Raw genomic sequence first — 230,686 nt, 5'->3', positions numbered from 1 at the left:
CGCGATCGCGAGCGCAACAGCTGCGCACAGCCACACACGGACCATGACCACACCTGGGCGATAGGGAGTCTCGATGGCCAGTATGAAAGCGAGCGTGATCAGGGTCGCGAAAGCGACGGCGGATTGAACCGGGCCGATTTCATCGATGAAGTTTCGTCGAAGCCCACGTCGGTAGAGCTTTCTCAACGCGAGCAGCACAATGACCGTGGGCACGAACAACCATGGGTACCAACCCAACGCAGCGACGCTGCCGGAGCTCCAGTGGACACCTTCGGCTACGCCGATGGCGGCGGCGAGCACGTCGAAGAGAACGGTGAGGATCGTACGAACAGGGTTGCTCCGTATTCGATCCGATACGTTCCTCCCGAAGCGGGCTTTCACTGACTGCGGTGTCGATATCGTCATCGTCGATCCGCGCGAGTTCGACTCGATATCCGGTCCTTCCAAATTTCATGTCCTCAGAGCGGTGACGCCGTTCGGCAGTCGACATTTCGTACACCGAAGACATATCACCCTTCACCTTCATCCGGCGTGCAACGCAAGCATTGTCACTGTCGAAACAGGGCCGCTGTCAACGAATTCGCTGCTGAATGAGCCAGGCGATGTCTTCGAGGGTCTTCACGTGGCCCGACGTCCATTTACGTGGTCGGTAGTCCCACACATCCAGCATTCCGACGGTGAACCCAGCGTCGGACTTGATCGGCGCTGCCATATAGGCGATCAGATCCGCAGTCGCGTGATCCCTCAATAGCGCGTGCTCTCGAATGTCCTGCGCCACCAGCGTTTCGCCGGCTTCCACCACGACACGGCATGCCGACCGTTCCACCGCTACGGTCTGTGGCTGCGCTGCCGTTCCCGATGTTCCGACGCTGGCTTTGATGAATTGTGTGTGATCGTCGACGAACGAGATCGACGCACCCTGTGCTCCCATGGCTCGCAATGTCATCCGGGCCAGTTTGTCGAACTGCTCGTCACGAGAACTGCCGATCATGCCGGTAGCTCGTACCGCGGCGAGACGGTCGACGTCGCCGATCTGTAAGTACGTCTGCGGAAGTGACGTCGAATCGGGATCGGACAACTCGATGTTCTCGTACTCGAAACTACGGGCGTCCGCGAGCACGGCGGCCACTTCCGGTGAGGACTCTCGTTCGAGTTCGGTGACGAGCCGAGTGATGATTGCCCGACGTGCGTAGGTGTTGAGGGACTCGCCGGCCCTGTCGGCATGGTGCGTCAACAGCCTGTTGATTCGATCTCCGAATCCGGTTTTTCCCAAGTCCACCTATCGGACGGTAGTTCACTACGCGCTGTTGCGCGCAGCGATCGGCCGGCCAACCCGGCTCACACTGGACGGAAGCCGGCTCCCGGCTCTCCCGATTGATTCAGCAGCCGAACGGATTCCGCTGCCGACGCGTACGCGGTAGGGCTGATCAGCGGCACCCCGGATGCGTGGCTGGTGATCCCGACGAGGGTGGTGCCGACGACCAGTGGCCCACCGGAGTCGGACCAGACGGTGAGCGCGTCGGACATCAGGTCGCTGCCGCGGGCGTCGACGATGCTTCCGCATGTCACTCCGCTGCCGAGCCCGGTCTTGCAGACGGGCTGCCCCACCGACGCGGTACCGATGTCGGTGACGGTGATTCCACCCAGACTGTTGACGGGTGTCACCTTGGTGGGGTCGAGAACGATGACGCCGTAATCCGGCCCCCAATGTCCGACGGCGGTAGTGCCGACCGGGGCCGCGGGCGATCCGACGAGCGTGACGGGGAGTCCCGACCGAAGGATGCAGTGGCCGGCGGTGAGGGCGACGAGTCGGCCCGCGTCGTCGTAGCCGACGGCCGCGATGGAACAGACGGTGAGATCGTCGAGGCCTCCGGTGGTGACGAACCCACTACCGGGGCCGACGACCGGAAGTGGCGCCGCGGTTGCGGTGCCAGCGGACGTCGCGGTGAACGCGAGAACCAGGGCGGTGAACAGTCCGCTGACAACACCGAGTCGAGCAATCTTCATGGTGGGCATTCCTCGTCGACGAACATTTGGGGCGGGGCACCTCTTCGCGGCTCGATCGTGGCACAGATGACACGTGCACGCGCGCTGCGAAAGCCTTGCACACGACCAACCCATCTCTGCGGGCCCACACGAGGAGGAGCATTTCTCGCGTTATGCACCAACCGTCAACCGGAATGTCATGGCCATTCCACTAGCTGGGGCGGCCCGATGACCACCCGGACCAGCGCATTGATCCTCGAACTTACTGGTGCCACTGCGGGCGCATAACGTTTGTCTAGTTCCTCTTTCGGGTCAGCGAGCGTAAACGCTCAGCCCACTGTCTGGCCGTATGGAGTCGTCGCGACCTCGGTCGCCATGATTCCAAAAGCGGAGCCGATGACCGCCGGAATGGCGCAGCTGCGGTTTGGGTGAACGTTGCCGCGAGCGCTACGACTTCGGCCGAAACTCGCACCCATCCAACCAGTGCCCGGCAACGAATTCGGCTCGTGTGGTGGGTTCTCGGCTTCGTTGCCGTGTGGTTGCTGATCGGCGCGCTCGCCGCCGTGTGGATCGGTCGTGGCATCCGTCGAGCGGATGTCGAGGAGTCCGCCGACGAGTCACCGGGCCGAACAACGTACGAACCACCACCTGAAAAGACGCCGCGTAATCCAGCGGTGTGAGTCCCGGCTCTGCAAGCCGGCTTCAGGAACGCGTCACGGACGAACCGGTGCGACTACGAATCAACACAGCGATTCCCATCCCTACGAGGGCCAGGATCAGCGGTGCCGCTATCGCCATGTTCGCGCCGATGGTAGTGAACAGGACCAGCGACGCGAGAGCCGCGAGGAAATACACAGCCGCAAAACGCGGTGCCCAGAAAACTGTCTGCATGGATCCTCCGACATCAGAAGCAGATTCACTCGGACCGGACGACGAAAACGAGATGCACACGACCATTGTCGTTAGCCAGAGTACATAGTTGAAAAGTGCAGTCAAGAGTTGCTGCGCAAATTTTCGGTTCGCTTCGACCACCCGCTGGGGTACTTTTGGTCTGTGAGAGTGGTGTCGGTCAACGCTTGGGGTGGAGCGATGTACGACGAGCTCTTACCCTGGCTGCGCGCCGTCGATGCAGACATCGTCTGCTTGCAAGAAGTTACGCGCACTCCACAGAGGTCGGGATGGGCTACCTTCGCAGACGGTGAGAGGACGCTCCCGCAACGGTTGAACCTCTTCGATGACGTGTCCTCCGCACTGCCCGGATACACCCCATATTTCGTTGCGAACGACGCAGGTCCGGTGACCGACGACGAAGGCGTTCGGCTGCGACAGGACTTCGGCATCGCAACATGGGTTCGAGACGACATTCCCGTTATCGGGCTCGACGCCCGATTCGTGCACTCGCAGTTCGTCGACTACACGGACTGGGATGTCGAGGACCGACCTCGCTCAGCACTCACAGTGACAGTCCGAGACCGTCTCGGTGGGAAGACAGTCTCCGTAATCCAGCTGCACGGCCTTCGAGATCCGGCGGGTAAACAGGACACCCCCGCCCGCGCCGAGCAGGCCCGCAGACTAGCGGTGATCGTTGAAGAAGCCTGTGGCACAAGTGATGTCGCAGTTCTCTGCGGTGATCTTAATCTCCTTCCGTCGAGCACGACGTTCCACGTGCTAAGGGAACACGGGATGGTCGACCTCGTCGGCAACGCCGATACCCGGGCATCGAGCTACACCAAACCGGTACGTCATGCCAGCTATGTTCTGGTCTCGTCCACCGCGGCTGTGCGTAATTTCGAGATCGTGGCCGAGCCCGAGGTTTCCGATCACCGCGCACTGATGCTGGAAATCTGACCTGGGAGTACGAGCGCGGTCTCAACATCACTCGGCAGGCGTGTCTCCCGCTTCGAGGGTGAACTGTACGACGTTGATGCGCGAGTTCTTGAATCGCTCCGACGACCCGGTGAGGTATTGCACGTATTTGTCGTAGGTCGCTTCCGACGACAGTGCGATGGCCTCGTCCTTGGATGCGATCAGCTTCTCGGCCCACGTGTCGAGTGTCCGTGCATAGTGCGGTCCCAGCGCATGCTCGCGGAGCAACTCGAATCCCGCTTCGGCCGCTTTCGCCTTCACCACCTTGACCAACGTCAACTGCCCACCGGGGAAGATGTCGCGCAGGATGAAGCGGGAGAAGTGCGCATCCTCGCGCGTGAGTCCACCCCCGGAGGCCGGGTCGGGCGGGGTGATGACGATGGTGTGCAACAACATTCGGTCACCCGGCTGCAACACCGAACGGCACTTCGCGAAGAACGCCGAATACCGCTGACGTCGAAAGTGCTCGAACGCGCCGATGCTGACGATCCGGTCGACGGGCTCGTCGAATTCTTCCCAACCCTGCAACCGGATGTCGACGTTGCGATCGGTCGGGAGATCCGCGACGAGCGCGCGACCACGGTCGTACTGGTTTCGGCTCAACGTCAGACCGATGACATTGACGTCGTACTTCTCCACCGCTCGTTTGACGAGAGCTCCCCAGCCACAACCGATGTCGAGCAAAGTCATGCCCGGCTTCAGATCGAGCTTGCCCAGCGCCAGGTCGATCTTGGCCGTCTGCGCTTCCTCCAACGTCATGTCGTCACGCTCGAAGTAGGCGCAGCTGTACGTCATGCTCGGATCGAGGAACAGCGCGAAGAAATCGTCCGATAGGTCGTAATGCGCTCGCACATCATCGACGAACGGCTCCAGTTGTTGGTTCATCACGCCACACCCTTCCCCACAGAATCGGCACCGATCACTCGGCCTAGTGCACGGGCGCCCTGCTCGCCCAGCATGTCTTCGTGTTCCACATCGACCTCTGTCACCGAGATCGGCCCGTCGACCAGAGCCGTCCAGTGCTTCGCGCCGTCCGAGCCACGAGCAGCGAAGTAGTGAACATCGCCCGCGTACACCGCCGGCCGGTACGACGCGACCCAGCTGGCAGCGGAGACGACCGGTCTATACATGGCACGTAAATCGTCCTCGGTGAGGAATGTCAGTTCGGTTCGCGTACTCCGCAATTCGGCAACGATGCCCTCGAAGGACGTCGCCTCGACCCCGAGCTGACGAGCCAGATCGTCGACGCCGAATTCCTCGGCGTCGTCGGGTGCTGCGAGTTGCGCATCGACGAGCGCCAGCAACCCGACGTCTTCGCCTTCCGACTGCAACTGCACGGCCACCGCGTGGGCGATCACACCGCCGAGCGACCACCCCAGCAGGTGGTAAGGCCCGTGCGGCTGCACATCTCGAATCATCCGCACGTATACGAAAGCGAACTCCTCGATCGACGACGGCGCAGCGTCACGGTTCGAGATGCCCGGATCCTGCAGCCCGTACACCGGGCGGTCCGTCTCCCCGAGCAACGACAGGTAGCTCCAGGCGATTCCGATGGCCGGGTGCACACAGAACAGGGGTTCGCCCACGCCGTCGGTCCGCAGCGGCAGCAGCACATCGAACGCGCCACTCGATTCGGCATCCCCGTCGTCCATGTCGAGGCGCGCAGCCAATGCTGTGATGGTCGGGTGCTCGAGCAATGCACTGATCGGGATTCGACGGCTCAGTTTGTCGCCGAGGGCGTCCATCACCTGCACTGCCGAGAGGGAATGCCCACCGAGGTCGAAGAAGTTGTCGTCGATGCCGATGTCGTCGGCGGCGAGGTGCAGTACGTCGGAGAACACGGTGTGTACGAGTACTTCGGTGGACGAGACCGGCGCGCGCCGTTCGGTCGACATCACTGCCGGCTCGGGCAGCCTGTTCGTATCGACCTTGCCCGACAACGTCATCGGCAGTGCATCCACGACGGTCACGGTGCTGGGCACCATGTACGCGGGCACTGTTCTCGCCAGGAAGTCGCGAGTCTCTCGCGGTTCGACCGCACCCACCACGTAGGCGGCCAAGGAGTTCGCATGCCCGATCACACTGGCTTGACGCACGGTGGGGTGACGCAGCAGTGCCGCCTCGACCTCGGCGAGTTCGACGCGATGGCCGCGGATCTTCACCTGCGAATCCACTCGGCCCAGGTATTCGAGTTCGCGTCCGGTCTCGCGTGTCACCCACCGCACCAGATCGCCGGTGCGATAGAGCCTGCCGTCACCGAAGGGATTGGCGACGAAGCTGCTCGACGTCAACGCAGCGTCGCCCACGTACCCTTCGGCCAGACCGGCACCGCCCAGGTACAGCTCCCCCACGACGTCGGTGCCCACCGGTCGCAGACGGGCATCGAGAACCACCGTGTCGAATCCGAGGGTCGGTTCGCCGATGGTCACCGCAGCCGATGCCCAGTCCCGCTGATGCGTGGTGCAGGTGCTCATGACGGTTCCCTCGGTGGGCCCGTACGCGTTGAACACCGAGCGATCCTGCGACCATCGCTGCAGCAGTGCAGAATTGGCAGCCTCGCCGGCCATGACGACAACACGAAGAGAAGGCAGGGCCGCGGAGTCGGTCACCTGCAGCACGGTCGGGGTGAGGCAAGCGTGGGTCACCTGGTACCGGTCGATGAGCGCTTCGAGCTCGCGTCCTCCGTGCACGTCGGGCGGTACGATCACCACGCTCGCACCGGCACCGACGGCCATCAGCGTCTCGAAGATCGACGCATCGAAACTCGGTGACGCGAACTGCAACACGCGGGAGGTCGGCTCGACGCCGAACAGGTCTCGCTGGCTCTGAACGAGATTCGCGATGCCGCGGTGCGTCACCCGCACGCCCTTGGGTGCCCCGGTCGATCCCGAGGTGTAGACGACGTACGCCGTGCTGTCGACGGGGACTGCGCGTATCTGGAAGTGGTCGAGCTCGTCACCATCGACCGTCAGCCAGTCGCTTCCGGCCGAGTGGAAGTCCACGGACGCAATTCCCGTCGCGGGGGCCGCGCGGTCGAGAATCTCCCGTACTCGCGCGGCGGGCTGAGACGGGTCGATCGGGAGGAATCCGGCACCGGTCTTGGCCACGGCCCAGATCGCGGTGAGGTACTCGATAGACCGTGGCAGGGCGATCGCCACCAGAGATCCCGGCTCGACTCCGGCCCGGACGAGGTTGTCGGCCAGTGCATTCGATTGCCTGTCCAGCTCGCCGTAGGTCACCGATCGTGCATCGTCGACCACCGCGATGTTGTCGGGCCAGCTACTCGCCGCCCGCACGAATACTTGCGCCAGTGTGGACTGATCGGCCGTACCGTCTCGGCGGGACACGACCGCCGATCCACCCTGACCGAATTCTGCGCTGCCGAGCCGAAGGTCCGGTGCCGCGGCGACCGTGTGCAACACCGTGGTCAGACGTTCCGCGAGTCCGGTGACGACCGCCCGGGAGAACCGGTCGGCGGAGTACGCGAGAGTGCCCAGCAGCCCGGCTTCGGATTCTTCGACGACAAATTCCAGATCGAATTGTGTCGCCGTGATGTCCACCCGTCGCGGGCTGACGGCGCTCGGGCCCAATTCGATCGTGGGCGTGCTGATATCACCGAAAGCCAGAAGCACCTGGAACAGTGGGTGCGTGTCGACGGCGCGGGTGGGTTGCACCGCGTCCACCACCCACTCGAACGGGACGTCCGAGTTCGCGAAGGCATCGAGGTCTCGATTGCGCACGTCGGTGACGAAGTCCTCGAACGTCGTCGCCGGATCGACGTCGGTCCGCAGGACGACGGTGCCGACGAACATGCCGACGAGGTGGTCGAGCGCCGGATCTGCTCGACCCGATACTGGGGTTCCGATGGCGATGTCCCGCGTGCCGCTGGACTCGGCGAGTACCGCGGCCAGCGCCGCGTGGACGACGACGAAGACCGTCGCGCCCAGTCGATGCGCGAGCGACCGCAGACTCGCGAGAGTGTCTGCGTCGACGGCAAACTGGACTCCCGACGCCTCCTGCTCGGCGTCAGGAGTGCCGGTGGGCAGGTCGAGGAATTCCGGCAGGCCGGCCAGCGTGCGACGCCAGAAGTCGAGTTGGTCGGAGGCGACCGCGTCCAGGACGTCGCGTTGCCACACGCGGTAGTCCGGATAGTCGACGGCGAGTGGAGTGAACTGCGGTGTAGCTCCGGCCGTTCGAGACAGCAGAGCCGTCTCGATGTCGCGGCTCAATGGGCGTAGCGACAGGCCGTCGACCGCGATGTGGTGGGCGACGACGGTCAGCACGCGCTCACCGCGACGTTGCGCAAGCATCAGTCGCAGCGGTGCCTCGACGGTCAGGTCGAAGCCCTGCTGCGCCACCCCGCCGATACCCGCATGGGCGTCGTCCAGTGTCGAGAGCACGATCTGCGGATCGAGGACAACGGTAACGGGCCCGTCGCCCGTCGACGGGTACACCGTTCGGAGCGGCGTATGGCGTTCCAGCACATCGGCAACCGCCGCGCGTAGCACCTCGAGGTCGAGGCCTTCCGGAAGCGTCACCTCGAAGGCGATGTTGTATGCCGCCGATGTCGGGTCGTATCGATTCTGCAGCCAAATGCGTCGCTCGGCCGGCGCGAGGCCGGAGTAGGAGCGCGCATCCGCGCGGTGGACCAGCGCAGGGAGCGCGGTGTAGTTGTCGGACAACAACTCGATCGCCGACGCGAGCTGCGTCGCGGTGGGGGCCTCGAACACCGTCCGCACCGGAACCCGAACGCCGAGCACCGCACTGATGCGCGTGGCGACGCGGGTGGCCGCGAGGGAGTCTCCCCCGAGGACGAAGAAATTGCTGTCGACGGCCGGCACGTCGATTCCCAACGTGTCGGCGAAGATTCCGAGAATGACGTCCTGCGTCAACGTGCGTCCGGCCCCCGTCTCGGAGTCCGACGGCACCGCCGGAAGCAAAGCGGCCTTGTCCACTTTTCCATTGCTGGTCAACGGAAGACGATCGATCGACGTGATGACGGCCGGCTGCATCGACAGCGGCAGCCGGTCCAGGAGCCACTGGGCCGCGTCGAACTCGCTGATTCCCACCACCCAGGCGTGAATTCTGTTGTCGACCACGAGTGCTGTTGCTGCACTGACGCCGGGATGTGCCGTCAGCGCACTCTCGATGTCGCCCAGTTCGATGCGCACACCGTTGATCTGCACCTGTTCGTCGCGCCGACCGCGGTAGTCGAGCAGTCGCGAGAGTTCACGTCGAACAAGATCGCCGGTCCGGTACATCCGGGCACCGCCGTCGGTTGCGACGAAGCGCGCGGCAGTCGACGCCGGATCGGCTCGGTAGCCGCGAGCTACTCCGGACCCCGCGAGATACAGCTCTCCAACGCCTCCGAGCGGCACCGGCCGCAATCGGTCGTCGAGCACGAAGGCTCCGACGTGGTCCAACGGGCGGCCGATCGTGACGGGCTCTCCGGCGCGCAGCGACTCGGCCAGAGTGGCCACCACCGTGGCTTCGCTGGGTCCGTAAGCGTTGAGCATCGACCGTCCGGGCGACCACGCGTCGACGACTCCGGCACCGAGCACGTCTCCGCCGACGGCGACGGTCTCGACGGCGTCCACCGGCGGCACCATCGCGAGAACCGCGGGCGTGGACAGGTAGTGAGTCACCCGGTGCTCAGCGAGGAAGGCTGCCATCTCCTCACCGCCGAGTAGGTCACGCGGGGCGATCACCATGGTCGCTCCGGCCCCGAATGCGAGGACGAGCTCGAGCACCGCGGCATCGAAGTTCACCGAGTATCCGTGCAGCACCCTGGACGTCGCTTCGACTCCGTAGCGCGACACCACCTGCTGTGCCAGTGAATACACACCCTGATGCGTCACGACGACGGGCTTGGGTGTGCCGGTCGAACCCGACGTGTGGATCACGTACGCCGGGTGCGCGGGTTCGAGCGTCGCCAGTCGCTCGTCGTCGGTCAGTGGCGCGTCGCTGAACGTCTGTGCGTGGCTCTCCTCGACCCACCGCACACCCGGTTCCGTTCCGCCGAAGCCGATTTCGATGGGCCCCAGCATTTGCTCCCGACGGGCCTCCGGGTAGCGGGGATCCACCGGTACGAATGCTCCGCCGGCCTTCACCACGGACCACAGCGCCACGATGTACTCGGCCGAACGTTCGAGGGACAACGCGACAAGGGTTTCCGGCCCCACACCGTGGGCGATCAACAGTCGTGCGATCCGGTTGGATCGGCGATCGAGGTCGGAGTACGTCAACGATTCCAGGCCATCGATCGCCACCGAATCTGCTGTGCCACCGACCAACACGTCGAGGAGCGTGCCGGTGTCGGATTCGGCCGGCTGCGTCGGCGCATCGGCGAGAGCGAGGTTGCCGACGACGAAAGCGGAGTCCGACACCGCCGCATGCAGGATTGCCGTCACCGCGGATGCGAACTGTTCGACGGTGGCCCGCTGATACAGATCCAGCGCATATTCGATCTGCCCCACGAGACCGGCCGACTCGGCATGTCCGGCGCAGGATTCCTCCAGCACGAGATTGAGGTCGAACTCGGAGGTGCGAGTGGGTATCTCCAGCACCGAGAACGGCAGGTCGTCGACCGATCGGTGCGGTGCGTTGTCGAATGCCAGCATCACCTGGAACAGCGGGTGCCGGTCCAGCGATCGATCGGTGGTCACGGCGTCGACGATGCGCTCGAACGGCACGTCCGAGTGAGAAAAGGCGTCGAGGTCTGCGGAACGGACGGCATCCAGCAGGTCGGCGAAACTGCCGGCCGGGTCCACTGTGACTGCGAGAGGGAGTGTTCCGACGAACATTCCGACCATCTCGTCGAGGGCTTCGTGGCCTCGCCCGGCCGTCGGCGATCCGACCACCACACGGTTCGACGTGCCGAATCGACTCAGGGCCGCAGCCACCGCGGCATGGACCACCATGAACGTGGTTGCGTTGTTCGACCGCGCCAGCTCACGGATTCCCGCATGCAGGTCCGGCCCGATCTCTAACGGAACCGCGTCGGTGGTCATCGATTGCACGGCGGGCCGGGGGAAGTCGGACGGCAATTCCGCCAACGCGGTGTCGCGCTCCCCCAGCACCGAGGTCCAGAACGAGAGTTGTTCGTCGGCAACCGCATCCACCGATGCCCGGTTCCACACCGAGTACTGGCTGTACTGCGCACGTAGGCGTGGCCATGTCGGGGCGTGACCGGCCGTGCGTGATGCGTGGGCGAACGCGAAGTCGCGTACGAGTGGGTCGAGGGACCATCCGTCCATCGAGATGTGGTGCACTGCCACGACGACCACCGTGTCGCCGGACTCCTCCACGCTCATCAGCGCTGCCCGGATGGGCACGTCGGCAGCGACGTCGAATCCCTGCCCGGCAATAGCCGCGACGGAGTCGTCGAGATGATGCTCGGGCACAGTGCGGGCCGGTACATCGACCAGCACGGTGTCGGTGGGCCGCACCACCTGCCGTGGACCGTCGCCGTCGTCCGGGTAGTAGGTGCGCAGCGCTTCGTGTCGTTCGGCGACGTCGCGCAGTGCCGTCAGAACCAGTGACGCATCGCTACACGCTGCGACCCGGATGGCGATGGGCATGTTGTACGCGGGCGATGTGGGGTCGAACTGATTGAGGAACCACAGGCGCTGCTGCGCGTACGACAGCGGGACATGCTCAGGCAGAACGGTATCGAGCAGGTCGAGCGAGACTTCACGCTCGGCCGAGGAATCGATGGCGGCCGCGACGGCGCGGACGGTGGGGTCGGCGAACAATGCGGTGAGCGAGACTCCCGAGCCGAGGCGAGCGAGAACTCGGGTGGCGCTCAGCGAATCACCGCCGAGCTCGAAGAAGGAGTGCTCACGCCCCACCTCCTCGACGCCGAGGACGTCGGCGAACGCTGCGGCGACAGCGCGTTCGGTCTCGGTCTGCGGCCGCACGTACTCGGTGTCCGTCGGCTCGGTGGGGGCCGGCAGTGCCCGGCGGTCGACCTTGCCGCCCGCCGTCATCGGCAGTGCGTCCAGAACGACGATGTGGCGAGGAATCATCCACGTCGGCAGCCGGTTCCGCAGGTGGTCGTCGAGCCCGTCGGAGGCACCGGTGACGTACAGGGCCAGTCGGTCGTCGCGAACGACGGCCACGGCCGCGGTCACTCCAGCGAATGAGGTTGCTGCGGCTTCGATCTCGCCGAGTTCGAGCCGACGCCCGTGCAATTGGATCTGATGGTCGGAGCGGCCCAGGTATTCGAGCGACGACCCGTCGAACAACCACCGGACGATGTCGCCCGTCCGGTACAGCCGCGCACCCGCCACGCCCGGGTCGGCAACGAACCGCGTCGCCGTCGAACCGGGTTGGCCGTCGTATCCGCGGGCGAGTCCGTCGCCGCCGAGATACAGCTCGCCGACGCCTCCGTGGGGCGTGGGCCGCAGGTGCGAATCCAGTACCAGCGCGCGAACACCCGGCAGCGGTGAGCCGATGGTGACGCGCTCACCGACGACCATCGGGGCAGACAGCATCGCCAATACCGTTGTCTCGGTGGGGCCGTAGGCGTCGAACATCGTTCGTTCAGCAGTGGCGAACCGGTCCCGCAATGTGGGTGGGCACTCTTCGCCGCCGACGTCGAAGACCTCGATGGAGTGCAGATCTTCCGGGTCGAGTGTCGCCAGCACCGTCGGCGAGGTGATCAGATGCGTGATCTTCTCGCTGGCTAGGAACGCGGCGAGCGCAGGCCCGGCGTAGACATCGGCTGGGGCGATCACCAGGGTGGCACCCGCCGCGAAGGCAGCAAGAATTTCCTGGATGGAGGCGTCGAACACGGGCGAGGCCAGGTGCAGCACTCGTGAGTCGGCGGTGACGGCATATCGCTCGACGACGCTGTCGGCCAGTTGCGCCAGGCCGCGATGAGTGACGCTGACGGCCTTGGGTTTTCCGGTCGATCCCGACGTGTGGATGACGTAGGCCTCGTTGTCGACGTGCAGCGCCGGCGGCACCAGCGCGCGCTCGTTCGCGTCGAGTAGATCCTCGATATCGAACCACTCGATGGTGCTCGGAAGTTGTTCCAGCACATCCTTGGTGGTGATACCGAACTCGATGTCTGCGCCGGCCAGCACCGTGGCCAGCCGCTCGGTGGGCTCGGTGGGGTCGAGCGGAACGAACGAGGCTCCGGCCGTGGACACCGACCACGAGGCGAGCAGCGATTCGTAGGAGCGTTCCATCGCCACGGCGATGCGCTTCTCGATGCCCGCACCCAGCGAGACCAGTTGGGCAGCAATGTGTTCTGCGACCCTGGCGAAGTCCTCACTGGACTGGTCGACACCCGCGGCACGCACCACCGTCCCACGTCGCAGCAGCGCCGGCAACGGCCTTGGCGACACCGTGTCCGCTGGACGTGCAGTCAGCAACGCTGATTCAGCCTCGGCGTCGAGCACATCGAGTTCCGATACCGCAAGGCCCTCAGGGGCATTCACCACCGCACGCAGCAGAACCAGGAACCGGCGGTGATGGGCTGCGAGCTCGTCGGTGGAGTAGAGGGCCGGGTTGCCGAGGAAGTCGACGCGGGTGCTGGTGCCGGCAACTCCGGGGTAGACGTTGACCATCATGTCGTCGATCGGTCCACTGGAGAGCACGCGGTATTCGCCGATGACATCGCCGAGCCGAATTGTGCTGTTGTACATCATGATATTGACCGTGGGGCCGAACACTCCGCGTCCAGCGGCGGCGCTGCCGGTGCCGCCGCCGGTCTCGCGCTGCATGTCCTCGACGCGGAATCGCTGGTGGCGCAGCGCACCGGTGAGTTCCACCTGAATACGTCGGAGGAGTTCTTCGACGGTCACACCCTGTTCGACGCCGATGCGCAGGGGCACGACGTTGGACATCATGCCGGAGGATTCCCGCAGTTTGGTGGTGGCTCGGCCCGATACCGGCAGGCTGAGCATCACGTCGTCGGTGTCGGTCATGCGCGCGAGATACAGCGCGAACGTCGCGAGTACGACGGGCACATCGGAGCTGTTGTACCGATGTGCCACGGCTGCCACGGCTTCGGTGAGGTCTGCGTCCAGCACGGCCCCCACACTCACCGTCACGCCGCTCGGTGCCGCGCGCGTGTACGTGTTGCCGGCCAACCGGGGTGCGTCGAGGTGGCCGTCGAGTCGGCCGAGCCAGTACTGGCGGTCGGTGTCGTAGCGGGAGGAGTTGGGGTACGCGGCCTCGTAGTCGTAGATCTCGCGGACGCCGATGGCGCGCGTCTTGGGAATTTCGGTGCCCTCGGTCAACGCGGTGTACACGGCCGCGGTGCGTTCCTGGACGGAGATCGCGCCGAGTCCGTCCATGACGATGTGGTGGGCGCGGCTGTACCAGTAGTAGTGCCCATCGTTCACCTGGATTATTTCGGAGGCGATCAACTGATCGCGAACCAGATCGACGGGGCGACGGTACTGCTCGTCCATGTAGCGCTGAGCATCCTCGACGGGATTCTCGCGGTCTCGGAAATCGCGATAGATCATTGCGTACGGCACCCGGAGGTCTCGCCACTGGTACGGATGACCATCGTGCAGTCCGATCCGCACTGCGGGCGATTCGAGTTGCCTGCAGGCGATGTCCGTGGCTCGGATCAGTACGGCCGGATCGATATCGCCGCGAATGTCGACGTATTGGGCGATGGTGAACGGCACGTCCGGTGCCAGCTGCTGGGCGAGGTAGATATTCATCTGAGCAGCGGACAAAGGGAAGCGGCCATCCTCGAACAGCTCACCAACCTCTGGCGACACTCGATGACCTCCTCAACGCATATGCTCCGACGGCGTGAACTTCTGGCTGACGTGCCGCCCAGCAACGTCGATCTACATCGCCCGTGACAAACCTAGTCGACCCATTGTGAATGCTCTACCCGGATCGGACGACAGGTACGCCGGAACCGCCGCTCCCCTTTAGGCTATGCACTCGACCGACTTCCTATGACCGAGAGGCCACCGACAATGGCGACCAGTTCCACCGATGTTCGTGGTTCTCGATCCGGCAAGAAGCGGCCGATTCTCCTCACGGTGGGAGTGTTGCTGGTCGTCCTGGTCGCGTTTCTGGTGTGGCTGGGGTACGAGGCCTACACCGCTCAGTCCAGCCTGAACGCGACGCGCGACTCCGCTACGCAGGCGAAAGATGCTCTGCTCGACGGTGATGCGGCCGGTGCCGAGGCTGCGGCCGCGCGGGCCTCGGAATCGGCGGACGACGCGGTGTCGGCAACGACGTCCATCCCGTTTTCGATAGCGAAAGCCGTTCCTTACCTTGGTAGTCCGCTGAAATCGGTAGCTCAGATCACCGATGTGGTGCACGGACTGGCCGTGGACGTCCTCACCCCGGCATCGACGGCCGGCGAAAGCCTGAATCCCAGCAGCCTCGTCGAAGGTGGCGGCAAGGTCGATACCGCGGCTCTGCGAGACGCACAACCTGTGCTGGAGCAGACCGCCGCCGCAGCCGAGGAATTGAGCGTGCGGGCCCAGCAGGTGGACGAGCCCGCATTCCTCGGCGTCGTCAACGATGCACGTACGTCGTTGATCGATCAAACACACGACCTCGCCGGACTGCTCACCAACACTCACATCGCCAGTCAGCTGTTGCCGTCGATGCTCGGCGACAACGGCCCGCGCAGTTACTTTCTCGCGTTCCAGACCAACGCCGAGGCCCGCGGTACCGGCGGCCTGCTCGGCGGCTACGGCATCATTCGGGCCGAGAACGGCACGGCCCGTGTCGACACTCTCGGTGCCAACAACGAACTCGAATTCGCGAAGCAGCCCATCGACCTGGGCCCCGAGTACAACGCACTGTGGGCACCGCGTAACACCACGACCGACTTCCGAAACTCGAATGCGAGCCCACACTTTCCGTATGCCGGCCAGATCTGGTCGTCGATGTGGACGGAGCAGACCGGTGAGGTACTCAACGGTGCCATTGCCACCGATCCAATTGCGTTGAGCTACATTCTCGGAGCCACCGGCCCGGTCACGCTGGCCGACGGAGAGCAGATCACCGCAGATAACGTCGTCGAAATCACCCTCAGCACAGCCTATTCGAGGTTCGGCGACGACCAGTTGGCACGCAAGGCGTATCTGCAGCAGATCGCGTCTGCAGTGGTACAGAAGATGACCACGGGTGCGGCCCCCACCAGATCTCTGCTCGACGCGGTGGGCCGCGCCGGCAGCGAAGGCCGTATTTCGGTGTGGAGCGCAGATCCTGCCGAGGAGGCAATTTTGGCCGGTACCAAGGTGGGTCACGTGTTGCCGGACAGCCCGGCTCCCTACGCCAATGTGGTAGTCAACAATGCCGGTGGCAACAAGCTCGATTACTACCTGGCGCGCGATATCAAGTATTCGGCCGAATCCTGCACCGCCGGTACGCGTAAGTCGACAGTGACGGCGACGCTGACCAACAACGTGGATCCGAACGGCCTGACGTCCTACGTAGCGAGCACGTTCCAGCCCAACGTCCCCTATGGCACCAACGAATCGATCGTGTATCTGTACGGCACTCAGGGCGCAAAGATCACGTCCATGAAGGTGAACGGGGTTTCCGGATTCTCCATACAGGCCGGAACCGAATTGGGTCGTCCCGTGCAGGCCGCGTATCTCACTATCCCGCCCGGAAAGTCGCAGACGGTTACCTGGGAGCTCGAGGAGCCGTCAGCTCCGGGTGAGGCGACGGTGCCCGTGCAACCGTTGGTCGATCAGCCGACGGTCAGCATCGACGTCCCGCAATGTTGACTCCCCAGCGTTGACAGCCCAGCGCTGACAGCCCGATAACCCCAGCCCCGCGCGTCTTCGTCACACTAGGCGCGACGGGGCTGCGGTTGTTCTTCGGCTGACTTACAGTTCGTTCCGTGTTCGGAAATCGACGTAGGGACCGAGTCAGGCCACCAGAAAATGCGCATCCATTTGTTTGGATCATATTGGTAGTCCTGACGCTTGCACTGATCGTGCTGTTCGTGCTCGCGGAATTCGAGGGTCGCGTCTAGCTTCCAACAATCGACAATGCCCCGCCACTGTGAATGTGGCGGGGCATTGTCGGTTGCGGCCGTGATACATCACGATGCGAACTGCTTTTGTGTTGGCGGAACCGACTATTTACGGAAACGGGGGTTGTCGGTGCCGTTCGTCGACGGGTCGGTGTGCACCTCGGGACGGCGTGCTCGTCCGTATGGAGCCGCACTGACGGCCGTGCGTGCAGTTTCGGTCGGTGCCGACGGCGCAGGCTGCGCCGATCCGGGGTACGTCGAGGCCGCCTGTGGCGGAGTGGGTGCAGCTGCCGGCGTCGGATGCTGGACCGGGCCTTGGGGTGCCGGTGCGGGTACCGGGGGCACCACCTGACGCGGCAGGTTGGTATCGGCGGTGTAGTTGTACGAGTAGCTGTACATGTCCCCCTTCTTCGACGGGGTCAACGCCAGCACCACGCCGAGGACACGGGCACCGATGGTTTCGAGATTGCCGATCGCTCGCGCGAGTTCGTTGGACTTCGTGTGTCCGTAGCGGGTGACGAGCAGAGCACCATCCGCATGGGTGGTGAGGACAGCCGAGTCGGTGACGGGCAGCAACGGGGCACCGTCGACGATCACGTAGTCGAACCTCGAACGAAGTTCGACCAACAGAGCACGCGAGGCTTCCGAGCCCAACAGCTCGGACGGGTTCGGCGGGATGGGTCCCGAGGCCATGGCGTGCAGGCCCTCGTACTTGGTGGGCTGCAGAACCTCTTCTACCGTTGCCTGGCCGGCGAGAACGGTACTCATTCCGACCGAGCCGATCAGACCCATGTACTTCGAGACACGGGGACGCCTCAGATCGCCTTCGACGAGAGCCACGTGGTGGCCTGCTTCGGCCAGTGCCACGGCGAGATTAACTGCGGTGGTCGTCTTGCCTTCACTGGGAATCGCACTCGTGACGACGATGACTCGTGGTGGATGGTCGACTTCGAGGAACTGCAAGTTGGTGCGAAGCTCACGGAACGCCTCGGCACTGGCCGACTGGGTGAGATCTTGGAAGTCGATCGCCGGATGCGCCTTGCGTTCTTTGTCGAACGGAATGGTACCGACGAGCGCCTTGCCAGAAATCGACTCGATCTCACGACGATTCTTGATCGTATTGTCCAAACGGTCCCGCAAGACCGCTAGCGCGATGCCGAGCAGTAGACCCACTGCGGCACCCAGGGCAAGGTTGCGCTTCGTCTTAGGGCTGACTGGTGCCGACGATGCATCGGCTTGCTGGAAGGTCTTTACTCCGGCCGACGGGGAGCCACCGTCTCCTGGCGTCTCAAGCTCACGGACCTGATTCGTCAACTCGGCTGCCATAGCATTCGCGATGTCGCGCGCCTGTCCTGACGACGCGTCGGTCACGGTGATGTCAAACAGAACGGTGTCGGGAGTCGAGGATGCCCTAACTTTTGCAGCCAGTTCAGACGGACTCAAGTTAAGCGGAAGTACATCGAGTACACGCGCCGCCAGCGCTTCGCTGGTCACCAGCTCCGAGTACGAGGCCACGCGCTGCTGCGAGAACAAGTTGCCCTGGTACGTCTCACTGACTGACGTTCCCCCTGAGGTGGACACAAACATTCTGGCGCTCGATTCGTACAGCGGCGTCGTCAGCAGGGACGCACCCAGGGCACCAAGGACCGCCACGACCACGGTAACGGCGATGATGATCCACCGAGCCTTCAGGATTTTCAGATAGTCCTGTATCTCCACGCTTCGTACTCCTCGTCCGTTCGTCGACACCCCGCAACGGGCTGGTGTGTCGCTCAATCGTTACATAGCTGCTCACTTCCCGTGTACCGGATGCGAGCGAGCGCATCCCTGCACAATTGAATCGCGCCTAATCTCGACGGAAACTTGCCATTTCAACGTTCGGCTGGGTCGTCGCGTTCATTTCTCCGGATTCCATACGCTTCCGGCACCGCTCGACCCATTCCGCACTTCGGTCTACCATATTCAGCGAGCCCCATCCAGCGCCGCTGGTTCAGCACCGTCACCGTCGAGGTGGTTGACAGTGCCGAGCCTCCCTCGCCCCATCTACGCAGCGGTCGTAACCGATCTCAGCGGAGACATCGTATTCTTTCGCACTTTAAACAGTTTTGGGCAGATGGCCAAAGCTCGTCACCAACACCCGAACCGAATCTCTTAGAGCCAGAGATCGAATGTCGCGTTCGATCTCACAGCCCACGTCGTAGCCCATAGAGCAATGAATGCACCTTTAAACGCGAAAGCCACGGGTTCCCCGATTCCGTTGTTCTACATCCACACCGCAAAGTGAATCTGAAACTCACCTGAGAAAGACCACTTGCTGCCACCGTCGCATTTTCCACCTACACCGACACACACCTCGATCCACAAGGCTAGTGCTACCGAAATACAGATTTCCGTGTTCTTCCCCGAGCGGTCGCCCGGAGCCGCCGTCAGACGAGACCTGGATTGACGCGCTACAGCAAGAAATGGACTAATCAGCACTCGCGGAGCAACGAATCCTAAACAAGCTTCAGACTAGATGGCCGCTGCAAATTGCTCTGAAACAGGGTCACAGGCTATCGAAACCAAGAGGCTCGGCCCCACACAAATCATAGAATAGTCGTATTTGATAACTTCCTGCGGACACCGTGCGAGTGTATTACGCACCCGAAATACCCACTATCCGCGCAGGAATCCCGACGGCTGATGCAAAATCGGGGATGTCCATGAGAACGACCGCGTTAGCACCCACCTTGACACGGTTACCGATTTTGACGCCACCTAAAACTCGCGAACCGGCCCCAAGTACGACCTCGTCACCGATAACAGGATTGGACAGATCGCCATCAGAACCAATGGACTCGCCTATCGTAACTTGCTGCAAGACGGTCAACTTCGCACCAGCTATCACCTTCGAACCAACTACTATTCCATTTGGGTGCTGCATCATCAGTCCCGGCCCTATGACGCAACCGGGAACAAAGTCAGCTCCGGTCAAAAATAAATTCACGGATCTAGTAAAAGATTTAAAGATTCCGAACCGAGAAAGCGGCGAATTTTCTTGCAAGCGTAACAAAAAACTTGAACGGGCACCAGGGTGGACTAAAAGTATACGAACCAAACCAAACAGACCCACGTCCGACTTCGAAGTATAGCGCTTCACATCCTGGCGTAGGTTTAATGCTAGCCCACTAGCCATCCCAAAGTGACTACGTTCCTTTTGCAACCAATTGTCGACCACTAAATTGCCTCTCGTCGTTTATAGCACGGTACCGTAAAACCGACAAATCGTCCTGCCAACTTGCGCTGATGAGCTCCTGGAAGCCATCTACCGGCCCGCTGCCGCGACACGTACTCGCCAGCGTCACCCGACGGTCGCTGCCCGCGTCCGGGACAATCTGATGTTCCCCATGTTCTGAAGTATCGTTGGAACAACGTTATGTCGCTCACGATTCCCCTTTAGTCGGGCCTAGAAATTGCTTGATTTGGATCAGAAAAATCACTCCGGGATGGCGTTGCCAAACGGGTAAAACTCAACAACGACATCTCAGTTTCACCACCTCCGATAGGTGCTTCATCCCGGCACCCTCCAAGTTCACACGGTAGCCCAACCGCGCACTGCGGTCGACAGCATCAGTAAGTCGGTCCGTACACAATGGCTTAGCCGGTCGACCAACAGTCGAGCGCCAGATTGCCGGCTGCGCGCACTGGCTATCTGCGCGACAGCACCGAAACAACACGGTCGGAAATACTGCGATGCCCCGAATCATTAACATGAGTCAAGTCGGGCAAAACCATCGATTGGTCGATAACGGGGGGATCCAAAAGCGATACATAAGTTCCGGCTACTTCTCCAGCCGCCGATCGGACAGTTTCATCCAACAGACGACGACTTCTTTCGACCTCTGGATCATCGGCTGGCATAGGGAAGCTCGGCCCCACCGCCACAATTTGAACATTCGGTAATGCTCTTCGGATCTCGCCGTACGTCTTATGGACCGACGCTTGCACCACGGACGGATCTATCAACATTGCCGCCATATCATTTTGGCCACCGGCAACTACGACCACATTCGGAGAGAACTGAGCGACAACACCAGCTTGATCCATGTATGCAGCACACGATGCGCGCATGCAACCGGCTGATTCCATCGAGTTTAAGTACCCAGTACCACCAACACCCAGATTAATTTCGAACCACCGCATATCTCTAGCAACTTCTGAGCTCCATCGCGAGGAATCAGACGAAGACCCGACGCCCTCCGTATAAGAGTCGCCGACAAAAACCGCGGAAAATGAGCGACCTGAATTGATATCGGGCTGAATAAATGGAACGGCGCTTCTGCCTGGATCATGGCGATTGACCGATGTGACACCAGCGTATGCTACAAAAGAAACCACGACCAGTGCAGCAACTATAGTTAAGCCGAACGACACGTTCTTACGTTCCAGAGGGCTCCTTCGCATGAAGCCAATCATGCCAGACCGCGCGTGTTCATGCTTACTTGGGTGGCTCTTCGATAATTATCATTACCATTACAAGAATAAACTCGGTTGAGGCAAACACAACCCACCCCTAAAGTCACATGCAAGCGCCATCGATATGACCCGCTGAACATGGAAATAACGTTGCAACCGAATTGCTGGATGAATGACTACTAACTGCACATCCAAATCACGCAATTGGTACAGAAGCCACGCAAGACAGACGGACATATGCCAATTGTCCGAAAAACATTAAAGGGAAAACAGCGCACCGCTAAGTGTGCCGTCATCGGATGACATGGTGCAGAATAACATATCACTACCTGACCGAACTTCTAAATGCGAACCCTTGATCAACCTCCGCGGGCCAATATCTTCGACAACACCCTACCCAGGGTACGGACCAGTCCCAGCAGCTATTGATCGGCGGACGACACTATTGCAACCAACCGTTACACCGCGACCAATCTCAACACCCCGTAAGACCACCGCGCGGGCGGCAATCCAAACCCCGTCTAATATTACGATGGGTCCATTGTCGAACTCGAACGTCTCTCCGAACCGGTCATGACTTCCAGTGCACAACAGCACTCCTTGAGAGATACAGACGTTTGAACCAATCGTGACCGGTTCCAAATTCAAAATCCAACTGGCCTCGCCGATCCAACTGTTATCTCCAACCTTCAATTTCCACGGCCAGTGAATCTTTACTCCATGCCGTAAAATAACACCGCTTCCGACATGCGCACCGAACACCCGCAAGATGGATATTCTTGCACGGTTAGGGCACCACCACCGCTGGCCAATTGCGCCCCAAACGAAAAGCCAAGCTAATTGCCAGCCAATGCCCCGGCCGCGTTCGTAGCCTGCCCCAGTGAATCGACTAAGGTCTCTAACAGGTAATTTGTCCATGTCACCTAATATAACTGATCTCAACCGAGAGCACATGCGCCAGGAACCTGAACTTTACTATCTTGCAATAATTACAACGACCGATAAATCGCCGTCAACTTGCGACATACGTCCTCCACCGAATAGGCCTCTTCGACTGCTCGTAGGCCGCCTTCACCACACCGCTGCCTTAACGCGGGGTCGTTACATAGTTGCCGGACGGCCGCACCGAGTGAAGCAACCGAATCCTCCGCTACCAGCCCCGACTTGTACTGCCGAATCGAGGCCGCTAGACCCCCACTAGCAGTGGCAACCACCGGCACCCCGACAGACATAGCCTCAATCAAGGTCATTCCGAAAGGCTCGTTGATTGCAGGTAACACGTATATGTCCGCAGTCGCAATCCTTGCCTGAATCATGTCTGGCGATATAGGCCCAACCCATTTTATGCTTGAAGAATATTTCGTAGCTAATATCTTCTTCTCCACCGAACCTGCTTCGCCTTCATCAGGGCCCACCAAGATGAAATTCGCATTTAGACCCTCATCGAGCAGCATAACGGCCATATCGACGAACGTTAAAGGACGCTTCCTTGGATGCAAACGTGCCACAAACAACACTTCCAACCGCACCCCCGCCGTCGTCGGAGCAACCAGGTCGCGGCGAACATTGACGCCGTTGCTGAGAATCGATATGGTCGCCAATTCACTCTGAATAACAGCCGAAACAGAGTCGCACTCAGCCTCATTTAAACAGAGAATTGCACTCGCCGTCCTTAAGACACGGTTCGTAAAGATGCGGTCAATTGCTCGCGCCAGCCTCGAATCTTTCTTAACGACCATCCCATGACATTGGACAACGAACCTCGCATGCATGGCGCTTAGTAAAGTGCCGACCGAGAGAGAGAAGATATCCCGGGCGAAGTGCAGGTGCACGACATCATAGTCTCTATATCTGCGCATCAACCATACAATTGCTGCGATTGAAAAAATTGCGGCAAATCGCCTCGACCGCAGTGCTCTTCTGGACGAAAAAAGGACAACACGGACCCCGTCGATCTCGTTTGGCGGACTTTGCCATCCGCGGTATGTGGCCAGCAAATCCACATCGTGCCCCATTGCCTGTAAAGCTGACGCCTGGGATAGGCTCACACGACTGGGGCCCCCGTATTCACCGCCAGGAGATACTAGCGTGACGACGTGAAGAATTTTCATTCAAGCTCCTTTAGGGAAATCTATAGCGCGATTGCCGTCAGTTGTGTTTTAGCTGCAGATCCCTAGCTAGACCTACCAGTCGAGTTTTTTTGAACAAATAGCGCGTCTGGGCGCGGAGGTGATAGCCTAATCGGCACCAAAAATATGTCCACGAGGAAGTGGAAGATCAAAATTGATATAACCAGGGAACCTGTAGCGCCGACCGCACCAAACTTTGCAACCATAGTTGGGCCGAATAACACAACGCTAAGTGTCACCATCGATACGCTTAAGGCCTGAAGCCAAATTTCGGTAGGTTGCGTCAACAACATGCCGGACACGACGTGTGCGCATTGCACAACGAGCAGTAGTCCCAACATAATCGCAAGGCTATGCGATGTTCGAATATCGCCACTTGAAACCAAAATAGACGCAAGAGGGAGCGTTACAGTAAACAATGTTCCAACTACTAAACCAACCGCTATGAAAATCATTGATGACCGAAACCATAAGCCATAAGCAATCTTATTGTCTCCACGCCTTCTGCTGAAAGCCGGCCAAAAAGCGGCCGCGGCAGTTGCCAGTACCGACCAAACTGCCGTACATAGCTGCGTGGCAAGAATATACGAACTCAATTCAGACCCGCTGCCCTCCTGCACTTGCAGTCGACCAATTTGAGTGGAGACAGGGAGCCCCACAGTAATAATCATCATCGGAAGTATTGAGGTAGTGCCTGGAAGACGAACTCTCCAATTAAGAAAATAGCCATGAATCGTCAGGCTCAAAGAGCGCCAAGCCAGAATCGTTGCGCTAAAATTGCTTACTGTATAGCCCAGGATAAGCGGTAGAGAATAAAGTGGCGGCCATGCGTCTACAACGAAGAAAAGTAGAACTGCGGCGATACTAACCAGCGGTGCGGCTATGGAGATCGTAGAAAGATGGTGATTCTGATTCCTGGCAATAAGGATTTTTGAGCCAGTCAGCAACGGCATATTGACTGCGAACAATATAAGAGCCAGAGTATAAACAATACTTTCGTTGCGACCGATATCGCTCTGAAGTATCAGCGACCACCAACTCATAGGAACGGCAAGCATACCAACGCCGGAAATTAGCAGGGATATGCTTGCCAGCACCCACGTTATTGAGTAAACAATTTTTTGAACTCGAATTAGCGGAGTTTCTACGCCACAGAAGTTGAAAATAATCGCGCCCAAGCCGAGATCGGCAAAAGGAATTAGCAGGGCCAGAGTTGCGACGATAGACACACGGGTAAATAGTTCACCTGCGCCAGCAACCGTCACCGAGGTAACAATGAGTACCGACAACGCGTAGAGCGGGGCAGACAAAGCACGAATACCGCCGCCTCGCAAGACCGCCCTACGTTCGTCACCGTCGAGCACGTTCACCGGCCTGTACAAAATGGGTGTTTAAATTTGGCGACTTCGCGTCGGCTGCATCTCGCCGTTTTCGGATACAGGACACCGTGAGACCTACCGCGAGCGGTATCGCAAGTTGAATTCTGGTGGTGTCGCCCAACGGTGAAAAGAAGAACGCCCAAATACCGGTAAGGCTCAAATATATCGCGACCGATGACTGCAGTCGGAGTGCTTCAACGAAAGATCTGCACAAGCCCGAAGCGACGCACAGGACCAGAGGAATTGAAAAAATTCCCACAGTGGCAATCAAGCCCAACACGATGGAGTGGAGCGACAGGGTGGGTACACGAAACAACGATTCGATTTCGAACGGTTGCAACTGATAGCGATGCTCAACAAACCATAATGCAGCTTGGTTACGGACTGACGCTGGCGGTGAAGGTGCCGGCCCCCAGCCAGCCAACGGGCTTTCCTTTATGCTAAACAACAATGGCACGATCTCTTTCCGCGCTCCAATCAGTGGCCCAAGGTCGCCACTTTGATTTGTGAGCTTACGTTGTGCAAGTTCGCCAAAAACGCCGCCAGCAAGGAGCTTGACCAATGTCAGGACAGCTAGAGATGCAAGGGCAGTTGCAATCGCAATTCGCCCTAGTCTGATCTTACGTATCGACTGCTTTAGACGTCCAGCAATTCCTGTTGGTCCGTATGAGAAAGTGACAAGTGCGAAGATAATCGAAACGGCCCCGAATATCGCTAGAGATCGAGAGCCCATATAGATATTCACAACGCTGACAACCAGACCAATTATTAGCGCCCAGAACAGCTTCTTCTGACCGAGCAAGCGGTCAACTGCGACAACTGCGATTAGGGCCAGCGAAACGCCATATCCAAACTTCCATGAATCTTGAACCTGAGAGAGCGTTGGACTTGTCAAAGTTCCGACGATCACTCCCAGGGCAAGACCGATAGACAGTTCAGATAGACGCCCGAGACCATACTTTTTCAGCATTGCGGCGATTAATACGGTTAGCGAAATAGTGAACAGTACATTGGCTACTGCAGGTACAATCAACGTTTCGGGCTTGTTGAACCGCCATCCACTGTAGAACAGCGCGATTGCGACAACGAACGAGCTCGCAAAAAGACGAAAGAATCTTGCCCCGTTTGGGACGGATAATATGAGTAAAGGAATCGACATCACGGTGATGAGCTCAGTGACCGAGAATCGTCCGCCAAAAGAGATGTATATAGACGCGAGGAAGCCAACCGCCGTAGCTTGCAGTTTTCCGGCGGTCTTGACTGAATCGATCGTATAGCTGGATCGCGTCTGCAACATTCTGGGCTATGTTCCTTACCTTTTTGAAAGAAATTTGAGTTCACGCGTGTAAATATAGAAACGCGAGTTTCTCAGGTTTGTGGTGGCAATCGCTGCGAGTTGCAGACACGCCCCGACTGCACTCAGCCAGTAGTCGACTAAACTATCCGAATTTGATAAGCGAATTCGGCTGGCCTCCCTTACGAAGCGCAGTGGCCCGGAACCAGTCTTAGAACCCGGATGCAACCTCAAAACACCTGCGGTGTGGTCCACCAACGTCTGACATCCAGCGTCTGCGGGCAACCGCAACATCAAGTCCAGATCCATTCCGAAATGCAGGTCTGTGTCGAAACCCCCGATCTCATCAAGCATAGTTCGCCGAATAAAAAGCGAACCGGAAAATATATAGCATCCCCAAGTTAGCAGCTTGCGCTTGTTGAGCTTCTGCGCCCGATACGTGCGCAAGATTGTGCCGTCAGCGTCAGACGTTTGGTGCCCGCCGATTATGATAGGAACACTGTCGATTTCGATGGCTCTATAAAAATTTCTAAAGAAACCTTCTGCCACGATATCATCCGAGTTCAACCATCCGACGTATCTGCCCGATGCCTTGGCTAGCGCTTTGTTTAAAGCATCAGACTGACCAGAATCACCTTCAGAAGTGAGCCTTACCCGGGGATCGCTCTGAGCTATTTTGCGAACGATTTCGATTGTTCGATCGGTCGATAGGCAGTCCTGAACTATTATCTCGTCCTCATCGCGGATTTGCGAAAGAACCGACTTGAGCGCGTCTGCGATATACGTTTCGCTGTTTCGAGCTGGCATTAGCAACGAAAGATTCGGCATCAATCTAACTCCTCTGCACCGATGACCGACAAAATTTCCTCGAATTCGTCGACTGCGTTGTTAAGACTAAGGCTGTTCTCGACGTGCCATAACCCGTTTTTGATTAGGCCATCCCGTAAGGTCCTGTCGTTCGCGAGAAGCTCGATCGCCTCGATCAGCTGAAGGGGTTGGCCAGCGTTTACGACAAGGGCAGCGCCAGTTCTTCTGGCTTCTGCGTGCGTATTGCTCCCTGGTTCTACGGCACAAATTACCGGCCTGGCTGACGCCCAGTACGAAGTCAACTTACTCGGCAGCGACATCCCACTGACCCCTGGTTTTTCATTAACGAGCAGTACATTGGCTTCCCTCATTGCCGACACGAATGTATCTGAATCGAGCGGGCCTCTGACCTGAAGGTTGAGCATTCCGTCCGCGAGCTTTTCTATTTTTGCTCTCTGATTTCCGTCCCCAATGATTGAGAAGAACATGTTAGGGTGCGAAAGTTGAGATAGTTTTGCGGCCGCCACGATATTTTCAAGTCCTTGTTTCATTCCGATATTTCCGGAATGCAACACAATTACCGCTTCGGTAGGCCAACCAAGAGTCTTTCGGATATTCTGGTCCGGAAGTAGTGAACGTGTTTCGTTGGACTTTATCCAGTTACGAACCACTCGTACCTTTGTTTTACCAGCCGTAAGGGCTAGCTTTATTCCCTCTGCGAATTTTTCGTGTATTACTACAACAACATCGACATGTCTGATGAGGTAATGTTCCATAAACGTAATAGCTTTGGATGCTCGAGGCGTTGCTGTATCCGTCTCACGTGCTGCCATCGCGTAACTATCTTGCATCCACAGAATCATATAGGGCCTGCGCCGTCGGCCTTTATAGCGTATACATACCAGAAGGCTGGAGATTAAAGACGGGCTCACCAAGATTACTGCGTCATGCTTGGTCGGGTGCCACTTCTGCAGTTCGAGCAGAGCACGGAATCCGAACGTCGACTCCATCCACAGTCTTTTGGCAAGAGTGGGATTTTCTGGTACATAGTGTGTTACACGGGAAACTGTCGGACGTTCCGAATCGCGGATCTGACGTCGGCCAGTGCGCTGAACGTGCGCTTTCTCGACCTTCCACTGAGGGTAGTGGGGCAGCCCGGTAATTACGGAAACCCGCTTACCCCGTTTTACGAGTTCGTTCACCATTTCTGAGGTGTATGGGCCGATTCCCGCTTGCTCCGGCTCGTAGTTAATGCCGACAACGTAAACGCGCTCGTGTCCGCTGCCCATCTATCGACCCTCATCGAAATCGATGGTTAAAGCATCTAGCTTGACGTTTTCACTTACCCACGTGTGAGGGTCTTTCCGGTCAAACCAGGCTCCAGGCAGTTCTTTAATATTCTTAGCCGGTCTTCCCGCCCATAGTCCAGATTTCATTTCTTGCCGCATTGTCGGCTTTGTTAGCAGAGATCCGGCTGCCAGGAGAGACTCACTGGGTAAAATCGAACCTTTTAGCGCCAGACAATTTGAGCTTACGAAGCAGTAGTTGCCTATGACTATGGGTCCGATTGTCGTCACGTTCTTGCGCACGTCAATTTCGTGGGTTTGGAAGATGGACCTGACGCCAGCTATACCGGACATGTGTCCAATCTGGATGCGTCCTGAGCAATCTAGGTAGTGTCGACTCGTTATGAAAGATCCCGACCCTACTTCCAGCACCCCTGCGTTTTGTTCGTAATCCTGGTATGTACGTGCCGCGCTGAACCAGTTCCAAGACCCAATGAGATTGTTTCCGTTGAACTTGACAGACCGTATGTCCCGAAAGACATTGAATGGTCCAATCACGACGTCGGATTTTATATCGAAGTTAGAGCAAGCCCAAACTAGGTTTGGCCCTACGACCACCTGCTTGTCGATCGTGTGACCGAATGCCCGTAGTAACTGTATTTTAACCCCACTATGAGGAAGTATCCATACTAGTGCTTGAAGTACTTTAAGTACGCGACCCTTACTGGTCATAGTGTTCTGCCTTAGTTAAGGTTGGTCCTAATATTTGCACGGGGGTATACCAAGATGCCGCTACTGCCTGAGATTACTAAAGTTGCTGTGATACCACGCGACCGTCGATGCAATTCCGGCCTCCAAGTTGATTTCCGGTTTCCATCCCGCGTTTCGGAGCTTGTTCACGTCAAGAAGCTTCTGCGGTGTCCCGTCAGGCTTGGAGGTATCCCACTCCGTCTCACCCTCGAAGCCGACGGCGGATGCCACGATACCGGCGATCTCCTTGATCGTCGCGTCCTCGCCGGTGCCCACGTTCACCTGATCAGGCCCGTCGTAGTGCTCGAGCAAGTGAATGCACGCGGCAGCCATGTCATCGACATGCAAGAACTCGCGTCGCGGCGAACCGCTACCCCAGTTGGTCACCTTGTCGACACCGTCACGACGCGCCTCGTCGTAACGACGAATGAGCGCGGGCAGAACGTGTGACCCCTTTGGGGAGAAGTTGTCGCCCGGGCCGTACAGGTTGGTCGGCATGGCCGAGATCCATGGGAGGCCGTACTGCTTACGTACCGACTGGATCTGCAGTATGCCAGCGATCTTCGCGATGGCGTAGGCGTCGTTGGTCGGCTCGAGGTGCCCGGTGAGGAGGTACTCCTCCTTGATTGGCTGCGGAGCCAACTTCGGGTAGATGCACGACGACCCGAGGAACAACACACGCTGCACGTTCTGCGCCAATGCTGCATCCAACACGTTCACCTGAATCCGCAGATTGTCCGAGAGGAAATCGACCGGATACGTGCTGTTGGCCAAGATGCCGCCTACCTTGGCGGCTGCCAGCACTACCGTTTCCGGTTTGGTCTCCTCGAAGAACGCGAAGACCGCATCGCGGTCTTTGAGATCCAACTCGGACGACGAGCGGCCGATCAGGTCACTGAACCCGGATGCTTCGAGCTGACGCCAAATAGCGGAGCCCACCAAGCCGCGGTGCCCAGCCACATAGAACGGCGCATCTCGGTCGAGCGGAGCTGGGATGTAGTCGGAGGTTGCCGACCCATCAGCCATCGCGGCGCTCATGCCCAATCCGGCAGCGCCGGACGGTCGATCCACGGGCGACCTTCGTGCTCAAGGGCCGCGATATCGGCGTCGACCATGATCTTGGCGAGCTCAGGCGTGTGAACCGTAGCCTTCCAGCCGAGCTTCGCCTCGGCCTTGCTCGCGTCACCGATGAGGGCGTCCACCTCGGTGGGTCGCAGATATCGCTCGTCGAATTTGACGTGCTTCTCCCAGTCCAAGCCGGCTCGCTCGAATGCCACGACGAGAAAGTCCTTCACCGAAAAGTTGCCACCGGTCGCCAACACGAAGTCGTCCGGCTCATCGACCTGCAGCATCCGCCACATACCCTCGACGTACTCCGGTGCGTAACCCCAGTCACGGATGGCGTCTAAGTTGCCCATGTAGACGTTCTGCTCGAGACCGGCCTTGATACGTGCGACAGCCCGAGTGATCTTACGGGTGACGAATGTTTCACCGCGGCGCGGAGATTCGTGGTTGAACAGAATCCCGTTGACAGCGAAAATTCCGTACGCTTCACGGTAGTTCTTCGTGACCCAGTAGGCGTAGACCTTGGCTGCGCCGTACGGCGAGCGGGGGTAGAACGGGGTGTCTTCGTTCTGGGGAGGCGGCGTTGCACCGAACATTTCGGAGCTGGACGCCTGATAGAAGCGGCACTGCAAGCCGGCGAGACGCACGGCCTCGAGCAGTCGGATTGATCCGACGCCAGTGGTATTACCGGTGTGCTCGGGTTCGTCGAAGCTGACGCGCACATGCGACTGTGCGCCGAGGTTGTAGACCTCGTCCGGATGGATCTCGGTGAGCAAGGTGACAAGGCGAGCACCGTCACTGAGGTCACCGTAGTGCAGGAACAGCTTGGCGTCCTTGTCGTGTGGATCCTGGTACAGGTGATCGATGCGTGAGGTGTTGAAGGTGGATGATCGGCGAATGAGGCCGTGCACCTCGTAACCCTTGCTCAGCAGTAGTTCCGCAAGGTACGAGCCATCCTGGCCAGTAATACCCGTAATCAGCGCGCGTTTCATTATGTCACTCCCTTAAGCCCAGCATTCGGTCCAGTTGCATTGCGTGCCATAGCTCTAGTAAGCCCCATCGCTAACAGCCACAGCCTTCATAGTTTTCGCGATAATCAGTAAGTCGCCCACCATCGACCAATTCTCGACGTACGAAAGATCAAGCCGGACAGTCTCTTCCCACGAGAGGTCGGATCTACCGCTGACCTGCCACAGACCGGTGACTCCCGGCTTGACCAACAGACGCCGACGAACCTCACCGTTGTAGGTCTCGACCTCGCGGCGCAGAGGTGGCCTCGGCCCCACCACACTCATCTCGCGCTTGAGAACGTTGATGAACTGCGGAAGCTCGTCGAGACTGAATCGCCGCAGGATCTTGCCGACAGGGGTTACCCGCGGATCGTCACGCATCTTGAACAGCACCCCGCCGGCACCTTCATTGCGGTCGAGTAGATGTGCAACCTGCCGGTCCGCATCGACGGTCATGCTGCGGAACTTGATCATCGAGAACGGTTTGCCGTCGATGCCCATCCGCTCCGACTTGTAGAACACCGGGCCGCGACTCGTTGCCTTAACAGCGATGGCGACTGCGAGCAGTATCGGCGAGATCAGTACCAGAACCAGCGCTGCAAACGTCAGATCGAAGGCGACCTTGCTGAATCGCGTCGCGCCGTTGTACTGAGGCTTCTCGACGTGAATCAGCGGGAACCCTGCAACGGGCCGCATCACCAAACGTGGGCCAGCCACGTCGACGACGCCAGGCGCGACCACGAGGTCGACGTCCTTCTTCTCCAGGTCCCAAATCATCTTGCGGATGCCCTTGTGGCCGAGGTGTTCGGTAGCGGTGACGGCGACGGTGTCGGCACCGCACTCGTCGATCGCGCCGAGGACGTCTCTCTCACTACCGAGTACCGGGATGTCAGCCCCCTCGACGTGAACGATTCCATCACTCGGCACCTCGTAGCCGGGCATGCACATACCCACCACCGCATAGCCAGCGGACGGCGACCGCTCGAACGACTCTGCCATCGAGACCGCAGCTGCGCGGCTTCCGACAATCAGAACCGATGTCTTGTACTTGTCCTCGGTACGGAGTCGAGCAACTACTTGTCGCCACAGCCACCGACTGACCAGCAAAGCCATCAACCCAACTGGCAGGGCGATGGCGAGATATAGACGCGCAAAGTCGATACGAAATAGCAGCGAGACGATGGCGATGACACCGAAGAGCCTGAAGGTGGCCGACACGATGCGGCGGTACTCCTCGGCACCGTTGCCGATGACCCGCGTCGAGCGGGTTCGAAAGATTGCGAGAAATGCGATCCAGACGCTCGCCACTGCAACGGAGACACCGGTGTAGATCGCCGAGTTCGCCAGGCCGGTTGTTTCGACCCCTCCGAAGCGGACGATCTGGGCGAGGGCGACGGACAGGACCACGGCCAGCACGTCGGTCACCCGAAGGCGGGCGATGTACTGGCGTTCCCACACATGCCTGGACGTGAGCTTGCGAGTCTTGAACTCCTCGGAACGTGAGGATCCCCAGAGTGAGCGTGGTGCAGCCCCGACAAATGACACCTGCTCTCCTCCTTCTGCGCTACTGCGGCCGTTTGCGGTGGACGCTGATCTGTAAATCGAAACCAATCCGGAATGACACCGGTACCGAATTGGAATAGTCCCACGATGCTATGAGAAGCACCACGTGAGCGGCGCAGATCACAGATGAATAACAGCGTCCGTTCGGTTTACCACACCTACGCTGACTAACTGAAACGGGCGACAGGGATTTCCTAGATGTAAACGCCGCGAGGTCCAAAAACGTTACACACTAGCGTCGTCAAACGAATCTTGGTGAGCAGTCACAGTGTCGAGTACTGTTTATCGGGTGATTTACCCGCCATTTGGGGCCACGGCCGCTTCTAACAAACATCAACACTCGTCGAGGAGGCAAAGCAAGACGTTCGCCTTGTAGTCGTTGTGCGTTAATCCGAATTACAGATACTCGCATGCACAACGGCCAACAGTTCATTCCATTGAATGAATCGTGCGGTCGCATTGCCTGGCCGTACTCAGGGACGACCTAAGCCTCGGTAGCTCCAATCCGCTGCACGCCACTGCGCCGGGTCCAAGCAGTTGCGGCCGTCGATCAGCTTCTTGCTCCGCACCACGCCGTCCAGGTCGCTGGGAACGAGAGCCTTGAACTCTTTCCACTCCGTCAGCACCAGCACCACGTCGGCACCATCGCAGGCCTCGAGAGCGGTGTTGTTGTAGGTCAGCGTGGGGAACAGCGCCCGCGAGTTCTCCATCGCCTTCGGGTCGTACACATTGACTGTTGCACCCTGTAGCTGGATCTGCCCGGCCACGTTCAGAGCCGGTGAATCACGAACGTCGTCGGAGTCGGGCTTGAAGGCCGCGCCCAGCACTGCCACCCGCGCACCGAGCAGCGAGCCGCACGCCTCCCGCGCCAACTCGACCATGCGGGTGCGTCGTCGCATGTTGATGTTGTCGACCTCGCGGAGGAACGTCAGCGCTTGGTCGGCACCGAGCTCGCCGGCCCTGGCCATGAACGCGCGGATGTCCTTGGGCAGGCAGCCACCGCCGAAGCCGATGCCCGCGTTGAGGAACTTGCGACCGATGCGCTCGTCGTGGCCGATGGCGTCGGCGAGGACGGTGACGTCGGCCCCCGCCGCCTCGCACACCTCTGCGATGGCGTTGATGAACGAAATCTTGGTGGCCAGGAACGCATTGGCCGAGGCTTTGACCAGCTCGGCCGTGGCCAAGTCGGTTACCAGGAACGGAATCTGCTCGTCGAGCAGCTGGGCGTAGACCTCGCGGGCCAACGCCTCCGCGCGACCCGGCCGATCTCGATCGACACCCAGCACGAGACGATCCGGGTGCAGAGTGTCTTTGACGGCGTAGCCTTCGCGCAGGAACTCGGGGTTCCACGCGACCTCGACGCCGTCGCCGGCCGGTGCCAGTTCGCGGGCCAAGCGGCCGAGCCGCTCGGCGGTGCCGACGGGGACGGTCGACTTACCGAAGATCACGGCGGGCTTGGTGAGCAACGGCGCGAGCGTCTCGATGACCGAGTCGACGAATTTCATGTCGGCCGCGAATTCACCCTTCTTCTGGGGAGTGCCGACACCGAGAAAGTGAACCTCCGCGAAGTCTGCGGCTTCCTGGTACGACGCGGTGAAGCGCAAGCGACCGGCCGCGATGTTGCGCTGCAGCACCTCTTCGAGGCCGGGCTCCCAGAACGGAACCTCGCCGGATTCCAGCTTGCGGAGTTTGGACTCGTCGACGTCAACACCAAGGACGTCGTGTCCGAGCTCTGCCATGCACGCTGCGTGGGTCGCGCCCAGGTACCCGGTTCCGAACACTGTGATGCGCATACGTCGGAAATCTCCTCGGTCTCGAACGCAACCCTGACGGTTCCGCAGTATCGGGTCGACATCGTGCGCGCCCAAAAACAACTTCCGGACAATGCCGACTGAACGACAGATGAGCGTTGATGAGTTACCCGGGAGTCCGGTAACCAAACTGAGCGACTGTCAGAGAGACACGAACATAACGGAACAACCGTCGGGCCAATCCATCCAGCGCCGTCAGTACGCGCCTTCGCTCTTGGCGACCGCAACAGCGGTCTTGGCGATGATGAGCAAATCGCCCGTCATGGACCAGTTCTCGACGTACGACAGATCCAGACGCACGCTCTCTTCCCACGACAGATCAGATCGGCCACTCACCTGCCATAGCCCGGTGATGCCCGGCTTGACCAGCAATCGTCGCCGCACTTCGCCGTCGTAGGTTTCGACTTCACTGCGCAGTGGCGGCCGCGGACCCACCACGCTCATGTCGCGGGTGAGGACGTTGACGAACTGCGGCAGTTCATCGAGGCTGTATTTGCGCATCACCTTGCCGACGGATGTGACGCGGGGGTCGTCGCGCATCTTGAACAGCACGCCCGCACCCTCGTTGAGTGCAGCGAGTTCCTGCACCCGCTTGTCTGCATCCTGAACCATGCTGCGGAACTTGATCATCTGGAACGGCTTGCCGTCCATACCCATTCGCTCGGACTTGTAGAAAATCGAGCCCTTGCTGGTGAACTTGATGATCACGGCGAGGGTGAGCAGAATCGGCGAGATCAACAGCAAGACCGACGCGGCGAAGACGAGGTCGAAGGCTGTCTTCCCGAATTTTTTGGCCCCGTTGTACTGCGGCTTCTCGACGTGGATGAGCGGGAAGTCCGATACAGGCCGCATCACCAGGCGCGGACCGGCAACATCCATGACGCCGGGAGAGACGACGAGATCGACCTTCTTCTTCTCGAGGTCCCACACCATCTTTCGAAGCCCGTGATGGCCGATGTGCTCGGTTGCCGTCACCGCGACGGTGTCTGCGCCGGTGACTTCGATGGCCTCGACGACGCTGTGCTCGTCCCCCAGCACCGGAATGTCGATTCCGTCGATCGTGAAGGACGCGGCGCTGCGGGGCTCGTAGTTGGGCAAGCAGATGCCGACCACGCTGTAACCGGCTTCGGGCGAACGCTCGAACGACCGAGCCATCGACAACGCCGAACTCTTACTTCCCACGATCAGCACCGCCGTCTGATACTCACCACGCGCACGCTTGCGCGCGACCACCTTGCGCCATCCCCACCGGCTCAGCAGCAACCCGATCAGTCCGACGGGAAAAGCGATGGCGAGATACAGACGCGCGATGTCGAAGCGAAACAGCAGAGACAGAATTGCCACCGTGCCGAAAAGCCGGAACGTGGCCGAAATGATGCGTCGATACTCTTCTGAGCCATTGCCGATGACCCGAGGGGAACGGGTGCGGAAGATGGCGAGGAACGTCAGCCACAGCAACGCGAGGGCACCCGATACGCCGATGTAGCCGGCAATCGACCACGGATTGCGAAAGTCGATCTCACCGAAACGGATGATCTGCGCAACCGTCACGGCGAGGAACACCATGAGCGTGTCGGTGATGCGCAGTCCATCGATGTAATGCGACTCCCACTCGCGACGCGAGGTCACCTTGCGCAACCGCCGAGCGTCGCGTCGAGACACGACCGATCCCAGCGCGCCCGAGCCGCTGATCGCCAACTGATTCCCCTATGCATCCGCTGTATCGCGCCCTGCGCGATCGACACGACCGCGTGCCACCCCACGGAGCAGACTAGCTGGTCCTACTTGCTTTGTCCTGATGAAGATCGGCAGGTAGACGCAGGTCGTTACATGTTTTTGCGGGAGTGCCTCGACGTGTCCGCTACGTTGCGAACGGCTCTCGGAACTCCCACTCGGGAGGTTCCCGCACATTCATTAGCTCCGAATCGTCGAATCGAAGTCAAGGGTTGTCGGTCGAACGTCGGACCGATACCGAGGTGCTAACGTGTGGCGACTTCGGGGGGAGCGTTGTGAGTCTGAAAATGCGTCTACTGCGTGTCGCGGCGTTACTGGGACTGATCTTGGCGGTCGGCTACCTGCTGCCCAAGCTCGGCCCACAAGCACCGAACTTGTACCAGGGCGTCACAACGTCGACGTCGGCGGCAGCCACAACGCTGCCGCCGACGGGAACCACGACTGCCTCGAAGCCTCCACCAGGATTTCCGTCCATGGAAATTGCTCCCCCGGAGAACGACGTTCCCGACGGCGACCCGATCCCCATCGACACCAAATACGGCATCCGCTACACAGTGCCGGGAGACTGGCAATTTCAGCGGGGTGGGGTTATGGGGTGGGAGAACGACGAGGAGTCACTGCGCTTCGGCGACTTCGCGGAGTTCGAGTACGACTACTGCCCCGAGTTTCGGGACGGAGTCTCGAAGGCAAGCACCGGAATCACCGGCCGTAGCGGAGTGGACGTGCAGACTGCGGCGTTGGAAGTGAGTCGTCGAACTGACATCATTTTTCGGCGGGCCCCGACGACGACGCCGTTATTCAGTACTCGGAGCCCATCAACCTGCAGATCAATGACGCACCGGCGGTTCGGTACACCGTCACTGCATCGAACCTCCTGCAAGAGTACGACTGCGATCCACCAGCGGCATCCATCGACATTGTTGCAATGCAAGGCTTTTCGAATGCGACCATCGCCGTGTTCATGGTCTTGGCCGAACAACAGACAGACCGGTCGATCTCGCGCGACACGATCGACGACATCATTGCCAGCCTTAGTCGAACGCCAGGGGATTGAGGATTCGCATGGACGCCGGTGATGTTCCTGCGGCAGATGTACGCCGCCGGGGCAGCCGGATTCATGGGGAGCCTGAACGAGGCGTCGACCCTGCCCTACATCGGGCCGGTCTTCGTGCATTCGTTACGTGACTCTGGAACCGACCCCGCCGATGCCGAGCAGAACTTTGGACTGCTGCGGGCGGACTTCACCCACAAGCCGGCATTCGACGTGGTGCGGGGTCGTAGCGCTGCAACTCTCGCTCCACTCTGGGGCCGATGTCGCGGAATCCCCGCTGCTGAACCGTCGAGTGGAGCGTTCTGTGCGACTACTCTTTCGGCATGCGTCGCGTCGGATCGTCACTACTTCTGATGGGCGTCGCAGTCGCGGCCGCATGGGCGTGTACCAACCTGAACCCATTGGCCGACCGCGTCTCCTACCGTCCCCCGACGGCGAAGATTGTCTCCGCCCCTGATTGTCTGGCCGGGAACATCTACACCGCACTGACCGGCTCTGGGCCGTGGGATCCGGCGTTGACGTCCGATGCTCCGGATCCGGGTTACCCGCCAAGGAACTTCGAGCCGGTTGCGGTGCTGCGATGCGAGCGAGGCATCGACGAGTCCGGGATTCAGACGGTGGACTCGGTACGACTCGAAGGCAACATCGATGCCGTCGACGCCGCATTTTCGGTTGATTCCGAACGCTTCCCCGACAATGTCGTGGCATCGTGCGTCTACGACATGATCCCACCGGCTGGTCTGTGGTTCGTCGACGACGCCGGCGAGGCATTCCGCCCTGCGTGGCCTGCGAGTCCGTGCGGTCTGCAGAACGCACCGGTCGAAGCACTCGCCGATCTCACCGAGGTATCCCGGTCGTCACACTCCACGGGCTACGACGACAGATACAGCACAACCTGCCAACGCAGCTCTTACGGAGTGGGATTCGACCACACGACACCCGAGCAAGTGGATGCCGCCAAGGACCGCGATGGTCTGGTGGTTCCCTCCTTGGTGATGCCGATAGACGATGTGGACCGGTTGCAGTTGTGCACGTTTGCCACAGCGGAACCGCCACCCGACGCGGTCGGGTCCCTGACAAGAACGAGCCGAGCAGACGGCGCTCGGCTCGTCAGGTCGGTGGCGGACGCGCCAATTGCGCTGGCGTGCAATCAGACCAGTACCCGTATTGCATCGACCGAATTGCACAGGCCCGACGGATCGGGCCGCTCTTCGTATCCTTCGAGCTCGATGGTTGCCAACGCGCCTCGGGATTCGGGTACTACCGCACAATCCCGGCGGAGGCCATGGCCGCGCTGACCCGTACCGGGTGAGCGGTGCCGGTCAGTGCACTGTGCGCTCCACTCTGAGGCCCGTGTCGCGGAATCCCCGCTGCTGAACCGTCGAGTGGAGCGTCCTGTGCAATCGAAGGGCATGGCAGTGAGTCCAAAGGATGCGCTCCACACGTCGCGGTGAGCAATTAGGCTGTGTCCGAACTCTTTTCTGCCGAGTCGACGGCTCGACGCCGTGGCGCGCGACCTGGAGTGCTTGCGGGTCGGCCGCAAGGGCACCTGAAGTGGTCACCTCCAGGTGGGACAATTTTTGAAGGATCTCAATGCGAGAACGCAAGACGCTCCGGCCGTTATTCGGCGGTTGGGTTCGCTTGCGTCGTAACGAATAGGCCTTCGGTGATCATCAGGCTCATCGCGGCGACGAGTTCACTCGTTTGCGTGTCGTCGGCGCGAAGACGGTCAGCACGCCAGTTCAAAGCCAGGATGCCGTTCATCGACGCCCACAGGACCGTTGCCGCCACCGTCGGATCCAGATCGGGTTTGATGCTGCCGTCGGCCATGCCGTCGGCAATAGCATCGGCGAGTTTGCCGTTCTGTTCGGCCACCAGTTCCGCGATTCGGTCCAGGGCATCAGGCTCGTTCGGCGGGTCGACGAGCAACCGGAATTGATGCGGACGCTCAACCGCGAACCGGGCGTAGGCCTCGCCGGCTCGACGGATCCGGTCGACCGGTGATCCCGGGGCTGAATACGCAGCATCCATGTACTGACGATTGTCGACGAACGCGCGCTCCGCGACCGCAACCAGCAAGGCCGACCGGCCTCCCACACGGTTGTAGATCGTCTGCACCGCCACGTCGGCGCGTTCCGCCACTGCATCCAGGGTCAGCGCTGCCGAACCGGATTCGAGCATGACGTGCTCTGCAGCATCGACGATGCTCTGACGGGTCGCCGCCGCCCGTCTCACGGTTCGAGACACGCTATCCGATGTCACCGCGATGACAATACCTAAAGCTCGAAATACCATCCATAGTTGGAACCTATTCCAACCATGGAACCCCTTCCATGTAAGGTGTGTCTTGAACCACACCGCACCGGACAGTGTCGGTGCCCTCACAAGACAAACGCTTCGGCGTGAAAGGCAACTTCATGGACCGTCTCAACGTCACCTTCAGCTCACAGTCATCGACGTGTGCGGGTTGGTTCTATCGCGCAGACGTCGAGAACCCAGCCCCGTGCATTGTGATGGCGCACGGGCTCGCGGGGGTCAAGGAGATGCGCCTGGACGCCTACGCGGAACGATTCCGCGAGCAGGGTTACCACGTACTGGTCTTCGACTACCGGCATTTCGGTGCCAGTGCCGGGTCCCCGCGCCAAATTCTCGACATCGGTAAGCAGCAGGAGGATTGGATAGCGGCGACCGACTACGCCAAGGCCCGAACCGAAGTGGACTCGTCCCGAATCGTGTTGTGGGGATCGTCCCTCTCCGGAGGCCACGTCATGGCCATCGCGAAGCAGGCCAGGGCCGCGGCGGTGATCGCCCAGGTACCGCATACCGACGGGATCGCGTCGCTGCTCGCCATCAGCCCGCTGCAATCGATGAAGCTCACCGCACACGGCCTGTACGACATGGCGCGTTCGGCGGTGGGCCGGAGTCCGCACTACGTGGCAGCGTCCGGACAGCCTGGATCGACGGCTCTGATGACTGCGCCCGAAGCCGCCGGATACCTACAGTTGGTCCCGAGCCAGCATGAATTCGACCAGCGAGTCGCAGCACGATTCGCGTTGAAGATCGGCCTGTACTCGCCCGGTCGATCACTGCGCGACCTCGACGTTCCTGTCCTTGTTCAGGTAGCGATCGCCGACGAGACCACCCCACCCGACGCAGCGATCCGTGCCGGCCGACGCGGCAAGCACGCGCTCGTGCAGACCTACGACTGCGGACACTTCGACCCCTACGTGAACGAGACCTTCGAAACGTTCGTCGCCGACCAGATCCAGTTCCTCGACCGCACCCTCGACCCCGAACAGGAGTCCCCGATGACCCCCACCGTCGTCATCACCGGCGCAGGCGCTGGCATCGGCCACGCAACCGCACACCGGTTCGCATCGGCCGGATGGACACTGTGCGCAACCGATATCGATTCCGGGGCCCTCGACGCGCTCCGCTCCGAACTCGGCGACAAGCACACCTACATGACCCTTGACGTCACCGACAAGGCCTCCATCACAAAGGTTTTCACAGCATTCGCAGCAGAGCACGGCGGCACCTTCGATGCACTCGTCAACAACGCCGGTGTCGCATTCATCGACAACTTCGAAGAACTCACCCTCGAACAACACGAACTCGTCACCCGTGTCAACGTCAACGGAGTCCTCAACTGCACGTACCTCGCCTACCCCCACATCTCGAAGACGGGAAACGGCAAGGTGATCAACATGTGCTCCCTCTCCGCCGAGTACGGCATCCCCAGCGAGGCAACATATTCGGCTAGCAAGTTCTGGGTACGAGGCTTCACCGAAGCCATCAACATCGAGTGGGAACGCCACAACATCCACGTATGCGACATCATGCCCAACTTCGTGGCGACGCCGATGATGGACGACGCCCACGGCGACATCGTCGACTCCATCGGCATCAACCTCACCGCCGACGAGGTCGCCTCCACCATTCTCACGGCCGCCACAGACCGCACTCGGGTTCATTGGGTGGTCGACACCGCCAAAATGAAACTCGTCCGCGCAATCACCAACAACACACCCGCCCGCCTCCATCGCCGACTGATCAAGAGCTTCGCCGGATTCTGACGACCCGCGGCGTAGCCGCGGTGAAACGAGTCCTCGAGCGTGAGACAGGAATGCCGGATGGATCGCCATTCCGTAGCAACTGCGGTGTCGAGCAGGAACGCGTGTTTGCCACCGTCCCATGCTGCGTTCACGAATCCGCACAGCACAGTGCCATGGAAGGCACCGACCCACGACTTGCTGTGTCTGTGCAACCGAGATCCCCACGGCACCAACTCGTAGTTCCCCCCGAACGCATCGTGATGGAGCTGCGAAAGCTGGACATCATCGACGTCGAAGCGGACTCGGAAATCGATAGCCATGCCGAACAGCATAGAAATGTTGACGATAGCCCGCATTCGGTCATGGAACAACGTTCCAGTTGTGACAGGATCGGCGCATGCCAGAGAAGAAGCCGACACCAGCGCGACGTTCCGATGCCCTGTCCAAAGTGCGCATCGTGCAGGCAGCGATCGAGATGCTCGACGAGGGCGGCACCGACGCTCTGACGTTTCGCACCCTCGCCGCACACCTGTCCACGGGCGCCGGAGCGCTCTATCACCACGTCGGCAACAGAGAAGATCTGCTCGCGGCAGCGGCCAAAGCCGTCATGGCGTCGGTGTTGGAATCCTCGCCCGAGAACGAGTCGACAGAGCAGGGCGTTCGCGGCGTGATGATGAGGGTGTTCGACATGATCACCACGCGGCCATGGGTGGCGACGCAACTCGCCGGCGCACCGTGGCAGCCGGCCGTCATGCATCTGTTCGACCGCATCGGAACCGAATTGGACGTACGCGGAGTTCCGGAGAATGCGCAGTTCGACGCCGCGTCCGTGCTCATGTACCACGCCCTCGGGGCCGCGAGTCAGCGCGATGCCGGGAGGCAACTGGCCGCCACGGTGACGGACCGCGCGACATTTCTCGACTCCACACGCTCGGCGGTGACGGCTACCGGCGACTATCCGTTCCTGACCCGAATCGCGTCACAATTCGCCGAACATGATGATAGAGAACAGTTTCAGGCCGGCGTCGACATCATCCTGGCCGGTATCGACCGCACTAGCGCAAGACGATGAAGACAGCGCACAGGAGAAATACTCCGGCGGTGGTTCGGTCCACTATGCGTTGACCACCGCGGTCGAAGAAGCGACGAAGGCGCATTCCAGCGAAACCGTAGAGCCCGATGATCACTGCCATGACCGTGGTGAGGGTGAGTCCGAGCAACAGATAGTCCTCGACGTGCACGTGTGAGAGGTCGATGACGCCGGGGAGTAGCGCAACATAGAAGCCGATGGCCACCGGATTGGACATGGTGAGCATGATTCCGAGGCCAACACTGTGAGCTCGGCGGGGCGTGTCGCGTGTGGGCACTGATAGCGCCGGCGCTCCGGCTGTCCTCCACTTTTTCGCGGCGAGGTAACAGAGGTACCCAGCGCCGGCCCAGGTGAGGACGCGAAGGGTCGGCTCGTAGGCCGCCGTCGCCGCGGCGAGTCCTGCCATGGCCATGCCGAGGAGAGTCAACTTTCCGACGACGATGCCGGCGGCCAGTCCAGGAACGCCCCGGAACCCGGAGTCGAGGGATCGAGCCATCACCGCAACAACTTCGGGGCCGGGGGTGGCAGCTGATGCCGCGAACACTCCGGCGAACAGCGCGATATCGGCAATGCCGATCACTGCCCGTCGCCGTCGACAGTGCGCGATGCGATCCGCGTCGATGCCGTCACGTGCCGGGGGTGTTGATCGAGCCAGTCGAGGACGGTCTGCGCGTGTCGGTCCGGTGGGAACACAGGGTAGAACACGTGCTCGATGCTTCCCCCGGTGATGACGAGAGCAAGTCGTCGGTAGACCGTGAGATCCTCTGTGCTGAACGTCGGTAGTCCAATCACGTCGTGCAGAATCAGTTCACTGTCGGTGAGCAGCGGATAGGGAAGTCGCAGTGCGCCAACCAGTTCCGATTGATACTCGACGGGTTGGCTCGAGAGTCCATAGACCGCGCTGATCCCGGCCTGCACCAGCTCTGCATAGTGGTTACGCATGTCGCAGTTGTGCGGGCTGCATCCGCGGGCACCGGGGATGGCGTCCCAACCGTCGGGCATGTCGTGCCCTGGTGCACCGGTCATCGGAAATACATAGACCAGGACACGGCCCGTTCCGAGGGCGGAGAGGTCGACGTGGCCACCGTCGGTGGACGGTAACCGGGTGGTCGGCATTGCCACCCCGTGCAGATGATCGGTTGCTCCGTCGTCGTGTGGGACGTCGAGGTCGGCCGGCAGTGGGGCGAGATTGGGATTGTGCGCATCGGCGGTGGCCCACTCGTCGGCCATTCGTGCGCTTGCCTCGGCAAGGTTGGCGACCAGCGCGACGCGTTGGCGGTCGAGGTCGTCGATGGCCTGTTCGACCCGCTGAATCGCCCGGCGATACCCCGACAGCGAGGCGGGGCAGGTGTCCGCGTGCAGACTTCCGGCGTTCAGGCAGTCGATGAACGGGTGCATGTCCGCGAGCGGAATTCCGAGTGCATTCAGGCGGTGGATCTGCGCGACGACTCGAACCTGGTGGCGGTCGTACATGCGGTAACCGTTGGCGGCCCGTTCGGGGACAACGAGATTCAATGCCTCGTATCCGCGCAACGCCTTCGACGAGGCACCGGTCTCGCGGGTCACATCTCCAACACTCAGCAGGTCGTCCATCTCCGTACCGTAAACCCGGCCCCCAGGGGACAGGTCAAACGCGAAACGCGACCGCGAGCTTCCGCCTACTTGACAGCATTGGAACTGTGTTCCATTCTTAGTTGGAACAGTGTTCCAACTAAGAGCGGAGACAGTCATGGGTTCATCCATCTCGATCATCGGTGCAGGACTCGGCGGCCTGGTGCTGGCACGGGTACTGCACGTGCGCGGAATCGCCGCGACGGTCTACGAGGCCGACGCCACGCCTGACGTGCGCACCCAGGGCGGGCAGCTCGACATCCACGAGGAGGACGGGCAGGTCGCCCTCGCCGCGGCCGGGCTGACCGAACAGTTCCGCGCCATCATTCACGAGGGAGGCGAAGCGACTCGCGTCCTGCGTCCGAACGGTGAGGCTCTACTCGACGAAGCCGACGACGGCACCGGCGGTCGACCGGAGGTACTGCGCGGCGACCTGCGACGCATTCTGCTCGACTCACTGCCGGATGCCACCGTTCAGTGGGGGCACAAGCTCACCTCCGTGCGCCCACTGGGCAACGGGCAACACACACTCGAGTTCGCGAACGGCGTCACTACAGTCAGCAATCTGCTCGTCGGCGCCGACGGCGCGTGGTCACGAGTCCGCTCTCTGCTCTCGGCTGCCCAACCCACCTACGTGGGCACCGTCTTCGTCGAGACCTACCTCCACGATGTCGACGTACGTCACCCCGCGACGGCCCGTGCAGTCGGCGGTGGCGCGATGTTCGCCCTCACACCGGGCAAGGGGATCTCCGTACATCGCGAGGCCGGCGACATCCTGCACACGTACGTTCAGCTCACCCGTAGCTCCGACTGGATCGACGCGATCGACTTCACCGACACCGACTCCGCCAAAGCCGCGATCGCAGCCGAATTCGACGGTTGGGCACAGGAATTGACAGCGCTGATCACCGACGGCGAGACCGCGCTGGTTCCCCGCAAGATCTTCACGCTCCCCAACGACCACCGCTGGGATCGCACGCCGGGAGTAACACTCGTGGGCGATGCCGCACACCTGATGCCTCCCTCCGGAGACGGCGCGAATCTCTCGATGTTCGACGGTGCCGAACTCGCTCTCGCCATTGCCGATCACCGCGACAACATGGACGAAGCGCTCTCCGTCTACGAGAAGTCCCTGTTCACCCGAAGTGAAGCGGTGGCCATCCAGTCACACGAAACGCTCGACCTCTGTCTCGGGGAACGCTCCCCGTTCGGAATGATCGACCTGATCACCGGCGTCACCCCTGTGAGCTCGGGTGATCGTCTCTCGCAGTAGCAGGTTCACCGTCCGACGCCGTATCGAGCGCGAGGGCTGCAAGCAGCCGCAAGCCGTCCTCGCTGGCACTGCCGGCCGCGGCGCTCAGGACGATCATCTCCATTCCGGGCTCACCCGGCAGAGCGAAATACTCCTGATGAAGTTCCAACAGACCCACCAACGGGTGGCGGTAGGCCTTACGCCCGTGCGTCCGAGCGCACACGTCAGCGCGAGCCCACAGTCGACGGAATCGGTCACTGCCCATCGATAATTCGCCGATCAGCGACGCCAACTGCGGGTCATCCGGACACTGCCCCGCAGCGAGCCGAAGGTGTCCGACCACATCCATGGTGCAGCTGTTCCAGTCGTCGTACAGCCCCTGCTCGGTTTCCTCGAGAAAGATGTGCCGCGCAGTGTTCAACCCCGGGATCGGTTGGCCGTACAGCACACGCGCAAGTCGGTTGCCGGCAGGCGTATTCATGCGGTGATCCATGATGAATGCATGCGCTCCCTCGACCAGATCGAGGCCGCCCAGAAGTTCCGGTCGCACGCGCCCCTTCGGGGTCTTCGCAGGTCCACGACGTCGACGGGCGAGCCGATCCAGGTGCGCCCGTTCGGTGTCGTCCAAAGCGAACACCCGCGCCAGAGCGTCGAGAATCTGGTCGGATGGCTGTGTGGCGCGGCCCTGTTCGAGGCGAACGTAGTAATCGATGCTGACGCCCGACAGGTGGGCGACCTCCTCGCGCCGCAGCCCGTCGACGCGGCGATACCGGTCGACGGGGATTCCGACCGACGCCGGATCGACACGGGACCGCCGAATCCTCAAGAAGTTCGCCAAATCGTCCACACCTGAAGTATCCCCCGGACTCGTCGGTCGAGAGTGGTACCGCCGATACCAGGAACACCGACCACAGGACATCGCGCCCCTGAACGAGACGGGCAGAACGAGACAGGGTGAAGGCGTCACTCGAACACAACTCGACAACAGGGAGCACCCGTGAATACGCTCATCGTCTACGCCCACCCAGAACCACAGTCGCTCAACCACTCCCTCAAGGATCTGGCCGTCACCACGTTGGAAGCCGCCGGTCACGAAGTGCGGGTGACCGATCTCTACGGATCGAACTGGAAGGCCGCACTCGACGCGTCGGACTACGGCCCTGCCGCGTCCTCGCCACTGCGGGTGGCTGCAGATTCCGGACGGGCCTTCGACACCGGCGCTCTCACGTCCGACGTCCGCATCGAGCAGGAGAAGCTGTTGTGGGCCGACACCATCATCTTCCAGTTCCCGCTGTGGTGGTACTCGATGCCCGCGATTCTGAAGGGGTGGGTCGATCGAGTGTTCACCTACCACTTCGCTTATGGCGTCGGCGAACACAGCGACACCAAGTACGGCGAGCGCTACGGCGAAGGAACCCTCGCCGGCAAGAGAGCGCTGCTGTCGGTCACCGTGGGCGGCCCGGAAGCCCACTACTCCGATCGGGGCATCAACGGCCCCATCGACGACCTGTTGTTCCCCATCCACCACGGGATCCTCTACTACCCGGGGATCGACGTTCTGCCTCCGTTCGTCGTCCACGGATCCGATCGATTAACGGCCGAGGAGTACGCAGTTGCCGCGAAGCACTGGGAACAGCGACTACTCGAACTGGAGACAACCGAACCAATAGCGTTCAGGAAACAGAACTTCGGCGACTACGAGATGCCGTCCCTTCGTCTCAAAGAGGGCCTCGAACAACCCGGGCAGTCGAGTTTCGCCTTGCACGTGCGGCCACCGGTCACGCCCGACGAAGGACGTCGCGTGTGAGCTCGAGCTGGCCGAGGTGCTGGGACAGCTCGCACACCAAACGTGCCAACACCCACTCCGGGGCCCTTCGACCTGGCAGAGGATGCCGATCGGCCCTGTCGCGCCGAATTGCCGCTTCCTAGCGTGGAGGGGAACCGAGGAGGTCACATGAACTACGACGTCACCATCGACCACGAGAGCGGCCGGTTCCTGGCCGTGCACGCCTTCGAGGCCAAGCCTCAGGAGATGGCCGAGAAGCAGGGACAGGCGTTCGGGACAGTCGCCGCGCACCTCGCGGCCATCGGTGTCCCCATCGAGGGGTCGGCCGTGTCCTGCTATGAGATGCGCGACAACACCTTTCACGTGTCGTCGGGATTCGTCGTGGGCGGGCCGATCGCGCCCGGCGACGGGGTCGGGTCGCTCCAGCTCCCCGACATCGACGTCGCGAGCACCACGCACATCGGCCCCTACGAGCAGCTCGGCCTCGCCTACGCTGCCCTGGAGGAGGGCACCGAAGCGAAGGGCCGGCACGTCGACGAGTCCGCAATGATGTGGGAGGAGTACCTCACCGGTCCCGACTCCCCACCCGAGGAGATCACCACGGTAATGCACTGGCCGCTGGAAACGGCCGCTGCCTGAAAGGTGGTTCGGACGGTGGCGGGTACTTCACCACTGGAGGACACGGGCAGTCGAGTTTCGCCGTGCACGTGCGGTCGTGATCACTTGTCGCCGAGCGTATTTCTGCGCTGCCGATGGTTGGCCACGTTGATCCGGTTGCCGCACAGATCGGGCATGCAATAGCGGCGTCGACCGCCGCGGCTGACGTCGACGAACACGCCGTTGCATGTCGGTGACGCGCACGCGCGGAATCGCTCGAACCCGAGAATCCGCAGAGCACTCAGCAGGGCGTAGCCCGTGAACACGGTCAACTCCTCCGCCACGGTGCCGACGCTCTCGGTCGTTGCTTGCCATCGCCACACGATGCCGTCCGGCTGGACGAGTTCGACGTGATGCCGAACCGTCGACAGCAGCTCGTGCGTGAGGTCGACCAACTCCCCCGGCGACGAGGCGTCGACAATCGGTCGCAAGCGCTCACGTAGCGCCCGGACCTGTTCCAGATCGCGTTCGTCGAGCGCTTCTGTTCGTACGTCGTTGTCGGCGAGGAACGCCTGTAGCGCCTGCGGGTCGCGCAACTGGTCACCGGCGACCACCCACACCGTCGGGGAGGTGTTCACCAGTTCCGTCGCGAACGCAGCACCGTGGGTGTAATCGTCCAAGAGGGCTTGCACCCCTTACCTCCTGTCGCTACCGTAACCGAATAAGGCCACTTTACTCCCTTACGGACGGAATCCGGCATGACGACGCGACAGCACTGCAGCTCCACCGCCGACGGCTACGGACATCCCCTGACCGATCATCTTGCCGATGCACGCGATCACCTACGCCGGGCCGCGACGTCCGCGTCTCGGGCGCCTCTGGCTGGCGCCGACTTGTACTGGGCCTTAGGGATACTCGCCCAATGCACGTCGGCCGCCAACGACGTCATCGAGAGGATCGGGGTCGACGCAGGCCAGCAGCTGCCCGACGGTTCGAATGCGAACAAGTCCGATCCGACCACGACGGCTCGCGACACCGCACTGGTCTCCGCGGTCCTATCCCTCGCTACCGCATCGGCCCGTTGCGGACCGGTGACAGCCGCGGTTACGGATGCGCAGATCGCCGTCACCGACCTTGTTGCCACGGCGGGTCCGCGCCCAAAGTTGGCAGGGGTCACGCTCGACGAAGGACGTCGCGTGTGAGCTCGAGCTGGCCGAGGTGTTGGGACAGCTCACGCACCAGGTGTGTCAACACCCATTCCGGGGTGGCGGTTGCCAGCTCTGGACGCGTGGAACCCATGACGGTCCGATCACGAATCCCCTCGCGCAATGCCATATCCACCCACTCGGGCAGACGCGTACGAACGTCGTCGACCCGTGTGATCAGGTCATCTACCCAGCCGGTGGCCGTGAATTCGGTGGCGCGGTCCCGCGGAAGTTTCAGGCCGGCGATCACCGAGCCTCCCCAGTGCTCTATCACAGCGACACAGTGGAAGACGATGGCGTACGGACTGTTGGCACCCGGCAGATCCGGTGTGGTGTTGGCCAGCTCGTCACCCAGGCCCCTGAGGATTTCCGTCATCGACGACAGACTTTCGCCGATGATCACGAGAGTGGCGTCGGCCATGCGTCTTTCGATGTCGTCCTGCATCACCGGACCGTACACCTGACCCTCTCCCCTACCCAGTGTCGATGGCGTCTCGATAGCTCGTTTGCCACCATCCCGCCTCGAATAGGAGAGAGGATGGGGCCATCGCCGGATTCCGAAACCAGTGGAGGTTGTCATGGCAAGACTTGTACAGCGGCTTGCAGTGTGCGGTGCGGTGATGGTCGGTGCGGCGTTCACGTCAACTGAAGTGGCGTCCGCGGAGGTGACGATCCCGTTTCAATTCAACCCAGCGCCCTACGGAAACCCCAGGGGCAGTGTCGATTCACCCCCGAGCAATTGTGCCGTGGTGGTCGGCGAGCAACCCGGGATCGCCAAGGTCACCGACGTCCCGAACGCGAACACCGGCTGCTACCTCATTTCCGACGTGCGCTGGGTGAACTTGACTACCGGGGCCAGTGGCAACGCCCGATTGTCCGACGCCCTCTTCGGATCCCCGCACGAGGCAATTGTGTACAGCGGGCCAGGGCAAGTGGTACTCGTCGGACTACCGACTTCCGCAACCACCGTGCCGGGGTTCGCGACGTTCTACGTTCCGTAGCCATTCGAGAAGGTATCGACCGCAGAACGTAGGACAGCACAATCGGGCGAGGGTGGTTTAGATTAGGGCATCCAAACTACGCTTGAAGGAGACTCGATGAATCCCGTGGTGAATCGGCGGACTGCATTATCGATGACGTTCGTGTCGGTCGCCGGTCTCGTCGTTGCCGGCTGCGCCAACGGCTCGGCGGAACGTTCGGATGGTTCGAGCTCGACGGCGAACGTCGAAAGCGGCGCGTTCCCCGTGACGATCGAGCACAAGCTCGGTTCGACGACCATCGTCGATGCCCCGACTCGTATCGCCGCCGTGGGCATCGGCGACTCCGACGTGCTGCTGTCATTGGGTTTGACGCCCGTGCTGGTGCCGGTGTGGAAGGGCTCGACCGACGACGGCATCGGCATCTGGGCCGAACCGACCGTGCAGGGCGACGAACCGGTAGCACTCGCGAACGCCACGACCGAGTTCGATGTGGAGACGATTGCCGCCGCTGCCCCCGATCTGATCATCGCCGTCAACAACGCGATCGACGAGGACGTCTACGCGCAACTCAGTGCGATCGCGCCGACGGTGCTGCACGCTGCGGGTCAGACCGATTGGGTGCTGCCGTGGCAGGAGGTGACCACCAGAATTGGGCGTGCGGTGGGTTTGCCGAGCGCCGCTCAGGCCGAGGTCGATCGCGTCGAAGCCCTTGTGGCGCAGTCTCGAACCGACAATCCGCAGTTCGTCGGCAAGACGGCTGCATTGGTCATCAGGTGGAGTGACGGCAAGCTACGGGCGTTCAGTCCCGACTCGGCGCGGGCCCAGCTGTTGACCGCACTCGGCTTCGAGGCACCCGCCGCATTGGCGTCCCAATTCGAAGGCAAGCTGAACACCGAACTGTCGGCGGAAAGCTACAGCTTGCTCGACTGCGACTACCTCTTCTTCGACAATTACGAACTCCACCGCGAGTCCATGGAATCGCAGGAGACATTCACCAATCTGGGCGTCGTGCGCAACGGTGGATTGATCGCGCTGGATCCGATTGTCTCCGACGCAGTGTCGATGCCGAATCCGCTGACCATCCCGTTTGTGCTGTCTGCGTTCATCGACGACATCAAGGCTGTCGACGCGGCCAGATAGCGTCGGACATCGACGACCACACACCGAGCACGACGGCAGGCGCGGCGATGCAGCCGGCGACCACCAACCATGGGGTCGCCGCTGCAACGCTGCCGTCGTCGAGGCGATCGTAGAGATACCCGACGCCGATCGTGCCGATCAGCGACAGACATCCACCGATGGTGTTGAGCAGTCCGAAATGTGCTCCGAGATAACGTTCTCCGGCAATTCGGGCCAGTGTGTCTCGCATCGACGGCACCATCAACATCTGCCCCAGATGCAGTAGTGCAATCCACGCTGCAATCTGCACGTACGGCCACACCGAGTCGGTCATGATGCCTGGCCCTAGCGCCGGAATGACGAACGACGCCGCCATCACGGCCAAGCCGATGGTTGTTGCGGCTCGCGATCCCATCCGTGCCGCAACCGCCACCATCGGCCGCTGACCGACGATCACCAGTACCGCTGCCCCCACGTAGAACCAGCCGAGCAGATCCCGAGAGCCGATGCTCAGCGAAAGTTGCTCGGGCAGCATCAGATACAGCTGAGCGAGCGCGACGAACTGTGCGCTGCACAGCGTGGCCAGGACGACATAGCGTCGATTGCCCAACACCACACGCCAGACCCGGGTGATGGAAGTACCGACGATACTGCCGGTTTCGATTGTCTTGGGGAACAGAAAGTAGAACCCGAACCACATGCCGGCGAACAAGATTGCGGCCACGGCGGTGGACGCCGAGAACGGGAACACCAGGAGCACCGCCCCCAACGCGGGCCCGAGCACGGTGCCGAGCCGACTGCTCATCTGCTCATAACCGAACAGTTCGGTGCGCTTGATAACGCCCGAGTCTTCGAGCTGTCGACCGATATCAGCGTTGGCCGATTCCACCGCGGGCGCGAACAATGCTGCGGCGAAACCGATCAGCAGAATCCCGACGATCACAGCGGGGAGGCTGCTCGCAAGCGCCAGCACAACGAACCCGACGATGCGTATTGCTATGCCCCACAGAATGACCGGTCGACGACCGAAGCGATCGGCGATGCTGCCGCCGAGAAAGAACATGCCCTGCTGACTGAACGTGCGCAGACCCAATACGAGCCCGACGATCCAACTTGCGAATCCGAGTTCTTCGGACAGATGCACCGCCAGAAACGGAACCACCAGATAGAAGCCGACATTGAACAGCACCATCGATGCCAGCACGAGCTTGACCACCGACGGAAGGTCTCGTAGCCGACCTCGCGCCGACGCACCACCGACTCCAGGGTTGATCGTCACGAACGTCGACACTACTGGCGCGACGGTCGGTGCGGTCCCCTCCGTCTCGGACCGAGCCGGATCCTCCGCCGAATCGAGATTAACCACGTGGTTACGCGGCGCGATTTCCTATATTCCGCCTGAAACCAACCAGCAACAAGGTGGTCGTAGATTCCTTGCTAGCTGGACCGTGAGCACCACTTGTCTTTCGTGGCGACCGAATGCGGGAACCAGACTCAACTATCGACCATGGGGAACATATGACACAGCCGACGAACAAGGTATCTCTCGAAGTTGCCGACTCCAATCGAATGTCATGGGAGACACTGACGGTCTCGCAGATCGGTGCGGAAATTCCTTTCAAGTCACTGTTTGCGGATCCCGACACGGGCATGCAAGTGATGCTCCTACGCTATGCCGCCGGTTTCACCAATACCTGGCACACGCACCCGTGCGCACACGGAATGTACGTCCTGGACGGCATCCTGAAGACCCACGAAGGCGAATACGGGCCGGGCAATTGGGTGTGGTTTCCAGAGGGCGGTTGGATGGAACACGGTGCGACAGAGCACAACGACGTCACCTTCTTGTTCGTCACCAACAAGCCGTTCGCAATCTGCTACGAGTCCGACTCCGACCACCCATACCCGATGGCCGTGACCGCCAACTGACGTTTGTCGGCCCGGCGTAGATGCCAACCGAGCATCGGGAGTCTGCCACGATGTACCGGTGCCATCTATCGATCCGTTCCATGCCCTCGTTCTGATGAACGCCGTATTCGCCTCAGCAGCATGGTCTCTGGCCAGGCCGTCGTGGCCCGCGGCGATATCACTGGGCGTCGTCTCGGTGCTGTGGCTGTTCTTCAACGCCCCCATCGAAGGCAGAACGTTGTACGTGGTCGACGCAGAGAGAGGTCTCACCGAGTCCGACTTCCTCACACTCGCTGGGCTGGTGCTGGCCGCAGTGACGATTGTCAGGGTCCGGCGCGGACGGCCCGATCACGCACCGAACAGCAGGAACAATCCACCGAATGTGTAGAGCACCATCACCACCATCATGGCGAGTTGACCGGTAGCCGCGTGTTCTTTCGGCAAAGTTCGCAGCGAGGCGTCGTGGGCGAGGGTGATGCCCACCAGGTGCCCCACCACGACCGCCAGGACGGCGATGCCGGCGACGACCGACGGGTGGTTGGACAGGACGTAGGAGACCGATGCATCCTGCAGCCCGAGTACATTCGCGCCGTTGCCCAATGGATCCGACAGCGAAATGATTGTCTGCTGGCCCTTTTCGACGAAGTACGTGAGGTAGTGAGCCGTCACGTAACCCACCACGATCGGGATCAGGGAATGGGCGAGCAGGCCGGGTAGCGCGGCACGGCGAACACGCGACACTCCCCCGGTGGCACGGGCCGCAGACCAGAACGCCGCTCCGACAACGCAGATGACGGCAATCAACCCGAGAGTTCTGGTCGGCACCGATCCGAGAGCGGAATCGTCGACCAGCGAACGCCACGCCGGTATCTGCCCGATGCTGTCGAAGGCGGTGGACCCGAGCAGAACGGCGAGTACGGCCACTGTCCCCCGCTGCACCGGCAGGCTCACGGCACCGTCGAGCGGTGATCGCAGCGCCAGCAGGCCGGACGCGGCATCTCGGGTGAGTGGAGACAACCGAGATACGGTGTCGCTGTACACCTCGAAAGGGTCTGCCCGAGAGAACCATTCGTCGCCGAAGATCGCCGCACCGACCGCCATCGACACGACGTATACCGCGCACCACAGACGAACGGCCGATACCGAGCCCGAGTCGGGTGAGGCCAGTTCGAGCCAGACGAACGCAAAGAGACCGACAACGGCTGGTACGCAGCCCCATTCACGACGGTAGGCGACCATTGCCGCCGACGTCGGACGACGCAACAGGCCGCACACGACGCGGTGTACTGCCCGCATCGGAGACACGATTCGCCAGAACGGCCCGAACAGCAGCGACGCCGGAACGATGCCCACCCACACCAGAACGTAGAAGGTGCCGAGCAACGCGTTGCTGGAATCCTGTGGCCCCCACACCGATGCTGCGGAGACAGTGCCCGCCAGCAGCACCGACAAGGTCCCGACGAGTCCCCGGACGATCGCCGAATCAGCCACCACCGTCGTCCGCGGCAACGCCACGACGACACGCGTGGGGTCGAGCCTGGGGCGACGCCACGCGAACAGCAGCAGCACGAACGACGCCGCCAGCGCCCACGCCCCTCCGATCAGGGCGTAGGTGACCGGGATCGGCAGATCGGTCGATCCGCCGAGGCCGTGGGCGAGAATCACGGACGAACGACGAGCGTGGCGACGGTGCGATCGCTGTGGTGCAGTTCGATATCCACCTGTCCGGGCACATCGACGGTGAACGTGAACAGCTGATCTTTGCCCGGCTCGATCTCGAAGGTGTGCTCGGGAACCGAATGCACATGCAGTTCGTCGGTTATATCACTGCTGATCGACATCGAAATCGACTGCCCCACAGAGGCGTCGAGGCGTTGATTGGTCGGTTCGACCGTGTCGCCGACGATCGAGACATTCATCCGCAGGGTATCGGGCTGCGCGGACACCGACGCGGTGGAGTCGGTGCTGGGCACCGGTTCTGCCGCGGTGGGCGAGGTACCGGACGACGATCCGCAGCCGGCCATCAGCGCCACCGTTGCACACCCGATGATCGCTGCCCGCAGTGGCGACGGTCCCATGTCAGTGCTCTCCTTCTTGTTCGAGTTTCTCTGCGCGCTCCGCCCGGCGGTCCTTCCTGACGACGTACAGCACCGCGGCCACGATGATCAACGCAGGCGCGACCGCCGGAATGGCCAGCACCACAGAGTGATCGGCGAGATAGACGACGTCGGATGCTGCCGTCATACGGAGCTCGAATCCAGCGTCCTGCGGGACACCGATGCTCCCGGGGTCTCGGTACTGATGCGCACTGCGCCCCACGACAGAGCCCAGATCAATGCCAGAGTGCAGACGAGCACAACCAGTGATGCGGCACCGAACAGCCACGCCGGGTGATCGAAGCTCCGCTCACGCTGCAGCAGCGCGGTCTCGCTCTGCAGCTGCCGTGTGAACTGGGCGTCGGCCGAGACCTCGGATGCGCCGATGCCGGGATCGGCCGCCATGAAGATCGGCGTTCCGGTCAACGTTCGACCGTCCTGGATACGCAGGAACGTCTTCCACGTTCCGTGCGCCGGAACCGGACGGGTCGACTGATACATCCCGGGCCCGGTTCGTTCGAGACGATCGACGACCAGACCACGCAGAGTGTCACCGGCTCCCTGCCATGCCAGGATTGCCACCCACTCGGGGTCGTCGGACACCAGATCGGCTGGATCGAGACGGACCGTCGCCGTCACCATGCGGCCACCGTCCTGCGGCGCGGCATCGGCGAGAGTGACCGTCGCCGTTGCGTTTTCCGGTACGTCGATCATCAATCCGTTGGCTGTCGCGCCGCCGAGGACGAGTACCAACGCGACGACGATCGTGCGCCGGACGGCAGGTGCCGGTAGCCCGTCCCCGCTGAGCAGTTGCGCGAACAGTCCCGCCGTCAGCCCACACATGACGCCGACGGGTACTGCCATCGCGAGTGCCTCGACCCACATCGACGTCGGCCACGGGTAGACGAATACCGCGTCGATCCACAATGATTCGAGCCACAGGCCCACGGTTGCGGCAGCGAATCCTGCGAGCATTCCGAATCGAAGTCTGTGCACCACGAGCGGAGTGAGACCGACGAGTTCGACCACCACCGCGATCCCGAGGAACAGCGCGAAGACGTTGTGCGGTTCACCCAGAACGGGACCGACGACGAATGCCGTCAGCTCGCGAATGACCGCGGCGAATGCGACGACGAACAGAGTCGCGCCCCGTCCCACGACAAGTCGTGCGGCGACGAGTGCGAACGCGCCGGCACCGACGATGAGCATCGGTTGGAACACCAACCGGAACTGCTCGACTCCGAAGTCGAATTCGATCTGGAACACCGACAGTCCGATGAGGAGGCCACCGAATGCGCTGGCTTTGAGAATCCAGGACAACACCGAGCGTCTGGGGCCCTGCGCAGTTTCGTCCACCTCGTCGGGGGACGTCTGCCGTGCTGCGGCGAGCGCCAGTCTGCCTTCGTGCTCGAGCAGCAGGACGCCGATCAGAGACAGTCCGGCACCGCCGATCAGCATCAGGTGCGTCGGCCCCCACAGCGTGACGTCCTGGCCGAAGATGCGGTGCCAGATGTCATCCAACGGAAAACCGATGAGCGCATACAGTCCACTGCCCGCGATCAGCAGACCACCCGTGGGCGCGTACCAGGTGCGGGTGATCTTGACGGCCGCGCGACCGGGCTTCTCGTCGAGCGGCAGGATGATCGCAAGCGCGCCCGCGATGAACAGGAAGAACAAGCCGACCAGGATGAAGTAGTGGGCCGGGTTGGCCAGTGGTCCCTCGTCGCGCCCTCGTCCGATGTGCAGGCTGACGTCCCAGATGAACCCGAAGAATGCCGTCAGGATCGTCGAGACGAACAGGACCAACGGCAGCGCAGCCCAGCCGGGCAAGTTCAGTTTCGATCCCGCGTAGTCCGCCAGCCTCGCCAGCCACGTGATGCGGCGAGTGCGGTGCATGAATGCCAGGTACAGCAGAAACAACGACACGACGGCCGCGGCTGCCGTCATACCGAAGACCTGGTCCAGCGCCGCGCCTCCGCTTTCCGACTGAGCAATGACGTTACCCGTCGTCACACTTACATTGACCATAGCGAGAGTATGGACCACAGGCCGCCGTTTCGGTGGAGTTCGGGACAATCGGTGGCTCGCTGCTCCTCGATCCAGTCCTACAGAGTGATGTGCGCCCGAGCTCTCGGTGATTGACTCTCGTGCGGAAAGGAGCCGTCCGATGAGTAAGTCCATCCCACGCGACCGCTGGTCGATCGTTCTGTTGGCATGTGCAGGGGCATTATTGGTAGCCGCGTTCGTTCTCGGACCGGCCGCTCTGCTGCGCGGAAGTTATCCCCAGTTCCAGGATCAGTCCGCCATGGGCGAGCTGCTCGGCCGTGGATTGGCCGAGTACTGGGGCAGCGGTGTTCGCACCTTTCCTCCCGGGTTGGCGGAGATGGTGGATTACTGGTTCGCGTGGCACGCCATCAAGATCGTCATTTCGGTGCTGTTGACCATCGTTCTGGGCCTGCTGGCAGCGACGCTGTGGGGGCGATCTCTGACTGCCGGCATGGGTTACGTGATCGCTGCGAGTACTTCGACCGTGCTGTCACTGTTTTCGGTGTTCGTCGCCGTGATCAACATCCAGTCGACGGTCGCTCCCGTCGTCGCCCTGCTTCCGCTGCTCTCCGACGACCACGCGGACGGGAAGACGACGCAGTCACTGATCGAAAGCGGTGTGCGGAGCGGAGATACGAGGCCGCCCCTGCTCGAGCTGCTCATGCAGGTCGAGCACTACAACTGGGCGGTGATCATCGCGACGGGTGTGGTGATCGCCGTTGTCGGTCCCGCAACCGTGATCGCGTTCCGTCGGTACGCGGCGACGGACACGACAGCCGCTGCTCACCGTCGAATGTTCGTCACCCTCGGTTCACTCGGCGCGCTGATGACGATCGGGATGGCGCTGCTCTTCGTCGCTGCCGTCGTGGCGGTCGTCGATCCGGGAGACGCGCTCCTCGGATCAGTCGGCGTGTAACTACTGCCGGCTGCGGTCGCGGGCACGCGCGCGGAATTGGCCGATCGCGAGGATGGTCAACGCGACCCCCAACAGGGTGAGGGGGATTTGGGCGCGGGGCGCGTCGATATCGAGTACGAGGATCTGCCACACCACCCACCCGATGGTCACCAACCCCACGAACACGACACACGTCGGAGCGTCGTACGCATCGACGAGCACAGCAGCAACCGAGATCAACGATCCGAGTCCGAGAAAAATCAGCACGAACAGCCCTGAGATGCGGTAGTCCCAGGTATGCCACGCAGGGAGCATGTCGACATCCAAGCCCAGTGACCGCCCGGTGGGGTCGGAGGTCAACGACATTCCGTTGAACGTTCCGGCTGCACCCAGCAGGATCAGCAGTGCCACCGTCGATAGCTTGTTCACGGTGACGTCATGTGTTCGTCGTCCTTCGGTTGCGGGAGCAGCGTCGACCCGAGTTGTGACGGGCCCGCACGCATGATCGTTGATTCTGCCAGAATCGGGCCGATCGGTCTTGTTCTTCTGCAGCAGCTCAGGGCGACCGAGTACCTTGTTCGACGCATCGCCGTTGCGAAGGTTGTCGCTGCCGGATTGCCACTGGGTTTGTATCAACGTAGATTGCAGGAAACGGCCGAGCCCGCGCCGCGTATCGCTGTGTGTCACCGCCTTCGGTGGCGTCGGTCTACGGAAGTGAGTGGTGCGTGATGACAACCGAACCGGTAGAGCGAGGCAGCAGCGCCGAGCCCGCGTCCACATCCGCAGCCGCCGTCTCGTCCGAAGTCGCAGGGTACGCACAGGCGCTCGAGAATTTGAGATCGAAGTTGGTGGCCCGGATGGATCTGTCCGTGATCCTGCAAGCCACATGCACAGAGGTGGTTCAGGCATTGACCACCGCGGATCTGGCAGGCATCACACTCCTCGACGAGGACGGCGAGCAGCCGGAGACAGTGGCATCCACTGATCCCCGCGTCAACGACGTCGACGCCGATCAATACCGAAGCAACGAGGGACCGTGCCTGGAGTCGGCCCGCACCCAACAGATGGTCCGGCTGCTGGTCAGCGGTGTCGAAGACCGCTGGCCACGATTCGCGAACAACGTGTCCGGTCTCGGCGTCGAGAGCTATCTGTCGGCCCCTCTGACGGTCGACGACCGCCACCTCGGGGTCCTGAACATCTACAGTTACGACCCGCACGGCTTCAGCGAAATAGACGAGGCCCTGGTAGGGCTGTTCGTCAGCTCGATCGAAACCGCCGTGACGATATCTCGACGAGCGCGACATGCAGAAGTGGAAGTCGACGGGCTCCTGACCGCGATGAAAACTCGCGCACAGATCGAACAGGCCAAAGGAATCATCATGGCCATGCGTGGTATCGACGCTGGACAAGCCTTCGCATTTCTGTCCGAACAATCCCAGAGCAGCAACATCAAAGTCGCCGACATCGCCGCCACATTGATCGCCTCGATCGGTACGGAAGATCCGTGACCCCATTCGATACCCCTCGACCGGCAGACTCACCACAACACTCACCGAGCACCTTCAGGAAGACATGACGACTCGATCCGCTGCGATTACGACGCTGGCTGCCGGACTGCTCGCTGCCACAAGCATTCTCACGCCCATCGCCGACGCGGCACCGGCAACGTCCATCGATGTGCTTCCGCGGCTGATCGACGGTGCCGCAGCGGGTTACGCACTGTCCTACGCAACCACCGACGAGCACGGGCGCGCCGCGATTGCCCGCGGACAGGTCTACCTCCCCTCCGGCACACCACCACCGGGAGGATGGCCGGTCGTGTCGTGGGCCAAAGGGACCGTCGGCGTGGGTGATTCATGCGCCATGAGCACAGCACTCGACGACGGGGCCGCCGAGGACCCCATGGCCGTCGCACTGTCCAAGCCCCTGCTCACCCAGCTGCTGCGAAGCGGCACAGCCGTTGTCTCGACGGACTACATCGGACTCGGAACCACCGACGCCCACCATTACCTGAACAGCATCTCGGAGGCGAACGCCGTCACCGACATCGTCAGCGCTGCCGCAGACGAACTTCCCGAGCTGTCGCGCACCTGGGTTGCCGCCGGACACTCTCAGGGCGGCGCAGCAGCACTCACCACCGGGGCTCGCGCCGATATCTACGGAGAACGGTCGGATTTTCGCGGGGTGATGTCGTTCGCACCGTCGTCGAACCTCGAAGCCGTCCTTCCGCTGCTCTCGCCCACCACTCCCCGGATCGCACCTCTCGAAAACATCACGGCCACTCTGATCTACGTCCTGTACGGGCTCAGGGATTCTCGGCCGGATCTCGACGTGAACAGCTACCTCAGCGAACTGGGGAGCGACTACCTGGCGCACGCAGAAGACAATTGCATCAGCGACCTACGACAGAAAGTCGATGGTGTTGCACCACAACAACTCCTGGCTCGACCGCTGTCCAACCCCGCCATGACCTCGGCTATCCGCGACTACCTATCCGTGCCGACCACCGGTTACACACGGCCGGTGACCATCGAGCAGGGGCTTGCCGATACCGTCGTGCCGCCGGCTCTGACGACCGCCCTCGCTACGGAACTGGTGGCACAGGGCGTCCGCGACGTGACCTACCTGCCCGTGCCCGGTGCCACTCATTACGACGTCATCACCGCAACCGTCGACGACGCCCTACCTCGAATACTCGACATGCTGCACTGATCAGCCACCGACATGCGGCGGACGACGATCGCTGCCGAGCACGTCGTGTATTTCCCCGAGCAGTCGACGCAGCAACGATTCCAGCTGCTCCTTCTCCCGAGCAGCGAGGTTTTCGAGCAGCTCCGCCTCCCGTCCCAGCACCTCGTCCACAAGGCGTTCGACTGTGCGATGGCCGGATTCGGTCAGTTCGACGTCGACCTGCCGTGTTCCATCGGAACGGGGATGACGGACGACCAGACCCTGCTGCTCCGCACGATCGACGCGTTGAGTGATCGCCCCAGCCGTGACGAGCGCCGCGCCGGCGAGCTCCCTGGTGCCGAGACGGTACGGAGGCCCGGCTCGGCGAAGCGTCGACAACAGATCGAGGATGGCCGAGTCGGCTCCGGACTGCCTCAGCAGACGAGACCGATCGTCACCGAACAGCTTGGCTACGTGAGCAATTCGAGTCACGATGGCAATCGAGTCGACGGGCGTATCCGGGCGCTCTCTCGTCCACGCAAGGGCGATCGCGTCGATGGGATCATCCGGATCGAGATCGGTCACTGTTCGCTCCCCGCTGTCGTGTGATGTAGCTTCGTTTAGGTCTAAACGAAGTCTACAACGTCGAGGAGATCGAAGTGACACGAACAGTCGTGGTAACCGGAGGCGGCACCGGCATCGGACGCGCGATAGCAACCCGCTTCGCAGAAGACGGTGCGCGCGTGATCATTACAGGCCGACGGCTGACCGCTCTCGACCACGCCGCCCGAGACATTGCCGGGAGCGTCGAAGCGGCTCCCGTCGATGCAACGGACGCGGAGGCCGTGACGGCGTTCGCAGCAGAAGTCGGGCCGGTCGACGTACTGGTCAACAATGCCGGCGGCAACACCGATTTCGACCGCACAACGCCGAACGGCCTGAGCGACGTTGCCGATTCGTGGCGAGCGAACTTCGAGGCCAATGTGATCTCGGCTGTCCTGATGACCACCGGCCTGCTTCCGCGAATGAACGACGGCGGTGCCATTGTCACCATCGGTTCGATCGCCGCAGACAAAGGATCGGGCTCGTACGGTGCGGCCAAGGCCGCCATTGCGTCATGGAACATCGACCTTGCGCGCCAACTCGGCTCGCGATCCATCACCGCGAATGTTGTTGCGCCCGGCTACATTGCCGACACCGAATTCTTCCGCGACGTCCTGACCGACGACGCGAAGGACGGTATGGCCGCATCCGCCATGACCGGGCGCGCCGGAGCACCACGGGACATAGCCGAGATGGTGGAGTTCTTGGCCTCCGATCGCGCCCGTCAGATCACCGCCCAGACATTCGCCGTCAACGGCGGTGAGTGGCCATCCCGCTAGGTCGACGCGTTGGCCGCACGAAGGACCGCGTCGAGGGTGGCGGACAGAACGGAGCGATCGATCCCTGCCGCCCATCGAGACCCAGTGGCAGTGCGATATTCGAGCATCGACACCGCATCACTGTCGTTGCCGGCTCGCACACTCGTCTGCGTCAGCCCGAGGATGTCCAGGTGCCTGCCATGAGCAGACAACGCGTCGACGAGTGCCTCGACGGGTCCGACTCCCGTGTGTGAAGTCTCGAAGGACGTGCCGTCGATCTTCAATGTGATGCAGGTGTCGGCGGACCCGTCGTCGTCGTGAGAGTCGAAGCCGATCAGGGTCACGTCGGGTTCGTCGACACCGATGTACACCTCCCGGAAGACGTCCCAGAGTTGCTCGGCCGACAGTTCGGTACCGATCGAATCCGTGCGGGCCTGCACGTGCCGGGCGAGGTCGATCTGCAGGCGACGCGGAAGTTCGATGCCGTAGTTGGTTTCGAGGAGATACGCGATTCCTCCCTTGCCCGACTGCGAATTCACGCGAATGACCGCGTCGTACGAGCGACCGATGTCGTCGGGGTCGATCGGCAGGTACGGCACCCGCCATTCGATGTCCCGCTCGGAACGGCCTTCGCTCAGCGCCCGAGTGCGATGCTCGACGAAACCCTTCCTGATGGCGTCCTGGTGCGTACCGCTGAAGGCGGTGTGTACGAGGTCGCCGACATACGGATGCCGCGGGTGAATCTCGAGCTGGTTGCAGTATTCGACGGTGCGTCGAATCTGATCGATGTCGGAGAAGTCGATCATGGGATCGACACCCTGCGCGTGCAAATTCAATGCGAGAGTGGCGATGTCGACGTTTCCGGTGCGCTCGCCGTTGCCGAATACGCAGCCCTCCACCCGCTGCGCTCCGGCCAGGACGGCCAGCTCGGCGCAGGCAATGCCGGTCCCGCGGTCGTTGTGTGGATGCACCGACAGGATTACGCTGTCTCGTCGCGCAAGGTTGTCGTTCATGTACTCGATCTGGTCCGCATAGACATTCGGCGTCGCGACCTCCACTGTGGCAGGCAAATTCAGGATGACCGGCCGCTGCTGCGTCGCGTCCCACAGAGTCGTCACCGCATCGCAGACATCGAGGACGTAGTCGGGTTCGGTGAGATTGAAGACCTCGGGTGAGAACTCGAATCGCACGTTGGGCAGGTCGCCGGCAAGTTCGAGAACGTCGGCTGCGCCCGAAAGTATCAGTGAGCGAAGCTCGTTGGCCTCCCGGCCGAGCACGACCTCGCGCCACGTAGGAGCCGTGGCGGTGTACATGTGGATCACGACGTCGTTGGTGATTCCGCGGATCGACTCCACGGTTCGCTCGATCAGGTCGCGTCGGGCCGGGGTGAAGACGACCACGGTGACGTCGTCCGGTGCCAGATCGGTGTGTGCCAGCAGCCGCACGAAATCGAAATCGGTCTGCGATGCCGATGGATACCCGACTTCGATTTCCTTGTAGCCCATCGCAACCATCAACTCGAAGAACTGCTTCTTGCGGGCAGGATCCATCGGCTCCGGCAACGCTTGGTTGCCGTCGCGCAGATCGACCGGCACCCACAGCGGTGCCTCGGTCAACCGTCGCTCCGGCCAGCGACGCTTGGTCAGCAGAATGTCGACCTTGGCGTAGACGTCACGGTAACGATGCGACGGCATCTGGGAGTGCCGCTGCCGATTCCAGGTGGGCGCGCCGGCGGGAACGGGTCCGGCGGGAGTGGACAGAGTGGGGAAATCTGTGCGCATGCGAGCAATGTAGCATCACTCCTCAGACAAGCTGAGGAGTAGTCTTCGTTTGTGACCGCGATACGCCGAACGTCGTTGGCCGATCAGGCCGCCGCACTGCTGCATGCCAAAATTCAGTCCGGTGAGTGGCCGGTCGGCACCAAACTGCCAGGTGAAACGACCCTTGCCCCCATGTTCGACGTCGGGCGATCGACGATGCGCGAGGCCATCAGACAACTGGCGGGGCGCGGAATCCTCGTCACCCGGCAGGGATCAGGAGTCTTCGTCGAATCACTCGATGAGGCTCGGACGGACTGGGACCGAGTGTTGCAGCGGGTTCACATCACCGCTGTCCTCGAAGCCCGCCTCGCCATCGAAGGTGAGGCGGCTGCTCTCGCTGCGGCCCGACGCACCCCCAACGACCTCGACGTCATCCGTCGCTCACTCGAGCTACGCAACACCGCTCGCGCCGACGCGGTCGATCTGGTGGAGGCGGACATGGCTTTTCACCGCTCCATCGTGGTCGCGTCGCACAACGACATCCTGCTCGAACTCTTCGACTCCATGGCCCCACGGTTACGGACCGCGATGATCGACATGCTGAAGATCAAGGGCGCGTTCGGAGAGGACTCGGACCACGACACCCACGCCGACGTCGTCGAGGCAATCGCCGCACGCGAAGAGCACCGCGCTCACGCGCTCACCCGCACACATCTACTGGAGTTGTCGACGACCATCGCCCCTCCGACGTGAGCACCGGCCGGTCAAGGCTTGTCAGCTACTAACACCGTCCGAGTACAGAGTCCGGTGCAGCTGACCGCGCTCACCGCGGTCAGCTGCACCGGATTTTCACCGTTGCGTGGTTGTCCTCGTGGTGTCCGCCAGCGCGCCGACCCTGCTGTCGATCGGTGCCCTCATCGTCCTTGCCGTCGTGCTGCACAACTCGCTGGGCCTCGCGGTGGGCTACGGAATCGGTAGGGCATGCGGACTCGATGTCGCCAGCCGCCGTGCGATCAGCGTCGAAGTCGGTATGCAGAACTCCGGCTTGGCAGCGGCACTGGCCTCGGTCCACTTCTCACCCGCTGCAGCACTCCCCGCGGCGATCTTCTCGGTGTGGCACAACGTATCCGGATCGCTGCTGGCCAGCTACTGGTCCAGACGGTCGACGGGTGCCGATCACCGCCAGGACAGTACCGTCACACGGGACTGAGTCTTGGACGCAGCAAACAGAATTCGTTGCCTTCCGGATCCGCCAGCACGTGCCACGACTCCTGGCCGGTCTGGCCGATATCCACTCGTCGGGCACCGAGGGTGAGCAGTCGTTCGAGCTCGGCGTCCTGATCTCGATCGGTTGCATTGACGTCGATGTGCAGCCGAGGTTTCGCCGGCTCGGGATTCTCGCTAGGGACGAAGATGATGGTCGGCTGCGAGCCGCCGAAACCGTCGCGCGCACCGATCTCGACGGAACCGTCACCCTCCCTATCCAATACGACGAAGTCCAACACCTCACACCAGAACGATGCCAAGGCCTCGGGATCGCGACCTTCGAGTACCAATTCGCTGATTCGACATGCCATGGGCGGGAATTTACACCTGCCCCGGCGTCGGACATGCCGTGTTCACGGCCTTTTCGCGCGAGAAATGAATCCCCGTCGACCGAAGGCTCGCAGGCGGTCCTTCGCAGTACGCGAGCGCAGGGACGTGGTGGACGCACCCGCGTTGTCGCGCATACCCTGAATGACCTCTCGGGCCACGTCCGGACCATCGATTCGCGGAGTCCAGTCCAGGTCCCGTCGAGCGCGGTCGGTGTTCAACATCGGGGTGGCGAACGCGAGATCGACCCAACCGTGATGGACTGCGGACACGTGGGTCTCGAAGCCGAGGCGCGCAGCAGCAGACAACACCCGAGAGGGCACAGGCACGATGCGCGCACCGAACGCGTCGGCCACGTCGTGGGCTCGCACGGGCGTCGGGCCGCCGAGGTTGTAGGGCCCAGTTGCACGCCTATCCAGCACTCGCACAATGGCATCGGCGACATCGTCGCTGTGTGCGGCCGGAACGGCGAACGACCTGTCAATGGGCAGGATCGGCAGATGATCGACGATTGCCGACGGCACGAGATCGGGCAGGGCGTAACGCAACAGCGCACTCCCGCTCTCGTACTGGCCGATCAGACCCGGCCTGATTCGAGCGACCGCGACGTCGGGATGTGCTGCCTCGAACTCGTCGAGCACATCCTCGGCGGCAGCCTTGTCCATGCTGTAGGTCGACGAGGACACCCCCGTTCTCGGCCACGACTCGTCGACTTTCTCGCCGTACGACCCTGGTGCGTACACCCCGCCGGACGACATGTGCACCAGATGAGGAACTCCGGCGTCCGCACAGGCAGTTGCCACCGTGCGCACTGCGTCGACATTGACTGCCCGCAGATAATCGCGATCACGCATCGGCTGGAAGGCGATGGCCAGATGAACCACTGCGTCTGCGCCGCGGCACAACGCGCGTAGCTCGTACGGTGCGTGTTCGCCGGTGAGATCCAGCGGAACCCAGTCGACTTGCTCGGCAAAAGGATTGAGGCTCGGCGGACGCCGCGCTACGGCGACAATGGAGTTGCCCGGATGCTCGTCGGTGAGCCTTCGCAGCAGGGCGGTGCCGACATTGCCGGTCGCGCCGATCACTACAGTTCGCATCTCTACCTCCGAAAATCGACCACAGTCGAAGTGCCCCCTGCACATCGATCGAAACCACACTGGCTCAGGAGTTTGAGCCGCCATCCTCCCGGGCATCGAATCACCATGAGTGAAAACAACGAACCGACCCTCGACGACGTCATGATCCCCACCGAGGAAGCTCACCCCGACCACAAAGAGCACGCCAAGACGCCGAAGCATCTCGACGACAGCGACCTCGACGCGCGTACCGAGCACGAGCGCAACGAAGTGAACTGACGGCCGAATCGAACGACCGTCATGGCGGTCGAATTTCCCGGTTTCCACCGAAAAACCCCGGGTATGCGATCGCCATGGCCGATTCAGCAGCATCACCCGCACCCACCGAGGCAGATCCGGACGATCCGCGCAAAGCGGATTCACCCGCCGATCTGACCAAGCCGTCGTGGATCTATGTACTGAAGAAAACCGCCCGTGAGTTCTCCCGGGATCAGTGCACCGACCTTGCAGCTGCTTTGACCTACTACGCCGTGCTCTCGCTCTTCCCCGCCATCCTGGCCATCGTGTCGTTGCTGGGTGTGTTCGGCCAGGGACAGGCCACGGTCGACGGCGTGCTGCAGATCGTCGGCGATCTCGGCCCGCAATCCGCTGTCGACACGTTGCGTCCCACCATCGAACAGCTCGTCCAAGCGCCCACTGCCGGATTCGCGTTGATCATCGGTATCGCAGGCGCACTGTGGTCTGCATCCGGCTACGTCGGCGCATTCGGCCGCGCGATGAACCGCATGTACGAGGTGGACGAGGGACGGCCCATCTGGAAGCTGCGCCCCGTGATGCTTCTGGTCACGCTCATCGCCTTGACCCTGATTGCGCTCGCCGCCGTCATGCTGGCCATCAGTGGCCCCGTGGCCAAAGCTGTGGGCGACGCCGTCGGACTGGGCGACACCGCACTGACGATCTGGAACATCGCACGATGGCCGCTCGTCCTGATCGTGGTGGTACTCGCGGTCGCGATTCTGTACTACGCAACACCGAATGTGCAGCAGCCCAAGTTCAAATGGATCAGTTCCGGTGCCGCGGTCGGCATCATCGTATGGATTCTCGCCACCGTCGCATTCGGCTTCTACGTCGCCAACTTCTCCAGCTACAACAAGACCTACGGCTCCCTTGCCGGAGCCATCGTGTTCTTGCTGTGGCTGTGGATCACCAACTTGGCCTTGCTGTTCGGTGCCGAACTGGATTCCGAACTCGAACGCGGCCGCCAACTCCAGGCCGGGATCGTCGCCGAAGAACGCCTGCAACTGCCGCCCCGAGACACCCGGGTCTCGGACAAGAACGACGAAAAAGACGCACAGGCCGTCGAGCAAGGTCGAAAATTGCGGGAGGAACACAACCGAACTCCGTGAACATCCCGGACGCCACCGACCGGTCGATGAAACAGTTCCGCGTGGTGCGCTGATTCGGTGTGGCAGTTCGAATGACACAGAGAGGCAAGGCAACGTGGCCGAGGAAGAAAATACGGAAGAGTCCCGACGCGCCCACGCCCCGGACTCCGATAGCTTCAGCGCATCGATGTACGGACACCATCTGGAGGGGGTTGCACGAGTCAGCAAGAGGTGTGTGACCGACGCCGGCGTGGATGGAGCCGCGGTCGCCATCCTCACCGACGATGCCGATGCTCGGGATCTGCTGTACGCCACGAACTCCGAAGCTGCCCGCATCGACGAGCTCCAATTCACCACCGGCGAGGGCCCCTGTATCGATGCCTTCGTCACCGGGGTGCCGCAACTGCACCCGGACATCGGTAATCGGCCCGATACCACGGGATGGCCATCGTTCGCGTCGGAAGTTCTTCAGGAGCTCGGCGTGCACGGGGTGTATGCGTTCCCATTGTTCAGTGGCGGTGCTCGACTCGGGGTCCTCGAGCTCTACACCCAGAAGTCCGGAACTATGACGGCACAACAGATCACTGCTGCCCAGGCCGCAGCCTCGACCCTCGGTGACATCGTCGTCAGTGAAGTCGCAGCCCGACCGGACTTCTTCGACGAGTCGACACTTCGCCCACCCGACGGCCCATTCCGCTTCGCTCGGTCCGACATCAACATCGCAGTCGGTGTGTTGGCCGAACGTCTGCATGTGTCGCTCGACGAGGCAACCGCGCGGCTGCGTGCCCGTGCCTACGCCGATGCCCGCTCGATATCCTCCCTCGCGTTCGACATCGTCCGCGGAGACGGCTTGTTCTACGACGACCCGGGGAGCGCGTGACATCGAAGCCCACCGTCCATCGACCACGAACGTCCGAGTTGACAGCTCCAACAACGAAAGAAGGCCGAACATGCCACCCATCCCTCGCCCGGATCAATCGTCGCCGGCACCCAACGGCCCGACCGGAGCTCGCGATACGAGAGCCCAAACCGGTGATTTCCTGACCACTGCGCAAGGCGTACGTCTACCCGACACCGATCATTCACTGAAGGCGGGCGATCGAGGCCCGACGTTGCTCGAGGACTTCCATCTTCGCGAGAAGATCACCCACTTCGACCACGAGCGAATACCGGAGCGCGTCGTGCACGCACGCGGTGCCGCCGCACATGGAACGTTCGAGTCATACGGGTCGGCGAAGACCGTGACCAAGGCAGGATTCCTCGCCCAGAAGGGCAAGCGGACACCGGTTTTCGTCCGCTTCTCGACCGTTCTCGGATCGCGTGGTTCCGCCGACACCGTCCGCGACACCCGCGGTTTCGCGGTCAAGTTCTACACCGACGAAGGAACCTTCGACCTGGTCGGAAACAACATGCCCGTCTTCTTCATCCAGGACGGCATCAAGTTCCCCGACATCATTCATGCCGGCAAACCGCAGCCCGATATCGAACTGCCGCAAGCTCAGTCGGCACACGACTCCTTCTGGGACTTCGTCTCGCTGCACACCGAGGCAACTCACCACGTCATGTGGAACATGAGCGATCGAGGTATCCCGCGCTCGTATCGCACGATGGAAGGCTTCGGCGTCCACACGTTCCGCCTCGTCGCCGAGAACGGCGAGACCAGGCTGGTCAAATTCCATTGGAAGCCGCTTGCCGGAGTGCATTCGCTGGTATGGGAGGAAGCCCAGATCGCAGCGGGGGTCGATCCTGACTTCCATCGACGCGACATGTCCGACGGCATCAAGGCCGGTGCCCCACTGGAATACGAGTTCGGAATCCAGGTCATGCCCGACGATGGCACCGAGACCTACGAGGGCATCGATCTGCTCGATCCCACGAAAATCGTTCCTGAAGAACTGGTTCCGGTGCAACCCATCGGCAAGCTCACCCTCGACGCTAACCCCACGAACTACTTCGCCGAAACCGAGCAGGTCGCGTTCCACACGGGCCACCTGGTGCCGGGCATCGAAGTCACCAACGATCCACTGATGCAGGCGCGTCTGTTCTCCTACCTGGACACCCAGATCACGCGTCTCGGCGGCCCCAATTTCTCGCAACTGCCGATCAACCGGCCGCATGCACCTGTCAACGACATGCTGCGAGACGGCATGCACCAGACCGCCGTCCACACCGGCCTGGCCCCGTACCTCAGCAACTCCGTCGACGACGGAGAACCAGCGGTAGCAGGTGAGAAGGACCACGGTTACGTGCAGACCGAACGCCTCATCGAAGGACGCGCAGTACGAGCGAACCCCGCATCCTTCGACGACCACTTCACCCAGCCCACCATGTTCTATCGCAGCCTCAGTGCCGTCGAGCAGGATCACCTCGTCGAGGCATTCACGTTCGAGTTGGGCAAAGTGTTCGAGCAATCGATCAAGGAACGCGAGCTCGAGGTTCTCTCGAATGTCGACGCCGATCTGTGCGAGCGCGTCGCCGCCGGCCTCGGCCTGCCTGCACCAGTCGGCACACCCGCTGAGGACGTGCTGCTCTCCACCGCACTGTCTCAGATCGTCGAGGCTCCAGGACCGATTGCCGGACGCAAGATCGGCGTCATCGCCGACGCCGGATCGGACCTGTCCGGAATCGGCAAGCTACGGACGGCAGCCGCGCGCCGCGGTGCCACAGTGCACGTCATCGCTGCGGCCGGCGGCATCCTCGGTAAAGGCGTGCGCACTCAGGTGGTCGAGCGAACATTCCTCACAGTTCGTTCGATCGAGTTCGACGCTTTCGTCGTCGCGGGCGGAACAACACCGACGAACGACATCAAGCTGATCCTGCTGCTGCAGGAAGCATTCCGTCATTGCAAAGCGATGGGTGCCTGGGGCGACGGAGCGGCACTGCTCGAGCAGGCCGGAATCGGTGCCGACGACGCAGGCGTCGTCATCGGCGAGACAGCGGTGAAAGCGTTCAACGACGCGTTGCTCGCTGCGGTCGGATTGCACCGAGCCTGGGATCGTGCCCCCGCGGTGATGGCGTCGAACATCCCGCCTGCAGTCCCCGACAAGCCTGCTCGTAAGCGGGCAGCCAAGGCCAAGGCCAGGAAGTAGGGCTACCCCGACTGGGGCTCGGTCAGCATCGCTGCCATGTCGTCCAACTCGAAGTACTGGGCGATTGCGTGCGCCGATCGAGCCCCGGCTGCGGGGTCCGCGCCTGCCTTCAGCAACATCCTCACAATGGGCGTCGACCGACGAAACACCGCGGCCGCCAACGCTGTTTGACCGTTGTCGTTCACGCGATCCACCGCAGCCCCCAGCGTCAGAAGCATGCTCACCGCACCTGGTTGTACGTGATACGCCGCCAGAATCAACAGTGTGTCGCCCTTGTCGTTGGTCAGGTCGACGGACCCTCCGGCCTCGAAAAACGACTGCAACCACGAGGCGTCACCGCCGCGCGCGCAGTCGAATGCATGCCGAAACACTGCCAGAACATCGTCGTCGTCCACCGACACATGATCCCCCGAGCAGCGAGGTTCCAACCAAGCACCGTCGATCTGGATCGAGCGCTGCTCCGTTCTATCGACCGCATTCTCGTGCAGTGACCGTGCGAGTGTTCCCGCACGGAGCGAGACCTCGCGTACGGACCCACCGACGTGGGAGAATCGTGCGGTCCACGGGCATGCGGCGTCTGTCGCGTCCGACAAGGTTGGGGGGAGCATTATGACCGGCCCGGTTGCCCAAGGTAGTGCGATGAAGCGGCGAAACCCCGTTGTCGTGTGGATCCTGTTGCCGCTCATCACTCTCGGCATCTACCACTTCGTCTGGTACTACCTCATCCACCGTGAGATGGCGGACTTCGACCGACGCAAGGTCGACCCGCCGGTCGTCGGCCCACTGCTGGTTCTGCTCCTCCTCGGCTGGACCATCATCGCGCCGTTGATCAGCTACTACAACACAGGAAACCGCATCGCCGACGCCCAACGCGCGGCCGGCCTTCAGCCGACGTGCAGCTCGGTCGTCGGACTTCTGCTCACGTTCGTCTTCGGCCTGCAGTCCCTGTACTACCAGCTGGAACTGAACAAGATCACGGCCCGATACAACGACGTACCGCCGGGAACCGTTGTGCCGCTCGCGGTGTGAATCCCGAAACCGAAACGACGAAACGGACACGATGACCACCCTCCATCACGCACCGCTCTCGCGCGTCGACCCGAGCACCCTGTACCGCATCATGGCGCTGCGGGTCGCGGTATTCGTGCACGAACAGAAGATCGTCGACGAGGCCGAACTCGATGGCGCAGACCTACTTCCGACGACCGAACTGTTCTGGATCCAGGACGAAAACGGAGAGGTGTTGGCCACTCTCCGAGTGCTCGTCGACGACACGGTCCACATCGGTCGCGTCGCGACTGCTGCTGCGGGCCGTGGCCGCGGTTATGCCGGACAGCTCGTCGAGGCCGCGCTGAAGGCGTACCCCGGGGTGGTCGAGATGTCCGCGCAAGCACACCTCGAAAAGTGGTACGGCCGCTTCGGATTCGTTCGGATGGGCGAGCAATACCTGGAAGCGGGAATCCCGCACGTGAAGATGTCCACCCATCCCAGCTGAATCAGCCCAGTGTCGGTGCGTGTGCAACTTGTGCTCCACTCTGGGCCCCGAGTCGGAGAATCCTCGCGACCGAGGCCCCGACTGGAGCAGACCTTCCGTCAGCGAAGCGAGATCACTTCTTCTTCGGGTCGTGGCCCCAGTTCATCAGTGAGTAGCGCCATTTGGTGTCGGTGATGTCCCCGTCGGGCCGCTGCGCAAGGTGTCGTTTGCAGTAGCCGACGACCTTTCGCATGTGCTCGTAGTCGTCGTCGGACAGGTCCGCCTTCTTCGTCTTCAGGATTTCGACGATGCGGCGGCCGCTCTCGTGGCCCGTCGACTCGCCGCCGTCCTTCTTTTGCCCGACGTCCTTCGAGTCGTCGGTGCCGAGAAACTCGTCGAGTTCCTTCGCCGTCATGTTGACGAGGTCATCGAACTCCGTCTTGATGTCACTGTCGTCATCGGCCATCGAGCCGTCTCCTTCGATTCACCCTCAGTGGTGGTGCCGCGTGTCTCCCGTTCGACCGCATCGGCCTTCGGAACTCGTCTCGTTCCTAGTCCGCCGCATACCCACAGTTGGGCGGTACTCAACCTGCTGGTCAGATCTGACTACACCGCCGCAGGGCGGCCCACTCGAAAGCCCTGCAGCAGGTCGGCCCCGATCGACGTGGCCGCTTCGAGGTCGTCGTCGGTCTCGATTCCCTCGAACACGCACCTGGCCTCCGTTTTTCGCGCGAACTCGAGGACCAGTTCGGCCAACGCCGACTTCACTCGATTGCCTTTCATACCGTGAACGACGAACGCGTCGAGTTTGATGATCTGCGGCTCGAGCACGACGAGCTGCCGCATACCTGCGTACCCGGATCCCACATCGTCCACCGCGACAGCGACGCCGCCGCGTCGAAGTTCGGCCAACACTGCCACCACCGCGTCCTCGTCGTCCTGGGCGGCGTGTTCGGTGAGCTCGATTACCAGTGACCGTCGTCGGCCGAAGTCGAGCAGCACATCCACGAGGGCAGCATCGATCAGTAGCGTTGCAGCACTGAGGTTCACCGCAACGAAGCAACCATCCGGCAGACGCGCTGATTCTCCCAATGCCTTGACGGCCGCAGATCTGTCCAGAGCAGGACCGAGGCCGCACTGCGCTGCATCGGCGAACCACGCCTCGGTGTCACCGCCGCCCGCCGGGAAACGCGACAGGGCCTCGTATCCCTCGATCAACCCATCGCGTGCACGGACGATCGGCTGAAAGACGATGTCCGGGCCACCGCCTGCAATCGCAGCCTCCACCCGACGCCGTGACCGCAACAGGGTCGAGCGTAGCGGTGTCGACGCTGCCCTAGTCGACGGCACGATTCCACACCCGCACCACCGGGTGAAGCTGAACCGGAGCTGCAACCGGGCGCATCGCGGCAACGACTGCATCAGGATCCCGATCGCCGAAGCTGCTGATCAGCACCCGAACTCGTCGTGTGTCGCGAGGCCAAAAGGCGCCGAAAGATTCGGCTATCGCGACATAGTCAGCGGCGCGTTGCTCGGCGCTCAGGCGTGCGGGACAGCGGTGGCGGAGTACGAATTCTCGCACCAGCCGCCAGCGCCTGCGGCCGCCGATCAGTCGATGGAGCATGGTGCCATGGGGACGTCGGCGAACCGATCCATCAGGAACGCTGCAGCGGCACCGCCGTACCCGTCGATCAGCTGTGGCCCGAAGTGGTTGGGCAACACCGCACCCTGCAGGATCGGCGGCAAAGGGTTGGTTCGGAACTCCACCGTGGCACCTCGCCCACACCAATCCTGAGCCAACTTCCGGGCCTGACCGTACGGCACGGTGTCGTCGTTGAGTCCGCTGGTGATCATCACCGGTGCGTTCGGAGTACTGCGACCGATCCGCTGAGCCTCGAGAATACGACCCGCCTGCGGAATGGTGCCCAGATTCTCGAGCATCGACTTGCCGTCCGCGGTCAACGATTCGGTTCGCAGAAACGGGTACTTCAGAATGGTGTCGCCGATGCACTGCGTCGACAGATCGTTCAGCACTGCCTTGCCGTGATCGGTGAGTCTCTCTTCGACGAGCGGCAGCAAGCTCGGATCCCGCTCTACGAACCCGTTGAGGGCATAGCCGATCACCCCTCCGATCAGCGTCCCGTCGACGGTCTTCAACACCTCGAGCAAGTCCGCTGTAGGTGCTCCGGCCCACGTACCCTTCAGATCGACCTCAGGTGCGTACTCCGAGGCCAGTTCGGCCGCCGCGGCTGCCGCCCCACCGCCCTGGGAGTACCCCCAGATACCAACGGGTGCATCGGTATCACCTAGGAGCTCGTTCGCGGCACGAGCACCGTCGAGCACCGCATGAGCCTGCTCGACACGATTGACATAGGTGTGCACACCGGGCGTTCCCAACCCGATGTAGTCGGTCACGAATACGTTGGCACCCATCGATCCCCACAGAGTGGAAGACAACAATTCCTGATTGAACGAGATCGACAATGGTTGTGCCACAGCGTTGACAGTCGTCGGAAACGCACGAGAAGGAGCGCACTGATCGGCCTGACCCACCGTGCCGGGCGCGACGACGATGGTCGGCCGCGGGCCTGCACCGCGCCAGGGCACCTCGGTCTCGATGAACGTGCCCGACACGCCCACCGGCGTATCGTCCTGCGTCCGTGACGAGTACAGCACCCGCTGCGCCTGAACGGGGTAGGCACCGTCCGCACCGGGCAGAGCCGCGAACAGTGACATCGGCTGCGTCCGCAACACGGCCCCCGGGTCGTCGACGACCTGAGCCGGAGGGACGTAGAAGTCGTCGACGGGGTCGGCATTCGCTGCCGAGCCTCCAAGCACGGTCAGGGAAGACGCGAGCACGGCGGTGACTGCGACGCCGATCATGGTGCGGTACAGATGCATCGGTCTCTTTCTGGTGGGGGTCAGATAACGGTGCCGATGTCGTCGGCAACGATGTTGTCCAGCGCACGTTCGGCCAGTGCGGCGATAGTCATGGATGGGTTGCACGCTGCGGTGGTGCCGGGCATGAGTGCCCCGTCGAGGACATACAGTCCTCGCTGGCCGTGGACACGACCGTCAAGATCACATACTGCGCCCATGTTGGCCCCACCCAACGGATGCCAGGTGGACGGGAACAGTGCATTGGTATCGGTGAGAACACTGCCCGATCCGGCGATACGACGCACCGTCGGATCGATCGAACCGTCCTGAATCAGGCTGTCGCCGTTGGCCGGCCAATGTAGTCGCACCTGGTCCATGGAGGAGTCGTAGCCGAAATGGCCGCGGCCGCTGCTGACTCCGTACCCGACGAGCATCGTGCTGTGGGCATCGAACGACAACGGCGGTATCGAGGCCTGGATGACGGTGTGCGCAGTGTTCGGGTCGTCCCAGTTGAGGCTGCCGAACACCACCGGTCCGCCTTGGGGTGCACCGAATTGCTGCTCGATGCTCGACCACACGTAGATGCGATCGGCATTGGTGCCCCAGCCCTGCCCCAACTCGTTCGGGAGATCGGGAATGCCTCCGGTCGCTCCGGCGCGGACGAGCAGTTTGGTGGTGTTCAGGCTTCCGGCTGCCATGATCAGCGTGCCGGCGGTGAGAACCTTGTTCTCCAGAACCGTTCCGTCGGAATCGATTCGATCGACATACACCGTCCAACGGCCGTCGGCACGCCGCTCGACACTCGTGACATCGTGCTGCGTCGCGACCGTGGCCAGCCCCGTCGCCTCGGCGGCCGCGATGTAGGTGACGTCCACGGAGTGCTTGCCGCCGTTGTTGACTCCGAATGCACCGGACCCATCGGTGTACGACGGTGCCATCACCCCGCGCGTCTCGTCGAGGGCGAAGTTCCAGTCGATCGGCATCGGGATCTTGGACACCGGCAGCCCCGCTCGACGAGCATTGGCCGCAAACACCCGCGCTGCTTGATAATTGGGCGTACCGATCAACTCGTCGGGAGCCTGCTGGAGCTGCAACATCCGCGCCACGCGTGGGTAGTGCACCCGATTCAGAGTCGGCCAATCCAGTCCGGCCGGAAAGTGTTCCTCGAACACCGGCTGCGATGGCTGCAGTGTCATTCCCTGGTAGATCAGGGATCCGCCTCCGACACCGGCCGCGCACAGCGCGGTCATGTTGTCTCCGGGCACCGCCTCGAGGAGGCCGACGTACGGATCGAACGGAACTGGCCTGCCGAACAGGTTGGGACTCGAACCGTGCCACAGCATTCGCTTGTCCGGTGACGTGGCATCGGGAAACGTGTCTGCGTTCGGTCCTGTGTTCCAACGTCTTCCGCGCTCGAGCACCAGAACCGGCACCCCGGCTTCGGCCAGGCGCAATGCGGCGACGCCACCGCCGAACCCCGATCCGATGATCACCACACGATGATCCTCGCGGGTCAGCGGGATCTGGACGCGTCGCCCGCCCGCTGCTCGCGCCACTCCCGCGCCCGATAGTGCGGCCAATCCCGCAACCGCAGTCGCGCCGAGAAACGACCGGCGATTCAAATTCGACACGTACCCCCCAATGGTGTGCAGCAGCGCGCACGAGACCTGTGTCACGTGCACGTGCGAAGCAAAACTAGACAGATGCGGCTTATGGTGTCAAGTTTTTGGGGGTCCGTCAGAACAGGAGCGGAATCAGCCAGCGCCGCAGGTATGACCGCAAACCGTCGTCGTCGTGGATCTGCGCGTCGTCGAACAAGATGACGGACAGCCCGTTACGCACAAGCACGGAATCGATACCATCGAACCGCGTCGCATCGAATTCGGGATTGCGTTCGATGTAACCGTCGAGGAACTGACGCACCACCGGTTCGGCTCGATCCATCATGTCCGGATCGAACAACGGGTTGGCGTTGCCTGAACGCATCAGAGAATTGAGCACCGGTTCTCGTCGAATGAGGTTGCGTGCAGCCACAATAGTCTCTACGACGAACTCGGACGGCGTCTCGGCCTGATCGGCCTTTGCCCGGATGCCACCGATCACGTCGACGACAAGACCGACCATCGCCTCCGAGATCATGTCCTCGCGCGTGCTGAAGATCGAATACACCGTCTGACGCGTCACGCCTGCCGCCCGCGCAGCCGCGGCAATGGTGACATCCTCGAACCCACCCTCGGCAATGAGCCCGAGGGTGGCGTCGAGAATCTTCTGCTTCGAACGCATGGTTCGAGTATGACGGCAATCCCGGCTCGGCGAGTCATCCGATGAGAGGCCGCCGATTCTTCGTCAATTTTTCGAGCTCGGCCTGCATCGCCCCGTGCACCCGCCCCGCGAACTCCTCCGCCGACTCGTCGGCGTCGGGATGCATGGGCGCGAGCACCGACGTCTCGAGTTTGGTGGGGAGCGGCAGGTACGGAAGAAGCCCGACCAGACCGAGATTGACGCCCCACGGAATGGACACCGACAACGGAAACGTTTTGAGCCGCAGTACCTTGTCCAACCTCAGCGCCTTCGCCAACTGCTTACCACTGCTGAGTACCAGCAGGGACTCCCCCGCTCCCGCTGTGACGACGGGAACGACCGGCACCCCCGCCTCGATTGCCAAACGGGCGAACCCGGTCCGACCCGAGAACACTATGTCGTTGCGGTGCCGCCACGATTTCAAAGCATCGACGTCACCGCCCGGGAAGACCAGGACATTGCTGCCCTCCGCAAAAGCGTCCAGGGCCGTTTGTCGTCCGGCGGGCCTGGCACCGAACGGTTCGATCAGCTTCTCGGCATGCAGAGTCCACGCGATCTGGTGGGTCAACGTGATCAGCTCGCGGTCGATACCGAGCTCGTCGTATGCGGCCGCGAATGCGAACACATTGAGATCGATGACTCCGCCGAACCCGTGGTTGGCGACGAACAGCACCGGGGTATCCGGAACCGGTTGCGCTACGGTCACTTCCAATCGGTTGTAGAGGCGAACAGCACTGATGCTCGCCGCGCGAACGACTCGAGCGATGTTGTCCACCGCCGACTACCGGTCCAGTTGCAGGTCTGCCAGCGCGCCGGCGATCACGAAACCTCCGGCGATTGCACAGCCGGCTGTTCTCGTTCGTGGCGGCAGGTGAGCGGTGAGCGCGAACGCCGCCGTGTCCCAGACGTCGACGGCCACACCTGCTCGCAGCAGGGTGCGCACGGCCTTCGGCGCGAGCCGAGTTGCCGCATACAGGCCGCCGCCGATGTAGATTTCCCGAATTCCGAAGGTGCGAGCCGCAGCTCGCGTCGTCGCCACCGCAGCATCGGGCCCGGCGAGGAGTTCGTTGGCGCGAGTGGGCGCCACCATGTGGGCGATGCCGATCGCGGCCCGAGCAAGCCCGACCGCCTCGGGAAGACGACGAACCAGACCGGACGCAGAGCCGAAAGCCATGAAATTCCTTACGTAGTGGGAACAGCGGAGTCGCGAGCAAGCCGTCGGAGCAGGCCGACGGCCTTCTTCATGCCGTAGGCAACGATGGTCGTGCGGCCGTCCTCGTGGTTCCACTGCAGCAGCGCCGATCCGTCGTCGACGGAACCCTCTAGCACGGTCGGATTACCCAGTAGCGGAAGAGGACCGACGACCTTGATGGACAGTCCCAGAATCTCGGTCCAGAAGTAGTTGTCGGTGGGCGCACACGTGGGTTCGAGGCCGAGTGCGGAGGCCGCTGCGACCTTGCCCTGCGCGACGGCATTCGACCAGAACGGCGCTCGACCGGAACCGGCACGTGAATACGCGACGTCGCCTGCGGCGAACACGTCGGGAACTGCTGTGGCGCAGCGCTCGTCGATGGCAACACCTCGATCGTCGGCAATTCCGGTGCCGTTCAACCACTCCGTCTCGGGCACATCACCGGCGCAGGTGACCACCACATTGGCGTCGAGGATGCGGCCCGCGAACTCGATCCCGGTAACGGGGTTGCCCGTCAACGTAACCGGGCTGTCCGCGCGGAGAAACTCGACCGACGCGGCCTCGGCACGCGCGGTAATCGCGTCGGACAGATAGGTACCCAGTAGCCGTGTCAACGGAGGGTCGACGTCCACGACGGTGACTGCGATTCCGCGAGAAACGCACGCACTGGCGACCTCCATGCCGAGGAATCCGGCACCGACGACGATCGCCGTCTGCGCCGCATCGAGTTTCGGACGTAGTGCCCGAACATCGTCGAAGGTCCGCAGCACCGTCTCGCCCCTTTGCCCGGGAGCCGCAATGCGACGTGCAGCCGCTCCGGTGGCGACGATCAACCGATCGTACGGAACATCGGTACCGGCGGCGGTCGTGACTGTGTGGGCCTCGGGATTCACCGACACGGCCCGATCACCGATCGCCTCGATCCCGAGGTCCGACAGATCCCACGTTTCCGCCTCGGCTGCTTCGCCTTTGAGCACGTGCTTGGACAACGGCGGCCGCGCGTAGCAACCGTCGGCATCGGCCCCGATCATCGTCAGTGGACCTTCGTGTCCGCGGGCCCTCAGTTCGCGGACAGCGGTGCACGCGGCTATGGAGTCTCCGACGACGACGATCCTGCTCTCGAGAGAGCTCACGCCTGTTCTCGCAGTGCCGCCACCGGACACACGCCGACCGCAGACCGGGCCGAGGCCGCGAGGTCGTCGGGAATGTCGTTGCCATCGAAGGCGTAGTGCAGTTCGCCCTCGTCATCGAGGCTGAACACCTTGGGTGCCTGTTCGGCACAGATGCCGTGGCCCTCGCAGCGATCCCAATCGACGTCGATCCTCATGGCTGTGTCCCTTCTGCTGCCACCAATTTCAGCGGCAACCGTTCGTATCGATGAATGACGTTGTTGACAGCGCGTACGGGTGTTCCTGCGGGAACGAACTTCTCTACCCGCTGCGCCAGCACTCGGAGCATGGTCTGGGCTTCCAGACGAGCAAGCCCCTGGCCGGCGCACCCGTGCACGCCCGAACCGAAGCCGAGTTGACGCGCCGCGTCACGGGTGATGTCGAAGGCATCGGGGTTGTCCCATTCACGCTCGTCGCGGTTCGCCGACGCGTAGACCACCAGTACACGAGCACCTTTCGGGATTCGTGATCCGTCGATCTCGACGTCACGGACCGCGCGACGCGAGAATGCTCTGATCGGCGACTCGTATCGAACGACCTCGTTGATCGCTTTGGGGATCAGGTCCGGGTCCTGTCTGATCGCCTGCCACTGCTCGGGGTGCCGCGCGAACAGGTCGAGGGCCCCGGAAATCGCTCCGATGGTGGTATCGAGCGAGGGACCGAGGTAGTCGACCATCAACGCGGGACATGCCGACTTCTGAATCTTGTTGTCGTCGGCCGCCTTCAGAACATCGTCGCCCATACTTCCCGGAATCACCGATCGATCTCGCACCACGCGCCGCGAGTAGGCAAGCATCTCTGCGGCACCCTTGACAGCGGTGATCGAGTGTCGATTCACGGGACCGAGGGAGTCGAATGTCGCACCAGCCCAGCGGAGTAGATCCTCGCGTCCGTCCTCTGGCCACCCGACGAGATCGGGCACGATCGACATCGGCAGCGCTGTCGCGAGATCGTCCACGCCGTCGACAAATTGTTTCTTCAGTGCCGCGTCGACGACGGTCTCGGCCTTCTCCTCCACAGCCGCCTTCATCTTTCGGACGGCCTTCGGAGTGAGCCGATGCGCGAGCACCGATCGCTTGGTCGCATGCTCGTCGCCGTCACTGTTCAGTGTCGTTCCGCGGCCGAGCCGATTGGCGACGGGATTGAGCGCCACACCGTCACCCGAGATGAAGGTCACGTCGTCGAGCAGCACCGCCTTGCAATCCGCGTAGCGCGAGACGGCGAACACCTGCTGGCGGGGCAGCCACACCACCGGACCCAGCGCGCGCAGCCGGGCATAGTGCGGGTACGGATCGAGAATCGCGTCGGTGGAGTACAGGTCGGTGCGGTACTGCGGAATCGTCGCGTTCGTTGTCATGGGATCCTTCGGTGCTGCCGGAAGTCGAGGCCCCTGCCTTCACAGGGTGTTGACGATATCGTCACTCATGGCACGGTCGTACGTCAAGGCTTTTTGACGAATTCGTCATACTTGATTCGCGATAGGCTGCGCTCACTGACCCACAGAGCAGGAGCAGATCGTGACCGAAGGCAACCGCGTCGAGCGCCGCAAGGCACGCACCAGAGCCGCGCTGATCCAGGCCGCCCAAGGGTTACTCGCCAACGGGAACACCAACGCACCCGTGCTCGAAATAACGCAGGCCGCCGACGTCAGCAACGGCTCGTTCTACAACTACTTCGAGAGCAAAGAAGAACTGTGGCAGGCCGCCATCGACGCCGCTCTCGAGTCCGTCGGCGACTACCTCGATTCGCTCACCGTCGGTTTCGAGGACCCGGTCGAGAAATTCACCCAATCGTTCAGACTGTCCGGGCGCCTGTTCCGCCTCGAACCGCAACTGAGCCGCGTCCTGCTCAACTCCGAGGCCGCCGCATTCGCCGCGGCCGGTGGCCTGGCACCACGGTCGCGTCGCGATATCGAATCGGCCGCAGCGCAAGGGAGATTCGACGTCGACGACCCGGATCTCGCCCTCGCGATCGTCGCCGGTTCGCTGCTCTCCATGGGCCGTCTGCTCCTCGCACAGCCCGACCGCGACGAAGCGGCGACGGTCGACGGCACCACCGAGCGAGTGCTCCGCGCACTCGGAATTTCGACCGACGAGGCACGCACACTGTGCAGTAGTCCCTTGCCTGCGTCCTACAGCGGCGACGTCCACGCGGCCGTCGCACCCACTGCGTCCGTCCGGGACGGCAACGAAAGCTGATCGCCGTCCAGCTCTAGTCGTCGACGGCCCTCAGAGCCACACTGAGAGCCTCCTGTGCCGACACGTCGGCATCGACCGCGACCTGCAATTCGGCATCGTCGACGCCGACAACCAGGGGAACATCGGCGTCGGTCTGCCCACGCACATCCGCGAGCCCGTGCTCGTGTTCCTTCGCGCGTCGATAGTCGGCTCGGGCTACGTCTTGTTTCTCTCGGGCTGTGGCCACGTCGTCAGGCCCTGTGATGCCGGGGCCGGACATGCGTGGGTACCGGGGCCGGGACCGCCCGATCGACGGCCGCAGCCTTCCGGCTCCCGCCGCCGGTATCGATGTCGAGAAAATGCTGAAGTTCGTCGTGAATCGGTGTGTCCGTCATAGGCCTTGACCTTCTCGACCTTCGATAACGCAGGTCGGTTCGGCTTCGCTGAACCATAGTGGGAGAGGAGTTGACGGCGTCAATGCGACCCTACGGCCTGCGAGACCGCCGAGTTCACCACCCGAGCTGCCAGTACGGCAACACGGACGTTCTCACGCTGCGACTGCTCCGCCAGAACCGCGAATGCCGCTTCGGGCGAGATGCCGCGCAAGGCTATCAAGATTCCTTTGGCCTGCTCGATTGTTCCACGGGTCTTCATCGCCTCACGAAGACCGGCCGCTTCCGTCCTCGCTTCTGCTGCATGTCGCGAATTCCACACCGCAGCTTCGACCGACGTGACGAACATCTTGACGAGAACCTCGTCGACATCGCTGAAGCCCTCGCAGTCGAATCCGTACAGATTCAGCGAACCGGCATGACCCGAGTCGACAGCCAGCGGAGCAGACAGATAACTTTTCACTCCGATCGCGGCGGCTGCAGACGCGAAAGTCGGCCAGCGGGTTACGACCTCGTCGATCCGAACACTGACGATCTGGTTGGTTCTCGCCGCTTCGAGACACGGGCCCTCGTCTGCGGCGTACTGATCGGTGTCGACATCGATCACACGCGCATCCGAACATGCCGCCGTCGCGGGATTGTCGGAATCATGTCGGAGCAAAGTCACTCCCGCCATGTCAGCCCACGGAATGGCAGCGACCACCTGTTCACACAGGCCCTGCAAGAGGGTGTCAAAACGTTTGTATTCGAGCAGTATTCCGCGAAATATGTCGAGAGCATCGAAGGTGTCCTCGGCAAAATAGTCTTCGCCTGCATACCGACGTCGCCGGACAGGCAGAGCAGCCGAAATTTCTTCGTCGAATGCGGCTGCAGCCGTGGCTTCGGTAGCGGCACTTCGTTTGGGGCCGTTGGATGTGGAATCGGTCAAGTAGATCGCGTCCCAGATGGTGCAGTCATTACACCTGTTGGCGTGCACGAGGCCTGTCAGCGGTGATGACCTTCACCGAATGTTACAACCGTACGCCCGCTGTCAACTCGAACTGGATGAAACGGACACCACATTGATCTATTGACTTTCGATAGATTACTGTCGATACTCGCTCCATGCTGAGTGGATATCGAGTGGTAGTCCTGTTGCTTCGCCTGTTTCTCGCCGCGTTGTTCGCGGTGCTGGTGCTGATGCAAGTCATGTCGTTGCCCGGGCAGTTCGCCCACATGGCCCAGGAATCTCCCGAATCCGCGTACCTGCGATGGCCGCTGACCATCGTGTCGATCTTCTGGGTGCTGTGCATTCAGGTGGTCGTGATCGCGACATGGAAGTTGCTGACGATGGTGAACCGCAACGCCATCTTCACCCGCGCTTCGTTGGTGTGGGTAGACACGATCACGTGGTCGATCGTCGCGGCCTGGGTGGTGCTGGTCGCGGTGTTCCTCTACGTCGGATTCGGGGCCGACGACCCAGGCCTGCCGCTACTGCTCTTCCTACTCGTCGTCATCGTCGCCGTCGCCGCATTGTCGATGGTCGTCATGAGGACCCTGCTCAGTCAGGCCACGGAACTGCGCAGCGACATGGACGCGGTCATCTGATGGCCATCGTGGTGCGCATCGATGTTCAGTTGGCCAAGCAAAAGATGAGCGTCGGCGAGTTTGCCGAACGCGTGGGGCTGACGCCCGCCAACATCGCAGTCCTCAAGAACGGACGGGCCAAAGCCGTGCGCCTGAGCACCCTCGACGCCATGTGCCGGGTGCTGCACTGCCAACCCGGAGACCTCTTGGAATGGGTGGACGAATGAGCACCCGCGGCACTACTGGCCGGTGACATCCAGAGCGGCACCGACGATCGAATCGGTGTCGATGTGATGATGCTTGTACACCTCGTCCAGAGAGCCCACCTGACCGAAGTTGCTGACGCCCAACGACGTCGACGCAACGCGGTTCACGTTCGCAAGGAACGCCAGCGTGTGCGGATGGCCGTCGAGGACGGTCACCATCGGTGTCGCCCGATCGGCCGGCAACAGCTGATCGAGAATCCACGACTCCGCGTCGCCGTGTCCCTGGCGAGCCTGGACGGCTCGATAGAGCTGGCCCGGACTTGTGATGCACAGGACGTCCGCGACAATGCCGATGCGCTCCAAACGTGCTGCGGCGTCGAGAGCTTCGGGCATGAGCGCACCCATCGCCGCGATCGTGACGGTGGCTCCGTCTCGTCGGACGAGCGGGTAGCCGCCGGCCACCACCTGCTTGCGCCTGCGTTCGCGGGCCGCCGGATCGCTGGGCACGTCGGCCAACGTCTGATCGACCGGACGGGTCGACAGGCGCAGGTACGCCGAGGTGCCGTCGGGACGACCCAACTTGGCGATGCTGGCGAGCAGCGTCCACTCCACGTCGATGGCGAACGCCGGCTCGTACGAGATGCACCCGGGCTGCTCCAGACCGATCGACGGCGTCTTGATCGACTGGTGCGCACCACCTTCCGCAGCCAACGTGACACCCGACGGCGTACCGACCAGAATCGACTGACCACCCGCGTAGATGCCGTACGACCACGGTTCGAGGGCGCGTTCGACGAACGGGTCGTACATCACCCCGATGGGGAACAACGGCTCTCCCCACCGACTCCACGTTGCACCCAGCTCGCCCATCAATCCGACCAGATTGGTCTCTGCGATACCGAGTTCCATGTGTTGACCGGTGGGACCCTCACGCCAGTGCATGATGGTTTCGGCATCGTCGCCGAACCAATCGTGCCGCTCCGACGACGACCAGACACCGACCTTGTTGACCCAACCGCCGAGATTGGTGGTCGAGCTGACATCGGGACTGACCGTGACCACGCGCCGCGCCGCATCCGGGGCCTCACGCGTCAGGTCGATCAGGGTGCGGCCGAGCGCGGCCTGCGTCGTGGCCGTGCCCTTGGGAGTACGGCCGATGTCGGTGGGAACTGCAGGCGGTGCCGAGACGGGCACCGGCTCGCGGCGCAGCCGTTCGGCGACATCGGCGCACAACTGCCCGGCAGCTGTGGCGTCGTCGAAGCGGCCCCATGGCGAACCGACGTCGGTGCCGAGAGTGTCTGCCAGAGCCGCATATTCGTCGACAGTCAGCAGAGACGAGTGGTTCTGCGGATGCCCCTGAGTGGGGAGGCCGAATCCTTTGACCGTGTAGGCGATGATCACCGTGGGCCGGGTGTCGTCGATCTGCGCGTAGGCCTCGCGCAGCGCGTCGAGATCATGGCCGCCGAGATTGCGAATCGACTCGGTGAGAATCAGATCGTCGAGGTCACCGATGAGCGCAGTGATCGCCGTGGCATCGGAACCGTCGCCGGGCAGTCGATTTCGCAATTCGGACGCCGAGCACCGCAGCAGCCGCTGATACTCGGGATTGGGCATGTCGAGAATGCGACGCCGCAGGGCGTCACCACCGGTACGCGCGAAGAGGTTCTCGAGCAACCGACCGAACCGCACGGTGATGACCTGCCAGCCTGCCGCGTCGAACATCTTCTCGAGGCGACGCGCGGCGATGTTCGGCACCACCCGGTCGAGGGACTGACGGTTCAGGTCGACGATCCAGACGATCTCGCCCAACTCACCGATGCCCGGATCGATGACGGCTTCCCACACGGCACCCTCGTCGAGCTCGGCGTCTCCGACGAGCGAATACTGCCGTCCGCGAAACCCACTCGGGGTGTCTGCGGAAAATGCGGAGTCGACGAAGCGGCGCGACATTGCGCCCCAAATAGGTGCCGTCGCACCGATACCCACCGACCCCGTCGAGTAGTCGACGGTATCGGGATCCTTGGCGCGCGACGGGTAGGACTGCAGCCCACCGTACGAGCGCAGCGTCGTCAAATACTTCTCGTCCAGCTCACCGAGAAGGTAGTTGATGGCGTGCAGCACCGGCGACGCGTGCGGCTTGACCGATACTCGGTCGCCCGCTTCGAGCTGCTCGAACCACAGCGAGGTCATGATGGTGACCATCGACGCGCACGACGCCTGATGACCGCCCACCTTGAGACCCGTCGGATTGGGCCGGATTCGGTTGGCGTGGTGGATCATCGACGTCGACAGCCACAGCACCCGCTCGGAAATGTCGTGCAGGGTTTCGCGCCCCCCGGTGACCGAATCACCGTCGGTCGAGTTGCCGGTGGTCGAGCTGAGGCTGGTCATGGCGAGCACTCCTGAAATAGGCGACGAAAGATTGCATCGAGTGGACGTGGCGGGACCGGATGGGTCCCGTCACTCCATGAGGCAAGCGTTCGGATTGCGAAGCGCCGAGTCAGTCGCGTCTGTGATGCAACCGGCGTCAGTCGACCAGAACCCGGCGGGCTGCGCAATAGAAGTCATCGACATTGAGCAATCTGCGCAATTTTCGGAATCAGCCTTTGCCGTTTCTGGTCGACCTGATCACCGCGGCCCGGCACCTCGGCGAGTCGCGGAATCGATGACAGCTTCGAATGCGTCGACGATCAGCGCGACCGACTCGTCCAGATCGAGATCCGCCGTCTCGAAGAAGGCATCGGCGGTTCGATCGAGAAAGCCGGTCCACCCTGAAATCGCAACAGCGACCAGCGGCGGCAACGGATCCGGAAGTTCGGCCAGGGCCGCGACCTGACGCTCACCCTCGGCGCGAGCCTGCCGGAGGGCGCTCTCGACGCCTGCCTCACCGAATTCCTCCTCCCGCACCACGCGCAAGTAGAGCGCTCGGTGATCCCGCAGAAACTCGATGTGCCGTCGGACGAATCCTTCCAGCCGCGCTCGGACGGTCCGCTCTTCGGACTGCGGCCCCTGCGCGTCGGACAACTTGCCCAGAACGTCGGCCAGCGCAGCCTGCACCAGGCCCTGCTTGTCGGTGAAGTAGTAGAAGAGCAACCCGTGCGCCACACCCGCTCTGCGCGAGATCGCCGCCGCACTGATGTCTGCGCTGGCACCTTCGGAGATCATCTCGATCGCGGCGTCGATCAACGCCTGACGGCGATCGCGACGTGGGCGGGCGCGCCGCGACTGCTCTGCATCGTCGACGTCGTTCGAGGGCACCGTCCGAGACTAATGCAGATCGAGTCGGCATTTGCGTCGACCTCTTGCGTTATGTGCAGATCATCTGCAATATGTGCGAGAGAGCCGGGACTGCCGCGCTCCCCATCGAGGAGGTCCGATGATCACAGTGACCAGTGCCGCAGGCGGGATCGGACGGTTGCTCGTCCGGCAGCTGACCGCGCAGAAGATGCCCGTCCGCGCTGTCGTGAAGAACGACAGTCAGGCTGCGACCACCCGTCGAGACGGGGCAGCCGAGGTCGTCGTGGGCGATCTGCGGTCGCCCGACACGCTCGACAGAGCTCTGGCCGGAGCCGACGTGCTCTATCACGCGGCACCGACCCAGATCATCGACGAGAGACCGATCATCGAGCACCTGATCGCAACGACTCCGGCAAGTGGGTTGCAGCACATCGTGTTTCACTCCGTGATCCATCCGGACCTGCATCAGCTGACACACCACCACCAGAAGGACATCGCCGAGGGCCTGCTCCGCGACAGCGGAATCCCCACCACGGTGCTCAGGCCGTCGCACTACATGCAGAACTACCTGGAAGTGTGGGAGTTCCTGCAGGCAGGCGTCATGCCGTACCCGGTGTCGCCGGACAGCATCATGGGTGTCGTCGATCTCGCCGACGTCGCCGAGGCCGCGGCGAACGTACTGATCGACCCGTCGCCGCACACCGGCCGCACCTACGACCTGTCCGCGGTCGAACTCACCCGACACCAGATGGCCGAGATCTGGTCACGCGTGCTGGGGCATCCGGTGACCGCCATCCGAATCCCGCCCTCGTCGCTGACGAATACCCTCGATGTGGTGCCTGCACTTCCTGCCGTCATCGGTCACGCCGTGCGATCGACGAAGCTGCGTTCGCTCGGACATATCGTTCGCGGCGCGCAGGCCGCGTCGAATCCCCGCGATATGAAGAACTGGCCTGAAGATGCACGTCAGGCGTACCGCACGATGATGACCCACTACGACGGCCATGGCCTACCCGCAGGTGACCTGACGGTTCTTCCGACTCTGCTCGGACGCACACCCACCTCGTACGAACAGTTCGCCCGGCGCTCCGCCGCTGAACTCGGACGCACGGAACGATGAGCCGCAGGGCTTCTCGCTACAGTCCAGGCCGCACATTGGTCACCGGGGCGAGTTCCGGAATCGGCGCCGAATTCGCGCGAGTGCTGGCCGCCCGCGGCTCCGATCTGGTGCTCGTCGCCCGACGGGAAGATCGTCTGACAGCGCTGGCGGACGAGCTCGAATCGACCTACGGTGTGCGCTGCCGAACAGTGCCCTGGGACCTGTCGGAGGAGGCCAGTGGTCGGCGGCTCCGCGCCATCGTTCCCGAGCGCATCGACCTCATCGTCAACAACGCAGGATTTGCGGTCCAGGGACCGTTCGTCGACGGCGACGCCGACGATTTCGAGCGGCTCGTCGCCGTCGACATCCGCGCGGTCGTGGACATCTGCTCGGCGTTCCTGCCGGGCATGATCGCCCGCACAGCAGGCACCATCGTCAATGTGGCCAGCACGACGGCATTCCAACCTGTCCCGACTCTTGCCGTGTATGCGGCCGCCAAAGCCTTCGTGCTGAGCTTCAGCCAGTCGCTGTGGTACGAAGCAGCGCAACACGGAGTCAGAGTGTTCGCACTCAACCCCGGACCCACCCACACCGAATTCTTCGACGTCATAGGCGATTCGGCCACAGCCACCGGTACCTACCAGACACCGACCGACGTCGTCGCCACCGCCATGAAGGCACTAGACGCCAAACGGTCACGGCCACATGTTATTTCGGGTCGCCGCAATGCTCTGCAGGCGGCGACGGCGGGTATCGTCCCCGCACGAGTTCTACTCCCGGCCCTCGCACGAATGCTGCACTAGACTGTCACGATCATGGCCAGGGTCTCGAGATTCACACTCGCCGATCGCCGAGAGGCGGTGGCACGGGCATTCGGGGGTTCCGAAAGCCCGACAGCCGTAGCCACGGACTTGGGCATCCACACCACCACGCTGTACCGCTGGGCCGGGTCGTCCACCACTGACGAACCCGGGCCCGCACCGACACGCCTCATCGAGGCCACCCAGGAGCTGCTTCGGCACGCCGACTACGCAGACATCACGATCGAAAGTGTCGCTGCGCAATGCGGTCTGGCACCCCGAACGGCCTTCCACCACTTCCCCAACAAACGCCAACTCTTTCAAGCCGCCGTCGACGACGCCGCCACCGTTCTGATCGAACGCATCCGTGAACGGTCCGCGGACGCCGGCTGGCCGAGCACCCCACTCGAGCAGCTGCAGACATTTCTGCGAATAGCTGCCGAGAGCATCTACGAGACACCGCGCACGCACGTGCTGTTCCGCAATCTCGGAGTCCCGAAATCCGAAGGCACAGCGGAGCGTTGGCACGACAGCTTCGTCGATGCCATCACCGAACTACTCCGCGCCGCTGCCGAAGCAGGGCAGATCGACAACGCCACGGACCTCCCTGCCTCAGCCCGACTGCTCACCGGTGCCATGCGCGGCATCCACACCGCAGTGTTCGACGGCGCCGACGCCGACACGGCTCTGGCCCTAGTCGGCCGTGTTCACCTTCTGATCCCGCCTGCGCGGCGCGACGCGACCGACTACGACGTCACTGTCGGCCCTGACGCAGCGCAGCGGTGACCGACGCGAACATGGTCGTCTTGATGGCTCCGATGGTGGCTTTGTCCTTACCGGCAATTGCCGAGAGCCGCTCCAGCGCAGCATCGATCACCGAGTCCTCGGCCGCTACGCCGTCGACGAGACCTGCAGTGAGGGCCTCCGCGCTCCCGTACCGATGTCCCGTGGTCATTGCGACCATGGCCGTCTGCGGAGAGAGCTTCGCCTGAATCAGAGCGGACATGCCGGGAGTGAAAGGGATGTTGATATCCGCTTCCGGAAAGCAGTAGTAGCCACGATCCTCGCGCATGAAGCGGTAGTCATGGGCAATGGCGAACATCGCTCCGGCACCGAAACTGTGCCCGTTGACCGCCGCGGCGGTGGGTATCGAAAACGTGAGTATTCGGGCGAACAGCGTCTGCACTCGATCGACGTACCAATCGGCGCGATCACCATGGGCCATCAGCCAGTCGAGGTCCAGTCCGTTGGAGTAGAACTTGCCCGCTCCTACTGTGATCAGCCCGCGCGCCGACCGCTCTATCTGGTCCAAGTGGGCGTCGACCGCATCGAGCCAGTCCGGTGAGAATCGATTCTCGTCCGAGCCGAGCGTCAAAATCGCTATGTCACTGCGAATTTCTAGCGTAGGAGTCATCGTGAGCTACCTTTCGAGGGTGCCGAGGCTATGAAGACTTCGGCGGTGGAGGGGGCGGAGGAAGAGTGAGGACGCCGCGCACGGCGGCAGCGAGTCGTTCGCGCACCGATGCGTCTGGCGCACGGCGACCCCGCAGGAGCAACGCGGCAGGGAGCTCGACGGTGCAATCCTTGATCACGGCTACGGCCGTGCGATCCGCTCGGTTCCACATCTCGGTCGACAACCGCACGAACAACTCGACGAGCGTCGAATCGAGCATACGAAGGTCGTCGGCAAGCGCGTCCGGAATATCGTTCGAGCCCAGCAACTCTCGACGCGACACAATCATGAGAAACTGTCCGGCCGTCGGATGATCGAGTAGAAAGCGCGCCGGCGCATCCGCAGCAGCCACTATTGCGTCCACCGCGGTGCCCGTCGCCAATGCGTCGTCCACGGACCCTCGCTGCACGGTGAGCATGCGCTGCGCGCCGCGCAACCACACTCGGCCGAGGAGTCCGGCCCGCGACCCGAACGCGTGGTAGATCGCCCCGTTGGACACCGAGGTCAGCTCAGACAACGCGCGAATGGTGACCGCGGCCGGGCCCGACTCGACGGCCAACGCCTCGGCCACATCCAGTAGGTGGTCGAGATCGTGCACGCGTGGGCGGGGCATGACGTGACCGTAACAGAGCAACTGCTCTGTTACAACGACACGCTCGGCACCGCACCCATTCCGGATTTTCGACTGACCATTAGTCAAATTATTGACTGACAGTCAAACTGCACTTAATCTGGATCACACTCCGATCGCGACGAAAGGTCGATTCATGAGCGCAACGCACGATGCACCGACGATCGAGACGCAACGGGTCGCTCCCGACTACATCGCGCATTGGGTCGTCAAATCTGCGCGAACCGAGGAGATGGTGCGCTGGTACGGCACGGTGTTCGGGGCCGAGATCGCCTACCAGGACGACGAGATCACGTTCTTGACCTGGGACGACGAGTCGCATCGACTCGCGATCATTGCCGTGCCCAAGCCGGTGAAGTTCCTGTTCCCCTTCGCCAAGCTGCGCCGCAAGGCCTACGGCATCGATCACATCGCCCTGACGTTCCGATCGCTGGAACGACTGCTGGAGAACTACGTGCGGCTCAAGCGCCAGGGCATCCTTCCGGTGTGGTCCATCAACCACGGGCCGACGATCTCGCTGTACTACGAGGACCCGGACGGTATTCGGCTCGAGTTCCAAGTGGAGAACTTCGATTCCGACCACACTGCGGCCTTCTTCTTCACCGAGGAATTCGCGCGCAATCCCATCGGCGTCAACATCGACCCCGACTACCTCCTCAGCCGACTCCGCAACGGAGCGACCCACGAGGAACTGCGGCAGCGTGAGGCCGGAACCAGGCCCGGCCGGCCGGTGATCGCCAACAAGAAGACCATCACACCGAAAACTTTGTGACCGATTGCTAGGGGGGATCGAAAGCTATGCCCATCAACATCATTCGAACCGAGGACGGCTGGTGGCGTCTCGACGGCGACCAGGCCGTCAGGATCGACACCACCGCGCAGACCACCCGTGAGCTACTGGCCGACCGGCCGGCCATCGACGCCGCATCGGGGACAGGCACGAATGTCGCCGAGCTCGAACTCCTCTCACCCATCACCGCACCGTGCCGAGTGGTGGCGCAGTTGCTCAATTACCGATCCCATGCGATCGACGCCGGCTCGGACCCGAAGACCCTGCAGCCGACGTTCTTTCGTAAGTCGTCCGCGTCGATCAGTGGCCCGAACGATCCCATTCGGCAACCGCCGGAGGTAGCTCTGCTCGACTACGAGATCGAGCTGGGCGTGGTGGTCGGTGCCGATATCCCCATCGGGACAACCGTCACCGACGACAACCTCGCGTCCTACGTGGCGGGCTTCGTCGTGGCCAACGACGTGTCGGCTCGGGAGATCCAGTTGACGAAAGTGCAAGTGTACGAGAGCAAGTCGTATCCCACCTTCACCCCACTCGGCCCTCGACTGGTGCTGCTCGACAACGACGAGCTGCGACGACTGCCCGAGCTACGGATGACGTTGGCGGTCAACGAGGAGATCCGTCAGGACCAGACCATCGGCGACGACCTCATCACTCCTCCCGCCGAGGCCTTCACCAGACTGGCCCGTTTTCAGAACATGACCGCAGGCGACGTCCTGTTGACCGGAACTCCGATCGGCACGGCAATCTCCGCGCCGCCCAAAGCGATCCAGAAGATCGGCGAACTCATCCCGCCTGCGCTGAAGTGGAAGTTCTTCTTCGCACGCCAAGCCAAGAACCCGAAGTACCTCTCGGTCGACGACGTCATCACTGCCACCATCCGCACTCCGGACGGGTCGATCGACCTGGGGACCCAGGAAACCGTCGTCCGATGAGCACTCCTGTCGTCATCATCGGTGCCGGGCCGGCGGGTACCACTGCAGCGCTTCTGCTGGCGCGCAGGGGTATTCGAACGGTATTGCTCGAGCGTCGAACCAGTCCCCTGTTCCATCCGGCGGCTCACGTCATCAATGCTCGGACGCTGGAGATATGGAACGAGTACAGCCCCGAACTGGCCAAGTCCATAGCGGCGATGTCGCCTCCGCACGAACAGGTCAATCTGATCAGCTGGTACGGTGACCTGGCCGGAGACGCGATCGGGTCGATCGATCTGCTGTCCGATCCCGAACGCAAAGCCATCGTGGAAAGCCAGAGCCCGTACATGGTGTCGCACATCGGCCAGCACATTCTGATGCCCGTGCTGTGGGACGCCGTGGACGCCGAACCGCTGATCGAATTTCGCCGCGGAGTCTCCGTCGAATCGGTCGAATCGAACTCCGGTGACGCGCGCATCGCCTTCCGCACCCTGACGGGTGACGTCGACGAACTCGGTGCGCCGTACGTCCTTGCCTGCGACGGTGCCAACAGCGCGACCCGCGACGCGGCCGGGATATCGCTGACCGGACCGGTACTGGCCAACATGGGCAGTGCGTTCTTCACGTCGACAACGCTGTTTCCCGACGACGCGCGTCCGCTGTTGAGTTGGATCTACACCCCGGACCTGTGCGGAGTGCTCATCTCGCACGCCGACCACCGCTACATCCTGATGACGGCCTATCTGCACCCAGCGCAGGAGATCGCCAGGAATGGCCGCCGATTCTGGGAGAAGACGCTACCGAAGGCGTTGGGTACGAACGACTTCACGCTCGAATCGACGGGCACGTGGGTGATGACGTCACAGACGGCCGACACCTTCCGCCACGATCGGCTGCTGTTGCTGGGCGATGCCGCTCACCGCTTTCCGCACACCGGCGGCTTCGGGCTCAATTCGGGAGTGCAGGATGCCCACAACCTCGCGTGGAAGCTCGATGCCGTGCTCTCTGGTGCGGCAGGCCCGGAGCTGCTGGACACCTACGACACCGAGCGTCGGCCCGTGGTGGAGAAATTCGCCGAACAGAGTGTGGCCAACCACTTCCGCATGGACGACATCGGCAAGCGCGTCGGGATCACCAACGCCATGCTGGCCAAGGCAACTCAGGCCATGGGGCGGGCACCACTGAACAAACTTCCGGGCCGACTGATCGCGCCCATCGCGGCTGCAGCAACCCGCAAGCAGATGAGCCGATCACGAAGCCTGCGCCCGGATGCCCCCGGGTCGGCGGAACTGCGCGCCGAAATCGCAGCCGCGATTCCACTGCAGTTGGAGCATTTCGTCTCCACCGGCCTGCAATTTGGCTTCCTCTACGACAGTCCACTGATCGCCCAAGACGCGTCGACGAAGCCCGTGGAAGATGTTGTCGATTACGTGCCCACCACGTACCCCGGTGCGCGATTGCCTCACGCGCTCGTCTCGGTCGACGGGCAACTCGTCTCGCCGCACGACGTGTTGGACCCGAACATGTTGACGCTGTTCACCTTCCACGGTTCCGCGTGGGAATCGGTGATTGCTGGTATGCGTGATGTACGCCCGGGTATGTCGCTCGTCGTACTGGACGCACCCGTCGGCGTCGATCGCAACGAACTGATATCGCTGTACGAGGTAGGTGAGTCCGGAGCAGTACTCGTCCGACCCGACGGTCACGTCGCCTGGCGTACCAACGATTCGGGGAGTTCGCTGTCCGACTTCCTCGAAACGCACTGGAGGAAGTACTACGCCGCCTGACGGACCGTCGACCGCCGTGATCGGAGCCTGATTCCCACCGTCACGACGGCGACGATCACTGCGGCAGATACTGCCGTCCATCCGACCATGGCGTTCGTCAGCTCGCCGCCGAGGCGCCCCTGTGCCAGCCATCCCAGTCCCCACACGATGGCGAACATCGGAGCGATCGCTCCGTTCGAGTAACGCGCCAGAGTCACCCCGACCATTGCTGCGACGGCCAGTACAACGACCGCCCAGACCGTCGCGCCACCGGTGACTCCGAGATCGACCAGCCACGCCGAGATGTTCGCGATGGTGGCCACGCACACCCACCCGAGATAGAGACCCATCGTGCCGTCGGTGATCACCGCGTCGACCACGGATTCCGGGCGCTGCTGTTGCAGGTGAACGAAGACGCGCACGAGAGCGGCCAACAGCGCGACGATGACCACCACGCTGAGCCACACCTGCCCGAACTGAATCGCGAGAATCCACGCCGGATTGAGCAACATCGACGCGATGACCGGTGCCCGCAAGGCGTCGTGACGTGCAGTTCGACCGGGTAGGAACTGCCAGACGGCATAGACGACGAGACCGGTGTAGATCACCGACCAGATCGAGAACGCGGGACCAGCGGGAGCCACCAGCGTCGACGTGGCACTGAGCGCCCCGCCGGCCGCCTCGGCAATGGGCGTCCCCATCCACGCGCCGGACCCGAGAAACGACACCACAACCGCAACGACCGCACTGACAACGACGCCAATCCTCATGGCTGCGATAGTCCCCGAAAAACAGAAGCGACAAACCCTGAACTGCAATGCCGCTACGTTGTGCTGATGACATGGCGATGGACGGTGGGACTGATGCTCGTCGCCATCACCGCGGTCACCTGTGCGTCGCCGGCGTCGCTCGGACCTGCACGTCCGGCGGCCCAAATCGGATCAGCGGAGTCCTTCGAATGCCAGGTTCTTCAGCCGGTCGACAGACCGACCCCGGCTGTCGATCGTCCGATCCCTGGAACAATTCCGGACGATTTTGTGCCGGCAACCGCGGTCATGTGCGAAGGCGGCGAAACCGTCGATCCCGACGGCACAGTCGCCTACCGCGAGCTACGCCGAGCGGGAGACTTCTCCACCGCGATACGTCTGCTGAACGAGCCGTCCGAGCGCGAGCTGACTGCGGACCTGTGTCCGACCTACAGCGTGGCTGAACCCGATCAACTGTGGCTGGAAGACGCCCAAGGCAGAGCGATGCAACCTACCCTTCCCGTCGGAGAATGCGGCCTCCCGAAACAAGACGGAGTCGAGGCAATCCGCGCACTCGAGTTGGTGGACGTGGTGGAGCATCGCGACCCTGTTCTCCAACGGGCACGGCTCAGTGTGTCCAGTTGCTCCCCTCATTATTCGGACCCCGTCGTAGGTACCGAGCCCGCCACGGGACTGACGGTCGGCTACATGTATTGCTTGTTCTCCGGCAGGGTCCCTGTCGGCACCACAGATGAAATCGAGATATCGATCGAAGACTTGGCACCCGCCGGGCCCTGCACGATGTCTGCGACGCGGACGGCGGTGACGACATATGCTGCTGGATGGCCGTCGAACATTCGCAATTTCACCATCGAACTCGACGGATGCCGTCGCGCCATTCCCGACGGGTATGCGCCGCTGCAGGCGACCGACGAGTTGTTGGCTGCGTTCTGGTAGACACGCGATATGCCCGCATCCATTGCCCTGCCGTCTCGCCGAGTCTTCGCAATTGCGTGCGGGCTCACGCTGCTGACGGCCGTCGGATGCAGTTCGTCGCCCGCTGGACCCGACTCGCCCGCGCCCGCAAGTACGTCTGCAGCACAGTCGCAGTACGAGCTGACGGGCACTGCGGGGACGCTGCTCGAATCGGAGGATTTCGGGTCCCGGTCGGCCAGGCTCACTGCGACAGGTGCGACCGTCTATCGCTTCGTGTACGAATCGACATCCGGTGTCGATGATTCTGCGACGGCGGTCTCCGGCGTCGCCGCTGTTCCGCCCGGTACACCTCCGGCAGGTGGATGGCCGATCGTCGTCTACGGCCACGGCACCACCGGCGTACAAGCCGACTGCGGGCCCTCCCTGTACCCCGACCTACTCGGATTGGACTCCACGGTCGAGGCTTTCACCGAACTCGGCTACGTCACGGTGCTACCCGACTATCAAGGACTCGGCAGCGGAGACGGCACCCACCCGTACCTGGAGCCGCGCACTGCGGGCCACAACATGATCGACGCGGCTCGCGCCGTCCACAACGGCCTGCCCGAGACCTCTGCTCGGTGGGCAGCCGTCGGACTGTCGCAGGGCGGGCAAGCAGCCTGGGCCGCAAACGAATTGAACTCCAGCTATGGGCAAGGGCTGGAACTGATCGCCTCGGTCTCACTGTCCCCGCCCACGGATCTGGCACCGCTTGCGCGTGCCGCCAGGGACGGCACCCTGACCACACCGCAGAAAGGGCTGCTGCCGTACCTGCTCTACGGGGCGCAACAGGTCGATCCCACCCTCGACCCTCGGGACTACAGCGGCACGGTCGCTCAGACCAACACAGAACTACTACTCGCGTGCCAGGGCACGAACACCGCAACCAAGGAGCGCGCTGTCAGCGAGATGGCACCGACGGAGTTCGCGCCGAGATCCCCCGAGGCAGAACAGAAGCTGTTCGATCTGATCGGCCGCTACACCCTCCCTCAGGTACGAACCACCGTGCCGATGTTCGTCGCCTACGGTGCGCGCGACGACATCGTGCTACCGCAGTGGACGGCCGACGCCGTCCGCGCAGCGTGTGTGCTCGGCGATCGGGTTGTCGCTCAGGAACAACCAGAGCAGGGACACAACGTGAGCGACGACTCGGCCATGCAATTCCTCGCCGCCGAATTCGCCGGTGCATCGGTTCCCAGCACGTGCTGACCAACGAAAGGATTCTTCGGTGAGCGGGAGGATCGCACGCTACACCCATGACGGACTCGAGTTCGACGTCCTCGACCAGGGACCTCTGGACGGACCGATTGTGTTGCTGCTGCACGGCTTTCCCGAACGAGCCGCGTCGTGGTCCGCAGTGATGGACCAGCTGAACGAGGCGGGGTTCCGAACAATCGCGCCCGATCAGCGCGGGTACTCGCCGGGTGCCCGACCCAAACGCCGACGCGACTATCGCGTCGGTGCGCTCGTCAACGACGTCGTGGCCCTCATCGACGAAATCGGTGCCCCGGTGCATGTGGTCGGCCACGACTGGGGAGCGATGATCGCGTGGGTCACCGCAGGCCGACGCCCCGATCTGGTGTCGTCGCTGACGGCATTCTCCGTCCCGCATCCCGGGTCGTTCATGACGGCTCTGCTCACCTCACGACAAATTCTGCACTCCTGGTACTTCGCATTCTTCCAACTGCCGGTGCTCCCCGAGAAATGGATGACACGGCCTGGCCAGAGGGCCGAAAAGTGGTATGAGAAAAGCGGTATGAATGCGGACGACCTGGAGTGCACGCGCACGGACGTCGTCGACTACGGCGCACTTCCCTTCGCTGTCACTTGGTATCGCGGACTGCCGTTCTCCAACCCTGGTATCGGCCGTCTGCGCATCACAGTCCCGACATCGATGGTGTGGAGTGACGGCGACACCTTCATCGGCCGCTCGGCCATCGAACGCGCACAACAGTACGTCGATGCCCGCTACACCCTGACTGTGCTTGCCGGAGTGACACATTGGATCCCGACTCAGGCACCGACCGAAGCCGCGCAGGCAATCATCGCCAACGCCTCATAGATGCCTGCGGCAGTGGTGCGGTTATGTGCCCTCTGCGGCGCTCTGCCGCACCACTGCCGAAGGCACCACGGGCATACTGGAGTCATGGATTCCGTCGGACTTCTCACCGAACTGGTCACCCAGCCCACTGTGTCGGGTGATCCCCGTCCTCAGCGCTCCTCGATGGACGCGATCGTGTCCGTCCTCAGGGCTCGCGTCGGTGACCTTGCCGTCGACGGCGATCCGGATGGTCCCCACCCGTGGCTGTTGATCACCAATCCCTCCCCACCGACGGCGACGCGGTTGATGTTCGCGTGCCACGTGGACACCGTGCCGGCGGGTGATCTGTCGAATTGGCAGTTCGATCCCTTCGCCGCGGATATCGAACACGGTGTTCTCCGTGGCCGCGGCACCTCGGACATGAAGGCCGGGCTTGTTGCCGCCACCGCTGCGGTGATGGACGCCTTCGACAACGGGGTTCCTGCCGCCCTGTTGCTCACCAGCGACGAAGAGATCGGGTCACTCGGTGCGCGTGCCGCTCGCCACGCCGTCGCCGAGTGCGCCGTAGGAGCGGTCGTGGTTCCCGAGGCAACGGGAAATCGCGTCCATCTGGGGCATCGAGGTGCGTTGTGGGTCGATGTGACCACCAAAGGCATTGCAGCACATGGAAGTACTCCGCATCGGGGTGAGAGTGCAATCATGAAACTGGTCGACGTGTTGGCACGAGCCCGCACCGAGCTCCCGCTGTCCACGGATCAGTTCCTGGGCGCGGAAACGTTCAACGTGGGATTGATCGACGGCGGCTCGGCACCCAACATCGTTCCCGACGCCGCACACGTCGTCGTCGACCATCGCACCGTCGGGGACGGGTCCGATCTGTTGTCCTGGTGGCGCGATCAACCCGAGGTCGATCACGCCGACGCTCGCATCGATCTGCCCGGAGTTCGCACACCCCAAGGCAACGGATGGGTGGATGGACTTCCGCATACCGTTGCGGCAGAACCGGTTACGTACTTCACCGACGCGTCCGTCATAGCATCCGCTGCCCCCTCCGCACCGGTCGTCGTGTGGGGTCCGGGGACGCCGGCCCTGATGCACGCCGCCGACGAAACCGTCACGCTCGACGAACTCGACGCGGCGATCGTCGCCTACACCGCGGCGACGCGTGCGTGGCCGACCGTCGACTGACGGACCACCAACTCCGGCTGCAACGCGATATGCGCAGTGCCGGTGTGATCGCTGTTCATGGCCTGATCCAGCAGTCGAGTGGCCTCCGCAGCGATTCGTTCCTGCGGTTGCCGGATGGTGGTCAGCGGCGGATTGCTCAATGCAGAGAACGGAATGTCGTCGAACCCGGTGACCATCACATCGCCCGGGACCGACAATCCCAGAGCCTGGCAGCTCTGCAGCACCCCGAGGGCGATCAGGTCGTCCGCACCCACCACCGCATCGGGCCGCGTGGGAGAAGCGAGGATCGAGCGCGACGACTCACGCCCCCAGTCGATCGAATAATCACCCAACAACGTCCACTCGTCCCGCGTCCGAATCCCCACGCGCTCGGCATGGCGGAAGAAGCCCGCCCGCCGCAACTCCGTCGACGAATTGGTCAGCTCGGAACTGATGAATGCGGCACTCCGAACCCCCTGTGCAGCAAGGTGATCCATGATCAGACCCTGAGCGGCATCATCGTCGACGCCGACCCAATCGGTATGAGTATCGAGAGCGAAGCGGTCGAGCTGAACCACAGGGATCGCACGGGCCGACGCACGAACGGCCTCGGCGGAACGTTCTCCATGGCACGGGCTGATGATGATGCCGTCGACCTGACGCGAGACCAGACTACGTAGCCGTTGCGCCTCTACTTCAGGATCCGATCGCGAATCGCACAGGAACAGCTGCAGTCCACGCTGCGAGAGAACGTGTTCGACGTTGACGACGAGCGAGGTGAAGAACGGGTTGGCAATACTGGGCACCACCATCCCGACCGTGTCCGTGCGGTTGCGGCGCAGAGAGCTGGCGATGATGTTGCCCGAATAGCCGAGTTCGGCCGCCGCCTGCCGAATACTCGCGGCAACGTCGTCCGACACCGGACGTGACCCCGAGAGCGCCCGAGACACCGTGGCTGTCGAGACGCCCGCGCGCTCCGCGACGTCACGAATGGTTGCTTTGCGCATCCAACTCCTACTCTCGCGTGTGAACCGAGGCTAGCGAACCGCACGGTCGCTTGCGATGCTGTTTACACAGTAGAGGTAATCGTTTACATAAACGACTCAAGAATTCCTTGACACGCCCCGGTGTCGATCCCCTACGGTGCATACATACGAGGCAATCGATTACATCGCCTTGGTCGACGCCCACACCAGAGGAGCTCCTTACGTGAGTACGTCCCCGTCGGATCCGAACCCCTCAGCCGCGCTGGGGGTATTTCCGACCAAGCCGTCGGCGCTGGCCGAGATGTTCACCTCCGCACCCGCACTCATCGGCGCAATCCACCTGCCCGCATTACCGGGCAGCCCGCACTACAAGGGCCAGCCCGTCTCCGAGATCGCAGCCTTCGCCGTGGAGGAGGCGCACGCGTACATCGACAACGGATTCGATGGCGTCATCGTCGAAAATCATTGGGACATACCCTTCCTCAAGCCCGGAGAGCACGGATACGAAACAGCGGCCAGCATGGGTGTCGTCACCGCCTCCGTCGTCGGTGAGTTCGGCAGCAGAGTCGGAGTATCCATCCTGTCCAACGCGGGCGAATGCGGCGTGGCCGCGGCGTGGGCCGCCGGAGCGAGCTTCGTGCGGGTCAACCAGTGGGCAAACGCCTACATCGCCAACGAGGGATTCATCGAAGGCCAGGCAGCCAAGACCACCCGCTTTCGCCACCGCATCGGTGCCGACCCGGTCAAGATCTTCGCCGACGTGCACGTCAAGCACGGTGCCCACGCCATCGTTGCCGATCGCACCATCGCCGAACAGACCGAGGACGCGGAATTCTTCGACGCAGACGTCCTCATCGCCACCGGCTCGAGAACCGGTGACGCCGCCTCGGTCGACGAGGTGTCGGTCATCAAGAACAACACGGTCCTCCCCGTCATCATCGGATCGGGAATCACGGCGGCCAACGTCGCCGACCTGATGAACGAATGCGACGGTGCCATCATCGCTTCTTCGGTGAAGGAGAATGCACGCTGGTGGGGCCGGGTCTCCGGCGAGAAGGTTCGCGACGTGTCCCGCGCAGCCGGGAAGTAGACGATGATCGTATTTTTCGGCTACGCCAACAACGATGTGACGGTTCATGTTCCGCATGTTCCGACCCTCGGAGAGAGGGTGCAGGCTACGACGATCGAGTCGATCGACGGCGGCATGAATGCCAACGCCGCAGTGTCGGCAGCCCGCATGGGAGCCCGCGTCGCGTTCGCCGGAGCGGTGGGCCCGGACATCCGATCCTCCGAATTCCTCGCGGCCCTCGAACGCGACGGAGTCGACACCAGCTGGGCACCGCGCGACGCATTCCTTTCCACCGCAGTGGTTCTCATCGCCGACGGCGGGGACCGATCGATCATCAGCCAGGACGACGCCAACGACGCAGGCAGACTACGCACGGTCCTCGACAAGCTCTCGATCGACGGTGGACGCGTGTTCCTCGACGGCTACCGCGCGTCGATGCTCCCACCCACACTCCCCGACAACGTCGGCCTCGCCATCGACCTCGACGGCTGTGACGACCTCGACGCCGCACTGCACGCATTCGCCCTTGCCGACCACGTCATCGTCGGACGCAGTCTGTGGCAGAACAGCTTCGGCATTCCAGCCGAACGGTGGCCGATACTGACCGCCGAGCACGACACCCACCTCGTCGTCACCGACGGCGAACGCGGGTGGACCCTGGTCACACCCTCGGGTGAGACCATCGCCGAACCGGCAGTACCGGTCGACGTCATAGATGCCGTCGGAGCCGGAGACTGCTTCTGCGGCACCTACATCGCCTTCATCGACGCGGGCGAACCCCCGATCCACGCAGCCCGAATGGCGGGAATCTCGGCAGCACTCGCCTGCGCCACAGCCGGACCACGCGGATGCCCCACGCCGACCGAACTCACCGACTTCACGACCACGCTCGCCACTGTCGACCTTCAGGAGACCCGATGATCAAACGCGCACTCCCCCTCGTTCTCGGTGCCGCACTCGCGCTCACCCTCACCTCGTGTGACTCCGCATCCAGCAGCGACACCGCGGGCGGAACCGACGCAGCCGCGTCGAGCATCCCGGATCCGAGCCGCGTCGCCAATTCGTGCGACGGCAAGAACGGCACCCTCAAGGTCGGTCTCGTCACCATCAACCTGCAGGCCCTGTTCTTCAACCAGATCAACAACGCAGCCCAGAAGATCGCCGACCAGACCGGCGTCGAACTGCAGATCATCAGCGGCAACGACGACTCGGTCAGCCAGGCCAACGCTTTCGACAACCTCATCGCCTCGGGCGTCGACGCGATCATCGTCGATGCCATCGACACGGACGGCATCAAGCCCTCGATCGTCAAGGCCGATGCTGCGGGCATTCCGGTCGTCGCCGTCGACGCCACCGTCGACGATCCTGCCGTGGACACGCAGGTCGGCACCGCCAATGCCGAAGGCGGCGTTCAGATCGGCGACACTCTCACTGCGTTGGCGGACAACACCGGCACCGTGGGAATCGTCGGCGCACTCAACAGCACCATCCAGCTCGAACGTCAGAAGGGCTTCACCGATACCGTCTCGGCGGCCGGGATGACCGTCGGCACCGTGGTCGACGGCCGCAACATCCAGGAGAACGCGCAGACCGCAGCCGAGAACCTGCTCACCGGCAACCCGGACATGCAGTACGTGTACGCCACCGGGGAGCCTGCTCTGATCGGATTGGTCGCCGCGGTGAACAGCCAGAACGCCCAGGACCGAATTCAGGCCGTCGGCTGGGATCTGTCCGATCAGGCCGTCTCCGCTCTCAACGCAGGGTGGCTGAAAGGCGTCGTGCAGCAGAACACCTTCGAGTTCGGCTACGAGGCCATGAATGCCGCCATCGACCTCGGCTGCGGACGGACCGCACCCGCTGACATCCCGGTACCGACCCAGATCGTCACTCCGGAGAACGTCGGCGACTACATGTACTACCTGGAGAAGTAGTCCTATGGCACAACAAGACCTGACGGTCGCGCCACTGATCGAACTCTCGGGAATCACCAAATCGTACGGCCCGGTGAAATCGCTTCGCGGAGTCGACCTTCGACTCGCCCGCGGCGAAGTACTCGGCGTCGTCGGAGACAACGGCGCCGGCAAGTCGACGCTCATGAAAATCCTTGCCGGTGCCGTCCAACACGACGGTGGCGAGATGCGCGTCAACGGAGAACCCGTGCGCTTCTCGACACCGCTGGACGCACAACAGAAAAAAATCGGCATCGTCTACCAAGACCTCGCCCTGTGCGACACCTTGGACGTCGCAAGCAATCTGTTCCTCGGCCGCGAGCCACGCAAGGGGCCGTTCCTCGATCGCCACGGGATGCACGAACGTTCCGCCAAGATTCTGGCGGACCTGCACGTGAAGGTGAAGTCGACCTACCAGGAGATCGGGCAACTCTCCGGTGGGCAACGCCAGACGGTGGCCATCGCACGCGCGGTCTCGTTTCGACCGGACGTGTTGATTCTGGACGAACCCACCGCCGCTCTTGCTGTGGCAGAGGTCGAATCGGTCCTCAAGCTCATCACCGACGTCGCAGCCCAAGGCGTCGGAGTCATCCTGGTGACGCACCGCCTACAGGACCTGTTCCGGGTCTGCGACCGCATCACCGTCATGTACGAGGGACAGAGCGTCGACGATGTTCCGATCGGCGATCTGAACATCGAGTCGCTCGTCGGATTGATCACGCGCACGCCGGTTCCCCAGCGTTCACCCTCCTCGTCGGAAGGCCGCCCATGATCACCGTGGACAAGAAAGACCAGCCGACCGTGGAGAAACTCGCGGCTCGCCCGACTCTGTGGCAGCAGACCAGCAAGCCGACCCTGGCCATGCTCGCGGTCACCATCGCAGTGGCCCTGGTGTTCTCGGTGACGACGTCCTCGTTCCTGACCTTCACCAATATCTCGAACCTCGCGACGCAGATCGCACCGGTTCTCATCATCGCCGTCGCCATGACGTTCGTGATCACCACCGGTCAGATCGATCTGTCGGTCGGAGCAACGGTTGCCTTCGTCGCCGCGATGAGCGCCGAACTCATCCAAGCCGGAGTCGACTCGTCGGTGGTATTCGTCGCGGCACCACTGATGGGCGCAGCATGGGGCCTGGTCAACGGCTGGCTCGCTGCATACCAGGGCATTCCGCCGTTCATCGTCACCCTGGCAACCCTGTCCATCATCCGCGGTATCGCGCTCTATCGAACCGAGGGCTTCTCGGTACCGATCACTCCCGGTACCGCCTTCGCGAAACTGGGTACGGCGTCGTGGCTGGGCTTTTCGGCAAGCGCATGGATTGCTCTGGCCGTAGTGATCGTCGGCGCTGTTGCGCTCAACCGCACACGATTCGGCCGCTACGTCACCGGAATCGGCTCGAACGTCGAATCCGTCCGACGCTCCGGCGTCAACACCCGTCGCGTGCTGATGATGACCTTGGTGTTCACCGGGCTCGCCGCGGGCATCGCGGGCCTATTGATCGCTGCACGACTCGGTTCGGGATCGGCCAACTCCGCCAATGGTTTCGAGCTCACCGTCATCACCGCAGTGGTGTTGGGAGGCACCAACCTGTTCGGCGGCCGGGGAACGGTCATCGGCACCGTCATCGGTGCAGTGTTGACCGGCATCATCGCCAACGGCCTGACGCTACTCGGTGTGAGCCCGTTCCTGACACCGATCATCACCGGTGTCGTTCTGCTCGTTGCCATCTGGATCAACATGCGCGGGCACTCCCTGGCTTCGCTGTTCAAGCACCTGCAGAGCGCACCGGGTAAGCAATGATCGTCCAGACCGTCACCGGGCCGATCGACTCCAGCGAACTGGGACTGGTGCTACCGCACGAGCATCTGCACAACGACGCCTCGACCGCGTATTCCGAAGCTGCCGACCCGGCTCTGGCGCAGTTGCTGTCCGGTCCGGTATCGGCGGACCGCGCCTGGCTGCTGCACGACAACCCGTACCACAGCGCAGACAACTGCCGAGTGGACGACGCGGCGGCCGTACTCGACGACCTGAAAGTGTTCGCGGACAACGGCGGTACCACGGTCGTCGACCTCACGCCGCCGGGCATCGGGCGGCGACCCGAGATCCTCGAGCACTACTCACGCGAGTCCGGAGTACGCGTCGTCATGGGTTCGGGCTGGTATCTCGAACCCACGCACCCGCCCGAGGTCACCGCGCTCGGTATCGACAACCTCGCGGCCCGGCTCATCGCCGAATTCACCGGCGACGGGCCGCGGCCGGGGGTGATCGGTGAGATCGGCGTTTCGCCGTCCTTCACCGACGCCGAGGCCAAAGCACTGAGAGCCGCCTGCATCGCCCAAAGAGAAACCTACGTCCCCTTGTTCGTCCATCTCCCGGGCTGGCAACGCAGAGGACATCAAGTCCTCGACATCGTCGTGGACGAGATGGGTGTCGACCCGGCAGCTGTGGTGCTCTGCCACATGGACCCCTCGGGCGACGACCCCGACTATCAGTGCGCCCTCGCCGATCGCGGAGTCTTCCTCGAGTTCGACATGATCGGCATGCCCTTCGAGTTCGCAGGCGAGGGCCAGTCGCCGTCGCCCGCCGATACCGCGTTCGCGATCTGCGGCCTCGTCGGCGGCGGCTATCGATCCCAGTTGCTGCTCAGCCACGATCTGTTTCTCAAGTCGATGCTCCGCAAGTTCGGTGGCAACGGATTGGCCTACGTTCCAGTCTCTTTCGCAGCGCGGCTGGTCCGCAGCGGAATGGACGCACACCACGTCTCCTCGCTCATGCAGGACAACCCCAGGTCGCTCTTCGAGAGCGCCGGAAAAGGATAGAGAACCACCATGGGTAAGAAAGTTCTGATCGCCGGCGAAAGCTGGATGACCTCGTCCACCCACGTCAAAGGCGTCGACGAATTCACCGTCCATTCCTACGTCGAAGGGGTCGGACCCCTGCGTGACGCACTCACCTCGCGCGGGCACGAAGTGGTTCACATGCCCGCGCACCTCGTTCCCACACAATTCCCCGGCACGGCCGAGGCCCTGTCCGAGTTCGACGTCATTGTGCTCTCGGACATCGGAGCCAATTCGATTCAGCTCGCGCCCAACGTGTTCGACCGCTTCCAGGCCGGCGACGACAGGCTTGCCGCACTGCGTGAGTGGGTGAGCAGCGGAGGAGGACTGATCATGATCGGCGGGTACCTGTCGTTCTCCGGTTTCCAAGCGCGCGCCGCGTATCGGCAGACTGTGCTCGCCGACGTATTGCCGGTGACACTGCTGGCCGAAGACGACCGAGTCGAGGCTCCCGGCGGAATGGTTCCCGATGTCGTCGACAGCACGCACGCCGCACTGGGTGCCAGCGGAACACAGTGGCCCGCCTTGCTCGGTTACAACCGAGTGGTACCGAAGGAGGGCGCTGCCGTGCCCGCCACCATCAATGGAGATCCGCTCGTCGCGGTCGGCGAATACGGCTCGGGCCGATCCGCGGTCTTCACCTCCGATTGCTCGCCGCACTGGGCCCCGCCCGAGTTCTGCGAACAATGGCCCGGTTACACCGACCTGTTCGACGGCTTGATCACGTGGGTTGCCGGCGCGTGACCCGCTCGCAGCAACTCGTCGAGCGTCAACAGCCCAACCTCGCTGCTGCTCAGCAAGTTCGGTTCATCGTGCAATCGACGGACGGATCACTCTCCGACGAGGCCTTTCGAAGGTACCTGGTGATCGAGGAGGCGTTCGTACTCACTGCAGTCCGCATTCTGGGGCTGGTCGTCGCGGAGTCGACGTCGTTGGACGACGCGTCGGATCATGTGATGTCGATGTCGAACCTCGTCGGAGAACAGCGAGCGTACTTCGCCGGTCTCCGCGAGAAGTTTCCGTTCGACGGCAATACCGAAGAGTTGATCGCGAGTTCCTCGGCGCTGTCGGACTATGCCCTCGGACTCGCGCAGCGAGAAGGTAGAAGTGCCGCTCTGGTAGCGATGTTCGCCGCCGAGACTCTGTACTTGTCGTGGTGCCGAACTGCGATGAGGTTCTCCACCGAACGCGAACCGGCACTTCAGGAATGGATTGCGATGCACACTCGATCAGCGTTTGCCGCTCAGGTCGACGCTCTGGCCCGAGAAGTCGACCGGATGGCCGCCGTGGACGACGAGACACTCGACAGGTGGTTCGAGGGGATGCTGGCCGCCGAGAACAAATTTCACAACGCAGTGTGAGTGCCTGCGGCAGTGGTGCGACTATATGCCCTCTGCGGCGCATTGCCGCACCACTGCGCGAAGCGCACTCAGCTCTTCTGCGGCTCGATGGTCTTCTGCGTGTTGTCGTGGGCGATCTCGATCTTGCGCGGCTTCGCGCGCTCCGCCAGCGGGATGGTGACCGTCAGGACCCCGTTGTCGTAGGAGGCCGAGATCTTCTCCGCGTCGACGCCGTCTCCCAAGGAGAGTTGCCGACGGTACGTTCCGGCGAACCGCTCCGACGAAAGCCACTGCACACCATCACTACTCGGAGCGGTGCGATGTGCCGTCAGAGTGAGGGTGCCGCGGTCGATGTCGACGTCGATGGAGCCGGGATCGACGCCGGGTAGGTCGGCGTTGAGTACGTAATGGTCGTCGAGCTTGTACAGATCCATCGGCATGAATCTGGGCGCACGGTCCGAACCACTGGTCGCGCCGAGCATGCCGGCAGCAATGGAGTCGAGGTCACGGAACGGATCGAAGCGAAGCACAGCAACCACCTCCTGTACGACGAAGCGTCCGCCCCTGTGGCGGGCCGCCCTTCACTGTGCAGAACCCAAATTAGCACTCTCCACCGGAGAGTGCCAATAGGGTAGTTCGATTTTTTTGTGTCCAATTGTGTTGCAGTGGTGCAGCTGTGGGCTCAACTGCACCACTGCGGACATCTCAGGCTGCGTCGGCCAGTCTGACGAGATCGCGCCCCTTGGTTTCCGGTGCCAGGTAGGCCGACACCAGGGTGATCGCGGAGTAGATCACGAGCATTGCCGCGATGGGCCACCAGCTACCGGTCCATGCGGTGAGGCTGGCCGCGAGCAGTGGTCCGATGGCGGTGGCGAGAATGCCGCCGATCTCCTTGGACAGCGCGAGCTGTGTGAATCGGGTACGTGCGCCGAACAGCTCCGCCATCGTCACGCTTTCGAGCGAGAACAGACCCAGCACACCGAGGTTCAGAGCAAGAACCATTGCGACGACGAGGGCTACGGTGTTGCCGCTGGTGACCATCAGCATCAGCGGGAACGCCAGGATCATGGTGAGCGCACTGAGCACCATGTACATCGGACGGCGGCCGAACTTGTCGCCCAGGATTCCGATGATCGGAATGGTGGCGAATCCGATGAGCGAGCCGTAGACGATCGCGCTGGTGGCGATGGAACGATCGATCAGCAGCGTCGACGCGATGTAACCGACCAGGAACGTCTGAATCAGTCCGGAGTTGCCCGCCTGACCGAACCGCAGACCCAGCGCGATGAAGAACGCGCGCCCCTTCTTCTGCTTGAGACCGGACTCGAGAACGCTGACCTTCACGTCCTCGTCGGTCTTCTCGATCTCGTCGCGCGAGAGAGCCACACCGTCGACCACGTCGGCACGCTCCTCGAAGACCGGGCTCTCCTTCAGGTTCGAGCGCAACCACACCGCGAAGATCATCAGGAAGAAGCTCGCGAGGAACGGCACTCGCCAGCCCCAGCTCAGCAACTGATCCTCGGACAGGACAGCGAGCAGAAGGGCCCAGATAGCCGAGGCCGCAAGGGTTCCGGAGTTGGTCCCCAGGGAGACCAGCGATGCGATGAGGCCACGACGCTTGTCCGGTGCATATTCGACCAACATGACCGTCGCCCCGGCGATTTCGGCTCCGGCACCGAACCCCTGGATCAGGCGAAGGGCGACGAGCAGGATCGGCGCCATGATGCCGATCGCGTCGTATGTCGGCAGTGCACCGATGAGGGTGGTGGATGCACCCATCATCGCAATGGTGATGAACAGGACCTTCTTTCGACCGATCCGATCGCCCATCCGGCCGAAGTAGATGGCACCGACCAGGCGGGCCACGTAGCCGACTCCGTAGGTGGCCATGGCGGCGATCAAGCCGATTGCCGGGCTCACGTCGGGGAAGAAGATGCGATTGAAAACGATCGCGGCGGCGAGCGAATACAGCTGGAAGTCCATGAACTCCATTGCCGTACCCAGCCAACCGGACATCGCCGCCTTGGTGAGGTCTTTAGTGCTGCGAGTCGGGACGGCGGTGTTACCGCGATCGTCCGTCGACTCGTTGGTGTCCTGTGACATCCGAAGCTCCATTGCTGGTGATGATCGATGAGTTCATGATGCGAGTTCGCCGCGGCCTCCGCGAGACCTGTGCCTCATCGAGGAGGGTTGGTGGCGCTCGCCACAGTGATATACAAGCACTGTTATACCAATACGTCAATGACCCTTCGCGAACCGAACTACGCGGTGCCGAGCGCACTCGCAGAACGGGCCAGTTCCTCTATCGCGGCCCAGTCCCCCGCCTGCACCAGTGAGCGCGGGGTGAGCCAGCTACCGCCGACACACACCACATTCGGCAACGCCAGGTAGTCGACGGCGTTCTGCGGGGTGATCCCACCGGTGGGGCAGAACGTCAAGTGCGGCAACGGGCCTGCCAGCGCACCCAGTGCCGCTGCGCCACCGGAGAACTCGGCGGGAAAGAACTTCATCTCGGTCGATCCGGACTCGGCAACAGTCATCGCCTCGGTCGCAGTCGACACGCCCGACAGAACAGGCACCGGTAGCGTGCGTACCGCGTCGAGAAGACCCTTCGACGATCCGGGTGAGACCAGGAACCTCGAGCCGGCATCCACCGATCTCATGGCATCGTCGCGGTTCAACACCGTTCCCGCGCCGATGACCACTTCCGGCACGTCCGCAGCGATTGCCGCAATGGCACCGAGCCCGGCCTCGGACCGCAACGTCATCTCGATGATGCCGATACCGCCCGCATAGAGTGCACGCGCCAGCGGCACTGCGTCCTCGACCCGATCGATCACGACGACGGGAATCACCGGACTCACGCGTAATACATCTCGGGCAGTGAGGTTTTCGAGCAATGCTTCGCGTTCGGAGGTCATACCAGCACTCGTTTCCACTCGCTCAGCGAGTTGGTCCGTAGGAAGTCGGTCCACGCAACGACCTGCGTGCCGAACGGTGACGTGGGCCCGAGATCGGACCCGAAAATGGACTCGACAGCGAGCAGGTCCGACGCCGACCCGGCCCGAGCCAAGTGCGCCGACAACGGATCGTCCAGTGCACGTCCGGCTTCCGTCTCGGCGAGAACGAAGGCGCACCAGGCTGCGACGGCGAGGGCGAGCATGTCCGTCGAACCACCGGCCGACGCGGCATCCCGCACGGTTCCGAGTAGGCGCGGTCCGAGCTTCTGCGATCCGTCCATCGCCACCTGCCGGGTAGTGTGTTTCAGCGCCGGGTTGGCGAATCTCGTGCGTACCTCGTTGCCGTACCCGACAGCGTCCATTCCGCCGGCCGTCGTCGGCGCAACATCTCGGAGAACCATGGCCCGGCATATCTCGTCGAGCTCCGGATCCTGGACCGCCTCCGCGATGGTGTTGTGTCCACGCAGAATTCCGAGGTAGGCCAACACCGAATGAGTGGCATTGAGGACGCGCAACTTCATGGTCTCCCACGGCTCCACGTCGTCGACGAACTGCACGCCCACTCGTTCCCACGCCGGTCGCGGACCCGCGAAATCGTCCTCGATCACCCACTGCCGAAAGGGTTCGCACACCACCAGGGCGTCGTCGCGCAGGCCGGTTCGTCGTTCGTTCTCCGCCCTGTCGTCGTCAGTGGTGGCGGGCACAATTCGATCGACCATGCTGCTGGGGAACGTGACTCGACGCGAGATCCATTCGGCCAGAGCGTCGTTCATGCCGCGTGCCTCTACGAAAACACGGACGAGTTCGGAGAGTATGTGCCCGTTGGACGGTAGGTTGTCGCAACACAACACCGTGAGGGGCGCATCGCCTGCCATGCGTCGAGCCAGGCCCGCCACCAACTGTCCGGCGACGGTGCGCGGCGGCCTGCCTGCCAGATCCGCCGCGATCTCCGGATCGTCCAGGCGCAGTCGACCCGACGCGGGGTCGAGTCGATACCCCTTCTCGGTGACCGTCAGCGTGACGATGTGCGTTGCGGGATCGGCGATGGCCTCGACCACCGCGCCGGGGTCAGCGGCCGCGTTCCGTACGTCGAGCATCGAACCGACGACGGTCGCCGTCGTCTCCTCGGTTCCCTTCTGCACCAGGGTGAACAACCCGTCCTGTGGGGCAAGCTGTTCCACCACGGTGTTACTGCGCTGAGTGAAACCGGTGATGCCCCAATTGGTCTCACCGGTCAGCAGCGCCGCCTCGTAGGTGAACGCGGCCTGATGCGCCCGATGGAATGCCCCGACGCCGAGATGCACGATTCCGCTGGCGGTGGGACGAACGACCTCGGCGGTCGCATCGGACAATCGCGTGGCCACCGTCATGTCGTCACTCGTTCTCTGTGACGTCGGATTTCGGACAGCGGTGCGATGAGACCGGTGCCGCCCCGCCCGCCGACGCTCAGCGATGCCGCAGCAGCTGCCATGGCCGCCGCCTCGCGAAGATCGTCGCCGAGAGCGAGACGCGCCGTCAGGGTGCCGGCGAACACATCACCGGCACCGGTCTGATCGATGACCTCGAGCGCGGGGATCACCGGCTGGTGCGACGTCCCCGCAGCGGTGAAGATGCTGGACCCTTCGGACCCTCGCGTGACCACCACGGAACGTGCACCCCAGCCCATCAGGAAAGCTGCAGCAGCCTCCGGTTCGGTTGTGCCCAGGAGCAATTCGATCTCGCTCGGTGCCGATGGCACCATCACCTCGGTACAGGGAGCAACGCTCTGCAGGAATGCGCGGGCCTCGTCGGCCGTGGTCAACCTGGGGCGAAAGTTGGGGTCGTAGACGAATCTGCCCGAGCGCTGCGCCGCGTGCAGCATCGTGCGGGCGAGCGTTGGCGACAGTGCCGCAGCGATTCCGCCGCCCAGCACGGCACCCGCCTGCTCGATCACACCCTCGGGCAGGTCTGCCACATCGAGCTGACTGCCCACCGATCCGGCTCGGGCATAGGAGAACTGGCGATTCCCCTCCGGATCGATGTGCAGGAAATAGACACCCTGCTGTCCGGGAACTCGCCGAATGTAGGTGTCGTCGATACCGAGTTCACGAATTCGCCGACAGACGGCGTCGCCGAGCTCGTCGTCGGATACCCGCGCGATCAGCGCGACCGAGGCACCCGCGGCCGCGGCAGCGGCACCTGCGTTGACGACATCTCCCGACACCCCGAGCACCCCGTGCGCTCCGTGTCGGAAGGCCTCGGTGGTCGAGACCTCGACGAGGGGCTCGCCGAGCAGGACGACATCGAATTGCGTTGTGGTCATGTGGCGCTTCACCAATCGTGCATGCTGCCGTCGAGACGGCGATTGACGGGCAGATACTTGGGGTTGTACGGGTACTTCGCGGCGGCCTCTTCGTTCACCTCGGCGCCGATGCCCGGCTTGTTTCCCGGGTGCATGAAACCGTCGGTGAAGGTGTAGCTGGTCTGGAACACATCGCCGGTCGGGTCGACGTGACCCATGTACTCCTGCACGCCGAAGTTCGGGATCGACAGATCGACATGCAATGCGGCTGCGAGGGAGACGGGCGAAAGATCGCCCGCACCATGAGATCCGGACCGAACGCCGTAGAGATCCGCCAACGAGAAGATTCTGCGCAGATGGGTGATGCCGCCGGCGTGTGAGACCGACGCTCGGATGTAGTCGATCCACCGGTTGGTGATCAGATCCTGGCAGTCCCAGATCGAGTTGAAGATCTCGCCGACGGCGATGGGGGTGGTCGTGTGTTGGCGAATGGTGGCGAAGGCACTCTGATCCTCGGCTGGAGTGGGATCCTCGATCCAGAACATCCGCATCTCTTCGAGGTCGCGACCCAGGCGTCCGGCCTCGATCGGACTCAGACGGTGATGCACGTCGTGCAGGAGATGGAAGTCGAACCCGTGACGTTCGCGCACGGCACCGAGCATCTGCGGTGCGAACCGCATGTACGGGGCGGTATCCCACGAATCTTCCTGCGGCGCAGCGCCGGATGCGGGTTCGTAGAAGCCGTCGACCGGAATTCCGTAGGTCTTCTTGAGACCGGGAATGGCCGACTGGGCACGAATTGCTTTGTAGCCCTTGTCGAGATGCGCTTGGACGTCGTCGAGCATCTCTTCGATGCTACCGCCGCTGGCGTGCCCGTAGACCATGATCCCGTCTCGTGCAGCACCACCGAGGAGCTGGTAGACCGGCAAATCGGCGGCCTTGCCCTTGATGTCCCACAGTGCGACGTCGACGGCTGCGATGGCCGTCATGGTCACCGGCCCACGTCGCCAGTAGGCACCCTTGTACAGGTACTGCCAGATGTCTTCGATCCGATGGGGATCGCGTCCGATCAGGAGTGGCGCAATGTGGTCCTTCAAGTACGACTCGACTGCGAGCTCGCGTCCGTTCAGCGTCGCATCACCCCACCCGACGATGCCCTCGTCGGTGGTGATCTTGAGCGTGACGTAGTTGCGGCCCGGAGCCGTCACGATGACGGTGGCGTCGATGATTTTCATTGCGGTCCTTGCGAAGTGGTGTCGATGACGATCTTGAGCTGGGTGGGGTCGGTGAGCGCGGCCTCGAGCGCTGCGGCAGATTCGGCCAACGGGTACGTCGATGTGACGAGTGCCGCGAGGTCCACTCGCGCCGATCCGGCGAGTGCGATCGCGTCGGCGAATGCCGAAGGGCCGTAACGGAAGCACCCGCGGATGTCGAGCTCCCAGCGTTGCACTGCTCCGATGGGGAATTCGGCAGACGCGCGTCCGGGCACGCCGACAAGCGCCAGAATGCCTGCCGGGCCGAGTGAGCGTGCCGCGTCGGCAATGGCTCCGGGATGTCCCGAGCAGTCGAAGGCAATGTCGAAAGCGCCTTCCGGCAGTGCGTCTTCGCCGGAACGCAACGTCGTGGTGGCACCCAGCGCTGCCGCGACCTCGAGCCGAGCGGGTGCGACGTCGGTGATGGTCGTCTCCGACGCGCCCAGGGCAATGACCGTCTGCAGAACCAACAGACCGATGGGCCCGGCACCGGTGATCGCGATGCGCTTGCCCAACACCGACCCGACCCGTGCGGCAGCCCACGCTGCGACGGCCAGGGGCTCGATGAGCGCTGCGACATCGTCGTCGATCGAATCCGGGAGTGGGTGCGCGAATTCGTTTGCGAGAACGACGGATTGCCGCAGCAGTCCGTGGTTCGGTGGGGATCCGAAACAGACAACGCTGGGGCAGACGTTGTAGTGACCGCTCAGGCTCAGCGGTGAGGTGCCCTTCGGAATCGCGGGTTCGATGGCCACTCGCTGGCCGATCCGGTCCTGGGACACGCCCGCGCCGACCTCGGTGACGACCCCGAATCCCTCGTGGCCCAAGACGGTGGGCTGCGTCAGCGAGTTGGAGCCGTTGCGGCCGTCGGCGTAGTAGTGCAGGTCCGAGCCACACAGGCTCACGCCGTGTACCTCCACCCTCACCTGGCCGTCGCCGACCTGCATACGGTCGATCTTCTCGATCCGCAGGTCACGTGGACCGTGTAGGACGGCTGCCTCGTCGTTGCCGCTGATCACTGCCATCGCTGTAGAGCCTCCGCCGTAGTGCCTTGAATATCAGTACTACCATACTAGTGACGGGCAGCACTTCGTCAAGGCTTCGGCCCTGTGGGTCACCGACGAGGTCACGTTAGTCTTGACCGGTGAGCACACAGAGCAGCAGGAAAGTCACCGCACGGGAGCGGGCGTACCGAGAATTGCGCCTACGCATCGTGTCGCTGACGCTCCCCCCGGGTAGCCCGCTGTCGGAGAACGACCTCGCCGAGCAGATGTCCGTGAGCCGCACACCCGTTCGCGAAAGCCTGATCCTGTTGGCCGAAGAGGGTCTGGTTCAGGTCTTCCCACAACTCGGCACCTTCGTCTCGCGGGTCGACACCGACCGTGTTGCCGATGCCCAATTCGTCCGGGAGGCAATCGAAACCGCATCTTTGAAAGATGCAGTCACGTCTCGCTCGGACCAGGACCTCGCTGCGTTGCGCGCCAATCTGGCAGCGCAGGCCGAGCCTGGAATCGACATGGACCAATTCTTCGAGTTGGACGAGCAATTCCACCAGCTACTCCTCGCAGCCGGAGGACATTCCGCCGCATGGCGATCCGTCGAATCCGCGAAAGCTCATCTGGACCGGGCCCGACGACTCGGTCTGCGCGATACCCGTCCCATCCCCGACCTCATCGAACAACACACCGCAATAGTCGACGGCCTCGAAGCCCGAGACTTCGAGGCCGCCGCCCAGTCGATGCGCGAGCACCTGCGCGCCGTATTCGCCGACGTCGAATACATCAAGAGCAAAAGCCCACACCTGTTCTCCAACAGCAACGAACGCCCGACGCGCAAGGTTGTCTCCAGCTGGGAATGAGTGCGGCTCTGCCGCTATGGCGGGTAGCTTGACCACCATGGACGATGAATCGAGCATCGAACCTGAGGACGGACATCGTTCGCTGACTTCCGGCCCTACCGTTCCGCGTTCTTCGCCCCCGGCCGTGCAAGAATTCGGCGCATGACCGATCGGTTGCCGCGCTATCGAGTTCTCACAAGTCCTGACGACGCTGCGTTCTGTCATCGCGTCAGCGACGCGATGAACCTCGGCTACGAGCTCCACGGTGGGCCCGCCCTGACGCACGGTAGCAATGGGGCAATCGTCGCCCAAGCTTTGATCTGGCCGAGTCCCGACGAACCCCCGCTGGTCCCGACGCAGGTGGGCATCGAGGCACCGAAAGATCCCGAGTGAACAACCAGCATGCGTTCGACCCCAGCACGACATAGAAGTTGCCGGCCTCTCGGTTGCAGTCGGCACCATCTCCAGAGCTGTTCTGCACCCGCCAACCGCGCACGACCCTCATAGAGGGAAGGGCTTCACCCACTCCGCTCGGTATCGATATCCGTCCTGCTCGGCATCGGGTCCGTACTCGGCAACCAAGTCCACGTATTCGACCGCTACCTGCTGCCCCTCGTGCAGCATACGAAAACCATCCATCTCGATCGCCGAGAAGAACACCCAACAGCCACCGGGAAATTCGGGCGCATCGAGAACACCCCAACCTTCATTACCGTCGAATTCACGAACCACCGCTCGAGTCGTCGAGGTCGGTACCGGCTCCGGCACGAACGGAACGCCGTCGTCCGAAGACCTGAAATCAGTGATGCTGCCGTCGGGGCCGTACGCCCAGGATGCTCCACGAAACGTCGGCTCGTCAGAGCCTCTGTCCATAACAACAATGCCTGCACCCGCCACGGCCAATGCCGCCAAGACATAGCCCCATTGCTTCGACTGCCCGGTACCCATCGCCTGACGATATCTGCACCGGCTCCCCGACCACACCGAGATACCTTCGCGGTTAGATAGCCTCGACAGCGAGTGCGACTCCGATACCGATGAACAGGACTCCGATCACTCGGTTCCAGGATGTCGACTTCGACGAACCACCGGTCAGACGGCCAACAGCCGCGGTGACCACCGCCCAGACCACCAAACCAATTGCCACATCCACGATTCCGAGTAACCCGATCTGCAGGGGAAGCGGTCCGTCGGCATCGACGAACTGCGGCAGCAGCGCGACGAAGAACAGAATGGCTTTCGGATTGAGCACGTTCGTCACCAGGCCCATGCGAAACCAGCGCACATCGGAGGTCGCACGCCTCTCCGACGACGACTGTCGCAGCGCGGAAATACCGAGCCACACCAGGTACAGACCCCCGAGAATCTGAATGATGCCTAGCGCCATCGGTGATCGGGAGATGAGCAGTGACAGCCCCACCACCGCAGCGATCATGTGCACGCACAGTCCGGTCTGCGCGCCGAGGCCCGCTCGCCACCCGGCACTACGGCTGCTCGCTGCCGCCCGGGCCACCACCGCGAAGTCCGGACCGGGTATCGCGTAGGCCAACAGCACGACGCCGAGGAACGGTAACCATTGGATGTCCGTCATCGTCTCGACGGTATCTGATGCTTTTCGATAGGTAAACCGTTAGAATCAGCGAATGGACTGGAACTGGCTCGGCGACCACTTCGCGCTCGACGTGGTCAACACCGTGCAGTTGCAACGCGGCACCTACGTCGAACTGATCGCCTCCACCGCCGATCTCCAGGAATGGGCCGAACTACAGGGTGCCCGGGTACCCGAGACAATCCCTGACGATGCCGACATCGACACATTCCGGCTGACGCGAGATCACCTGCTGGCGTTACTGCGGGCGGTGGCGTCGGACATGGAAGTTCCGGGAAACAGCGTCGACCACATCGACGACATTGCCCGACGCCATCCGGTGACACGTCGGCTCGATCTCGGGGGCGGCGGTGGCGTCGGACATGTTGTGGGGACGTCGGATCCGGTCGACGCGATACGCGCCCGTGCAGCGTCAGCGGTCATCGATCTACTGAATGGCCCGGATCGCGCACGATTGTCACTCTGCGACGCTCCGCGATGCGGTCAACTGTTTCTGCAGGATCGGCCCAATCAGCAATGGTGTTGCAGCGCATGCGGAAATCGAGCACGTGGGGCACGACACCACGCAAAGGAGAAGCGCGGATCGTGAACATCTCAGTACGCCAGGTGGCTCAGCCGACACATCTACGCCCCCAGCAGCAATCCACACCCCCCACACGGGGCGTAAATTCCGAACCGGGGCGTAGATTGCAACCCCCACCCACACATCCGCGCCCCCACCGACACATCAGCTCCCCACATTCGGAAACCCGACGCCGATCGGAGTCAGAAATCCGAAACTGAGGAGCCGATACGCGGCAACAAGCGCAGCCGACACATCTACGCCCCCAGCAGCAATCCACACCCCCCACACGGGGCGTAAATTCCGAACCGGGGCGTAGATTGCAACCCCCACCCACACATCCACGCCCCCACCGACACATCAGCTCCCCACATTCGGAAACCCGACGCCGATCGGAGTCAGAAATCCGAAACCGAGGAGCCGATACGCGGCAACAGGCTCAGCCCAATTGCACTGTCGCAGTAGCGCGGTGGCCGAAGATTCGCTTGCCCTCGAAGGTCGCGCCGATCGAGATGACGGCCGTACGGGACTCCTCGTCCTTCGACTTGATCTTGCCGCCGAAAACGATTTCGGCCGGCTTGTGTGTGTCCACCGGGATCGGGGTGGTGAATCGAACGGTGTAGTCCTTCACCGCGCCTGGATCGCCGAGCCACTCGCTGATGAATCCGCCGCCGACACCCATGGTGAGCATGCCGTGCGCCAGGACGTTCTCGAGATCGATCATCTTGGCGAACTTCTCGTCCCAGTGAATCGGGTTCGCGTCACCGGCGACGCCGGCGTAGTTCACCAAATCTCCGCGAGTCAAACGCACAGTGCGCGAGGGCAATTCGTCTCCGACATTGACCTCGTCGAACTTCCGAGTGGGCTGGCCCCGGTACTCCTCGACGATGAGCGGCTCGTGCTCCTGGGGAGTGGACAGGGTGTCGTGCTCACTCGCCTCGGCACTGCTGGTGTCGGTCGTTGCACCGAACATCACGATGTTGCGAGCCGCCTCGGAGATGGCCGGATCGATCTCGCCGGATCGCCCGACTAGCAGCGTGGTGTACGTGGTCTGCACCAGTTCGTTCTTCTGGTTGGACACGACGTTCTTGGTGATCATCATGTCTCGACCCATGACCGTCTTGAACGCGTCGAGGGAGACATCGCAGGTCAACTGGTCACCGGCCAGAATCGGCTTCTGGAACACCAGTAGCTGATCGGTCTGCAGAATCTGGCTGAGGTCGTAGCCCTCGGCGATGGACTGCAACAGCTTCTTCTGCGCCAGAGTGCCGACCAACGACATGAACGTCAGCGGGGCCACCAGAGCGCTGTGGCCCAGTGCTGCTGCGGCATCGCCGTCCCAGTGGGCGGGGTGGAAATCCTGAACGGCACGGGCGTACTCGCGAACCTTCTCGCGGCCCACCTCGTAGTAGTCCTCGGTGCGGTAGTGATACCCGACCATGCTGCGCGCGTGCTCCGCCGGATCGAATGCTCCCGCATCGGATGCTGCTGCGCCGGACTCCGCTACCTGCTCTGCCACTGTTGCCCCACCGTCTCGTCCCTACTGTTCATCATTACCCGAGCAACCTACCCAACGACGACGCACGTTGGCCAGGAAGGGGCTCAGGCAGAACGGTGCCGCGGGGCGTCCCGGTACCCCACCATGCCCACCATCGCGGCCGGCTGAGTCAGCACCGACGCACTGCTCATCGCGCCGCGCGGACGGTGTTGGCGCGACGCGACCGCATCGATCGCCATCAGGGCAGCCCCGTGCGCAGTGAGGGACTCGGGATTGGCAGGCGCGACGACGGGCAACATCAGATCGCGTCGAAACATCCGACGAAGCGACGGCAGGTTGGCGCATCCGCCCACCATCACCAACGCATTCACGGCGCAAGGTGCGTCGACGATGATGCTGGCCACCCAATCTTCCAGTGATCGGATACTGCGCTCGAGAACATCGTCGAACGTGTTGCGCCACAAGCGGACCGGCCCGCCGACGAACGGCCCGGCGACCTCGGCCACCCGCAGGCGTGACAGCTGTTCGCGTGCCGTGCGAACGGACACCAGCAACTCCGCGCGCGCCCGTTCCGAGGCCAATTCGTCTGCCCCGTAGACGGACAGAAGGTAACGCGAGATCTGGGCGTCACACCCGATCCCGCCGAACAACGTGGTGCGGACCGAACTGTGCACCACTCCCGTGGCAGGGTCGGCAATGGACACGGTGGTTCCCGACGCTCCGATGTCGCACACGGCCACGGTGCGCGCACCCTCGAGCATCCCCGTGCCGCGTAGATACCGAAGTTGTGCCCCGAGCTCCGACGCCACCAGCAGACGATCGGCCTCGTACGTGGAATATGCCGACGTGCGTCCGCGCGCACCGGGATCGTCCGGAACGGCGAGAACGATGTCCGGTCGATCCACCATCTGATCCCGCGACATCGAATCCAACAGATCGAGCGCGACCTGCAGATGGTCGTCGGGATCGAACGATCGCACGACGTGCGCAGAACGGACCGACTCGTCCGACGCATCCAGGGCTACACCCCGGGCAATGGCTGAACCCACCGAGACACCAAGGACAGATCTCATGTTCCCTCGACTCGCCTAGCTACTCCGACCTGGCGATCGTAGCGCCTCGAACCGTCGAGAAGTCGGTAACTGCCCTGTTCTATTCAACTTTCGGTTTGTTTTGGGATTCGTTACAACAACTCGGACCACGAGTTGGGTCAGGCGACGTGCCCAAACCCGTCCCGACGGTCGGCGAGCAACGAGCCCCACTCCTCCTGCGCCGACGACATCGCGGCACAGCCCACGCCGTTGTCGGAGTCCATTCCTCGTGCCGCAGTGACGATGGACCGAGCCGACTGCACGAGAGAAACATCGAAACGGAAACTGTGCGCTGCCAATTCGGCGAACGCCTCATCCGGACTGCAGCCGCGCAGGGCAATGAGGACACCCACCGCCCTGTCGATGGTCGTGCGCGTCACCGGTTCTACTGCGGATTTGTCGGTCATCGAGAACTCACCGTCTACTGGTCGATCACCCGATGGTAGCCAGGCTCGAGCAGAAGTTCAGGTGTCCGAGTCGAATTCACACACCTGTCACACCACGGACTTTTCGAAGTAGCGAACCCGCTCGCTCACAACGGATTATCGATGAAATCGTCACTCGGCCGGATCGGTGACAGGAGGTTCCTCCGTCCGAGGCGCGGGCTCGGGATCCGTCGGCCCCGAAGGCTCCGTGGGCTCCACGGGCTCGGTCGGCCCCGTGGGCTCCGTCGGCTCCGTGGGCTCGGTCGGACCCGGTTCCGTGGGATCGGGGACGTCCGTATCGGTGGGAGCTGTGGTTTCGTCGTCGGTCGGCGGAGTCTCGGTCTCGGGCTTCGAGATCTCTGTTTTCGTATCCCGGCCACCGGGGGCGGAATTGCCGCCACCCGAGTTGCCCCGTCCCGTCGACGACGAACTCGGTGCGTTCGACGTCGCACTCGGGGCCGCCGGGACCGCGTCGATCCAGATGTCGCCCGACCCGGAGCCGACGGTCGACACATCCAGAACACCCGCGCCGATCGGTGGAACCGCGGACGGCCCAGCCACAGGAACAACCGGCCCCGCGCTCGACGCCGGCCGACCGGGCGCCGATGGGGCGATGCTGGAATCTGCGGTATCGAGTACTGCGTCCTGAGTCGGCGCGGGCGAGGAGAACGCCCACACGGTTGCGCCACTCAGAGCAGCCAGCACGGCCACACCCAATCCGACCATGGTCCATCGAGATCCTCGCGACGCAGCATCGTATTCTCCGGCCCGATCGTCCCAGTCGGGTTGCCCCGCAGCGATCTCGTCACCCGACGGACGGCCCGTCCTGGACGCGGCACCGACGACGGCGGCGGCCACGTCCAACGGGTACTCGTCGGGCAACCGCGGATCGTCCATCGCCAAGACCTCGACGTCGACGACGCGGTGGTCGGCCAGCGCGGCCCGAACGATCTCGCCGTGCAGAAGGTTGTCGCAGACCACGGCGGCACCGTCGACGATCAGGTCTCGTTGTGCGGCCTGTACACGCATGATTCCGAGAACCGTCGCAACGGCGTCACCGATTCCGCCGGGGGCAGCGGCGATCGACACGGGTCGCGAGGTGACCGGGCCCAGACCGGGGAGATCGGTTTCGACCAAGACGGCCGAGATCTCGTCGGTTCCGACGTGAACGCCCAACGCAACGGACATACCCGTCGACCCCCCTACTCGATTCGGCCTCACAGTACACTTCGAGGGCCTAAACGGGGAAAACGATGGTTTGTGTGCGGGGTCAGAACTCCAGCTTGCTCGCCTCGTCACGAGCCAGTTCGGCTGCACGGCGCTCACGCTCGAAGAGCAGTCCGAACGTGAACCCGTTCTCGCCGGAGGCGGTTCCCGCTCGGGCCCCGAGGGTGCGCAGAATCTCCGCCGCGATGACGGCATCCTGATGCTCGCCCAGAACTTCCTGAATCTGCTTGTATCTCTTGATATTCGACTTGGACACCTTCTTGTCCACGACGGGTGCCACCAACTCGGCCGCATACCGAGCCCGCTTCGAGGCCTTCCTCGCGCGGTGCAGTTGCTCGTCGTCGGTGCCTCGCACAGCCTTCTCGGTGCGGTCTACGGCCTTCTTACCGGCCTTACGCGCCAGCTTGATCAGCAACCGCTCGCTCACCTCGCCGTCGATCGGCAATCCCCTCGACCAGGCAGCCACGGTCGTGAGCAACTCTCGGTAGCGCTCTCCGTCGAGCTCGGCCATCGCGGCTTCGCGGTGGCGGATCTGCTCGGCCAGCAGGTCGTTCTCGATGCGCGACGCAACCGGGCCCAGAACCAGTTCCGACGGAAGGTCTCGCAGCGCCGCTGCAAACCGCGCCCGCTGCACCTGCCGATCTCGCACCTCGCCGAGCAGGCTTGCATACCAGGACAATTCGGCTTCGAGTGCGGCCGCGGGCTCGTCCTCGAACACGCTGCCGAAGACGCGAAGCGTACTGCGATAGCGCCTGATGGCCACCCGCGTGGAGTGAATCGGATCCAGTCCGCGGCGCAGATACACGTCGCCGGCCACGATGGCCTGCGCTTGCTCGTCGAGATAATCGACGAGCAACCGAAGCCCGTCGTGCGCCGGCTCCTCCCGAACCACCGACAGCGCACGATTCAACTTGGACGGATGTGCCGACGGCGTCGCACCCGACGCGCGAAGCACCTTGCTCGCCTTCTTCAGGAACGATTCCGAGCCGGCGGGCCCGAGCTCGACCTCCATCTCACGCCACTGCGGCCCGGTCGCGCCGCCGATCAGGACGACCGACACCGCGTCGTCGGCGAATTCGGCCACGACGGCTCCGGATGCATCGGTGACGGTACGAATCTTCCGACGCGTCGTCAGGGTGGCGACAGCCGACAGCTGCTTGCCCATGACCGCCCCGCGCAGTACGTCGGCCAGCTCGTCGGGCACGACCTGCGGGTCGCCGTGACCGAGCGGAAGCCTGATCTCGGTTCGCGCCTTCTCCGCAGGAACCTTTGCGTGCCAACCGTTATCGGAGTCTCCGGTGCGTCGCCGAAGGGTGATTCCCCGACGCAGCAGATCGTGACCGGTGGTGTCGAAGTACTCGCTGACCAGTTCGGTGTCGGTCTCCACCGCCGCGCCGTCGGCAGGAACGAGCGAGGTGAGGGAGGGGAACTCGAAGTCTGCATCGACATCGAACTTGTCTTCGCGCTCGGTCTGTGACTCCATACCGACCATCCTGCCTCGAGGACGCTGCCCCGTGGCGGTCGAAACCGTAGATCTATCGCCGCCACGGCGAAACGAACGGCGGTGTCTACGGTCGCCGGGGCGTGGTAATGGTGGGTTTCGTCGGGGTCGAGGCGCGAGTGGTGGTGTGCGGCACCGTCGTTGTGGTCGGTGCAGTGGTTGTCGGCGCAGTGGTGGTCTGCGCAGTGGTGGTCGTGGGGTGAGTCGGAGCCGTCGTGGTGGTCGGAGCCGTGGTCGTCGTCGGAACTCGAGTGCCCTCACGCGCGGGCCGAAGGACAGTGACGTCAGGAATCGTGTGGCTTGGAGGCGGTGACTCGCCACTGTTCGGCGAGGTGGGTGCAGGAGAGGACGTCGAGACTCCGGATGTCGGAGACGTCGAGGACGACGCGGCCCCGTCCGTGGCCGACACCGAGGGCGGCGTCGACACGGACGGTGAGCCGTCCACGGCCGGCATCACAGCCTGCGATCGGGCGGAGGGCGACGCGTTCTGCGAGGTCGCGATCGACGGTTCGGGGGTGTCGTCGGTGGTTCGGGCCGCTGCCGCGGCCACGGTTCCGGCCACGCACACCGCAACGAGCGCGGCGAGTGCGCCCCCGACGCGGCGGGACTTCGCTGCCCTGGCCATTCGCCTCGACGGGCTGCCGCTGTGCCGCGGACGATGGGAGGGAACGGCGGTCACGGCGGCCACGGTAGGGGCCGGTGCAGGCCTGGCTCCCACGGTCCGCGCGATCCCGGCCGCCCCACGGGCGGCCAACAATTCCGGTCGTTCCGGAACGTAGACGGGCACCGACACGGCGTCGAACAGTGTCTGCCGAACGATCTGCATGTTGGCACCGCCGCCGACTGCGACGATCGCCTCCACGTGAACGCCGCTCGCGGCGACGGACTCGAGCACGTCGACGGCTGTGGAGACTGCCGCACGAACGGCGTCGCCGATGAGCTCGTCGAGGTCGTGTCGGCACAACGACGCGCGACCGCCGACGAACGGCCCGACGACAGAGACGCTGCGCAGGATCGACAGCTGGTGTTTGCCGTCTTGCACGTCGTGCACGAGCTGTCGACGAGCTGCCACCGTCAACGCCTCCGCCGCGCCGAACGTCTCGATCAGGTGGTCGCTGAGCACACGGTCGCAGTCGTCGCCGCGGAGTTCTTCGGTGCGATGCGAGGCCAGGACGCGACCGGACTCGACGTCGACCACCGACACGCTGGTGCCGGATGCGCCGACGTCGAACAGCGCGACGCAACGCTCACCGGCGAGCACTCCGGTTTCTCGCAACGCGCCCAGCTGCGCACCCAGTTCGGATACGAGCACGATGCCGTCGGAGAAGTCCTCGCGGAAGGCCGTGTCGGGATCGCTCTCGCGAAGGGCGAGCACCGGGTAGTGGCGAGCGGACGCGTATTCGTCTGCCGTGCTGTGCACCGATGCGACGACGGCATCCCAGGGATCCGGGGCGAGACCGTGGGGCGCGGGCCCGGTGGCAACCGGTTCGAGGACGTGGAGCACCGTGTCGACACCCGAGCTGTCGCTGATCACACTGCGGACGCCACTCGACCCCAGGGAAGCGCCGAGTACGGACGGATCGGGTACCGCGGACACGAGAAACCTCATTCTGGTAGGCCCCAACCCACGTTCGAGCACCAGAATACCGCTACAACCGGGAACTCACCAGGTTTCGTCCAAGAAAACAGACCGAACGTTGGTCTATGTCACGTCCGACTGGATGAAGTTCAGATACGCCTTCGACGGAGTGGGACCACGCTGCCCCTGGTACTTGGAGCCCACCGCGGCGCTGCCGTACGGATTCTCCGAGGGTGACGACAGCCGGAACAGGCACAGCTGCCCGATCTTCATTCCCGGCCACAGCGTGATCGGCAGGTTGGCGACGTTGGACAACTCCAACGTGATGTGACCGCTGAATCCCGGGTCGATGAATCCTGCCGTCGAGTGGGTGAGCAGTCCCAGCCGGCCCAGAGAGCTCTTCCCCTCCAGTCGACCCGCCAGATAATCCGGCAACGTCGTCAGTTCGAGAGTGGAACCGAGGACGAATTCCCCCGGATGAAGAACGAACGGCTCACCCGCTCGTGGCTCCACCAACGTCGTCAGCTCGTCCTGCTGCTGGGACGGATCGATGTGGGTGTACCGGGTGTTGTTGAACACCCGGAACAGCTTGTCGAGTCGCACATCGACGCTCGACGGCTGCACCATCGACGGATCGAAGGGATCGATCGCCAGGTTGCCCAGGGTCACTTCGGCACGAATGTCACGGTCGGAGAGCAGCACCACTGCAGGCTACTGGTCCTCACGGGCTTACGCGAAGCACCCGAGTGACCACTTCCACAGGTACGTGCGGACCGAACAGTCGGACAATCGATCGGTCACACCTCTCACATTCGGTGACACTCCCTCAGGAAGAGCCCCTATGTACATTCGACCCAAGCGCATTCGAATCGACGTTCCTTCGTACTTCGATCATCCCTCCCAGTGCCACATTCTGGCCACGACTCCCACCCGAAGTCCCGCTTTGTGGACGCAATTTCTCGACGGTGCCGAAGAAAGCTATCGACGCCACGACGTGACACCAGCGCTCGAGATATCGGCAATTCGCGACGGCGGGACCACCGCATTGTTCTTCGCCGCTCTCGACCGAACCGGAACGATCCTCGGCGGAGTTCGCGTTCAAGGGCCGTATTCTTCGGCCGATCAATCACACGCACTCGTCGAATTCGCCGCGCATCCCGAGGGCCGACACCGCGTTCGCGCGATGCTCGACAGCCGCATCGAGGACGGGGTCGTCGAGATCAAGTCGGCGTGGGTTGCCCCGGGAGCACCCCGCGGCCGCGCCGTCACCACCATGATCGCGCAGTCACCGGCGTACAGCACAGCACTGCTGGGCGCTCGTTACGCGCTGGCCACTGCCGCCTCCCACGTCCGCGCCGCGTGGCTGCGCACCGGAGCAGCGATCGCAACGCACATCGAACCGGTGCCCTACCCCGACGACCGATACCGAACCGAGGTGTTCTGGTGGGACCGAACGACTCTCGCGTTCGATGCCGAACTCGAGACGTGGCGGCGCATGAAACGCAACACGGTCTCGCTGCTCGCGCAGCACGGCACGTCGAAGAACCTGCACTCGGCGGTGGCGTCGTGACGATTCCGAACACTGCCGAATACAGCTGGCAGCCTGTGATATTCGACGAGACGGTCGCCACACAGCGAGCCGCCCTGGACGAGCTACGGGGTGACACCTCGATCACCGTTCTCGACGAACGCGCCACTCAGCGAGCCGGACTGCATGCATTGTTGCCGAGCCCTGAGCAGAGCCTTCTCGACGAAAGCGACAGGTGGGTCTATTTCCCGTGGCGCAATACCGTCGTCGCCGTTCTCGGTCCGAATTCGTATCGGCACCTCCGACTGGACCGAAACAGAAACAAGATAACTCTCGAGGAACAGCAGAAATTGGGAGATCTCACGATCGGCGTCATCGGTTTGAGCGTCGGACACGCCATTGCGCACACTCTTGCACTCGAGGGAATCTGCGGAACTCTTCGCCTCGCGGATTTCGACGAGATAGAACTGTCGAACCTCAACAGGATTCCGGCGTCGATCATCGATCTGGGTGTCAACAAAGCGATCGTCGCCGCCCGGCGAATCGCCGAAATAGATCCGTACCTGACGGTGGAGGTCTTTCGGAACGGGATCGACGAGACCACGATCGACGAGTTCTTCGACGGACTCGACCTGCTCGTCGAGGAATGCGACTCCCTCGACATCAAGGTCCGCGCACGAGAGGCGGCCAGGTCGCGTCGAATCCCCGTACTGATGGAGACCTCCGATCGAGGTCTGCTGGACGTCGAGCGATTCGACCTCGAACCACAGCGGCCGGTGTTTCATGGAGTACTCGGCGACATCGAGTCCGCCGGCCTGCACGGACTCGGAACCCGCGACAAGATTCCCATCGTCCTCGATCAGCTCGACGCCTCCCTGCTCTCGGCTCGGATGGCGGCCTCGATGGTGGAGGTGGGCGAAACGATCGAGACATGGCCCCAGCTGGGCGGCGACGTCCAACTCGGGGGTGCCACCATCGCCGCGGCGGTCCGACGCTTCGGGACCGGAGCGCACCTACCGTCCGGCCGTATCCGCATCGATCTCGAGGTGCACCTCGACGGGCTGAACACGCCGGCCCCCACCCGCAGACAGGTCGACTCGGGTGATGCGGCCGGTCCGCAGAGCGTGGATTCTCATGACTCGATACTCGAAGCAGCACGCCGAGCGCCTTCCGGTGGAAACAGTCAGCCGTGGACCTTCTCCTCGAACGGGCCGACCTTCCGGGTCGACGTCGATCGATCCCGAACGTCCACTCTCGATATCGCGTACCGCGGCAGCTTCGTCGCTGTGGGCGCAGCCGGATTCAACGCGCGCGTGGCCGCCGACGCCCAGGGCACGCTCGCCGGCATCGAGATCACCGACGAGGCGGTCGAGCTGTCGTTGCGCGACGGTACCGCCGGGCCGATCACCGATCGACGCCTCCTCGACGCCGTGCTCACCCGATCCACGGACCGCGAGCTCGGGTCACCGTCGACGCTGGACGATGCGGTGGTCGCCGATCTCGTTGCGGCCGCAGCCGCCGAAGGCGGACGTGCCGTGCTGTTGACGACGCGCGAGTCCATCACCGCGGCAGCGGACATTCTCGCGGCCGCCGACCGGATTCGGTATCTCACGCCGCATCTGCACCGAGAGATGTTCTCCGAACTGCGCTGGGCAGGCGATCCGGACCCGGATCGGGGCATCGACGTCGCCAGCCTCGGCATCGACGCCGCAGACCTGTCCACGCTGGACATCATCGGGCGGCCCGACGTCATGGCGCTCGTGTCTGCCTGGAACGCAGGCGCTGCTCTGGCCACCGACATGCGCGATCGGGTATCGGCGAGCTCCGCGCTCGCAGTGATCGTGGTGCCCGGATCGACTCCAGCGCATTACATCCGGGGTGGATTTGCAACGGAGAACGTTTGGGTGACTTCACATCTGCACGCACTGGCAGTTCAACCCGTCTCACCACCGTTCCTCTACGCGCGCACGATGGACGAGCACCGAGAATTGTCTCCGACCCACGCAGAGACGTTGCAGCAGTTGAACTTCGAGCTGCGGACGTTGGCGGAACTGGACGAGGCCGAGTCGATCGCTCTGGTGTTGCGGCTCGGCACTGCGCCACGAGGCGCGATATACAGTCGCAGAGTCGCGGTTTCGGCGTCCTTACCGGGGTAGAGTCCGGCATAGACCAGGGGGAACAGTCCTGCACTGCGTCTACAGGAGCGGTTCACGAGACCGCGTCGACGAGAGGCGGGAGTAGGGCCCTGGAGAACAGTCGGACACTCGAGGTCCTCGTCACCGGCGTCGCCACCGAACTCATGGGCGTCGACGCGGCGACGGTGCGAGAAGCATACCTGTCGGTACTGCGTCAGCTCGTGGACTACCTCGGCATCGATTTCAGCTTTCTCCGGCACCACGATTTCGATGCCCGGGCAACCAGACTCACCGCGGAATGGCCACCGCGCCTGAGCGTGCCCGATCCCGACCCCCTGGCCGTCGTCTACTTCGACGAGGCCGACTCGGTCTTCGCGATGGCCGAAACACTGTCCGAACCGGCAGTGTTTCGGCCCGACCCGGAGCAGGAGGACTATCGCCGACGCGTCGAGACCGCCTCGGGATTGAGCGCCACCTCGATGGCCGTCGTGCCGCTGCTGCACTCCGAACGCACCACCGGGATTCTGGGCTTCATCAAAGTGGGAGACCGAAGTTGGTCCCAGGCAGAACTGAACGCCCTCAAAGCAATTGCTGCTCTGCTGTCGCAGTTGCAGGCGCGAGTCAGTGCCGAGGAACAGATCAGGTTCTCGGCCTTGCACGACGGTCTCACCTCACTCCCGAACCGCACCGCACTCACGCAGCACCTCCGTGACCGACTCGATCCGTCGATGCCCGGTCCGGTGGCGGTGTTGCACATCGACCTGGACCGCACCAAGGCGCTGAACGACTTCCTCGGACACCTCGCCGGCGACCAATACCTACAGGCTGTCGCCGAACGCCTGCAGGCGTTCGTCGACGAATCGGCGAGTCTCGCGGCCCGCCTGAGCGGCGACGAGTTCGTCGTGGTCCTGGCCGGCCCGTGCTCGCACCGCGTCGCCACCGACCGTGCCCGCACGATCGCCGAGTCGATACAGGCACCGGTCACTCTCGGTGTCGAGAGAATCGGTCGCAGCGCCAGCATCGGAATCGCCTTCGGCGAGCCCGGCACCCACACCGCCGACTCTCTGCTCCGGCAAGCAGGGCAAGCCGCTCTGGTGGCCAAGCGTGCTGGTGGACATCATATCTCGCTGTTCACCGACGAGATGCACGCGCAATCCGAACTCCGCAACGACGTCGAGATCCATCTGCGTGACGCCATTGCAGGCGACTCGCTGACGTTGCACTTCCAACCCGAGGTCGACCTCGTCACCGGGCGCATCACTGCGGTGGAGGCACTGGTTCGGTGGCGTCACCCCACCCGCGGGCTGCTACCACCGTCGGCCTTCATTCCGGTGGCGGAGGAGACGAACCTCGCCGGCGAGCTCGGTCGGTGGGTTCTCGACTACGCGTGCCGGACCTTGGCGGCGTGGCAACGGGACATCCCCGGCCTCGACATCGTGATGCGCGTGAACATCTCGCCCGTACAGCTGGTCACCACCGGCTTTGCGGCCACCGTGGCGAGCGCCCTCGACGAATTCTCGATCGCGGGTTGCAACCTGTGCCTGGAGATCACCGAAGTGGCCGTCGTACAGGATCTTTCGCGTACTCGAGTGACGCTCCGAGAACTGCGGGACCTCGGTGTGCAGGTGGCCATCGACGACTTCGGTACCGGATACAGCTCGCTGTCACACCTCAAGGAGCTGCCCGTCGACGCGCTCAAGATCGACCGCGCGTTCGTCACCGACCTGGGATCGGGAGCGACCGACGACCTCGCGATCGTCCAGTCGATCATCGGGCTCGCGCACGCGTTCGGCCTGAGCATCATCGCCGAAGGCGTCGAAACCGAGAGTGCCAGGAGCACATTGGTGGCCTTGGGCTGCACCCGCGCTCAGGGCTACCTCTTCTCCGAACCGGTGCCTGCCGAGGACGCCCAGGCCCTGCTGCACGGTGTACGCATCGACGTCGGGCCACCCTGCTAATCTGGACGCCGCACCACACGCCGGTGTAGTTCATTGGTAGAACGCGACCTTCCCAAGGTTGAGAGGCGGGTTCGATTCCCGTCACCGGCTCCACGTTCCCCTTGTCGGCGGTAAACCCGTCTTTCGATCGATCCCTGCGTCTGCACCCTCGCCGTCACCGGTAGCTCGGTCGGCAATCGGCATGCGACACAAAAATCGCTACAGAACTATTGTTGTGACTTTTATGCGTTCATGTCCGAATTCGTAGGGACATTTCACAACTGCAGGAATACCGTGTGATCATGCGCGGACCACGCCGAAGTCTGATTCTTCTCGTCGTCGCACTCACCGCTGCACTGTCGGCCTTGTCGACCCAAGCGGCACCACTCGCACATGCCGGCCCACTCATGCCCATCGCCGCTGCACCGCCGCAACCCGACCACGCCGATGCCATTCGGTACGCGTCGACCAACCGCGACGCCGCCCCGCCCGGGGCCAACGACATGAGCTGCGTGCCCTCTGCCGAGCACCCCAATCCTGTCGTTCTCGTCCACGGCACCGACGCCACCGCCTACTCCGATTGGGCCGGCTTCTCACCCATCCTGCGCGCCGCAGGCTTCTGTGTCTTCGCGATCAATTACGGCACTTCACCGGACGGTAAGTCCAACGGCTACGGCGTCATCGAAGACAGTGCAGCACAATTGAAATCGATGACGGCAACCATCCTCGACGCGACCGGCGCTGCGGCGGTGGACGTGGTGGGCTACTCGCAGGGTGCTGCCGTCGCCCGATACTTCGTCAACAGGCTCGGCGGGGCCGATGTAGTCGACCGATGGGTGGGAATCGCGTCACCGACCTACGGCGGCACCATGTACGGAGTCGCCCCCGTCGTCCAGGCCGTGCCCGGCGCGACCGGTCTGGTGGCCGACGAATTCGGACCGGGCCTCGCCCAGTTGATGGCCGGATCGGACTTTCTCGAGAACCTCAACGCCGGCGGCGACACCGTCCCCGGCGTCGACTACACCTCGATCGCCACCAAGGTCGACGAGGTCATTCAGCCGTATACCAATGCGCTGCTGCGAGATCCGGGAGCGCACAACATCGTGATCCAGGACGTGTGCCCCGACACCGAGGTCGCCCACTTCACCTTCACTTACGACCCGACCGCGCTGCGTCTGGCGCTCAACGCACTCGACCCCGCGAATGCGCGTCAGCCGTCCTGCGTTCCGGTACCGCTGGGAACGGGAATCCTCGACGTCGTGCTGGCCAGCCACTGACCCGTCAGGTCAGTAGCTGATGGGCTCGAAGCCCGACATAGAGTTCGGCGGCCTGCACGGGATCACGGAAGTCGCGACCGGTGAGTTCGGCGATACGCCGCAATCGGTACAACACCGTATTGCGGTGGTAGTGCAGCTGTTCCGCGGCATCCTTGGTGGAGCCACCGCACGAGAACCACGCATCGAGAGTGGCGAGCAGACTCGTCCGCTCGGCGCGGGGCAACGCCAACAGATCGCCGAGAATCTGACGGGCCGCGATACGGCCGGATTTCGGGTCGCGCGCGAGCAGTAAAGGCACCGGTACCGAGTCGTAGCGCACCGGCGTCGACGGCAGAGAATCGGGAAAGCTGCACGACCGGGCCAGACGGGCCTGCCCCACGGCGTCACCGATTCCCGACGGCGACCGGAACACCGAACTGACACCGATCCGCCCCGGGCACAGTTCTCCGAAAGTGGCCAGTGCCGTATCGATGTCGGATTCCCGAGCGGCACAGAACAATCCGATGCTGCCGTCCACCTCGGCATCCCACACCGACTCGGTTCCCGCGGCCCGCAACCGAGCGACGACGCCTTCGATACCGAGTCCCGTCGACGAGGGTTCCTGGGATACCACCGCAAAAAAGCCGCGATCCGGAATTCGGAACGCACGCAGGGCATCCGCCGCCGCGGCCGGATTCGCGGCGTGATCGGCGAACAGCACCCGAATCAGCCGGCCGCGGGCTTCGGCGCTCTCGCGGGCTCGCATATCGGCGCTCTCTCGATACGCCTCGGCCGCCTCGTCGGAATACACGTCGACCAATGCCCACACCTGCGCCGCCATGTCCAGCAGCGCGTGGCTGGCCCGGCCGTGCGAACGCACCATCAACTCGTCCCAGACCAGCCGACCACCGAGCCGGAACGCGTGCAGCAATGCCGCCAGCGGTACACCTTGCTCGGCCTTGAGCCTGCCCGCCTGCTGCGCCGACTCGAGCCGAACCGGCGCACGCCCGGACAGCTTGCCCAACATCGAGGCCAGATTGCTGCGAGACGCTTCGTGAAGTTGATCCGCGGTGAGCAGCGTCGCCTCCAGATACGCGTGCTCGGCTCCCAGGATGCGCCGGACCAGTTCGCTCGCCAGCTCGTCGACGTCGTCGAGCATCGCCGCCGCCAGCTCGGTCGGTGACGGATGCAGAGCGGACTCGGTGGTGGTCATGACTGAACCATAGCCCGGCCGATGTAAGCCACGCCACACCCAAACTGTGCGACGGCACAATCCGCTGCGCTCGATTGACAGCGGCGGCCCATAGCCTGCCGCCCCGAATGCGACCAGAATCACACTCGAAGCCGTGTATCCGAACGACGAGTGGAGACGAAAAGTTGACCAGCGAAGTCACCCCGCATCTGCAGCCTGTACCGACGAACGGACCGGACGCCTCCCTGGCGGTCGATACCGCTCTTGCCGACCTCGACGCAGGCGAGCAGACCTGGGGCAGGCTCGGCCTGGCCGACCGCCGGACGCTGCTCGAGCGCATGCACGCCCTCACCACGACGCATGCGCAGGAATGGGTGACCGCCGCCGCGTCGGTCAAAGGCCTCGACCCCTCGTCCAACCTGCTCGGTGAGGAATGGCTCTCCGGCCCGTACTCGCTTCTCGGCGGTCTCGGCACGCTCGCGCACACCCTCTCGGCGCTCGAGGCAGGCGGCAGCCCGCTGGCCGGAGCGAAGTTCGGAACAGCCCCGGGCGGACGAACAACCGTATCGGTGTTGCCGCTCAACAACTTCGAGAAGCTACTGCTCAACGGGTTCAGCGCCGAGGTGTGGCTCCGGCCGGGAATCGACCGTGCCACGGCACAGCGCACCGCAGGCCTCGCCCAACTTGACCCGACGCGTACCGCGGGCGTCGGCGTCGTCCTGGGTGCGGGCAACATCACCTCGATCGCCCCGCTCGACGCCTTGTACGAATTGATCGCCTTCAACCGCGTCGTCGCGCTCAAGCTCAACCCCATCATGGACCCACTGCTGCCGGTCTTCGAGAAGATCCTCGCCCCATTGGTGGACATCGGCGCGCTGCGTCTGCTCACCGGTGGAGCCGACGTCGGCACCTACCTGGTCAACCACGATCGCGTAGACCACGTCCACATGACGGGCAGCGCAATCACCCACGACGCCATCGTCTTCGGCCCAGGACCCGACGGTGCCGCCCGCAAGGCGGCGAACCGGCCGATCCTGACCAAGGAGATCTCCAGTGAACTCGGTGGCGTCTCGCCCACCATCGTGTTGCCGGGCGAGTGGAGCCGCGCGGACATCGAGTTCCAAGCCGAACACGTAGCCACCCAGCGACTGCACAACAGCGGATACAACTGTGTCGCTTCGCAGGTCGTCGTGCTGTCCTCGGAATGGAAGCAGCGCGACGAGTTCATCGCAGCCCTGCGCGCCGCACTCGACCGGGCACCGGCCCGCGCCCCCTACTACCCGGGCAGCGACAGACGAGTGTCCGACGCCACCGCCACGTACCCGTCGGCCGAACGGCTCGGCGACGGCGGTGGCCGGGTGCTCATCACCGACCTCGATCCCGGCGAGTACGCACCGCTCCTGCAGACCGAGTACTTCGCACCCGTGATGGGCGTCATCGAGTTGCCCTACACCGGAGCAGCATTCGCCGCCAAGGCCGTCCAGACGGCCAACGAGGAGTTCACCGGCACCCTCGGCATCAACATCATCGGCACGCCGAGCACCATCAAGGAACTCGGTGAGAAGTTCGACTCCATGCTTGCAGACCTGCGGTACGGCACCGTCGCCGTCAATGCCTGGACCGCCCTCGGATTCCTCACCGCATCGGCCACCTGGGGCGCGTTCCCCGGCCACACCGTCGACGATGTGCAGAGCGGAATCGGCATCGTGCACAACGCATTACTGATCGACGGTGCCGAACGAACCGTGGTACGCGGACCCTTCCGCCCACTGTCGAGGTCGCTGATCAGCGGAGAGATGTCCATCTCCCCCAAGCCGCCGTGGTTCGTCACCAACAAAACCGCAGCATCGACCGGGAAACTGCTCACCGCATTCGCCGGAGCACCGTCCTGGACCAAACTCCCGGCAATATTCGCCTCCGCCCTGCGCGGCTGAGCAGCGTCCAACGACAGCTGCCGACGAACCCGAAGGACAATCATGAGCACACAGAACACAACCGCCGACTACATCGTCGTGGGCGCGGGCTCGGCCGGCGCAGTGGTGGCCAACCGGCTCAGCGCCGATCCCCGCAACAGCGTGATCCTGCTCGAGGCAGGCCCGGAAGACAAGAACAAGTTCGCCCACATCCCCGCCGCGTTCTCCAAACTCTTTCGTACCGAGGTCGATTGGGACTACCTCACCGAACCCCAGCCGGGGCTACGCGACCGCAGCATCTACTGGCCGCGCGGCAAGATGCTCGGCGGCTCGTCGTCGATGAACGCCATGATGTGGGTACGCGGATTCGCCGCCGACTACGACGAGTGGGCGGCCAATTCCGACGACTCGTGGTCGTTCCGCAACCTCGTCGGATACTTCCGCAAGATCGAGAACATCGAGGGCACAACAGAACTGGACGCCGGAACCGGTGGGCCACTGATCGTGTCCCACCAGCGCAGCTCACGCCCGCTCACCTCGTCCTTCCTCTCCGCCGTCGAGGAAGCCGGCTACTCGGTCGAAACACCCAACCTGCCCGAACCCACGGGCTTCAGCCGCACCATGGTGAACCAGAAACGCGGCGCCCGCTGGAGCACCGCCGACGCCTACCTTCGCCCGGCCAAGAAGCGCACCAACCTCACCGTCCTCACCGAGGCACAGGCCACCCGGGTTCTCTTCGAGGGCAGCGCCGCCGTCGGCGTCGAATACACCTCCGACGGCGTCACCCATACGGTGCGCGCACACAAGGAAGTCATTCTGTCCGGCGGAGCCATCAACACACCGCAGCTGCTGATGCTCTCCGGCATCGGAGACAAGGAGCAGCTCGCAGCCCACGGCATCACCGTCCGGCACCACTCGCCGGACGTCGGGCAGAACCTCCTCGACCACCTGGCCGCCCTCATCGGATGGAAGACCGAGAAGGACTCCCTGTTCCATGCCGAGAAGATTCCGGAGCTCATCAACTATCTCGCGCGCCGACGCGGCATGCTCACCTCCAACGTCGCGGAGGCATACGGCTTCATCCGGAGCCGCGAAGATCTGCCGCTGCCGGACCTCGAGCTCATCTTCGGACCGGCCCCGTTCTTCGACGAAGGCCTGATCGCCGCCGACGCACACGCCGCGGTCATCGGCACAGTCCTGCTGCAACCCAAGAGCCGAGGCGAGATCACGCTCCGGTCCGCCGACCCTCTGGCCAAGCCCATCGTCGAGCCGCGTTACCTCAGCGACCCCGACGGAATGGACCGCAAGGCCATGATCGAGGGACTGCGCGTATGCGTCGCGCTGTCGGAGACCCCGTCCCTGAAGGGCCAGCTCGGGGACGTCGTACGCCCCAGGGTGGCGTCGAACATCTCCCCGGCGGATCTACTCACCGAGGCCCTCGAGCAGAACGCGCACACTCTGTACCACCCGGTGGGCACCGCGCGGATGGGCAACGATGCCGGCAGCGTCGTCGATGCCGCGCTGCGGGTTCGGGGTGTCGACCGACTCCGGGTCGCCGACGCATCGATCATGCCCAGCATCATCCGCGGCCACACCCATGCACCGTCGGTGATCATCGGCGAACGAGCCGCGGATCTGATCCTGGGCTGAGCCGAACGTGAACATGTCTGGTTTGACCGTTCACACCGTGGGGTAAAAGGTCGGCACCGCTTCAATGCAGGCATCGCGATGAAGACCCATCCGATCGGCAAGCAGCGCCGAATAACCCACAACGCTCGAGAGACGAGCACGGAAGGTTGACCGACATGTTCACTGTTCGTAAAGCTTTGGCCGCCACCGCAATCGGTGCACTCACCATCGTCCCGCTCGCCGCGTGCTCCAGCGACGACGCATCCAGCACCGTCGAATCGGCCACGTCCTCTGCCACCGAGGCAATGGAGAGCACCCCCGAGCCCGCAGCCGAGGTCGACGACCTCAGCAACGGCGTCGACACCGCAGTTGCCCTCGACCCCGGCTTCCTGGGCGCACTGACCACCCTCGGCCTCACGCCGGGCGTAGTCGGAACCGCAACTCTCGCAGACGGTTCCATTCGCTTTCCGATCACCGGTGGCGACGTCAAGTACTGGGAGCCCGGCACGGTCGACCCCTACGTGCAGGGCGAGATCAACCACGACGGCAGCGGATTGTCGCTGACCGCAGGCGAGACCGTGGTCGAGCTGACCAACTTCGACATCGACCCGGGCACGTCGCTGCTCACCGGTGACGTCACGGTCAACGGCGAAGAGGCTGCTGCCGACGCCGTGCTGTTCGACCTCGACGGCCGCACCCTGCAGCCGTTGGCAACCGGCCCCGAGAACACCGCCATCCTGCAGGGCACGCAGGTGAAGATCTCGGAGACCGCAGCCGGACTGCTCAACGACACGTTCAAGACCGACGCTGTCACCCCGGGACTGCTCGTCGGCGTTGCGACCATCACGGTCAAGACCGCCGCATAATCAGCTCCTGAACCCGTGCGCGGGCAGTCACCGACGACGTCGGTGCTGCTCGCGCTCTGGTGCTTTCACAGACGTTTCGTAAAACGCGACAGGGGACCGGGAATGAGAGCCTTCCGACGGATATACGGTGGCCACCCTCTGCATGCCGTCGGCCTGCTGCTCTCTTTCGCGCTGGTCGGCTACGTCGTCCACATCGCCGGGCCGAAAACGTTGTGGAACAGCGACATCTGGTGGCATTCCATCGCCGTCTGGTTCTTCGGATCGGTACTGCTGCACGACGCGGTTCTGTTCCCGCTGTACTCGGCGGCCGATCGCCTTCTCACCGGGCTCGGACGACTACAGCTGACCGTCTCGCCCATCAACTACATTCGCGTCCCGGCCCTCGGCACAGCGCTGACGTTCTTGATGTTCTTCCCCGGAATACTGTCCCAGGGCGCGGAGACCTATCGTGCGGCAACAGGTTTGACCCAAGACCCCTTCTTGGAACGATGGCTGGTTCTGACAACGGTGTTGTTCGCCGCCAGCGCCGTCGTCTACTTCATTCGCTTCACCGTGGTACGGAGCCGAACATGAGCGTCACCGCAGACACCCTTTTCCACCGCGCCGCCGCTGGATTGCCCTGCTGGATCGGCGATTCCGACGGCTCGAGAGAACGTCTGCCCACGGCCCGCTGGATGGGCGGAAGCGCATCCTCGGAAGAGGATCGCCGAGCCGACCACGCCATGATCAGCCGATGTACCGGGTCCACCATCGATCTCGGATGCGGACCCGGCCGGCTGACCGAAGCTCTTGCCCGACGTGGACTCTCGGCGCTCGGCGTCGACACGTCCAAAGCTGCCGTCGACCTGACCATCGGCCGCGGCGGAAACGCCGTTCTCCGTGACCTCTTCGAGCCTCTGCCCGGCACCGGCACGTGGTCGTGTGTGCTGCTCGCCGATGGCAACATCGGCATCGGCGGGGATCCGGTGCGCCTGCTACGCCGAGCCGCCGATCTGCTGGCACCACACGGAGCCATCATCGCCGAGGTGGACGAACCGAGTGACTCCGGTATTCGGCACCGCACCGTTCGCTGGGAAACCGACACCATGGTCGGCGATTGGTTCGCCTGGTCGAGTGTCAGCGCCGACGCCACCGCCGACCTCGCCCGCGCCGCCGGCTTGCAGATGGTGGACGTGGCTCCGATCGACGGCCGTTGGTTCGCGCAGATGACTCCGGCTCCACTCACCAATTCGTGAACAGTAGATGATTGACGGCCAAGGCCCCGATCACCTGCAGCGCCAACCAGAATCGATGTGTTCGACGCGGCAGCACCGCCGGGGCGATCAACATCCACATCGCGAACGGCAGCCAGATCCGCTCCGTCTCCGCTTTGCTCAGCTGACTCAGATCGGCCATCACCACCGCCGCGAGGCCGCCGAGCACCAACAGGTTGATCGGCTGCACCCGCGCGGCGATGCGTGGGAACGCCGCCGGCACAGCGACGCCGAGCGCGCAGAACAGTGCAGCGAAGTTCGCCCAGCCCCAGTACTCGAACGGACGATCCTTGGCGATGCCCTGGTAGTACCGCTCCTGCACCAGCTCGTACCCGTCGTACCACCAGAATCCGTACGCCGTGAAGATCCCCGCAACGAGCAAGGCTCCGATCACCGCGCCGAGGAACGGCAGAACCTTTCGGCCCGCTATCAGCACCGCGACCGCGGGCAGACCCATCAACACCAGGCCGTAATTCAGATAGATTCCGAACCCGAGAAGCACTCCCGCACCGATCGATGCGGGCCACAGCCAGCGCTTCGTCGAGACCGCCAGCAGCGCGATACCCCACGCCGCTACCCCGGCATAGAACGCGTCGGCGGAGACGGCGATCCAGATCGCTGCCGGTGCGATCGCCACGAACGGTGCTGCGCGCCTGGCCATGTCCTCGTCGCCCAGAACACCCAGCGTGAGAACCACGGCAACTGCGGCACTTGTTCCCACCAACACGCACAGCGTTGCCGCCCAGGCCCCGCCGCTCAGACCGAGACGGTCGAGCCAGACGAACGTCAGCAGCGCACCGGGCGGATGGCCCGAGACGTGAGTGGTCCACGAATCCGCCTGGTAATCCAGAATGCGCTCGGAGAATCCGCGCAGTGTCGCGGGGATGTCGGTGATGCCGGGCACCTCGTGCAGGTACTCGTCCGTCGAGGCCAACCGGTCGACGAACCCACGCTTCCAACCGTCGACCATCGCCAGCGCCATCGTCCACGCCGCCGACGCACCCCAGACGACGAACAACAGCCGCGTCCAGGACAGGCGTCGAGCCACGGTCGGTCCCCACAGCACGGTCGCCACCGCGATGAGGACGGCGAACGGCGTTCCCCATCCGACATGAACCTCACGAAAACCGAACAGCGGTGCGGCGTCGGCGAAATCGCGCACCTGCTGCGGTGTTCTGTTGATGATCGGGGTGACGATCTCGTTGCCCAGATACGGAACGACGAACGCGACGGCAACGAGCACGACGGCCAGCGCACCGGCGACGGCTTCTCTCCAGTAACGGATAGTGTTTTCTCCCTGCGGACTTGAAGACGAACACGGTTTCGGACCAGCATATCGACCGACGGTGATGGAGGATGGGTAGATGAACACGCAAGCGGAGTTACAGGCCGAGATCGCGGTGATCGGCGGCAGTGGCTTCTACTCGTTCTTCGCCGACGACGCCGAAGAGATCGAGCTGGACACGCCCTACGGATCACCGAGCGCACCGATCACCGTCGGCGAGGTGGAAGGACGACGAGTTGCCTTTCTACCTCGACACGGCCGCGCTCACGAATACTCGCCGCACACCCTGCCGTATCGGGCCAACATGTGGGCGCTGCGCATGCTCGGTGTCAGTCGCGTGTTCGCCCCGTGTGCCGTGGGATCGTTGGTGGCCGAATACGGTCCGGGAACCGTCGTGATTCCGGATCAACTCGTCGATCGGACGTCCGGCCGCACCCAGACCTACTTCGACAACGGCGGCATCCACGTCGAATTCGCCGATCCCTACTGCGGGGAGCTGCGCAGCGCGGCCGTCCAGGGGTCCGCGGTCGACGGCGGTGTCATGGTGGTCGTCGAGGGTCCCCGGTTCTCCACTCGCGCCGAAAGCCAATGGTTCGCGCGCCAAGGTTGGACACTGGTGAACATGACCGGTCATCCCGAAGCCGTCCTGGCCCGCGAACTCGAACTCTGTTACGCGCCGATAGCGTTGGTGACCGACCTCGACGCCGGGATCGAATCCGGTCAGGGAGTCAAAGCAGTGGACGTGTTCGCCGAATTCCAGAAGAACATCGAACCGCTCAAGGCGCTCGTCCGATCCGCAGTGCGCGACGCGCCGACCGGCGAGTGCCCCCACTGCCGGGTGCACGCCGGAGTCACACTGCCGGTCGAGCTGCCATGACTCGCGTACTGCTCACCGGCGCAGCCGGATTCATCGGGGGCCACATCCTCGACGCAGCGCGCGACACCGATTTCGAGATGGTCGCCGTCGACGCCATGTTGGGTTCGGCACACGGACCCGGCGCGACAGCCGAGGGCATCACCGATCTGGATGTGCGAGACAAGGATTCACTCTTCGAAGCGCTACGTGGTGTGGATGTCGTGTGCCATCAGGCTGCTGTCGTCGGCGCAGGCGTCGACGCCGCGGACGCGCCGGCATACGCCAGTCACAACGACTTCGGAACCGCAGTCCTGCTCGCGGCGATGTACGAGGCAGGGTGTTCCCGCCTGGTACTGGCATCGTCGATGGTGGTCTACGGCGAAGGGCGCTACCTCAATTCCTCCGGTGAGACCGTCGTCCCGCGACCGCGTACCCGAGCCGATCTGGACGCCGGGCTGTTCGACAACCGCGACCCTGCGTCCGGCGAGCCACTCGATTGGCTACTGGTCGAGGAGGATTCACCGCTGCAACCGCGCAGCACCTACGCGGCGAGCAAACTGGCGCAGGAGAACTACGCCTCCGCGTGGGCATTGTCGACCGGTGGTTCCGTCGTCGCGCTGCGCTACCACAACGTGTACGGCCCGCACATGCCGCGCAACACCCCGTATTCCGGTGTGGCGGCAATGTTCCGGTCCTCGCTCGAACTCGGGAAGCCGCCCACGGTCTACGAGGACGGCAAGCAGGCCCGCGATTTCGTCCACGTGCACGACGTGGCAGCAGCCAACATCGCGTCCATCTCCGCCGAGCTGGACGGCTTCACCGCGCTCAACGTGTGCTCGGGTCATCCGATCACCATCGGGGAGGTGGCGTCCGTTCTCGCCGACGCGAGGGGTGGACCAGCCCCCGAGGTCACCGGCCAGTACCGAGCCGGGGACGTACGGCACATCGTCGCCAGTCCACAGCGGGCAGAACAGGTTCTGGGATTTCGCGCGCAGATCCTGCCGCAGGACGGTCTCACCGCGTTCGCCGACGCACCGTTGCGCGACGCCGAGGGAACGGGCCCACCCCGTGTCTGAGCCCGGATCGGTCACCGTCGTCATTCCCTGCATGAACGAAGCCGAATCGCTTCCGGCAGTGCTGGATTCGATCCCGCCGGGATATCGAACGATCGTCGTGGACAACAACTCGACCGACGCCACCGCCGCGGTGGCAGCCGCCCACGGCGCTGCAGTGGTAGCGGAAACCGTGCCCGGATACGGAGCTGCCGTGCACGCGGGCGTCCTCGCCGCCGACACCGATATCGTCTGTGTGCTCGACGGAGACGGCTCGATGGACCCGCGCGACCTACCCACCCTGGTGGCTGCACTGGACAGCGCAGACCTGGCCGTCGGCCGTCGCCGGCCCGCCAAGGGAAGCTCCCCGCTGCACGCAAAAATGGGCAATGCCGTTCTGTCTCTTCGACTTCGGACCAAGTACAACTTGCCCGTACACGACCTCGGTGCCATCCGAGCGGTCCGCCGGCAAGCACTACTCGACCTCGATGTCACCGACCGACGCTCCGGCTACCCGCTGCAGCTACTCGTGCTCGCGGCCGAGGCCGGCTGGACAGTCGTCGAACACGACGTGGACTACCGACCACGAACCGCAGGCACGTCCAAGGTCTCGGGCTCGGTCCGCGGCACCATCGTGGCCGTGCGCGACTTCTGGAAGGTGCTCTCGTGACCGTCACCGCCCTCGTCGTGGCCAAAGCGCCCGTTCCAGGACTTGCCAAGACTCGTCTCGCCGCCACGATCGGCGACGCGGCCGCCGCCGAGGTGGCAGCTGCCGCGCTGCTGGACACCCTCGACGCCGTCGCGGCAGCGGACGTCGACCACCGCGTCGTAGCCCTCACCGGCCATCTTCACGACGCGGCCCGCGCCGAGGAACTCACCCGAGCCCTCGCGTCGTTCACCGTGATCCCGCAGCGCGGCGACGGACTGGGCGAACGGCTGGCGAATGCGCACGCCGACGCCGCGCCCGCGGGTGCGGTACTTCAGATCGGCATGGACACCCCGCAGGTCACCGGGCGACTGCTCAGCGACGCAGCCGCGTTGCTGGCCGACACCGATCTACTCGGTGCCGCCGAGGACGGCGGCTGGTGGATCCTGGGTCTACGCAATCCTGCTCAGGCCCAGGCATTGCTGGACGTACCGATGTCAGCACCGTCGACGGGCGACGACACTCGGGTGGCACTGACCGCTGCGGGTGCCGAGGTCACCATGGTGTCGCAATTGCGAGATGTGGATTTCGAGTCCGATCTCGATGTGGTGTCGAATATGTGCACACCGAACAGTCGCTTTCGCCGAGTCGTCGAACAATTACGCAAAACTCATTGATTTTTGCTTTCGAGAAGGACACGAAAAACAATCCGTCGGGTCTCTACATCTGTTGGGGAACAAGCAGCTTCACTTTGTCGCATTTGCCGGACCGCACGCGATGTATATCGAACAGCAACACTTCATAACCACCGTTTCACGGCGATTTCTCAGACATCAGTGCTACAAAGTGTCCATGACCGGGTTGCTGATAGGCGTAGTCGTCTGGATGGTGTGCGCTGCAATAGTCGCCACCGTCCTCGGCCGCGTCGCGCACCGAGGAGATTCCGAGGAACTCGGATCCACCATCGAGTGGAATATCGACGGTCTCGATCGCGAAGTTCAACACGAGAACTGACGGTCTCAGTCGACTCGATCGACCAATTCGATCAGGATTGCCGACGCTGCGGCCAACGTTTCCCGCTGCCGAGCCGACAACTCGTCCAGCTGTTCGGCAAGAGCGATTTCGCGAGACGCCACCTCGTCGCGAGCAGTCGCAACGCCCGCCTCGGTCAACTGCAGCACCACCTGCCGGCCGTCCGTCGGGTGCGGCTCACGGTGAATCAAACCGGCCTCGACCAACTGATGCGACGACCGCGACACCGACGGCGGCTTGATTCGTTCCCGAGAAGCCAGTTCACCGGTCGTCATCGGCCCCTCGCGCAGCAACGTCGTCAGAATCGACAACTGAGCCACCGGCAACCGGTCGCTCGAATGCCGCAGACGCAGTCTCCGATTCAGCCGCATCGCACTGACGGACAGATCCCGCGCCAGTTGGGAATCGGGTAGATCACTCACGGTGTCCAGATTACGACACGGAGGTGCATTCGCCCGATTCGCGAAACCGGGCTCGAGTCGATTTACCCCACCTATAACAAACCGCTGCTATGGTTCCGAGGTGTTATCGGGGAAACACCATGAAACGGGGCAATTTTGACACGCGTGGGATCCAGAGTCCTGACAGTCGCAGCACTGACGGTGACCGCATCGATGCTGGTCACAGGACCAACCGCCCTCGCCGACCCCAACGCGATCAACCCCATCGCCGGTCTCAACGGAACATTCGGATTACCGCAACTGCACGGCCGCGCACAGGCCGTCGCCCAGGTGACCGGAATGTCGAGCCCGAACATGACCCAGAACGTCAACATGATCGGCACCGACCTCGGCATCATGTGGGACAACGGCCGAGGCGAGGTCCTGACCGCCTTCGGCGACACCGCAGGCGTCGGCGTCCCCAACCTCCTGCAAGGCAGCCTCTGGTCCTGGCGCAGCAACGCCATCGTCCGCAGCAACGACCGAAACCTCGCCGACGGCATGAACTTCGACAGCGTCGTCAAGGACGCCGTCGGACAAACCAAAGAAGTCGTCCCCAGCCCCTAGATCCCCTTCGTCGAAATCAGCCGAATCCCCACCGCCGGAGTCGCCGTGGGCGACACCCAGTACCTCAACCTGATGTCGGTCAAGAACTGGGGACCCGCAGGTACCTGGGACACCAACTTCTCCGGCCTCGCCGCCTCGACCGACAACGGAGAGAACTGGGCCGCACTACCCGAGACCCACAGGCCCAGCGCCGGCGGAGATCGCAACTTCCAGCAAAGCGCCTACCTGAAGGACAACGGATACATCTACCAGTACGGCACACCGCCGGGTCGCTCCACACTCGGCCACGTCGCTCGCGTCAGAGAAGCGGACATCACGAGGCTCGGCGAATACGAATACTGGACGGGTAAGGATTGGAAGAAGGGCGACCCCGCTGCGGCCGCACCCATCGTCGACGGCGTCGGCGAACTGTCGGTTGCATACAACGCAGCTGTGGGCCAGTACCTGATGATGACCACCGACAACGCCAATTCCATTGTGCTGCGGCGATCTTCATCGCCCGTCGGCCCGTGGAGCCCACCCGAGGTACTGGTCGACACTCGCGAGATCAGCTCGATCTACGCCCCATACATCCACCCGTTCTCGACGGGCCGCGACCTCTACTTCTTGGCGACGGTGTTCCAGAACTACAATGTGCTGTTGCTGCGGGCCACGCTGTAGCAGTTCCCATTAGGCTTCCGGCGTGGACGCTGCCGAATGGGATCGCAAGTACGAACGCCGAGAACTCGTCTACGGCGAGGCTCCGAACGCGACGTTGGTCGAAGTCGCGACGACAATCCCGCGCGGTCGAGCCCTCGATCTGGCGGCCGGCCAAGGCCGCAACGCCATCTGGCTCGCGACGCGCGGCTGGACCGTGGACGCCGTCGACTTCTCGTCGGTGGCATTGACGCGGGCGAGTCGAGTGGCCGAGTCGGCCCCGCGTTCGGTGCGCGAGCGCCTGACCTGGATACATGCCGATGTGACGAAGCTTGCAACCGAGCCCAACTATGACCTGGTGCTCATGTTCTACCTCCATTTGCCTCCAGACGAGCGACGCCGAGCCGTATCGGCTGCGATGTCCGCGTTGAAACTTGATGGAATCCTCATGATTCTCGGCCATCACTCGTCGAACATCACCGACGGCGTCGGCGGTCCACAGGAACCCGAGATCCTGTACACACCAGAGGATTTGGTGACAGACATCGGGGACCGACTCACCGTCACCACGGCCGAGAACCGGTATCGAGACGTGACCGGCGGCACAGCGATCGACGCTCTATTACTGGCGAGTAGGTCCGCCCTTGGCAGCGGAACCGATCGGGGGTAATATCCGTCAAGTTACCGACGAGTAGCTAACTTGGGCGGTACTCACGAGACCGCACCACCGACTGGAGAGCGAACGAGCAATGGGCCATTACAAGAGCAACCTCCGGGACCTCGAATTCAATCTCTTCGAGCTGTTCGGACTCGACGAGACCCTCGAGGGCGACAACTTCGGCGACATGGACGGTGAAGTAGCCCGTGACATGCTGCGCGAGGTAGTACGCCTGGCCGAGGGCCCCCTGGCGGAATCTTTCGCGGACGCCGACCGCAACCCCCCGGTCTTCGATCCCGAGACCCACAGCCTGAAGCTGCCCGAATCCTTCAAGAAGTCCTACAAGGCCCTCGCCGACGGTGAGTGGTGGCGCGTCGGCCTCGACGAAGAGGTCGGCGGCATGGCAGCGCCTCGCAACCTCTTGTGGGGCATCAACGAGATGCTCCTCGGCTCGCAGCCCGCCGCCTTCATGTACTCCGCAGGCCCCGGCTTCGCAAATATCCTGTACCACAACGGAACCGACGAGCAGAAGGAATGGGCCAAGGTCGCCGTCGAGCGCCAGTGGGGTGCAACCATGGTCCTCACCGAGCCCGACGCCGGATCCGACGTCGGCGCAGGACGCACCAAGGCGATCAAGCAGGACGACGGCTCCTGGCACATCGAGGGCGTCAAGCGCTTCATCACCTCGGCCGTCTCCGACGACCTCTTCGAGAACATCTTCCACCTCGTGCTCGCCCGTCCCGAAGGTGCCGGACCGGGCACCAAGGGCCTGAGCCTGTTCTTCGTTCCGTCCATCCTCTTCGACTTCGAGAAGGGTGAACTGGGAGAGCGCAACGGTGCCTTCGTCACCGGCGTCGAGCACAAGATGGGCCTCAAGGCCTCCGCCACCTGTGAGCTCACTTTCGGTGGCCACGGCGTCCCCGCCAAGGGCTGGCTCGTAGGCGAGGTCCACAAGGGCATCGCGCAGATGTTCGACGTCATCGAGCACGCTCGAATGATGGTGGGCACCAAAGCAATCGGCACCCTCTCCACCGGCTACCTCAACGCACTCGAGTACGCCAAGGAACGCGTCCAGGGCGCCGACCTGACGCAGATGACCGACAAGACCGCACCGCGCGTCACCATCACGCACCACCCCGACGTGCGCCGCAGCCTCATGATGCAGAAGGCGTACTCCGAGGGCCTGCGCGCGGTGTACCTCTACACCGCCGCACACCAGGACCCGATCACCGCCAAGCAGGTCTCGGACGCCGACGAAGACATCGCCTACCGCGTCAACGATCTGCTGCTGCCCATCGTCAAGGGCGTCGGCTCGGAGATCGCCTACCAGGTGCTCGCCGAATCGCTGCAGACCTTCGGTGGCTCCGGCTTCCTGCAGGACTACCCCGTCGAGCAGTACATCCGCGACGCCAAGATCGACTCGCTGTACGAGGGCACCACCGCCATCCAGGCGCAGGACTTCTTCTTCCGCAAGATCGCCCGCGACCGCGGCGTAGCCCTGGCTCACGTTGCCGGACAGATCAAGTCGTTCATCGACAGCGAAGCAGGCAACGGACGCCTCAAGGCCGAGCGCGCACTGCTCGCCACCGCCCTCGAGGACGTCCAGGCCATCGTCACCTCGATGACCCAGCACCTCATGGGCGCACAGGACCAGCCCACCGAGCTGTACAAGGTCGGCCTGGCATCGGTGCGTTTCCTCATGGGCTTCGGCGACCTGCTCATCGGCTGGCTGCTGCTGCGTCAGTCCGAAATCGCCATCGCCGCACTGGACAACGGCGCAGAGGGCAAGGACAAGGCGTTCTACGAGGGCAAGATCGCAGTGGCCTCGTTCTTCGCCAAGAACATCCTGCCGCAGCTCACCGCCACGCGCGCCATCCTCACCAACATCGACAACGACATCATGGAACTGGACGAAGCAGCATTCTGATTCCCTGAAACCTTCGACGGCCGCACCTGTTCACGGGTGCGGCCGTTGTTGTTTGTGCGCCGTCGGTCTCGCCTCGGTTGACGGCCTGCGTAGCGGCGCAAACGCGCGCGCGTTTGTCAGATGCGCGCGAATTCTGCAGAATACTTAAGCGATTTCGCGCGCGTTCGGCAAAAGCGCGCGCGTTTGCGACCTAGCCGGGGCCGATGGACTTCACGCGCCACGGTCACCGAACCCGACCCACGTAGACGCTCCCCCTTAGACGCTTCCCCCTAGCCCCTGGCGACGCTTCCCCCAGCCCTGGCGCAAACGCGCGCGCGTTTGTCAGATGCGCGCGGCTTCTGCGGAATAGTTAGGCGATTTCGCGCGCGTTCGGCAAATGCGCGCGCGTTTGCTCGCCACTCGATGTAATTCGCACGCTGCCTCGCGGTGGCGGCAAGGCAGCGGCCCGTTCTACAGCTCGGGCAACGCGCGCCACCAACTCTGCTGGATTCGCCAGGTCCGCCCAGGTCCAGCGCACCACCGGATAGCCGAGATCGCGCACAGCGTCCTCCCGTACCTTCTCTCTGAACACCACGTCGCCGGGGTTCTCATCCTGTCGCAAGTATTTGGTGTACTTGGCTTTACCGTCGAACTCGCATACGACGAGGCCATTGACCATCCAATCGATCCGTGCCACCGATCGCCCACTTGGATCCAGGATCTCCACCTGAGACTCGACGTCGAATCCGGCCTCGCGCAATATGATTCGACTCTGCGATTCCCCGGGGTTTTCACAGCGCCCGTCCATGAGGTTCACCGCTCGTCGCGCCTGCGCCACACCTTTCCAGCCCCGAGCCCGCTGCAACTCCGCGTCGAGCTCACTCTCGTCACAGCACTTCAACGCCACGTCACCTGCGATTACCGCAGACAGCAGCGTCTCGGTTCGAGCAAGGTCGACCACTGTCCGAGCCAGCGAGGTCACCGAGACACCGTCGACCGTCACGCTCGATAAGGACGGTGCACAGTGCACGGTCACAGCCGTATTCGTACGACCGCCGCCGCGGCGGTGTCGGGTGATGTGAACCTTGTCCAATCCGCCAGTGGGTAAGGGTAAACCGTGCAGCAGTGCAGCCGAACGGTGACTGACGACGTAACCACCGGACAAGATCGGCAAAACCGCATCGATCAACAGTCTGTGCCGCTCCTGTTCTGTCAGCCCGGCCAATCTCGTCGACGGAACGTAGACGCCATTCACAAAACGCTCCCAGCCACCCCGCTCATACATTGCGCGCAACTCGTGATCGGCGCTCCCGTCTGCCAGCGCCTCGGAGCGTCGAATCATTCGGTCGTCCTTCATGCTCCGAGTCTCGGCCATGCGTCGACGGAGTCGAGCTCGAAAGCTGACGACTGTGCACAACTCCGGGCCTGTGGATGAATACAGGTACCGGCGTACCAGTTCGCCTAGCTGTCAGTCCCGCAAACGCGCGCGCATTTGTCAGGTGCGCGCAGAATTGTCGACTATCCGGCCACTATTTCGCGCGCGTTCAGCACGTGCGCGCGCGTTTGCGAAGCAGACGGAGCCGAAACAGGTGGACGAGCAAACGAGGCCGCACCGAGCGAAGCGCAGCTGCACCACCAGGAGAACCGGCTCGGCAAAGCGTCGCTGGCCGACTTCACGAGACCGATCCGACAAACGCGCGCGCATTTGTCAGATGCGCGCAGAATTGCCCACGATTGGGCCACTATTTCGCGCGCGTTCAGCAAGTGCGCGCGCGTTTGCGAAAGCCGGAGGGCGAACCGAACAAGCCGAAGGTGGGCGGACAGGGCCGAACCGGTGGGCGGGCCGAAGGTGGGCGGACAGGGCCCAACCGGTGGGCGGGCCGAACAGGTTGAAGGGGGCCGAACCAAGTCGAAGCGAGACTACTGCTGAAGTTTGCGGAACTTGCTGCCGTGGAAGACGATTGGATTGACTTCACTCTGCACTTCGAGGGAATGGATGCGTAGCAACACTATTGCGTGATCGCCCGCGGGGATTTGTTGCTCGACGGTGGTGTCGAGCCAGGCGGTGGCACCGACGATGAAGGCCGCGCCTCCGTCGGTGACGGTGAGGTCGAGACCGGCGAAGCGGTCACCGGTCTTCGCAGCCAGAGTGCGGACGGCATCGTTGTGCGCTTCCCCGAGCACGCTGACGCCGATGTTCGGCGCAACTTCCAGCTTCGGCCACGTGGTCGACGTGTTCTGGATGCACACCGCTACCAACGGCGGATCGATCGACACCGACACGAAGCTACTGGCCGCCAAGCCCACCAGGACACCGTCGATTTTCGCAGCGATCGCCACGACGCCGCTGGGGAACTGCGCGTACGCCTCACGAAGTGTCTGTTGATCGAGGACGGTGCGTGTGAGCGTCATGGAGGATGCTCCCTTTCGATCGTGCGGTGCCGAGCGCACCTCTACTGTTGCAACCTCGTCGCGGCGGCATTCGTTCCGGGCATACGTCTACATCCAGCAAACACCCGATCGAGCGTCGACGCCACAGTCCGAATCCGCGTGATTCGAAGTGACACGTCGAGCACAGGACGTCACTCGTCGTCGTTCGGGCGCGGGGGATCGTCGGGTTCGGGGGCCGGAGCCGGACGATCGGGCTGGACGCACTTGACGATCGGGATGGGGTCGTATTTCACGGTTCTGGTGTTGCGCGAGATCTCCCTGCCCGACGCGGCGTCGCTGATCACCCGGGTGTCACTGGCGGTGAATCCCGGTCCCCCGCCGGATGCGACGCAACCGGCACCGGCCGGCAATGTCACGGTGTTCGGCGAGGTGGGCCGCGTCCGGGGCCCGGTGATCGATTCGACGTCGACGGTTTTGGTGCCCCACAGCCGGACGGTGACGCTGGACGAATCCGCGAACGACTCGATCACCACGCCGGTGTCGTTGGGGTTGGTGAACTTCAGGTCGATGGCACCTTCGAAGACCGTCGCCTCCCGGGCCTCGGGGTATCGACTGATGTAGTAGCTGTGCTCGGTGTGGTCGGTGTCTTCCATGCCCGCGAAGTACGACGCGTTGTACAGAGTCGTCGCGAATTGGCTGATGCCGCCGCCGACGGCACGATCGGGTCGACCGTTGTCGATGATTCCCGATTCGACGAAGCCCTGAGCGGTCCCGCGCGGACCGGTGTACCCGTTGAGCGAGAACGTCTCCTTCGGCTTGACCAGCGCGCCGTTGACGATCTGCGCGGTGAGCCCGATGTTCACGCCCGACGCGTACTCGAAACCTCCGGTCGTGTACTCCGCGACCACCTCTCGCACGCCGAGATTCTCAGCCGCTTCGGTGGTGAGAGCAGGCGGCGCCGGTTCGTAGACGGCCTCGGTCGAGCGCGGACCGTCCGCAGCCAGCAGGGCGGGAAGCTGCTCGAGGGTCTTGTTCCACTCGACCAGCTCACCCATCACCCCGGGAACGACGGTGGGAGCTCCGCCGGAGAACGTGAACGACGCGTCCTTGGGAGGAACTTCGGTGCGGACCAGTTGCGGAGCAAGAATGCCGGTGGCGATACCGGTGTCGTAGATCGGCGTGAGACCGCCCTGCCCGTCCGGGTCGAAGCGCAGCACCTCACCCACACGGTCCACCGGCAACGTCGCATCCACGTTCTGTCGGCCTTCGATGACCACCGGCTCCGAGACCGCGGGCACCGCGACGCTCGACAATGCCTGGTCGACCGCATCCTGCGTCACGGTGACAGGGGTGGATTCGTAGACGACCTCGGTTACACCCGTCGACCACTCGGTCTGCAGATTTCGACGCGTCCCGTCGGCGTCCAGAACTCGCCCGGCCAGCGGTTCGACGGCTACCGGGGTGGCACCTTCGAAGACGACGTCGCCTTCGACGGGCGCACGGTCCGTCTCCGCTCGCAGGCCGTCGATGGCGACCGAGAGTGCCTGCTCGTCGGTGGTGGAGACGACGCCGATCTCCCGGCTTCCGAACAGCGACGTCAGACGCGTGATCGGGTTGATGGGCTGCGTACCCGCGCGATCGAGCGTCGCGTTCCAATCGACTCCCAGCCCGGCCGCGGCAGGCAACACCTCGACCTGCCGGTCGTCGATGCCCACCTGAATCGGCTCCTCCGCCCGAGGTCCCAATTCGGCACGCAGTACGGCCTCGGCGTCGGAATGACTCTTGCCGCCTACCTCGATACCGGCAACGGTTACACCGCGCGGAACCCGATCGCTGGAAGCAATCCAGTCCGCCGCGTACAGCAACCCGAGGACGGCAACCACCGCGCCGGTACCGATGGCAATCTTCTTCCACGGCGGCGTGGACCCGGATCCGTTGTGCTCCGCCGAACCGTTCTCAGGGGTAGTAGAGGGAGGTTCGGCCGGTGGCTGAGGTTGCCCGGCGTCAGAAGCGGACGGCAGAACAACGGGCTGCGCCACCGTCGGCGATTCGTCCGCCACCGGTGCGGGCTGCGCGTCCGCGCCGGGTGCAGCAGACTCGGCCTCGTCGATCTGGTCGACGTCCGAATTATCGGCGGTATCGAGGTCGGCCGGCTCGGATCGTTCGACCTCGGCGGTGCCATCGGCTTCGGTTCCCTCGGCCTGCGTCAGCTCGGAATCGTTCGAGTCGGCATCGTTCGCATCGGATTCGTTCGCATCGGATTCCGTGGCGTCCTGACCCTCGGAGACCGGCTGCTCTGCGTGCTTCGGCTCCTCGGCATCGTCGCGGATGGCCCCGAACACCTCGGTCGGCGTGTCGTACGGCGGTAGGTCGGGGCGGGGCTCGGCACCTTTCGGCGCGTCACCCGACCTACTGTTGCCCTCGCTCACATTCGACCCTTCCAGGACCGTCGATTCATATTCCGGCCTGCTGCGCGGCGTACCCCGCGGACGAGCTTACGCAAACCGCACAGCACCGCTCGTTCCGAGACCCTCGCGTGCGCCGTACGCAAAAGGCCGCACTGCTGCCGGGTCGGGGGTCAGGCAGCAGTACGGAGCCACACGGAATATATGCAGACTTCAACCACTCGTTACAGCGAGTTCGGAATTGCCATCGTCATTTCATTCGATTGAATGAACCGTGGGTCGTCGAACCGTCGTCCTGCTCCACGGCCCGCGCCCAATGTCCCGTCCTGACCAGCGCAAGAGTGAGCAGGAGCCGGTCGCGTGCATCCGTCAGATCACGCCCGGTCAACTCCTCGATTCGACGCACCCTGTAGATGACGGTGTTGCGATGGCAGTAGAGCGCCTTCGCAGCGTTGGTGGGCGAACCGTCCGAAGCGAGCATGTGCGCCAACGTGTCGAGCAACGTTTCTCGGTGGGGCTCCGGGTGTGTGAACAGCGCGCCGAGCGCATGGCGAACCAACAGTTCCGACGACTGATCGTCGGCGGCCATGATCACCCTCGGCAGTCGGTCCGTCGCCAACGCGACGCCACTGTCTTCGGTGATGGTCTCGGCCGTCAGTGCCGCCAGGCGATACGCCGCAGCGAACGACGCCACGCCCTCGGGCGAATGCGCGACACCGACCGGGCCGACCGCCCGCGCGGCTAGGGCGTCGATGACCGATCTCCACGATCCGGTCCCGAGTGCCACGAGCGCGAATTGGTGCCCGTCCCGAGTGTTCCAGTGGGACACTGCGCCGATCTGGTCCATCGCGTCCTCGGGCGCGGGGAGCGGAGGCGACCCCTGATCGTCGAGCGGGCCGACCACGCAGGCGATCTGCTGTGAGGCCGAAAGGCCGAGGGTCGCGCGGGCCTCGATCACGAAAGCCGGATCGCCGCCTCGGCCCGACCGGAGACCGTCCAAGATCACCAGCACATTGGCGAGATCACGCTGCTGCATACGCGCGCTCTCCTGGCGGTACGCCTCGACGAGAGTTTCGTACTGACTGTCCAGCGCTCTCCACAACTGCTGACCGGCGACGAGCAGTAGATGCTCGTCGATCACGGATCTGCATTGTTCACGCTCGAGCATCAACTCTTCCCACAGCGTCCGACTCCCGAGCGTATACGCCTTCAGCACTAACTCCATCGGAATACCTTGGCGCGCACGCTCTCTCCCGGTGCGACGCCATACCTCTCGGGCGTTGTCGCCCGCGGCCGCAAGACCGGACAGCGTGCGTAGGCCCTGGCTGATATGCGCGCGAGTACTGCGACGAATTTCGCCGGCGATGTCAAGAGTGGAGCTTGCCAGGTATGCGGGTTCCTGCTCTATCAGCGCCAGCGTGATCGAGTCGGCAATCGCATCCGCCCGCGGCAACAGCGCGGCCCACGCACCGCGAATCTTCTCCTGGTCGGAGGGCTTCACAGCGCCGCGCGCAGCGGATCGCGACGTAGCGCGACGCACCCCGGGAGAAGCCATCCGCCCATTTTTGCGCACAGAGCCCACATCACAGGGTGATTTGACCGTTACTGGTGCCCAGACACCCAAACATTCTGTGCGGAGCGCCCATACCGCGCGTTGTGCTGGACGCCCCATAGTGGACCCAACAGATTGTGAGGTGCATCACTTGAACTCTCTCGACACGATGGATCCGGTCCTCACCATGACGGACGTCGACGTGTCCTTCGGCGGCATCGTCGCGCTCTCCGGAGTGACCATCGAGGTACGACCCGGCGAAGTCCTCGGCGTCATCGGACCCAATGGGGCAGGCAAAACCACACTCTTCAACGTCGCGTGCGGTCTCGTTCGACCCCAATCGGGAACCCTGGGCCGACACGGCGAAACCTTGAGCCGCCTGCGCCCACACGACCTGCCCCGGCTCGGCATGAGCCGAACGCTGCAGGGACTGGGACTGTTCGATCGAATGACCGTGCTGGACAACGTCATGGTCGGGGCCGACCGAACAGCACGCACCGGAATCCTCAGCGGCCTCCTGGGCCTTCCCTCGAGCGCGGCCGACGACGCGGCGGTCCGCTCGACCGCGATGAACACCCTGGAACGACTGCGCATCGACGGCTACGCGCACCGACTGCCACCGAGCCTGCCCTACGCGGTGCGCAAACGCGTGGCCCTCGCGCGCGCACTGGTGAGCGAACCGTCGTTGATCCTGCTCGACGAACCCGCCTCGGGCCTGTCCAACGACGAAATGAGCGAACTCGGTGACGAGATCCGCTCTCTCACAGCAGTAAACACGGATTCCCAGCCGGACCGACCGGCAACATCGGTCATGCTCGTCGAACACCACATGGACCTCGTCATGACCGTGTGCGACCGGATCTACGTCCTCGACTTCGGCAAGGTCATCGCCCAGGGCACACCGGATCGGATTCGCGAGGATCCGGCCGTACTGGCCGCATATCTCGGAAACGAGGTGGCACATGACAACTGACGCGACACACCTGAAGATCACCGACCTCACCGTGCACTACGGGCCGGTCACCGCCCTCGATTCGGTGTCGATGACCGTCACCGCGGGCACGATCACCGCCGTACTCGGAGCGAACGGTGCCGGAAAGACCACGCTGCTACGCACTGTCTCCGGCCTCCTGAAACCGACGTCGGGACGTATCGAGCTTGCCGGTGTCGACATCGTCGGCATACCTCCGGATCGCATGTCCCGCAAAGGGCTTGCACACGTGCCCGAAGGCCGGGGCGTGATAGCCGAATTGACCGTCGACGAGAACCTTCGCCTCGGTGCGTTGGGACGCAACAGAAGTCACGACGCCGTGACCCTCGATCGAATCTACGACATGTTCCCGCCGCTGACCGGACGCCGAACCTCGTCGGCGCACACGCTGTCGGGCGGAGAACGGCAGATGCTGGTGATCGGTCGAGCACTGATGGCAACACCGTCGGTTCTCCTCCTCGACGAACCGTCGCTCGGGTTGGCACCGAAAGTCGCCGCTCAGATCTTCGAAACGCTGCGCGCACTCGTCGATTCCGAATCGATGACGGTCGTGCTCGTCGAACAGAACGCACGAAGTGCACTGTCCATCGCCGAACATGCCGTCGTCCTCGACCTGGGCAAGGTCGCGGTGGAAGGCCCGGCCGACACCTTGGCCGGGGACGACGCCCTCCGACACGCCTATCTCGGGTTCTAGAGCAAGCCGAAAGGACGCCAGCCACAGTGCAACAACTGCTCACCATCCTCATCAACGGCGTGACGACAGGCATGGTCTATGCCGCGTTCGCCCTCGCTCTCGTCCTCATCTGGCGATCGACCCGCATCGTCAACTTCGCCCAGGCACCGATGGCCATGATCACCACGTACGTCGCATTGGTCGTCATCGACGCCGGTTACTCGTACTGGTTGGGCTTCGGAGTCGCGCTGCTCAGCGGACTGTTGTTGGGAGCGTTGATCGAACGACTCGTCATCCGGTTCGTCGACAGCTCCTCGCACATCAACCCGGTGATTCTGACGCTCGGGTTGTTCATCATCATTCATGCGGTTGCGGCCATCATCTTCGGGAACCAATTTCGTTCGTTCCCAGCACCGTTCGGTCTCACCGGCCAGAAGGTCGGGGACATCAACGTGGCCCTGACCGGATACGACGTGTTCAAGATCGTCGCCGTTCTCGTGGTCCTGGGCTTGCTGATTCTGCTGTTCCGGTTCACCGATCTGGGACTGAAGATGCGCGCCAGCGCATTCGAGCAGGAGGTGGCCAAGCTGCTCGGAGTCCGGGTGAGTCGAATGCTCACGCTCGGTTGGGCTTTGGCCGCAGTCGTCGGATCGCTGGCCGGGCTGCTAATTGCCGGCGGCTCTCTGGTGCACCCCGGGTACATGGACTCGATCGTCGTCTTCGGTTTCGTCGCAGCCGTTCTCGGCGGTCTCGACAGCCCGGCAGGCGCAGTGGTCGGAGGCCTGCTGATGGGCGTCGGGCTCAGTTTCGTCAGCGGCTACCTCGGCCAGGACCTCGTGTCGAGCGCGGCGTTGATCATTCTGATCGTCGTTCTCCTCGTCCGCCCGAGCGGGTTGTTCGCCAGCGCAGCAGCCAGGAGGGTATGACGTGAACGCAACTCTCACTCGAATCACGGCCACCCCGGTACGACGCCACTTCCTCTGCGCTGTCATCGGACTCGTCGTCATCGTGCTGGCGCTCGAATCACTGAGCACCTTCCGTCAGAGTCAGCTGACGTCGGTCGCGTACCTGGCGATCGCAGCCGGCGGATTGACCGTGCTGACCGGTCTGAGCGGGCAGCTCTCACTCGGGCACGGTGCGTTCATGGCCGTCGGTGCGTACACCGCGGCATTGATGCTGCGGGCCAACGATTCCGGATGGTCGGTGCCCCTCGTACTGCTGGCCGCCACCGTGATCTCTGCCCTGGTGGGCGTGGTCGTGGGAGTGGCCGCCGCCCGACTGCACGGCCCGTACCTGGCCGGTGCGACGCTGGCGCTGGCCGTCGCCGTACCGGGACTGGCCCTGTACTTCTCGGACTACCTCGGCGGTGAACAGGGTCTCGTCGTCCCGGCTCCGAAAGTGCCGGACCTGATCGACGACATGATGTTCTTCGTCACCGGAAACGAGCTCAGCGGAACCAAATTCGTCGCCTACGTCAGCTGGGTGCTGCTCGTCGTCGTGTTCTTCCTGTTGGCGAACGTCTCGTCGAGCCGGATCGGCCGTCGATGGCGGGCCGTTCGGGACGACGAAGTAGCCGCCGAGCTGTCCGGGGTCGATCTCGGGCGGGCACGCATCCTGGCGTTCGTCGTCAGCGCCGCATGTGCGGGCGCGGGAGGTGCCGTCCTCGCGATGTCGGCGCGGATCGCGGCCCCGAGCGGGTTCACTCTGACGCTCTCCCTGACATTGCTCTCCGCCGTCGTCATCGGCGGGCTCGGCACCCTGTCCGGGGCACTGATCGGGGCGCTGCTGCTCACCTACATCCCACCGGTGGTCACCAACCTCGGACTCGACCTGGGGCTGAGCAGTCTGCAATCCGCCGAACTCGCACCACTGGTGACCGGCATCTTCACCGTCCTGGTCATCCTGTTCGCCCCACTGGGTCTGGTGGGCACGTTTCGAAGGTTGCGTTCAACCAGAAAAGAGATGAAATGAAGAAGTTCGGATCGGTGGCGGTCAGAACGACCGCACTCGTCGCCGTCGTCTCGTTGGCCGCAGCGTGCGGTGCAGGCGGTAGAGACGAGGCAACAGAATCCTCGGAAGGCTCGACGATCGGCATCACCGACACCTCGGTGAAGATCGGAGCCCACTTCCCCCTGACCGGGGTCGCAGCACCCGGGTACAGCGAAATACCCACGGGCGCAAAGGCATACTTCGACTACGTCAATGCCGCGGGCGGCGTCAACGGCAGGCAGATCGAGTACGTCGTTCGTGACGACTCCTACGATCCGACGACGACCACCCAGGTCGTCAACGAACTCGTCCTCCAGGACGAAGTGTTCGCCGTCGTCGGTGGACTCGGCACCGCGACGCACAGCGCAGTCATCGACTTTCTGAACGAGGAGGGTGTGCCGGATCTCTTCGTCTCCTCCGGCGCGATCATGTGGGGCAACGACCCCGAGAAGTACCCGAATACCTTCGGCTGGCAGCCCGACTACCAGGTCGAGGGCAAGATCATCGGCGACTGGGTGACGAAGAACCGGCCCGACGCCAAGGTCGGGCTGTTCCTCCAGGACGACGATCTCGGCAGGGACAGCGAAGCCGCGGTACGCCAGTATCTCGACGACCAGATCGTCGAGGTCGTGCGCTACACCTCCGGCAACACCGATGTCGCACCACAGATCGCCGCTCTACAGGGTGCCGGAGCCGACCTCGTGCTCGGCTTCAACGTCCCGTCGTACACCGCACTGAGCCAACTGACCGCGATGCGGCTCAACTACGATCCCGAGTGGTTCTACAGTTCGATCGGCTCCGACGTCGACCTGGTCGGTTCTCTGCTCGGACGCTTCTCCCAGGGCGCGGTCACCAACGGTGCCCAGTCCCTCGAAGGCATGATTTCGCTCGAATACATCCCCGGCGTCGACTCCCCCGAGAATCCGTGGACGCAACTGTGGCAGAAGGTCTGGGCTCAGAACGGAACAGGTGACCCACTGACCAACTACCGCATCTACGGACTCAGCCAGGCGTACGCGTTCGTACAGGCACTTCAGGCGGCCGGCGAGAATCCCACCCGTGAGGGCATCGTCTCCGCGATCCAGGACGGCGGAATGGACTTCCAAGGCCCGCAGCTGGCCCCGTTCCGATACTCCGACGAAAGCCACCTCGGAATCTCCGGAGCCAGTGTCTTCCAGATCCGTGGAGGTGTACCCGAGTATCTGACTCCCGTGTTGCAGACCGACATCGGAGACTCGGCAGTGGAGGAATACACCGGGGACGAATCGACTCCGCCGGAGAGCGGCATACCCGGCTGACCGAATACGAAAAGGCACGCAGAGCGAGCTCTGCGTGCCTTTTCGACGTTGTGATCAGCAGATCCGAAAACCCCTCGTTTGCCGGATCCGCCGACCCTGTGACCCCCAGATCGTGTCCCCGTATCGGGGAGCAGCCGAAGCTGCGGTGATCAGCGCTCGATGATGGCGGTGACGCCCTGGCCACCGGCCGCGCAGATCGAGATCAGGCCGCGGCCCGAACCCTTCTCGGCCAGCATCTTCGCCAGCGATGCGACGATGCGTCCACCGGTCGCGGCGAACGGGTGGCCCGCGGCGAGCGAGGACCCGTTGACGTTGAGCTTGCTGCGGTCGATGGAACCGAGCGCACCGTCGAGTCCCAGACGCTCCTTGCAGTACGCGTCGCTCTCGAACGCCTGCAGCGTCGCGAGCACCACCGAAGCGAACGCCTCGTGGATCTCGTAGTAGTCGAAGTCCTGCAGCGTCAGACCGTTGCGGGCGAGCAGACGCGGAATCGCGTACGTCGGGGCCATCAGCAGGCCGTCCTTGAACGATCCGTTGCCGTGGATGTAATCGACGGCGGCGGTCTCGGAATCGACGAGGTGCGCCAGCACCGGCAGGTTGCGCTCGGCAGCCCATTCGTCGCTCGACAGCAGCGCAGCCGACGCGCCGTCGGTCAGCGGAGTCGAGTTGCCGGCCGTCATGGTGGCGTCGCCCAGCTTGGTTCCGAAGACCGGCTTGAGGGTGGACAGCTTCTCGACGGTCGATCCCGGACGCAGGTTGTCGTCGCGGGTCAGGCCGAGGAACGGCGTCACCAGGTCGTCGAAGAATCCACGGTCGTATGCGGCCGCCATGTTGTGGTGGCTCGCTGCGGCCAGTTCGTCCTGTTCCTCGCGGCGGATGCCGAATTCCTTCGCGGTGATGGCGGCGTGATCACCCATCGACAGGCCGGTACGCGGCTCACCGTTGCGGGGGATCTCGATGCCGAGCATGCCGGGACGGACGTTGCCGAGAAGCTTGAGGCGAGCGGTGGTGCTCTTCGCCCGGTTCAGCGAGAGCAGGAACTCGCGCAGTTCGTCGTTGACGCCGATCGGAGCGTCGGACGTCGTGTCCACGCCGCCACCGATACCGGCGTCGATCCGGCCCGAGGCGATGGCGTCGCCGACGGCGATGATCGACTGCAGACCGGTACCGCAGGCCTGCTGGATGTCGAAGGCCGGGGTGTACGGGCTCAGCGCGCTGCCGAGCACGACCTCACGGGTGAGGTTGAAGTCCCGGGAGTGCTTGAGCACGGCACCGGCTGCGACGAGGCCGAGACGCTCGCCCTGCAGACCGAAACGGGCGACGAGACCGTCGATGGTGGCGGTGAGCATGTCCTGGTTGGACGCCAGCGCGTACTTCTTGTCCGAACGCGCGAACGGAATGCGGTTGCCACCGACGATTGCGACCGGTCGTAGCTGCTTGCTTGTCACTGACGTCTCCAAACATCGTCCCCAGCATGTGGGGAATGGCCCTGGTGGAGTTTCATCTTACTGGCGAGTAAGTTGGTTGTCGACACCCGGTCGTGCGCCTCGCCCTCAGAGCGAGCAGCGCTGAATGAAAGGTACGACAGTGGCAGCCTCCAAGGGAGCCCCAGATCTCTACTCAACGTTCCTCGCGTCCGCGCCGGGAGCCTTCATCGCCAAGCAGGCCGGCCTGCCGCAGCCCGAGAAGCTGCGCCGCTACAAGGCAGGCGAGCCGCCACTGGCCGGACCGGTCCTGATCGGCGGCAACGGCCGCCTCGTCGAGCCGCTGCGTGAGCTGCTCTCGGACTACCCGCAGTCGCAGCCGCACGACGACAAGCACGGCGGCCTGGTGTTCGACGCCACCGGCATCGGTAACGTCGCCGAGCTCGAGCAGCTGTTCAAGTTCTTCCAGCCGGTCATCCGCAACCTGGCACCGTCCGCTCGCGTCGTCGTCATCGGCACCACCCCCGAAGAAACGTCGAGCGTCGACGAGCACATCGCGCAGCGCGCCCTCGAAGGCTTCACCCGCAGCGTGGGCAAAGAGGTCAAGCGCGGCGCGACGGCTCAGCTCGTCTACATCTCCCCCAACGCGTCGACCCGACTCTCCGGCCTCGAATCCACCCTGCGCTTCCTGCTGTCGGCCAAGTCCGCCTTCGTCGACGGCCAGGTCATCGTCGTCGGCGACGCCGACTCGCAGGCACCGGCCTCGTGGGACAAGCCGCTCGCCGGCAAGGTCGCCGTCGTCACCGGCGCTGCCCGCGGCATCGGTGCCACCATCGCCGAGGTTCTTGCCCGTGACGGAGCCACCGTCATCGCCGCGGACATTCCCGCAGCGGGAGAAGCACTCTCGCAGACGGCCAACAAGGTCGGCGGCACCTCGCTGGCCCTCGACGTCACCTCCCCCGACGCCGGCCAGGTCCTCTCGAAGCACCTGCTCGAGCGCCACGGCGGGGCCGACATCATCGTGCACAACGCAGGCATCACCCGCGACAAGACCCTCGCGAACATGGACGACGCCCGCTGGAACTCCGTCATCGGCGTCAATCTTGCTGCACCGCAACGTATCACCGACGAGCTGGTGGCATCCGGCGCACTCAAGGAGGGTGGCCGCGTCGTCGACGTCTCGTCCATCGCCGGTATCGCGGGCAACCGCGGCCAGACCAACTACGGCACCTCCAAGGCCGGCGTCATCGGCCTGGTGCACGCCTCCGCACCGGTGCTCGCGAAGAAGAACATCACCATCAACGCCGTAGCCCCCGGCTTCATCGAAACCGCGATGACGGCGGCCATCCCGTTCGCCACCCGCGAGGCCGGACGGCGCATGAGCTCGCTGCTGCAGGGCGGCGAGACCGTCGACGTCGCGGAGTTGGTCTCCTACTTCGCTTCTCCCGCATCCAACGCCGTCACCGGGCAGGTCGTGCGCGTGTGCGGCCAGAGCCTACTCGGCGCATGAGCACCGTCACGCTCACCGAGCAGCCGAAGACGTCCCAGATCTACACCTCGGCTGCACTGGGTGCCTTGCCCTTCCTCGGGTCCAAGTCGAAGACGGTGCCCAGCACCGTGTTCGAGCTCAAGGGCCTGCGAGTGGACCAGGACAACCTGGCCGGCTACTGCCGCGCGACGGGGCTGCGATTCGGCGATCAGCTCCCGATCACCTACCCGTTCACGCTCGTGTTCCCGACAGTGATGAAACTGATGGTGTCCAAGGGCTTTCCGTTCGCCGCCATCGGTTCGGTGCACGCCGAGAACGTCATCGAGCAGTTCCGCGGCATCTCGGCATCGGAGCCGCTGGACATCCGAGTGCACGCGGAGAATCTGCGCGAGCACCGCAAGGGCTTGCTGGTCGACCTGATCAGCGAGGTCAAGGTGGGACGCGAACTGGTCTGGAAGCAGACCTCGAGCTTCCTGAGCCTGCAGAAGACCTCGCTCTCGGGTGGACCCCGTGAAACACCGCCTGCAGACGAGGTACCGCCGCCCCCGACCCGCACCCTGCGCGTCGATCAGCGGATCATCAGCCGGTACGCGGCCATCTCCGGAGACCGCAACCCGATCCACGTATCCTCGCTCGGTGCAAAGGCTTTCGGCTTCCCGAAGACCATCGCACACGGAATGTGGAGTGCTGCAGCGGTACTGCAGACGGTCGAAGGCCGCATCCCGGAGGCCGTGAAGTACAGCATCCGATTCGGCAAGCCGATCATCCTGCCCGCGACGGTGAACGCATACGCCGATGCCGTCGGCACCGGCTGGGACCTGTCACTGAAGAACCCGAAGAAGGGCTACCCGCATCTGACGGGCACCCTGCGCTGAGTTAGCTCGAACTCGAAGTTATGGACGGATTTCCTCGGATTTCCGTCCATAACTTCGAGTTCGGCTGTGTAGGTGGCGGCCAGCTAGGTAGTGGCAGTTTTCTTGCCGGCGAGTCCGCGCCACGCCAGATTTTCCAGGAGGTCCGCTGCCGCGTCGACCTCGATTTCTCCGCCTGCCACGCGGTCGGCCACGGCCTCACCGGCCCCGACCAGCGCTACGGCCATCAGCCCGAAGTTCTGTGACTGTTCCGGGTCTCGGGTACTCATCGCCAGCAGACCTGCGGTCAGCTCGATCAACCGGTCTCGGCTGCTCTGCACCTGCGAGGCGAAAGCCTGCTGACCGATCGCCTGGCGGTAGAGCACCATCCACGACTTTCGGTTCTCGCCGACGAAGCCGAGAAAACCGACCAGCGCACGGCGCAGTTGTTCGCGCGGCGTCAGGGTCGGGTCTGCAGCGGGCGTCAGGGCCTCGACGAACTTGAGGCCCTCACGATGAATGCACGCAGCGAACAGCTCGTCTTTCGAGCCGTAGTACAGATAGAGCATCGGCTTCGAGATGGCCGCCTTCTTGGCGATCGAATCCATCGATGTCTCGTGAAACCCGTTGTCGGAGAACACATCCACTGCCGCGTCGAGCATCTGCTGCTCGCGGACGGCGCGGGGCAGTCTCTTGGTGCCGCCAGCCATGGATCCTCCAATACGTACGAAGCACTAGACGTTACTCCACAGTAAGGTCGAGCGACGACCGATCAGGCTCCGCACGCCCCTTTGAACCGGGCAACCGTCGCCGCCGCCTCGTCCACCTGGGCTGCGGGAAGGCGCCCCGTCGCCACTGCGTCCTCCAGATTGTCCAACACCGCCGGCACCTGATCGGTGGTCAGCCACAACGCCACATCGGCTCCGGCCACCAACGCCGACTCGACCGCGTCGACGATCCCGAGCCGGGCCGTGATCGCCGCCATGCCACTGAGGTCGTCGGTGAAGATCGGACCGTCGAAGGGCTTCGCTCCGTATCCGACGCCGTCGCGCAGCAACGCCATGGCCGCAGGGCTGATGCTGGCGGGAACACCGGGGTCGGTCAGTCCTGGCACGTCGAGGTGGCCGACCATGACGCCCACTCCGGTAGTGTCGAGCGCGGCGAACGGCAGCAGATCCTTGGCTTTCAGCTCGTCGAGCGGCGGCGTGGTGACGGCCCCGGTGTGCGAGTCACCCGAACCCGAGCCGTGCCCGGGAAAGTGCTTGATGACCGGCTCGACACCCGCATCCTTCAACCCCTTCGCGTACGCCCCCGCGTACTCGATGACGACCTGCGGATCGTCGGAGAACGAGCGGTCGCCGATGACGGAATCATCGGGCTGAGCACTGACGTCGACAACCGGCGCGAAGTCGACGGTGACGCCGAGATCCTTCAGTCCCCGGCCTCGCGTCAAGGCCTCCTGATACGCCTCGTCCACCGACATCGTCTGCGCCAGTTCCCGCGCCGACGGTGCCGCACCCAACAGATCGGCAACCCGCGACACGCGTCCGCCTTCTTCGTCGATCGTCACCATCGGTGCCACCGCGGACGCGTCGAGCACCTGCGGAACCTCACGGTTACCGAGCATCGACTCGTCGGTCCAGCTGCCGACGAAGATCCCGCCCACCTGCTCGGTGGACATGATCCGAATCGCGTCCTGCGTTCCGGTGACGCCCACGGTGAGCAATTGAGCGAGACGTTGCCGCTCGGTCAGACCGTCGACGAAGGTGACACACGCGTCGGCCGGCGGAGGCGTCGACTGCGGGACCGTCGTCTGCGGTGCGGTCGTCGTCGAGGACGGGGCCGATTGCGTCGAGGCCACCTGCGACGATTCACTGGAACACGAGACGAGCAACCCCACCCCGACCGTCAGTGCTGCAGCGGACCGAACCGAAAACCGAAGTCGCATGGAATACGACGGTAGCCGAGAAGTTGCGTGTTGCTGACCGCCCTCCGGTTGGGATCAATGCGACTTTGTTGCACTCCGAGCGACCGAAACCCACATTGATCCGGGGCGGGGGCGGGGTAATCTGGACGAAAGCGACATGAGGAGAATCACCACCATGACTGCTGACCTCATACTCATTGCCTACGACGGTTCCGACAACGCCAAACGAGCCATCGACTATGCGGGACGGTTTCTCACCACCTCTCGCGCGATCGTCGTCACGGCCTGGGAACCGATGGTGCGTCAAGCAGCGCGGATGTCGGGTCTGTCGGGTGTCATGCAGCCCGAGTGGGTGCCGGACGACGAGGCCGAGGACGTCGCTCTCACCGATGCGAAGGTGACCAACAGCGAGGGCGTCGCCCTGGCCGAGGCCGCAGGCCTGAAGGTGGAAGGCCAGTGCACCGAATGCACCACCGCCATCTGGAGCGCGATCGTGGAGAAGGCCGACGAGATGAACGTCGACATCATCGTCACCGGCACCAGAGGCACCACGGGGCTGCGGGCCCTACTGCAGAGCTCGGTGGCCGAGCACGTGCTGCGGCACAGCCATCGACCCGTGCTGATCGTTCCTCCCGGAAAATAACGCGTCCACCGGCCGGTTCACAGGGTGCAGGTGATACCGTGATGCCCGCGTGGGGGACAACCTCGCCCACTGCTTCACTGAGCCGACTGACTGGAGAACCGAGATGAAGTTCGCTGTCCCGGGTGTCATTGCCGCCGTCGTCGGAGCCGTACTGGGTGCCGGTGTCGTATTCGGAGTCACCGCCGGTGCAGCAGACAACTCTCGGCCGGACATCGATCGCACCGGAAACGCCGACTCGTCCTTGCTGAACCAGGTTGAGTACGGCAGCCGCTGACGCTGGTCGCTCACGTGGATCGTTGATCTCGGCCGAGCCGCTCGGTCGGATTTGGCTCTTCGGAGTCTCCGCTCTCGCATTCCTGCTCACGTTTCTGCAGGTCCCGGGCTTCACCGTCGCCGATACCAAGTACGACCTGGCGCAGAACCCTCTCGGATTTCTCGAACGCGCCTCGCATCAGTGGAACAGCGCCGCACCGCTGGGCCAGGTTCAGAATCAGGCCTACGGCTACTTCTTCCCGCACGGAGCGTTCTTCGCCGGCGGTGATCTGCTGTCGATTCCGCCGTGGATCACCCAGCGCATCTGGTGGGCACTGCTGCTCGTCGCCGGCTTCTGGGGAATCGTCCGGCTCGCCGAGGCACTCGGTGTCGGCAGCCGCACTTCCCGTCTGATCGCAGCGACAGCATTCGTGCTGTCCCCCAGGGTGATCACCACTCTGGCGTCGATCTCCTCGGAGACGATGCCCATGATGCTCGCGCCGTGGGTGCTCGTTCCCATCGTTCGTTGCCTGAACACTCGGCCCGCTGGGAACACGGTTCGGCGTGCGGCGGCACAATCGGCGCTGGCCGTGGCGTTGATGGGCGCGGTCAATGCCGTCGCGACGGCCGCCGCCGTTCTGGTTGCCGTCATCTGGCTGCTGTGCCATCGGCCGAACCGCCGCTGGCTGGTGTTCGCGGCCTGGTGGACCGGCTTTCTGGTGCTGGCGACACTGTGGTGGATCGTCCCACTGCTGTTGCTGGGCAAGGTCTCTCCGCCGTTTCTCGACTACATCGAGTCGTCCGACACGACGACCCAGTGGACGTCGCTGACCGAGGTGCTGCGCGGTACCGGCAGCTGGACCCCGTTCGTCTCTCCCGAGCGGGTGGCGGGCGCCGTGCTGGTGACTCAGCCTGCTGCCGTGATCGCAACCGGCTTGATCGCGGCCGCAGGCATTGCGGGTCTGGCGATGCGCTCGATGCCGGCCCGCGGCCGATTGACGGTCATGTTGTTCGTCGGCCTCGTCGGCCTGGGCGCGGGGTTCGTCGGCGATCTCGACGGTCCGTTCGCGGCAACCGTGCGAGTGTTCCTCGATTCCGCGGGCGCGCCTCTGCGCAACATTCACAAACTAGAGCCGGTCATACGAATCCCGTTGGTACTCGGCCTCGCTCATCTTCTGGCCCGGGTTCCACTGCCGGGTTCGGTTCCACGGCCGACGTGGCGAGCGGCCGTCGCGCATCCCGAGAAGCACCCGATGACGGCGGTGACCGCGCTGATCCTGGTAGCGCTGACGCTCTCGACGGCGCTGGCGTGGACGGGCAAGCTCGCGCCACGCGGTGCGTACGAGTCCGTGCCGCAGTACTGGCACGACGCCGCGGACTGGCTCACCGACCACGCCTCCGGCTCGAGTCCCGACGGTTCCGACGCGCAGCGCGCCTTGATCGTGCCCGGCGCACCGTTCGCTCTGCAGACCTGGGGCCTGACGCGCGACGAGCCGTTGCAGGCTCTCGCGACCACGCCCTGGGCCGTCCGAGATGCGGTGCCGCTCACGCCGCCCGGTGCCATTCGCGCCCTCGACTCGGTGCAACGACTCTTCGCCGACGGCAGGCCGTCGACCGGCTTGGCCGACACCCTTGTGGGACAGGGCATCAGCTACGTCGTCGTGCGCAACGACCTGGATCCGGAGGACTCGCGGTCCACCCGACCGGCGTCCGTCCACCGCGTGCTCGACGGTTCGCCGGGGCTCGAGAAGGTGGCAGAGTTCGGCGAGGACGTGGCACCGGGTCAGGTGGACGGGGTGGTTCTGGACGGCGATCTACGGCCTCCGTATCCGGCCGTCGAGATCTACGAGGTCGATGCCGCAGCGGACGTACCTGCCTCCGGCCCGTACACGGTCGATGTGGATCGGGTGCCGGTGGTACAGGGCGGGCCCGAGTCCATTCTGCGATCGAACGAGTTGCGCAACAACGGTGTTCGCCTGCCCGTTCCGGCCGGGCCGACGCTGTTGGCGCCGGATGCAGCTGCTGCGGGCCTGCCCGTCGATTCGGTGACGGTGACCGACACACCGATGAATCGCGAGACCGACTTCGGTCAGGTGGACAATCACAACTCCGCGTTGCGGGCCGCCGACGAGCCCCGCCGTTCGCTCAACGAGGTGCCCGATTATCCGGTGTACGGGGCGCAGACCGTGGACGCCGAGTGGGAGGGCGCGACGTTGACCGCGTCGAGTTCGGCGTCGGACGCGACTCAGATCGGGGGCAGTGTGCCCGGCAGCGGGGTCGCGGCCGCAGTGGACGGCGACCTGGCCACCGATTGGATCAGCAACGGCATCGAACGCGCGGTGGGGCAATGGCTTCAACTCGATTTCGATACTCCGGTGCGCGGCGGGCTGCTGCACATGCGGACCAGCCCGGGAACGATCGGAGACCCGGTCAAGTGGGTCGAGGTCACCACTCCGAACGGCTCGACGGCGGCCCGGGTGGACAAGCCGGGAGACCCGATGACGGTGTCGCTGCCCGGTGGTGAAACTCCGTGGCTGCGCATCACCGCGAAGTCGACGGTCGACGGCACCCGGGGCAGTCAGTTCGGCATCAGCGAGGTGTCGGTGGACGACTACTCCGATCGAGACAACCCCAAGCCGGTCTCCATCGTGCATCGCGCGGTACTGCCACCCACTCCCGCGGGCGCGAGCGTCGACGCGTGGGAGCTGGGCCAAGAATTTCCGGGCCGCTCCGGTTGTCTGGACACCGACGATCGAATCCGGTGCAGCAGTGGACTGTCCAAGTCGCCGGAGGAACTGGGCCGCTTCTCGCGCACGATCGACGTCCCGATGGGCACCGCGGTGATCCCCGAGCTGACGGTACGCACGCGGCAGTCCCCCGAGCTCGAGGCCCTGCTGGCCCAGCCCGGCCGGCCTTTGGCGAGTGGGGCGTCCGACGTCGCGGACCTCGACGGCTCTGCCTTCGCCGCCACCGACGGCGACCCGCGTACGTCGTGGACGGCACCGGAGAAGTCGATCACCGATCGAGCCGGCACCGACCCCACTCTCACCATCCAATTGCCCGCCCCGACACTGGTGGACGGCCTCGAGCTGAGCCCCAGCCTCGGCGCATTGCCTGCCCACCCCACGCGGGTGGCAGTGAATCTGGGCAACGGTCCGATGGTGCGCGATGTGAATACCGAGGGTTCGACGACACTCGCGTTGGCACCGTACGTGACCGACAGGATCGTGCTGTCCATCGTCGACTGGGACGGCGTACTCGACCGAAACTCGTTGGGCTTCATCCAATCTCAACCGCCCGGATTTGCCGAGGTCACACCGTTGTCCGCCGGTGAGCCGATCGGGCCGCCGTACGACGGTGACCGGCAGATCACGGTCGACTGCTTCGACGGACCCCTGGTGTCCATCGCGGGGCAGACGGTGCGCACCTCGGTGACGGCGACCGCAGACCAATTCCGTTCCGGCGCAGCTCTACCCGCATCGGTCTGCGACGCGGACATCCCGGTCAACGAAAAGTTCGTCAATCCCGTGTCGCTCCCCGAGGGACGCCAGGACATCGTCGTCGAACCCGGAGCGTCGTTCTTCGTCGACGGGCTTCGACTGCGCACCATGCCCATTCCGGCGTTGTGGCCGGACACGTCTGCACCGCAGGCGGCGCGCACCACAGCATGGAGCCCCGATCACCGCGAAGTGACCCTCACCTCGAGCACCTCGGATCGCCTGCTCGTCATCCCCGAAAGCAACAACAGTGGCTGGCGGGCAACGACACCCGGAGGGACCGAACTGACCCCGGTGGTCGTCGACGGCTGGCAGCAGGCCTGGATCGTCCCGGCCGGGGCGTCGGGCACGGTGTCGTTGGATTTCACCACCGACCGCTGGTACCGACTCGGGATCTTCGGCGGACTACTGCTGTTGATTCCGCTGCTGATCTTCGCGCTGCGGCGGCCTCGCGGCGTCGTCGATCCAGGCCCCGCGCCCAGACCCTGGCGTAGCACCCCGGTGGCGTTCGCGGCGCTGCTCGGCGCGGCGATCGTGCTGGCAGGCGTCGTCGGAGCGATTTCGGTGCTGGTTCTCGGTGCCGGCTCGGCGCTGCTGAACCGCCGTTACGGGTCGGAGCTCACGTCTCGCGTATCGGTGTGCGCAGCAGGAGGATTCGCCCTGCTGGGAGCAGCGCTGCTCTCACTCGGGCCGTGGCGGTCGGCCGACGGATATGTGGGCGGGTCCTACGCGGTGCAGCTGGCCTCGTTGATCGGCATCGTCGCGTTGGCCGTCAGCGCGATGCGGAAGCCGTGACCGCCTTCTTCGGCGCGAACCTGCGCCGGGCCGGCTCTTCCACCAGCGCATAGCTCGCGGCAGCGACCGGAATCGACAGCGCCAAGGTCACCGTCAGCACGAACCACATGCCGCCGGAGAAGGGGACGATGCCGAACACCGGGAACACGACGGCGAGCACGGCCAGGTGCCAGATGAAGATCCCGTACGACCAGCGGCCGAGGGTCAGCATCACCGGATGCTCGAACACCCGATGCCTGCGGCCGGAATCGGCCAGCACCAACGGCGAGAGCATCGCGAACGCCAGCACGGCACCGAGGACGATCTTGAGCTCGAACTGCCACGGCTCGGGCCGCACCAATCCTTGTGGGCCCGCCAGCGGCGTCGCCGACAGAACGAATGCCGTCACCGCGATCGCGGGCATCACCCATGTGCGACGCGCCCAACGATGCACCCACATCTGCGGACCGACCGATACTTCGGCGAGCACCATGCCCGCGGCGAACCACGGGAAGTAGCCGGGCAACCAGTTGTCGTGATGGATGGCTTCCGGTGTCGCGATCGGAATGAACGCCCAGGAGAGCGTCACCGCGGACGCAGCGAGCAGAACCCACACTCGGTACCTCGCCGACGATCCCCGAAGCCGGATCGTCAGCCAGGCGAACAGCGGCAGCAACAGATAGAACGCCACTTCGACCGACAACGACCACATCTGCGTCATGCCCTCGGTCAGTGTCAGCGGTACGAACACCTGGGTCAGCGACAGGTTGGCCAGCCACACCCGATAGTCCCCGCCTGCGTGCGGCAGAAACAGCAGGACGAGCACCGTGACCACCCAGTAGGCGGGCAGGATGCGCACTGCGCGTGACCAGAAGTAGCGGCGAGTGGGCTGCGCCTGCGTGAGTCCGCGGGCCTGCGCGGCATGCGGGCGCCACAGCAGAAATCCCGACAGCGCGAAGAAGATCGCCACCGTGAGATCGAACCGGCCCCAGACTCGGCCCATCAGCGGGGAATTGGCGGCCCCGGTCTGGAATGCGACGTGGGTGACGACGATGCCGAGCGCGGCAACTGCCCGCATCCCCTCCAGAGCGGGCACGAAGGCACGCAACGGTACGACGGACGCCGAGTGGACTCGAGTGCTCATGGTGGCTCAAGTGTGCCGTGTCGAACCGGCATGGACGAGACCGGTGCCACTGTCGACTGTTACTGTCACCTGCGACGTGTCGTAAGAAATCGGGCAGCGCATCGGGGAATTCGTACGATCCCGCCTGCGGTGTCTTCCAGTGAAGCGGTCGACTAAGGAGATTCAGCATGGCGGAGCGCTCAGGGCCGAGCCGGATATTGGCCCTTTTCCTCATCGGCTTGGGCGCATTTCTGGTGGTTGCCGCCATCCTCATCCCCACCTACACCGTCTCGGCGCTCGAGAAGACTCCACTCGACCTCGAGGTCACCACAGTCTCCACCGGCACCGGAAGCGTCCTCGACGCGCGGTCGCTGGCAGCCGGTCGCGCCGTGGTCGATCAGAACGTTCCGCTGACCTCACAGCGATTCGTCACCGTCGAGGATCCCTCCGATGCCGACATCATGACGCTTCAGGCCGGACAGACGTTGCGCCGCACCGACAAGCAGGCCGACACCGGACTGCTGACCGCCACGGTCGACCGCGTGAGCATCGACCGCAAGACCTCGATGCCCGTCGAGAGCCCGATCGGCACCATTCAGGTGGCAGGCGACAAGCCGGCCGAGGAAGTGGCCCACACCGGTCTGCAGTACAAGTTCCCGTTCAATGCCGAGCAGAAGAGCTACCCGTACTTCGACGTCAACGCGCGCGCCTCGAAGGACATCGACTTCGTCGAGGAAACCGAGATCAACGGCACGCCGGTGTACCAGTACCAGCAGACCGTCGGACCGGTCGACCTGTCGACCGTGGTGAACCTGCCGACCAACAAGGTCACGCTGCCCGCCGACACCTGGGGCGTCGAAGGTGGAACCGCACCGGTGACGATGACCCGCTGGTACGAGAACACCCGCACCCTGTGGGTCGAGCCCGAGACCGGCGTCGTCGTCAAGGGCGAAGAGCAGATCCACCAGTACTACGGCCGTGAGGCAGGCCGTCCCGAGGTCGACGTGCTGAAGGCCCCGATCACGTTCGACGAGAACACCGTCGAGTACCAGATCCAGCAGGCGAAGGACGGCCAGGACAAGCTGTCGCTCTTCGGCCGCACCGTTCCGATCGTCGCCGGCATCCTCGGTGTCATCTCGCTGATCGCCGGAGTCGTTCTGCTGCTGCGCGGCGGCGGCAACGGTGGACACCGTCAGCCGGCCCGCACCGACACCGGTCCTCGCCCGACCCCCAGTGGCGGCACCGCACCGAACCGCGACTGGACGACCGATCGCACGGAAGAGATTCCGAGGACGAACCTCTCCAAGGAGTAAGTGCCTACGCAGGAGTGGAGCCTGCGGAATGACCAGATAGCCAGTGGCGTGGTTGTGTGCCCCAGCGGGCACATGACCACGCCACTGGCGTTTTCGGCCACTCAGGCCGTCGAGAGTATTCCGTACTGGTGTGGTTGGCGCATCAGCACGAGGTCTTTGCGGCGCACGACGTTGGTGGGGTACGCCCCACCCAGGCTCGTGGTATCCACGACGCAGGTCGCGTGGCCCGGTGCGTCACTGTCGACGAGGGCTTCGGTTCGGGGGAAGGCGAAGGTGTCGGGCCCGAATACTCCGCTGTGTCCGGCAATTCCGCGGTCGGTGTCGATCGTGTTGGCGAACGCGAAGTACACGTTGTTCTCGCCTGCCCGGACGCGCATGTGATGCCAGTGCGTGGGATCGGCTCCGGTGGGAATCTCTGCTGCATGAGGGATGTCGGTTCCCGGGTGGGAGCCGACGAAGGTGCCTGCGAGTGCGGCCGGGCAAACGATCAGATCACAGCCACGTAGCGCCAGAATTCGGCCGGCCTCCGGCAACAGTGCATCGTGACCGACGAGCATTCCCACTCTCCCGACGGGAAGGTCGACGACGGTCCAGCGGTCGCCCGCGTCGAACAGCGAGGTGTGTTCGACGGACAGATGGATCTGGCGGTACGCCGTGCAGGTTCCGTTCGGCTGTACCAGCACTGCGGAGTTGTACACCAGATCGGATCCGATGTCGCGCTCGGCCACACCGACGACCATCGAAACACTATGCCGGGCAGCGATATCGACGACGCGTGCGAGCGACGTCCCGTCGATCGACTCCCCGACGTCGCGCGGCGGGCGATCCGCAGAGACCGGCCCGGTAACGGACAGTTCGGGAAACACGATGAGATCGCTCGCGCCTGCAAGGCCGGCGGCCCACTGCTCGATGTCGTCGAGATTGCCGTCGATCGACGTCCCCGGAGTGCATTGCACGACGCTCACCGACGAAGTCCGCCCGGCCGGTAAGGGCGAGTGGCCGTAGAGGGTGAAGAAATCGAGCGGGTTCCACGCGTACGTGTTGGTCTGCAGTTCACGGTACAGATTCGGCCTGCGCACGGGCCCGGCCTCTCGTGTGCGACGAATGTCGATGTCGCCGAGGACAATACCGTCACCGACGTCGAGGCGGCCGGCCACGTTTCCGTCGGGTTCGATGATGCAGGTGCCGCCGCTGAACTGAACGGTTCGTTCGAGACCCCAGCGGTTGCTCTCGATGACGTAGCAGTTGTTCTCGAAGGCACGACTGATCCAGTAGGGGGCGGGAGTGCGTTCGGCGAGCCAGTTGCTGATGTGGCAGATCACGTCGGCACCCTGAAGCGCAGCCACTCGCGCCGTCTCCAGGAAGTGCAGATCCATGCAGATGAGCAGTGCGATGCGACCGAGCGAGGTCTCGAACACCTGGTGCCCGAGATCGCCTGGGGCCGCCCATTTGGGCTCGGCGATGTACGGATGCGTCTTGCGGTGTGTGCCGACGATTCCCTCGGGACCGATGAGAACTGCACTGTTGTAGAACAATCCGCTCGTCGCATCGACTTCGGGCATGCCCACGACGATGTAGCAGTTACGACGGGACGCGATCTCGGCGAACGTCTCGGTGGTGGGGCCGGGGATCTGTTCGACGACGGTTGCCGCTTCCTCGGTGTCGTGGAAGCAGTAGCCGGTGGTTGCCATCTCGGGTGTCGTGATCAGGCGCGCCCCGTCCGACGCCGCCTTCTCCACGAGGTCGCTCAGAGCGGCAACGTTGAATTCCTTGGCGAACAGCGTGGGCTCGAATTGGACGGCCGCTGCAGTGAATGTCATGACGCCACAATCCTTTCGGCGATGAGGGGATTGTTCGATTTCGGTGGTTCGTAGAACTGTCCGCGGGTTGCCATCGTGAGCGGAACGTAGAGAAGAGGACCGAGAAGCATGGCGATGAACGACGCGTAATACGACGGGTAGAGGCCGAACACGCCGAGTCCGCCCACCGCGACGCCCGCTGCCATGGCGACGATGCCGCAGGGGTTCCAATTGCGCACTCGCCCTTCGCGGAACTCGATGTTGTCGCGGGGAGCCAGGCCGAGCAGTCTTCTGCACACGAAGTAGTCCGCGAGCAGAATGAAGATCCAGGTGTTGGTCATGATGCCGGTGACGGCCAGGAACTTGTCGGTGTACTGCAGAATGTTGACGGGGTAGCACAGCACGCCCACCACCAGTAGCGCCACCATCCACCATTGACGCCCGACCTTCTTGGGCGAGAGCACATCCCACGCGTTGGACAGGGCGAGGGATCCTGAATACAGGTTCATGACGTTGATGCGAACCTGGGTGACCACCGCGAAGATCACGCCGAGCAGACCCATGACGATGGCGAAGTACAGTCCCGGGTCGGTGGCCGAGAGTTCCGGTGTTGCAGTGGTTCCGGTGAAATGACGCAGCATCGTGAAACCGAGGAACACACCGAGAATCATCACGACGACGATCATCAGCAGTTCTGCCAGCATCAGTCCGGCCGTTCCGACATAGCTGACGCTCTTCTTGACGAACCGTCCGTAGTCGGTGGCGATGAGTGCTTGGAACACGACCTGCCCGTTCGCGAGGCTGAACGCCTGCCACAGTGCGGTGGCGGTGAATCCACCGGTCGCTTCCCATTCGCCGGGCCCGACGAGTACGTAACCGCTGGCGAGCATGTACATACCGACGGCGAACAGGATCAGGAAGATCGGCATCCCTAAGCGCTGCAGAATGTTCATCGAGTGCATACCGCGCCAGGAGAAGAACAGCGCCACGAGTGCGACCAGCGCGAATACCACTGTGGCCCAGGCGGAGTCGATCTCGATCCCCGCGAGCTCACTGAGCCCGTGCGAGACGATGCTGCCCTCGAAGATGAAGTAGAACACGTAGTTGACCGCGTAGACGAGCGAGGCGACGGCAGACCCCTTGGTTCCGAACCCGAGCCCGCGGGTGAGCAGTGGCAGCGACAGACCCTCCTGGCTGGCGATACGCATGATGAGGCTGCCGACGAGCGTCGCACCGATCACCATGTAGGCCACGGGGATCAGGAACATCGGCCATCCCACCAGAAACCCGATCTGGCCGCCGAGGGCGAACCAGAACATCGCGGTCACGTTGCCGGTGAGGACCAGCAGGATCGCCGGCCGCCGCCAGCGTTGGTCGTCGGGCACTCGGGAGGTTGCGTAGCTTTCGATCTGATCGTCGAGGCTGGTCGCTGGCCCCTCGAAGTATTTCTTCATGTTCATGAACGGGTGTCCACTTCGGTTCGCGGCGAGAGCGCTGGCTGCGCTGCATCGGAACAATACTTTCCGTGGACACTATTGCAATGTGAAACATGTTAAAAAGAGATCACGAAAGCGGCCGACCTGGCAGGTTACGGCGGAGACCGCGTCCGAGACCGGACGCCGAGAAAGGTCAGTGGGTGATCGAGGCCGTCTTCGCGTTGGTCTCGAGGGCCCGGAGCAGAGACTGCAACAGCTCACGATCCGACTCCGACGGGAAGACCATCGCCGCGGCGTCGTTCATCATCGGGGCGGCCGCGTCGTGCTTCGCTTTCCCACGGGCCGTCAAGCGAATCAGCACCTGCCGACGATCGACGGTGCCGGTACGGCGGTGCACCAGATTGTTGGACACCAGCCGGTTGACCGCCTTGGTCAAGGTCGGCGGGGAGAGCAATGCGAACTCCGCTGTCTCGGCCATCGTGTGTCCCTCACCGTCGGACAACAGCGACAGCACTCGCCATTCTTCGAGGTCCAATTCCCACGGCACGAGGGTGGCGCGCAATCGATCCGACACGGCCCGCTCGACCACGGTGAGCAAACGCGCTGCCGACGCAGCATCCTGGTGATCCACGTGATCGTCCCCCTGCTCGGTTACTGCGTCGGCGCTACAGTCTCTCTCAGCGATTCTATGGTGAAGCGAACCGCGACGAGACACCGAGCGGACGGACGGCACGATGAACAGCGATCGGTTCGACACGTTTCGCGTCGGCCTGATCTTTCCGATGTCCGGACCGTTCGGCATCATCGGACCGTCCAGCGAGCTGTCGGCCCAGCTGGCCAGGGACGAACTCAACGCCTCGGCCGGTGTGTTGGGCCGCCGCGTCGAGTTGATGTCCATCGACGGCGGCCGCGATCCGGTGACGGTGGCCCACGAGGTCGCGACGCTGCTCGATGCCGGTGCCCTCGATGCGGTGGCGGGGATGCACACCTCGGCGGTACGGCGAGCCGTCATTCCGGTGACGCTCGGACGGATTCCGTACGTGTACACCTCCATGTACGAGGGCGGCGACCGCTACCCGGGACTGTTCATCACCGGTGAGACGCCTGCCAACCAACTGGTCCCGGCGCTGGAGTTCCTCGTTCGCGAATTCGGACGACGCCGCTGGGCGATAGTCGGAAACGACTACGTCTGGCCCCGAAAGAGCGCTTCCATCACGGCAACTCGGCTCCGTGGGCTGGGCGCATCGGTGGTGCACGCGGAGTTCGCACCGGTCGGCACGAGCGACTTCGCAAGGACCGTCACCGCGATCGAGCGGTCGGGTGCCGACGCGACCGTGGTCCTCCTCATCGGCGACGACGCAGTCCATTTCCATCAGCAATTCGCCGGTGCCGGGCTGGACGCGCACTGCATCCGCCTCAGTCCACTGATGGACGAGAACATGTTGCTGGCGGCCGGCGGCGAGAACACCCACGGGCTGTACGTCGCGTCCGGCTATTTCGAAACCCTCGCCACCGAAGCAAGTTTGGGATTCTCGGCTCGTTTCGCTCGTTCCTTCGGGGTCGATGCGCCGATCGTCGGCGCACTGGGACAGTCGTGCTACGAGGGCATCAAACTGCTGGGCGCGCTGGTGAACAGGGCAGGCACAGCAGATGTTCGCATCATCGAATCCGTATCCGATTCGGTGTCGTTCACCGGTGCCCGTGGGCACCTGTTTCTGTCCGACGGCCACGTCTCGCAACCGATCTATCTGGCGTTGGCCGGTGCTGTCGACTTCGAGATCATCGGCGAGATCCGGCCCGCGCGCGACTGATTCTGTCGCCGAACAGGACAACGCAGCACACGACGGCCATCGTGACCGCGGCGGTTACGGCTGCGACGGTGACGAACTGGGCCAGCGTGGAGGCCACGAACAGCAACAGCAGCACCTCGACCGCGAGGGCGAACCAGGCGACGAGGGCCAGGCGGGTGCGCTCCCCCGCGATTGCCCACAGCAGCGCACTCTGCAGTACCGCCAGGCACGCCCCCTGCAGCACGAAGAGCCACACGTATTGCTGCACACCGGAATACGTGTCACCGACAACCACAGGAAGTAGCGGCGACGCCAGCGCGCCCCCGAGTACCAGTACCGTGCCGAGTCCGGCGACGACGGTCAGCGCCGATCGCACTGCGGCAGCCGAGTGCAGCGGGTTCGCCATGCGCGGATACAACACCACTCCGACCGCCTGCGGCAGCCAGAACGCCGCTTTGGACGCGACGGCACCGACCGCGTACAGCCCGGCCTCGGTACTGCTGAGCAACGACCGAGCCAGCACCAGATCCAATGCGGACATCGCGATCAGCACCAACTGCACCTGCGAGGCCTGCAGCACCGTCAGAACGGTCACCCTGGTTTCCGACACCGCGTTCACCGGCGCTCCGGCGGCCGACCGCGCGCCGACGGCCACCACGCCGATACCGGCCGCCGTGGCCAGCAGCACCGAACCCGGGCCGCCGCCGAGCAGCAACACGACCACAGCCGGCGCCACCTTGCCGAAACCGGCCGCCGCCAACACCACGCTCAGTGCGCCGAACCGGCCGCGTCCTTGCAGCAGCCCCTGCTCCGCGGCCAACAACACCAGCACCGGCGCAGCGATCACGGCCGACACCGTCGCCGCTGCGGAGACGTCCATGGCCGCCGACAACGCCGGAGACACAGCGAGCGCCAGCACACCCACGACCGCCGCACAGCGGTAGCCGACACCACGCAGCTCGCGAGAACTGCGGCCGCGCACCACCTCGCGCGCGACGACGGACTGCAACGCCAACGCCGGGACCGCCAGAACCAATTGCACCGCAAGAAGACTCGCAAACTCGCCGTAACCCTCGACACCGAGCATGCGACTCGCGAGCACCTGCAGCAGATACGCCACGACATTGGCGAACATCGAGCCGGCCGTCACCATCCCCATCCCGGCGACGGACGCACCCGCCGGGTGGTCTGCCTCGGACGAGGCGCGAAACGACATGCGTCCACGGTATAGGGTGCCGATCATGGCGTGGTCGAGGTCGAGGTGGACGCCGCCGCTCTACAGCCTGCTGCTCTCGCTCGTCGTTCTCGGGCCACTGCTCGGACCCGGATATCTCCTGCTTCGCGACGCCGTCAGCACCCCCCGTTCCTACTTCACCGACTCCGCCTGGGGAATCGCCGACGCGGCCGCGCGGGCAGTGCCGCAGGATGCCGCGATCGCGGCCCTGACCACGGTGTTCGACGGTGGCCTTGTGGTCAAGGCCGTTCTGCTGCTGGCGTTGTGGACGGCCGGCTGGGGCGCGGCGGTGATGGCGCAGAAGATGCTGCCCACCGCGCCACTGCCTGCCCTGCTCGTCGCGTCGACGGTGGCCGTGTGGAACCCCTACGTCGCCGAACGCCTGCTGCAGGGACATTGGAGTCTGCTCGCCGGCTACGCCGCCCTCCCGTGGACGGTGGTCGCCGCACTCGCGGTCAGGTCCGGTCGCTCCTGGTGGGCCCTCGCCGTCTGCCTGGCCGCGGCCGGGCTCACCCCCACCGGCGCGCTGCTGGCGGCAACCGTCGCGCTACTCGTCGTCGCCCTCCCCGGGGGTGCCCGACGCGGCCTGCGCGTGGTCGCCACCCTCGCGATCGCAGCCGTCGCGTCGGCGCCGTGGCTGGCGGCGACGATGGTGTCGGGCGGTGGCGTCGAACCGGCGGATCCGGCGGGTTGGGCCGCATTCGCAGCACGCGCCGAACCGGGTCTGGGCACGGTGGGTAGCCTGGCCGGTCTCGGCGGCATCTGGAACTCAGACGCCGTACCCGGTTCTCGGACAGGACTATTCGCTGTCGTGGGGACGGTCCTGTTGCTGACCGTCGTCGCTCTCGGGATACGGCCGCTGTATCTGCGTCGACGCAATCCGGTGATCGTGGGCCTGGGTGTCGTCGCGCTCGCTGCCATCGTGCTCCCTGCGCTGGCAGCAACCGGACCGGGGTTGGCGGCCGCTCGTGTACTGGGCGACACCGTCCCCGGGGCCGGTCTGCTCCGCGATTCGCAGAAGTGGGTCGCGCTGGCCATGCCGATATACGCTCTCGCCGCTGCGGCCGGTGTCAGCTGGTTGGCGTGCCGGCGCACCCGATTCGGCAACGCGTGGCTGCCGGGGGGCGTGGCCGTGCTGGCGTTGCTCGTTGCGCTCCCCGACCTCGGCTGGGGCGTCGGCAGCGCACTGAAACCGGTGACGTACCCGCAGTCGTGGCAAGCGGTGTCGGCGGAACTCGCCGACCAGGACGGCGACGTGGCCGTCCTTCCCGCCGGAATGTTTCGCCGCTTTCCCTACAGCGGCTCAGCACCCGTTCTCGATCCCGCACCCCGCATGCTGCCGCTCGACGTACTGCAGACCGGTGAACTCCTCGTCGCAGGCGGCACGGTCCGCGGGGAAGGGAAACGGGCGACGGACGTGCAGAACGCTCTGCTCGCAGGCGACTCCGCGGACACTCTCGCGGCCCTGGGTGTCGGCTGGGTACTGGTGGAGAACACGACTCCCGGCGAGCTCGGCAATGCACAGCAGACGTTGGACCGACTCGACGCCGTGTACTCCGACGAGGAACTGACCCTCTATCGGGTGCCGGATCCGGCGATGCTCGAAAGTCGTTCGGCGACAGCCGTTGTGCTCGCACATCTGGCGTGGGCACTGCTGATGCTCGGCGGACTAGCGGTAGGACTCCTGAGCCGATTCGGCAGGCGTGTGCGCGTCGGCCGCCCCCACCAGGCCTGACGACCAGGTGCCGCGCGTCGTCCCGTCGAGCACCGAGAACACGCCGTCGGCGCACTGGCCCCAGGAGAACTCACCCGCGCGGACTCGTGCCTTCTCACCGAGGCGGGTGCGGGCCTCCGCGTCCTGCAGCAGTTCGGCGACGGCACCGGTCAGCGCGGACACATCGCGGTCCTCGGCTCCGGATGTCGAACCACCCACGAGAACACCGGTGACGCCGTCGATGATCGAATCGGTGAGTCCCTTGGAGCTGCGATAGCCCACCGTGGGAACACCGTGCTGGGCAGCTTCGACGACGGCGAGCCCCCAGCCCTCCTTTCGGGAGGGCATCACATGCACCCACGACCGACCGAGCAGTGCATGCTTCCGCTCCTCGTCGACGTGACCGTGGAAGGTGACGTATCGATCGACGCCCAGGCTCGTGACGTACTCGCGAAGATTCCGTTCCCACCATCCGTCGCCGATGACGTCGAGATGGATGTCGGGAATGCTGCCGCGCAGTGCAGCCACGACGTCGATCGCGTCCTCGATCTGCTTGTGTGGAACCAGCCTCGACAGCACGGACAAGGACGGGTGGGGCGTGCGGGTGTCCTCGCCGCCTTCCGGCACCGACAGTGGGATGTCGTCGGCACCGTTGCGGACCACGGCGATGCGCTCCCGGTCGACACCGAGAGCGATCAGCTCGTCTGCAGAAGGCAACGACACCGTCAGGTACTGATTGCGGCGGTGCACCTTCGGTGAGATCGTCGACTCGAGCCACCAGCCGAGCTTTGCCATCATCGGGCCCGCCACCGGCCACTGCTCGCGGTGACAGTGATGCACCAGCAGCGTCACCGGCACACCGAGTACTGCGCGGGAGAAGAACGGAATGCCGTTCTGGGTGTCGATCACGGCATCCGGGGAGATCCCCTTGAGCGGCCCGAAACCGAGCCGACCGGCGGCGATGGCGGCCAGAGCGCGGGGATACACCGACAGGCGACCACCACCGCGACTGATCCGGATGCCGTCGACGATCTCCTCGGCCGGAGCACCGGGATAGGACGCCGTCCGCAGCGTGACGCGGACACCGCGTCGAGCCAGGCCCGCGCCTACTTGCTCGAGGTAGCGCTCGCTGCCGCCGCCCTGCGGATGCCCGGTATCGCGCCAGCACAGCAACAGAACCTCGCGCACCGCTCGCTTCACCCCATCCACCGTGCTCGCTTCTCGACCGTCGTCGAATACCGCTGCCACACTAACCGCTAGGGTTCGTTTTCGTGACTTCCGCCGTGACACGACTGTTCGCCTCTCGCGCGACACTGCGTCGCTCGGTGAAACTCCTGAAGGACTTCGGGCACGAGCAGAGTTCTCCGGACATCTTCTACGGCGCCCTGGCCCGTGATTCCGTCGAACTGATCGGAGACCTCTACCGCGGCCTGACCGGCACCGACATGTCCGCGGCGACGGTGCTCGACGTCGGCGGCGGACCCGGATACTTCGCCGACGTCTTCGGCGCGAGTTGCGCGCGATATCTGCCCGTCGAACCCGACGCCTCGGAAATGCATGCCGCCGGACTGCAGATCCCCGGTTCGGTGCGCGGCTCCGGCATGGCGTTGCCCTTCCGCGACGACAGCGTCGACATCTGCTTCTCGTCGAACGTCGCCGAGCACGTCCGCGAGCCGTGGACCATGGCCGAGGAAATGTTGCGCGTCACCAAACCCGGCGGCCTCACGGTGCTCTCGTACACCATCTGGTTCGGCCCGTTCGGCGGCCACGAGACCCGGCCGTGGCACTATCTCGGCGGCGAATACGCGGCCCGACGCTACGCCCGCACCACCGGACACGAACCCAAGAACCGATTCGGCGAATCCCTGTTCGACATCAGCGCGGCAGACGGATTGCGTTGGGCGCGAAGCACTCCCAACGCAACGCTACTGGCCGCGTTTCCGCGCTACCACCCGCGCTGGGCATGGTGGATGATGCGCGTTCCGATACTCCGCGAGTTCCTCGGCAGCAACCTCGTCCTCGTCCTGAAGCCGAGCGCATACCCAATGGGTCATTCCGCAGGCTCCACTCCCGCATAACCTGGATCGATGACGGCACTCGCGCTCGACATCGGCGGCACCAAGATGACAGCGGCGCTCGTCGGCGACGACGGACGTCCGCAGCACCCGGAGACAGTTCCGACACCGGCCACCGGCGTGTGGGAAGCCTGTGCCGAACTGCTGCACGGGGTCGTCGGAAGCGTCGACGTGACACAGGTCGGGGTCGCGTGCTCCGGTCCGGTCGACCTCGTCACCGGGTCGGTCGCGCCGATCAACGTCGACGAGTGGAAGAACGGGTTCGGCCTGCGCGAGCACATCTCCGCCGCACTGCCCGACGCCGAGGTACTTCTGGCGATGGACGGCAGCGCAGCGGCATTGGGTGAGCATCGATTCGGTGCCGCTGTCGGGATACCGGACGTGCTCAGCCTCGTGGTGTCCACCGGCATCGGCGGGGGCCTGGTGCTGGGCGGGAAGATCGTCGCCGGAGCCAGTGGCAATGCCGGGCACATCGGCCACATCGTCGTCCCCGGTTCGACGACGCCCTGCGCGTGCGGCGGGATCGGATGCGTCGAGACCGTCTCCAGCGGCCCCTCGGCGGTGCGGTGGGCTCGGGAGCAGGGCTGGCCCGGAAACACCGGTGTCGAACTGGCTACGGATGCCGCCGCGGGCGAACCGCTTGCCGTCACTGCATTGCAACGCGCCGGAGTGGCGCTCGGTCAGGCCATCGCATCGGCGGTCGCACTGGTGGACGTCCGGATGGTGGTGATCGGCGGCGGCTTCGCTCAGGCCGGCCCGCCGCTGTGGGATCCGATCCGGGAGTCGATCGCCTTGCACGCGCGCCTGAAATTCCTCGACGGGCTGCAGGTGGTGCCGGCTGCGTTGGGCGGCCTCGGCACACTGCACGGCGCGGCCGCTCTCACCGCCTGATCTCGCACACTTCGCAAGCCAGAACGGGGCCCACCCCTCGGTGAGCCCCGTTCTGTCTCGTGAATACTACGCGCCCAGGCGCTGCTTGAGGGCGTCGAATTCGTCCTGAATTCCGGTGGGCAGTTTCTCGCCGACGAAGTCGAACCACTCCTGGATAAGCGGGATCTCGGCCTTCCACTCGTCGGTGTTCACCGCGAGTGCCTCGGCGACGTCGTCGACGGTGGTGTCGAGGCCGTCGATGTCGAGTGCCTCGGCCGTGGGGACGACACCGATCGGGGTCTCGACGCCCGCGGCCTTGTGCTCGATGCGCTCGACGATCCACTTGAGCACGCGCGAGTTCTCACCGAATCCGGGCCACAGGAAGCGCTTGTCGTCGCCGCGACGGAACCAGTTGACGTAGAACACCTTCGGCAGCTTCGACTCGTCGGCGTTCTTGCCGAGGTCGATCCAGTGCTGGAAGTAGTCGCCCACGTTGTAGCCGAGGAACGGCAGCATGGCCATCGGGTCGCGTCGGACGGTACCGACGGTGCCCTCGGCGGCAGCGGTCTGCTCGGAGCCGACGGTGGCTCCCATGAACACTCCGTGCTGCCAGTCGCGGGCCTCGGTCACCAACGGAACGGTGGTCTTGCGTCGTCCGCCGAACAGGATTGCGGAGATCGGCACACCCTGCGGGTCGTCCCACTCGGGCGCCATCGACGGGCACTGAGCCATCGGCACGCAGTACCGCGAGTTCGGATGTGCGGCATCGGTTCCGGACTCGGGCGTCCAGTCGTTGCCCTTCCAGTCGATCAGGTGATCGGGCTTGCCTTCGAGGCCTTCCCACCACACGTCGCCGTCGTCGGTCAGGCCGACGTTGGTGAACACCGAGTTGCCCTGATCGATGGTCTTCATCGCGTTCGGGTTGGAATCCCAGTTGGTGCCCGGAGCGACACCGAAGAAACCGAACTCCGGGTTGACGGCGTAGAGACGACCGTCCTCACCGAAGCGCATCCACGCGATGTCGTCACCGATGGTCTCGGCACGCCAGCCCGGAATGGTCGGCTGAATCATCGCGAGGTTGGTCTTACCGCACGCGGACGGGAATGCCGCCGCGATGTAGTACGCCTTGTCCTCGGGGGAGATCAGCTTGAGGATCAGCATGTGCTCGGCGAGCCAGCCCTCGTCGTGGGCCATGGCCGACGCGATACGCAGCGAGTAGCACTTCTTGCCCAGCAGCGCGTTGCCGCCGTAACCGGATCCGTAGCTCCAGATCTCGCGGTCCTCGGGGAAGTGCGTGATGTATTTGGTGTCGTTGCACGGCCACGGCACGTCGGCCTGGCCCTCGGCCAGCGGAGCACCGAGCGAGTGCAGCGCCTTGACGTAGAACCCGTCGTCGCCGATCTTGTCCAGCGCGGCCTGACCCATGCGGGTCATCACACGCATGGAGATGACGACGTACTCCGAATCGGTGAGCTCGACGCCCAACTTGGGATCGGCAGCGTCCAACGGTCCCATGCAGAACGGAACGACGTACATGGTCCGTCCGCGCATGCAACCGCGGTACAGCTCGGTCATCAACGACCGCATCTCCGACGGGTCCATCCAGTTGTTGGTGGGACCGGCGTCGATCTCGTCCTTGGAACAGATGTACGTGCGCGACTCGACGCGGGCCACGTCCGACGGATCGGAGTTGCCGAGGAACGAGTTGGGCTTCTTCTCGTCGTTGAGACGAGTGAAGGTTCCTGCCTCGACCAGCTTGTCGGTCAGGCGCTCCCATTCGGCGTCGGATCCGTCAGCGAACACCACGGAGTCCGGTTCGGTCAGTTCGGCTACCTGAGCAACCCAGGCAAGCAGTTCTTTGTGTCGAGTCGGCACGCTGTCGGTGCCGCTCAAACCGGGAATGGTCGCTGAGGTCATCTAACTCTCCTGGGGTTAGCCGGAACCGGGAAGAATTCGCACGATCGCTGTGGGCAAGCACGCACGAGTAGATCTCGGTTTTCCCCTCTCGGCGGGGCGCTGCTCGGCCGTTCGAGCTGCAGTACACCATGTTACTGGATACAGCAAGCTGAGGACCGAGCGCCGGATGTCCTGTTCATCAGGTTAACGCCGAGCGACGTGATTCCAGAAACAGGGTGTTGTCCGATTGGTCACAAGACCGATTCAGATAGGGAAAGACCGACGCAAGAAGCCGTCCACCAGCGCCGATGCAAATCAGACCGAATGGCCTACAGTCGGCCGGATTCGGACGATCTGCCCTGCCCGAAACCGTTCGCTTCCCGAAAAATCTCCCAGGATTCGTAGTGCCCGTCACGGTCGAAGGCGGTGAACTTGTCTGTCACACCGTCTCCATCGACATCCGTTCCCACCGTCGTTCCGGCCTCCGTCGTCCGAACGGAAGTCTCGTGACGACCGTCGCCGTCGAGATCGAACCAGTCCGTCGAGACGTACCCGCCACCGTTGTCCGACGCGTCCTCGGCCGGCTCGTTCGTCTCGAAACCGCCCACTGCGAAGCCATCCACCGCGATCATCGACGCTCCTCACTGTCGGGTCCCTGTTCGCCGCCTGCGAACCTGTTCGGACGTGCACCTACCCGCTTCGACGCATCTGCGCGCCGATCGGTTCCGGATCGCCGGGAGAGAATTCGACGGGCTTCGACGGCACGACCGAGTCGCGCCCGGACCCGCGAAATCGCTCCAGCCCGCGCTCGAGTGCAGCCAGATCCCGATCGCAGGCCGAGAGCAGCGCCGATCTGTGATCGGCGAGCGTGCGAAGTTCGGCATCGATCTCGGCCAGCGACAGATCGATACGTGCCGCCGCCTCCCGGTCCGCCGAGGTCAACGCCGACGCGAGTGCGGACTCGGCATCGAGAATGCGAGAGAGCAGCCGCTGTTCCACGTCCGATTTCACGCGAGCCAGACTTTCCTGGGTCCAGCCGCGAAGGTGCGCACGGTCGGCGACGAGTGCGCGTGAGCGGGTCAACCACCACGCGATCGCGGCACCGATGGCCAGTGAGACGATCGTGTTGGCGACGGCCAAGGTAGGAATCAGAGCCAGGGGCGAAACGACGAGCCGACCCAGTCCCACCCCTGCCGAGGCCCCCAGTGCGACCATCAGGACGTCCTCGATCCCGCGTCGCCTGGTCGGTTCGCCGATGTCGATCTCACCGCCCGCGGTACCGGATTCGGGCACCGTGTCGACGAGCCCGAGTTCGACTTCCACGGCGCGGAGACCGGTGGACAATGCAGCGTCGGCGCGTGCTCGAACTGCCTGTACGGATTCGGCGAGGTGCCCGGGCAGATGGCCGAGTTCGGCCCGCCGCGATCCCTCTATCGTCTGCCGTACCTGCGCGCCGAGCATCCGAACGTCCTCGGCCGCAGCGTGAATACAGTCGACCCGAACACGTTGAATACGGTTGTGCAGCAATGCCCGTCGGTCACCACCGAGATGTTCGCGTTCACCGAGCAGCCGCGCCCGCCGGGCACGCAGAGGGGCGGTGTCACCACCTCCGGTCACTGCGCGAGCTTCGGCGACGATGGCGACCTTCGCCTCTGCGGCAGATTCCTGCACTGCAGCAACGTACTTGCGCTGGGCCCCGACTGCCGCGGCCTGCATCAGCAACGCGTCGATTCTGTCGGCGATCGCCCCGAAACCCGACTCCGCGAACACGGCAGCATCGCCGCTCTCCCTACCGGCTCGTGCCAACCGTGCCGAGACCGGATGGACGGAGTGTTCCACCGCACGCGGAACACGCTCGGCGACGATCTCGATATCGGCGTCGACCACTTCGCGCCACCGGCGATGCACATCGATCTTGTTGACCACCAACACAACCGGTGTCGACTCGAAGGCAGGACGCCAGCGCTCGACGTCGGCACGGCCGACCGGAGCCGACGCGTCGACGACGATCACGACCACCGCGGCCTCCTCGATCGAGTCGGCGAACCCGATCTCCGCGCCGTCGCGCCGGGTGAGCAGATGGCACATCTCGGTCTTTCCGGATGCTGCGGTGCCGGTGACGTGAATGCCTGCAGGTCGGCTGCTGCGTGCACGATCGATGCGTACAAGGGATTCCGAGTTCCGTCGACGCAGAACGCCTTTCAGATCGTCCGGCAGCGGGAACCGGTTCGGATCGGTCACGGTCGGAGCATCCGCACATAACCGCGGCACAGGGCCAGGGCGGAGCGCCGGACGGCGTCGTCCTCCGAGGTGGCGGCACACCGCTTCCACACCAATGCCTGCTCCAGCAGGGCCCGCTCCGAGCCCGTCTCGATCGGTACCCCCAATCGCGCTGCAGCACAGCGCATATCGGCAGCCACCGCCTCGTCCGAAGCCAGATACGATTCGACGGCACCTCGAACGTCTCGGTGACGGGCGGATATCTGCAGCAGTTGTTCGTGCAGGTCGTCGTCGCGGGCCGTCGCAGCAGCCGAGACAGCATCGGACACGACCGTCGTCACGGCGTCGACCCCGGTGGCCTCCCACAGCTCACGCAATACATCCGCGTCGGACACTTCGCTACGCCGCCGGAGCGCATCGACGAGTAGGGCGAGACCGCGTAATTCCACCCGGTCCAGCAGTGCCTCTCGGCGCGGCGTCGAGAGCGGAATATCAGCACTCCGAAACCGATCGACCGTCATCAGATCCCCAGTACGCAGCGCACCGGCCGCCACGGCCCGCACATCGGCCATGTCCACAGCGAAGCCTCGGGCCGCGCCGCCCAGGCCCGCTGCAACAGATCCCATCACCGGCAGCACTCGTCGCCCCAGTTGCTCGGATGCCGCTGCGGCCGTCGCCGCAGGTTCGTCGAGAGTGTCGGCCTTGTTCAGCAGGATCACGGTGTGTGCCGGCGGTCCGCCGGGTCGAGCGGAGAGGAAGGTGATGTCGTCCGGGGACACGGCACCGGCCAGCACGTGGACGAGCACGTCGACATCGGATGCGGTGCGCCTCTGCTGCACCTCCGCGGCACGCGGGGTATCGGCCCATCCGCTCTCGTGCAACCGGACCTCGAACCCGTCGGTATGCAGTCGCGCGGCATCGAGCACCGAGACAATCACCGACTTCCCGACTCCGACGCGGCCGGAAACGTGCACCTCCAGCGGCCGCAGACGCCGCTCGACAGCATTCTCGACAGCCTTCCGGCCTGCGCCGGCCCCGGCCGCGTCCACCTCTTCCGAGCGCACACGCAATCGACCCAGACCTGCCTCGGCACCGTCCATCATCGATCCCCCCGGAAACGACCCACCGAACGGCCACATCGAGATGTGCGATCGGCTCGTCGAGCACGATCGGCCACGTGGCCCGCAGCCCCCTGCTGCGGCACCGATTCTGGCACACGACGGCCGTTCCGGACGGGCCGTCGAGAATTACACCGTTGTAGTTATAGGACGTGGCCCTACCGCTGATCAGCGATGGAACAGCAAGTCTCAACTTCAACTCGAGACCCACCTGTCACACACTCCGCCGATGCGCGACAATGGACCGGTGAACGAGCCACAGGACACCTCTGCCGACACCGGAGACAACTCGGTGCAGACCCAGGAACGGGGCTCGCGGCTGTACCCCAGAGTGACCAGTTTCCGCTCCCGCCGCGGAGCGCTGACCGACGCTCAGCAGAGCACCTGGGACAACCTGTGGCCACGCATCGGCCGCGATGTCGCCGACGAGCAGATCGACATCGACGCCTGGTTCGGGCGCAGCGGTCCGGCGATTCTCGAGATCGGGTCGGGCACGGGCACGGCCACCACGGCAATGGCGATGGCCGAGCCGCACGTCAACCTCATGGCCGTCGAGGTCTACCGACCCGGGCTCGCGCAGACTCTGCAGCAGATCGAGCGCGAGAACATCGAGAACGTCAGGTTGTTCCGCGGCGACGCGATGGACGTCCTCGAGAACATGCTGACCTCGGAGTCGTTGACCGGCGTTCGCGTCTTCTTCCCTGACCCGTGGCCCAAGGTGCGCCACCACAAGCGTCGTCTCCTGCAGGGCCCAACGTTCGCGATGATCGCGGATCGCCTGAAGCCGGGCGGCGTTCTGCACGTGGCCACCGATCACGCCGAATACGCTGAGTGGATTGCCGAGGCCGGGAACGCCGAGCCCGGCCTGACCGTTCTCGATTGGGAGTCGCCCATGACGCACGAGCGGCCGGTGACCAAGTTCGAGGGCAAGGCCCAGCAGGTGGGCAGCTCGGTGACGGAATTGATCTGGGGAAAGAAGACAGCATGAGCGTCAGTACGGACATGCCCGACACCGTGATCGATCCCGCCGAGCTCGGGGCGATCGGTGAGTCCCGCCACAGCAAGCGAGTCCTGCTCGTGTGGGATGCACCCAACCTGGACATGGGTCTCGGCGCGATCCTGGGTGGCCGGCCCACCGCTGCCTACCGCCCACGATTCGATGCGCTGGGCCGATGGCTGCTCAGCCGCACCGCCGAACTGTCCACCTCGGGCACCGCGACGCTCGAGCCCGAGGCAACGGTGTTCACCAACATTGCACCCGGCAGCGCCGACGTCGTCCGCCCCTGGGTCGAAGCATTGCGTAACGTGGGCTTCGCGGTGTTCGCCAAGCCCAAGGTCGACGAAGACAGTGATGTCGACGCCGACATGCTCGACCACATCGACTTCCGCAACCGTGACGGCGGCCTCGCCGGTGTCATGGTCGCGTCCGCCGACGGTCAGGCGTTCAAGGGGCCGTTGGAGGCCATCGCAGCAACCGGAGTACCCGTTCAGGTACTGGGATTCCGGGAGCACGCAAGCTGGGCTGTCACGTCGGACATCCTGGAATTCCTCGACCTCGAGGACATTCCCGGCGTCTTCCGTGAGCCACTGCCTCGGGTGAGTCTCGATTCGCTCCCCGACGAGGGCGCGTGGCTGCAGCCCTTCCGACCGCTGTCCGCCCTGCTCGTCGGGCGCCAAGGAGTTTCTTAAGTGTTCGCCAGATGGGGAGACATCGTCTACCGCCTGCGGTACACCGTTATCGGTGTCATGGTGGCCGGGCTGTTGGGCTTCGCTGCCTACGGTCTCGATCTCAACAGCCATCTCAGTCAGAGCGGTTGGGACGATCCGACTTCGGAATCGGCCCAGGCTGCCCGTCTGGCGGACACGACGTTCGGACGCGACAAGCAGGGTGACGTCATCGTCCTCTACACCGCGCCCGAGGGGTCGTCGATCGACGATCCGGAATTCCAGTCGAAGGTCGTCTCGAGCCTCGAATCGCTCCCCGTCGACCATCCCGACCAGATCGAGAAGGTCAACGGCACCTACTTCAAGGTGCCCGGCGCACCCAACCTCGCGGCTCTCGGTACCAACGACAAGCAACATGCCATCGCCAGCATCGCGATGAAGGGTGCCGACGACACCGAACTGACCAACAACTTCCAGGCCGTCAAGGACGCCTTCTACATCGACGGCGTCGACGTGCAGGTGACCGGTCTTCAGGCCGTGGCCGGCGCACTGCAGTCGACGATGGCAGGCGACATCCACCGCATGGAACTGTTGGCGATTCCCGCCGTCGCAGTCCTGCTGTTCTTCATCTTCGGCGGCGTCGTCGCTGCGGCGCTCCCGCTGATCATCGGCGGTCTGACGGTCGTCGGAGCCAACGGCATCGTCAAGGTGTTCACCAACTTCACCGAGGTCAACTCGTTCGTCGCGCCGGTGGTCTCGCTCGTCGGACTCGGGTTGGCCATCGACTACGGACTCTTCATCGTCTCGAGATTCCGCGAGGAACTCGGTGACGGACATACGACGCCACAGGCCGTGCGCCGTACCGTCATGACGGCGGGTCGCACCGTGGTGTTCTCCGCGACGATGATCGTCGCTTCCCTCGGTGGCCTGCTGCTGTTTCCGCAGGGCTTCCTGAAATCGGTCGCATACGGATCCATCGCCACCGTCGCGCTCGCAGCGCTGACGGCCATCACGATCCTTCCCGCGATGCTGGCCATCCTCGGCCCACGCGTCGACGCCCTCGGTCTGAAGTTCATGCGCAAGACCAAGTCGAGCGAAGAGATCGAGAACGGCATGTGGGGCAAGCTCACCCGCTGGGTGATGCGCAACCCCGTCAAGGTCACCGTGCCCATCGTGCTCGGATTGGTCCTTCTGACGCTGCCCGTCGGCAACATCAAATTCGGTGGCATCAACGAGACGTACCTACCGCCGGACAACGTCACCCGCGTCGCGCAGGGAGAGTTCGACAGCCTGTTCCCCGGCCAGCGCACCGAACCCATCAAGATGGTCATCGAGGGCGCGCAGGGTCCGACGCTCGGCGCGATCACCACGCAGGCGAACAACGCTCCCGGATTGATCGAGAAGTTCACCCCCGTCGGTGCCAGCAAGGACGGCGTCATCGTCTTCAAGGCCGGGTTGACCGATCGCAACGACTCGAAACCGGCCATCGACTTCCTCCGCAGCATCGACGTGCCCGACGGCGCGACGGTCATGATCGGAGGTACCCCGGCAATCGAGCAGGACTCGATCAGCGCACTCATCGACAAGCTGCCACTGATGGCCGTGCTGGTGGTGTTCATCGTGACGATGCTGATGTTCCTGACGTTCGGATCGCTGGTGCTGCCGATCAAGGCGGTGCTCATGACCGTTCTCGGCCTCGGTGCCACCATGGGCATCCTGACGTGGATCTTCATCGAAGGTCACGGGGCGGGGCTGATGAACTTCACCCCGGGGCCGATCATGGCTCCGGTGCTGGTGCTGATCATCTCGATTGTGTTCGGCCTGTCCACGGACTACGAGGTGTTCCTACTCTCCAGAATGGTCGAGGCACGCGAAAAGGGTGCCAGCACAAGCGAAGCCATCCGCATCGGAACCTCGCATACCGGACGCATCATCACCGCGGCGGCACTGATCCTCATCGTCGTCACCGGCGCGTTCGCGTTCTCCGATCTGGTGATGATGAAGTACATCGCCTACGGCATGATCGCCGCTCTCATCATCGACGCGACGCTGATTCGCATGTTCCTCGTGCCCGCCACGATGAAGCTGCTCGGCGACGACTGCTGGTGGGCTCCGCAGTGGATGAAGCGCATTCAGCGCAAGCTCGGCCTCGGCGAGACCATCCTCGAAGACGAGCTGCTGCCCACCGGAGACGTGCCCGAACTCGCCCTCGCGGGCGGCGCGCCCTCGTCGACCGTCGCACCCCCGATGCGTCCGACACCGCGCCGCGGTGAGCCGCTCACCGAACCCATCCCGGTGGTGGCACCGCACGGAGGCGGACCGATCCGTGCCACGCACGCCGCGAAGGAAGAGTCGCGTCGAAGCGTGACCGGCCGGCCGGCGACGCCACCCGAGCCGACCCGCGCGGCACCGACCACTCCCCCGAAGCAGGCTGAGCCCCAGTCCGATTCGGTGCAGCCGTACTCGTCGCAGGCCTACTCGCCCCAGGCTCGCTCGTCGCAGGCTTACTCGCCGCAGGCACCCGCGGCGCGTCCCACTCCGCCGCGTCCTGCCGAACCGCGCCCACCTGTATCCGGGCCGGCTCGGGCTCAGCAGGTTCCGCCGCGTCCGCACGTCGAACCCGAACCGACTCAGGCAGCGGACGTCGTTCGACCCGCTCCCCCGAGTGCCGCACCCGCACCGGCACCAGCACAGTCGCCTCAACCGCCGAGCCGCACCCGCAGCACGCGAGCGGGACGGGCCGAGGAGCCGGATTCGCGATCCATCGAAAGTTGGCTGGCCGATCTGCGAGCCCCGAGCGCATCGCAGGCACCACGGCCGAGCACTCCGCGAAGCGAGTCGCCCACCAACGGCTCCCACGGCTCTGACAGCCACGCCTCGAATGGTCACGGCTCGAACGGTCACAGCACCGGTGCCAACGGGTCGTCGTCCAACGGCTCGACCACCAACGGGGCTGCTACCAACGGCGCTGCCACGAACGGGGCCGACAAGCACGGCATCAACGGCTCGAGCACCGGCACCCACGGCGGCACAGCTGCCGGACGCAACGGTTCCGGGCGAAACGGCAACGCCGACAACGGGTCCGAACGCCGCGGCTCGAACGGAAACGGCATCGACCGCAACGGTTCGGACAGCAGTGGTTTCAACAGCAGTGGTTCCAACAAAAGTGGTTCCGACCACCGCACCTCGGAACGACATGGCACCGAAAGCAACGGCAACGGTGTCGGGGCCAGTTCGGAATCGGACCGCGAGGAGAAGCCGTCCGGTCGTCGTGCCGCTCCGTCCACCGAGGGCGGCGACAGTGGCCGCCACCGCGGCGGCGACAACGGCCAGGTGCTCAGTGTCAGCGAACTGTTGGCTCGGGAGCGCAACCGCTCACGCTGACGCGAGTCGTCACAGCCGGGAGCCACCCCTCCCCCGCAACGCGTGAATGGACCACTGCACACCGTCGAGACGTGTGCAGTGGTCCATTCACGCAATGGGGGTCAGGAGGTGACCGCTCCCTCTCGGTCCGCGAATACCTTGGCGTATCGGGTCCCCGCGATCAGCAGCAACAAGCCGACTGCGATGAAGGCGATGACGCGGAACAGGCCGTCCAGGGCGACGAGGTCGAACAGGAACAGTTTGGCGATGGAGGCGGCGGTCAGGGACAGTCCGGCCAGCAGAGCCAGGTGAGCGTGGGCGACACTCCGTAACCCGAAGGCCAGCAGGGCGAATGCTGCGATCATCCACTCGATCGTGGCGGCAGTGTGCCCGGCGGTGAATCCGGTGGTGTTGCCGCCGATCGAGGTTCCCAGGCTCACGGTGGCCGAGGTCAGGCCGTACAGGGCGAGCACTCCGGAGACGATGGCGAGGGTCTGCATTCCGTCGTCGACGAGTTTCAGTTCGGTCAGTACGTAGGCGAACCCGAATGCTGTTGCAGCGAGCAGTATTCCGCCGATGATGATGCCCGCATTCCCGGCAGCGTGATCGGAGTCCAGGAGAGCCTCCGGCGGGGAGATCGAGACGAAGGTCAACGCACCGATCACACCGAACGCGCTTCCGATCAGGTACGCCAACGACGAGCGGGTGCGGTGGGCCGCGGCGAACAGCGCCAGGGCAACCGCGAACAGCACGACCGGACGCACGTCGACCGTCGTCGATCCGACTGCGGCCTGCAGCATGGCCACGGCCCCGATGATCGAAACCGTGATACGGGCATGCGCCGGCAGCCAGTGCACCAGCAGCACGATCGCCAGTGCCGCGGCCACCAGAACCAACTGCACGGTCACGGTGGTCCACCGATCGAACACGCTCGCCGAGATCAGAACTGGTAGCGCAGCCAGAGCGGTCATGACGGTGGCCACCACGTCGGAGACGTTGCGGCGCAGCAGTTCCAGAGACATACCCATTCCGGATGCGGCCACCAGGACGACGACGAGAAGCAGTCGATAATCGGTCGGTTCGGACAGGTCGGTGCCGACCAGCGCTATCAGAACCGTGCCGACGAGGGGAAGGGTTCGGACGATCTGCAGCAGCGGCCAATCACGGCCGATCTGAGCCGGGAAGCTCGCAATGTAGGTGGCGACGAAGAACGCGATCAGGGCCAGGGTCGGACCGTCGGTCAGGATGGGGCCACACGCCGCGACTCCGGCGAGAATCAACACCGCCATCGGCTGCGACTTCCACTGCACTGCGAGAGCTGTTCCCGCAGCGGCGATTCCGAATGCAGCAATCAACCCGATCACCGGATCGAGCCAGCCGTACAGGACGGACGTCGCCAGAACGTCGAGGTACAGACCCGCAATACCCGTAGCGGCCAGAGCAATTCCGCCGACGCGTCCTCCGGAGCGACCGAACACTCGCACACCGGCACCGATCAGCGCGAGGGAGAACACCCCGCCTGCGGCGACGCGCAGAGGCGGCCCGAACCAGCCGGCCTGTGCGGCCAGAACCAGCAGCATCACGACGCCGACGAGCGTGACACCTGCGCCCGCGACAGCGAGCAGGCGACTGATGACTCCGTCTCGTTGCCACCACGGCTCACGGGGCGGAGCGGGTGGCCGCGGCGCAACCACCGGCCCTCGCAACGGCGGGGCTGCCACGGACTGGCCGACCGCAGGAGGCGGCGTGACCGGAGGTGCCGACACCGGACCGCGCGCGGCATAGGGCTGCTGCGGTGCAGGCACCTGGGGCGGCGAGAACGTCTGCGGAGGGACGGTCGGCGCATACGACCGCGGCACCGGCTGTGGCCTGGCGGGAGCCGAAACGGGCACGGAAGTGGGTGCGGTACCGAGCTGCGACTGCAATGTATGCAGGTCGACGGCCACCTGACGCATGTGGTCGCCCAGGGAATCGAAGCGGCTGGACAGGCGCGCGACGAGTTGCGGGTCCAGCCCGGAGTTCTGGGAAGAAGTCATGGGATAGATCCTGCGGGCCGCGCGGCTCGATAGCCTGAGTAGTGCTACTCGGATCCCTCGAGTAGTCCAGCCCGACTATCCGAAAATTTTACGGAACGAGCTGCCGAAGGGGTGCTTGACGGTGAGGGAACCGAAGCGGACCTTCCCGGTGAGCACCACGTGCAGCGGTCCGTACGGCGGGCCGGTGCGCACCTTGTTGGTGACGGTACCTGCGACGGCCTCGGCACCGTTGACGTCGGCGGTGGCTTCGGTCGGGAGAATCAAAGTGACCGAGCTGCAGTAGTCGTCGACGTGGATGTCGACGACCTGGCTGACCATGACGGCCTGCGTGAAGTCGAGTGTCACCGACGACAGCCGCGTCACCACGTTCAATCGGCGCGGTACGTTCCACGGGCCTTTGCGGGTGATGGTGGACATGCTGCCGCGCACCGTGTCCGGGGTACCGCCGCCGTGTCCCCAGTGCTCCTGCACGACGCGTCGCGGCGTCGGTTGTGGGGTGGGATCGGAGAAGGGTTTCGGCGACGGGAGGTGCTCGCCGGCGATCTGCATGCCCGGTAGATCGGCGAGTACCGAGTTCAGCTCGCCCCGGGTCTTCGACGCCAGAGCGGTGTCCATTCTTTCGGTGAACTCACCGAGCGACAACATGCCTTGACCGACTGCCCGTTGCAGCAGCTGCCCGACGTGCTCGCGTTCGGCATCGGACACTCGCAGATCCCTTGCCTCCATGGGCCCAGGGTAGCGAAGTTCTCAGGCGGCGTGCCCGCGGAGAACCGACAACATTCCGTGTACCGATGCGGGCCAGCCGAACTCTTCGGCGCGTACTCTCGCCGCGATCCGGCGTCCGTCGGCCGGAAGTCGAAGCAGCCGTTGGATTTCCGCTGCGAAGCCGTCGGCGGTGTTGATCGAGGATCCACCGCATTGCGGGGTGACGATCTGGGCCAGTGCCGAGGTTTCGGAGACGACGACGGGCGTGCCCGCGGCGAGCGATTCCAATGCCGCGAGGCCGAATGTCTCGTGCGGCCCCGGCGCGAGAGCGATGTCTGCCGAGGCGAGCAGCTCGGCGACGGCCGACCTGCCGTCGACGAAGCCGAGGAAGTCGACAGGCAGCCCGCGGGCGCGTCGTTCGAGGCCCGCTCGTCGGGGGCCGTCGCCGGCGATGACCAAGCGAGCCCGCATACCCGAATCGCAGAGCGCGGCAAGCGAATCGATGCTGGTCTCGACATGCTTTTCCACCGACAGTCGGCCGCAGTGGACCAGCAGCCGGTCGGCGCTACCCAGCCATGCCGAGCGCGCGCCGGCTCGGCGTCGTCGGGGATGGAACAGCTCGAGATCGACGCCGAGCGGGACTCGATGGACGTTGGGTGTTCCGATTCGATCGAATTCCTGCTGTGCGAACTCGGTGGTGCAGACGACGGCGTCGTACGACTCGGCAGTGCGTCGGTTGGCCGCGTCGGCGAGGGGCCGGGCGTATCGCATCGGCATCGTCTGAGCCAGCAGCCGGTCGAGGCGCTCGTGGGAGATCATGACGCTGCGGATGTCGCGCCGCGACGCCCACCTGCCCATTCCGCGCAGGGTCAGCCGGTCCGACACTTCGATCACGTCCGGACGTAGACCCGACGCGATCGAGGCCACTCGTCGCGGATCGGCCACACGGTAGCCGCCGGTGAACGGAACTTTCGGCGCCGGCACCTCGACGCGCGTCACCCCCGACTGCAGCGTCGTCTCACTCCACCGGGCACCCGGCACGATCAACGTGACGTCGTGACCAGCGGCCACGTAGCCCGATCCCAGCTGATCGACGGCCGTCCGCAAACCGCCGGACCGCGGCCCGTAGAAGTTCGCCAGTTGAACGATGCGCACCTGCTCAGTCTCTCCAGCCGGACGTCCACCCGATGCCACGGTGGTGGATGGTGACCGAACGTTCGGCGAATATCCGTGTGGAGACGGCTACCAGCGGGTAGGTGAGAGCTATGCGAGTGACACTGCAATCCACCGGCGACGCCCCGGCACCCGAGGTCTGGGAGCGTTACATGGACCCGACGGTCTGGAAGACCTGGGCTCCGCAGATCATGGGCGTCGAATACCGCGGTGAACGCCTCGACTCCGATACCTCCGGCCGAGTGCTGGGGCCGTTGGGGGTGCCGATCGACTTCGAGGTGCACTCGGTGGACGAACACTCGTGGACGTGGGCGTGGTCGGCGTGGTTCCAGAACAGGGCCATCGGCGTGGATCTGACACACGGAGTCGTCTCACGACCCAGTGGAACCAGGGCGTGGATCACCATCGACGGCCCGCTGCCGCTGGTGCTGCCCTACCTGCCGATCGCCAAGTTCGCGCTCGGCAGGCTGTGTGCCCAGTAGGGGCTACTCGGACCGGGTGACGGTCTTCTCGTCGCTCTTGTCGGCCACTTCGGTCGGCTCGGGCGTCGGAAGCTCGGACTCCTCGCCCGACCCGTCCAGATGGCCGTCGAATTCGTCGATGGCCTCGGCGCGCTCGTCACCGGTCTGATCCTGGTCGGCGTCGACGCCCTTCGTGTGCTCGGTCGGATCGACTGTCGTGTCCACTGCTTCGTTGTCGGTCATGGGGTCAAGAGTGCCCGTCGGGCCGGGTCGCAAACCCCTACAGACCCTTTTCGATGGCGTACCGGGTCAATTCGACGCGGTTGGCCAGCTGCAGTTTTCGCAGTGTCGCCTGCACGTGGTTCTCGACCGTCCGGTGGCTGAGCGTTAAACGGGTCGCAATCTGCTTGGCGCTGAGCCCTTTTGCGACCAGTCTGAGCACCTCGGTCTCGCGCTCGGTCAACGTGGGGCGGGTATCGGACTCCGGCTCCGGTGACGACGACATCCGCCGGAATTCGCCGAGAACCAAACCGGCCAGACCCGGGGTGAACACCGCTTGTCCGGCTGCGGTGGCGCGGACGGCGTCGAACAGCTCCTCCGCCGATGCGCTCTTGACCAGGTAACCCGTCGCACCAGCCTTGATCGCGTCGAGCACGTCGCTGCGTTCCGCCGACGCCGAAAGCACCAGAATCGTGGATTTCGGGGACGCGTCCAGCACTGCGACGGTGGCATCGGCACCGTTCCCGTCGGGCAGATGCATGTCCATGAGGACGACGTCGGGAGTGGTCGCTCGGGCGCGGCGTCCGGCCGCGGCTACTCCGTCCGCGGTGGCAACCACCCGAAATCCGGCGGCCTCGAGATCCCGGGCGACGCCGTCACGCCACATGGGGTGATCGTCGACGACCATCACCGCGATCTCGGCGTTCGGATTCTCGTCGCCGGTCATCTCGCTCCTCTCGTTCGCGGAACCCGAATTTCCCATTCGGTGCCCTCGCCCTCTCCGGTGTCGAGTATCGCAGTACCGCCGAGAGATTCGACCCGGCCGAGGATGGACTTCGAGACGCCCATCCGGCCCTCGGCCTCGGCGGCGGCGAGCCGTCCGGCGGGTATTCCGCGGCCGTCGTCACGAATGCTCAGGATCAGCTCTCCGTCGACGTCTTCGAGCAGTACGTAGGCCTTCGCATCGGCACCTGCGTGAAGCTCGACGTTGGACAGCGCAGTGGTCACGACGGCAGCGAGTTCCTCGGCAACGTCGGATTCGACGAGCACCGGGTCGGCGGGAGTCGACACCGAGATCGACGTGCCGGCCTGAGTACGCAGCAGAGCGCGCACGTCGACGATCGATCCGGTGTGATCGTCGCGCGGAGCCGACTGTTCGGAGATCAGCACGCGCAGAGCGACTTCCTGCTCACCGGCGAGCTCCGCGAGTTCGGCTGCCGGCCCGCCTATTTCGAGACCTCGACGGCGGACGAGGGCCAGCACCTGCAGAACCCCGTCGTGCACCTGTCGGGCCAGTCGCTCACGCTCCTCGGTGATCGCCGCCAACCGTGCCGCACTGCGCAATTCCTCGTGGGCGCGCCGGGCTGTGTTCGACGCCAATCCCAACGCGAGCCCGGCCGACAGCAGCACCGGGGCGGTGGCGTCGGACCACAGGTCGGTGTCGAACCGGTCCCGTACCAGGGCACTGACCAACGACATCACCACGCCCGAGGCGATACCACCCTTGGGCCCCAACAGAATTGCGGCGGAGATGACGGCGTTGGTGGCCCACAGGGTGGTGGGCAGGGTCTGGCGGGTGCTGTACCAGTCGTAGTCGGCCACCAACCGCGTCGACGCCATCAGGGCGATCACGATGATCTGATCTGCGAGCACCACCTGCCAGCGCGGCAGGGTGGCCCGCGAGAGCAGGAGTGCCGAAGCCCCGGACCATACGGCCATCAGGGCGACCAACGCCCAACTCAGCCGCGGGTTGGTGTATTTGTCGACGGTCGCGGCCTGATAACTGATGGCGTACACGAGAGTGACCAGACGGAAGGCCTGCGAGGCCCGCCACAGCGGGCTGTCGGGATCGGCCGAATTCAGCGTCGGCCGCACTCGGTCAGTCGTCCGCATCGGTCTTCGGGTCTGCAGTGTTCAGCTCCCCCTTGGCAAGTCGATCGGGCTCGGACGAACCGGGAGGAGTGTCCGGGTCGCTGGGTTCGGCCGAGTACAGCGTGTCGCTGACATCGAGTTCCTCGTACACCTCGTCGGGGTCGTCGGCGAGCAGCGACCGGACGGCGGTGTTGAGCACCGCGACGATCGGGACCGCCAGCAGGCCGCCGACGATGCCCGCGAGCAGAATGCCGACGGTGATGGACAGTACGACGGCCAGTGGGTGCAGCCGAACGGCGCGGCCGAGCAGAAGTGGCTGCAGCACATGGCCTTCGAGCTGCATGACCGCTATCACGATGCCCAGGGTGATGACGGCGGTGATGAGCCCCTTCGTCACCAGCGCGATGAACACTGCGACGAATCCGGTCAGCACGGCACCGATGATCGGTATGAATGCGCCGATGAACACCAGCGAGGCCAACGGAAGTGCCAGCGGTACACCGAGAATGGCGAGCCCGGCTCCGATGCCCACCGCGTCGGCTGCGGCTACGGCCACCGTCGCGCGAACGTATCCCACGAGCGACCCGAAACCTTGGATGCCGGCTGTGCGAATCTTCTTGCGCGCCTTCGTCGGTGCCAGCCGGGTGACGAACTGCCAGATCTGATCACCGCCATACAGGAAGAAGATCAGCGTGAACAGCGTCAGCAGCGCCCCGGTCAGAATTTCGCCGATCACCGTCGCCGTGGTCAACGCCCCACTGGTGACGGCCTCCTGGTTGTCCTGGATGACTTTGACCAGATTGTCGGTCGCTTGCCGAATCTGGTCTTCGCTGATGTGCAGCGGCCCGTTGCTGAGCCACTCCTCGACGCTGTTGATCGATTGGGTGAACTGATCGCCCACCTGCGGCAGCCCCTCGATGAACTGCTCGACGATGAACGTCATGATTCCGGCGACGACGCCGATGCTGGCGATGATCACGATGATCACCGCAGCGACACGCGGCACTCCTCGACGCTGCATCCAATCGACGATCGGCACCAGCAGAGCGGCCGCCAGCAGCGCCAGACCCAGCGGGATGACCACCGTGCTCAATTTGGCGATCACATAGGCAAAAGTGATGAATCCGGCAAACAAGACAAGCAGTCGCCACGTCCATTCCGCCCCAACCCGTACCAGCGGATGCACCGAATCTGCGGCCGAAGTGAGGCGCGGGGACGCCCCCGTACCTTGCGCCCGCAACTCGTCGGTGCTCACCCGCTAAATTTAACCTGTGCTGGCATCTTTCCGAGCGGTCTCGCTCACCCTGAAGAGTCGCTGGCCGCTCTATATGCTCTCGATGCTCATCGCCAACGTCTTCGGCGCAGTTCTGGTCTTCGCCTTCGTTCGCTACGGTCTGCCCATTCCGGAGTCGCAATCGATCGTCGCCGACCGCGTCCGCAACGTGTACATCTTCGGTGCGTATCTGGGTGTTGCCCTGGTGGTCAGCCTGATCTACGCGTACACACTGCTGCGCTCGGTCATCAGGTGGCAGCTCCGCGGCGGCCCGCCCACCCGCAAGGAACAGATGACGACGCTGCACGCGCCGCTGCGTCAGGCCATCGTGCACCTGATTCTGTGGATCATCGGCGGCATCATCTTCGTGCTGCTGACCATCGCGGAGATGCCGTCGCTGTCCATCGCCGTCATCGTCACCGTCGGCATGGCCGCCACCGTCACCTTCGGTTTCACCTACATGCTCGGCGAACGCATCCTGCGCCCGGTCGCAGCACTGGCACTGAGCGAAGGCCGCTTCGACCGCACGATGACGCCCGGCGTCGGTACCCGCATGGCCATGACGTGGGGACTGGGCACGTTGATGCCCGTCATCGGCATCATCTTGCTGTGTGCCACCCAGCTGACGACCGACCTGGTGTTCTCGCCGAACGCACTGGCCGTGGCCATCATCCTGCTCAGCGTGCTGGCCATCGTGCAGGCCTTCGTCCTGTCGATGCTCACGGCGAGCCAGATCTCCGACCCGATCAGCCAACTGCACAACGCCATCGAACGCGTGCAGCGCGGCGAGACCGACGTCGAGGTCGACGTGTTCGACGGCAGCGAGATCGGTCGCCTCCAGGTCGGCTTCAACCGCATGATGGAGGAATCCGCCGAGCGACGCGTCCTGCGTCAGCTGTTCGGCCAGCACGTCGGCGAGGACGTGGCGCGTCGAGCACTGCAGTTCGGTACCGAACTGGGCGGCGAGACACGATTCGTCGCCGTGCTGTTCGTCGACATGGTCGGATCCACCGCCACCGCGTCGGAACGCCCGCCGAGTGAGGTCGTGGTGTTGCTCAACGAGTTCTTCCGGGTGGTCGTCGATGTCGTGGGACGCCACCACGGCTTCGTCAACAAATTCATGGGCGACGCGGCGCTGGCGATCTTCGGGGCACCACTCGACCGTCCCGACGCTCCCACCGCGGCCCTGGCCGCGGCGCGTGAACTGCGTTTCGCTCTGGACGAGATCACCGGACTCGACATCGGCATCGGGGTGTCGGCGGGACTGGCCGTCGCCGGCAACATCGGCGCGTCCGAGCGCTTCGAGTACACGGTCATCGGAGACCCGGTCAACGAGGCGTCGCGGCTCACCGAACTGGCGAAACTGCGGCCCGGACGCGTTCTGGCATCCACCTCGGCCCTGTACTTCGCCGACGACGAGGAGCAGGAACAGTGGGAGTTGGGCGACCAGGTGCAACTGCGTGGCCGACGACGGGCAACCCACCTGGCCTGGCCGGTGGAGTATCCCGACTCCCCCTCGAGTGACGGTTAGTCTGACAGGATGCCCGACCCCAGCTCGACCAGCGGACCCGCAGCGCGGCGCCCGCGAAACCGGCTGAGATGGGTCAAGTGGATCGCCGCAATTGCCCTGGTCGCTCTGCTGGTGGGCGAGGCGATCTACCTGTGGCCACGGCTGCACGAATCCTGGACAGCAGTACGAGAAATCCATTGGGGCTGGCTGGCTGCGTGCGTAGTTGCCCAAGCCGTGTCGCTCAGCGCGTTCGGCCGAGTCCAGAAGCAGCTGCTCGACGCGGGCGGCGTGCAGGTGCGTCAACGCAAGTCCGTGGCCGTCATCTACGGCAGCACCGCAATGTCGCTCACTCTGCCCGCCGGCCAGGTGTTCTCGACGGCCTTCACCTACCGCGAGACCCGACGCTGGGGTGCGAGTCCGGTTGTCGCCTCGTGGCAGCTCGCCATCTCCGGCGTCATCGCCGCGGCCGGGTTGGCGGTGCTCGGCGTTGCCGGCGGACTGGTTGTCGGTAGTTCGTTCAATACCTTCACCGTGGTGCTCCCGATCATCGGCGTCATCGCGATCGTGGCCGCTGTCCGATACATCTCGAACCACCCGGAGTCCATCAAACAGTTCGCCCGCTGGGGTCTGCGCAAGTACAACGCGTTCCGCAACCACGATCTCGACGCCGGAGCCGAGGCCATCGACAAGGTCATCGGCCAGATCCAATCCGTACAGCTCGGCAAGCGGGACGGCGCGCTCACACTGTCCTGGTCGGCCGTGCACCGGCTCGCGGACGTCGCGTGCCTGGCGTTCGCGTGCTTCGCCGTCGGCGCAGATCCACGACTGTCCGGGCTGTTCATCGCATTCGCGGCGGGTAAGGCCGTCGGATCCGTTCCGCTCGCACCCGGTGGCCTCGTGGTCGTCGACGCCACCCTTATCGCGTTCCTGACCAGCGCCGCGTCCATCACCGCATCTCAGGCAGTGGCGTCGGCCCTGGTCTATCGCGGGGTCAGCTTCATCTTGGTCGCCATCGTCGGGTGGATCGTGTTCCTCGTCCTGTTCCGTAAGCACCAGCACGCCGATCTCGAATTCGACATCGCCCTCGAGCGGCAGGAGACCTCCGATCTCGGCCGAGCCACCGAGCACGATCGCGACTCCAAAGGCGATCCGGAGACCGCGTAGCCCCGTGCCGTTCGGTATGGCATCCGTCACTGTTCGTTCACCCGGAATATATACGGACCCCGGTCCGCTTGTGTACTATGAGTTTGAAACTTCAACCCAACAAGGAGTCCTCATGACCACCGCCATCGCGCTTCCCGAGCTCACCGCAGGCACCTGGGCCATCGATCCCACCCACTCCACCGTCGGATTCACCGTCCGCCACCTGGTGGTCAGCAAGGTCCGCGGCCGCTTCCAGAACTTCAGCGGCACCGTCACCGTCGCCGCCGACGGCACCCCGTCCGTCGACGCCGAGATCGACGTCACCTCGATCACCACCGACAACGAGCAGCGCGACGGCCACCTCAAGACCGCCGACTTCTTCGAGGTCGAGAAGTTCCCGACCGCGACGTTCAAGTCCACCTCGGTCAAGGCCGACGGCGGAGACTTCGTCGTCACCGGAGACTTCACCCTCCACGGCGTCACCAAGTCCATCGACCTCAAGCTCGAGTTCAACGGCGTCAACGCCGGCATGGGCAACGGACCGGTCGCAGGCTTCGAAGCCAGCACCACCATCAACCGCAAGGACTTCGGCATCAGCATCGACATGCCCCTCGAAGGCGGCGGCGCAGTCGTCGGCGACAAGATCGCCCTGAACCTCGACATCGAGGCCGGCCTCCAGGCGTAAGTTTCACCCCCGCCTTCCGGATTCACCCCTCCCCTTCCGGATTCACCCCTCCCCTTCCGGATTCACCCCTCCCCTTCCGGATTCACCCCTCCCCTTCCGGATTCACCCCTCCCCTTCCGGATCAATGCGCCTTTGTTGCAGTCCAACCGACTGAAACCCACATTGATCCGGACCTGGGGGGCGAGATCCAGTGGCATCGAACGGCCCGCACCTGCACTCGTAGGCGCGGGCCGTTCGCGTCGGTGTCCTACAGTGGGCCCGTGAAGTTTCGTTCCCTGGCCGTCGCTGCCGTCCTCGATCTCGTCATGATCGTGCTGTTTGCCGCGATCGGCCGTCGTAGTCACGACGAAGCCACCGCGCTGTCCGGCCTCTTCCACACCGCGTGGCCGTTCGTCGTCGGTGCCGCTGTCGGCTGGATCGCTACGTTCGCTCTGTACCGCAACAAGTTCGACGCGTTCCTCGTTGTTCCGACGGGCATTCTGGTGTGGGTCACCACGGTCGTCGGAGGCATGATCCTGCGCACGGCGACAGGTCAGGGAACCGCTACCGCGTTCATCATCGTTGCGACGATTTCCACCGCGGTTCTGCTGCTCGGCTGGCGCGCGATCGCCAGATTCATTCCCTCGGTTCGGTGACAGGGACCTTTTCGCGATAGGATCATTCACGGTGCGCCGGGAAGTCTGGTCGGCAATAGTTCTGTGCTGCGCACATGTCCGTCGACTCGGCGGACGCGCTCAGCACGACGTTGCTACCGAAAGGCGTTGTTCCCGTGTCTGATTCACCGATTCCCAAAGAGAGATTGCCGCTGTTCTCTCGCGGTTCCTGGTCCGAGGCCGACCGCATCGCACAGGTCTTGCGCAAAGAGACCGTCGGCGGCGCATTGCTTCTCGTTGCCACCGTGGTCGCGCTCGTGTGGGCCAACTCACCGTGGTCCGCCGCCTACGACTCATTGATGAGCACTCGCGTCGGGCCGTCGGCTCTGCATCTCGATCTGACTCTGTCGACGTGGGCCGCCGACGGGCTGTTGGCCATCTTCTTCTTCGTCGTCGGACTCGAACTGAAACGCGAGTTCGTTGCCGGTGATCTGCGCGATCCGGCACGCGCCGCACTGCCGGTGGCCGCTGCTGTCGGCGGAATGGTCGTTCCCGCAGTCATTTTCGTGCTGTTCAACCTCGGCACCGGGGATGGCGCTCTGCTCGGCTGGGCCATTCCCACCGCGACCGATATCGCGTTCGCCGTGGCCGTTCTCGCTGTGATCAGCACGCATCTGCCGACAGCGCTGCGAACCTTCCTGCTGACTCTGGCCGTGGTCGACGACCTCTTGGCCGTCAGCGTCATCGCGATCTTCTACACCGACGACATCAACTTCATTGCGCTCGGCCTGACGCTGATCCCGCTCGCGCTGTTCGCGGTCGCCGTGCAGATGCGCGTCCGCTCGTGGTGGGTGCTCATCCCGCTGGCCGTGGTGACGTGGGTGCTCATGCACGAGTCGGGTGTCCACGCCACCGTCGCAGGCGTTCTGCTCGGCTTCGCCGTCCCGGTGATCCGGAGCAAGGCGAACGGCGGCCCCGATGCGGGCCCCGGTCTCGCCGAGCATTTCGAGCACAAGATCCGGCCGATCTCCGCGGGTATCGCGGTTCCGCTGTTCGCCTTCTGCGCAGCCGGTGTGACTGTCGGCGGCTTCTCCGGCCTGGCCAGCGCCCTGACCGACCCGATTGCCATCGGCATCATTGCCGGCCTCGTCATCGGCAAGGCCATCGGCATCTTCGGCACCACCTACCTGGTCTCGCGCTTCACCCGGGCGACGTTGGACGCCGGCTTGAAATGGCTCGACGTCTTCGGCGTCGCGATGCTCGCCGGTATCGGTTTCACGGTGTCGCTGCTGATCGGCGATCTGGCATTCGGTGAAGGAACAGAGCGCGACGATCACGTGAAGGTCGGTGTGCTGACCGGTTCGATCATCGCCGCAACCATCGCGTCGATCATTCTGCGTACCCGCAACAAGGCGTACCGCGACTTCTACATCGAAGAGACCCGCGACGACGACCACGACGGAATTCCGGACGTGTATCAGCAGAAGAAGTAGACCGCGGCCGACATCTGGTCTGTTGCCACTGGTGTAGGGCCTCTACAGTTGTCGCCGTGATCGACATCCGGGTCCAGGCATGACCGACCCACAGCCGCTGGCCCGTCGACTGGGCCTTGTCGATGCAGTCGTCATCGGTGTCGGCTCGATGGTCGGGGCGGGAGTGTTCGCGTCGTTCGCTCCCGCGTCGGCCGCAGCGGGTGCCGGCTTGCTGATCGGCCTCGCCATCGCGGCTGTCGTCGCGTTCTGCAACGCGACGTCGTCCGCGCAACTCGCCGCCCAGTATCCGACGTCGGGCGGGACGTACATCTACGGTCGTGAACAACTCGGTGAGTGGCCCGGCTTCCTCGCCGGCTGGACCTTCGTCATCGGCAAGACCGCAAGCTCGGCGGCCATGGCGATGGTGTTCGCGGCCTACGTCGCCCCTTCCGGCTATACGAATGTCGTTGCGATTCTTGCCATTGTCGCGTTGACGGTGGTGAACTACTTCGGCATCACTCGCACGGCGCTCCTGACGAAGATCCTCGTCACCGCGGTGCTCGCCATCCTCGTCGTCGGGGTGGTTCTGGGCTTCGCCGGCTCGCCGGGCAACGGCATCGGCGCTTCGGGATCCCTCACCGGGGACGGCTGGTACGGAATTCTGCAGTCCGCGGGATTGCTGTTCTTCGCCTTCGCCGGGTACGCGCGCATCGCCACCCTCGGCGAGGAAGTGGTGCGGCCCGAGCGCACCATTCCACGGGCCATCGTCTCTGCACTCGGCATCGCGTTGCTGATCTATGCAGCGGTTGCCGTGACATTGTTGACGGTATTGGGCCCGGACCTGCTGGCCTCGTCGTCGGCTCCGCTGGTCGATCTCGTTGTGTCGTCCGGACATTCGTGGGCATCACCCGTCATGCGCATCGGTGCCGGACTGGCCGCGCTCGGAGCGTTACTGGCCTTGATCGCCGGTATCGGACGCACGTCGTTGGCGATGGCCCGCCACCACGATCTGCCGTCGTATCTGACTGCGGTCCACCCTCGCTACTCGGTGCCGCACCGGGCCGAGATCACTCTGGCGGCGATCGTCTGTGCCGCAATTCTCGTCGTGGATCTTCGTGACGCCATCGGCTTCTCGTCCTTCGGGGTGCTGCTGTACTACCTCGTCGCCAACGTCAGCGCGTACACCCAGGGCACCGAACACCGACGCTATCCGCGCCCCCTGCAGGCGCTCGGAGCGCTCGGGTGCCTGGTTCTCATTGCCACGCTGCCCTTGTCGTCGATCGCGATCGGCACCGTTGTCGTACTGCTCGGCGTCCTCTACCGTCTGGTCCGGGTTCAGCGACTGTTCACTTGACGGCTGATTCGACAAGGGTCAATATAGACCAATGTCGAATCAGGACCTGACCTCCTCGGCCGGCGCATGCTGTTCGCCGCTCGTCCACGAACCGCTGACCGTGGACTGGGCCGGGGATCTGGCCCGCATGTTCAAGGCGTTGGGCGATCCTGTGCGCCTGCGGTTGCTCAGCCTCGTCGCCAGTCATGCCGGCGGCGAAGCGTGCGTGTGTGACATCTCCCCCGCTTTCGACCTGTCGCAACCGACGATCTCCCACCACCTCAAGGTGCTCCGCGAAGCCGGGCTGCTCGACTGTGAGCGACGCGGAACCTGGGTCTACTACTGGGTCGTTCCAGCTGCCTTGCAACAACTGTCGTCGGTACTCACCGCCGCGGACCCCACGGTGGTCACGGTATGAGCACCACCACGGACACCGCCGTCGTCGGCAAACTCTCCACGCTCGATCGGTTCCTCCCGGTGTGGATCGGTGTCGCCATGGTCGTCGGCCTGATCCTGGGGCTCATGGTCCCCGGGCTGAACGACGCGTTGTCGTCCATCTCCGTCGACGGGGTGTCGCTGCCGATCGCCGTCGGCCTGCTCGTCATGATGTATCCGGTACTGGCCAAGGTCCGCTACGACCGCCTCGACACCGTCACCGGCGACAGGCGACTGCTGATCGGATCGCTCGTTCTCAACTGGGTCCTCGGACCGGCGCTGATGTTCGCTCTCGCATGGCTTTTCCTTCCGGACCTGCCCGAGTACCGCACCGGACTGATCATCGTCGGCCTCGCTCGATGCATCGCGATGGTCATCATCTGGAACGACCTCGCCTGCGGAGACCGTGAGGCCGCGGCCGTGCTGGTGGCGATCAACTCGGTGTTCCAGGTCTTCATGTTCGCCGTCCTCGGATGGTTCTACCTCTCGGTACTGCCCGGCTGGCTCGGCCTGGAGCAGACCACGATCGAAGCATCGCCGTGGCAGATCGCGAAATCGGTGCTGATCTTCCTCGGAATCCCGCTGATAGCCGGATTTGCATCGCGCTTCTTCGGTGAACGCGCCAAGGGTCATGCGTGGTACGAGGAGAAGTTCATCCCCAGGATCGCCCCGTGGGCTCTCTACGGGCTGTTGTTCACCATCGTCGTTCTCTTTGCGCTGCAGGGTGATCGGATCACCTCACAGCCCTGGGACGTGGTGCGCATCGCGCTGCCTCTGCTGGTTTACTTCGCGGTGATGTGGGGCGGCGGTTACGCACTCGGTGCCGCCATGGGCCTGGGCTACGAACGCACTACCACCCTCGCATTCACCGCTGCGGGCAACAACTTCGAGCTCGCCATCGCGGTCGCCATCGCCACCTACGGCGCAACGTCCGGGCAGGCACTCGCCGGGGTCGTCGGTCCGCTCATCGAGGTGCCGGTCCTGGTCGGCCTCGTCTATGTCTCCCTCGCCTTGCGGAAGCGGTTCTCCCCCAGCCTTTCCACGACCACGTCATCGAAGGATTCCTGATGTCCGAGACACCCAGCGTGCTGTTCGTCTGCGTCCACAACGCCGGCCGCTCTCAGATGGCCGCCGGATTTCTGACTCATCTCGCCGGCGATACCGTCGAGGTACGTTCTGCCGGTAGCGCTCCCGCGGACACCATCAACTCGGCAGCGGTCGAGGCCATGGCCGAGGTCGGTATCGACATCTCGGCGCAGTCGCCGAAGATCCTGACCACCGAGGCCGTCGAGACGTCCGACGTCGTCATCACCATGGGCTGTGGCGACGCGTGCCCGGTGTTCCCTGGCGTGAGCTACCGCGACTGGGCACTGGCCGATCCGGCAGGAAAAGGCGTCGAGGCAGTCCGCCCGATTCGCGACGAGATCAAGCGTCGAATCGAAGACCTGATCGCCGAACTGGTTCCAGCGAAGCAGAGTTCGGCATCATGACGACACCCAGCGTGCTGTTCGTCTGCGTCAAGAACGGCGGCAAATCACAGATGGCGGCCGGCCTGATGCGCAAGGCCGTCGGCGATTCGGTCGAAGTGCACTCTGCCGGAACCGAACCCGGTACCGCAGTCAATGCACTCTCGGCCGAGGCGCTCCTCGAAGTCGGCGTCGATCTGTCGGGTGAAGTACCGAAACCGATCGACCCCGCTCTGCTCGCCCGGATGGACTACGTCGTCACCCTCGGCGGTGAGGCGAAGGTAGACGTGGTCGACGGCCCCGGATTCGAGAACTGGGACACCGACGAACCGTCCGAACGCGGCATCGACGGCACCGAGCGGATGCGTCTGGTGCGTGACGACATCGCGGGCCGCGTCGGAGAACTGGTCTCCCGATTGCGCAGCGCGGAAACCTGATCCGAATGAACACCGAGGTGGTAGTGATCGGCGGCGGTCAAGCAGGACTGTCCGCCGGCTACTACCTGCGACGAGCCGGTCTGGACTTCGTCATCCTCGACAACCAGACGCACGCCGGCGGGTCCTGGCAGGACTACTGGCCGTCACTGCATCTGTTCTCGCCGGCCGAGTACTCGCGACTACCCGGTTGGCCGATGCCGGCGTGGCACAGTGGTTTTCCGCCGGCATCGCATGTGGTGGACTACCTGCGGGCGTACGAGAAGAAGTACGACTTGCCGGTGCACAGGCCCGTCGACGTGAAGTCCGTGCATCGTACGACCGAGGGCTATCGAGTCCACACCGACGGCGAGTCGTACGGTGCCGCAGCAATCATCAATGCGACGGGAACGTGGTCTCGGCCGTTCTGGCCGAGCTACCCGGGTATGCGCGAGTTCGGTGGAACCCAGCTGCATGCCGCTGACTACCGAACGCCGGGTCAGTTCGTGGGCAAGCGAGTAGGAATCGTCGGCGGCGGAAACTCGGCTGCTCAGATACTCGCCGAGATATCCACGGTCGCGCAGACCCTGTGGTTCACCAACCGCGAGCCGAGGTTTCTGCCCGACGACGTCGACGGTCGGGTGCTGTTCGATGTCGCCAGCGATCGGTCCCGCACTCTGGCGGCAGGCGGTCCCGATACCGGCGGGGTCGCCGGTCTGGGCGACATCGTCATGGTCCCGCCGGTGCGGGAGGCCAGGGATCGCGGAGTGCTGCACGCCCGGCCGATGTTCACCGCGATCACCACCGACGGCGTCACCGACGGACATACGACGGAAAAGCTGGATGTAATCCTCTGGTGCACCGGATTCCGACCCGCACTGCGGCATCTGCAGCCGCTGCATTTGCACACCGAAGGATCACGAATCGTGCTGGACGGCAATCACGTCCGCGGCGAAGCGACGCTGGTGTTCCTGGGCTACGGCGACTGGACCGGCCCCGCCTCGGCGACGCTCATCGGCGTCGGCCGGACGGCACGCGCAGCAGTGGACACTCTCGTTCGACGAGGAAAGGTAGATCCGACATGAACGAATACCCCGTAGTGGTGGTCGGCGCAGGCCCCATCGGTCTCGCTGCCGCGGCGCACCTGGCCGAAACCGGTTCTGCCGTCATCGTTCTCGAACGTGGACCGTCGGCCGGATCGGCGGTGTCCGAATGGAATCACGTGCGGCTGTTCTCTCCGTGGTCCGAGGTCGTCGACCCGGCTGCCGCCCGAATGCTCGAACCCACCGGTTGGACTCCACCGGACGGCGACACCTACGCCACCGGACGCGAATGGGTGGAGCACTATCTCGCGCCCCTCGCTGCTGTGCTCGGCGATACCGTCCGAGTCGACTCCGAAGTGGTCGGCGTCGCCCGCCGGGGACGCGACCGCGTCGTCGACGCCGGACGCGACACCGAACCACTGTCGGTGCATGTTCGCCACTCCGACGGCAGCGAGGAACGCATCCTCGCTCGCGCCGTGGTCGACGCGTCGGGCACCTGGGGATCGCCGAATCCACTGGGGAGCGAAGGACTTCCGGCCATCGGCGAGAAGGCTGCCGCCGACCGCATCGACTACCGAGTCCCCGATTTGACCGATCCGGCGATTCGCTCCCAGTTCGCGGGCAAGCACACCATCATCGCCGGTAGCGGCCACTCCGCGCTGACCGCCATCATCACCTTCGCAGAGCTCGCCGCCGACGAGCCCGGCACGACGCTCACCTGGGCCGTGCGTCGAGGCGTCACCGCGGAGGTCTTCGGCGGCGGTGCGGCCGACGAACTCGCGGCGCGAGGCGCACTCGGCCAGCGCGCGAAGAAGGCCGTCGACGACGGTTACCTCACCGTGGTCTCCGGATTTCGCACCGAAGCCGTTGCTGTGCAGGGTGATCGGCTCGTCCTCGTGGGCGACGGCGGCACCCGTATCGAGAACGTCGACCGCGTCGTCGCACTGACCGGGTTCCGTCCGGATCTTTCGTGGTTGTCCGAAGTGCGCCTCGATCTCGATCCCACTCTGCAGGCACCGAAGTTCGTCGCCGAACTGGTGGATCCGAACATCCACTCCTGCGGCTCGGTGTCACCACACGGAGTCGAGGAGCTCACTCAGCCCGAGCCCGGCCTGTACCTGGTCGGCATGAAGAGCTACGGACGTGCGCCGACGTTTCTGGCGATGACCGGATACGAGCAGGTGCGCGGCATCGCCGCCGAACTGGCAGGCGATCACGAGGGCGCGCGAAAAGTGGAGCTGACGTTGCCCGACACGGGCGTCTGCGGTGGGGCCGGCCTGTTCGACGAGCCCGACGCCCCGACGACCGGTGGATGCTGCGGTGTCTCCCCAGAAGCTGAGGCACAACTGATCTGAGTGTCCACTATTTCGTTCCGGAAGCGGGATCGCGCCTCCCGGCTGAAATGGTGGACACTCAGATCACCTACGACGTCAGCCGAATGCCTGGTACCCCAACCAGCCGGCGAGGCCGAGTCCCAGAATGCCGACGCCGACGCGGAGCACGATCGGCGAGATCACCTTGACGGTCGGTGGCCCGCAGGCACCGCCGACGAAGCAGCCGATTGCGAGAGCCAGAGCGGCCCACCAGTTCACGTGGCCGGAGAACGAGAAGATGATCGCCGCAATGAGATTGGCGATGCCGAGGAAGAAGCTCTTCAGAATGCTTGCGCGCCAGAACGTATCGGACGTACAGATCAGCGCCAGAGCCAGGAAGATAACCCCGGCTCCGGCTCCGAAGTAGCCCCCGTAGATGGCGACGGCGAACAGCGCCAGCGGGTACAGCGTCGGAAATTGCCTGCCGCCGGACAACGTTCGGATTTTGGGCTGCAGCAGCAGTGCAATCGCAGCCATCGCGACCAGGAACGGCACGATGACCTCGAACGATCCCTCCGGAGTGACGAGTAACAGGATGGCTCCGGTGGTCCCGCCGAGCGCCGAGTAGACGGCGTAGCGAATCAGCTGTTTGCCGTCCTTGGCGAGTTCGGCCGACGAGCTCGTAGTCGCACCCACTCCGGCAGCGACCAGCGCGACGGTGTTGGTGACGTTCGCCGAGACCGCGGGAAGCCCTACCGCCAACAGCGCCGGATAGGACACGAGGGATGCGAGCCCGGTGACGAACCCGATGAGGCCGGCGAAGAACCCGGCCACCACCAGTAGTCCGAAATCGAGCACAGTCACCGAACAAAACTACCGTGCCTAACGATCGAGCCCCTATTCGACGGGGTTCGCCATCTCCTGCAGCAAGCGGCTCGTCATCCGCACTGCCTGATCTCCACCGTCGGCGTCCTCGATGTAGACGGCGAAGGCAACATCGCCACTGGTGGCGAGCACGAAGCGATCATCGCCGCTCTCCCCGGCAAATCCCTGGACGCCGTCGAACGTATCGAGACCACTGCTGTTCGACGATGCGGCCACGATCTCACGCAAGCGGGCTGCAGCGTCGGGGCCCATGGGCTCGGCTGCGCGGTCTGCCACTGCAGTCTGCCCGGCAACGATGGCCGGCGTGGGCGCGCTTCCGCGGGAGATCGCTGCTGCCATCTGGGCAAGCCCGAACGGTGTCACCGTCGCCTCGGCTCCGGATGCGGTGGAGACGTTCCGAATACCGTCGATCGCGCTCCGGCTGTCGGCGGGGGTGCCGGTGTAGGCGTCGAGACCGGGCATCGCATAGTGAATTCCCAGACCCAGGCGTGCCGCCGCGTCTTCGGCACTGTCGTCGCCTCGGTCGGCCTGCACGGCTTTGATCAATTCCGACGCGGTGCCGGCCGGATAGGAGCCGGCGAACACCACGTCGCCCTGCTCGTTGGCGTAACTGTTCTGTGCCGCACCGAGTATCGCACCGGTCGACGTGGACACCGCCACGATCGACGCGGATGTACCTGCCATCACCACAGCGTTTTCGGCCGCGAGTTGGACGCGCGGATCGAGTGTTGCGTGCAGGTCCGGCCCGCCCGGTCCCTGGAATCCCACGCGTCGTTCACCGGTTCCGTCGACGGTGTAGGTGTCGACGGCCCAGCCTGCCGTGGCGTCGCGGCCGGATTGCCATGCGGCGCGCAGGGAGTCGAGCACCGGGGAGGTGATTCGACGGTCGTCGACGATGAGCTTCGGCTGCGGGGCGACCACCACTCCCGGCACCGCTCGCAGATCGTCCTCGAGCACGGCGAAGTCGTCGTCGCGCAGTGTCACTGCGGTGATCGGAGCTCCGTGGGCCGAATCGAGTTCCTTCAGTAGCGATTCGGAGGTGATCAGCGGCGCGACGACGTCGATGACATCGGCGAGTTGCTGAGTCGACGCCGCCGGATCACTCATCTGGGCGGGGTCGAGAGAGATGGCGTTGATGGTCCGCTCACTCATCAGCACGTTGTTCGCGGAATCGAAGATCAACGGCGGAGCGGCGTCGGTGCGGGTGTAGCGAACCGACCCGCCCGAGGTCAGATCCGGAACGAGCGTGGCCGGATCCCACGCGATACGCCAGCCGACACTGAGCTTCTTGGTTGCGCCCTGAGCGCTGTACTTCCAGTCCTTGCCCTCGCCGAAATTCCAGGCGGACGCGAGCGTGAAGAATCCGCTCTCGTCGGAGAGATCCATGTACTGCGTCAGGTCGAAGTCGCCCGTCGATCTGCCGTCGGCCGACAAACCGTCGAACATCTGATTCAGAGCTGCCGTCGCGGCGTTCGGGTACGTCGTCAGTGCGGCCGCCGCCGCGACATCGCGGTTGTCCAGCGCGTCGACAAATTTGGAGACCAATACCTCGGCCTCGCTCGGTGGGCGGTCGACCATCCAGAACACGGCCGAGACCGACAGCGTCGCCGATGCTGCAACTGCGACGAGGTAGCGACCGCGGACCTTGCGCGGGCCACGACGGACACGACTCATAGAACTCATGAGTCACAATATTCACTGTAGTCACACGAGTAACAAGCACGGGATTCATACGAGCCGGTCACGATTGAGATACGGAGTGGTCCGTTTACCTCGGGCTGTTACCTCAGAAAGCGTCCTGCAGCCTCGATGGCGGGTGCCGAACTTCCCGCGTTGTTCACGAAGACCGCGAACGCGAGATCATCGGAGATTCCGACGAACCAGCCGTGCGCTCCTTCGTTGTTCGGCCCGAATTCGGCGGTTCCGGTCTTGCCGAGCAGCCCAGGAATGTCGTTCAGTGCCGTAGCCGTACCACCGGTGATGGTCTCGCGCATCATGGCCTTGATCTGCTCGGTGACCTGTGGGTTCACCGCTGCCGGCTGCATGTTTCCCACGCCGGGCTTACCCGAGACGACCGTCGGCGGGAGCAATCCGTTGTTCGCGATCGACGACGCGACCAGCGCCATACCGAACGGCGACGCAGTCACCTGCCCTTGGCCGATGGCGGATTCGACGCGCTGCGCCGGGGTGTCGGCCGACGGCACCGAACCGGTGACGGTCGTCAGGCCCGGGGTCACGTAGTCGACGCCGAGGCCGTACTGCGCGGCCGCGTCGGTCAGACCGTTCGGCGGCAGGGCGACGCCGAGTCGGCCCATCGTCGTGTTGCACGATTTCGCGAAGGCAGTGTGCAACGGAACGTCGCCGAGCGCGAAGTTGTCGTCGTTGGGAATCTGACGTCCCTCGATGTTTTCCGTCGCCGGGCACGGCAACACCGTGTCGGGGGTGACGGCACCGGATTGCAGAGCAGCCGAGGTGGTGACCGTCTTGAAGGTCGACCCGGGCGGGTAGAGACCGGTCAGAGCAATCGGGCCTTCCGCATCCGCCGCGGCGTTCTGTGCGACGGCGAGAACCTCTCCGGTGGACGGCCGAAGCGCGACGATCGCAGCCTGCTGCGGCACCGACGCCAGGGCGTTCTCGGCCTTGATCTGCAACGCCGAGTCGACGGTGGTCGCGATGTCGTCACCGGTGGAGGCATCGCGACCGGCAAGCTGGGTGACGGTGTTGTCGGCAGCGACCGACTGGATCGCCCAGCCTCGATTGGCCGTCTGCTCCTGTTCCCACAGCGTCGTCAGGTCGCTGAGAACCGGCGAGATAAGATTGCGATCGGTGGCCAGCAGCCGAGTCTGTGGTGCCAGGGTGACTCCCGGAACGGCTGCGAGCTGCGCGCCGATGGGATCGATATCCGCCTGACGGAGCGAGACTACGGTCGCCGAATTACCCTGTGCAGCAGCAACAGACGACGCAACAGACTGGGCCGTGATCCCGGGAACGACGGATCCGACGAGAGCGGCGACGGCCACCGGATCGGCCGTCGCATCGACGTTGACGAGGGTGACGACCTGCTGCGACATGAGCTCGCTGCCGTTGGCATCGAACACCCTGGGCGCGACCAGCGCGTCGGTCGGGGTGAATCGGACCGAGGAATCGGCCGTCAGTCCGGGGACCAAGATGGCCGGGTCCCAGGTGATCTTCCACCCTTGCGGAGTCTCCGCCGCGGTCGCAGATGTCGTGTAGTTCCACTCCTTCGGCTGGCCGTCCGGTTCCGCCGTGCCGTCGGTGGTGGTCGAGAAGCGCCAACCGGCGTTCAGCGTGAACGTGCCCGCATCCTCGTTCGCGTCGACAGCCTGGAAATCGGGAGTGGCCGTCACCGTTCCGCCGCCGGACAGCCCGTCGTACAGCTGGGTGAGCGCGGCGCCCGCGCCCGCGGGATCGGTCGTCAGCGCGGCTGCCTGATCGATGTTCGAGCTGCTGACGGCGGCCGCGAACTGCTCGGCGACCGTCTGCGGCTGATCGGGCCCACTGTTTCCGCAGGCAGCGACCACCAGGGCCAGCACGGACACGATTGCGGCCAGAGTCGTCGGTCTTCTCGTTGTGCGCACGGAGTCGATCATGCCCCAGGCCTCCGACGAATCGGCGGTGGCGCGAACCCGAGATGGGGTGTAATCATGTAATCAGTATTACTGAACCTACAGAGGAGTCACCATGAAACCCAGTGGACGCTCGTTCGGTCGCCCCGGTGGCTGGCAGCACGCAGATGTTCCCGACGCCACCGATGCCGGCGACTGGTTCGGCGGCAGATTGCCCGACAGCTGGTTCGAGGGCACCGCGTCGGTCGAGGTGGATCGCGAAGAGATCGTTGTGGTCGGGACGTTGCCCACCGAGGAGGGCAGTTCACCTGCCGCCACCGAAGGCCGCATCGCCCGATTCCGAGGAGGCACACGGGCCGAGCGCATGCAGATTGCCGACGAGGCCGAGAAGCGCTACGGACGCAAGGTCGCCTGGGGCGTTCGGACCGATTCCGAGGTAGTCCTGTTCACCCACCTGGCCGTCCCGGTCATGACCCGCCTGCGTCAGCCCGAACGACGCGTCCTCGACACCCTCGTCGATGCCGGAGTCGCGCGGTCTCGTGCAGACGCTCTGTCGTGGGCCGTGAAGTTGGTCGGCGAGCACACGCAGGACTGGTTGGACGAACTGCGCGGAGCCATGTCGACAGTGGACGAACTACGCAAGAAGGGGCCCTCGGTCTAAATCGCTTGCGGATTGCCCACGTTCGGCATTAGCGTGGAGATCGCCTTGTTGCCCACAGATTCGGAGAGGCCATTGCTCTTCCAAAGGTTCTAGACGCCTGCAGTTCGACCGCACGCACACCTTTGGAGCATCCATGCCTCATTCATCTTCCCTCTCTGTCTCCGATCTGACGTTCTCCTGGCCCGACGGCGACCCCGTGTTCGACGCGTTGTCGGCCATCTTCCCCAGCGGCACAACAGGTCTCGTCGGATCGAACGGTGCCGGAAAGTCGACCCTCCTGAGATTGCTCGCCGGAGAACTGACACCGCAGCGCGGTTCGATCTCGATGCCCGGCGTCCTGGGTTATCTCCGTCAGGACATCGCACTCGACCCCGAGCTCCCGGTGGATCGCGTGCTGGCCATCGATTCGGTCCGAAAGGCATTGCATCGCATCGAATCCGGTACATCTTCCGAGGACGATTTCGCCATCGTCGGATCGGCCTGGGACGTCGAGGAGCGCGCGCTGGCGTTGCTGAACAAGCTCGGTCTGGGCGGCTTCGTCGGCTCCCTCGACGACCTGGATCGACCGGTCGGCACGCTGTCCGGTGGCGAAGCGATGCTGCTGGCTCTCACCGCGCAATTGCTCGCCGAACCAGACGTACTGCTGTTGGACGAGCCGACCAACAACCTGGATCTCGTTGCACGAGAACGACTGTATGCGGCCGTGGACGGATACTCGGGGGTACTCGTCGTCTGCAGCCACGACCTCGAATTGCTCGAGCGTGTCGATACCATCGCCGAGGTCCGCGCCGAACGCAGCGGCACCTCCCGAGTACGCATGTTCGGTGGAAACTACACGCACTACCGATCGGTGATCGACGCCGAGCAGGAAGCCGCGCGGGCGAGCATCCGAGACGCCAAGAACGACGTGCGCAAGCAGGAACGCGAATTGGTCGACACACAAATCAAACTGGATCGCAGGTTGCGCTACGGCAAGAAGATGGCGGAGCAGAAGCGCGTACCGCCGGTCCTTGCGGGCCGACGCAAGCGGGCCGCACAGGAATCGGCCGGCAAACTACGCGGTACCCACAGCGATCGCGTCGACGATGCCCGGACGTCACTGTCCGCCGCCGAGGATCTCCTGCGCGACGACCGCGAGATACGCGTCGACCTACCCGCAACGAAAGTTCATCCGGGACAGGTAGTTCTGACTCATGACGACGTTCACATCGTCGGTCCCGAACGCATCGCACTCGTCGGGCCGAACGGAAGTGGTAAGACCACCCTGCTCCGCAGTCTCGACGCCGCCGAGGCCGAAATGCCGTGGAAATACCTTCCGCAACGCCTCGACATCTTCGACGAATCACGCACCGTTGCCGAGAACATCGCCGACGTGGCACCGCACGCCACCGCCGAGCAGATCCGTGGCCAACTGGCCCGATTCCTCTTCCGCGGATCCGACGCCGACGCCGTCGTCGCCACCCTCTCCGGAGGCGAGCGACTGCGAGCCGCACTGGCACGAATCCTGCTGTCCGAGCCTGCACCGAAACTACTGATGCTCGACGAGCCCACCAACAACCTCGACATCACCAGCCGCCAACACCTCATCGACGCACTGAACACATTCGAGGGTGCACTGATCATCGCCAGCCACGATCGCCCGTTCCTCGACGCGATCGCCCCTACCCGCACCATCGACCTGACGCCGATCGCCCAGCCCAACGAGTCGGCCGAGTCGGCCGAGTCGGCCGCGGAAACACCCACCCGGGAGGAGTCAATGTGACGTTCGGTGGCCTTTTCGGGGGTCAATGTCACGTTGAGTGGACGTCCAGGGTCAGAATCGGAAGGTGGAATACGCCTCGAATGCAGATGATGGGACGCAGATCGCGTACACGGTGGTGGGGTCCGGGCCGCCGTTGTTGATGGTGCACGGCAGTTTCCTGACGCACACGATTTGGCGGACGTTCGGATATGTGAAGGCGTTGCGCGGGACTCGGCAGCTCATACTGGTCGACAGTCGCGGTCATGGCCGCAGCGAGAAGCCCCATACTCCCGACGCCTATGCCATGGCCAATATCGTCGGAGATCTGACGTCGGTTCTCGACGCGGTCGGCGCTCCGACCGTCGACTATCTCGGCTATTCGTTCGGTGCGCGGGCCGGTCTCGCGTTGACGGCGGCGAGGCCCGAACGCGTGCGTTCACTCGCGGTAGGCGGCGGTAGTCACGGCGCTCAGGCGGGAGCGTTCGACAGGCTGTTCTTCCCGGGCTGCGCGGACGTGTTGGAGCGCAGCGGCATGAACGGGTTCCTCGAGGCATGGAACGAGCACCGCATGTTCCCCATCGACCCGGGAACACGAGCGGTGTTCTCCGCCAACGATGCTCAGGCCATGGCTGCGTACATCCGAGCGTCCGACGCCGATCCCGGTCTACCCGACGACGTCCTGCAGCACTTCACGCAGGCGTCGCTGTTCTACGTCGGCAGCGAGGATCGAACCCGGCTGGGCGACACCCGTGCCGCCGCCGCCCTGGTGCCCGACTCCGAACTGCACATCGTTCGCGGGTTCGACCATGCGACGACGATGGCCGCATCGGACGAGGTGCTCGAATTCCTCGAGCGGTTCTGGAGCAACTGATCTGAGCGCCCACAATTCGCCTGGAGAATCGGGATCCCGCCGCGAGCAGCCAATAGTGGGCGCTCACGTCACCTACGACAACCGACCCTGCCGGCCCCACCCACAACTGAGCTCAGCGCCCACAATTCGCGTCCAGAATCGGGATCCCGCCTCCAGCAGCGAATAATGGGCGCTCACGTCACCTCTTCAGCGCAGGGAACTGGTCGTCACGCCACTCGCTGTCCAGTGGTCCGACGGCTGCGTCCTCGCGGGCGCGCAATTCCACGCGGCGGATCTTGCCCGAGATGGTTTTGGGTAGCTCGAAGAACTCGATACGCCGAACTCGCAGGAACGGGGCCAGGTGCTCGCGGGCGTACTTCAAGATCTCGAATGCCGTGTCTTCGTTGGGTTCCCAGCCAGCTGCGAGCGCAACGTACGCCTTGGGGACGGCCAACCGCGTCTCGTCGGGAGCCGGAACGACGGCCGCCTCGGCCACCGCGGGGTGTTCGATCAGCACGCTTTCGAGCTCGAACGGGGAGATCTTGTAGTCCGAGGCCTTGAAGACGTCGTCGGTGCGGCCGACGTAGGTGATGTAGCCCTCGGAATCCCGCGATGCGACGTCACCGGTGTGGTAGTAACCGTCGGCCATGACGGCAGCGTTGCGTTCGGGGTCGCCGAGATAGCCGGTCATCAGGTTGAACGGCTGCTGCGCCAGGTCGAGGCAGATTTCGCCCTCGTCGGCCAGTTCGCCGGTGGTGGGGTCGACGATCACCACGGGGACGCCGGGCAGTGGCCGGCCCATCGATCCGGACTTCAGCACCGCACCCGGCGTATTGGCAACCAGCGCAGTGGTTTCGGTCTGGCCGAAGCCGTCCCGAATGTTCAGGCCCCAGTCCTGCTGTACCCGCGAGATCACCTCTGGGTTGAGCGGCTCACCGGCACCGATTGCCTCACGCAGTGAACCACCCCCGCCAGCGAGGTCTGCCTGAATCAGCATGCGCCACACGGTCGGTGGCGCGCAGAACGTCGTCACCTCGGCCCGGCGGATCTGCTCGAGCAATGCCTTCGCGTCGAACTTGCCGTAGTTGTAGATGAAGATGGTCGCCTCGGCGATCCACGGTGCGAAGAAGCAGCTCCACGCATGCTTGGCCCAGCCCGGCGAGCTGATGTTCAGGTGCACGTCGCCCGGGCGTAGTCCGAGGAAGTACATCGTGCTCAAATGCCCTGCGGGATAAGAGATCTGAGTGTGTTCGACGAGTTTCGGCTTGCTGGTGGTACCGGAGGTGAAGTACATCAGCAGGCGGTCGGTGGGTACGGTGACGGACTCGAACGGCCTGGCCTCGACGGAGCGGGCATCCGAATAGTCGATCCAACCATCGTGGGCGGTAGTGGCGATTCGCAGATAGTCTCCGGGCACGTCGTCGAATTTGCCGGTGTCAGAGGGGTTCACGATCACGGCGCGAGCATTGCCGCGCACCACTCGGTCGGTCAGGTCGGCGGGCCCGATGGCCGTGGTCGTCGGCATCAAGACCGCTCCGAGCTTCATCACCGCGAGCATCGACTCCCAGAGTTCCACCTGGTTGCCCAGCATCAGGATCACCGAGTCGCCGCGGCCGATTCCCTGCAATTCGAGCCAACGAGCCACCTGATCGGAGCGACGCGCCATGTCGTCGAAACTGTATTTGGCCTCGCTGCCGTCCTCTTCGACGATCCACAACGCGATGCCGTCGTTGCCACGGGCAACCGCGTCGAACCAGTCGATGGCCCAGTTGAACGTTTCGCCGAACGACGGCCATTCGAAAGTCGCTACCGCACGGTCGTAGTCGCCGTAGGTGTCGAGCAGAAGATCGCGTGCGTTTCTGAATGCCATATATGCCGAGTCGACCATGTTTCCTCCTGCGCCTGTGATGCCCATCACCGCCACGGTAGGGGAGATGAACAATTCCTCGCTACCCCTGAACGGGGGTGGCAACTCGGCTAGCCTCGATCACCGTGGCCATCCGATTCTTTGCGATCGCGTGCGTACTGGGGATCATTCACGCCGCGTTCTCCGCCTATTGGGCTGCAGGCGGTCGATGGCTGCTCGACACCGTCGGTGCCTTCGCCACGGAGTGGGTCGACTCCGAACCGGCAACGGCACGAACGGCACTGCTGGTGCTTGCCCTCGTCAAACTCGCCGCAGCAATTCTTCCGGCCCTCGCCTATCTGAACCGGCCGCGCCTGGCAGCACAGAACCGGACGAGGGTGCCGTCGTTGATCTTCGGCATATCCTGGCCCGGCTCTGTACTGCTAATTGTCTGGGGCGGTGCGTCGTTCATCGGAGCGGTGATCGGATTGGTCGTCTCGGACGAGAACCGATCAGTCAAGTACGGTCACCTGTTCTTCGACGGCATCTTCCTGCTCTGGGGCGCAGCGCTTCTGACGGCACTGATCCTGTCCAGAAAAGTCCCGTACCAACCGCGTTAGATGCGCTCCCCCGTCTCAGGGTGGAAGAGGTGGATCGCACCGTCGAGTCGCGTCAGCCCGATGCTCTCGCCGATCTTGGCCGGAGCTCGAACGGCCGAGCGGGCGACGAGTGAGACCGGCCCGCCGTCGAGCCCCTTGACCTTCGGGTCGTCGAGGTGTGCGTAGAGGTAGGACTCGCTGCCGAGTTCCTCGATCAGATCCACCTTGCCCTCGAAGCCTTCGCCGCCGCCCTGCACGATGCCGAGCTGCTCCGGGCGTAGCCCGACGGTGACGTTGTCGAGGCCGAGGCTCGCGAGCTTGGTCAGCTCGTCGCGTTCGAGCGGAAGCAGGAACGAGCCGATCTGAACGCCACCCGAGCCGATGGGAACCGTCATCAGGTTCATTGCAGGCGAGCCGATGAAGCCGGCGACGAATGCGTTGACGGGGTTGTCGTACAGATCTGTGGGAGAGGCGAACTGCTGCAGTTTGCCACCGCGCAACACGGCAACGCGATCACCCATCGTCATGGCCTCGACCTGGTCGTGCGTGACGTAGACCGTCGTGGTGCCGAGTCGACGCTGCAACGCCGCGATCTGCGTTCGCGTCTGGACTCGCAGTTTCGCGTCGAGGTTGGACAGGGGCTCGTCCATGCAGAACACCTGCGGCTCACGAACGATGGCACGCCCCATGGCAACTCGCTGACGCTGACCACCCGAGAGCTTGCCGGGCTTGCGATCCAGGTACTCGGTGAGGTCGAGGATCTTTGCGGCCTCGGCCACCTTCTTCGTGCGCTCCTCGAGGGACACACCACGCATCTTCAGGGCGAAACCCATGTTCTCCCCGACGGTCTTGTTGGGGTACAGGGCGTAATTCTGGAACACCATCGCGATGTCCCGATCCTTCGACGGCACACCCACCATGTTCTTGCCACCGATCTCGATGGCACCACCGTCGATCTCCTCGAGACCGGCGAGCATCCGCAGAGCAGTGGACTTGCCGGAGCCGGAAGGCCCGACCAGCACGACGAATTCGCCGTCCTGGATGTCGAGGTCGAGTGAATCGACGGCGAGCTTGTCGGCACCTTCGTAGACGCAGGATGCCTTCTTGTACGTGATTGCAGCCATAAGACTTTCTCCTACTTGATTGCGCCGAAGGACAGGCCGCGCACGAGCTTGTTCTGCGCGAACCATCCGGCAAGGACGACGGGAAGTGCTGCGAACGTCGCAGCTGCGGAAAGCTGGGCCCAGTACAGGCCCTGACCGGTGATGAATCCGACGAGGTACACCGGAATCGTCTGGGCCTGAACGGCAGTGAGGTTGACTGCGAAGAAGAATTCGTTCCACGAGAAGATGACGCAGATCAACGACGTGGCCGCGATGCCGGGCGAGACCAGCGGCAGGATCACCTCACGTACCGAGGTCCACAGTGACGCGCCGTCCATACTCGCGGCTTCGAGCAGCTCGCTCGGCACTTCGAGGAAGAACGATCGCATCATCCACACGGCGATCGGAAGATTCATCGCGGTGTACAGCACGACCAAAGTCCAGATGTTGTCGAGCATTCCGATGTCACCGACGATGACGTACAGCGGGACGATCGCGGCGACGACGGGCAGCATCTTGGTGGAGATGAAGAAGAACAGCACGTCCTTCGTCTTCTTGACCGGACGCAGCGACAGGGCAAAGGCAGCCGGAACACCCAGCAGCAGAACGAAGATCGTCGAGACGACGGTCGCGAACGCCGAGTTCAGCAACGTCGTGCCGATGCCGCTCTCCAGGACCCCTCGATACTGATCGAGAGTAGGTGTGAAGAACAGCTTGGGCGGGTCGGAGTAGGCGTCGGCCTCCTGCTTGAAACCGGTGAGGACCATCCACAGCACCGGGAAGAAGAACGCGATGCCTGCGACCCAGGCGACGAAGGACCAGATGGACCCCGGGCCCCACTTGCTCTTGCGCTTGATCGGCGCGGAAGTAGTTGTCTTGTCCACAGTTGCGGTACTCATCACGCAGCCTCCTCGGTTCCGCTGAAGCTCTTGAAGATCAGTCTCAGCGCCAGGGTGCTGACGATGATGGTGGCCACGACGGTGACGACGCCCATGGCCGCGGCCTGGCCGATGTCGAAGCCGAGGAACGCTCGCTGGTAGATGTAGAACGGCAGGTTCGCGCTCGCCACACCCGGTCCGCCGGAGGTCATCATGTAGACCGCGTCGAAGGTGTTGACCAGATAGATGGCCCCGAGCACCGCACCGAGCTCGATGAATCGGCGCAGATGCGGGAGGGTCAGCTCACGGAAGAGCTTGATCGGCCCTGCCCCGTCGACCCGTGCCGCCTCGGCAATGTCCTTCGGCATCGACTGCAGGCCGGCCAGGATCAGCAGCATCATGAACGGAGTCCACTGCCAGATCAGGTTCGCCATGACGGCGGGCAATGGGTAGCGCGAGACCCAGTCGATCTGATCGACACCGAACGGGCTCAGCGCGAAGTTGATCAGGCCGAAGACGGGATCGAACATCGTGGTCTTCCAGATCAACGCGCCAGCTACCGGGGTGATGAGGAACGGGGTGATCAGTAGGGTGCGAATCAGGCTGCGGCCGATGAACTTCCGGTCCAACAGCAGAGCCAGGAACAACCCGAGAACCACCGAGATGATGACGGTTCCGACGATCATGATCACCGTGTTGAGGGCGACCTCACGGAACTGGCTGTCCTGGAACACCGCGACGTAGTTGTTGAGCCAGTTGAACTTCTGCGAACCCGGTCGCACGAGGTTCCACGACTGCGTCGAGTAGTACAACGTGAACAGGAACGGAACCTGGGTGACGAGAATGGCGAACACCATGGCCGGCAGCAGCGGGCCGCGGCGACGCCACCCTTCGGCCTTGGAGATCGTCCTCGGTCTCGGTACGAACTCCTCGGAATCGGCCTGCGCCGATCGTGTTGCGGTGGTGGTCATCCCTGGTCCTCCTGGTACGTCTTACCGACCACTTCGGCGTATTGCTGCGCTTGTTCGAGCGCGTCGTGGACGCTGATTCGTCCTGCTACTGCGGCGCTGATCTGTTGACTGACGCGGGTTCCGAGGTCCTGGAACTCGGGGATGGTCAGGAACTGCACTCCGGTGTACGGAACCGGATCCACAGTGGGATTGTTCGGATCCGCGCCGTTGATCGAATCGAGGGTGACCTGACCGTACGCAGCGGACGCCTCCTCGTATTCGGGAATCTGGTAGGTCGACAGACGGCTGCCGGGAGGCACTCGCTCCCAACCCAATTCGTTGCCGACCTTGTTCAGGTATTCCTTGCTGGTCATCCACGAGACGAACTTCCAGGCGTCGTCCGGATTCTCGGACGTCTTCGGGATTCCGAGGGCCCAGGAGTACAGCCACCCGTTGTCGCCCTTGGCGGCCGACGGTGCCTTGGCGTATCCGATCTTGCCGACGACGTTCGACGACGTCGGGTCTTCGAGGACCGACACTGCAGATGTGGCGTCGTACCACATTGCCGTATTTCCCTGCGACAGTTGCGTTCCGCATTCGCTGAAACCGCTCGTCGCTGCGCCTGCCTGACCGTGCTCACGTACCAGGTCGACGTAGAACTGAACGGCCTGTTCCACCTCTGGGCTGTTGAGCTGTGCGTTCCAGTTCTCGTCGAACCACCGACCACCGAATGCGTTGATGACGGTATCCAACGGGGCGAGTACTTCACCCCAACCGGGCTTGCCGCGCAAACAGATTCCCGATACGTCCGGGCTGTCGAGCTTCGCGGCGGCGTCGGCGACTTCCTGCCAGGTGGGCTCCTCCGGCATGGTGATGCCGGCAGCCTCCATCAGGTCCTTCCGGTACATCAGGAAGGAGGATTCGCCGTAGAACGGCACCGAGTACATGCTCCCCTCGTACGACAGCGACTCCTTCAGGGTGGGAATGAAGTCGTCCTCGTCGTAGCCCGGTGTTGCGTCGGCATACTCGGACAGGTTGGTCAGCCAGCCGTTCTCGGCCCACTGCGGGGTCTCGAAGTTGCTGATCATCACCACGTCGAACTCGCCGCCGCCGGTGGCGACCGAGGCGGTGATCTTGGCCCGCGCCTCGTTCTCCGACAGCGACACGAACTTCAGATTGATGCCGGGGTTCTCCGCCTCGAACTCCGGAGCGAGCGAAATGGCGTCGGACATCTGTGAATTGGAGACGATCGCGACGGTGATCGTCTTGCCGTCACCGTCACCGCCGAACGAGCCGGCTCCGGCGCAGCCGGACAGCACCAAGGTTGTCGCAAGCGACGCCGCGACAGCCACTTTCGGTAAAACCCTCACTGAAATACCTTTCCATTGGAGGTCGCCGTTGCAGGAGCTTGCGCAACGAGCCAGCGTGCACTTTCGATGTCGGTCACCAGGATCGAGGCCAGTCCGCCGCGCAGAGCACCGAGGAGCGCCTCGTGTTTACGTTGCCCACCGGTGACGAGCACAGCCCGATCACACGCCCTGATGGCGTCGAGCCCCACCGACACGGTTCGGCCGGGGAGTGATCCTCCGGTATCGATGCCGTCGGCGTCGTAGAACCGTCCGCCGATCTCGCCGACTGCACCGAGGCGGCGCAATTCTTCGAGCACGTCGAGGTCGATGAAGCTGCCCTCGAACAAGGTGGTGGACGTGGAAACGGGACCGATGCCGTACATCATCACATCGGCATCGGTCCCGGCTTTGAGGGCGCGAGAGATCACGGAATCCTGCTCCAACGCAACGACTGTCGCCTGATCGGCGTACAGCGGCGCGTTGAGCCTGATGGGTGTCGCTTGCAGGTACGCAGCGCACCGTCCGAGTGTGTACTCGACACCGGTCTGATAGTCGGCCGAGGTGATGGAGCCGTCGAGTTGTACCACCGCAGCACATTTGGTAGATCGGGTCTTCAGCGAGCTCGCCACCGCCACCGTTTCGGGGCCCCAGGTGAACCCCAGGACGTCGCGATCCTTGAGTCGACGCGAGAGCAACGTCGCTGCCGCTCGGCCGAGGGATCCGTAGCCGGTGTCCGTGCCGTCGATGACGTCCGAGACGACCAACACCTCGGTGAGTCCGAACTTCGCTTCGAGCTCACGCTCGACGTCCGCATGCACGGTGCCCTGCAGATCGTCGGGAACGTTGATCTCGATCGTCACGAGCCCTTGGGAACGAGCCCGCGCGACCAACCGTCCTGCAGTCGGGCGCGAGACGCCCAGCTTCACGGCGATCTCGGCCTGCGTCGCACCTTCGAGGTGGTACATGGTGGCGGCGCGCAGAGCCAGCCGGAGATCTTCTCCCGACCGCGCGGACTTCGCCCCGCCGGGCTCCGATCCGTCCATGACGCCTCCCTGACCAGTGAGCAAATGCTCAGCTCGTGTTCATCTGCTCACTAAGCTAACATTAAGGTGTGATCTACACAACACCCCCTCGCATCCAGCGGCCCGTGCCACAGTTCATGCAGGCCAGCGTGCTCACCGGCGTGCACGAGATACGAATGGAAGACCGGCCGGTGCCGACCCCAGCCCACGACGAGGTACTGGTCCAGGTCACCGCCGTCGGCGTGTGCGGGTCCGATGCGCATTACTACCGGGAGGGACGCATCGGCGAGTACGTGGTCGACGGCCCGCTGGTCCTCGGTCACGAGGCGGCCGGTGTGATCGTCGCGGTCGGCTCCGATGTGTCCGACGCCCGCGTCGGGCAGCGGGTGTCCATCGAACCGCAGCGTCCCGATCCCACCAGCGCCCAGTCGCGCGCCGGCCGCTACAACCTGTGCCCGGCCATGGAATTCTTCGCCACGCCGCCGATCGACGGCGCGCTGGCAGAGTACGTACTGATCCAGTCGGTGTTCGCGCACGACGTCCCCGACTCGATCTCCGACGAAGCCGCAGCACTGTTCGAGCCGCTGTCGGTCGGTATCGCGTCGGCGCAGAAGGCCGGAATCACCGCCGGATCCAGCGTGCTCATCGCGGGCGCAGGCCCGGTCGGCATCGTCACCGCCCAGGTGGCCCGTGCTTTCGGTGCCACCGAGGTGATCGTCAGTGACATCGACGCACCGAGACGTGACAATGCCGCGAAACTCGGTGCGACGCGGGTGCTCGATCCAGCAGTGGACGACGTACGTGCGCTGGAAGTGGACGCGTTCATCGACGCGTCGGGTGCCGCTCGGGCCGTCGTCGACGGCATTCATGCTGTTCGGCCGGCGGGTACCGTCGTACTGGTGGGCATGGGCGGCTCGGATTACCCGCTCCCCATCTCACTGATTCAGAACCGAGAACTGGTTCTCACCGGCGTCTTTCGGTACGCCAACACGTGGCCGATCGCGCGCGAGCTCGTCCTGGCCGGTCGCGTCGACCTCGATGCTATGGTCACCGCGCGTTTCGGCCTCGATCGCGTCGAGGATGCCTTGAATGCAGACAAGCAACCCGGCAGCATCAAAGCCGTTGTCATTCCCGGTCTTTCCCAGAGCCCATCGAAGGAGACGAACGTATGAAGTTGAACTCGCGCAATCTCGACGACTTCATCGAGGACGTGGCCGTTCCCACCTACGACCGTTCCGACGTCACCGTAGGCATCGTGCATTTCGGTGTCGGCGGCTTCCATCGAGCACATCAGGCGATGTACATCGACCGGTTGTTACAACAGGGGCAAGGGTCCGAGTGGGGCATCTGTGGAGTGGGCGTACTTCCCGGAGACCGCCGGATGAAGGACGTGATGGAGGCGCAGAACTGCCTGTACACGTTGGCGCTCAAGCATTCCGACGGCGCGTGGGACACCCGCGTCGTCGGATCCATCGTCGAATATCTCTTCGCGCCCGACGACGCAGAGGCCGTCGTCGAGAAGATGGCCGCGGAGACCACGAGGATCGTCTCCCTCACGATCACCGAGGGGGGCTACAACTTCTCCGCGACGACGGGTGAGTTCGACGTCGAAAACCCCGCCATCGTCGCCGATCTCGTGGACGGGGCCGTTCCGGCAACCACATTCGGGCTCGTCGTGGAGGCATTGTCACGGCGCAAGGAACGCGGACTGAAGCCGTTCACGATCATGTCGTGCGACAACATCGAAGGCAACGGCCACATCGCACAATCGACATTCACCACCTTT

At 63.8% G+C, this 230,686-nt stretch carries 211 protein-coding genes, 1 tRNA gene and 2 pseudogenes (2 of these 214 running past the window's edge); 106 read left to right on the top strand and 108 right to left on the bottom strand.

The genetic code is table 11. The features are described from left to right. The 3 genes and pseudogenes from K414_RS29535 to K414_RS0108190 all read right to left on the bottom strand — a co-directional run. Nucleotides 1-405, bottom strand: a pseudogene (locus tag K414_RS29535) (sugar transferase) (its annotated part extends 288 nt beyond the left edge of the window); the annotation flags it as partial. Between the two features lie 166 nt (nt 406-571). Next, nucleotides 572-1,279 carry a GAF domain-containing protein gene (locus K414_RS0108195; protein ID WP_027495508.1) on the bottom strand — a complete coding sequence of 236 codons (708 nt, stop codon included), beginning with the start codon at nt 1,277-1,279 and terminating at the stop codon, nt 572-574. 59 nt (nt 1,280-1,338) lie between these two features. Then, entirely contained in the window at nt 1,339-2,007 is a 669-nt protein-coding gene (locus K414_RS0108190) for a hypothetical protein (RefSeq protein WP_051365334.1), read from the bottom strand. Between the two features lie 485 nt (nt 2,008-2,492). On the opposite strand from K414_RS0108190, the gene K414_RS29055 reads away from it, so the two are divergent. Beyond that, nucleotides 2,493-2,666, top strand: coding sequence for a hypothetical protein (locus K414_RS29055; RefSeq protein WP_161631784.1), 174 nt, complete (start codon nt 2,493-2,495; stop codon nt 2,664-2,666). A 22-nt stretch (nt 2,667-2,688) separates the two neighbouring features. Here the strand turns inward: K414_RS29055 and K414_RS0108180 are convergent, their stop codons facing one another. Further along, on the bottom strand, nt 2,689-2,877 hold the full coding sequence (locus tag K414_RS0108180) for a hypothetical protein (protein ID WP_139278405.1): 189 nt from the start codon (nt 2,875-2,877) through the stop codon (nt 2,689-2,691). 162 nt (nt 2,878-3,039) lie between these two features. Between K414_RS0108180 and K414_RS0108175 the strand changes: the two genes are divergently transcribed. Next, complete coding sequence (locus tag K414_RS0108175; RefSeq protein WP_027495505.1) at nt 3,040-3,834, top strand: endonuclease/exonuclease/phosphatase family protein; 795 nt, start codon at nt 3,040-3,042, stop codon at nt 3,832-3,834. 27 nt (nt 3,835-3,861) lie between these two features. Here K414_RS0108175 and K414_RS0108170 read toward each other — a convergent pair whose 3' ends face one another. Beyond that, the gene (locus tag K414_RS0108170) at nt 3,862-4,737 is read right to left on the bottom strand and encodes a cyclopropane mycolic acid synthase family methyltransferase (protein WP_027495504.1); all 876 of its coding nucleotides are present in this window, start codon (nt 4,735-4,737) and stop codon (nt 3,862-3,864) included. After that, entirely contained in the window at nt 4,737-14,597 is a 9,861-nt protein-coding gene (locus K414_RS0108165; protein ID WP_027495503.1) for a non-ribosomal peptide synthetase, read from the bottom strand. Before K414_RS0108165 ends, K414_RS0108170 begins: the two co-directional genes overlap by 1 nt. Nucleotides 14,598-14,804: 207 nt before the next feature. Between K414_RS0108165 and K414_RS0108160 the strand changes: the two genes are divergently transcribed. Next, on the top strand, nt 14,805-16,580 hold the full coding sequence (locus tag K414_RS0108160) for a DUF4012 domain-containing protein (protein ID WP_027495502.1): 1,776 nt from the start codon (nt 14,805-14,807) through the stop codon (nt 16,578-16,580). Nucleotides 16,581-16,936: 356 nt separating this feature from the next. Here K414_RS0108160 and K414_RS0108155 read toward each other — a convergent pair whose 3' ends face one another. The 15 genes from K414_RS0108155 to K414_RS29340 all read right to left on the bottom strand — a co-directional run bounded on the left by K414_RS0108155 (nt 16,937) and on the right by K414_RS29340 (nt 36,658). Further along, complete coding sequence (locus K414_RS0108155; protein ID WP_027495501.1) at nt 16,937-18,550, bottom strand: polysaccharide biosynthesis tyrosine autokinase; 1,614 nt, start codon at nt 18,548-18,550, stop codon at nt 16,937-16,939. 916 nt (nt 18,551-19,466) lie between these two features. Further along, nucleotides 19,467-20,048, bottom strand: coding sequence for a serine acetyltransferase (locus K414_RS28510; RefSeq protein ID WP_152530384.1), 582 nt, complete (start codon nt 20,046-20,048; stop codon nt 19,467-19,469). Between the two features lie 470 nt (nt 20,049-20,518). Further along, a complete protein-coding gene (locus K414_RS28505) occupies nt 20,519-21,244 on the bottom strand; it encodes an SGNH/GDSL hydrolase family protein (RefSeq protein ID WP_161631783.1) in 726 nt (241 codons plus the stop codon). A gap of 435 nt (nt 21,245-21,679) precedes the next feature. After that, nucleotides 21,680-22,204, bottom strand: a complete 525-nt coding sequence (locus K414_RS28500) for a DapH/DapD/GlmU-related protein (protein ID WP_081701557.1) — start codon at nt 22,202-22,204, stop codon at nt 21,680-21,682. 71 nt (nt 22,205-22,275) lie between these two features. Next, entirely contained in the window at nt 22,276-23,397 is a 1,122-nt protein-coding gene (locus K414_RS0108145; protein WP_027495499.1) for a glycosyltransferase, read from the bottom strand. A 62-nt stretch (nt 23,398-23,459) separates the two neighbouring features. After that, entirely contained in the window at nt 23,460-24,785 is a 1,326-nt protein-coding gene (locus K414_RS28865; protein ID WP_152530383.1) for a hypothetical protein, read from the bottom strand. Then, nucleotides 24,766-26,091, bottom strand: a complete 1,326-nt coding sequence (locus tag K414_RS28860) for a hypothetical protein (RefSeq protein ID WP_152530382.1) — start codon at nt 26,089-26,091, stop codon at nt 24,766-24,768. The genes K414_RS28865 and K414_RS28860 overlap by 20 nt, the downstream gene beginning before the upstream one ends. A gap of 15 nt (nt 26,092-26,106) precedes the next feature. Then, on the bottom strand, nt 26,107-26,916 hold the full coding sequence (locus K414_RS26385) for a glycosyltransferase (RefSeq protein ID WP_051365000.1): 810 nt from the start codon (nt 26,914-26,916) through the stop codon (nt 26,107-26,109). After that, the gene (locus tag K414_RS28495; RefSeq protein WP_081701556.1) at nt 26,916-28,184 is read right to left on the bottom strand and encodes a glycosyltransferase family 4 protein; all 1,269 of its coding nucleotides are present in this window, start codon (nt 28,182-28,184) and stop codon (nt 26,916-26,918) included. Before K414_RS28495 ends, K414_RS26385 begins: the two co-directional genes overlap by 1 nt. 789 nt (nt 28,185-28,973) lie before the next feature. Next, nucleotides 28,974-29,957, bottom strand: a complete 984-nt coding sequence (locus K414_RS0108130) for a GDP-L-fucose synthase (protein WP_202595101.1) — start codon at nt 29,955-29,957, stop codon at nt 28,974-28,976. Nucleotides 29,958-29,965: 8 nt separating this feature from the next. Continuing rightward, nucleotides 29,966-30,988, bottom strand: coding sequence for a GDP-mannose 4,6-dehydratase (gene gmd, locus K414_RS0108125; RefSeq protein WP_027495497.1), 1,023 nt, complete (start codon nt 30,986-30,988; stop codon nt 29,966-29,968). 54 nt (nt 30,989-31,042) lie between these two features. Continuing rightward, nucleotides 31,043-32,551 carry a sugar transferase gene (locus K414_RS0108120; RefSeq protein ID WP_202595054.1) on the bottom strand — a complete coding sequence of 503 codons (1,509 nt, stop codon included), beginning with the start codon at nt 32,549-32,551 and terminating at the stop codon, nt 31,043-31,045. A gap of 491 nt (nt 32,552-33,042) precedes the next feature. Then, complete coding sequence (locus tag K414_RS0108115; protein WP_027495495.1) at nt 33,043-34,362, bottom strand: UDP-glucose/GDP-mannose dehydrogenase family protein; 1,320 nt, start codon at nt 34,360-34,362, stop codon at nt 33,043-33,045. A gap of 213 nt (nt 34,363-34,575) precedes the next feature. After that, nucleotides 34,576-35,946, bottom strand: a complete 1,371-nt coding sequence (locus tag K414_RS0108110) for a sugar transferase (protein WP_237606450.1) — start codon at nt 35,944-35,946, stop codon at nt 34,576-34,578. A gap of 505 nt (nt 35,947-36,451) precedes the next feature. Continuing rightward, nucleotides 36,452-36,658 (bottom strand): hypothetical protein, encoded by a 207-nt coding sequence (locus tag K414_RS29340; RefSeq protein WP_152530381.1) that lies wholly within the window; start codon nt 36,656-36,658, stop codon nt 36,452-36,454. A 531-nt stretch (nt 36,659-37,189) separates the two neighbouring features. Between K414_RS29340 and K414_RS0108100 the strand changes: the two genes are divergently transcribed. Together K414_RS0108100 and K414_RS26375 are read left to right on the top strand one after the other, a co-directional pair. Further along, on the top strand, nt 37,190-37,519 hold the full coding sequence (locus K414_RS0108100) for a hypothetical protein (protein ID WP_141215119.1): 330 nt from the start codon (nt 37,190-37,192) through the stop codon (nt 37,517-37,519). Then, entirely contained in the window at nt 37,489-38,463 is a 975-nt protein-coding gene (locus K414_RS26375) for a hypothetical protein (protein ID WP_237606155.1), read from the top strand. Before K414_RS0108100 ends, K414_RS26375 begins: the two co-directional genes overlap by 31 nt. A 322-nt stretch (nt 38,464-38,785) precedes the next feature. Here K414_RS26375 and K414_RS0108090 read toward each other — a convergent pair whose 3' ends face one another. Further along, a complete protein-coding gene (locus tag K414_RS0108090; RefSeq protein ID WP_237606154.1) occupies nt 38,786-39,523 on the bottom strand; it encodes a TetR/AcrR family transcriptional regulator in 738 nt (245 codons plus the stop codon). Between the two features lie 59 nt (nt 39,524-39,582). Here K414_RS0108090 and K414_RS28485 point away from each other — a divergent pair, with 59 nt between their 5' ends. Further along, nucleotides 39,583-41,241 carry an SDR family NAD(P)-dependent oxidoreductase gene (locus K414_RS28485; protein ID WP_081701555.1) on the top strand — a complete coding sequence of 553 codons (1,659 nt, stop codon included), beginning with the start codon at nt 39,583-39,585 and terminating at the stop codon, nt 41,239-41,241. A gap of 376 nt (nt 41,242-41,617) precedes the next feature. Then, entirely contained in the window at nt 41,618-42,292 is a 675-nt protein-coding gene (locus K414_RS0108075; protein WP_027495490.1) for a TetR/AcrR family transcriptional regulator, read from the top strand. Here K414_RS0108075 and K414_RS0108070 read toward each other — a convergent pair. Together K414_RS0108070 and K414_RS26365 are read right to left on the bottom strand one after the other, a co-directional pair. Beyond that, complete coding sequence (locus tag K414_RS0108070; RefSeq protein ID WP_027495489.1) at nt 42,276-42,890, bottom strand: LysE family translocator; 615 nt, start codon at nt 42,888-42,890, stop codon at nt 42,276-42,278. The genes K414_RS0108075 and K414_RS0108070 overlap by 17 nt on opposite strands. After that, entirely contained in the window at nt 42,887-43,903 is a 1,017-nt protein-coding gene (locus K414_RS26365; protein WP_051364997.1) for a redoxin family protein, read from the bottom strand. The genes K414_RS0108070 and K414_RS26365 overlap by 4 nt, the downstream gene beginning before the upstream one ends. A gap of 136 nt (nt 43,904-44,039) precedes the next feature. Between K414_RS26365 and K414_RS0108060 the strand changes: the two genes are divergently transcribed. Continuing rightward, nucleotides 44,040-45,194: an NAD(P)/FAD-dependent oxidoreductase gene (locus K414_RS0108060; RefSeq protein WP_027495488.1), complete on the top strand. Its 1,155-nt coding sequence runs from the start codon at nt 44,040-44,042 to the stop codon at nt 45,192-45,194. On the opposite strand, the gene K414_RS0108055 is transcribed toward K414_RS0108060, so the two are convergent. Beyond that, nucleotides 45,157-46,020 carry a helix-turn-helix transcriptional regulator gene (locus K414_RS0108055; RefSeq protein ID WP_027495487.1) on the bottom strand — a complete coding sequence of 288 codons (864 nt, stop codon included), beginning with the start codon at nt 46,018-46,020 and terminating at the stop codon, nt 45,157-45,159. The genes K414_RS0108060 and K414_RS0108055 overlap by 38 nt on opposite strands. 150 nt (nt 46,021-46,170) lie before the next feature. Between K414_RS0108055 and K414_RS0108050 the strand changes: the two genes are divergently transcribed. Both K414_RS0108050 and K414_RS28155 read left to right on the top strand, forming a co-directional pair. Further along, on the top strand, nt 46,171-46,980 hold the full coding sequence (locus K414_RS0108050) for an NAD(P)H-dependent oxidoreductase (RefSeq protein ID WP_027495486.1): 810 nt from the start codon (nt 46,171-46,173) through the stop codon (nt 46,978-46,980). A gap of 147 nt (nt 46,981-47,127) precedes the next feature. Next, a complete protein-coding gene (locus K414_RS28155; protein WP_051364996.1) occupies nt 47,128-47,598 on the top strand; it encodes a GyrI-like domain-containing protein in 471 nt (156 codons plus the stop codon). 80 nt (nt 47,599-47,678) lie between these two features. Here the strand turns inward: K414_RS28155 and K414_RS0108040 are convergent, their stop codons facing one another. Further along, the gene (locus tag K414_RS0108040) at nt 47,679-48,248 is read right to left on the bottom strand and encodes a CGNR zinc finger domain-containing protein (protein WP_027495485.1); all 570 of its coding nucleotides are present in this window, start codon (nt 48,246-48,248) and stop codon (nt 47,679-47,681) included. Between the two features lie 66 nt (nt 48,249-48,314). Here K414_RS0108040 and K414_RS26355 point away from each other — a divergent pair, with 66 nt between their 5' ends. Continuing rightward, nucleotides 48,315-48,758, top strand: coding sequence for a hypothetical protein (locus K414_RS26355; RefSeq protein ID WP_202595053.1), 444 nt, complete (start codon nt 48,315-48,317; stop codon nt 48,756-48,758). On the opposite strand, the gene K414_RS0108030 is transcribed toward K414_RS26355, so the two are convergent. Further along, nucleotides 48,730-49,206, bottom strand: a complete 477-nt coding sequence (locus K414_RS0108030) for a DinB family protein (RefSeq protein ID WP_080736243.1) — start codon at nt 49,204-49,206, stop codon at nt 48,730-48,732. The two genes, K414_RS26355 and K414_RS0108030, sit on opposite strands and share 29 nt — an antisense overlap. Nucleotides 49,207-49,339: 133 nt before the next feature. Here K414_RS0108030 and K414_RS0108025 point away from each other — a divergent pair, with 133 nt between their 5' ends. Both K414_RS0108025 and K414_RS0108020 read left to right on the top strand, forming a co-directional pair. Beyond that, entirely contained in the window at nt 49,340-49,762 is a 423-nt protein-coding gene (locus tag K414_RS0108025) for a hypothetical protein (RefSeq protein WP_027495483.1), read from the top strand. Nucleotides 49,763-49,858: 96 nt separating this feature from the next. Next, nucleotides 49,859-50,881 carry an ABC transporter substrate-binding protein gene (locus tag K414_RS0108020; protein WP_037219019.1) on the top strand — a complete coding sequence of 341 codons (1,023 nt, stop codon included), beginning with the start codon at nt 49,859-49,861 and terminating at the stop codon, nt 50,879-50,881. On the opposite strand, the gene K414_RS26350 is transcribed toward K414_RS0108020, so the two are convergent. Continuing rightward, on the bottom strand, nt 50,856-52,139 hold the full coding sequence (locus K414_RS26350; protein ID WP_051365332.1) for an MFS transporter: 1,284 nt from the start codon (nt 52,137-52,139) through the stop codon (nt 50,856-50,858). The two genes, K414_RS0108020 and K414_RS26350, sit on opposite strands and share 26 nt — an antisense overlap. A 239-nt stretch (nt 52,140-52,378) precedes the next feature. Here K414_RS26350 and K414_RS26345 point away from each other — a divergent pair, with 239 nt between their 5' ends. Both K414_RS26345 and K414_RS0108005 read left to right on the top strand, forming a co-directional pair. After that, nucleotides 52,379-52,789 carry a cupin domain-containing protein gene (locus K414_RS26345; RefSeq protein WP_037219017.1) on the top strand — a complete coding sequence of 137 codons (411 nt, stop codon included), beginning with the start codon at nt 52,379-52,381 and terminating at the stop codon, nt 52,787-52,789. 58 nt (nt 52,790-52,847) lie between these two features. Next, nucleotides 52,848-53,156 (top strand): hypothetical protein, encoded by a 309-nt coding sequence (locus K414_RS0108005; protein ID WP_027495481.1) that lies wholly within the window; start codon nt 52,848-52,850, stop codon nt 53,154-53,156. Here the strand turns inward: K414_RS0108005 and K414_RS0108000 are convergent. From K414_RS0108000 to K414_RS0107985, 4 genes are read right to left on the bottom strand one after another with little or no spacing between them, the layout of a single operon-like run. Beyond that, on the bottom strand, nt 53,117-54,433 hold the full coding sequence (locus K414_RS0108000) for a hypothetical protein (RefSeq protein WP_027495480.1): 1,317 nt from the start codon (nt 54,431-54,433) through the stop codon (nt 53,117-53,119). The genes K414_RS0108005 and K414_RS0108000 overlap by 40 nt on opposite strands. Beyond that, on the bottom strand, nt 54,430-54,846 hold the full coding sequence (locus tag K414_RS0107995) for a hypothetical protein (RefSeq protein WP_032367007.1): 417 nt from the start codon (nt 54,844-54,846) through the stop codon (nt 54,430-54,432). The genes K414_RS0108000 and K414_RS0107995 overlap by 4 nt, the downstream gene beginning before the upstream one ends. Nucleotide 54,847: 1 nt before the next feature. Beyond that, the gene (locus tag K414_RS29335; protein WP_167326471.1) at nt 54,848-55,012 is read right to left on the bottom strand and encodes a hypothetical protein; all 165 of its coding nucleotides are present in this window, start codon (nt 55,010-55,012) and stop codon (nt 54,848-54,850) included. Then, nucleotides 55,009-56,892, bottom strand: coding sequence for a hypothetical protein (locus K414_RS0107985; RefSeq protein WP_027495478.1), 1,884 nt, complete (start codon nt 56,890-56,892; stop codon nt 55,009-55,011). The genes K414_RS29335 and K414_RS0107985 overlap by 4 nt, the downstream gene beginning before the upstream one ends. 139 nt (nt 56,893-57,031) lie before the next feature. On the opposite strand from K414_RS0107985, the gene K414_RS0107980 reads away from it, so the two are divergent. Beyond that, nucleotides 57,032-57,826 carry a hypothetical protein gene (locus K414_RS0107980; protein WP_037219013.1) on the top strand — a complete coding sequence of 265 codons (795 nt, stop codon included), beginning with the start codon at nt 57,032-57,034 and terminating at the stop codon, nt 57,824-57,826. Here K414_RS0107980 and K414_RS29530 read toward each other — a convergent pair whose 3' ends face one another. Continuing rightward, nucleotides 57,827-58,492 carry a hypothetical protein gene (locus K414_RS29530; protein WP_237606153.1) on the bottom strand — a complete coding sequence of 222 codons (666 nt, stop codon included), beginning with the start codon at nt 58,490-58,492 and terminating at the stop codon, nt 57,827-57,829. It lies immediately after the preceding gene. 41 nt (nt 58,493-58,533) lie between these two features. On the opposite strand from K414_RS29530, the gene K414_RS0107970 reads away from it, so the two are divergent. Then, nucleotides 58,534-59,313, top strand: coding sequence for a GAF and ANTAR domain-containing protein (locus K414_RS0107970; protein ID WP_051364994.1), 780 nt, complete (start codon nt 58,534-58,536; stop codon nt 59,311-59,313). Between the two features lie 64 nt (nt 59,314-59,377). Beyond that, complete coding sequence (locus tag K414_RS0107965; RefSeq protein WP_037219010.1) at nt 59,378-60,517, top strand: alpha/beta fold hydrolase; 1,140 nt, start codon at nt 59,378-59,380, stop codon at nt 60,515-60,517. On the opposite strand, the gene K414_RS0107960 is transcribed toward K414_RS0107965, so the two are convergent. Continuing rightward, a complete protein-coding gene (locus K414_RS0107960; protein ID WP_027495474.1) occupies nt 60,518-61,060 on the bottom strand; it encodes a MarR family transcriptional regulator in 543 nt (180 codons plus the stop codon). It abuts the gene before it with no gap. A 74-nt stretch (nt 61,061-61,134) separates the two neighbouring features. Between K414_RS0107960 and K414_RS0107955 the strand changes: the two genes are divergently transcribed. Beyond that, entirely contained in the window at nt 61,135-61,857 is a 723-nt protein-coding gene (locus K414_RS0107955; RefSeq protein ID WP_027495473.1) for an SDR family oxidoreductase, read from the top strand. Here K414_RS0107955 and K414_RS0107950 read toward each other — a convergent pair. Beyond that, nucleotides 61,854-63,617 (bottom strand): 2-isopropylmalate synthase, encoded by a 1,764-nt coding sequence (locus K414_RS0107950; protein WP_027495472.1) that lies wholly within the window; start codon nt 63,615-63,617, stop codon nt 61,854-61,856. The genes K414_RS0107955 and K414_RS0107950 overlap by 4 nt on opposite strands. Nucleotides 63,618-63,668: 51 nt before the next feature. Here K414_RS0107950 and K414_RS0107945 point away from each other — a divergent pair, with 51 nt between their 5' ends. Together K414_RS0107945 and K414_RS0107940 are read left to right on the top strand one after the other, a co-directional pair. Further along, nucleotides 63,669-64,349, top strand: a complete 681-nt coding sequence (locus tag K414_RS0107945) for an FCD domain-containing protein (protein WP_027495471.1) — start codon at nt 63,669-63,671, stop codon at nt 64,347-64,349. A 118-nt stretch (nt 64,350-64,467) separates the two neighbouring features. After that, entirely contained in the window at nt 64,468-64,806 is a 339-nt protein-coding gene (locus K414_RS0107940) for a hypothetical protein (protein ID WP_201245346.1), read from the top strand. On the opposite strand, the gene K414_RS0107935 is transcribed toward K414_RS0107940, so the two are convergent. Then, nucleotides 64,793-65,173 carry a VOC family protein gene (locus K414_RS0107935; RefSeq protein WP_027495469.1) on the bottom strand — a complete coding sequence of 127 codons (381 nt, stop codon included), beginning with the start codon at nt 65,171-65,173 and terminating at the stop codon, nt 64,793-64,795. The two genes, K414_RS0107940 and K414_RS0107935, sit on opposite strands and share 14 nt — an antisense overlap. Before the next feature lie 42 nt (nt 65,174-65,215). Further along, on the bottom strand, nt 65,216-66,286 hold the full coding sequence (locus tag K414_RS0107930) for an NAD-dependent epimerase/dehydratase family protein (RefSeq protein ID WP_027495468.1): 1,071 nt from the start codon (nt 66,284-66,286) through the stop codon (nt 65,216-65,218). 105 nt (nt 66,287-66,391) lie between these two features. On the opposite strand from K414_RS0107930, the gene K414_RS29330 reads away from it, so the two are divergent. The 4 genes from K414_RS29330 (at nt 66,392) to K414_RS0107910 (ending at nt 70,739) form a co-directional block, all read left to right on the top strand. Next, nucleotides 66,392-66,544 carry a hypothetical protein gene (locus K414_RS29330; protein WP_167326464.1) on the top strand — a complete coding sequence of 51 codons (153 nt, stop codon included), beginning with the start codon at nt 66,392-66,394 and terminating at the stop codon, nt 66,542-66,544. A gap of 74 nt (nt 66,545-66,618) precedes the next feature. Further along, the gene (locus K414_RS0107920) at nt 66,619-67,671 is read left to right on the top strand and encodes a YihY/virulence factor BrkB family protein (RefSeq protein ID WP_027495467.1); all 1,053 of its coding nucleotides are present in this window, start codon (nt 66,619-66,621) and stop codon (nt 67,669-67,671) included. 214 nt (nt 67,672-67,885) lie between these two features. After that, nucleotides 67,886-68,530 (top strand): GAF and ANTAR domain-containing protein, encoded by a 645-nt coding sequence (locus K414_RS0107915; protein ID WP_161631782.1) that lies wholly within the window; start codon nt 67,886-67,888, stop codon nt 68,528-68,530. A 70-nt stretch (nt 68,531-68,600) separates the two neighbouring features. Beyond that, complete coding sequence (locus K414_RS0107910; RefSeq protein WP_037219002.1) at nt 68,601-70,739, top strand: catalase; 2,139 nt, start codon at nt 68,601-68,603, stop codon at nt 70,737-70,739. Between the two features lie 2 nt (nt 70,740-70,741). Here K414_RS0107910 and K414_RS0107905 read toward each other — a convergent pair whose 3' ends face one another. Further along, entirely contained in the window at nt 70,742-71,134 is a 393-nt protein-coding gene (locus tag K414_RS0107905; RefSeq protein WP_237606152.1) for an ankyrin repeat domain-containing protein, read from the bottom strand. A 244-nt stretch (nt 71,135-71,378) separates the two neighbouring features. On the opposite strand from K414_RS0107905, the gene K414_RS0107900 reads away from it, so the two are divergent. Both K414_RS0107900 and K414_RS0107895 read left to right on the top strand, forming a co-directional pair. Continuing rightward, complete coding sequence (locus tag K414_RS0107900) at nt 71,379-71,768, top strand: DUF4234 domain-containing protein (RefSeq protein WP_230073142.1); 390 nt, start codon at nt 71,379-71,381, stop codon at nt 71,766-71,768. 31 nt (nt 71,769-71,799) lie between these two features. Then, nucleotides 71,800-72,234 (top strand): GNAT family N-acetyltransferase, encoded by a 435-nt coding sequence (locus K414_RS0107895; protein WP_027495462.1) that lies wholly within the window; start codon nt 71,800-71,802, stop codon nt 72,232-72,234. Nucleotides 72,235-72,346: 112 nt separating this feature from the next. On the opposite strand, the gene K414_RS0107890 is transcribed toward K414_RS0107895, so the two are convergent. From K414_RS0107890 to K414_RS0107840, 10 genes are all read right to left on the bottom strand, one after another. After that, complete coding sequence (locus K414_RS0107890) at nt 72,347-72,679, bottom strand: DUF3140 domain-containing protein (protein ID WP_027495461.1); 333 nt, start codon at nt 72,677-72,679, stop codon at nt 72,347-72,349. A 140-nt stretch (nt 72,680-72,819) separates the two neighbouring features. Further along, on the bottom strand, nt 72,820-73,563 hold the full coding sequence (locus K414_RS26330; protein WP_161631781.1) for an EAL domain-containing protein: 744 nt from the start codon (nt 73,561-73,563) through the stop codon (nt 72,820-72,822). A gap of 258 nt (nt 73,564-73,821) precedes the next feature. Then, the gene (locus K414_RS0107875; protein ID WP_237606151.1) at nt 73,822-75,114 is read right to left on the bottom strand and encodes a lipase family protein; all 1,293 of its coding nucleotides are present in this window, start codon (nt 75,112-75,114) and stop codon (nt 73,822-73,824) included. 20 nt (nt 75,115-75,134) lie between these two features. Then, a complete protein-coding gene (locus K414_RS0107870) occupies nt 75,135-76,724 on the bottom strand; it encodes a GMC oxidoreductase (RefSeq protein ID WP_027495458.1) in 1,590 nt (529 codons plus the stop codon). A gap of 106 nt (nt 76,725-76,830) precedes the next feature. After that, a complete protein-coding gene (locus tag K414_RS0107865) occupies nt 76,831-77,376 on the bottom strand; it encodes a TetR/AcrR family transcriptional regulator (RefSeq protein WP_027495457.1) in 546 nt (181 codons plus the stop codon). A gap of 34 nt (nt 77,377-77,410) precedes the next feature. After that, a complete protein-coding gene (locus K414_RS0107860; protein ID WP_027495456.1) occupies nt 77,411-78,169 on the bottom strand; it encodes a 1-acyl-sn-glycerol-3-phosphate acyltransferase in 759 nt (252 codons plus the stop codon). Nucleotides 78,170-78,175: 6 nt separating this feature from the next. Continuing rightward, complete coding sequence (locus K414_RS0107855) at nt 78,176-78,568, bottom strand: hypothetical protein (protein ID WP_027495455.1); 393 nt, start codon at nt 78,566-78,568, stop codon at nt 78,176-78,178. An 8-nt stretch (nt 78,569-78,576) separates the two neighbouring features. Further along, on the bottom strand, nt 78,577-79,719 hold the full coding sequence (locus tag K414_RS0107850; RefSeq protein WP_027495454.1) for an FAD-dependent oxidoreductase: 1,143 nt from the start codon (nt 79,717-79,719) through the stop codon (nt 78,577-78,579). Then, the gene (locus tag K414_RS0107845) at nt 79,716-79,913 is read right to left on the bottom strand and encodes a ferredoxin (protein WP_027495453.1); all 198 of its coding nucleotides are present in this window, start codon (nt 79,911-79,913) and stop codon (nt 79,716-79,718) included. Before K414_RS0107845 ends, K414_RS0107850 begins: the two co-directional genes overlap by 4 nt. Beyond that, nucleotides 79,910-81,112 carry a cytochrome P450 gene (locus tag K414_RS0107840; protein ID WP_027495452.1) on the bottom strand — a complete coding sequence of 401 codons (1,203 nt, stop codon included), beginning with the start codon at nt 81,110-81,112 and terminating at the stop codon, nt 79,910-79,912. Before K414_RS0107840 ends, K414_RS0107845 begins: the two co-directional genes overlap by 4 nt. 160 nt (nt 81,113-81,272) lie before the next feature. Here K414_RS0107840 and K414_RS0107835 point away from each other — a divergent pair, with 160 nt between their 5' ends. Beyond that, nucleotides 81,273-81,953 carry a TetR/AcrR family transcriptional regulator gene (locus tag K414_RS0107835; RefSeq protein ID WP_027495451.1) on the top strand — a complete coding sequence of 227 codons (681 nt, stop codon included), beginning with the start codon at nt 81,273-81,275 and terminating at the stop codon, nt 81,951-81,953. A gap of 13 nt (nt 81,954-81,966) precedes the next feature. On the opposite strand, the gene K414_RS0107830 is transcribed toward K414_RS0107835, so the two are convergent. Together K414_RS0107830 and K414_RS26325 are read right to left on the bottom strand one after the other, a co-directional pair. Next, complete coding sequence (locus K414_RS0107830; protein ID WP_152530379.1) at nt 81,967-82,179, bottom strand: hypothetical protein; 213 nt, start codon at nt 82,177-82,179, stop codon at nt 81,967-81,969. A 227-nt stretch (nt 82,180-82,406) separates the two neighbouring features. Next, nucleotides 82,407-83,252: a GAF and ANTAR domain-containing protein gene (locus tag K414_RS26325; RefSeq protein ID WP_152530378.1), complete on the bottom strand. Its 846-nt coding sequence runs from the start codon at nt 83,250-83,252 to the stop codon at nt 82,407-82,409. A gap of 176 nt (nt 83,253-83,428) precedes the next feature. Here K414_RS26325 and K414_RS0107820 point away from each other — a divergent pair, with 176 nt between their 5' ends. Both K414_RS0107820 and K414_RS0107815 read left to right on the top strand, forming a co-directional pair. Beyond that, on the top strand, nt 83,429-83,911 hold the full coding sequence (locus K414_RS0107820) for a DUF2975 domain-containing protein (protein WP_027495449.1): 483 nt from the start codon (nt 83,429-83,431) through the stop codon (nt 83,909-83,911). After that, nucleotides 83,911-84,117: a helix-turn-helix transcriptional regulator gene (locus tag K414_RS0107815; protein ID WP_027495448.1), complete on the top strand. Its 207-nt coding sequence runs from the start codon at nt 83,911-83,913 to the stop codon at nt 84,115-84,117. Before K414_RS0107820 ends, K414_RS0107815 begins: the two co-directional genes overlap by 1 nt. A gap of 12 nt (nt 84,118-84,129) precedes the next feature. On the opposite strand, the gene K414_RS0107810 is transcribed toward K414_RS0107815, so the two are convergent. Then, nucleotides 84,130-86,487 (bottom strand): pyruvate dehydrogenase, encoded by a 2,358-nt coding sequence (locus K414_RS0107810; protein WP_027495447.1) that lies wholly within the window; start codon nt 86,485-86,487, stop codon nt 84,130-84,132. A 237-nt stretch (nt 86,488-86,724) separates the two neighbouring features. Then, nucleotides 86,725-87,354 (bottom strand): TetR/AcrR family transcriptional regulator, encoded by a 630-nt coding sequence (locus K414_RS0107805; protein WP_027495446.1) that lies wholly within the window; start codon nt 87,352-87,354, stop codon nt 86,725-86,727. Nucleotides 87,355-87,472: 118 nt separating this feature from the next. Between K414_RS0107805 and K414_RS0107800 the strand changes: the two genes are divergently transcribed. The 3 genes from K414_RS0107800 to K414_RS28150 are packed head-to-tail and all read left to right on the top strand — an operon-like array spanning nt 87,473 to nt 90,018. Continuing rightward, the gene (locus K414_RS0107800; protein ID WP_037218999.1) at nt 87,473-88,453 is read left to right on the top strand and encodes an NmrA family NAD(P)-binding protein; all 981 of its coding nucleotides are present in this window, start codon (nt 87,473-87,475) and stop codon (nt 88,451-88,453) included. Then, nucleotides 88,450-89,235, top strand: coding sequence for an SDR family oxidoreductase (locus tag K414_RS0107795; RefSeq protein WP_032389695.1), 786 nt, complete (start codon nt 88,450-88,452; stop codon nt 89,233-89,235). Before K414_RS0107800 ends, K414_RS0107795 begins: the two co-directional genes overlap by 4 nt. A 12-nt stretch (nt 89,236-89,247) precedes the next feature. Beyond that, the gene (locus K414_RS28150; RefSeq protein ID WP_027495443.1) at nt 89,248-90,018 is read left to right on the top strand and encodes a TetR family transcriptional regulator; all 771 of its coding nucleotides are present in this window, start codon (nt 89,248-89,250) and stop codon (nt 90,016-90,018) included. Here the strand turns inward: K414_RS28150 and K414_RS0107785 are convergent. Further along, on the bottom strand, nt 89,987-90,646 hold the full coding sequence (locus tag K414_RS0107785) for an enoyl-CoA hydratase/isomerase family protein (RefSeq protein WP_027495442.1): 660 nt from the start codon (nt 90,644-90,646) through the stop codon (nt 89,987-89,989). The two genes, K414_RS28150 and K414_RS0107785, sit on opposite strands and share 32 nt — an antisense overlap. Nucleotides 90,647-90,674: 28 nt before the next feature. Beyond that, nucleotides 90,675-91,298, bottom strand: coding sequence for a TetR/AcrR family transcriptional regulator (locus K414_RS0107780; protein WP_072692027.1), 624 nt, complete (start codon nt 91,296-91,298; stop codon nt 90,675-90,677). Nucleotides 91,299-91,452: 154 nt separating this feature from the next. On the opposite strand from K414_RS0107780, the gene K414_RS26315 reads away from it, so the two are divergent. From K414_RS26315 to K414_RS0107765, 3 genes are read left to right on the top strand one after another with little or no spacing between them, the layout of a single operon-like run. Continuing rightward, nucleotides 91,453-92,088: a VOC family protein gene (locus tag K414_RS26315; protein WP_032406084.1), complete on the top strand. Its 636-nt coding sequence runs from the start codon at nt 91,453-91,455 to the stop codon at nt 92,086-92,088. 26 nt (nt 92,089-92,114) lie between these two features. Continuing rightward, nucleotides 92,115-93,041 (top strand): fumarylacetoacetate hydrolase family protein, encoded by a 927-nt coding sequence (locus K414_RS0107770; RefSeq protein WP_027495440.1) that lies wholly within the window; start codon nt 92,115-92,117, stop codon nt 93,039-93,041. Continuing rightward, a complete protein-coding gene (locus K414_RS0107765; RefSeq protein WP_027495439.1) occupies nt 93,038-94,807 on the top strand; it encodes an FAD-dependent monooxygenase in 1,770 nt (589 codons plus the stop codon). Before K414_RS0107770 ends, K414_RS0107765 begins: the two co-directional genes overlap by 4 nt. Here K414_RS0107765 and K414_RS0107760 read toward each other — a convergent pair. Beyond that, nucleotides 94,795-95,556: a TspO/MBR family protein gene (locus K414_RS0107760; protein WP_027495438.1), complete on the bottom strand. Its 762-nt coding sequence runs from the start codon at nt 95,554-95,556 to the stop codon at nt 94,795-94,797. The genes K414_RS0107765 and K414_RS0107760 overlap by 13 nt on opposite strands. 66 nt (nt 95,557-95,622) lie before the next feature. Here K414_RS0107760 and K414_RS26310 point away from each other — a divergent pair, with 66 nt between their 5' ends. From K414_RS26310 to K414_RS0107740, 4 genes are all read left to right on the top strand, one after another. Continuing rightward, complete coding sequence (locus tag K414_RS26310) at nt 95,623-96,489, top strand: hypothetical protein (protein ID WP_152530377.1); 867 nt, start codon at nt 95,623-95,625, stop codon at nt 96,487-96,489. Nucleotides 96,490-96,498: 9 nt separating this feature from the next. After that, nucleotides 96,499-97,716, top strand: coding sequence for a lipase family protein (locus tag K414_RS0107750; RefSeq protein WP_051364991.1), 1,218 nt, complete (start codon nt 96,499-96,501; stop codon nt 97,714-97,716). 19 nt (nt 97,717-97,735) lie between these two features. Next, nucleotides 97,736-98,569, top strand: a complete 834-nt coding sequence (locus K414_RS0107745; RefSeq protein WP_027495436.1) for an alpha/beta fold hydrolase — start codon at nt 97,736-97,738, stop codon at nt 98,567-98,569. Nucleotides 98,570-98,653: 84 nt separating this feature from the next. Then, nucleotides 98,654-99,736, top strand: a complete 1,083-nt coding sequence (locus tag K414_RS0107740) for a M20/M25/M40 family metallo-hydrolase (RefSeq protein ID WP_027495435.1) — start codon at nt 98,654-98,656, stop codon at nt 99,734-99,736. Here K414_RS0107740 and K414_RS0107735 read toward each other — a convergent pair. Beyond that, nucleotides 99,697-100,722 (bottom strand): LacI family DNA-binding transcriptional regulator, encoded by a 1,026-nt coding sequence (locus tag K414_RS0107735; RefSeq protein WP_027495434.1) that lies wholly within the window; start codon nt 100,720-100,722, stop codon nt 99,697-99,699. The two genes, K414_RS0107740 and K414_RS0107735, sit on opposite strands and share 40 nt — an antisense overlap. Before the next feature lie 202 nt (nt 100,723-100,924). Between K414_RS0107735 and K414_RS0107730 the strand changes: the two genes are divergently transcribed. From K414_RS0107730 to K414_RS0107695, 8 genes are read left to right on the top strand one after another with little or no spacing between them, the layout of a single operon-like run. Next, nucleotides 100,925-101,791 (top strand): BtpA/SgcQ family protein, encoded by an 867-nt coding sequence (locus K414_RS0107730; protein ID WP_230073156.1) that lies wholly within the window; start codon nt 100,925-100,927, stop codon nt 101,789-101,791. Between the two features lie 3 nt (nt 101,792-101,794). Beyond that, the gene (locus tag K414_RS0107725) at nt 101,795-102,691 is read left to right on the top strand and encodes a carbohydrate kinase family protein (protein WP_027495432.1); all 897 of its coding nucleotides are present in this window, start codon (nt 101,795-101,797) and stop codon (nt 102,689-102,691) included. Further along, a complete protein-coding gene (locus K414_RS0107720; protein WP_027495431.1) occupies nt 102,688-103,701 on the top strand; it encodes a substrate-binding domain-containing protein in 1,014 nt (337 codons plus the stop codon). The genes K414_RS0107725 and K414_RS0107720 overlap by 4 nt, the downstream gene beginning before the upstream one ends. Nucleotides 103,702-103,705: 4 nt before the next feature. After that, the gene (locus K414_RS0107715; protein WP_027495430.1) at nt 103,706-104,491 is read left to right on the top strand and encodes an ATP-binding cassette domain-containing protein; all 786 of its coding nucleotides are present in this window, start codon (nt 103,706-103,708) and stop codon (nt 104,489-104,491) included. Then, nucleotides 104,488-105,522: an ABC transporter permease gene (locus K414_RS0107710; protein ID WP_027495429.1), complete on the top strand. Its 1,035-nt coding sequence runs from the start codon at nt 104,488-104,490 to the stop codon at nt 105,520-105,522. The genes K414_RS0107715 and K414_RS0107710 overlap by 4 nt, the downstream gene beginning before the upstream one ends. Continuing rightward, nucleotides 105,519-106,544 carry a phosphotriesterase gene (locus K414_RS0107705; protein ID WP_027495428.1) on the top strand — a complete coding sequence of 342 codons (1,026 nt, stop codon included), beginning with the start codon at nt 105,519-105,521 and terminating at the stop codon, nt 106,542-106,544. The genes K414_RS0107710 and K414_RS0107705 overlap by 4 nt, the downstream gene beginning before the upstream one ends. 9 nt (nt 106,545-106,553) lie before the next feature. Then, entirely contained in the window at nt 106,554-107,306 is a 753-nt protein-coding gene (locus K414_RS0107700) for a glutamine amidotransferase (protein WP_027495427.1), read from the top strand. Continuing rightward, entirely contained in the window at nt 107,303-107,923 is a 621-nt protein-coding gene (locus K414_RS0107695; RefSeq protein WP_027495426.1) for a TenA family protein, read from the top strand. Before K414_RS0107700 ends, K414_RS0107695 begins: the two co-directional genes overlap by 4 nt. Before the next feature lie 68 nt (nt 107,924-107,991). Here K414_RS0107695 and K414_RS0107690 read toward each other — a convergent pair whose 3' ends face one another. From K414_RS0107690 to K414_RS0107660, 7 genes are all read right to left on the bottom strand, one after another. Then, entirely contained in the window at nt 107,992-108,432 is a 441-nt protein-coding gene (locus tag K414_RS0107690) for an Hsp20/alpha crystallin family protein (protein ID WP_027495425.1), read from the bottom strand. 175 nt (nt 108,433-108,607) lie between these two features. Beyond that, nucleotides 108,608-110,005 carry an MFS transporter gene (locus K414_RS0107685; protein WP_027495424.1) on the bottom strand — a complete coding sequence of 466 codons (1,398 nt, stop codon included), beginning with the start codon at nt 110,003-110,005 and terminating at the stop codon, nt 108,608-108,610. Between the two features lie 158 nt (nt 110,006-110,163). Beyond that, nucleotides 110,164-110,823 carry a bifunctional 4-hydroxy-2-oxoglutarate aldolase/2-dehydro-3-deoxy-phosphogluconate aldolase gene (gene eda, locus K414_RS0107680; RefSeq protein WP_032371737.1) on the bottom strand — a complete coding sequence of 220 codons (660 nt, stop codon included), beginning with the start codon at nt 110,821-110,823 and terminating at the stop codon, nt 110,164-110,166. Then, the gene (locus K414_RS0107675) at nt 110,820-112,232 is read right to left on the bottom strand and encodes a mannitol dehydrogenase family protein (RefSeq protein ID WP_027495422.1); all 1,413 of its coding nucleotides are present in this window, start codon (nt 112,230-112,232) and stop codon (nt 110,820-110,822) included. Before K414_RS0107675 ends, eda begins: the two co-directional genes overlap by 4 nt. Then, a complete protein-coding gene (locus K414_RS0107670) occupies nt 112,229-113,164 on the bottom strand; it encodes a sugar kinase (protein ID WP_027495421.1) in 936 nt (311 codons plus the stop codon). The genes K414_RS0107675 and K414_RS0107670 overlap by 4 nt, the downstream gene beginning before the upstream one ends. Before the next feature lie 8 nt (nt 113,165-113,172). Then, entirely contained in the window at nt 113,173-114,378 is a 1,206-nt protein-coding gene (gene manD, locus K414_RS0107665; protein WP_027495420.1) for a D-mannonate dehydratase ManD, read from the bottom strand. Next, the gene (locus K414_RS0107660; protein WP_027495419.1) at nt 114,375-115,421 is read right to left on the bottom strand and encodes a Zn-dependent alcohol dehydrogenase; all 1,047 of its coding nucleotides are present in this window, start codon (nt 115,419-115,421) and stop codon (nt 114,375-114,377) included. Before K414_RS0107660 ends, manD begins: the two co-directional genes overlap by 4 nt. A gap of 119 nt (nt 115,422-115,540) precedes the next feature. Here K414_RS0107660 and K414_RS0107655 point away from each other — a divergent pair, with 119 nt between their 5' ends. Together K414_RS0107655 and K414_RS26305 are read left to right on the top strand one after the other, a co-directional pair. Beyond that, the gene (locus tag K414_RS0107655) at nt 115,541-116,254 is read left to right on the top strand and encodes a GntR family transcriptional regulator (protein WP_027495418.1); all 714 of its coding nucleotides are present in this window, start codon (nt 115,541-115,543) and stop codon (nt 116,252-116,254) included. 141 nt (nt 116,255-116,395) lie between these two features. After that, on the top strand, nt 116,396-116,626 hold the full coding sequence (locus tag K414_RS26305) for a DUF1737 domain-containing protein (protein ID WP_037218995.1): 231 nt from the start codon (nt 116,396-116,398) through the stop codon (nt 116,624-116,626). Between the two features lie 108 nt (nt 116,627-116,734). Here the strand turns inward: K414_RS26305 and K414_RS29325 are convergent, their stop codons facing one another. After that, nucleotides 116,735-117,181: a cold shock domain-containing protein gene (locus K414_RS29325; RefSeq protein WP_202595052.1), complete on the bottom strand. Its 447-nt coding sequence runs from the start codon at nt 117,179-117,181 to the stop codon at nt 116,735-116,737. A gap of 52 nt (nt 117,182-117,233) precedes the next feature. After that, nucleotides 117,234-117,824 carry a LysE family translocator gene (locus K414_RS0107640; protein WP_027495416.1) on the bottom strand — a complete coding sequence of 197 codons (591 nt, stop codon included), beginning with the start codon at nt 117,822-117,824 and terminating at the stop codon, nt 117,234-117,236. Between the two features lie 52 nt (nt 117,825-117,876). On the opposite strand from K414_RS0107640, the gene K414_RS28145 reads away from it, so the two are divergent. Further along, complete coding sequence (locus tag K414_RS28145) at nt 117,877-118,431, top strand: ABATE domain-containing protein (RefSeq protein WP_051364990.1); 555 nt, start codon at nt 117,877-117,879, stop codon at nt 118,429-118,431. A gap of 412 nt (nt 118,432-118,843) precedes the next feature. On the opposite strand, the gene K414_RS0107630 is transcribed toward K414_RS28145, so the two are convergent. The 7 genes from K414_RS0107630 to dcd form a co-directional block, all read right to left on the bottom strand. After that, nucleotides 118,844-119,923, bottom strand: coding sequence for a fused (3R)-hydroxyacyl-ACP dehydratase subunits HadA/HadB (locus tag K414_RS0107630; RefSeq protein ID WP_027495415.1), 1,080 nt, complete (start codon nt 119,921-119,923; stop codon nt 118,844-118,846). An 83-nt stretch (nt 119,924-120,006) separates the two neighbouring features. Continuing rightward, nucleotides 120,007-120,951, bottom strand: coding sequence for an Hsp70 family protein (locus K414_RS26295; RefSeq protein ID WP_051364989.1), 945 nt, complete (start codon nt 120,949-120,951; stop codon nt 120,007-120,009). Nucleotides 120,952-121,112: 161 nt separating this feature from the next. Then, on the bottom strand, nt 121,113-121,400 hold the full coding sequence (locus K414_RS0107620) for an ANTAR domain-containing protein (protein WP_027495414.1): 288 nt from the start codon (nt 121,398-121,400) through the stop codon (nt 121,113-121,115). Nucleotides 121,401-121,550: 150 nt separating this feature from the next. Next, nucleotides 121,551-122,606: a hypothetical protein gene (locus K414_RS29320; RefSeq protein WP_051364988.1), complete on the bottom strand. Its 1,056-nt coding sequence runs from the start codon at nt 122,604-122,606 to the stop codon at nt 121,551-121,553. Between the two features lie 82 nt (nt 122,607-122,688). Continuing rightward, nucleotides 122,689-124,128, bottom strand: a complete 1,440-nt coding sequence (locus tag K414_RS0107610) for a CYTH and CHAD domain-containing protein (protein ID WP_027495413.1) — start codon at nt 124,126-124,128, stop codon at nt 122,689-122,691. An 85-nt stretch (nt 124,129-124,213) separates the two neighbouring features. Next, on the bottom strand, nt 124,214-125,743 hold the full coding sequence (locus K414_RS0107605) for an Hsp70 family protein (RefSeq protein ID WP_161631780.1): 1,530 nt from the start codon (nt 125,741-125,743) through the stop codon (nt 124,214-124,216). A gap of 105 nt (nt 125,744-125,848) precedes the next feature. After that, the gene (gene dcd, locus K414_RS0107600; RefSeq protein WP_027495411.1) at nt 125,849-126,427 is read right to left on the bottom strand and encodes a dCTP deaminase; all 579 of its coding nucleotides are present in this window, start codon (nt 126,425-126,427) and stop codon (nt 125,849-125,851) included. A gap of 139 nt (nt 126,428-126,566) precedes the next feature. Here dcd and K414_RS29050 point away from each other — a divergent pair, with 139 nt between their 5' ends. The 5 genes from K414_RS29050 to K414_RS0107575 all read left to right on the top strand — a co-directional run bounded on the left by K414_RS29050 (nt 126,567) and on the right by K414_RS0107575 (nt 132,602). After that, nucleotides 126,567-127,295: a hypothetical protein gene (locus K414_RS29050; RefSeq protein WP_051364987.1), complete on the top strand. Its 729-nt coding sequence runs from the start codon at nt 126,567-126,569 to the stop codon at nt 127,293-127,295. Continuing rightward, on the top strand, nt 127,292-129,409 hold the full coding sequence (locus tag K414_RS0107590; protein ID WP_161631779.1) for an Rv1355c family protein: 2,118 nt from the start codon (nt 127,292-127,294) through the stop codon (nt 129,407-129,409). Before K414_RS29050 ends, K414_RS0107590 begins: the two co-directional genes overlap by 4 nt. 143 nt (nt 129,410-129,552) lie before the next feature. Then, nucleotides 129,553-131,346 (top strand): EAL domain-containing protein, encoded by a 1,794-nt coding sequence (locus K414_RS0107585; RefSeq protein ID WP_051364986.1) that lies wholly within the window; start codon nt 129,553-129,555, stop codon nt 131,344-131,346. 19 nt (nt 131,347-131,365) lie between these two features. After that, nucleotides 131,366-131,439 (top strand) — tRNA-Gly (locus K414_RS0107580). A gap of 188 nt (nt 131,440-131,627) precedes the next feature. Further along, a complete protein-coding gene (locus K414_RS0107575; RefSeq protein ID WP_027495408.1) occupies nt 131,628-132,602 on the top strand; it encodes an alpha/beta fold hydrolase in 975 nt (324 codons plus the stop codon). 4 nt (nt 132,603-132,606) lie between these two features. On the opposite strand, the gene K414_RS0107570 is transcribed toward K414_RS0107575, so the two are convergent. Continuing rightward, nucleotides 132,607-133,794 carry a helix-turn-helix domain-containing protein gene (locus tag K414_RS0107570; protein ID WP_037218990.1) on the bottom strand — a complete coding sequence of 396 codons (1,188 nt, stop codon included), beginning with the start codon at nt 133,792-133,794 and terminating at the stop codon, nt 132,607-132,609. 224 nt (nt 133,795-134,018) lie between these two features. Between K414_RS0107570 and K414_RS0107565 the strand changes: the two genes are divergently transcribed. The 5 genes from K414_RS0107565 to K414_RS0107545 all read left to right on the top strand — a co-directional run bounded on the left by K414_RS0107565 (nt 134,019) and on the right by K414_RS0107545 (nt 139,416). After that, nucleotides 134,019-135,707 carry an aldehyde dehydrogenase family protein gene (locus K414_RS0107565; protein ID WP_027495406.1) on the top strand — a complete coding sequence of 563 codons (1,689 nt, stop codon included), beginning with the start codon at nt 134,019-134,021 and terminating at the stop codon, nt 135,705-135,707. A 42-nt stretch (nt 135,708-135,749) separates the two neighbouring features. Continuing rightward, entirely contained in the window at nt 135,750-137,336 is a 1,587-nt protein-coding gene (locus K414_RS0107560) for a GMC family oxidoreductase N-terminal domain-containing protein (protein WP_027495405.1), read from the top strand. A 155-nt stretch (nt 137,337-137,491) separates the two neighbouring features. Then, on the top strand, nt 137,492-138,181 hold the full coding sequence (locus tag K414_RS0107555; protein ID WP_027495404.1) for a hypothetical protein: 690 nt from the start codon (nt 137,492-137,494) through the stop codon (nt 138,179-138,181). A 102-nt stretch (nt 138,182-138,283) separates the two neighbouring features. Continuing rightward, nucleotides 138,284-138,754 carry a hypothetical protein gene (locus K414_RS0107550; protein WP_027495403.1) on the top strand — a complete coding sequence of 157 codons (471 nt, stop codon included), beginning with the start codon at nt 138,284-138,286 and terminating at the stop codon, nt 138,752-138,754. Further along, nucleotides 138,751-139,416, top strand: coding sequence for a methyltransferase domain-containing protein (locus tag K414_RS0107545; RefSeq protein WP_032367078.1), 666 nt, complete (start codon nt 138,751-138,753; stop codon nt 139,414-139,416). Before K414_RS0107550 ends, K414_RS0107545 begins: the two co-directional genes overlap by 4 nt. Here K414_RS0107545 and K414_RS0107540 read toward each other — a convergent pair. Then, nucleotides 139,403-140,719, bottom strand: a complete 1,317-nt coding sequence (locus tag K414_RS0107540) for a hypothetical protein (protein WP_027495401.1) — start codon at nt 140,717-140,719, stop codon at nt 139,403-139,405. The two genes, K414_RS0107545 and K414_RS0107540, sit on opposite strands and share 14 nt — an antisense overlap. A 79-nt stretch (nt 140,720-140,798) precedes the next feature. On the opposite strand from K414_RS0107540, the gene K414_RS0107535 reads away from it, so the two are divergent. From K414_RS0107535 to K414_RS29315, 5 genes are all read left to right on the top strand, one after another. Continuing rightward, a complete protein-coding gene (locus K414_RS0107535; protein ID WP_027495400.1) occupies nt 140,799-141,596 on the top strand; it encodes an S-methyl-5'-thioadenosine phosphorylase in 798 nt (265 codons plus the stop codon). Next, on the top strand, nt 141,593-142,651 hold the full coding sequence (locus K414_RS0107530) for an NAD-dependent epimerase/dehydratase family protein (RefSeq protein ID WP_027495399.1): 1,059 nt from the start codon (nt 141,593-141,595) through the stop codon (nt 142,649-142,651). Before K414_RS0107535 ends, K414_RS0107530 begins: the two co-directional genes overlap by 4 nt. After that, a complete protein-coding gene (locus K414_RS0107525) occupies nt 142,644-143,297 on the top strand; it encodes a glycosyltransferase family 2 protein (RefSeq protein WP_027495398.1) in 654 nt (217 codons plus the stop codon). Before K414_RS0107530 ends, K414_RS0107525 begins: the two co-directional genes overlap by 8 nt. Then, nucleotides 143,294-143,950 carry a DUF2064 domain-containing protein gene (locus K414_RS0107520; protein WP_027495397.1) on the top strand — a complete coding sequence of 219 codons (657 nt, stop codon included), beginning with the start codon at nt 143,294-143,296 and terminating at the stop codon, nt 143,948-143,950. The genes K414_RS0107525 and K414_RS0107520 overlap by 4 nt, the downstream gene beginning before the upstream one ends. A 175-nt stretch (nt 143,951-144,125) precedes the next feature. Then, complete coding sequence (locus tag K414_RS29315) at nt 144,126-144,287, top strand: hypothetical protein (RefSeq protein ID WP_167328661.1); 162 nt, start codon at nt 144,126-144,128, stop codon at nt 144,285-144,287. A gap of 5 nt (nt 144,288-144,292) precedes the next feature. Here K414_RS29315 and K414_RS0107510 read toward each other — a convergent pair whose 3' ends face one another. Further along, nucleotides 144,293-144,727: a MarR family transcriptional regulator gene (locus K414_RS0107510; RefSeq protein WP_027495395.1), complete on the bottom strand. Its 435-nt coding sequence runs from the start codon at nt 144,725-144,727 to the stop codon at nt 144,293-144,295. 192 nt (nt 144,728-144,919) lie between these two features. On the opposite strand from K414_RS0107510, the pseudogene K414_RS26280 reads away from it, so the two are divergent. The 3 genes and pseudogenes from K414_RS26280 (at nt 144,920) to K414_RS0107495 (ending at nt 148,533) form a co-directional block, all read left to right on the top strand. Further along, nucleotides 144,920-145,972, top strand: a pseudogene (locus K414_RS26280) (DUF4185 domain-containing protein). A gap of 22 nt (nt 145,973-145,994) precedes the next feature. After that, nucleotides 145,995-146,618: a class I SAM-dependent methyltransferase gene (locus tag K414_RS0107500; protein WP_027495394.1), complete on the top strand. Its 624-nt coding sequence runs from the start codon at nt 145,995-145,997 to the stop codon at nt 146,616-146,618. Between the two features lie 79 nt (nt 146,619-146,697). Next, complete coding sequence (locus K414_RS0107495; protein ID WP_027495393.1) at nt 146,698-148,533, top strand: acyl-CoA dehydrogenase; 1,836 nt, start codon at nt 146,698-146,700, stop codon at nt 148,531-148,533. A gap of 349 nt (nt 148,534-148,882) precedes the next feature. On the opposite strand, the gene K414_RS0107490 is transcribed toward K414_RS0107495, so the two are convergent. The 4 genes from K414_RS0107490 to K414_RS26270 form a co-directional block, all read right to left on the bottom strand. Further along, the gene (locus tag K414_RS0107490; protein WP_037219862.1) at nt 148,883-149,869 is read right to left on the bottom strand and encodes a hypothetical protein; all 987 of its coding nucleotides are present in this window, start codon (nt 149,867-149,869) and stop codon (nt 148,883-148,885) included. 563 nt (nt 149,870-150,432) lie between these two features. Beyond that, the gene (locus K414_RS0107485) at nt 150,433-150,924 is read right to left on the bottom strand and encodes a flavin reductase family protein (protein ID WP_027495391.1); all 492 of its coding nucleotides are present in this window, start codon (nt 150,922-150,924) and stop codon (nt 150,433-150,435) included. A 170-nt stretch (nt 150,925-151,094) separates the two neighbouring features. Beyond that, nucleotides 151,095-153,332: a VanW family protein gene (locus K414_RS26275; RefSeq protein ID WP_051364985.1), complete on the bottom strand. Its 2,238-nt coding sequence runs from the start codon at nt 153,330-153,332 to the stop codon at nt 151,095-151,097. 226 nt (nt 153,333-153,558) lie between these two features. After that, nucleotides 153,559-154,863, bottom strand: a complete 1,305-nt coding sequence (locus K414_RS26270; RefSeq protein WP_051364984.1) for a helix-turn-helix domain-containing protein — start codon at nt 154,861-154,863, stop codon at nt 153,559-153,561. A 148-nt stretch (nt 154,864-155,011) separates the two neighbouring features. Here K414_RS26270 and K414_RS0107470 point away from each other — a divergent pair, with 148 nt between their 5' ends. From K414_RS0107470 to K414_RS0107450, 5 genes are read left to right on the top strand one after another with little or no spacing between them, the layout of a single operon-like run. After that, nucleotides 155,012-155,833, top strand: coding sequence for an ABC transporter ATP-binding protein (locus K414_RS0107470; RefSeq protein ID WP_237606150.1), 822 nt, complete (start codon nt 155,012-155,014; stop codon nt 155,831-155,833). After that, nucleotides 155,823-156,545: an ABC transporter ATP-binding protein gene (locus K414_RS0107465; protein WP_027495389.1), complete on the top strand. Its 723-nt coding sequence runs from the start codon at nt 155,823-155,825 to the stop codon at nt 156,543-156,545. The genes K414_RS0107470 and K414_RS0107465 overlap by 11 nt, the downstream gene beginning before the upstream one ends. Nucleotides 156,546-156,571: 26 nt before the next feature. Beyond that, nucleotides 156,572-157,450, top strand: a complete 879-nt coding sequence (locus K414_RS0107460) for a branched-chain amino acid ABC transporter permease (protein ID WP_027495388.1) — start codon at nt 156,572-156,574, stop codon at nt 157,448-157,450. Between the two features lies 1 nt (nt 157,451). Continuing rightward, entirely contained in the window at nt 157,452-158,495 is a 1,044-nt protein-coding gene (locus K414_RS0107455) for a branched-chain amino acid ABC transporter permease (protein ID WP_027495387.1), read from the top strand. Then, a complete protein-coding gene (locus K414_RS0107450; protein WP_027495386.1) occupies nt 158,492-159,811 on the top strand; it encodes an ABC transporter substrate-binding protein in 1,320 nt (439 codons plus the stop codon). Before K414_RS0107455 ends, K414_RS0107450 begins: the two co-directional genes overlap by 4 nt. A 149-nt stretch (nt 159,812-159,960) precedes the next feature. On the opposite strand, the gene K414_RS0107445 is transcribed toward K414_RS0107450, so the two are convergent. After that, entirely contained in the window at nt 159,961-161,259 is a 1,299-nt protein-coding gene (locus K414_RS0107445; RefSeq protein WP_027495385.1) for an acetyl-CoA C-acetyltransferase, read from the bottom strand. Between the two features lie 139 nt (nt 161,260-161,398). Between K414_RS0107445 and K414_RS0107440 the strand changes: the two genes are divergently transcribed. Further along, the gene (locus K414_RS0107440; RefSeq protein ID WP_027495384.1) at nt 161,399-162,745 is read left to right on the top strand and encodes a 3-oxoacyl-ACP reductase; all 1,347 of its coding nucleotides are present in this window, start codon (nt 161,399-161,401) and stop codon (nt 162,743-162,745) included. Beyond that, a complete protein-coding gene (locus K414_RS0107435; protein WP_027495383.1) occupies nt 162,742-163,599 on the top strand; it encodes a MaoC/PaaZ C-terminal domain-containing protein in 858 nt (285 codons plus the stop codon). The genes K414_RS0107440 and K414_RS0107435 overlap by 4 nt, the downstream gene beginning before the upstream one ends. 83 nt (nt 163,600-163,682) lie before the next feature. On the opposite strand, the gene K414_RS0107430 is transcribed toward K414_RS0107435, so the two are convergent. Both K414_RS0107430 and K414_RS0107425 read right to left on the bottom strand, forming a co-directional pair. Further along, on the bottom strand, nt 163,683-164,285 hold the full coding sequence (locus tag K414_RS0107430; protein ID WP_027495382.1) for a TetR/AcrR family transcriptional regulator: 603 nt from the start codon (nt 164,283-164,285) through the stop codon (nt 163,683-163,685). 62 nt (nt 164,286-164,347) lie between these two features. Then, nucleotides 164,348-165,523 carry a glycoside hydrolase family 3 N-terminal domain-containing protein gene (locus K414_RS0107425; RefSeq protein WP_027495381.1) on the bottom strand — a complete coding sequence of 392 codons (1,176 nt, stop codon included), beginning with the start codon at nt 165,521-165,523 and terminating at the stop codon, nt 164,348-164,350. Between the two features lie 154 nt (nt 165,524-165,677). On the opposite strand from K414_RS0107425, the gene K414_RS0107420 reads away from it, so the two are divergent. The 3 genes from K414_RS0107420 to K414_RS26265 all read left to right on the top strand — a co-directional run bounded on the left by K414_RS0107420 (nt 165,678) and on the right by K414_RS26265 (nt 170,689). Further along, nucleotides 165,678-166,145, top strand: a complete 468-nt coding sequence (locus K414_RS0107420; RefSeq protein WP_027495380.1) for a universal stress protein — start codon at nt 165,678-165,680, stop codon at nt 166,143-166,145. 103 nt (nt 166,146-166,248) lie between these two features. Next, complete coding sequence (locus K414_RS28470; protein WP_072692026.1) at nt 166,249-166,419, top strand: DUF2613 domain-containing protein; 171 nt, start codon at nt 166,249-166,251, stop codon at nt 166,417-166,419. A gap of 22 nt (nt 166,420-166,441) precedes the next feature. Then, the gene (locus tag K414_RS26265) at nt 166,442-170,689 is read left to right on the top strand and encodes an alpha-(1->3)-arabinofuranosyltransferase (RefSeq protein WP_152530375.1); all 4,248 of its coding nucleotides are present in this window, start codon (nt 166,442-166,444) and stop codon (nt 170,687-170,689) included. On the opposite strand, the gene K414_RS28465 is transcribed toward K414_RS26265, so the two are convergent. Continuing rightward, nucleotides 170,667-171,812 carry an acyltransferase gene (locus K414_RS28465; RefSeq protein ID WP_027495379.1) on the bottom strand — a complete coding sequence of 382 codons (1,146 nt, stop codon included), beginning with the start codon at nt 171,810-171,812 and terminating at the stop codon, nt 170,667-170,669. The genes K414_RS26265 and K414_RS28465 overlap by 23 nt on opposite strands. Before the next feature lie 167 nt (nt 171,813-171,979). Here K414_RS28465 and K414_RS0107400 point away from each other — a divergent pair, with 167 nt between their 5' ends. Continuing rightward, nucleotides 171,980-173,104 carry a DUF3068 domain-containing protein gene (locus tag K414_RS0107400; protein ID WP_027495378.1) on the top strand — a complete coding sequence of 375 codons (1,125 nt, stop codon included), beginning with the start codon at nt 171,980-171,982 and terminating at the stop codon, nt 173,102-173,104. Nucleotides 173,105-173,205: 101 nt separating this feature from the next. Here K414_RS0107400 and K414_RS0107395 read toward each other — a convergent pair whose 3' ends face one another. From K414_RS0107395 to K414_RS26260, 3 genes are all read right to left on the bottom strand, one after another. Beyond that, nucleotides 173,206-174,924: a nitrilase-related carbon-nitrogen hydrolase gene (locus K414_RS0107395; protein WP_027495377.1), complete on the bottom strand. Its 1,719-nt coding sequence runs from the start codon at nt 174,922-174,924 to the stop codon at nt 173,206-173,208. Then, complete coding sequence (locus K414_RS0107390; protein WP_027495376.1) at nt 174,921-176,363, bottom strand: cytosine permease; 1,443 nt, start codon at nt 176,361-176,363, stop codon at nt 174,921-174,923. Before K414_RS0107390 ends, K414_RS0107395 begins: the two co-directional genes overlap by 4 nt. 169 nt (nt 176,364-176,532) lie before the next feature. Further along, on the bottom strand, nt 176,533-176,970 hold the full coding sequence (locus K414_RS26260; protein ID WP_032367431.1) for a MarR family transcriptional regulator: 438 nt from the start codon (nt 176,968-176,970) through the stop codon (nt 176,533-176,535). Nucleotides 176,971-177,073: 103 nt separating this feature from the next. On the opposite strand from K414_RS26260, the gene K414_RS0107380 reads away from it, so the two are divergent. Continuing rightward, nucleotides 177,074-178,150: a substrate-binding domain-containing protein gene (locus K414_RS0107380; RefSeq protein ID WP_027495375.1), complete on the top strand. Its 1,077-nt coding sequence runs from the start codon at nt 177,074-177,076 to the stop codon at nt 178,148-178,150. Here the strand turns inward: K414_RS0107380 and K414_RS26255 are convergent. Then, nucleotides 178,119-179,345: a polysaccharide biosynthesis protein gene (locus tag K414_RS26255; RefSeq protein WP_202595051.1), complete on the bottom strand. Its 1,227-nt coding sequence runs from the start codon at nt 179,343-179,345 to the stop codon at nt 178,119-178,121. The two genes, K414_RS0107380 and K414_RS26255, sit on opposite strands and share 32 nt — an antisense overlap. Before the next feature lie 25 nt (nt 179,346-179,370). Between K414_RS26255 and K414_RS0107370 the strand changes: the two genes are divergently transcribed. After that, nucleotides 179,371-181,098, top strand: a complete 1,728-nt coding sequence (locus K414_RS0107370; RefSeq protein ID WP_027495374.1) for a hypothetical protein — start codon at nt 179,371-179,373, stop codon at nt 181,096-181,098. Here K414_RS0107370 and K414_RS0107365 read toward each other — a convergent pair. Next, nucleotides 181,033-182,265, bottom strand: coding sequence for a glycosyltransferase family 4 protein (locus K414_RS0107365; protein WP_027495373.1), 1,233 nt, complete (start codon nt 182,263-182,265; stop codon nt 181,033-181,035). The genes K414_RS0107370 and K414_RS0107365 overlap by 66 nt on opposite strands. A gap of 83 nt (nt 182,266-182,348) precedes the next feature. Between K414_RS0107365 and K414_RS26250 the strand changes: the two genes are divergently transcribed. Both K414_RS26250 and K414_RS0107355 read left to right on the top strand, forming a co-directional pair. Beyond that, nucleotides 182,349-183,155 carry a class I SAM-dependent methyltransferase gene (locus tag K414_RS26250; RefSeq protein ID WP_237606149.1) on the top strand — a complete coding sequence of 269 codons (807 nt, stop codon included), beginning with the start codon at nt 182,349-182,351 and terminating at the stop codon, nt 183,153-183,155. 9 nt (nt 183,156-183,164) lie between these two features. Next, entirely contained in the window at nt 183,165-184,043 is an 879-nt protein-coding gene (locus tag K414_RS0107355) for an ROK family protein (RefSeq protein WP_027495372.1), read from the top strand. Nucleotides 184,044-184,109: 66 nt separating this feature from the next. Here K414_RS0107355 and K414_RS0107350 read toward each other — a convergent pair whose 3' ends face one another. From K414_RS0107350 to K414_RS0107335, 4 genes are all read right to left on the bottom strand, one after another. After that, nucleotides 184,110-185,939 (bottom strand): phosphoenolpyruvate carboxykinase (GTP), encoded by a 1,830-nt coding sequence (locus tag K414_RS0107350; RefSeq protein ID WP_027495371.1) that lies wholly within the window; start codon nt 185,937-185,939, stop codon nt 184,110-184,112. 308 nt (nt 185,940-186,247) lie between these two features. Next, on the bottom strand, nt 186,248-186,550 hold the full coding sequence (locus tag K414_RS26245; RefSeq protein ID WP_051364982.1) for a DUF6802 family protein: 303 nt from the start codon (nt 186,548-186,550) through the stop codon (nt 186,248-186,250). Between the two features lie 58 nt (nt 186,551-186,608). Beyond that, the gene (locus K414_RS0107340; protein ID WP_027495370.1) at nt 186,609-188,159 is read right to left on the bottom strand and encodes a hypothetical protein; all 1,551 of its coding nucleotides are present in this window, start codon (nt 188,157-188,159) and stop codon (nt 186,609-186,611) included. Then, nucleotides 188,156-189,238: a hypothetical protein gene (locus tag K414_RS0107335; protein ID WP_152530374.1), complete on the bottom strand. Its 1,083-nt coding sequence runs from the start codon at nt 189,236-189,238 to the stop codon at nt 188,156-188,158. Before K414_RS0107335 ends, K414_RS0107340 begins: the two co-directional genes overlap by 4 nt. Nucleotides 189,239-189,485: 247 nt before the next feature. Here K414_RS0107335 and trmB point away from each other — a divergent pair, with 247 nt between their 5' ends. From trmB to K414_RS0107320, 3 genes are read left to right on the top strand one after another with little or no spacing between them, the layout of a single operon-like run. Further along, nucleotides 189,486-190,244, top strand: a complete 759-nt coding sequence (gene trmB / locus K414_RS0107330) for a tRNA (guanosine(46)-N7)-methyltransferase TrmB (protein ID WP_027495368.1) — start codon at nt 189,486-189,488, stop codon at nt 190,242-190,244. 14 nt (nt 190,245-190,258) lie between these two features. Next, nucleotides 190,259-190,945, top strand: a complete 687-nt coding sequence (locus K414_RS0107325; RefSeq protein ID WP_228139387.1) for an NYN domain-containing protein — start codon at nt 190,259-190,261, stop codon at nt 190,943-190,945. Then, on the top strand, nt 190,946-194,305 hold the full coding sequence (locus K414_RS0107320; protein WP_027495366.1) for an MMPL family transporter: 3,360 nt from the start codon (nt 190,946-190,948) through the stop codon (nt 194,303-194,305). A gap of 101 nt (nt 194,306-194,406) precedes the next feature. Here K414_RS0107320 and K414_RS26240 read toward each other — a convergent pair whose 3' ends face one another. From K414_RS26240 to K414_RS0107305, 3 genes are all read right to left on the bottom strand, one after another. Then, nucleotides 194,407-196,320, bottom strand: coding sequence for a DUF2339 domain-containing protein (locus K414_RS26240; RefSeq protein WP_027495365.1), 1,914 nt, complete (start codon nt 196,318-196,320; stop codon nt 194,407-194,409). 75 nt (nt 196,321-196,395) lie between these two features. Continuing rightward, complete coding sequence (locus K414_RS0107310) at nt 196,396-197,046, bottom strand: DUF1707 domain-containing protein (protein WP_027495364.1); 651 nt, start codon at nt 197,044-197,046, stop codon at nt 196,396-196,398. 21 nt (nt 197,047-197,067) lie between these two features. After that, complete coding sequence (locus K414_RS0107305) at nt 197,068-198,180, bottom strand: glycosyltransferase (RefSeq protein WP_027495363.1); 1,113 nt, start codon at nt 198,178-198,180, stop codon at nt 197,068-197,070. 110 nt (nt 198,181-198,290) lie between these two features. Here K414_RS0107305 and K414_RS0107300 point away from each other — a divergent pair, with 110 nt between their 5' ends. Next, on the top strand, nt 198,291-198,680 hold the full coding sequence (locus K414_RS0107300; protein WP_027495362.1) for a hypothetical protein: 390 nt from the start codon (nt 198,291-198,293) through the stop codon (nt 198,678-198,680). A gap of 3 nt (nt 198,681-198,683) precedes the next feature. Here the strand turns inward: K414_RS0107300 and K414_RS0107295 are convergent, their stop codons facing one another. The 4 genes from K414_RS0107295 to K414_RS26235 are packed head-to-tail and all read right to left on the bottom strand — an operon-like array spanning nt 198,684 to nt 201,936. Further along, entirely contained in the window at nt 198,684-198,902 is a 219-nt protein-coding gene (locus K414_RS0107295; RefSeq protein WP_027495361.1) for a hypothetical protein, read from the bottom strand. A gap of 37 nt (nt 198,903-198,939) precedes the next feature. After that, on the bottom strand, nt 198,940-199,566 hold the full coding sequence (locus K414_RS0107290; RefSeq protein ID WP_027495360.1) for a response regulator transcription factor: 627 nt from the start codon (nt 199,564-199,566) through the stop codon (nt 198,940-198,942). 35 nt (nt 199,567-199,601) lie between these two features. Beyond that, nucleotides 199,602-200,771, bottom strand: a complete 1,170-nt coding sequence (locus K414_RS0107285) for a DUF5931 domain-containing protein (protein ID WP_037218982.1) — start codon at nt 200,769-200,771, stop codon at nt 199,602-199,604. Next, nucleotides 200,758-201,936 carry an AI-2E family transporter gene (locus tag K414_RS26235; RefSeq protein WP_032367436.1) on the bottom strand — a complete coding sequence of 393 codons (1,179 nt, stop codon included), beginning with the start codon at nt 201,934-201,936 and terminating at the stop codon, nt 200,758-200,760. Before K414_RS26235 ends, K414_RS0107285 begins: the two co-directional genes overlap by 14 nt. Nucleotides 201,937-202,078: 142 nt before the next feature. Between K414_RS26235 and K414_RS0107275 the strand changes: the two genes are divergently transcribed. From K414_RS0107275 to K414_RS0107220, 12 genes are all read left to right on the top strand, one after another. Further along, a complete protein-coding gene (locus tag K414_RS0107275; RefSeq protein WP_027495358.1) occupies nt 202,079-203,554 on the top strand; it encodes an adenylate/guanylate cyclase domain-containing protein in 1,476 nt (491 codons plus the stop codon). A 9-nt stretch (nt 203,555-203,563) separates the two neighbouring features. Beyond that, nucleotides 203,564-204,697 (top strand): YbhN family protein, encoded by a 1,134-nt coding sequence (locus K414_RS0107270; RefSeq protein WP_027495357.1) that lies wholly within the window; start codon nt 203,564-203,566, stop codon nt 204,695-204,697. Nucleotides 204,698-204,809: 112 nt separating this feature from the next. Then, nucleotides 204,810-205,361, top strand: a complete 552-nt coding sequence (locus tag K414_RS0107265; RefSeq protein WP_027495356.1) for a YceI family protein — start codon at nt 204,810-204,812, stop codon at nt 205,359-205,361. 260 nt (nt 205,362-205,621) lie between these two features. Next, nucleotides 205,622-205,996: a DUF3054 domain-containing protein gene (locus K414_RS0107260; protein ID WP_268987964.1), complete on the top strand. Its 375-nt coding sequence runs from the start codon at nt 205,622-205,624 to the stop codon at nt 205,994-205,996. A gap of 74 nt (nt 205,997-206,070) precedes the next feature. Beyond that, nucleotides 206,071-207,447, top strand: a complete 1,377-nt coding sequence (gene nhaA, locus K414_RS0107255; RefSeq protein ID WP_051364981.1) for a Na+/H+ antiporter NhaA — start codon at nt 206,071-206,073, stop codon at nt 207,445-207,447. Nucleotides 207,448-207,526: 79 nt separating this feature from the next. Then, a complete protein-coding gene (locus K414_RS0107250) occupies nt 207,527-208,780 on the top strand; it encodes an APC family permease (RefSeq protein ID WP_027495353.1) in 1,254 nt (417 codons plus the stop codon). Between the two features lie 31 nt (nt 208,781-208,811). Next, complete coding sequence (locus tag K414_RS0107245) at nt 208,812-209,177, top strand: metalloregulator ArsR/SmtB family transcription factor (RefSeq protein WP_027495352.1); 366 nt, start codon at nt 208,812-208,814, stop codon at nt 209,175-209,177. Next, nucleotides 209,174-210,262: an ACR3 family arsenite efflux transporter gene (gene arsB / locus K414_RS0107240; RefSeq protein ID WP_027495351.1), complete on the top strand. Its 1,089-nt coding sequence runs from the start codon at nt 209,174-209,176 to the stop codon at nt 210,260-210,262. The genes K414_RS0107245 and arsB overlap by 4 nt, the downstream gene beginning before the upstream one ends. Next, nucleotides 210,262-210,684 carry an arsenate reductase ArsC gene (locus K414_RS0107235; protein WP_027495350.1) on the top strand — a complete coding sequence of 141 codons (423 nt, stop codon included), beginning with the start codon at nt 210,262-210,264 and terminating at the stop codon, nt 210,682-210,684. The genes arsB and K414_RS0107235 overlap by 1 nt, the downstream gene beginning before the upstream one ends. Continuing rightward, nucleotides 210,681-211,097 carry a low molecular weight phosphatase family protein gene (locus tag K414_RS0107230; protein ID WP_027495349.1) on the top strand — a complete coding sequence of 139 codons (417 nt, stop codon included), beginning with the start codon at nt 210,681-210,683 and terminating at the stop codon, nt 211,095-211,097. Before K414_RS0107235 ends, K414_RS0107230 begins: the two co-directional genes overlap by 4 nt. A gap of 5 nt (nt 211,098-211,102) precedes the next feature. Then, nucleotides 211,103-212,158 carry an ArsO family NAD(P)H-dependent flavin-containing monooxygenase gene (locus tag K414_RS0107225; RefSeq protein ID WP_027495348.1) on the top strand — a complete coding sequence of 352 codons (1,056 nt, stop codon included), beginning with the start codon at nt 211,103-211,105 and terminating at the stop codon, nt 212,156-212,158. Further along, nucleotides 212,155-213,471, top strand: a complete 1,317-nt coding sequence (locus K414_RS0107220; protein WP_027495347.1) for an FAD-dependent oxidoreductase — start codon at nt 212,155-212,157, stop codon at nt 213,469-213,471. The genes K414_RS0107225 and K414_RS0107220 overlap by 4 nt, the downstream gene beginning before the upstream one ends. A 75-nt stretch (nt 213,472-213,546) precedes the next feature. Here K414_RS0107220 and K414_RS0107215 read toward each other — a convergent pair whose 3' ends face one another. From K414_RS0107215 to K414_RS0107205, 3 genes are all read right to left on the bottom strand, one after another. Then, entirely contained in the window at nt 213,547-214,293 is a 747-nt protein-coding gene (locus K414_RS0107215; RefSeq protein WP_027495346.1) for a sulfite exporter TauE/SafE family protein, read from the bottom strand. 33 nt (nt 214,294-214,326) lie between these two features. Then, nucleotides 214,327-215,988 carry an NTF2-like N-terminal transpeptidase domain-containing protein gene (locus K414_RS0107210; RefSeq protein WP_027495345.1) on the bottom strand — a complete coding sequence of 554 codons (1,662 nt, stop codon included), beginning with the start codon at nt 215,986-215,988 and terminating at the stop codon, nt 214,327-214,329. A gap of 107 nt (nt 215,989-216,095) precedes the next feature. Next, nucleotides 216,096-217,925 carry a penicillin-binding transpeptidase domain-containing protein gene (locus K414_RS0107205; protein ID WP_027495344.1) on the bottom strand — a complete coding sequence of 610 codons (1,830 nt, stop codon included), beginning with the start codon at nt 217,923-217,925 and terminating at the stop codon, nt 216,096-216,098. Between the two features lie 91 nt (nt 217,926-218,016). On the opposite strand from K414_RS0107205, the gene K414_RS0107200 reads away from it, so the two are divergent. The 3 genes from K414_RS0107200 (at nt 218,017) to K414_RS0107190 (ending at nt 221,174) form a co-directional block, all read left to right on the top strand. After that, nucleotides 218,017-218,562, top strand: coding sequence for a hypothetical protein (locus K414_RS0107200; protein WP_027495343.1), 546 nt, complete (start codon nt 218,017-218,019; stop codon nt 218,560-218,562). Nucleotides 218,563-218,695: 133 nt separating this feature from the next. After that, nucleotides 218,696-220,324 (top strand): ATP-binding cassette domain-containing protein, encoded by a 1,629-nt coding sequence (locus tag K414_RS0107195; RefSeq protein ID WP_027495342.1) that lies wholly within the window; start codon nt 218,696-218,698, stop codon nt 220,322-220,324. Nucleotides 220,325-220,388: 64 nt separating this feature from the next. After that, nucleotides 220,389-221,174, top strand: coding sequence for an alpha/beta hydrolase (locus tag K414_RS0107190; RefSeq protein WP_027495341.1), 786 nt, complete (start codon nt 220,389-220,391; stop codon nt 221,172-221,174). Between the two features lie 178 nt (nt 221,175-221,352). Here K414_RS0107190 and K414_RS0107185 read toward each other — a convergent pair whose 3' ends face one another. Beyond that, nucleotides 221,353-223,041 carry an AMP-binding protein gene (locus tag K414_RS0107185; protein WP_027495340.1) on the bottom strand — a complete coding sequence of 563 codons (1,689 nt, stop codon included), beginning with the start codon at nt 223,039-223,041 and terminating at the stop codon, nt 221,353-221,355. 104 nt (nt 223,042-223,145) lie between these two features. Between K414_RS0107185 and K414_RS0107180 the strand changes: the two genes are divergently transcribed. After that, on the top strand, nt 223,146-223,619 hold the full coding sequence (locus K414_RS0107180) for a DUF3995 domain-containing protein (protein WP_051364980.1): 474 nt from the start codon (nt 223,146-223,148) through the stop codon (nt 223,617-223,619). Here K414_RS0107180 and K414_RS0107175 read toward each other — a convergent pair. Genes K414_RS0107175 through K414_RS26230 form a run of 5 tightly spaced genes read right to left on the bottom strand, consistent with a single transcriptional unit; the run spans nt 223,616 to nt 228,921 of the window. Then, nucleotides 223,616-224,722: an ATP-binding cassette domain-containing protein gene (locus K414_RS0107175; protein WP_027495338.1), complete on the bottom strand. Its 1,107-nt coding sequence runs from the start codon at nt 224,720-224,722 to the stop codon at nt 223,616-223,618. The genes K414_RS0107180 and K414_RS0107175 overlap by 4 nt on opposite strands. Nucleotides 224,723-224,733: 11 nt before the next feature. Beyond that, nucleotides 224,734-225,600, bottom strand: coding sequence for a carbohydrate ABC transporter permease (locus K414_RS0107170; RefSeq protein ID WP_027495337.1), 867 nt, complete (start codon nt 225,598-225,600; stop codon nt 224,734-224,736). Further along, nucleotides 225,600-226,550, bottom strand: coding sequence for a sugar ABC transporter permease (locus K414_RS0107165; protein WP_027495336.1), 951 nt, complete (start codon nt 226,548-226,550; stop codon nt 225,600-225,602). The genes K414_RS0107170 and K414_RS0107165 overlap by 1 nt, the downstream gene beginning before the upstream one ends. After that, nucleotides 226,547-227,881, bottom strand: coding sequence for a sugar ABC transporter substrate-binding protein (locus K414_RS0107160; RefSeq protein ID WP_027495335.1), 1,335 nt, complete (start codon nt 227,879-227,881; stop codon nt 226,547-226,549). Before K414_RS0107160 ends, K414_RS0107165 begins: the two co-directional genes overlap by 4 nt. Before the next feature lie 14 nt (nt 227,882-227,895). Beyond that, nucleotides 227,896-228,921, bottom strand: a complete 1,026-nt coding sequence (locus K414_RS26230; RefSeq protein ID WP_032367122.1) for a sugar-binding domain-containing protein — start codon at nt 228,919-228,921, stop codon at nt 227,896-227,898. A gap of 116 nt (nt 228,922-229,037) precedes the next feature. On the opposite strand from K414_RS26230, the gene K414_RS0107150 reads away from it, so the two are divergent. Together K414_RS0107150 and K414_RS0107145 are read left to right on the top strand one after the other, a co-directional pair. After that, a complete protein-coding gene (locus K414_RS0107150; protein WP_027495334.1) occupies nt 229,038-230,072 on the top strand; it encodes an NAD(P)-dependent alcohol dehydrogenase in 1,035 nt (344 codons plus the stop codon). After that, nucleotides 230,069-230,686, top strand: partial view of a mannitol dehydrogenase family protein gene (locus tag K414_RS0107145; protein WP_027495333.1) — the 5' end (the start) only. Its footprint extends 858 nt past the window's final position; the window shows 618 of its 1,476 coding nt (coding positions 1-618); it begins with the start codon at nt 230,069-230,071; the stop codon falls past the right edge of the window. Before K414_RS0107150 ends, K414_RS0107145 begins: the two co-directional genes overlap by 4 nt.

It is taken from the genome of Rhodococcus sp. JG-3 (assembly GCF_000482405.1).
In the GTDB taxonomy this organism is placed as follows: domain Bacteria; phylum Actinomycetota; class Actinomycetes; order Mycobacteriales; family Mycobacteriaceae; genus Rhodococcoides; species Rhodococcoides fascians.
Note: the sequence above shows the minus strand (reverse complement) of the source record. Positions and strands in the feature narration are given on the sequence as shown.

Bases quoted from the DNA above. Each gene is read 5' to 3' on its own strand.
- K414_RS0108190 (WP_051365334.1), bottom strand. From the start codon at position 2,007: ATGAAGATTGCTCGACTCGGTGTTGTCAGCGGACTGTTCACCGCCCTG.
- K414_RS0108180 (WP_139278405.1), bottom strand. From the start codon at position 2,877: ATGCAGACAGTTTTCTGGGCACCGCGTTTTGCGGCTGTGTATTTCCTC.
- K414_RS0108170 (WP_027495504.1), bottom strand. From the start codon at position 4,737: ATGAACCAACAACTGGAGCCGTTCGTCGATGATGTGCGAGCGCATTAC.
- K414_RS0108160 (WP_027495502.1), top strand. From the start codon at position 14,805: ATGGCGACCAGTTCCACCGATGTTCGTGGTTCTCGATCCGGCAAGAAG.
- K414_RS28500 (WP_081701557.1), bottom strand. From the start codon at position 22,204: ATGGACAAATTACCTGTTAGAGACCTTAGTCGATTCACTGGGGCAGGC.
- K414_RS0108145 (WP_027495499.1), bottom strand. From the start codon at position 23,397: ATGAAAATTCTTCACGTCGTCACGCTAGTATCTCCTGGCGGTGAATAC.
- K414_RS28860 (WP_152530382.1), bottom strand. From the start codon at position 26,091: ATGTTGCAGACGCGATCCAGCTATACGATCGATTCAGTCAAGACCGCC.
- K414_RS26385 (WP_051365000.1), bottom strand. From the start codon at position 26,916: ATGCCGAATCTTTCGTTGCTAATGCCAGCTCGAAACAGCGAAACGTAT.
- K414_RS28495 (WP_081701556.1), bottom strand. From the start codon at position 28,184: ATGGGCAGCGGACACGAGCGCGTTTACGTTGTCGGCATTAACTACGAG.
- K414_RS0108130 (WP_202595101.1), bottom strand. From the start codon at position 29,957: ATGGCTGATGGGTCGGCAACCTCCGACTACATCCCAGCTCCGCTCGAC.
- gmd (WP_027495497.1), bottom strand. From the start codon at position 30,988: ATGAAACGCGCGCTGATTACGGGTATTACTGGCCAGGATGGCTCGTAC.
- K414_RS0108115 (WP_027495495.1), bottom strand. From the start codon at position 34,362: ATGCGCATCACAGTGTTCGGAACCGGGTACCTGGGCGCGACCCACGCA.
- K414_RS0108110 (WP_237606450.1), bottom strand. From the start codon at position 35,946: ATGGTGTTCCTCGCCGTGACGGTTGCGCAGATCATCCGTTTCGGTGAG.
- K414_RS29340 (WP_152530381.1), bottom strand. From the start codon at position 36,658: ATGCCGTATTTGGTGTCGATGGGGATCGGGTCGCCGTCGGGAACGTCG.
- K414_RS0108100 (WP_141215119.1), top strand. From the start codon at position 37,190: ATGTTCCTGCGGCAGATGTACGCCGCCGGGGCAGCCGGATTCATGGGG.
- K414_RS26375 (WP_237606155.1), top strand. From the start codon at position 37,489: ATGCGTCGCGTCGGATCGTCACTACTTCTGATGGGCGTCGCAGTCGCG.
- K414_RS28485 (WP_081701555.1), top strand. From the start codon at position 39,583: ATGGACCGTCTCAACGTCACCTTCAGCTCACAGTCATCGACGTGTGCG.
- K414_RS0108075 (WP_027495490.1), top strand. From the start codon at position 41,618: ATGCCAGAGAAGAAGCCGACACCAGCGCGACGTTCCGATGCCCTGTCC.
- K414_RS26365 (WP_051364997.1), bottom strand. From the start codon at position 43,903: ATGGACGACCTGCTGAGTGTTGGAGATGTGACCCGCGAGACCGGTGCC.
- K414_RS0108060 (WP_027495488.1), top strand. From the start codon at position 44,040: ATGGGTTCATCCATCTCGATCATCGGTGCAGGACTCGGCGGCCTGGTG.
- K414_RS28155 (WP_051364996.1), top strand. From the start codon at position 47,128: ATGAACTACGACGTCACCATCGACCACGAGAGCGGCCGGTTCCTGGCC.
- K414_RS26355 (WP_202595053.1), top strand. From the start codon at position 48,315: ATGACGACGCGACAGCACTGCAGCTCCACCGCCGACGGCTACGGACAT.
- K414_RS0108030 (WP_080736243.1), bottom strand. From the start codon at position 49,206: ATGCAGGACGACATCGAAAGACGCATGGCCGACGCCACTCTCGTGATC.
- K414_RS0108025 (WP_027495483.1), top strand. From the start codon at position 49,340: ATGGCAAGACTTGTACAGCGGCTTGCAGTGTGCGGTGCGGTGATGGTC.
- K414_RS0108020 (WP_037219019.1), top strand. From the start codon at position 49,859: ATGAATCCCGTGGTGAATCGGCGGACTGCATTATCGATGACGTTCGTG.
- K414_RS26345 (WP_037219017.1), top strand. From the start codon at position 52,379: ATGACACAGCCGACGAACAAGGTATCTCTCGAAGTTGCCGACTCCAAT.
- K414_RS0107995 (WP_032367007.1), bottom strand. From the start codon at position 54,846: ATGGGACCGTCGCCACTGCGGGCAGCGATCATCGGGTGTGCAACGGTG.
- K414_RS29335 (WP_167326471.1), bottom strand. From the start codon at position 55,012: ATGACGGCAGCATCCGACGTCGTCTATCTCGCCGATCACTCTGTGGTG.
- K414_RS0107985 (WP_027495478.1), bottom strand. From the start codon at position 56,892: ATGGTCAATGTAAGTGTGACGACGGGTAACGTCATTGCTCAGTCGGAA.
- K414_RS0107980 (WP_037219013.1), top strand. From the start codon at position 57,032: ATGAGTAAGTCCATCCCACGCGACCGCTGGTCGATCGTTCTGTTGGCA.
- K414_RS0107970 (WP_051364994.1), top strand. From the start codon at position 58,534: ATGACAACCGAACCGGTAGAGCGAGGCAGCAGCGCCGAGCCCGCGTCC.
- K414_RS0107965 (WP_037219010.1), top strand. From the start codon at position 59,378: ATGACGACTCGATCCGCTGCGATTACGACGCTGGCTGCCGGACTGCTC.
- K414_RS0107950 (WP_027495472.1), bottom strand. From the start codon at position 63,617: ATGCGCACAGATTTCCCCACTCTGTCCACTCCCGCCGGACCCGTTCCC.
- K414_RS0107935 (WP_027495469.1), bottom strand. From the start codon at position 65,173: ATGGCATGTCGAATCAGCGAATTGGTACTCGAAGGTCGCGATCCCGAG.
- K414_RS0107930 (WP_027495468.1), bottom strand. From the start codon at position 66,286: ATGCGAACTGTAGTGATCGGCGCGACCGGCAATGTCGGCACCGCCCTG.
- K414_RS29330 (WP_167326464.1), top strand. From the start codon at position 66,392: ATGAGTGAAAACAACGAACCGACCCTCGACGACGTCATGATCCCCACC.
- K414_RS0107920 (WP_027495467.1), top strand. From the start codon at position 66,619: ATGGCCGATTCAGCAGCATCACCCGCACCCACCGAGGCAGATCCGGAC.
- K414_RS0107910 (WP_037219002.1), top strand. From the start codon at position 68,601: ATGCCACCCATCCCTCGCCCGGATCAATCGTCGCCGGCACCCAACGGC.
- K414_RS0107900 (WP_230073142.1), top strand. From the start codon at position 71,379: ATGAAGCGGCGAAACCCCGTTGTCGTGTGGATCCTGTTGCCGCTCATC.
- K414_RS0107895 (WP_027495462.1), top strand. From the start codon at position 71,800: ATGACCACCCTCCATCACGCACCGCTCTCGCGCGTCGACCCGAGCACC.
- K414_RS0107890 (WP_027495461.1), bottom strand. From the start codon at position 72,679: ATGGCCGATGACGACAGTGACATCAAGACGGAGTTCGATGACCTCGTC.
- K414_RS0107875 (WP_237606151.1), bottom strand. From the start codon at position 75,114: ATGCATCTGTACCGCACCATGATCGGCGTCGCAGTCACCGCCGTGCTC.
- K414_RS0107865 (WP_027495457.1), bottom strand. From the start codon at position 77,376: ATGCGTTCGAAGCAGAAGATTCTCGACGCCACCCTCGGGCTCATTGCC.
- K414_RS0107855 (WP_027495455.1), bottom strand. From the start codon at position 78,568: ATGGCTTTCGGCTCTGCGTCCGGTCTGGTTCGTCGTCTTCCCGAGGCG.
- K414_RS0107845 (WP_027495453.1), bottom strand. From the start codon at position 79,913: ATGAGGATCGACGTCGATTGGGATCGCTGCGAGGGCCACGGCATCTGT.
- K414_RS0107840 (WP_027495452.1), bottom strand. From the start codon at position 81,112: ATGACAACGAACGCGACGATTCCGCAGTACCGCACCGACCTGTACTCC.
- K414_RS0107820 (WP_027495449.1), top strand. From the start codon at position 83,429: ATGCTGAGTGGATATCGAGTGGTAGTCCTGTTGCTTCGCCTGTTTCTC.
- K414_RS0107815 (WP_027495448.1), top strand. From the start codon at position 83,911: ATGGCCATCGTGGTGCGCATCGATGTTCAGTTGGCCAAGCAAAAGATG.
- K414_RS0107810 (WP_027495447.1), bottom strand. From the start codon at position 86,487: ATGACCAGCCTCAGCTCGACCACCGGCAACTCGACCGACGGTGATTCG.
- K414_RS0107800 (WP_037218999.1), top strand. From the start codon at position 87,473: ATGATCACAGTGACCAGTGCCGCAGGCGGGATCGGACGGTTGCTCGTC.
- K414_RS0107795 (WP_032389695.1), top strand. From the start codon at position 88,450: ATGAGCCGCAGGGCTTCTCGCTACAGTCCAGGCCGCACATTGGTCACC.
- K414_RS28150 (WP_027495443.1), top strand. From the start codon at position 89,248: ATGGCCAGGGTCTCGAGATTCACACTCGCCGATCGCCGAGAGGCGGTG.
- K414_RS0107785 (WP_027495442.1), bottom strand. From the start codon at position 90,646: ATGACTCCTACGCTAGAAATTCGCAGTGACATAGCGATTTTGACGCTC.
- K414_RS0107780 (WP_072692027.1), bottom strand. From the start codon at position 91,298: ATGCCCCGCCCACGCGTGCACGATCTCGACCACCTACTGGATGTGGCC.
- K414_RS26315 (WP_032406084.1), top strand. From the start codon at position 91,453: ATGAGCGCAACGCACGATGCACCGACGATCGAGACGCAACGGGTCGCT.
- K414_RS0107770 (WP_027495440.1), top strand. From the start codon at position 92,115: ATGCCCATCAACATCATTCGAACCGAGGACGGCTGGTGGCGTCTCGAC.
- K414_RS0107765 (WP_027495439.1), top strand. From the start codon at position 93,038: ATGAGCACTCCTGTCGTCATCATCGGTGCCGGGCCGGCGGGTACCACT.
- K414_RS0107760 (WP_027495438.1), bottom strand. From the start codon at position 95,556: ATGAGGATTGGCGTCGTTGTCAGTGCGGTCGTTGCGGTTGTGGTGTCG.
- K414_RS26310 (WP_152530377.1), top strand. From the start codon at position 95,623: ATGACATGGCGATGGACGGTGGGACTGATGCTCGTCGCCATCACCGCG.
- K414_RS0107750 (WP_051364991.1), top strand. From the start codon at position 96,499: ATGCCCGCATCCATTGCCCTGCCGTCTCGCCGAGTCTTCGCAATTGCG.
- K414_RS0107740 (WP_027495435.1), top strand. From the start codon at position 98,654: ATGGATTCCGTCGGACTTCTCACCGAACTGGTCACCCAGCCCACTGTG.
- K414_RS0107735 (WP_027495434.1), bottom strand. From the start codon at position 100,722: ATGCGCAAAGCAACCATTCGTGACGTCGCGGAGCGCGCGGGCGTCTCG.
- K414_RS0107725 (WP_027495432.1), top strand. From the start codon at position 101,795: ATGATCGTATTTTTCGGCTACGCCAACAACGATGTGACGGTTCATGTT.
- K414_RS0107720 (WP_027495431.1), top strand. From the start codon at position 102,688: ATGATCAAACGCGCACTCCCCCTCGTTCTCGGTGCCGCACTCGCGCTC.
- K414_RS0107715 (WP_027495430.1), top strand. From the start codon at position 103,706: ATGGCACAACAAGACCTGACGGTCGCGCCACTGATCGAACTCTCGGGA.
- K414_RS0107710 (WP_027495429.1), top strand. From the start codon at position 104,488: ATGATCACCGTGGACAAGAAAGACCAGCCGACCGTGGAGAAACTCGCG.
- K414_RS0107705 (WP_027495428.1), top strand. From the start codon at position 105,519: ATGATCGTCCAGACCGTCACCGGGCCGATCGACTCCAGCGAACTGGGA.
- K414_RS0107700 (WP_027495427.1), top strand. From the start codon at position 106,554: ATGGGTAAGAAAGTTCTGATCGCCGGCGAAAGCTGGATGACCTCGTCC.
- K414_RS0107685 (WP_027495424.1), bottom strand. From the start codon at position 110,005: ATGTCACAGGACACCAACGAGTCGACGGACGATCGCGGTAACACCGCC.
- eda (WP_032371737.1), bottom strand. From the start codon at position 110,823: ATGACCTCCGAACGCGAAGCATTGCTCGAAAACCTCACTGCCCGAGAT.
- K414_RS0107675 (WP_027495422.1), bottom strand. From the start codon at position 112,232: ATGACGGTGGCCACGCGATTGTCCGATGCGACCGCCGAGGTCGTTCGT.
- K414_RS0107670 (WP_027495421.1), bottom strand. From the start codon at position 113,164: ATGACCACAACGCAATTCGATGTCGTCCTGCTCGGCGAGCCCCTCGTC.
- manD (WP_027495420.1), bottom strand. From the start codon at position 114,378: ATGAAAATCATCGACGCCACCGTCATCGTGACGGCTCCGGGCCGCAAC.
- K414_RS0107660 (WP_027495419.1), bottom strand. From the start codon at position 115,421: ATGGCAGTGATCAGCGGCAACGACGAGGCAGCCGTCCTACACGGTCCA.
- K414_RS26305 (WP_037218995.1), top strand. From the start codon at position 116,396: ATGACCGATCGGTTGCCGCGCTATCGAGTTCTCACAAGTCCTGACGAC.
- K414_RS29325 (WP_202595052.1), bottom strand. From the start codon at position 117,181: ATGGGTACCGGGCAGTCGAAGCAATGGGGCTATGTCTTGGCGGCATTG.
- K414_RS0107640 (WP_027495416.1), bottom strand. From the start codon at position 117,824: ATGACGGACATCCAATGGTTACCGTTCCTCGGCGTCGTGCTGTTGGCC.
- K414_RS28145 (WP_051364990.1), top strand. From the start codon at position 117,877: ATGGACTGGAACTGGCTCGGCGACCACTTCGCGCTCGACGTGGTCAAC.
- K414_RS0107620 (WP_027495414.1), bottom strand. From the start codon at position 121,400: ATGACCGACAAATCCGCAGTAGAACCGGTGACGCGCACGACCATCGAC.
- K414_RS29320 (WP_051364988.1), bottom strand. From the start codon at position 122,606: ATGTCCGTTGCGTTGGGCGTTCACGTCGGAACCGACGAGATCTCGGCC.
- K414_RS0107610 (WP_027495413.1), bottom strand. From the start codon at position 124,128: ATGGAGTCACAGACCGAGCGCGAAGACAAGTTCGATGTCGATGCAGAC.
- K414_RS29050 (WP_051364987.1), top strand. From the start codon at position 126,567: ATGTACATTCGACCCAAGCGCATTCGAATCGACGTTCCTTCGTACTTC.
- K414_RS0107585 (WP_051364986.1), top strand. From the start codon at position 129,553: ATGGGCGTCGACGCGGCGACGGTGCGAGAAGCATACCTGTCGGTACTG.
- K414_RS0107575 (WP_027495408.1), top strand. From the start codon at position 131,628: ATGCGCGGACCACGCCGAAGTCTGATTCTTCTCGTCGTCGCACTCACC.
- K414_RS0107570 (WP_037218990.1), bottom strand. From the start codon at position 133,794: ATGACCACCACCGAGTCCGCTCTGCATCCGTCACCGACCGAGCTGGCG.
- K414_RS0107560 (WP_027495405.1), top strand. From the start codon at position 135,750: ATGAGCACACAGAACACAACCGCCGACTACATCGTCGTGGGCGCGGGC.
- K414_RS0107555 (WP_027495404.1), top strand. From the start codon at position 137,492: ATGTTCACTGTTCGTAAAGCTTTGGCCGCCACCGCAATCGGTGCACTC.
- K414_RS0107550 (WP_027495403.1), top strand. From the start codon at position 138,284: ATGAGAGCCTTCCGACGGATATACGGTGGCCACCCTCTGCATGCCGTC.
- K414_RS0107545 (WP_032367078.1), top strand. From the start codon at position 138,751: ATGAGCGTCACCGCAGACACCCTTTTCCACCGCGCCGCCGCTGGATTG.
- K414_RS0107535 (WP_027495400.1), top strand. From the start codon at position 140,799: ATGAACACGCAAGCGGAGTTACAGGCCGAGATCGCGGTGATCGGCGGC.
- K414_RS0107530 (WP_027495399.1), top strand. From the start codon at position 141,593: ATGACTCGCGTACTGCTCACCGGCGCAGCCGGATTCATCGGGGGCCAC.
- K414_RS29315 (WP_167328661.1), top strand. From the start codon at position 144,126: ATGACCGGGTTGCTGATAGGCGTAGTCGTCTGGATGGTGTGCGCTGCA.
- K414_RS0107495 (WP_027495393.1), top strand. From the start codon at position 146,698: ATGGGCCATTACAAGAGCAACCTCCGGGACCTCGAATTCAATCTCTTC.
- K414_RS0107490 (WP_037219862.1), bottom strand. From the start codon at position 149,869: ATGAAGGACGACCGAATGATTCGACGCTCCGAGGCGCTGGCAGACGGG.
- K414_RS0107485 (WP_027495391.1), bottom strand. From the start codon at position 150,924: ATGACGCTCACACGCACCGTCCTCGATCAACAGACACTTCGTGAGGCG.
- K414_RS26270 (WP_051364984.1), bottom strand. From the start codon at position 154,863: ATGGCTTCTCCCGGGGTGCGTCGCGCTACGTCGCGATCCGCTGCGCGC.
- K414_RS0107465 (WP_027495389.1), top strand. From the start codon at position 155,823: ATGACAACTGACGCGACACACCTGAAGATCACCGACCTCACCGTGCAC.
- K414_RS0107450 (WP_027495386.1), top strand. From the start codon at position 158,492: ATGAAGAAGTTCGGATCGGTGGCGGTCAGAACGACCGCACTCGTCGCC.
- K414_RS0107435 (WP_027495383.1), top strand. From the start codon at position 162,742: ATGAGCACCGTCACGCTCACCGAGCAGCCGAAGACGTCCCAGATCTAC.
- K414_RS0107430 (WP_027495382.1), bottom strand. From the start codon at position 164,285: ATGGCTGGCGGCACCAAGAGACTGCCCCGCGCCGTCCGCGAGCAGCAG.
- K414_RS0107425 (WP_027495381.1), bottom strand. From the start codon at position 165,523: ATGCGACTTCGGTTTTCGGTTCGGTCCGCTGCAGCACTGACGGTCGGG.
- K414_RS0107420 (WP_027495380.1), top strand. From the start codon at position 165,678: ATGACTGCTGACCTCATACTCATTGCCTACGACGGTTCCGACAACGCC.
- K414_RS28470 (WP_072692026.1), top strand. From the start codon at position 166,249: ATGAAGTTCGCTGTCCCGGGTGTCATTGCCGCCGTCGTCGGAGCCGTA.
- K414_RS28465 (WP_027495379.1), bottom strand. From the start codon at position 171,812: ATGAGCACTCGAGTCCACTCGGCGTCCGTCGTACCGTTGCGTGCCTTC.
- K414_RS0107400 (WP_027495378.1), top strand. From the start codon at position 171,980: ATGGCGGAGCGCTCAGGGCCGAGCCGGATATTGGCCCTTTTCCTCATC.
- K414_RS0107395 (WP_027495377.1), bottom strand. From the start codon at position 174,924: ATGACATTCACTGCAGCGGCCGTCCAATTCGAGCCCACGCTGTTCGCC.
- K414_RS0107390 (WP_027495376.1), bottom strand. From the start codon at position 176,363: ATGAACATGAAGAAATACTTCGAGGGGCCAGCGACCAGCCTCGACGAT.
- K414_RS0107380 (WP_027495375.1), top strand. From the start codon at position 177,074: ATGAACAGCGATCGGTTCGACACGTTTCGCGTCGGCCTGATCTTTCCG.
- K414_RS26255 (WP_202595051.1), bottom strand. From the start codon at position 179,345: ATGTCGTTTCGCGCCTCGTCCGAGGCAGACCACCCGGCGGGTGCGTCC.
- K414_RS0107370 (WP_027495374.1), top strand. From the start codon at position 179,371: ATGGCGTGGTCGAGGTCGAGGTGGACGCCGCCGCTCTACAGCCTGCTG.
- K414_RS0107355 (WP_027495372.1), top strand. From the start codon at position 183,165: ATGACGGCACTCGCGCTCGACATCGGCGGCACCAAGATGACAGCGGCG.
- K414_RS0107350 (WP_027495371.1), bottom strand. From the start codon at position 185,939: ATGACCTCAGCGACCATTCCCGGTTTGAGCGGCACCGACAGCGTGCCG.
- K414_RS26245 (WP_051364982.1), bottom strand. From the start codon at position 186,550: ATGATCGCGGTGGATGGCTTCGCAGTGGGCGGTTTCGAGACGAACGAG.
- K414_RS0107335 (WP_152530374.1), bottom strand. From the start codon at position 189,238: ATGGACGGTGCCGAGGCAGGTCTGGGTCGATTGCGTGTGCGCTCGGAA.
- trmB (WP_027495368.1), top strand. From the start codon at position 189,486: ATGCGCGACAATGGACCGGTGAACGAGCCACAGGACACCTCTGCCGAC.
- K414_RS0107325 (WP_228139387.1), top strand. From the start codon at position 190,259: ATGCCCGACACCGTGATCGATCCCGCCGAGCTCGGGGCGATCGGTGAG.
- K414_RS26240 (WP_027495365.1), bottom strand. From the start codon at position 196,320: ATGACTTCTTCCCAGAACTCCGGGCTGGACCCGCAACTCGTCGCGCGC.
- K414_RS0107310 (WP_027495364.1), bottom strand. From the start codon at position 197,046: ATGGAGGCAAGGGATCTGCGAGTGTCCGATGCCGAACGCGAGCACGTC.
- K414_RS0107300 (WP_027495362.1), top strand. From the start codon at position 198,291: ATGCGAGTGACACTGCAATCCACCGGCGACGCCCCGGCACCCGAGGTC.
- K414_RS0107295 (WP_027495361.1), bottom strand. From the start codon at position 198,902: ATGACCGACAACGAAGCAGTGGACACGACAGTCGATCCGACCGAGCAC.
- K414_RS0107290 (WP_027495360.1), bottom strand. From the start codon at position 199,566: ATGGTCGTCGACGATCACCCCATGTGGCGTGACGGCGTCGCCCGGGAT.
- K414_RS0107285 (WP_037218982.1), bottom strand. From the start codon at position 200,771: ATGCGGACGACTGACCGAGTGCGGCCGACGCTGAATTCGGCCGATCCC.
- K414_RS0107275 (WP_027495358.1), top strand. From the start codon at position 202,079: ATGCTCTCGATGCTCATCGCCAACGTCTTCGGCGCAGTTCTGGTCTTC.
- K414_RS0107270 (WP_027495357.1), top strand. From the start codon at position 203,564: ATGCCCGACCCCAGCTCGACCAGCGGACCCGCAGCGCGGCGCCCGCGA.
- K414_RS0107265 (WP_027495356.1), top strand. From the start codon at position 204,810: ATGACCACCGCCATCGCGCTTCCCGAGCTCACCGCAGGCACCTGGGCC.
- nhaA (WP_051364981.1), top strand. From the start codon at position 206,071: ATGTCCGTCGACTCGGCGGACGCGCTCAGCACGACGTTGCTACCGAAA.
- K414_RS0107250 (WP_027495353.1), top strand. From the start codon at position 207,527: ATGACCGACCCACAGCCGCTGGCCCGTCGACTGGGCCTTGTCGATGCA.
- K414_RS0107245 (WP_027495352.1), top strand. From the start codon at position 208,812: ATGTCGAATCAGGACCTGACCTCCTCGGCCGGCGCATGCTGTTCGCCG.
- arsB (WP_027495351.1), top strand. From the start codon at position 209,174: ATGAGCACCACCACGGACACCGCCGTCGTCGGCAAACTCTCCACGCTC.
- K414_RS0107235 (WP_027495350.1), top strand. From the start codon at position 210,262: ATGTCCGAGACACCCAGCGTGCTGTTCGTCTGCGTCCACAACGCCGGC.
- K414_RS0107230 (WP_027495349.1), top strand. From the start codon at position 210,681: ATGACGACACCCAGCGTGCTGTTCGTCTGCGTCAAGAACGGCGGCAAA.
- K414_RS0107225 (WP_027495348.1), top strand. From the start codon at position 211,103: ATGAACACCGAGGTGGTAGTGATCGGCGGCGGTCAAGCAGGACTGTCC.
- K414_RS0107220 (WP_027495347.1), top strand. From the start codon at position 212,155: ATGAACGAATACCCCGTAGTGGTGGTCGGCGCAGGCCCCATCGGTCTC.
- K414_RS0107210 (WP_027495345.1), bottom strand. From the start codon at position 215,988: ATGAGTCGTGTCCGTCGTGGCCCGCGCAAGGTCCGCGGTCGCTACCTC.
- K414_RS0107205 (WP_027495344.1), bottom strand. From the start codon at position 217,925: ATGATCGACTCCGTGCGCACAACGAGAAGACCGACGACTCTGGCCGCA.
- K414_RS0107200 (WP_027495343.1), top strand. From the start codon at position 218,017: ATGAAACCCAGTGGACGCTCGTTCGGTCGCCCCGGTGGCTGGCAGCAC.
- K414_RS0107195 (WP_027495342.1), top strand. From the start codon at position 218,696: ATGCCTCATTCATCTTCCCTCTCTGTCTCCGATCTGACGTTCTCCTGG.
- K414_RS0107185 (WP_027495340.1), bottom strand. From the start codon at position 223,041: ATGGTCGACTCGGCATATATGGCATTCAGAAACGCACGCGATCTTCTG.
- K414_RS0107175 (WP_027495338.1), bottom strand. From the start codon at position 224,722: ATGGCTGCAATCACGTACAAGAAGGCATCCTGCGTCTACGAAGGTGCC.
- K414_RS0107170 (WP_027495337.1), bottom strand. From the start codon at position 225,600: ATGAGTACCGCAACTGTGGACAAGACAACTACTTCCGCGCCGATCAAG.
- K414_RS0107165 (WP_027495336.1), bottom strand. From the start codon at position 226,550: ATGACCACCACCGCAACACGATCGGCGCAGGCCGATTCCGAGGAGTTC.
- K414_RS26230 (WP_032367122.1), bottom strand. From the start codon at position 228,921: ATGGACGGATCGGAGCCCGGCGGGGCGAAGTCCGCGCGGTCGGGAGAA.
- K414_RS0107150 (WP_027495334.1), top strand. From the start codon at position 229,038: ATGCAGGCCAGCGTGCTCACCGGCGTGCACGAGATACGAATGGAAGAC.